Raw genomic sequence first — 230,686 nt, 5'->3', positions numbered from 1 at the left:
CAGCTCGCCTTCCAGTTTGCCCAGCAACACCCACCAGAGGGTGAACAGCACCAGCAGGGCAACAAACAGCCGCATGCGCCGGGCGTTGGCCAGCCCACTGGCGGAAGACCAGACCGGTTGGCGCACTAGCCGCGCCCCATGGCGGCGGCTCCCAGGTCCCATATGGGCAGGAACACGCCCAGCGCCAATATCAGTACCAGGATGCCCATGGCCACAATCAGGATCGGCTCTATGGATTCCGCCAGCCGTTTCAGGCCGTAGTCCACGTCTTCGTCGTAGAAATCCGCCACGTTGTTGAGCATGTCATCCACCGAGCCGGTTTCCTCGCCCACGGCAATCATCTGCAAAATCAGCGGGGTGAACATTTCGCTGGCGCGGGCGGTGCGCAGCAGGCTTTCGCCGCGCTCGATGCCCAGGCGCATATCCTTGATGTGGTGCGCTATCCAGGCGTTGTCGGTGGCATCGGCGACCACGGTCAAGGCGTGGGTCACCGGCATACCAGCTTTCAACATGGTGGCGAAGTTCCGGGCAAACCGGCTGAGGGTAATCAGCTCCAGCAGGGGGCCGATAATCGGGAGCTTCAGTTTGTAGCGGTCCCAGATTTCCCGCCCCTGTTCTGTCTGCTTCCACTGGCGCACGAGCACACCGGCAGCGGCGAAACCAAACAGCATCACATACCAGTAATTGAGCAGGAAGTTAGACGTGCCCACCAAGACCTGGGTCAGGAAGGGCAAGTCGGCCCCCATGCGGCTGAACACCGATGCAAACCGGGGAATGACGAGAAAGTTCACCACCATCAGGGCCGCCAGCAGGGCCACCACCACAAAGGTGGGGTAACGCAGGGCCTGTTTTACCCGGCGTTTGGTGTCCCGTTCCAGTTCCAGGATTTCCGACAGGCGCTTGAACGCGTCATCCAGCATGCCCGTATTTTCGCCCACGTGGATCATGGCGATGAACAGGTCGGAGAATACTTTCGGGTGCGCCTGCATGGCCGTGGCCATGGTGTTACCGCCTTCGAGGCGATTGGTGATATCTTCCAGTACCTCCGCCAGCACCGGTGAACGGGAGGTTTCCGCCAACCCGCGCATGGTGCGGATCAGCGGGATGCCCGCTTTGGTGAGCGCGTGCATTTGCCGGCAGAACACAATCAGTTCATCCAGCGTTACTTTTTTGCGGAAGATGGCCAGGTTGTTTACCCGGTCCATGCCGGATTGCGTTTGCACCTGTTCCTGAATGGCCAGCGGGGTAATACCGCGGCGCATCAGTTCACTGGCCGCCGCATCCACATTGGCGGCGGTCAGTGAACCTTGCTGGACAACACCACGGTTGTCTTTACCCCGGTAGCTGAACTGCATCAGTCATCTACCCCTATGGCGCCGTCGGCTGCCAGATCGTCACCTTCCAGCAATGCACCTTCTGTAGTGGCCGCCACCCGTGCAACCTCCTGTAAAGAGGTCACGCCCTGCAGGGCATAGTCCATGGCGCACTGGCCAAGCGGTCGGAACAATGGGCTCTTGCGGGCAGCCCGGGTAAAGTCGGACACGTCCTTTCTGCGCAGGGCATCCAGCATGTCTTCGTTCATTTCCAGCATTTCGTACACGCCCACCCGGCCCTTGTAACCGGTATTACTGCATTGGTAGCAGCCACGGCCGTGCACGAAGCCGGCCTCGATATCCAGTGGGTCCAGGTCGAAGGACTGCAGCCACACCAGTTCCTGCTCAGAAGGCTGGTAGGTTTCCTTACAGTTATCGCACACTCGGCGCACCAGGCGCTGGGCCACCACGCCCAGTAGGGAACTGGCCACCAGGAACGGCTCAGCGCCCATGTCGATCAAACGCATGGCACTGCTGATGGAATCGTTGGTATGCAGGGTCGACAGCACCAGGTGGCCGGTCATGGCGGCGCGCAGGCCGATTTCCACGGTTTCGTGGTCCCGCATCTCACCCACCAGGATGATGTCCGGGTCTTGCCGCAGGGCGGAGCGCAACACCGTGGCGAACTCCAGCCCGATTTTCGGGTTTACCTGTACCTGGGTGATGCGCGGCAGCCGGTATTCCACCGGGTCTTCGGCGGTGATGATCTTCACTTCCGCCTTGTTCAGCTCGGTCAGGGCACCGTAGAGGGTGGTGGTTTTACCACTACCAGTGGGGCCGGTGACCAGAATCATGCCATGGGGCTTTTTGATCAGTTTGCGGAAACGGTCCAGCAGGTGTGACGGCATGCCGGTGCTTTCCAGATCCAAAGTGCCCTGGCTCTGATCCAGCAAACGCATTACCACCGATTCGCCGTACTGAACCGGCATGGTGGATACCCGCACATCAATGCTGCGGCCTTTCACCCGCACGTTAAAGCGGCCATCCTGGGGCAGGCGCTTCTCGGAAATGTTGAGCCCGGCCATCAGCTTCAGGCGCAGAACAAGCGCTGCATTTACGCGCTTTTCTTTCATCACCTGTTCTTGCAGTACACCATCCACCCGCTGGCGAATGCGCACGACGGTCTCGTCGGGCTCGATATGGATATCCGAGCATCTGGCCTGTACGGCATCTTCGAACAGGGTCTGCAGCAGTTTGACCACCGGGGCGTCGGCGCTTTCGGATTCGGCGGACAGGTCAGCCAGGTCGAAAGCGTCATCACCCAGTTCGTCTTCCAGCTCTTCCGCCAGGGAGGCGATTTCATCGGTGCGGCGGTAGACCAGATCCAGGGTGTTGAGCAGTTCGCTCTCCCGCACCACCGCCTGTTTGATGGGCTGCTTGAGCACCCGCACCAATTCGTCGTAGGCGAAGATATCCAGCGGGTCGGCCATGCCCACCAGCAACTCTCCGCCCTGTTCCGCCAGCACAATGGCCCGGAACCGGCGCGCCATGGCTTCTGGCAGCTTCTTAACCAGTTCGTTATTGAACTGGTAATGGCGCAGCTGAACAAAGGGCACGTCCAACTGGCGCGAGAGGATGTTGAGCAGGTTGTCTTCGTCGACATAGCCCAGCTCGATGAGCGTTCGGCCAAGCTTGCGACCGGTACTTTTCTGCTCCCGCAGGGCGGTCATCAACTGCTGTTCAGTGATGACATTATTCTGAACCAGCAGGTCGCCTATGCGGATTTTCTTTTTCGGTTCCGTACTCATGATTCCGCCTGCAAAACTGATATGCGTTGCCGCGCGTAGTCCGCCAGTGAAGCAGACATTCCGGGCATGGCCGCAGCCTGGGTATAGGCCTGCAGCGCACTTCGATTGCGCCCACCGGTTTCCAGCGCAATGGCCAGCCCCAGCCACCAGGTGCCCTGGCTGTCGTCGTGGGCGATCAATTCAGACCAGTGGCCAGCCGATTCATCGGCTGCGCCGGCCTGTTGCAACAAAGTGGCCAGGGTAATGCGATACTCCACCTGTTCAGCTACCGGGGGCACCCGGGCCTGCAAGGTAGCGATCGCCAGGTTCAAATCGCCCAGTGCCAATTGGGCGCGGGCTTTCAGCAATCTCAGGTTGGCATGTTCGTTGGTCACAGAGTCTGGCAGCCATTCCAGGGCACGCCCTGGCCTATCCAGAACCAGCATCTCCCGGGCAAAGATCTCCCGGCTTCGGGGAGCCGTTTGACGGGTGGTCAGTTCCGTCAGTGCACGCTCTGCCTCACCATTGCGACCGGTTGCCAGCAAGCTGGCCAGTTCACGACTGGTGCGCAGGTCCACCGCTTCCGGCGTTTCCCGTTGCTGCTTTACCGGTGATTCCGGCGCACGATCCCCAGTGTTCACCTCCCGCTCAGGGGTTTGTGGCTGCGCTTGCGCCACCTGAATAACCTCGGGCTCGTCCTGGTCCGCCGCGGGCTCCGCATTGGCCGGCTCGGAGCGCTTCGGCGTGGGCTCGGTTACCAACACGACCTCCGCCGTGGATGCACTATCAGGGGTCGACACCTCGGTTTCAGAAGCAGGCTCAACAGGGATCGGTTCGACGATGACCTCTGGCAGGGCGGCTGTCTCCGTGATCTCTTGTGATTCCGGGGCTGCCGAAACCCTGGCGCTATCGGCGACAACGGACTGCTCTTCAGAACTACCTGACAGCATCCACCAGGCACCTACGCCACCCATCAACGCCAGTGCCACCATCAAAACAATGGCAATCGGCGTCCCGGACGCCGCCGAATCCCGGGCCACAGGCTGGCCAGTGTAAGTGCCGGCCACACGGGGCGGATTCTGCCGTTCCTCTGCGGCCCTCAGGGCATCATTCAACAAGCTCATCCCCACCTCCGGAACCAGCTAACGGGGCGGGCGCTTTCTGTGTCTTTCACGGCTTGCAGAGCGTGCTTTCTGGCCACCTGCCGGTCTCCCCGCCCCCAGGCCGCCAGCATGGACTTATGAGCCAGGACATTGACCAGCCGGGGGATACCGCCGGATGAACGCCAGATGACCTTTAATGCTGCCGGGGCAAAAATATCCGCTCCGTTATAGCCGGCCCGGGCCAGGCGATGCCGCAGGTACTGGCCAACAGACTCCTGCCCTAGAGGCTGCAATCGGGTCTGAAAGGTGATTCTCTGGCGCAACTGGCGCAGGCTGTCCTTTGCCAGGATGGTGTCCAGCTCCGGCTGGCCAAACAGCACAATCTGCAACAACCGGGTGCTTTCGGTTTCCAGGTTGGTCAGCAACCGCAGAGCCTCAATGGTTTCTTCGGGCATGGCCTGGGCTTCATCAATCACCAGTACCGCCGGGCTTTGTTCCATGGCCAGGGCAATCAATCGCTGGTTCAGCGCCTTGAGAATCTGGTGGCCGTTACTACACCCGGCCACGTCGACACCCAGTTCCTCGGCAACCGCCTCATAGAGGGTCTCCGGCGGCAGGTTCGGATTGGGTATGTAAGCCGTGCAGGCGGTCTTATCCAGTTCGTTGAGCAGCAAGCGGCAGAGCAGGGTCTTTCCGGTGCCCACCTCGCCAGTCACCTTGATAAAGCCTTCCCGTTGCTGCAACGCCACCAATAACAGCTCCAACGCATCGGCATGACTGGGCGCCCGGAGGAAATATCGGGTGTTTGGCGTCAATGCGAACGGTGCTTCCTGCAGTCCAAAATGGCTTTCGTACATCAGCGGGGGGCCGTCTCCGCCTGGGGTTTAACCGACTCTGCCGAGTTCAGCAGATCTCTGAGCACGTTCATCCGCTCCCGGCTGGCCTGCACATCCGCCTGCATTTGGCCAGCATTGGCCACCATGGGCCGTATCAGGATGACAAGTTCGCTCTTGCGGGATTCGAAGCGGCGCTGCTTGAACAATTCCCCCACCAGCGGAATATCGCTGAAGAAGGGTACGGCAGAAGTAGTGTCTTCACTGGTGTCCTGAATCAAACCACCAATCACCACAATCTGACCACTCTCTGCCCGAATCACGCTGTCGGTTTCACGCACCGTGCTGCGAGCCAACGGCAGGGTGACATCCCGCTCGCCAATGGTGATGACCTTTTCCTGGTCATTCACTTCGCTGACTGATGGATGCACATGCAGTGTTATCGCGCCGCTGTCGGAAATCTGCGGGGTAACGTCCAGGGAAATGCCGGAGAAGAACGGCGTCAACTCAACCGAAGTGGAGGTTCTGTCGGTGGCGGTCACCGCCGAGTTGTTATCATTGAAATCAATATCGGTGACGAAGAACTCGTCGGTACCTACCTTGATGACGGCTTTCTGGTTGTTGATGGTGGAGATGCGCGGGCTCGACAGAATCTGCACATTGCCCTGCTGACCCAACAGCTGGATCACCGCGGCAAAATTGCCTTCGGTAATGGTGGCCGAAAATAACCCACCGATATCACCCGCGCGAATAGCCTGCCCAGTCAACTCCTGTGCCAGCACGTTATTACCGGCAGAATTGGTTTGCAGGTCAGCCCAATTGATACCTTGCTGATACCCCTCATTCAGCGCGACTTCCAATATCTTGGCTTCCAGAACAACCTGACGCTGCATGATCAGTTCAGTCCGGCGCAGGTAATCCTCCACCATCCGCAAATCGTCAGAGCCCGCCCGGACCATCACCAGGCCCGCGCCAGCGTTAACCACTACCTGGCCATCATTACCCACGATCATAGCCACCGTCTGGCGAATATCCCGCCAGAAGTCAGACTCGGTATCGGTCGAGATGGTGGTGCCCACCAGGTTTCGGGTTTCATTACCGGTATTGGAATTGGAGTTTGAGTTGGAAGCACCGTTGCCACTGCCCCGGGCGCTGCTGACCTGGCCCGAACTGACACGGGTTTCTGAGCCACCGCGGCGTTTGAAATGCAGGTAGTCAATGGGGAAAAGTCTTGTCTGTATCCGGTCTTCCGCCACCCGAAACAGCCGGCCATTACGCTGGATATCCAGACCGTATAAATCCGCAGCAATCTCCATGACTTCCGGGACGGTGACATCGCTCAGGCGCAGATCAACCGGTGTCGTAACGCCCGGATGGACCACCACGTTATAGCGGGTGCCCTCCACCAGCGCTTCAAAGAAGCTGGAGGCTGGAACGCCGCGGGCATTCACATCAAAACGCTCGTCCTGCTCCTGCGCACTGGACAGGGGCGGTAGCAACTGACTGCTGATTTCCGCGGCTGATACAGGAGCAGGATCACCGGATGCGGAGCCCGAGGCAGGGGTTTGCCGCTCGGCTTCGGCCAGCGCCTGGTCAATCTGATCGGCAACGTCTGTTGATGTGGCGGCAGACGTCCGCATCAACGGGTTATTGGCGCAGGCAACCAGCGTTAGTGAGAGCATGGCAGCTGCGAGAGGTCTGAGTGTTGTCATCATGGTCCGACTGTCTGTCATGGTGTTCTCCGCACCTGCGGGAGCGGGTCCGGATACAGGGTTCTGGGTTGGCCGCGATCTGTTACTTCTACCCGATCTTTGAAGATACGGCGCACACGTATGTTGTCATGGCTGTCGCCCTCTTTCAGGGCTACACCCTCAATGACGGCAATCCGCCGCTCCTTGCCCAGGAGGATCGAGCCCAGCCGAATTTCCCGGGCCGGCGATGCCACCACCGGCTGCGAGTCAGCACCGGGAGGTCGGGTCGGGTCTTGCAAGGCATAGGCCTGGAGCGACCCAAGTGACACCAACGTCATCATCAAATATCTGAACAAAGGATGTGCCATCTCAAACTCCCAGCCAGGCGGCATCAAGGCTCAGGGTGCGCACACGGATGGTCGCTTCACCCTTGGGCCAGGCACCGGCCTGATAGTCCAGCTGTATCCACCCCAGGCGCTCATCCATGGTTTCGAGCCGCTGTAGATACGCCAGCACATCGAGATAACCACCCCGGATGGTCAGCTCCACGTCGTGGGCATAGAGCAAGGGCTCTGCAGCTTGCCGATTACCCGCCTCTGGCTGGGCACCGTCATAAACCGGTGTTGGCGTGCGCAATGTCATGGATTCCAACTGCAAGCCCCGTTGAGCTGAGAGCATGTCCCGCAACAGCGTGACCATGTCCCTCGGTGCAATCAGCTGCCCGGTGGTTTCGGTAATCTCCTGGTCCAGCCGCTCCAGGCGGCTTTGCCGGGAAGCCAGTCGCTGGCGCAATGCCTCCGAAGGGTCACCGGCCAACTGGCTGTTGAGGGTTTCCTGTTGGCTAAGCAAGCTGTTCTGCGTAGCCGTTAGTGCCTGCACTCGGTTATTGAGTTGCTGCTGCCGGGTTTCCACTGGGGTAACCAACAACTCCCAGCCCAGGACGAACATGAGCACACAGGCAGTCACGACGATCAAAACCCGCTCACGGATCGGGCGGTCGTTGTACCACTGCGCAGTGGTGGCCAGGGAATCTGTCAATTTACTCATCGCCCCGACGCCTCTCCCGGTTGTGTTGCAACACGAAATTCCACCCACTGATGATCAGCTTCGTCGTCTGGCCGCTGCAACCGGAAATCGCCAAAGGTTTCACCAACAAACGCCGGCTCGTCACCCAAGCGCGCGAGGTAGCTGGGCACCAGTTCCGCCGCCCGAGTCCTGCCCTCAAGACGCATGGCCGAGGGAAGCGATTGCAAGCGCACGGCTGTCAGCCACAGGTCCTCAGGAACCTGGCGCGCCAGGGCCGAAAGCCGCCCGGAAAAACCACCGTGGTTGTGGGTTGCCAGCCCTTCCACCCGTTCGAGCAGACGCTGCCTGCGAGCAATTGTCTCGGTGATCCGCGCCAGCGAGGCTTCCAGGTCAGGATCTGGTTGCCTTGCCTGCACCTGGTCGGCCATGGTGGCAACCGCCGTTTCCAGATTCCGGTTCTGCTGTTCCAGCCGCTCTACCTGCTGCTCCAGCGTCTGATTGTGCCAGCGGCCAAAAGCCATGACGGCCACGAGTATCAGCAATACGATCCCAACCAAAGCTCCGGCCGTACCGGCATGCAGCCGCTGCCTTGTAGGGCGAAGTTCCGGGGTGTACAGGTTCACCTGTTGCCTGATCATGCCTGCCCCCCCTGGCCAAGCGCCGCACTCCAGGCGGGCAGGCATCGGCTATCAAGCGCGTCAGACAAGCCAAACTGGCTCCACTCAGGCACCTCGATACCGGCCGCCATGTAAGATGAGAGCATGGAGTTCAACGGTAATACCGAATCCCGGGCCACCAGTTGGATGGTCGACGGTGGCACCTGGCCGAGCTGGCTCTCGAAATAGTCCATGGAACGCTGGATCTCCAGCGCCAGGGATTGCACAGCACTCTCCTGGCTGGAGGCGTCCCGCAGATCATCATAAGACAGCTCAAGGCGGCGGGAGAGATACAGGGTATCGCCCTGGCATATGACCATCTGGCCATAGCGGTCACGAAGATGAACCAGAGCCACCCCCCTATTCGACTGATCCAGGCGGGCCGCCAGATTTCGCAAGGCCAGCTCGGCAATATCGATTCGATCCAGCTCAAGGCCTGCATCCGCTACCAGACCAATCAGCTCGCGAACCAGAGATTTGCGGGCTGCAACAACGTTCACCAGCGGGCCACGCCCACGGGACGCGTCTTCCGGAAATGCAAACACATCCGACACGGCGTCGGCCGGGCTGAAATCGAGGAAGTCCTTGAGCTTCCATTTGAGCGCATCGGCCAGCTCACTGTCCTCAACACCCTCCGGACGCTCAACTTGAAACACCTGATATTGATCAATGGGCAGGACCAGAACCGCAGGCACACCAGCCCAGCCCTGGTCGTCCACCAGCTTGCTGAGCGTGTCCTGCCGTTGTGCAGAAACACACTCAACAAAGCCCAGCGACTGCCCGGGCGAAGCAGCGGCTCTGGCCCAGGCAATGCCATCCGGGCGCACCTCAAGACAGACAGGCTGTCCCGAAGGCTTGCGGCGGATCAGTTTTTGTAGAGTCGTAACAAGATTCAGGATCATGGATTCCCAGGTCGTGGCCACAGCTCTGCTGCCGGCCGGCGTGCACAAGGTGTTTAAATTATCAGCACTTTTAACACAGGCTTACATGATAGTTGAGAAAGTGAACGTAACTCTACGTTTCACCGACTGATTTCACGGAGATTTTGCAACTCGTTAACAAAAAAACCCGCGCAGAGCACGGGCTTTTTGATTGTCGATGAGCTGGATCACATTCAGAACGGAATGTCGTCATCAAAATCATCAATCGGTTCCGGCATGCCACCGGCCTGCTGCTGACCCTGAGGGTTGTAACCCCCGGACGGCTGCTGCGCCTGGCCACCCTGCTGCTGGGGCGGAGCATTATACTGAGATTGGGGTTGCTGCTGCGGACGACCCTGGGGAGCTCCCTGGTTCATGCCACCCTCGCCACCGCGGCTGTCGAGCATCTGCATCTGGCCGTTGATGTCTACCACAATCTCGGTGGTGTATACGTCCTGCCCTTCTTTATTCTGCCACTTGCGGGTTTGCAGGCGACCTTCGATATACACCTTGGAACCTTTACGCAGGTACTGGCCGGCCACTTCTGCCACCTTGCCGAACAGCACAACCCGGTGCCATTCGGTTCTCGGTACCATCTGGCCAGTCTGGCGATCCTTGTAACTTTCATCGGTAGCCAGGTTGAGATTCACAACCGCGTTGCCATTCGGGGTATAGCGGGTATCCGGATCCTGGCCCAGATTACCAATGAGAATTACCTTGTTAATGCCTCGTGCCATCTTCTGCTCCTGATCGATTTTCCGGAACACGTGCGGTCCATGCACGCATCCTTTGTTTAAGAACCTTTACCCTGCCGCACAAATTCAAAGTGCGCAAGCTGATCTTCATGAAAATGCTGACGGTCCACTTTTAAGTAAGCGGTTGCCGCATCTTCCACAATCACCACGTCCTGCACACCGGGCAGGCGGCGCAATGTCTCATCAATCTCATCAAAACCGGCAGGCAGCACCTGCTCCAACTCAACCACAAAGCTCGTGGTGTAATTCGGCGCCGGCATCGTCAGTGCTACCAGAAACCAGGCAGCCAAACCACCGGCCATTAACCAGAGAACCCCTTCCAGGCCGGCAGATTGTAGCAAGTAACCGCCCAGGGCACCGCCGAGAAACGCACCAAAAAACTGCGACGTCGAGTAAACCCCCATAGCGGTCCCCTTACTGGCGGCCGGAGCTTCTTTGCTGATCAATGAGGGCAGGCTCGCTTCCAGAAGGTTAAACGCCATAAAGAAGAAGAACAGTACGCCCCAGGCCAGCCAGAGACTCTTCTCCACACCGGTCAGTGCGGCCGTTGCCAGCGAAAGCAGGGCGATGGCACCGCAAAGCACCGGTTTCATCACCCGCTTTTTCTCGCCAATGATGATAAACGGCACCATGGTGAAGAAGGATGTCACCATCACCGTCAAGTAGAACCACCAATGGGAAACGCTGGCCAGCCCCAACTGATCCTGAAGCATGGTGGGAAACACCAGAAACAGCGCTGTCAGGGCAAAATGGAGGATGAAGATACCGAAGTCCAGCCGCAGCAGGCGACCGTCCCGCAGCACCCGCCCGACCATCTCCCTCGCGGGATGGGTATCCGCGCTGATTCTGTGGGCATGGGGTGTTGGCACCACTCTGGCTACGATGAACAAGGCCACCATGGCCATGGCTGCCGTTGCATAGAAAATGCCGGACAATCCCCAGAGCGAGCCCAGGAGGGGTCCAACCACCAGTGACACCGAGAACGACAGACCAATGGAAATGCCCACCATAGCCATTGCCTTGGTGCGCTCTTCCTCGCGGGTCAGGTCGCTTAACAGGGCCATCAACACGCTGGCAATCGCGCCTGCCCCCTGAAGAATCCGTCCGGCAATCACAACGTATATGGAGTCGGTGGAGGCTGCCAGCAGGCTTCCAGCGGCGAACAGCACCAGCCCGATATAGATCATCCGCTTGCGGCCAACCCGGTCAGACAGCAAGCCGAACGGAATCTGCAACAGGGCCTGACTGAGACCATAGGCCCCAATTGCCAAACCAATGAGCGCAGGCGTCGCGCCCTGCAGATCGCTACCGAGCAACACGAACACCGGCATGACCATGAACAGGCCAAGCATACGCATTGCGTACACCGAGGCCAAAGCCATAACAGAGCGTTTTTCAAGCGCGTTCATGCTTACCTGTGCCGGATTGAAAAAATTGGGAAGGCAGCTACTGGCTGCGAGCGGCGCATTGTACCAGATGCGCCCCGGGTGAGGGACTACCCAAGACAGCATACCCCAGGCGGCACAACTCCAGTTTCGCCGGGGGCTACCGAAAACGATATAATGGTGGTTTTACTCAAGCGAGGTGTTATGGACCATATCCAGATCAAAGGCGCACGCACGCACAACCTGAAGAACATCGACCTGGATATGCCAAGAGACAAACTCATTGTCATCACCGGGCTGTCAGGTTCAGGAAAATCCTCACTGGCCTTCGACACCCTCTACGCCGAAGGGCAGCGCCGGTATGTAGAGTCTTTGTCCACCTACGCGCGGCAATTCCTGTCGATGATGGAAAAACCCGATGTTGATCACATCGAAGGCCTGTCACCCGCCATTTCCATTGAACAGAAGTCCACATCCCATAATCCCCGCTCAACCGTTGGCACCATCACTGAAATCTACGACTACCTGCGACTGCTTTTTGCCCGGTCCGGCGAACCCCGTTGCCCGGACCACGGTCAGCCGCTGGAGGCCCAGACCGTGAGCCAGATGGTCGATCAGGTCCTGGCGATGCCTGAAGGCAGCAAACTGATGATCCTGGCGCCGGTGATCAGGGACCGAAAAGGCGAGCACCTCCAGGTGATTGATACCATGCGCAGCCAGGGCTTCATCCGCCTTAGGGTCGACGGCACGGTTTATGACATCGATGATGTTCCGGCGCTGGACAAGAAACGCAAACACCAGATTGATGTCGTGGTAGACCGCTTCAAGGTCAAAGAGGGCCTGGAACAGCGATTGGCGGAAAGTTTCGAAACCGCCCTTGAGTTGGCCGATGGCATCGCGCTGGTCGCCCCAATGACCGGAGACGGCGAAGAACAGACCTTCTCGGCACGCTATGCCTGTACCCAATGCGGGTATTCACTGAGCGAACTCGAACCCAAGCTCTTCTCCTTCAACAACCCAGCCGGCGCATGCCCCACCTGTGATGGTCTGGGAGTGCGCCAGTTCTTTGATGCCGAAAAAGTTATCCAGAATCCGAAAGCCACGCTGGCCTCCGGCGCGATCAAGGGCTGGGACCGGCGCGCGGTCTATTACTTCCAGATGCTGACCAGCGTGGCCGAGCATTATGACATCGACCTGGAAACGCCGTGGGAAGACTTGCCAGAACCGTTTCAGCGAGCACTGCTCTATGGCTCTGGCAATGAAGACATCAGCTTCCGGTACGTCAATTCCCGTGGCCAGATCATGGAGAGAGCCCACCCCTTTGAGGGCATCATCCCGAACCTGGAACGCCGCTACCGGGAGACAGACTCCCAAAGCATGCGCGAAGAACTGGCCCGCAACCTGAGCACCCAGCCTTGCAAAGACTGCGGTGGCACCCGGCTTCGCCGCGGCGCCCGCAATGTCTTTATCGAGGAACGGACACTACCTGAAATCACTCACCTGCCGGTAGGCGACGCTCACCGCTACTTCAGCGAGCTGACTCTCCCCGGCCGTAAAGGTGAAATCGCCGAAAAAATCCTCAAGGAAGTGCGGGAACGCTTACAGTTCCTGGTCAATGTCGGCCTTGAGTACCTGACGCTGGAACGCAGCGCAGACACCCTCTCGGGCGGTGAGGCACAGCGGATTCGCCTGGCCAGCCAGATTGGCGCCGGGCTGGTGGGTGTCATGTACATCCTGGACGAACCGTCCATCGGCCTGCACCAGCGGGACAACGACCGCCTGCTGGCCACCCTCACCCACCTGCGGGACCTCGGCAACACCGTGATTGTCGTTGAACACGACGAAGACGCCATCCGTGCTGCCGATTATGTCATCGATATTGGCCCTGGTGCCGGCGTACACGGTGGTGAAATCGTTGCTCGCGGCACCCCTGAAGAGATTATCGCCAACCCGGCATCGATGACTGGCCAATACCTGAGCGGAGAGAAAGAAATTGCCGTGCCAGCAACCCGCAACAAGGGCAACGGCAAACACCTGGCCCTGTCCGGCGCCACAGGCAACAACCTTCAGGACGTCACGCTAACGCTGCCACTGGGGGTCATGACGTGCGTAACCGGGGTCTCCGGCTCCGGTAAATCCACCCTCATTAACAGCACCCTGTACCCAGTGGCTGCGGCCAAGCTAAACAAGGCCACCAGCCTGAACCATGCCCCCTATAAAAACCTCAAGGGCCTAGATCACCTCGATAAGGTTATCGACATTGATCAAAGTCCGATCGGGCGCACCCCCCGGTCGAATCCGGCGACATACACCGGCCTGTTCACCCCCATCCGTGAGCTCTTTGCCGGCACCCAGGAAGCACGGTCTCGCGGCTACAAGCCCGGCCGATTCTCCTTCAACGTCAAAGGCGGACGCTGTGAAGCCTGCCAGGGTGACGGCGTAATCAAAGTGGAAATGCACTTCCTGCCGGACGTCTACGTGCCCTGCGACATCTGCAAAGGCAAGCGCTACAACCGCGAAACCCTGGAAGTCCGCTACAAGGGCAAGAACATCAACGAAGTGCTTGAGATGACCGTTGAGGAAGGGCGAGAGTTCTTCGACGCCGTACCCTTTATCGCCAGAAAACTGCAAACCCTCATGGACGTGGGCTTGTCCTACATCCGTCTTGGACAGAGTGCGGTCACCCTATCGGGTGGTGAGGCCCAGCGGGTAAAACTGGCCAAGGAACTGTCCAAGCGCGACACCGGCAAAACCCTGTACATCCTCGACGAACCCACCACGGGTTTGCACTTTTACGACATCCAGCAACTGTTGAACGTCCTTGAACGCCTGAGGGATCACGGCAACACCATCGTGGTCATCGAACACAACCTGGATGTGATCAAAACGGCTGACTGGATTGTCGACCTGGGACCAGAGGGTGGTTCTGGCGGCGGGCAGATTATTGCTGAGGGAGCACCGGAGGAGGTAGCGGACAATCCGGCATCCCATACCGGGCGTTATCTGAAGCCTATGCTCAAGTAGGTTTTCACCACAAAAAAACCGGGAACCTTTCGGAACCCGGTTTTTTTTGAACTAGAGCGTAGATTTTACTCTTCGCCTTCGTCCACTTCTTCAGCCTCGATGTCCAGAGGACGGCCAACCAGCTCAACGAATGCCATAGGGGCATTGTCGCCAGCACGGAAACCGCACTTCAGAATACGAAGATAACCACCCGGACGCTCGCTATAACGGGGGCCCAGCTCATTGAACAGCTTGGCTACCGCAGCATCGCTACGCAGGCGTGAGAACGCCAGACGACGATTTGCAACCGAATCATTCTTTGCGAGCGTGATCAACGGCTCAGCTACACGACGAAGCTCTTTGGCTTTCGGCAGCGTTGTCTTGATCAGCTCATGTTCAACCAGTGACGCAGTCATGTTACGGAACATGGCCTTGCGATGCGCACTGGTCCTGCTGAACTTACGACCACTCTTACGATGACGCATTGCTCTGATTCCTTACCTTAAACTAATCGGCGATCAACCGCCCAGAACCCGGTCATCACCACGAAGGCTTGCCGGCGGCCAGTTATCAAGACGCATGCCCAGAGACAAACCACGGGACGCAAGAACGTCCTTGATCTCGGTCAGCGACTTTTTGCCAAGGTTAGGCGTCTTCAGCAGCTCCACTTCGGTGCGCTGGATAAGATCGCCGATATAGTAAATGTTTTCTGCCTTCAAGCAGTTAGCTGAACGCACAGTCAATTCCAGATCATCAACCGGGCGCAGCAGAATCGGATCGATTTCTTCCTCTTCTTCTACACGCTCTGGCTCTTTCTCATGATCGAAATCTACAAACACAGCCAGCTGCTGCTGGAGAATCGTGGCCGCCCGGCGAATCGCTTCTTCCGGATCGATGGTGCCATTTGTCTCCAGATCAATAACAAGCTTGTCCAGATCTGTACGCTGCTCAACCCGTGCGCTTTCGACGGCATACGCCACTCGGCGAACCGGGCTGAACGTAGCATCAAGCTGCAAACGTCCGATGGCACGAGTTTCATCCTCGTCCAGACCACGCTGATCAGCCGGCTCATAGCCGCGACCGCGGGCAACACGCAAACGCATGTTGACTTCGCCGTTCTCGCTCAGGTGACAGATCACGTGCTCGGGGTTAGCGATTTCCACATCGTGGTCCAGCTTGATATCGCCGGCGGTCACTACACCCGGGCCCTTCTTGCTGAGCGTCAGCTCAGCATCGTCACGGCCGTTCATCTTTACGGCGACGCCCTTGAGATTCAGAAGAATCTCGATGACGTCCTCCTGGACACCCTCAATGGCGCTGTACTCGTGCAGGACACCGTCGATCTGTGCTTCAGTCACGGCGCAGCCCGGCATCGAAGACAAGAGAATGCGACGCAGTGCGCTACCCAGGGTATGACCGAAACCGCGCTCAAGCGGCTCCAGTGTCACCTTGGCGCGCGTGGCGCTGGATTCTTTCACGTCAATGGTACGAGGTGTCAATAACTCATGTACTGAACGCTGCATAGACGCCCCTATCTGCTATCGTTGCTAACTGGGCTTTACTTGGAGTAAAGCTCGACGATGAGGTTCTCGTTGATGTCGGCCGGCAGTTCAGTACGCTCAGGTACTGACTTGTAAACGCCGGACATCTTGTTGGCGTCAACCTCTACCCAGCTTACCGGTGCGCGGCTACCAGCCAGATCCAGTGCACCTTTAACGCGCAGCTGGTTTTTGGCCTTCTCACGCACACTCACAACGTCGCCCGGCTTGACTTGATAGGACGGCACGTTGACCGGCTTATCGTTCACCAGGATCGCCTTGTGAGAGACGAGCTGACGGGCTTCTGCACGGGTAGAACCAAAGCCCATGCGATACACAACGTTATCCAGACGACCTTCCAGAAGTTGCAGCAGGTTTTCACCGGTTGCACCCTTCAGGCGAGCGGCCTCTTTATAGTAGTTGCGGAATTGCTTCTCAAGTACGCCGTAGATACGACGGACTTTCTGTTTTTCACGAAGCTGTACGCCGTACTCGGACAGACGACCGCGACGCGCGCCGTGCATACCCGGCGGAGTCTCGATGTTGCACTTCGAATCGAGCGCGCGTACGCCGCTCTTCAGAAAAAGATCTGTCCCTTCACGACGAGACAGCTTGCACTTCGGGCCTATATAACGAGCCATATTTCACTGTCTCCTGTGTTAGACGCGGCGCTTCTTGGGCGGACGACAGCCGTTATGGGGAATCGGCGTCACATCAGTGATGTTGGTGATCTTGTAGCCACACGCATTCAGCGCGCGAACTGCAGATTCACGTCCGGGCCCAGGACCCTTAACCTCTACGTCCAGGTTTTTAAGGCCGTATTCAGCAGCCGCATTACCGGCTCTTTCAGCTGCTACCTGCGCAGCAAAAGGTGTACTCTTACGTGAGCCGCGGAAACCGGAACCACCAGAGGTGGCCCAGGACAGGACGTTGCCCTGACGGTCCGAAATGGTCACGATGGTGTTGTTGAAGGACGCGTGAATGTGCGCGACGCCATCAACAACCGTCTTTTTCACCTTTTTACGGGTACGTGTACCTGGCTTTGCCATGTTTGCCTACCTGTTACTTACGAATAGGTTTGCGAGGACCTTTACGGGTGCGGGCGTTGGTCTTGGTGCGCTGGCCACGGACCGGAAGTCCATGACGATGACGCAGACCACGGAAGCAACCGAGATCCTTCAAACGCTTGATGTTCATCTGTACTTCACGACGCAGATCGCCTTCGACGGTGAACTTGCCCACTTCGGTACGAAGTGCTTCAAGCTGCTCGTCGCTCAGGTCTTTGACCTTGACGTCCGGCTTAACGCCGGTTGCATCGCAAAGCTTCTGGGCTGTTGTCTTGCCAACACCAAAGATGTAGGTGAGCGAGATAACAGCATGTTTGTGATCGGGTATATTGACACCGGCTATACGTGCCATCCAAATTACTCCGCGTTCAAAGCTTTGCTGTGTGAATTTTCCGCCACAAAAAGGGCGCGAAATAATAGCGCCTGACCCGCTCGCGAGTCAAGCGCTACTATTCCGAACCCCTTTTACAATGTCAGAGCGATTTCTTGGAAATCAGCCCTGGCGCTGCTTGTGACGAGGCTCCGTGCAGATGACTCGAACCGAGCCATTGCGACGAATTACTTTGCAGTTACGGCAAATTTTCTTTACCGAAGCGCGTACTTTCATTGTCGACTCCAGTTTTCAAGGGGAACGGCTGTGTCAGCCGTTCCGACCATAGCCCTTGAGATTGGACTTCTTCATCAGCGATTCATACTGATGCGACATCAGGTGCGACTGAACCTGAGCCATGAAATCCATCACCACGACTACAACAATCAGCAGTGAGGTACCACCAAGATAGAAAGGTACATTACCTGCCACCATCAGGAACTGAGGGAACAAGGACACTGCTGCAATATACATAGCCCCGAACAACGTCAGACGGGTCAGTACACCATCGATGTACTTGGCAGTCTGCTCTCCTGGGCGAATGCCCGGGATGAACGCGCCGGAACGCTTGAGGTTATCCGCAACTTCCTTCGGGTTGTACATCAGTGCTGTATAGAAGAAGCAGAAGAAGACCACTGCTGCTGCGAACAGGATGATATACAACGGCTGGCTCGGAGCCAATGCCTGAGAAATGTCACTCAACCATTCCATGCCCTCACCCTGCCCGAACCACTGGCCCAAGGAGGCCGGGAACAACAGAATCGACGAGGCAAAGATCGGCGGAATAACACCGGCCATATTGACCTTCAGCGGCAAATGACTGGACTGCTGGGCAAACACCCGGCGGCCCTGCTGCCGTTTGGCATAATTGATGGTTAACCGCCGCTGGCCCCGCTCCATGAACACCACGAAGCCAACCACCGCGATCGCCAACACACCAATACCGAGCACTACCAGCAGGCTCATTTCACCGTTACGGGCCTGCTCCAGAGTCTGACCGATGGCGCCCGGCAAGCCGGCGACAATCCCTGCGAAAATCAGCAGTGATATACCGTTGCCAACGCCACGCTCGGTGATCTGCTCACCGAGCCACATCATGAAGACGGCACCACACACGAAAGACACCACTGCCACAAAGTGGAAGCTGAAGCTGTCGTTGAAGGTGACGCCCTGAGAGGCCAACCCTACAGAAATACCAAAGCCCTGAACGAGGGCCAGGACAACCGTACCATACCGCGTATACTGGCTGATCTTGCGACGACCCGCCTCGCCTTCTTTCTTCAGCTGCTCAAGCTGCGGACTGACCGCAGTCATGAGCTGCATGATAATAGAAGCCGAAATGTACGGCATGATACCGAGTGCGAAGATACTCATGCGCTCAAGCGCACCACCGGAAAACATGTTGAACAAACTCAGGATGGTTCCCTGGTTCTGATCAAACAGTGCCGCCAACCGGTCCGGGTTGATGCCTGGAACGGGAATGTGGGCACCGATCCGGTACACCAACAACGCCAGAAACACGAACCAGAGCCGCGAACGCAGCTCTGCAAATCCCTTTCCGGCGCCCGCAGGCAATGATGCTGTCTTGGCCATTTAGTCCTCGACTCGTCTTAGTCTTCGACTTTCCCACCCGCGGCAATGATTGCCTCGCGTGCGCCTTTGGTGACACGTAGCCCTTTAACGGTTACAGCGCGATCCAGCTCACCGGACAGCATAACCTTGGCTTCGCGAATTTCTTCGCGAATGATGTCAGCCTTCTTCAGTGCAGCCAGATCGACCACGTCGCCTTCAACCTTCGCCAGCTCGTTCAGGCGAATTTCAGCAACATAGCGCTGCTGGCGGGAAGTGAAACCAAACTTTGGCAGACGACGAGCCAAAGGCTGCTGACCACCCTCGAAACCAGGCGCTACAGAGCCACCGGAACGGGATTTCAGACCTTTATGACCGCGACCACCAGTTTTACCCAGACCGCTACCGATACCACGACCAACACGCTTGGCGGAAGGACGTGAACCAGGTTCCGGAGCAAGTTCGTTCAGACGCATCTTAGTTCTCCTCAACCTGCACCAGGTAGTTAACCCGGTTGATCATGCCGCGAATAGAAGGTGTATCTTCCACTTCAACGGTATGACCGATTTTACGAAGACCCAGGCCTTTCACACACAGCTTGTGCTTGGGCTGACAGCCGATCGGGCTGCGGGTCAGAGTTACTTTGATCGTTTTTGCGTTCGCCATGACTTCAACCCAGAATATCTTCGACGGATTTACCGCGCTTGGCTGCAATATCTTCAGGCGCCTTCATGGCCTGCAGACCCTTGATGGTAGAACGTACAACGTTCACCGGGTTGGTAGAGCCGTAGCACTTGGACAGTACGTTGTGTACGCCGGCCACTTCCAGTACCGCACGCATCGCACCACCGGCGATAATACCGGTACCTTCAGATGCAGGCTGCATGAACACCTTGGAGCCACCGTGCTGGGCACGAACTGCGTACTGCAGGGTGGTGCCGTCAAGGGCCACGTCTACCATGTTCTTGCGAGCAGCTTCCATCGCCTTCTGGATGGCAACCGGGACTTCCCGGGCCTTACCACGACCGAAACCAACGCGTCCTTTGCCATCACCCACCACAGTCAGTGCGGTGAAGGCAAAAATACGGCCGCCTTTAACTACCTTGGCGACGCGATTGACCTGAACCAGCTTTTCCTGGAGCTCAGGCGCCTTCTGTTCGTTAACGCTCATCTTCTCCACCTCTTAGAATTGCAAGCCAGCTTCACGGGCTGCGTCGGCCAGAGCCTGTACACGACCGTGATAACGGTAACCTGAGCGGTCAAAAGCGACCTTCTCAATGCCTGCCGCCTTGGCACGCTCAGCAATCAGCTGACCGACCTTCTTGGCAGCGTCCACGTTACCGGTTGCACCCTGGCGCAGTTCCTTATCCAACGTGGAGGCAGTGGCCAGCACTTTGCTGCCATCTGCAGTCGTAACCTGGGCGTACATATGACGCGGCGTGCGGTGAACGCACAGACGGTCGGTACCCAGTTCACGGATCTTCATGCGCACTTTGCGTGCGCGACGCAATCTTTCGTTATTCGCGCTCATAGTCCCGCCTTATTTCTTCTTGGCTTCTTTGCGTCTGACCTGCTCATCCGCATAACGAACACCCTTGCCCTTATAAGGCTCGGGCGGACGGAACGCGCGGATTTCAGCAGCGACCTGGCCAACCTGTTGCTTGTCGATACCGCGAATCACAACTTCCGTATTGGACGGAGTTTCAGCGGTAACACCCTCGGGCAGCTCGTACTCAACCGGGTGAGAAAAACCCAGTGTCAGATTGAGCTTCTTACCTTGCGCCTGCGCACGATAACCTACGCCCGTCAGCTGCAGCTTACGCTCCCAGCCTGTGGATACGCCGGTAACCATGTTGTTAACCAGCGCACGAGTAGTACCAGCAAGAGCGCGGGACTGTTTCGCACCATCGCGGGCCGCAAAGCGAAGAGAACCCTCTTCCTGCTTCACTTCAACCGCTTGGTGAATGGTGAATTGGAGAGCTCCCTTGGAGCCCTTCACATTAATTTCCTGTCCGTTCAGCTTAACCTCAACACCGGAAGGCAGCACGACAGGATTATTGGCAACCCTGGACATGTGTATCTCCTAGAATACGGTGCAGATGACTTCGCCACCCACGCCTGCAGCACGTGCGGCGCGGTCTGTCATAACGCCCTTGGACGTTGAGACAATCGCGACTCCCAGACCGCCGGAAACCTTCGGCAGTTCCCCAGCGCCTTTATACTGGCGCAGACTCGGACGGCTGACCCGCTTGATCTCTTCGATAACCGGCTTGCCGCCGAAGTATTTCAGAGTGATGGTCAGCTCGGGCTTCGCGTCAGCTGAAACAGAAAAATCTGCTACGTAGCCTTCGTCCTTAAGGACCTGGGCCACGGAGACCTTCATTTTTGAAGACGGCATCGTCACATCAGCTTTCGATGCCATCTGGGCATTACGGATACGGGTAAACATATCCGCAAGCGTGTCTTGCATACTCATTAGTATGAGGCTCCTGATCTTTTTAGTTGTGCAGCGGCGTGCCGCACCGCTTACCAACAGGCACCTGACCGAAGTCAGGCGACCTATCTTACCAGCTTGCCTTGGTCAGGCCCGGAACGTCACCGCGCATGCCGTACTCACGGAGTTTGATCCGTGACAGTTCGAACTTGCGCAGAACGCCGTGGGGACGACCAGTCACCTGGCAACGATTCCGAAGACGTGAGGGACTCGCATCACGAGGCAGCTGTTGCAGCTTCATTTGCGCGTTCCAACGATCTTCTTCGCTGGTATTTGGGTTTTTGATAATCGCCTTGAGCTCGGCGCGCTTGGCTGCGAATTTAGCCACAGTCTTTTCGCGCTTGAGCTCACGGTTTTTCATTGAAACCTTCGCCATGTCACTCGTTCCTTATTTCTTGAACGGAAAGCCAAAGGCTTTCAACAGTTCGCGACCTTCGTCGTCGGTACCGGCAGTGGTGGTGATGGTGATATCCAGCCCGCGGATCTTGTCGACTTTGTCGTACTCGATCTCAGGGAAGATGATCTGCTCACGAACACCCATGCTGTAGTTACCGCGACCGTCGAAGGATTTCGGGTTCAGACCGCGGAAGTCACGAATGCGGGGAACCGCAATGTGCACCAGGCGATCAAAGAAATCCCACATACGCTCACCGCGCAGGGTCACCTTACAGCCAATCGGCCAACCTTCACGGATTTTGAAACCCGCTACGGATTTGCGTGCCTTGGTAACAACCGCTTTTTGACCCGCCAGGCGCTCAAGATCCGCCACAGCGTTTTCAATCAGCTTTTTATCACCAACCGCTTCGCCAACACCCATGTTCAGGGTGATTTTCTCGATACGCGGCACCTGCATAACGTTCTTGTAACCGAACTCTTTCTGCAGGGCGGGTACCACTTCCTTAGTGTACTGCTCTTTCATGTTAAGCATCGTAACCACCACCGCTTACTGGTTATCGACAGCTTCGTTCGTGGACTTGAAGATCCGCACTTTGCTGCCGTCTTCCTTGGTCTGGAAGCCAACACGATCGGCTTTGCCGGTCTGCGGATTAAAAATAGCCACGTTGGAAGCCTGGATAGGCGCTTCTTTTTCGACGATACCACCCGGGGTGCCGAGCATCGGGTTCGGCTTGGTGTGCTTCTTCATCATATTGATGCCAGAAACAATCACACGGCCGTCGTCCTGAACCTTCAGGACTTTACCACGTTTGCCTTTGTCTTTCCCCGTGGTGACGATTACTTCGTCATCTCGTTTGATCTTTTTCATAACCGGCCTCTGGTCCTTTAAAGTACTTCGGGTGCCAGTGAGATAATCTTCATGAACTTCTCGTTACGCAGTTCACGGGTAACCGGTCCGAAGATACGGGTACCAATGGGAGCGTCCTGATTGTTCAGAAGTACCGCCGCGTTACCGTCAAAACGGATCAATGAACCGTCCGGACGACGCACACCCTTACGGGTACGTACTACAACAGCCTTGAGGACCTGGCCTTTCTTCACCTTACCGCGGGGGATGGCTTCCTTAACGGTTACCTTAATGATATCCCCAACGCTCGCATAACGCCGGTGAGATCCGCCCAGGACCTTGATGCACATAACCTGACGTGCACCACTGTTATCCGCGACTTCAAGCATTGTTTGAGTCTGAATCATGGTTGTTCTCCGGGCGAATTACACCTTGGACGCGCGTTCGGTGACTTCCACCAGGGCCCAGCTTTTGGTCTTGGAGACCGGGCGGGTTTCCTGAATGGTTACGATGTCGCCGATGTTGCACTGGTTGCTTTCATCGTGCGCATGGATCTTGGTCGAGCGCTTCATGTACTTGCCGTACAGAGGATGTTTCACCTGACGCTCAACCAGGACCACAATGGACTTGTCCATCTTGTTGCTCACGACCTTGCCGCTCAGAGTTCTGGCAGTTTGGGTAGCTTCGGTCATGTCACTGTCCTGCCTTTTCATTCAATACCGTTTTAACGCGAGCGATATCGCGCTTCACCTTGCCGAGGAGGTGAGACTGATTCAGCTGACCTGTCGCTTTGCGCATGCGCAGGTTGAACTGCTCCTTCAGGAGGTCGATCAGCTCTTTGTTCAGCTCCTCGACTGACTTTTCACGCAGCTCTGTTGCATTCATCACATCACCGTCCTCGTTACAAAGGTGGTCTGTACCGGCAGTTTGGCCGCTGCAAGAGTGAAGGCCTCACGAGCGATTTCCTCGGAAACACCTTCCATCTCATACAACATACGGCCTGGCTGAATTTCAGCCACCCAATACTCGACAGAACCTTTACCTTTACCCATCCGTACTTCAAGCGGCTTACCGGTGATCGGCTTGTCCGGGAAAACCCGGATCCAGATCTTACCGCCCCGCTTGATACGACGTGTCATAGTACGACGTGCCGCCTCAATCTGGCGCGCAGTTATACGCCCGCGACTGGTCGCTTTCAATCCGTATTCACCGAAGCTCACCTTGTTGGCGCGGTGAGCAAGACCGGTGTTACGGCCTTTCATTACCTTGCGGAATTTGGTGCGTTTTGGTTGCAGCATAAGAGTGCCCCTTTACTTAGAACCTTTCTTCCCAGAGGCTTTCTTGTCAGCACGGACCTGCTCCATACCACCAAGAATCTCACCTTTGAAGATCCATACCTTTACGCCGATAACGCCGTAAGTGGTGTGCGCTTCATAGGTTGCATAATCAATATCTGCACGTAATGTGTGCAGAGGTACACGACCTTCGCGATACCACTCGGAACGTGCGATTTCAGCACCCCCAAGACGACCGCCAACCTGAATCTTGATACCCTTGGCACCCTGACGCATGGCGTTCTGAACCGCACGCTTCATAGCGCGACGGAACATCACACGACGCTCCAGCTGACCGGCAACGTTTTGCGCTACCAGCCGGGCATCCAGGTCCGGCTTGCGGACTTCTTCGATGTTGATGTGCACAGGCACACCCATCATGTCGCTGACTTCGCGACGCAGACGGTCAACATCTTCACCCTTCTTACCGATAACAATACCGGGGCGGGCGGTATGGATCGTGATCCGGGCGTTCTGAGCAGGGCGCTCGATCACGATCTTGCTGACAGACGCCTTAACCAGACGCTTGTCCAGGAACTCGCGAACCTGAATATCATTCAGCAGATTCTTCGCGTAGTCCTTCTTGTCGGCATACCACACTGAGTTGTGCTCTTTGATCACACCCAGGCGCATGCCGGTTGGATTTACTTTATGACCCATCTGAGCATCTCCTACTTGTCGGCGACCTTGACGGTGATATGACAGGTGCGCTTGAAAATACGGTCAGCGCGCCCCTTGGCTCGAGCTTTGATTCGCTTGAGCGTTGGGCCCTCATCCACCATGACAGTGGAAACCCGCAGATCATCTACGTCCAGACCTTCGTTGTGCTCAGCGTTGGCAATGGCGGATTCAAGAGCTTTCTTGATCACAACCGCTGCCTTCTTAGGGCTGAAAGTCAGAATGTTCAGGGCGTCCTCAACAGCCTTGCCGCGTACCTGGTCGGCAACAAGACGTGCTTTCTGAGCTGAGAGGCGAGCGCCCTTGTACTTGGCTGCTACTTCCATTTCTATTACCTCACAATCAGCGTTTAGCTTTCTTGTCGGCCGCATGACCACGATAAGTACGCGTTGCCGCGAACTCACCCAGTTTATGTCCGACCATATCTTCGGTGACATAAACCGGCACGTGCTGCTTGCCGTTGTGGACTGCAATGGTCAGGCCTACCATCTCCGGAAAGATTGTTGACCGGCGGGACCAGGTTTTGATCGGCCGCTTGTCACTTGTTTCCAGAGCTGCCTCGACCTTCTTCAACAGATGCAGGTCTATAAAAGGACCTTTCTTCAAAGAACGTGGCACAGCATTTACCTCTATGTAGTCGTTTACTTGGCTGAACGACGACGTACTATCATCTTGTCAGTACGTTTGTTCTTACGAGTCTTATGCCCTTTGGTCGGAACACCCCACGGAGTAACCGGGTGACGCCCGCCAGAGGTACGCCCTTCACCACCACCATGTGGGTGGTCAACTGGGTTCATAGCAACACCACGTACTGTTGGACGTTTACCGCGCCAACGTGATGCACCCGCTTTACCAAGCTGCTTGAGGCTGTGCTCGCTGTTGGACACTTCACCCAGCGTTGCACGGCAATCTACAAGCACCTTACGCATTTCACCTGAACGCAGGCGGATAGTGGCATAAGCCCCTTCCCGAGCTACCAGCTGTACGGATGCGCCCGCGGAGCGAGCCAGCTGGGCACCTTTGCCAGGCTTGAGTTCGACGCAGTGGATCACAGAACCAACCGGAATGTTCCGGAGCGGCAGAGTGGAGCCCACCTTAATCGGCGCGTCGACGCCGGACCGCACAGGATCACCTGCCTTCATACCTTTGGGAGCGATGATGTAGCGACGCTCGCCATCGGAGTACTTCAGCAGCGCGATGTGCGCAGAGCGGTTAGGATCATATTCCAGGCGTTCAATAACCGCCGGGATACCATCTTTGGTCCGCTTGAAATCAATTACACGGTAGTGCTGCTTGTGGCCACCACCAATGTGACGAGTAGTAATGCGGCCAGCGTTGTTACGACCACCTGACTTACTCTTAGTTTCTACCAACGGCTCGTAAGGACGTCCTTTGTGCAGATCCGGGTTGTAAAGTTTTACAACGTGACGGCGTCCGGCAGATGTTGGCTTGGTTTTGACGATCGGCATATTACGACCCCTTTACCTTATTCCACATCCAGAAAATCGATGTCCTGACCTTCTGCCAGCTTGACGTAAGCCTTACGAATGTCATTACGCTTGCCGAACCCGCGGATAGTGCGCTTGAGCTTACCCTTACGGTTCAGAACCTGAACACCTTCGACGGTGACGTTGAACAGCTGCTCAACGGCTTTCTTGATCTCCGGCTTGGTGGCGTCTGGTGCTACACGGAATACCACCTGACCACGCTCGGCTGCCAGAGACGCTTTCTCTGATACGTGCGGCCCCAGCAGGACCTTATAAATACGTTCCTGATTCATCCCAGCATCTCCTCGATCTTCTTCAGAGCGGGAACAGTTACCACAACGTTCTCGTAGGCAACCAGGCTGACCGGATCCAGACCTGCCACGTCGCGAACATCCACGTGAGGAATGTTGCGGGAAGCCAGGTGCAGGTTCTGCTCAACGCTATCGGAAAGAATCAGAGCGTTAGACACGCCCAGATCCTTCAGCTTGGCGGTGAACGCCTTGGTCTTGGGACTGTCAACGTTCATATCGTCAACAACCACCAGACGCTCCTGACGGACCAGCTCGGAAAGAATGGAACACATAGCCGCACGATACATCTTGCGGTTAACTTTCTGTTCGAAATCACGGGGCTTGGCCGCAAAAGTTACGCCGCCTGAACGCCAGATCGGGCTACGAATGGTGCCCGCACGAGCGCGACCGGTGCCCTTCTGACGCCACGGCTTCTTGCCACCGCCACTGACTTCGGAACGTGTTTTCTGAGCCTTGGTACCCTGACGGCCAGCTGCCATGTAGGCAGTTACCACCTGGTGCACCAGTGCTTCATTAAAATCTTTGGCAAACGCAGCGTCGGAAACAGAAATCCCCTTGCCGCTACCAGTAATTGTCAATTCCATCGCACCGCTCCTCAGGCTTTAACTGCAGGCTTGATGACAACGTCGCCGCCAGTCGCACCAGGTACGGCACCACTTACCAGCAGCAGGTTGCGCTCGGCATCGACACGGACGATTTTCAGGTTCTGCACAGTGACCTGCGCGTTACCCATCTGACCGGCCATCTTTTTACCCTTGAATACCTTGCCCGGAGTCTGGTTCTGACCAATAGAACCCGGAGCACGATGAGACAGGGAGTTACCGTGAGTAGCGTCCTGCATGGAGAAGTTCCAGCGCTTGACACCACCCTGGAAGCCCTTACCTTTGGACTGACCAGTGGCATCAACCACCTGACCGTCTTCAAACACAGAGACTGTCAGCTCGCCGCCTGCAGCGAGGTCTTCACCTTCGCCATCAGCCAGACGAAATTCCCACACGCCACGACCAGCTTCAACACCTGCTTTCGCAAAGTGACCAGCAGCAGCCTTGCTCACGCGGGAGGCACGACGAGAACCTACGGTTACCTGCACAGCGCGGTAGCCGTCGTTTTCGAGAGTTTTCAGTTGGGTAATGCGGTTGGGCTCAACCTCGATTACCGTTACGGGCAATGCCTGCCCCTCGTCCGTAAAAATACGGGTCATACCGGCCTTACGACCGACAACACCAATTGCCATGTTTCACCTCTTAAGTGTACGGGGCTTGCACCCTCTATGGCCTGTGACAGTTACACAGACTAATACCGGGCGGTATTAGCCGAGGCTGATCTGAACGTCTACACCTGCTGCCAGGTCCAGTTTCATCAGAGCATCCACTGTCTTCTCCGTCGGCTCAACAATGTCGAGCAAACGCTTGTGGGTACGAATTTCATACTGATCACGCGCGTCTTTATTGACGTGCGGAGAGATCAATACCGTGTACTTTTCCTTGCGCGTCGGCAGAGGAATAGGACCACGCACCTGAGCGCCGGTCCGCTTGGCGGTATCGACGATCTCCTGCGTGGACTGGTCGATCAGGCGATAATCAAACGCCTTCAACCGGATTCGAATCTTTTGGCTTTGCATGATGCACCAAACTCCACTCGTAGCAGCTACTAGTTAGCCGACCTTCAAAAAAAGGAGCCGCATTGTATGCATAATACCCAACCCTGTCAACATCATTGATATTGACGGAGGTCAGGCAGACTTTGCGACTTAAACAGAAAAAGGGGCTGAACCAGTCAGCCCCTTTTTCCTGATCAAACGAGCAGATTACTCGATGATCTTGGAGACCACGCCGGCACCAACGGTACGGCCGCCTTCGCGAATCGCGAAGCGCAGACCATCTTCCATGGCGATCGGAGCGATCAGGGTAACAGTCATTTTCACGTTGTCACCCGGCATTACCATTTCAACGCCTTCCGGCAGTTCACAAGAACCGGTTACATCAGTAGTCCGGAAGTAGAACTGCGGACGGTAGCCCTTGAAGAACGGAGTATGACGACCACCTTCTTCTTTGGACAGTACGTACACTTCACACTCGAACTTGGTGTGCGGCTTGATGGAGCCCGGTACACACAGAACCTGACCACGCTCAACGTCGTCACGCTTGGTACCACGCAGCAGAACACCTACGTTCTCACCGGCACGACCTTCGTCCAGCAGCTTGCGGAACATCTCAACACCAGTACAGGTGGTCTTGGTGGTGTCGCGGATACCCACGATTTCCACTTCGTCACCTACTTTGATGATGCCACGCTCTACACGACCGGTAACCACAGTACCACGACCAGAGATGGAGAATACGTCCTCGATCGGCATCAGGAACGGCTGATCAATCGCACGCTCCGGCTCAGGGATGTAGTCGTCCAGGGCTTCTACCAGCTTCTTAACAGCGGTAGTACCCATCTCGTTGTCGTCTTTACCTTCCAGAGCCATCAGCGCAGAACCGGTGATGATCGGAGTGTCGTCACCCGGGAAGTCGTACTGGCTCAGCAGGTCACGAACTTCCATCTCTACCAGCTCAAGCAGCTCTTCATCGTCTACCATGTCCGCTTTGTTCAGGAACACAACGATGAACGGTACACCAACCTGACGGGACAGCAGGATGTGCTCACGAGTCTGCGGCATGGGGCCGTCAGCTGCGGAGCAAACCAGGATAGCGCCGTCCATCTGGGCCGCACCGGTGATCATGTTCTTAACATAATCCGCGTGGCCCGGGCAGTCTACGTGTGCGTAGTGACGGGTCGGAGAATCGTACTCAACGTGAGAGGTCGCGATGGTGATACCACGCGCACGCTCTTCCGGTGCGTTATCGATCTGATCGAAAGCACGGCTCTCACCAGTACCCCATACTTCGTGACATACACGAGTCAGGGCGGCTGTCAGAGTGGTCTTACCATGGTCAACGTGACCAATGGTGCCCACGTTTACGTGCGGCTTGTTACGCTCAAACTTTGCTTTAGACACGGTTACACCTCTTCCTGTTTCTTAAGTCCTGGGGATCAACCCTTTTTAATGATCGCTTCGGCAATGTTCGAAGGAGCTTCCATATAGCGGGAGAACTCCATCGCATAAGACGCCCGACCCTGTGTTGCAGAACGCAGGTCGGTGGCGTAACCGAACATCTCCGACAACGGAACTTCAGCACGGATGACCTTGCCCGCAGGGCCTTCATCCATACCCTGCACAAGGCCGCGACGACGGTTCAGGTCGCCAACAACGTCACCCATGTAATCTTCCGGGGTAACAACCTCAACCTTCATGATCGGCTCAAGAAGGGCAGGATTCGCCTCGAGGGCGCCTTTCTTCATCGCCATGGAACCAGCGATTTTGAACGCCATCTCGTTGGAGTCAACGTCGTGGTAGGAACCATCGTACAGCGTCGCCTTGATACCCAGCAGCGGATAGCCGGCCAGACAGCCGTTCTGCATCTGCTCTTCGATACCCTGCTGAACAGCCGGGATGTATTCCTTCGGAACCACACCACCAACGATCTCGTTCACGAAGATGAAGTTTTCAGCATCTTCATCATCCAGAGGCAGCGGCTCCAACTTCACTTTTACGTGACCGTACTGACCGCGACCACCAGACTGACGAACGAACTTACCTTCAACGTCAACCGGCTTGCGGATGCACTCACGGTAAGCAACCTGCGGCTTACCGATATTTGCTTCTACCTTGAACTCGCGACGCATACGGTCAACGATGATATCCAGGTGAAGCTCACCCATACCGGAGATGATGGTCTGGCCGGACTCTTCGTCGGTGCGAACACGGAATGACGGATCTTCCTGGGCCAGCTTACCCAGAGCAACACCCATCTTTTCCTGGTCGGCTTTCGACTTCGGCTCAACCGCAACGGAGATAACCGGCTCCGGGAACTCCATGCGCTCAAGAACAATTCTGTTGTTCTCATCACACAGGGTGTCACCCGTGGTCACGTTCTTCAGGCCGATCGCAGCCGCGATGTCGCCCGCCAGAACTTCTTTGATCTCTTCACGGTCGTTGGCGTGCATCTGAACCATACGGCCCACACGCTCTTTCTTGCCCTTCACGGAGTTGAATACCGCGTTACCGGACTCAAGCTTACCGGAGTAAACCCGGAAGAACGTCAGCGTACCCACGAACGGGTCGGTAGCGATCTTGAACGCCAGAGCGGCGAACGGAGCATCGTCGTCAACCGGACGGGTTTCCTCGGTACCCTCGTCATCCACCTCACCGCGGATGGCTTTAACCTCATCCGGGGCCGGCAGGAATTCGATGACCGCATCCAGCACCGCCTGCACGCCCTTGTTCTTGAACGCAGAACCACAGGTAGCCAGAACGATTTCGTTGGCGATGGTACGAGTACGCAGACCCTGCTTGATTTCTTCGTAGGTCAGCTCTTCGCCTTCGAGGTATTTCTCCATGAACTCTTCGTTGGCTTCAGCGGCGGCTTCGATCATCTGCTCGCGCGCTTTCTCGGCCTCAGCAACCATGGACTCAGGAATATCGCGAAGCTCGTAGGTCATACCCTGATCAGCTTCGTTCCAGTAGATTGCCTTCATGCGAAGCAGATCCACGATACCCTCGAAATCGTCTTCGGCGCCGATCGGCAGCTGGATGGGCACAGTGATAGCACCCAGACGGTTACGAATCTGCTCAACAACGCGCATGAAGTTGGCGCCTGCACGGTCCATTTTGTTGACGAAAACCATGCGGGGAACTTCATACTTGTTGGCTTGGCGCCATACAGTCTCGGACTGCGGCTCAACACCTGAGGAACCACAGAACACAACCACGGCACCATCAAGAACACGCAGGGAACGCTCTACTTCGATGGTGAAGTCAACGTGCCCCGGGGTGTCGATGATGTTGATACGGTGCTCGGGATACTGCTTGTCCATACCCTGCCAGAAGGTTGTAACAGCGGCAGACGTGATGGTGATACCACGCTCCTGCTCCTGCTCCATCCAGTCTGTAGTGGAAGCGCCGTCATGGGTCTCACCCATCTTGTGACTACGACCGGTGTAATAAAGAATACGCTCGGTGGTAGTAGTCTTGCCCGCATCCACGTGCGCACAGATACCAATGTTTCTGTAACGTTTGATAGGAGTCTTGCGTGCCACGATATAAACCTCGGCTTGTTAGAAACGGAAGTGAGAGAATGCCTTGTTGGCTTCTGCCATGCGATGCACGTCTTCGCGCTTCTTCACTGCGGCACCCTTGCTATCGGCCGCATCAAGAATTTCGCCAGCCAGACGCTGCGCCATGCTCTTCTCACCGCGCTTCCGGGAATATTCAACGAGCCAGCGCATCGCCAACGCGTTCTGACGGGAAGGCCGAACTTCTACCGGCACCTGGTAAGTAGCACCACCCACACGACGGGACTTAACCTCAACCATCGGCTGGATGTTCTCCAGGGCCTTCTCGAACATTTCGATCGGCTCTTCTTTAGATTTCTCGGCAACGATATCCAGAGCACCGTAAACAATGCGCTCTGCAACCGACTTCTTACCGCTTTCCATCACATGGTTGATGAACTTGGCAAGACGTGCACTGCCGAATTTAGGATCGGGAATGATTTCCCGCTTTGCTGCAACTCTTCTTCTAGGCATCGATAAGCCCTTATATCTAAAAGGTCTTCAGGAACCCCTGAGATAGCCAAATGCTACTCAGCCTTACTCTTACCGTTCTTACAAGCAACGATAAAAGACACCCGCTCGGGACATCAGGACTTGGGTCGTTTTGCACCGTACTTGGAGCGGCCCTGCTTACGGTTCTGAACACCTTGGGTATCCAAAGTACCGCGAACAGTGTGATAGCGCACACCCGGAAGGTCTTTTACTCGACCGCCACGGATCAGCACAACACTGTGCTCCTGAAGGTTGTGACCTTCACCACCAATGTAAGAGGAAACCTCGAAGCCGTTGGTCAGACGAACACGGCACACTTTACGGAGTGCTGAGTTCGGCTTCTTCGGCGTTGTGGTGTACACACGAGTGCACACACCACGGCGCTGAGGACAAGCCTGGAGAGCAGGAACATCGCTCTTGGCTACCTTGCGCTTACGAGGCTTACGCACCAACTGATTAATCGTTGCCATGTAAGCAAACTCCAAAAAACCATACCAATGAAACTTACCCCCTGTGCAGGGGGTAAAATTTAAGGGACGCAAGTGTAAGCCTGCGCCCCGACTCAGTCAAGATGACTGTTCTCTTTTTAACCACCCTCGGGATAAGTAACTACCCCGAGAATGGCACGCCGGCAATCAACCTTCTCGGTTGAGCTCCGCGCTCAGAGCTTCTTCAACATCTGCCGCGGTCACGCCCTGCTCTTCCAGGTCACGCTTGCGACGACGTTCGCTGTGGTAAGCCAGACCGGTACCCGCCGGAATCAACCGGCCAACCACAACGTTTTCTTTCAGGCCACGCAGGAAGTCACGCTTACCGGTCACCGCACCTTCGGTGAGCACCCGGGTGGTTTCCTGGAACGAAGCCGCAGAAATGAACGATTCGGTGGCCAGCGATGCCTTGGTAATACCAAGCAGCAGACGCTCGAATCTGGCAGGCTCTTTGTCCGCCTGATTCGCCTTTTCGTTCTCTTCCAGCACCTGAGTGATTTCCACCTGGTCGCCAGACAGCAGGGTGGTATCACCCGGATCGGTAATTTCCACCTTGCGCAGCATCTGCCGAACGATAACCTCGATGTGTTTATCGTTGATGACAACACCCTGCAGGCGGTACACATCCTGGATTTCGTTGGTGATGTACTTGGCCAGCTCGACCACACCCAGCAGACGCAAGATGTCGTGCGGGTTGGACGGACCGTCGGAAATCACCTCACCCTTCTCAACCGTTTCACCTTCGAAAACGTTGAGCTGGCGATGCTTCGGAATCAGAACCTCATAGGCATCGTCATCTTTCGGCGTGATGACCAGGCGCTTCTTGCCTTTGGTCTCTTTACCGAAAGACACCACACCACTGATTTCCGCCAGGATGGCAGACTCTTTCGGGCGACGAGCCTCGAACAGGTCGGCAACCCGCGGCAGACCACCGGTGATGTCCCGGGTCTTCGAGCTTTCCTGCGGAATACGGGCAACTACGTCACCCAGCTCGATCTTCGCGCCATTAGCCATGGTCACCAGCGCGTTAGCCGGCAGGAAGAAGATCGCGGTACCACCGCCTGGCAGTTCTACTTCTTCACCCGCATCGTCAATCAGCTGGATAGCCGGACGAATGTCCTTACCAGCAGCAGGACGCTCTTTCGGGTCAATCACTTCCATGGTGGACAGACCGGTCAGCTCGTCAGCCTGGGTACGGACAGTAATGCCCTCTTCCATGTTGACAAACTTGGCCGTGCCTTTCGCTTCGGCGATGATCGGATGCGTGTGCGGATCCCACTTGGCAACTACAACGCCGGCCTCAACCACGTCACCGTTCTTCACAGACAGAACGGCACCGTAGGGCAGCTTGTACCACTCGCGCTCACGACCCTGCTCGTCGGCAATCGCCAGGGCCGAAGAACGGGACACCACAACCAGGGAGCCATCGGTCTTCTCGATGGACTTCAGGTTGTGCAGACGTACCGTGCCGCCGTGCTTGACCTGAATGTTATCCACGGCGGAGGCCCGGCTGGCCGCACCACCAATGTGGAAGGTCCGCATGGTCAGCTGAGTGCCTGGCTCACCGATGGACTGGGCAGCGATAACACCGACGGCCTCACCCACGTTAACACGGTGACCACGGGCAAGATCGCGGCCGTAACACTTGGAGCAGATGCCGTGACGAGTCTCACAGGTAATCGCAGAGCGAACCCAGATCTCATCCACACCGGCGCGCTCGACCATCTCAACGGTTTTCTCGTCCAGCAAAGTGCCGGCCGGAACAACAGCGTTGTCCTTGTCGGTTGGGGTGAATACGTCACGGGCTGTCACACGCCCCAGAACACGATCACCCAGCGGCACAACAACGTCGCCACCTTCAATGTGCGGCGTCATCAGCAGACCTTCATCGGTACCGCAGTCTTCCTCGGTCACCACCAGGTCCTGGGACACGTCAACGAGACGACGGGTCAGGTAACCGGAGTTCGCGGTCTTCAGTGCAGTATCCGCCAGACCTTTACGAGCACCGTGGGTGGAGATGAAGTACTGGAGTACGTTCAGACCTTCACGGAAGTTCGCGGTAATCGGCGTTTCGATGATGGAGCCATCCGGCTTGGCCATCAGACCACGCATACCGGACAACTGACGAATCTGGGCAGCGGAACCCCGCGCTCCGGAATCGGCCATCATGTAGACGGAGTTGAAGGATTCCTGCATCAGGTCTTCGCCGTCTTCACCCTTCACAGGCTGGCCGTCAGGACCAATAACCTGCTCTTTGGACAGACGCTCCATCATCGCCTTGGACACTTTATCGTTGGCGCGGGACCAGATATCGATCACCTTGTTGTACTTCTCACCCTGGGTCAGCAGACCGGATGCGTACTGGTTCTCGATGTCTTTTACTTCGTCAGACGCCGCATCAACCAGCTCATACTTCTCCGGCGGAATCTCGAAGTCGTTGAAGCCGATAGAAATACCGGAACGGGTTGCATAGTGGTAACCCATGTACATCAGTTGGTCAGCAAAGATGACAGTATCTTTCAGACCAGCGTCCCGATAACAGGTGTTGATCAGGTTGGAAATCGCCTTCTTGACCATAGGACGGTTGACGATTTCAAACGGCAGGCCGTCAGGAACGATATCAAACAACAAAGCACGGCCAACGGTGGTATCAACCACACGGTAGGCTTCGGACTTGCTGCCATCTTCGGCATAGGCCACTTCCTTAACCCGCACCTTGACCTTCGCCTGCAGGTCAACCTTGCCGGCACCATAGGCACGATGGGCTTCTTTGACATCAGCAAACACCATGCCTTCACCCAGGGCAGCGTGGCGCTCGCGGGTCATGTAATACAGACCCAATACCACGTCCTGAGACGGTACGATGATCGGCTCACCGTTCGCTGGAGACAGCACGTTGTTGGTGGACATCATCAACGCACGGGCTTCAAGCTGGGCTTCCAGGGTCAGCGGTACGTGTACCGCCATCTGGTCACCGTCGAAGTCGGCGTTGTAAGCCGCACACACCAGCGGGTGCAGCTGGATCGCTTTACCTTCGATCAGAACCGGCTCGAACGCCTGGATGCCCAGACGGTGCAGGGTGGGCGCACGGTTCAGCAGGATTGGGTGCTCGCGGATGACTTCGTCCAGGATATCCCAGACCACGCCTTCCTCGCGCTCGACCATTTTCTTGGCGGCCTTGATGGTGGTCGCCAGGCCACGGTGCTCAAGCTTGGAGAAAATGAACGGCTTGAACAGCTCCAGGGCCATCTTCTTGGGCAGACCGCACTGGTGCAGGCGCAGGTACGGACCCACCACGATCACGGAACGGCCAGAGTAGTCGACTCGCTTACCCAGCAGGTTCTGACGGAAACGACCCTGCTTACCCTTGATCATGTCAGCCAGAGACTTCAGCGGACGCTTGTTGGTGCCAGTGATGGCCCGACCACGACGACCGTTATCCAGCAGGGCGTCAACCGCTTCCTGCAGCATACGCTTCTCGTTGCGCACGATGATATCCGGAGCGTTCAGTTCCAGCAGGCGCTTGAGACGGTTGTTCCGGTTAATGACCCGACGGTACAGATCGTTCAGGTCGGAAGTGGCAAAACGGCCACCGTCCAGGGGAACCAGCGGGCGCAGATCGGGCGGCAGAACCGGCAGAACGGTCATCACCATGTCGCCCGGCTTGTTACCGGAGTACAGGAACGCCTCAAGAATTTTCAGGCGCTTGCTGAATTTCTTGATCTTGGTCTCGGAGTTGGTCTGGGGAATCTCTTCCCGCAGGGCGTCAACTTCCGCCTGCAGATCGATAGCTTCGAGCAACTCTTTGATGGCCTCGGCACCCATACGGGCGTCGAACTCGTCACCGAATTCTTCCAGGGCCTCATAGTACTGCTCGTCATTCAGCAACTGGCCCTTCTCCAGGGTGGTCATACCCGGATCGATAACGATGAAGGATTCAAAGTACAGAACCCGCTCGATATCTCGCAGGGTCATGTCCAGCATCAGGCCAATACGGGACGGCAATGACTTCAGGAACCAGATGTGAGCGACCGGGCTGGCCAGCTCGATATGGCCCATACGCTCACGGCGCACGCTGGCCAGTGCGACTTCAACACCGCACTTTTCACAGATAACGCCGCGATGCTTCAGGCGCTTGTATTTTCCGCACAAGCACTCGTAGTCTTTGATCGGGCCGAAAATCTTGGCACAGAAAAGACCGTCACGCTCCGGCTTGAAGGTACGGTAGTTAATGGTCTCAGGCTTTTTTACTTCGCCAAAAGACCAGGAACGAATCATGTCAGGCGAAGCCAGTCCGATACGGATGGCGTCGAATTCCTTGCTCTGATTCTGGCTCTTGAGAAGATTCAGCAAATCTTTCATCAGTAAAAGCTCCGGATGGCGTTAATCTCGGGCGGGCACACGAGGTGCCCGCTCACGCTGCCAAAAACAATTCGGCTCACTCGGATTCCAGCTCGATGTCGATACCCAACGAGCGGATTTCCTTGACGAGAACGTTGAAGGATTCGGGCATGCCCGGCTCCATACGATGATCACCATCGACAATGTTCTTGTACATCTTGGTCCGACCGTTGACGTCATCAGACTTGACGGTAAGCATTTCCTGCAGGGTATAGGCGGCACCGTATGCCTCCAGAGCCCAGACTTCCATCTCACCGAAACGCTGACCACCGAACTGCGCCTTACCACCCAGCGGCTGCTGGGTTACCAGGCTGTAAGAGCCGGTGGAACGAGCGTGCATCTTGTCATCGATCAAGTGGTTGAGCTTGAGCATGTACATGTAGCCCACAGTCACCGGACGGTCAAATGCATCACCGGTGCGGCCGTCGTACAGCTTGACCTGACCACTGGTATCCATGTCGGCCAGCTCAAGCATACGCTTGACCTCGGCTTCCTTGGCACCGTCGAAGACCGGCGTTGCCATCGGGACACCGTCACGCAGGTTACTGCACAGCTCCAGGATTTCCTTGTCGCTCAAGCTGTCGAGATCAACCTTGGTCACTTCATCTGAGTGGTTATAGATCTCATCCAGCAGCTTGCGCAGTTCAGCCACTTTACGCTGCTCTTCCAGCATCCGGCTGATCTTTTCACCCAGCCCCTTGGCGGCTGCGCCCAGATGGGTTTCCAGAACCTGACCAACGTTCATCCGCGAAGGAACACCCAGCGGGTTGAGCACGATATCAACGGTGGTGCCGTTTTCGTCGTAAGGCATATCCTCAATCGGCATTACCGCAGAGATAACACCCTTGTTACCGTGACGACCGGCCATCTTGTCACCCGGCTGGATGCGACGCTTGATGGCCAGGTAAACCTTGACGATTTTCAGCACGCCCGGGGCAAGGTCATCGCCCTGCTGCAGCTTGCCTTTCTTGTCGTCGAAGCGGGCTTCGTGCTCTTTCTTGCGATCTTCCAGACCCTGCTCGGATTTCTCCAGAAGTTCGTTCAGAGCTTCGTCTTTCATGCGCAGCTTGAACCAGTCCGGACGCGGCAGATCGGCCAGATAGGCTTCATCAAGCTTGGCGCCCTTCTTCAGACCCGGGCCACTGATCACTTCCTGGCCGTTGAGTGCTGCAGTCAGACGCTCATAGGTAGCGCCTTCGACAATGCGGTACTCGTCTTTCAGATCCTTACGGTACTGATCGAGCTGCTCTTTCTCGATGGACTGAGCGCGGGCATCTTTTTCGATACCGTCACGGGTGAATACCTGAACATCGATAACCGTTCCGCGGGTGCCGGTCGGAACACGCTGAGAGGTATCTTTAACGTCAGAGGCCTTTTCACCAAAGATCGCACGCAGCAGCTTCTCTTCCGGTGTCAGCTGGGTCTCACCTTTCGGCGTGACCTTACCCACCAGAATGTCGCCCGGGCCCACTTCCGCACCGATGTAGACAATACCGGACTCATCCAGCTTGGACAGGGCGCTTTCACCAACGTTCGGAATATCCGCAGTGATTTCTTCGCTACCCAGCTTGGTGTCACGGGCCACACAGGTCAGTTCCTGAATGTGGATCGTGGTCAGCCGGTCTTCCTGAACCACCTTTTCGGAGATCAGGATGGAGTCCTCGAAGTTGTAACCGTTCCAGGGCATGAACGCGATGCGCATGTTCTGGCCCAGCGCCAGCTCACCCAGATCCACGGAGGGACCATCTGCCAGCACGTCGCCACGGGCAATCACATCGCCCTGACGCACGATGGAGCGCTGGTTGATACAGGTATTCTGGTTAGAGCGGGTGTACTTGGTGAGGTTGTAGATATCCACACCTGCATCACCGGCCTCGGTTTCTTCGTTGTTTACGCGCACCACGATACGGGCAGCGTCCACGCTTTCAATCACACCGCCACGACGGGCGGTCACGCACACGCCGGAATCCTGGGCAACGGTGCGTTCTACACCGGTGCCGACCAGCGGAACCTGTGATTTCAGCGTCGGAACCGCCTGACGCTGCATGTTCGCACCCATCAGGGCCCGGTTAGCATCGTCGTGCTCAAGGAACGGGATCAGAGACGCCGCCACCGATACAACCTGGCGTGGAGATACGTCCATGAAGTTAACCGCTTCCGGCGGGGCGACGGTAAATTCGTTCTGGTGACGCACGGTAACCAGCTCGTCGGTCAGGCGCTTGCCATCATCGGTAGCAGCACTGGCCTGAGCGATCACATAGTTGCTCTCTTCAATCGCAGACAGATACACCAGCTCATCGGTCACCACGCCGTCGACGACTCTACGGTACGGACTTTCCAGGAAGCCGTAGGAGTTGGCACGGGCATAGGTTGCCAGCGAGTTGATCAGACCGATGTTCGGGCCTTCCGGAGTCTCGATAGGACACACACGGCCGTAATGGGTCGGGTGAACGTCCCGAACCTCAAAGCCGGCACGCTCACGGGTCAGACCGCCCGGACCCAACGCGGAGATACGACGCTTGTGAGTTACCTCAGACAGCGGATTGTTCTGGTCCATAAACTGGGACAGCTGGCTGGAACCAAAGAACTCCTTGACTGCGGCCGCAACAGGCTTGGCGTTGATCAGGTCCTGCGGCATCAGGCCTTCGCTTTCAGCCAGACTCAGACGCTCTCGAACCGCGCGCTCAACCCGTACCAGGCCTACCCGGAACTGGTTTTCAGCCATCTCGCCAACACAGCGAACCCGACGGTTGCCCAGGTTGTCGATATCATCCACCTGGCCCTGGCCATTACGAATGGCAATCAGGGTTTTCAGCACGTCGATGATATCGTCGTGGGTCAGCGTGCCCTCACCGGTGCTCTCGTCACGACCAAGGCGACGGTTGAGCTTCATCCGGCCAACGCCGGACAGGTCGTAGCGCTCCTCAGAGAAGAACAGGTTGTTGAACAGGTTCTCCGCGGATTCCTTGGTGGGCGGCTCGCCCGGGCGCATCATCCGGTAGATTTCAACCAACGCTTCCAACGGAGTTCGGGTCGGGTCGATACGCAGGGTATCAGACATGAACGGACCACAATCCAGATCGTTGGTGTAAAGAGTTTCAATATCCTTAACACCAGCGCCGAGAATCTTGGTGATGACTTCTTCGGTCAGCTCGGTGTTACATTCCACCAGCACTTCGCCGGTAGACTGATCGATCATGTCCTTGGCAAGAACACGGCCGTACAGGTATTCAGTGGGAACTTCCAGCTCGGTAATGCCGGCCTTTTCCAACTGCTTGATGTGACGCGCCGTAATACGGCGGCCTTCTTCAGCAATGACGTTGCCTTCCTTATCTTTGATGTCAAAGGTCGCAATGTCACCACGCAGCCGGCTGGGCACCAACTCAAGCTTGCAGACTTCTTCACCCAGAGCAAACTTACTGGTTTCGAAGAACATGTCGAGCATCTGCTCAGAGGTGTACCCCAGAGCGCGCAGGAGGATCGACGCAGGCAGCTTACGACGACGGTCGATACGAACGAACACGGAGTCCTTCGGATCGAATTCGAAGTCAAGCCAGGAACCACGGTAAGGAATCACTCGGGCCGAATACAACAGCTTGCCGGAGGAGTGAGTCTTGCCTTTGTCGTGATCAAAGAAGACGCCAGGCGAACGGTGCAGCTGGGAAACAATAACACGCTCGGTACCGTTGACCACGAAGGTACCGTTTTCAGTCATCAGGGGCATCTCGCCCATGTAGACTTCTTGCTCTTTGATGTCCTTGATCGCCTTGTTGGACGATTCCTTGTCATAAATGATCAAGCGGACTTTCACCCGCAGCGGCGCGGCGTAAGTAACGCCCCTGAGCTGACATTCCTTGACGTCGAACACTGGCTCGCCGATTCGATAGCTCACATACTCGAGCGCGGCGTTGCCAGAGTAACTGACAATCGGGAATACGGATTTGAACGCTGCGTGAAGACCGGTTTCCCGGCGGTCTTCAGGAGCGGCTTCCATTTGCAGGAAGTCCCGGAACGAATCCAGCTGAATAGACAGCAAATAGGGGACGTCCATCACGGAAGGCAATTTACTAAAATCTTTGCGAATCCGCTTTTTCTCAGTGTAGGAGTAAGTCATCTGCATTCCCCAGCTTTAGACCTGATACCTGGTATCAAGAAGCAATCAAATGTTCTGCTTCGGGGCCGAATTGCTCGGCTTATCGCGCCGTCTTGAACAAGACTCTGGCTGTAGGTTATAGATCTGACATTAACCCGTAAAAGCACACCAGACTCTATAGCATATACAACAGAAAAAGGCCGGTGGCACAGAGCCACCAGCCCATCCATGCTTAACGCACGGTGTCGATCAACAGCCGACTATTACTTGAGCTCAACAGAAGCGCCTGCTTCCTCAAGCTTCTTCTTGGCTTCTTCAGCCTCGTCCTTGCTAGCGCCTTCCTTAACAGTAGAAGGAGCGCCGTCAACCATTTCCTTGGCTTCTTTCAGACCCAGACCAGTCAGCTCACGAACGGCCTTGATGACGTTGACTTTCTTCTCGCCAGCGCCAGTCAGAACTACGTCGAACTCGGTCTGCTCTTCAGCAGCTTCGCCACCAGCGGCAGCAGCAGGTGCAGCGGCAACAGCAGCGGCAGCAGAAACATTGAACTTCTCTTCCATAGCTTCAACGAGCTCAACAACTTCCATTACGCTCATTTCAGCAATTGCATTCAAAATATCGTCTTTAGACAGAGCCATGACTTTCTCCGAAAATGTAAAAAATGGTGTTCAACAGAATCAAGCAGCGTCTTGCTTCTGGTCGCGGACTGCAGCTACAACACGTGTAATCCTGCCCGGAATATCGTTCAGGGTACGTGCAAGCTTGGTAACTGGTGCCTGTGTAACAATAGCCAGCTTGGTCAACGCTTCGTGCAGCGTCGGCAGCGTGGCCAGGCGATCGATCTGTTCTGCGCCCATCAGCTCACCGCCGACAGCCAGACCCTTGATCTCAAACGCCTCTTTCTCTTTGGCAAAATCCTTCAGCAGGCGCGCAGCGGCACCCGGATCTTCCATAGAGAAAGCCAGAATGGTCGGGCCAACCAGCGCCGGATCGATGCACTCAAACTCAGTACCTTTGATAGCAATCTTCGCCAGATTGTTACGAACAACCTTCAGACGAACATTCTCGGCACGAGCTTTGGCACGAAGGGCAGTCATGTCACCAGAGGTGACACCACGGTAGTCAGCCAAAACCACAGACAGAGCAGCTCCAGCAGTCTCGTTGACTTCAGCGACGATCGCCTTCTTGTCTTCGAGTCTAATTGCCACTGGATTTCTCCTCGATTTCGCCAGCGTTATGCCGGCAAACCCATCATTGTCCTCAACGAGGACGCCTAACGGTGTTTGGGTTCAGAGAGAACGTCTTCACACCGTCTGCGCAGGCGTTGCTTTAACCCTTGCAGCCCTTGTTACCAAGGGCTTCGGGGGCCTGCGGTCTTTGACAGCCTTGGCTTCCGCCCAGACTACAAAGTAACTACCAATCAGAGACTCAGAGTACCCTGATCAATAGTCAGACCAGGACCCATCGTAGAAGAGATGGTGATCTTTTTCAGATACACACCCTTGGACGATGCAGGCTTGGCCTTTTTCAGGTCTGCCACCAGAGCTTCAAGGTTTTCCTTGATGTTCTGGGCAGAGAACTCAACGTTACCCAGCGGAGCGTGGATAATGCCGTTTTTGTCAGTACGGTAACGAACCTGACCAGCTTTGGCATTCTTAACCGCTGTCTCAACATCAGCGGTTACGGTGCCAACCTTCGGGTTCGGCATCAGGCCACGGGGACCGAGGATCTGGCCCAGTTGACCAACAACACGCATGGCATCCGGAGTGGCGATAACCACGTCGAAGTCCATGTTGCCTTTTTTGACTTCATCAGCCAGGTCGTCCATGCCTACGATGTCGGCACCGGCCGCGGTCGCTTTCTCGGCATTGGCACCCTGGGTGAACACAGCCACACGCACGGATTTACCGGTACCGTGAGGCAGAACAGTGCTGCTACGCACAACCTGGTCGGATTTACGTGCATCAACACCCAGGTTAACCGCTACGTCTACAGACTCTTTGAACTTCACGTTCTGACCCAGTTCGGCCAGCAGCGCAACCGCTTCGTCTACAGAGTAGGCGCGGGTGGAGTCTACTTTTTCACGAATCAGCTTTTGACGCTTGCTCAGCTTAGCCATCTTACAGACCCTCCACGTTCAGGCCCATGCTGCGGGCAGTACCAGCGATGGTGCGAACGGCTGCTTCCATATCGGCAGCAGTCATGTCCGGCTCTTTGGTCTTGGCGATTTCTTCCAGCTGAGCACGGGTAACCGTACCCACTTTGTCAGTGTTCGGACGACCAGAGCCACTCTTAATGCCAGCGGCCTTCTTCAGCAGGACCGGCGCAGGCGGGGTCTTGGTGATGAATGTGAAGCTGCGATCACTGTAAACGGTGATAACGGTCGGAATTGGCAGACCAGGCTCCATGCCCTGAGTCTTGGCGTTGAACGCCTTACAGAATTCCATGATGTTAACACCACGCTGACCCAGCGCAGGACCAACGGGGGGACTCGGGTTGGCCTGACCGGCAGCAACCTGAAGCTTGATATAGGCTTCAATCTTCTTTGCCATGATAGATCTCCTGTGGGTTCGAACGCCTTTCGGCTCCCCGGTTTTTCACAACTGCTTTAAGCAGACACAAAAAGCCCGCGTCGCCGTAGCGCGCGAGCTTTCAATTTTCAAAGCCGCCATCAGTCTTTTTCGACCTGCCCGAACTCCAGCTCAACCGGAGTAGAACGGCCAAAGATAAGAACGGCAACCTTCACTCGACTCTTCTCGTAGTCGACTTCTTCTACCACACCGTTGAAGTCTGCAAACGGACCTTCAACAACGCGAACAATTTCACCTGGCTCGAACAGCGTCTTGGGCTTGGGCTTGTCTGCACCACTTTCAACACGACGCAGAATAGCCTCAGCCTCGCGCTCAGTAATCGGAGCCGGCTTGTCTTTGGTACCGCCGATAAAGCCCAGTACCCGAGGTGTATTCTTGACAAGATGCCACGAGGCGTCGTCCATTTCCATCTGGACCAGTACGTAGCCGGGATAAAACTTGCGCTCACTCTTGCGCTTCTTCCCGTCCCGCATTTCGACCACTTCTTCAGTCGGAACCAGGATTTCGCCGAACTTGTCTTCCATCTGCTCGAGCGCCACACGCTCTTTAAGAGTGCGCATTACATGCTTCTCAAAGCCAGAATACGCATGAACGACGTACCAGCGCTTAGCCATTGCCCACTCCCGTTAACCGATAAATCCGGCGACCAGCCAACTGATCAGCGAATCCATGCCCCACAAAATAAGCGCCACTACCAGAACAAACACAACCACAATGATGGTGGTCTGAATCAACTCTGGCCTGGTCGGCCAGACGACTTTCCGGATCTCGACACGCGCTTCTTTTAACAGGGTGGCAAAACGCCGCCCCCGCTCGGTTTGCAACGCCACAAACGCAGCAACCAAGCCTAGCGCAACAAGAGCCAGAACCCGATATAGCACGGACTCGGCACTGAAGTACTGATTACCGACAACGCCGACGGCAATCAAAACGAAAACAACCAGCCATTTCACGGTATCGAAACGGCCGGCTGACTGAACGGCTTTTGACTCCATAGGAATCAACTTATGTATCCGGATGTTGAAAAATGGCAGGCCAGGAGGGAATCGAACCCCCAACCTGCGGTTTTGGAGACCGCTGCTCTGCCAATTGAGCTACTGGCCTGCACCGAAACAACTCAGCGCAACAAACAACGAGTAACCCGAAGGTTACTCGATGATCTTGGAGACCACGCCGGCACCAACGGTACGGCCGCCTTCGCGAATCGCGAAGCGCAGACCATCTTCCATGGCGATCGGAGCGATCAGGGTAACAGTCATTTTCACGTTGTCACCCGGCATTACCATTTCAACGCCTTCCGGCAGTTCACAAGAACCGGTTACATCAGTAGTCCGGAAGTAGAACTGCGGACGGTAGCCCTTGAAGAACGGAGTATGACGACCACCTTCTTCTTTGGACAGTACGTACACTTCACACTCGAACTTGGTGTGCGGCTTGATGGAGCCCGGTACACACAGAACCTGACCACGCTCAACGTCGTCACGCTTGGTACCACGCAGCAGAACACCTACGTTCTCACCGGCACGACCTTCGTCCAGCAGCTTGCGGAACATCTCAACACCAGTACAGGTGGTCTTGGTGGTGTCGCGGATACCCACGATTTCCACTTCGTCACCTACTTTGATGATGCCACGCTCTACACGACCGGTAACAACGGTACCACGACCAGAGATGGAGAATACGTCCTCGATCGGCATCAGGAACGGCTGATCAATCGCACGCTCCGGCTCAGGGATGTAGTCGTCCAGGGCTTCTACCAGCTTCTTAACAGCGGTAGTACCCATCTCGTTGTCGTCTTTACCTTCCAGAGCCATCAGCGCAGAACCGGTGATGATCGGAGTGTCGTCACCCGGGAAGTCGTACTGGCTCAGCAGGTCACGAACTTCCATCTCTACCAGCTCAAGCAGCTCTTCATCGTCTACCATGTCCGCTTTGTTCAGGAACACAACGATGAACGGTACACCAACCTGACGGGACAGCAGGATGTGCTCACGAGTCTGCGGCATGGGGCCGTCAGCTGCGGAGCAAACCAGGATAGCGCCGTCCATCTGGGCCGCACCGGTGATCATGTTCTTAACATAATCCGCGTGCCCCGGGCAGTCTACGTGTGCGTAGTGACGGGTCGGAGAATCGTACTCAACGTGAGAGGTCGCGATGGTGATACCACGCGCACGCTCTTCCGGTGCGTTATCGATCTGATCGAAAGCACGGCTCTCACCAGTACCCCATACTTCGTGACATACACGAGTCAGGGCGGCTGTCAGAGTGGTCTTACCATGGTCAACGTGACCAATGGTGCCCACGTTTACGTGCGGCTTGTTACGCTCAAACTTTGCTTTAGACATTCGACCAATCTCCCTAATCAACCAGGATCGTAACGTTGACCGGATAAAAATGGAGCTCATGACCGGAATTGAACCGGTGACCTCATCCTTACCAAGGATGTGCTCTACCGACTGAGCTACATGAGCATTGAAACCAAATTGGAGCGGGCAGTGGGAATCGAACCCACGTCATCAGCTTGGAAGGCTGAGGTAATAGCCACTATACGATGCCCGCGAGCAATTAGTGGTGGAGGGGGCAGGATTCGAACCTGCGAAGCTTTCGCGTCAGATTTACAGTCTGATCCCTTTGGCCACTCGGGAACCCCTCCCGTACAGATCTGCAACCGCAAATCTGCTCAAAACTTAAAGTGGAGCTGGCGGACGGAATCGAACCCCCGACCTGCTGATTACAAGTCAGCTGCTCTACCAACTGAGCTACGCCAGCTCACATTCGCCTGTTCAGCGAGGGCGGTATACTACGGATTTTTTTCTGGTGATGCAACACCTTCACAAGCGTAGATTTCAACGAAGTCGAAATTGCTGTGACTTTCCGCCTCAACCGCCTGAACCACCTCGGTTTCCCTTGCTGGCTCAACATCAAAAACGAGGGCGTATCCTATACGATTTCGGGGGAAGTTGACTAGCACTACATTGAGATTCTGCTGTTTTTTTTCCTCCAGCACAGACTCTGCTGCTGCCCTCGACTCAAACAGGCCAAGCGAGATGGCGTTTCGGTACTCACCCTCTGTCACCACATAAGACTCCACGCCACGACTAAAGAGATCGCGAAACTGGGATAGCGCCACCTCCCTGGGCTGCGGAGGGATCATCACCCAATTCAGCGGCGGCAGCTCCCGCTCTCGCTCCTCAATGCGGAAATGCTCGCCAACCCGTTCTGCAAATGCAGTGGCGTCCTCGCGGGAGTCAAACCAACCGACCCTGACACACTCCGTGGGAGGTAGCGGAGCCTGCTCACTCGAATCGGACACTTTCAGGCTTGCAACGCGAGGCAAAATACCACCGGCCGACGCCTCATAGGTGACCGGCGGAATCAAGCCGGGGGCAAACCAGACAGCCAGGTTGGCCAGCAACAACACCAACGCAACCAGCCTCATGCCTGCGATTCCTGAAGATCGACGATTTCCACCCCCTCCAGCACCAGACCAGGCCGATGCTCCGCCTTCAGACCCAACGACTGAAAACGACCCGCATCTCCGCCGGTTAAAACAACTCGTTCCAGCCCGAGTCGACCAACATCACCATGCAGACGCTGAACGAGGCTCTCTGTCAGCCATGCGAGACCGTGGTTTGCGCACTCACCGGTGGACTGGCCCGGCGCAGCGTTGATCTGTTCGTCGTATTCGAATCCAATGCGGGCGGCATCCAGCTTGAGGCTCCGTCGCATCATATGCAGCCCTGGCAGAATATACCCGCCCAGGTGCTGGCCCTGGCCATCGACATAGTCAATAGTCACTGCACTGCCCGCATCCACGACGGCGAAACTGCGCCGGGCGCCAACCCACGCGGCCACCATTGCGTGCCATCGGTCGGCACCCATTTTGGCCACTTCCTGGTAGGAATTCCTGAGCCCGTCCCGGCTCACCTCCGCCCAGTGGTATCGAACCGGGGCAGAGGTAACGGTTGCCAAGCGCTCCTCTAGGCGCAGTCGGCTCTGTTCCGATGCGACTGTCGATACGGCAACACGATCTATCTTGCGGGCGTACGGTATCAAATCAGTAAAAGTCACTGTTTCTTCCAGGGCTCCCCCACCGTCATGCACGACGACTCCATCGGCCATGAGGCGCCATTTTACCCGGGTGTTGCCACAGTCCAGCAAAAGAATCATGATCGCACCCGCAAGCTGATATCTCCGGCCCTGACGGGCACCAGCCCCTCAGGGGTATCAACCTGATAGTTGCCTGCGGCATCAATACCAGCACCTCTGCCCTCAACGCCGCCATCTCTGGCCACCAGATCTTTGCTGAAAAAGATATCCCGTGCCTGCCATTCATCCCTGAACGGGGCAAAGCCCTGACGTTCGAACTGCGCGATAATCTCTACTACCTCCGACACAATGGCCGCCGTCAGAGCATTTCGCGTCCAAACGACATCCGGCCATGCCTCGGCCAGACTTATCCATGGCTGGTCGACCAACTCAGCCTGCTTCATATGCACGTTAATCCCTATACCAGCAATAACCTGCACTTCTCCGTCCTGAAGCTCTCCCTGAATCTCAACCAGTATCCCGCCGAGCTTCCGGTCACCGTAGAACAGATCATTGGGCCACTTCAAACCGGCATCCGTTGCCCCAAAGGTCGACAGGGCCCGACTGACCGCCACCCCCAATACAAGGCTCATACCGTCGAGGGCAGAAAACCCGCCCTGAACACTCAACCCCAGGCTCAGATAAAGGTTTTCTCCTTGCGGACTCACCCATTGACGCCCCCGGCGGCCACGACCTGCAGTCTGGCTGTCAGCCACCACCACCGGCACGCCTTTCAACTCCGAGGTCAACCGTCGCGCCACTTCCGCGTTGGTTGAGTCAACGGTATCCAGAACATCAAGGGCAATGACGTTATGCAGGCGCTCCGGCAGTGCTTGCCGAATGCGGTCACTTGCCAGGAGATCCAACGTAGAGATGAGCTGATAACCCTGCCCGCGGATGGTTCTGATTTCCACGCCTTCGGCTTGCGCCTTGCGAATCTGCTTCCAGACCGCCGTTCGGGAAATACCGAGCGTTTGCGCCAGCGATTCGCCGGAATGGATTCGACGATCTTCAAGAAGGGATAACAGCGAGCTGGATTTCATGAAACAACTTCCGGAGGCGACATGGAACAGCCCGGATTAAACAACAGGACAGCCAAAAACACAAAAAGGACAGTCGCCTTGACTGCCCGTTTGCCATAACCGGCCCCCTGAATCGTCAGGGTATGGGGGTTGCGGTCAGGTTCGCACGGATATCTACATTCTGGAATTTCGCTCCGTAGACAACCGTTTGACTGCCGCCGACAGGATGGATCAGATCGATGTTATTGATTGAGAGCTCCTTGAAACGGGTATCTGCCTTTACCGCAAAACCAAGGGGGCGGTTAGCAACGTCTCCCGGGCCTGGATTGGCTACATACCGGTACCCAGCCGCCGACCCGGGGCTCATGATTTTCTCATCGCCGCGGCTTCCCACGACGCCCTGGGCGTCAGGCCCATCCTCTTTTTTGGTCACCCTGGTCTGGTAGACATCCACCGACAGATCGGTTCGAATCCCGAAGCGATTGTCTTCAACGCCATCACCATCAAAGTCACCGCCATCACTGGTATAGATATCGTTAACCAACAACTTCATACCGGTGTTGTTTATTGGCCTTCCCTGACTATCCACGGCGCGATTACTCTCCCACATCAAGGCGTTCTTCTTATCGTCGCCCTCGGCTCGAGCCAGAACCTGCACCATGTCGATGGTCACACCCTCGCTGCCCCGAGTCTCCCACTGCCCGCCGGCGGCCACACAGGCCCCCTCAGAACTACCAGCCCCCCCGACACAGATATCTCCGGCCCCTCCGGGCTTCACCAAAGCCGTGCTGCCGGTCTGATATTTTTGAATTCGTAACCGTCCCATACTGGCGCCGTGGTCCTTGGTACCCACCCGCACATTGCCGATATCCATGGTGCTCCAGGACTCCCCGGTGCCAATGGCCAGCCCCTCTTCGGTCACATCCAGGGTCATATCCCGGACATGACCGTCATAAGTCATTTCCGTCAGCCAAAGTCCCTTCTGGGCGATTTCGCCATTACCTTCATCATAGGGAGCCGCGATCACCGCTGCCTTACCATCCCGAATCTGGATGTCGGAATTGATTGTGAGCCCCTCTCCCGAGGCGCCGCCGGCACCCAGGGTTATATGCCCATCCAGTTCAAACTCATAGGCGGGGTAGAATCCCAGCGCCAACAGCAACTCGGTACCGCCCTGAAGCGGTGCGTCATCACTGCCAACTCTCAGCCCGTTGATACGATAACCCGCTTCCAGGCCTTCAAAGCCAATTCGCAGGCCATCGTAGAACCGTGTGCCATTACGTACTTCGTTGCGCGTGACATTGACGGTGACATCCCCCGATCCCCAGGACTGCAGACCGCTGAAGATCACACGATTGCCATCTTCCGTGTAGCTCAGATCAGCGAGGCGCAAACTCCACTCCGTTGCCATGCGCAGTCCCTGCGGGCCGGCGTCAGGGTGCCCTCCACCCTGGAGATACAACTCATTGCGATAGGTTCGACCGTTGAATATCTGGTCTTCCAGTAAAAACGACAGATTCAGCGAGCCAAAGCTTTGGCCGCTACTGCCCACCTCTATAGAGCCGATATTCAGATTACCCTGCAATCCACCAAGGGTCAGCGCAACCGCAGGTCGACCACGCCCGTCCTCTGAAACATCCAGGCGAAGGTCGTGTATGCGATAGTCACCGGTGATATCCCGCAAAGCCAGGCCGTTGCCATCATCCAGATAGATAAACGATGCCGTGTGGATGATGGTTTCATTATCCAGCCTTAACCCCTCACCCGACCGGCCACCGGCCCGAATGTCGGTCACGGAGGATAGCTCGTAGTGCCCCTGCAGCCCACCGTAGCTTGGCAAGGGCAGCCCCGTGGCAGAACTAAAACTTTGGCCGTAATTGCCCGGTTCGTTGCTGTAGCGAATGGCACCAACGCTCCAGTTGCCAATCACCTCCGGGGAAACCAGCTGCAGCGTGTCCCCCACAACATCCAGCGTAACCCCAAGAGCCTGGACGTCCATGGTGATATCATCCAGGAAGACGCTGTTGCCATTGGTTCGGTATCCCAATCGCCCACCCGTCATGGTGTAGGCGGTATCGAAGGTGTAACCACTGCCGCCCACAGCCCCACCTTGTCGAATACGCAGGCTACCCTGCAGGGAGTGATCAAAGAATATCCCCCCCATACCCACACCGGGGGCTCCGGCCAGGCGTATATCTGAAAACTCGACTCTTCGATCCTCTACCAGATAATCGAGGTTCAATGATGCATCGGCCCCAATGTCAACCTTTACCCGATGGAACGCCCCCGCATTATCTCCCCTGGACGATCCAACGCGCATACCCTCAAGATGCACACCCTTGCCATCATCATAATAGGAGAGGCGGTCGGCGGAGAGGTTCAACTCCATCTCCAATGTGATACCGCTCTGCCCCTGAATCTTTGATAGGGCGGTATCATCCAACCGCTCCATGGCAGCCACAGGGTTAACGAGCACGGGCACCATCGATACCAATAAAAGAGGAGCCGTGGAAAGACGAGCATCTGTCATGGCCATTAGGCTTTTCCTCATGGGTTTCCGTCCGGAAAGACCAGCAGGTTGCCCTGCATGATGACATCACCCTGCATCTGCACCGCAAAAATATCGGTCTGGATGAACCCCGGATCGGTCGGCCTGGCAGTACTGCTGGCTGCGACCTTGAAATGCACATCGGTAAACCGAACGGTATCTGGCAACCCCAGTTCAATCACATCCCGATCAAACAGCTCGCCGTCGCCGCCAAACCCGGAATCGATCTTTCTTACCCTTAGCGTTAACCCCTCGAACGCAAACAGCCCCCGAATTTCATCAAGAACCATCCAGCCGCCGTCTTCTTTCAAGCGATAGGCAAACCGGGCACCGCATTTTTTGTCCGTTTCATCGCAACGGCCAAAGTAAGCATTCTCTACCGGCCCGCCCATTTCATTGATGCTGATGTCCCCCGACAGATAAATTCCGCCCTGTCCCGCTACCTTCGACAAGGCCTCATCTTCCAGCGGCGCCATCTCGGCGCTGGCCGGCAAGGTGAGGACTGCCATCAGTGGCAGCGAGAGCACAGGAACTGCGTATGAAAAAGTCATGGCGCCAGATCCTTTGTCTGTATTTGCAAATGCTGTATCAGCATGCCCTCAACCCGTGCAGCGCCGAAATCACGGTCGCCAACGCTGAAGTTGCCGATCTGGAGGTTACTTCGATACTCAGGGTTGCTGTAGTAATCCTGGTAGAAATCCCAGGTTTGGGCATTACTCCCGGCCCTCAGTCCGTTTGCAGCAATTTGGCCGGCGCCCGGGGAGCGAATGGTTTCCACCTCCAGGATGAAATTTCCGCCGCCATCAACGTCGAAAAATACCGGCTGTAAACTGTTACCAATCGCCAGCTCCAAGGCAAAATCCGACATGGTAATCCGGGAACCACAAGCGGTGCCGTCTTGGGTACAGGCATTGATGGACACTTCGGGTGAATAGAAGTTGAGCTTGAACTGCCCCGCCATCTGGCTGCGCTGGTCATCACCCCACAAACGCAGATAACTCCCGTCAATAACAGCACTTCGGGCATGGATATTGAGATTCGCTGAACGGTCATCGCCAACGGCGACATTCATCTGCATACCGATATCTGCCCGCTCGCCAATCCAGTCAGCTGTGGCCGGTCGACTGGAACATTGGCCACTGCCGGCGGCGGCAGAGGCGCCCATGCAGTCGAACCCTTCAGCTCCCGGAATCTTGCTCGGCGCGGCCAGTTCAAGAACCGCCTTATCGGGAACACCAATGCCATTTCCGTCAACAATATCGATTCGCCAAGGATTAACCAGCCTGCCAAGATTCACCGGCGTCAGGTTTTCCCCGTAATTTGAATTGGCGCCTGCGATATACAGGTGATTGACCGTGATATCCACTTCCCGACCATCGGTGCTCTTGATACCGGATATACGGAAGATGCGAGCCTGGTTGCCGTCAGCGTCCGGCCGGTCAGTGCCGTGGGAAAAGGTAAAGTTATCGAATACCAGACCAATACCTGCGCCATCTATCTCAGACATCTCCGACTCGGCGAGCCGCTCCAGCTCCGCCAGGGCGGAGGCCGGAGTAATAGCAACCAAAACAAGAAACACGCCAGCAAAGGCAGAGCCGAAGCCTGCTTTACAGGACAGCCTACGCCCGTTCATCAGAACAGCCCCCGGCCGCGGTCGATATACTCAGTACGATACCGGTCGGTCCCATTCAGGGCTTCGTTCAGGTTAACCTCGGTGGCACCGTTCGGAATATTAAAGAAGGCTCCTGAGGTCGCCCGGATAAAGTCCTCCACCGTCAGATCGCTTTTCTTAACGTCTTTCAGCCAATCCAGATCTTTGGTCTGGAAAGAAATGAACGCTCCGTCCGCAGGGCCGGTGAGCCTACGCTCTCCGTTTACCTCTTCTACCTGCCCTATAGGGAAGCTGTTGTAGATATCCAGATCAAAACAGGCGTCAATGCCCAACACCCTGCAGCCATCGGCATACACGTAGATATCACCGGAGCCGCAGCTAAAGAATGAACAATTGGGAACCTCTATCTCCGAGCTCGAACCCCAGCCAATCAGGTTTTTAACCGACCAGCGGGTGAAGCTGCCCGCGTTCTCCAGAACGAATTTTTCGCCGTTGGGGATACCGATGTACTCTGCTCTTATTGGGTCAAGCTCACCCACCCGAGGATCGTTATCATCGCCGTAGACCAGCTGCGCTTTGGTTGCCAGGGGACTTCCGCCTTCCAGAAGAGGGGTCAGCAAAACAATCAGTTGATCAAAGAAGTTACCGCTGGAACTGGCATCCCGCAGCCCTTCGCCCCGATCAATAATGTCCACATTCACATTACCCGTCAGGGTTTCGATCTTACCCGACAGCACTCCCATTGCATCACCAAAGCCAAGGCGAACACCAACCACTTCGTTGGTCGCCTCATCAAATGCAAACTCGAAAAAGGGGTTATCGATCATGAACGGAACGATTTCGTTCTCGTTATAAGAAGAGCCATCCGGACGATATTGTCTCGCCGCCTTGGGGTTACGTTGATAGTAGGCCTGGTTGTTGATATAGCCGAGCGCAAAATCCCTTATCAAGACGTCCGATGAGCCGGCCTTCTCACCTTCCCGTTCATAACGGCCAAGCTCCAGAACATCAACATTGGTCTGGATTTCTATGTCCATGCCAAGGTTAACGCGGGTATAAGAGGTAGTGTTGTCCGGATCGGGATGGTATTGGCGATCAACCGAAAGGAATGCTTGCCCGGTGACTTCCGACATCTGCTCATCGGAAATAGGCTGAAGACCTGCTTCGGCGGATACCGGCAGGGAAACAATGGCAACAACAAGTGCCTGCAGTTTTTTACTCATAGCCACACCCTGCGCCGTTTCTTGTTATTGACGGCATCGATTGAATGACTGATGAGTGTCTCTGAAGCTGGCTCTTTTTATATTCTGGGTCGGCCAGTCTTTACCGAATGTTAACTTTGTTTGCAGGTTGTAGCTGTGCGGCGAGTCATACTTTCGAAAACACAAATAAAAAAGCCCCAACATCAAGGATGCTGGGGCTTTGGTATTAAGAGCCTGACGATGACCTACTCTCACATGGGCGAACCACACTACCATCGGCGCTGGTCTGTTTCACTTCTGAGTTCGGGATGGGATCAGGTGGTTCCAGACCGCTATGGTCGTCAGGCAAAACGGATGATCACTGGGAAGGACGAGATGGAACGTGATGTTGATTTCTATGGAGCGTGGCGTTTGCCCTGCTCTGCGTTATCCGCAATTGTCTTGGGTGTTATATAGTCAAGCCGCACGAGCAATTAGTACTGGTTAGCTCAACGCCTCACAGCGCTTACACACCCAGCCTATCAACGTCCTGGTCTTGAACGGCTCTTCAGGAGGCTCAAGGCCTCAGGGAGATCTCATCTTGGAAGGGGCTTCCCGCTTAGATGCTTTCAGCGGTTATCCTGTCCGAACATAGCTACCGGGCAATGCGTCTGGCGACACAACCCGAACACCAGCGGTTCGTCCACTCCGGTCCTCTCGTACTAGGAGCAGCTTTCCTCAAATCTCCAACGTCCACGGCAGATAGGGACCGAACTGTCTCACGACGTTCTAAACCCAGCTCGCGTACCACTTTAAATGGCGAACAGCCATACCCTTGGGACCGGCTTCAGCCCCAGGATGTGATGAGCCGACATCGAGGTGCCAAACACCGCCGTCGATGTGAACTCTTGGGCGGTATCAGCCTGTTATCCCCGGAGTACCTTTTATCCGTTGAGCGATGGCCCTTCCATACAGAACCACCGGATCACTATGACCTACTTTCGTACCTGCTCGACGTGTCTGTCTCGCAGTCAAGCGGGCTTGTGCCATTACACTAACCGTACGATGTCCGACCGTACTTAGCCCACCTTTGTGCTCCTCCGTTACGCTTTGGGAGGAGACCGCCCCAGTCAAACTACCCACCACACAGTGTCCTCAACCCCGATAAGGGGTCAGAGTTAGAACCTCAAACATGCCAGGCTGGTATTTCAAGGTTGGCTCCACCGGAACTGGCGTCCCGGGTTCAAAGCCTCCCAGCTATCCTACACAAGCATGCTCAAAGTTCACTGTGAAGCTATAGTAAAGGTTCACGGGGTCTTTCCGTCTAGCCGCGGATACACCGCATCTTCACGGCGATTTCAATTTCACTGAGTCTCGGGTAGAGACAGCGCCCCCATCGTTACGCCATTCGTGCAGGTCGGAACTTACCCGACAAGGAATTTCGCTACCTTAGGACCGTTATAGTTACGGCCGCCGTTTACCGGGGCTTCGATCAAGAGCTTCGCACGAGTGCTAACCCCATCAATTAACCTTCCGGCACCGGGCAGGCGTCACACCCTATACGTCCACTTACGTGTTTGCAGAGTGCTGTGTTTTTAATAAACAGTCGCAGGGGCCTGGTATCTTCGACCGGCTTCCGCTCCACCCGCAGGGGCTTCACGTACACACCGGCGTGCCTTCTCCCGAAGTTACGGCACCATTTTGCCTAGTTCCTTTACCCGAGTTCTCTCAAGCGCCTTGGTATTCTCTACCTGACCACCTGTGTCGGTTTGGGGTACGGTCTCGAATAGCCTGAAGCTTAGAAGATTTTCCTGGAAGCAGGGCATCAATGACTTCGCACCCTTGGGCACTCGTCGTCGCGTCTCAGAATTGTGGACCCGGATTTGCCTAAGTCCACTCCCTACTCGCTTAAACCGGGACAACCGTCGCCCGGCTCACCTAGCCTTCTCCGTCTCTCCATCGCAGCTATCCAAGGTACGGGAATATTAACCCGTTTCCCATCGACTACACCTTTCGGTCTCGCCTTAGGGGCCGACTCACCCTGCGCCGATTAGCGTTGCGCAGGAACCCTTGGTCTTCCGGCGTGCGGGTTTTTCACCCGCATTGTCGTTACTCATGTCAGCATTCGCACTTCTGATACCTCCAGCATGCTTCTCAACACACCTTCGCAGGCTTACAGAACGCTCCCCTACCCCGCATACAAAGTATGCAGCCGCAGCTTCGGTGACCAGTTTGAGCCCCGTTACATCTTCCGCGCAGGCCGACTCGACTAGTGAGCTATTACGCTTTCTTTAAAGGATGGCTGCTTCTAAGCCAACCTCCTAGCTGTCTGAGCCTTCCCACATCGTTTCCCACTTAACTGGTACTTTGGGACCTTAGCTGGCGGTCTGGGTTGTTTCCCTCTTCACGACGGACGTTAGCACCCGCCGTGTGTCTCCCGGATAGTACTCACAGGTATTCGGAGTTTGCATCGGGTTGGTAAGTCGAGATGACCCCCTAGCCGAAACAGTGCTCTACCCCCTGTGGTATTCGTCCGAGGCGCTACCTAAATAGCTTTCGGGGAGAACCAGCTATCTCCGGGCTTGATTAGCCTTTCACTCCGATCCACAAGTCATCCCCTGGCTTTTCAACGACAGTGGGTTCGGTCCTCCAGTGCCTGTTACGGCACCTTCAACCTGCTCATGGATAGATCGCCCGGTTTCGGGTCTATGCCCAGCGACTAATTCGCCCTATTCAGACTCGGTTTCCCTACGGCTCCCCTAAACGGTTAACCTCGCCACTGAACATAAGTCGCTGACCCATTATACAAAAGGTACGCCGTCACAGAACAAGTCTGCTCCGACTGCTTGTACGCATACGGTTTCAGGGTCTATTTCACTCCCCTCACAGGGGTTCTTTTCGCCTTTCCCTCACGGTACTGGTTCACTATCGGTCAGTCAGGAGTATTTAGCCTTGGAGGATGGTCCCCCCATGTTCAGTCAACGTTTCTCGTGCGCCGACCTACTCGATTTCACTGGACTCAGGTTTCGGATACGGGGCTATCACCCACTATGGCGGCACTTTCCAGGGCCTTCTCCTACCAGTTGTCCAGCTTAAGGGCTGGTCCCCGTTCGCTCGCCGCTACTTAGGGAATCTCGGTTGATTTCTTTTCCTCGGGGTACTTAGATGTTTCAGTTCCCCCGGTTCGCCTCTTGCACCTATGGATTCAGTACAAGATACCTGGCCGAAACCAGGTGGGTTTCCCCATTCAGAGATGTCCGGATCACAGCTCGTTTGCCAGCTCCCCGAACCTTATCGCAGGCTTCCACGTCTTTCATCGCCTCTGACTGCCAAGGCATCCACCGTATGCGCTTAGTTGCTTGACTATATAACCCCAAGACAACTGATCACGAATTCACACCCATCACCAGGCAAGCCCGATTCCGAGGTGTCTTCGAGACAGCCACTTGAAGCAATATAACAACCACTTCAACGACAACACCGGATAACGCTTGAAATCGCTATCACTTTGAACAGTTTCTCTCGGAGATAATGAGAGAAATCTATTCGTGTTCTATCTCATCCAATTTGTTAAAGAGCAAATCTGACCCAGTGATCAGAAAGAAGATCTTCAGCAACAACCCTTTATCGAGTCATACCACTGAAAAGCTTGTTTCTGTACACTGCTAACCGTAGTTAGTCAGTTAGTTACGCATCGATCTTTTGGGCTTTTTTGGTGGAGCTGAGCGGGATCGAACCGCTGACCTCCTGCGTGCAAGGCAGGCGCTCTCCCAACTGAGCTACAGCCCCAATTAAGCTGCCAAGAATTATTCAGATCTAGGCGCGTCAAGGCGAAGCATACAATCAGTATGCGAGTCTTGGCGCAACGACGAGCTGGATAATTCTGGTGGGTCTGGGTGGACTTGAACCACCGACCTCACCCTTATCAGGGGTGCGCTCTAACCACCTGAGCTACAGACCCAATTATCACTGCATCTTGTGCCACCTGAGCTGCGTTGCAGCCTTCGTTCACTCGGTCACGTACTCATGTACGCTCCCTCGCTCTCTCAGCCTGCGCCTTGTCAGCTGTCACAATCTACAGCGCTAATGCCTGCCTCACTTTAATGCGACACAGTCATCGGGACTGCAAAGCCCCTTTTGCTCTCTTTATTAGCCAACCAAGTAATTCGTGTGGACTCTGACCGAAGCATTCGGCTTCGTTTAAGGAGGTGATCCAGCCGCAGGTTCCCCTACGGCTACCTTGTTACGACTTCACCCCAGTCATGAACCACACCGTGGTAATCGTCCTCCCGAAGGTTAGACTAACTACTTCTGGTGCAATCCACTCCCATGGTGTGACGGGCGGTGTGTACAAGGCCCGGGAACGTATTCACCGCGACATTCTGATTCGCGATTACTAGCGATTCCGACTTCACGGAGTCGAGTTGCAGACTCCGATCCGGACTACGACGCGTTTTAAGGGATTGGCGCACTCTCGCGAGTTGGCAGCCCTCTGTACGCGCCATTGTAGCACGTGTGTAGCCCTGGCCGTAAGGGCCATGATGACCTGACGTCATCCCCACCTTCCTCCGGTTTGTCACCGGCAGTCTCCCTGGAGTTCTCAGCATTACCTGCTAGCAACCAGGGATAGGGGTTGCGCTCGTTACGGGACTTAACCCAACATCTCACGACACGAGCTGACGACGGCCATGCAGCACCTGTCTCAGAGTTCCCGAAGGCACCAATCCATCTCTGGAAAGTTCTCTGGATGTCAAGGCCAGGTAAGGTTCTTCGCGTTGCGTCGAATTAAACCACATGCTCCACCGCTTGTGCGGGCCCCCGTCAATTCATTTGAGTTTTAACCTTGCGGCCGTACTCCCCAGGCGGTCAACTTAGTGCGTTAGCTGCGCCACTAAGACTTCAAGAGTCCCAACGGCTAGTTGACATCGTTTACGGCGTGGACTACCAGGGTATCTAATCCTGTTTGCTCCCCACGCTTTCGCACCTCAGTGTCAGTGTTGGTCCAGGTAGCCGCCTTCGCCACTGGTGTTCCTTCCTATATCTACGCATTTCACCGCTACACAGGAAATTCCACTACCCTCTACCACACTCTAGTCAGACAGTTCGAAATGCCGTTCCCAGGTTAAGCCCGGGGCTTTCACATCTCGCTTACCTAACCACCTACGCGCGCTTTACGCCCAGTAATTCCGATTAACGCTTGCACCCTCCGTATTACCGCGGCTGCTGGCACGGAGTTAGCCGGTGCTTCTTCTGCGAGTAACGTCAATCCCTGAAGGTATTAACTTCAGAGCCTTCCTCCTCGCTGAAAGTGCTTTACAACCCGAAAGCCTTCTTCACACACGCGGCATGGCTGGATCAGGGTTGCCCCCATTGTCCAATATTCCCCACTGCTGCCTCCCGTAGGAGTTCGGGCCGTGTCTCAGTCCCGATGTGGCTGATCATCCTCTCAGACCAGCTACGGATCGTCGCCTTGGTAGGCCTTTACCCCACCAACTAGCTAATCCGACTTAGGCTCATCCAGTAGCGCAAGGTCCGAAGATCCCCTGCTTTCTCCCGTAGGACGTATGCGGTATTAATCCGGGTTTCCCCGGGCTATCCCCCACTACTGGGCAGATTCCTAAGCATTACTCACCCGTCCGCCGCTCGTCAGCGGGGTGCAAGCACCCCCTGTTACCGCTCGACTTGCATGTGTTAAGCCTGCCGCCAGCGTTCAATCTGAGCCATGATCAAACTCTTCAGTTTAAATCATACAAGAACTCGAAAGTTCTTAATTCTTGCTCAAGACAAAACTCAATTTCGACGAGTCACTGTCCTGATATTTCGTATCCGAAATACCTCGGCCAGCGCCCACACGAATTACTTGGTTAACTTTTTAAAGAGCGTTTGAGCTGTTGCTCAATCAAGGCCGCGTATTCTACATCGTTCCGCTGCCCTGTCAACCGTTTATTTTTCGCTGTTTCCGCTTCCGAAAACCGCCGAAAAACTGTCCGGCTTACTGCCTGTTTCGAGGTGCGCATTCTACACTGAACCGCCTTCCTGTCAACCGCTTTCTGAAGAATCTTTCGAACTTTTTCTTCAGTGCTTTCAAGCAGTTATCGCTGAGGTTTTGCCTCTTCTCAGTGGCCAGCCCCTCAAGCGAGATGCGCATTCTACAGACCTCTGCTGAGGAGTCAACGACCAATCTGAAATTTTTTTCAAATTGGTCGCAACCAGCCTCACTTCACTCGACAATGACCACCCGGGCAATCTTCTTTTTACCCGCCTGGACAACGCAATCATCACCTTTGACAAACCTGCGATCACCTTCAAACTGTTTGCCATCTATATAGACAGCACCACGACCAAGAACATCTCTAGCAGCAGCGCCATTCTTTACCAGCCCAGCCAGGCGAAGGACGGCTGCCATCGGCATTTCATCCTGCCCCTCGAGAGAGACTTCTACCAGTGGCACGTTTTCCGGAATCTCCCCAAGCGCAACCCGGTTGCCGGCAGACTTGTGAGCGGTTTTCGCGGCCTCTTCGTCATGGAAGCGAGTAATCAGCTCTTCAGCCAGGAGTTTTTTATAGTCCTGCGGGTTGGCACCAGCTCCTACCTCAGCACGGAACTGCTCCACTTCCGCCATCGGCCGGAAGCTCAGCAATTCGAAGTAACGCCACAGCAACTCATCCGGCATCGACAACAGCTTGGTGTACATCTCTCCGGGTGAATCACTAACCCCAACATAGTTGCCCAACGACTTGGACATCTTCTGCACACCGTCCAACCCCTCAAGAATCGGAACGGTAATAATGGCCTGGGGCGCCTGACCATAATGCTTCTGGAGAATCCGCCCCATCAGCAAATTAAACTTCTGGTCAGTACCACCGAGCTCCACATCAGCTTCAAGCGCTACGGAGTCGTAGCCCTGAATCAGCGGATACAGGAACTCATGAATGGCAATTGGCTGCTCAGCTCTGTAACGCTTGGTGAAATCATCACGCTCGAGCATCCGTGCAACCGTATACTGACCCGCGAGCTGGATCATGCTCGCGGCATTCATCTGGCTCATCCATTCGGAATTGAATACAACCCGGGTTTTCTCCGGGTCCAGAATCTTGAACACCTGCTCTTTATAGGTAATGGCGTTCTTGCGCACCTGCTCTTCTGTTAAAGGAGGACGGGTTGCGCTTTTTCCGGTTGGATCGCCGATCATTCCCGTGAAGTCACCAATAAGGAAGATGATTTCATGGCCAAGATCCTGGAACTGGCGAAGCTTGTTGATTAGCACGGTGTGGCCGAGGTGCAAATCAGGTGCGGTCGGATCGAAACCCGCCTTGATCCTCAGCGGCCGATCTTCTTTAAGCTTTGCAATCAAATCCTCTTCGGGAATCAGCTCGTCAATACCGCGCTTGATAACGGCCAACGCTTCCTCAATTGTTGCCATGAACCTTTCGTCCCCAGTTTGACTTGGTGTCAGGGTTTGCCGGCGGCAGTTACAGACCTCAACAAAACAAATCTGTGTTTAACCGACACCCTTGCTAAAGTGTGACTGCTCAGTTTTCAACCAAACCGAGCAATAAAAGGACCGGCATTATACCAGCGGCAGGCAGTTTTGTACGACCAGACACCCGCTCAACCGTAATGTTCGACACTGTCCTGATAATGTCAGATGCGGTAATCTGTTTGACTTTACTTGATCTAGCGCTTTAATTAGCTAGTACAACTTGCTGGAATACCGATGAAAACGGGTGAGCCACGTGCTTAAAACATTCCCCAAAACACATATTACTCTGGCAGCAGCAGCGACGATTGTTGTCTCTGCCGCTGTGCTGATGAGCCCCAGCGCTGACGTCGAAGCCAAGCGCATGTCCTACACCATTGACCTCGAAGAGGGCCTGGCGTCTGGCGCGGCATCGAAAGACACCAGGCCCGCCCAGACACAGGAAGCCACCGACACTCAGCCCTCAGAGGACAAAGCGCAAAGTGCCGGCGAACCAATCGCTCAGGCCGGGCGCACAGCGAAACCCGATGTCCCGAAGGTCGACTGGCAGGAATTTCGTGTAAAGTCCGGCGACACACTGTCTTCGCTGTTTCGCAAAGCAGGTTTCAACGATGGCATCATGCTGTCGGTCATTCATGGTGAAGGCGAAGCAGGCAAGCTTCAGCGCCTTTACGCCGGGGAAGACATTCGCTTCGGTGTTGACAGTGAGGGGCAGCTAGTGGCCGTGGAGCTGCAACGCAGCCGCCTGGAAACTCTCAAGATCTCAAAGACCGACAACGGCTTCCTTGGCAACACAGAAGTTCGCAAACCGGAGCCGCGCCCGGCATTTGCCGCCGGCGTCATTGACGGTTCCCTCTATCTTGCTGCCAGGGACGCAGGACTGAATGACCGGCTCACCATGGAACTGGCCGGGATCTTCGGTTGGGACATCGACTTTGTCTACGATGTCCGCAAGGGTGACAGCTTTGAGGTAGTGTACGAAGAGCTGTACATCGACGGTAAAAAATTTGATACCGGCCGGATTCTTTCCGCACGTTTCATCAACCGCGGTACTGAGAATGTGGCTCTGCTGTATACAGACAACAACGGCGAGAGTGACTATTACACGCCGGAAGGCAAAAGTATGCGTAAGGCGTTCCTGAGAGTTCCAATCAACGCCCGCGTGTCATCGCCCTTCAACCTGCAACGCCGACACCCGGTGCTGGACGTGGTCAGACCCCACGAGGGAACCGACTATGCCGCGCCCCCGGGCACGCCGATCAAGGCAGCCGGCAGTGGGCGAGTGCAGTTTGCCGGCTGGAAAGGCGGCTATGGCCGCACCGTGGTTTTGCAGCATGGCGACAATATCACCACCCTGTATGCTCATATGAGCCGACTGGGTAAAGGCATCAAGAATGGCACACGGGTAAAACAGGGAGACACCATTGGCTATGTTGGCTCGTCCGGAATGGTGACCGGCCCTCATCTGCATTACGAGTTCCGGGTGAATGGCGTTGCCAAGAACTCCCGTACCGTGAAACTGCCCGACGCCAAGCCCGTACCAAGCGCTGAAATGGCAAGATTTCGCCAATTCACCGAGCAGCGGCTGGCGCAGTTCAATGGTTTCCGCGAAAGTGGTCGCCAACTGGCTCTGGCATCGGACAACTGATTATGACCTACTGGCTCGGCCTGATGTCAGGCACCAGCATGGACGCGGTTGACGCGGTGCTGGTGTCTTTCACTGGCCGGCATCTGGATATTCATTCCACGCTTTCGCTACCCTACCCTGAACCACTCAGACAAAGGCTCCTGCTGGCCACCCGAAACCAGTCAGACACTGACGAACTCGGTGAATTGGACACACTGGTGGGCCACCACTTTGGTCATACCGCAAAGGAACTGATCCGGCGCTCCGGCCTGAAACTCCGGGCTATTCAGGGCATTGGCAGTCACGGGCAAACAGTACGCCACCAACCTGCCGGCCCTGCCCCCTTCTCACTTCAGATTGGCAATGCCGCCTGTATTGCGGAAAGCACCGGACTGACTACGGTCTCGGATTTTCGCAGCAGAGACCTGGCCGCAGGTGGTCAGGGCGCCCCACTGGTTCCGGCCTTCCATCAATGGCTGTTTACCTCGGACGAGCAGGACCGCTGTATTCTGAACCTCGGAGGCATCGCCAATATCACCTGGCTTCCCGCAGCCGGACGAAAACCCGTGGTCGGTTTTGATACCGGCCCGGCAAATGCCTTGCTTGATGCCTGGTGCCTGGACCAGACCGGGCGTCACTATGATGAATCCGGACACCTGGCAAGCGAGGGCGCTGTGCATTCGGAGCTGCTGAGCAGCATGCTTTCCGACGCCTATTTCAGCAAGCCAGCTCCGAAAAGCACCGGCAAGGAGCGCTTCAACCTTGACTGGATCCGTACCCACCTGCAGCGGTTCCCCGATCTGGCTGCAGAAGACGTTCAACGGACCCTCTTACAACTGACGGTGATTACCGTTCTGAAGCAGTTGCCACAAGAGTCCGCCAACATGACGGTTTACGCCTGCGGCGGCGGAACGTTCAACCGGTTAATGATGAATGAACTCAGAGTTGGACTGGGGTCGGTAGCGCTGACCACAACGGCTGATCTGGGGTTGGACCCGCAATGGGTAGAGCCAGTGGCATTTGCCTGGCTGGCCAGACAAACCCTTGAAGGCCAGCCGGGAAACCTGCCTGAGGTAACCGGCGCCAGAGGCCCGCGGGTGTTGGGCGCGATTTACCCGGCTTGAGGCTTCAGATGGAAAACGAACTGCCGCAACCGCAGGTGGAGCTGGCGTTTGGATTCTGAACAACAAACTGTGAACCCTGAAGGCCTTCCTGATAATCAATGGTGGCGCCTACGAGGTATTGGTAGCTCATGGAATCAACCAACAGCTTTACTCCATCCCGCTCTATGACGGTATCGTCGTCTTCCTGATTCTCGTCGAACGAAAATCCGTACTGGAACCCCGAACAACCGCCACCTGTTACGAACACCCGCAGTTTGAGATCAGGATTCTCCTCTTCCTCGATCAACTCGCGAACCTTGGCAACAGCGCTGTCGCTGAAGAACAACGGTGTGGCTATTTGCTGTTGAACTACACTCAAGGTATGCCTCCGGGAGATAAAGCGGTCAGAGGATTATGGTATTCCCGACTAAAACAGTCAACTATTCGGATTTACCCTCACCCTCTGACTCCGCACTTAGCACAGACTCTTTATCGTGAGTCAGCAGGCCGCTGGTTTCATCCTGACGAACCAGATTACCGTTCACGGATGCCCCCATGGCCATCTCGATAAGACGATAGTATACGTTACCGTTAATGGCAGCGTTCTCTGCCAGTTCGAGGTGGCTGGTGGCGCGCACGTCACCGTTCACCTTGCCATTGATAATAATGTGTGGCGCAGTGATATCGCCGGTGATTTCACCCACTTCCGACAGCCGGACCACAGCGTCACTGCCCTCTTCCGCCAGCACCCGACCTTTGATTTTGCCATCCACGTGCAAGCCGCCCGAAAAGCGTACATCACCCTCAATGGTTGTTCTGGATGAAATCAAGGTATCGAAATGGCCAACGGAACGGCGCGGTTTCTGTTTTTTCTTGCCCAGCATGTATCAGCTCCCAGTTAACTGTGCCCAATCAAATGTTCGTTCTGCCTGTGAGGCATTCCGCCCCTGCGCCTGCGCCACCACCTGGATTTCGTAGGGCTCAAAGCCTTGGGGAAGGTTCAAGGTACCCTCTACATCCTGGAAGTACCGAAACCGGAACCTGACCCCCAGATCCTCGATGTCGTCGGACAGATCGCGCAAGGCAATCACTTCTTTCTCACCGTCCAACCGGCCTATGATATTCACGGCCACCTGCCCGGCAATAAAACTGTTGTTATTGCCAACCTGAGTTAGCACCATCTTGAACCGATAGGTGTTATCGCCACGGGCGGACGCCAGCGTAAAGCTGTCAACCTGCAGCCCTTTGCTCGTCTCTGAGGGCGCCATGATATTCCGATAGAACGTCAGGTCTGCCTCCAACTCCGATATTCGGGTTTCGAGCCCAACGATGGTGTTCCTGGCTTCCCGCAGCGCCTGTTCGTCAATCGCCCGCCCGCGCTCAAGATTCACCAGATTCTGCCGCGCGGTGCGGAACTGATCCCGCAGACTGCGCAATTCCTGCGCCAGCTGTTCGTTTGAAGCTTCAGCAGATGAAAACCGGAACCCGCCCTGCGCCATTCCAGCAGCGTAACCTGCGATGGCGGCAACCACGGTAAAAGCCAGCAGGATCATCGTCCGGCGCAGGCGGTAGCCCGGCCGGTGACGGATCACCACATACTCATCGTTCGGTTTGCGGGTATCACTCACCTTGTCTTGCCCTCAAGGAAGAAGTGCCGGAGCCTTCAGGCCCTGGGTTTCGTCAAGACCAAACATGATATTCATGTTCTGCACTGCCTGCCCGGCAGCGCCTTTGACCAGGTTGTCGATGACCGAGGAGACAATCACCACATTGCTCTGCTCCTGGCGATGCAATGCCATCCGGCACTGGTTGCCGCCGCGAACACTGCGGGTTTCCGGGTGACTGCCAAAAGGCATGACATCCACAAATGGCTCGGTCTTGTAGCGCTCTTCGTAGAGGGCCTGGAGCCGATCAAAATCCGCAGGCTCCGACAGCTCCGCGTACAAGGTGGCCTCGATACCCCGAATCATCGGTACCAGGTGCGGCACGAAGGTTACGCCCACCGGACCGGTAGCTGCCAGACTCAGGCCCTGGCGAATTTCCGGCAGGTGCCGATGCCCGGAGGCACCGTAGGCCTTGAAGCTTTCACCGATCTCACCATGTAGCATGCCGATGTTGCCCTGGCGACCGGCACCGCTGGCACCGGATTTGGCATCGGCAATCAGCCGGCTGGGGTCTACCAACCCCTGTTCGAGCAAGGGGAGGAAGCCAAGCTGCACCGCCGTGGGATAACAACCAGGGTTGGCGACCAACTGGGCCTGGCGAATCGCGTCACGTGCTACCTCAGGCAGGCCATAAACCGCTTTTTGTGCCCACTCCGGTGTTTCATGGGGCATACCGTACCACTGGGCCCAGACATCCAGGTCTTTCAGGCGGAAATCCGCAGACAGGTCTACCACACGAACGCCGGCGGCCATCAGTTCCGGAACCATGCGCATGGCAACCCCGTGAGGCGTGGCAAAGAACACCAGGTCGCACTGTGCCAGCACCGCCGAATCAGGCTCCGAGAAGGCCAGGTCAAAATGCCCTCGCAGATTGGGGTACATGTCGGCCACCGGCATACCAGCCTCGGAGCGCGAAGTGATGCATTTCACTTCTGCGTCCGGATGAACGGCAAGAATCCGCAACAGCTCAACACCGGTGTACCCGGTTCCCCCAACGATGCCTATTTTAATCACACTCATCTCCAACGTGGTCTGGTCAGAATTCCCGAGTAGTCTACCATGATAATCCAAGGACTTATTGCAGCCTGCAGACCCATGGTTACAATGTTGTCAGAATCCTTCTGAAGGACCCGCCCATCGACCCGGAACCCGGTGCTCATGCGTAACATCAGGCAACAGATCACTGAGAACCTGATCCCCGTTTTCCGGAGGAAACTGTCGGGTGTCGATGCACTGCCACAACTGGCTGTGCTTGGGCTGTTGTCCGGAATTGTCACCGGGGCGGTGATTCTGTTGTTCCGGCTCGCCATTGAATGGCCGCTGGAACATTTCCTGCCCGGTGCGGGCTCAGAGAACTTCGAGCAACTGGATATTCTGACCAGGGGGCTGCTGCCGCTGGCCGGCGCCGTTGGTCTGGGCATTCTGTTGCACAAACTGTCCATTCACGATCGCAAGGTGGGCATCGTCCACATTATGGAGCGCCTGAACTACCATCAGGGCTACATATCGTTCAAAAGCGCCATGGTTCAGTTTGTTGCCGGGGTTACCACCGTAGTATCCGGCCAGTCGGCTGGCCGGGAGGGCCCTGCGGTGCACCTGGGCGCGGCGTTTTCAAGCCTGTTCGGGCAATGGCTGAGGCTGCCCAACAACAGCATACGAACCCTGGTGGCCTGCGGCTGTGCAGCCGCTATCTCGGCGTCTTTCAACACGCCGATTGCCGGCGTGATCTTCGCCATGGAAGTGGTGATGATGGAGTACACCATTGCCGGCTTTACGCCAATTATTCTGGCGGCGGTCAGTGCCGCCATCATTACCCAGATTGTCTACGGCTCGGAGCCAGCCTTCAGCGTGCCCGCACTGACTATGAACTCTCTGCTGGAAATTCCATGGATCCTCGCGATTGCCGTGATCATCGGAATTGCCGCCGCGGCCTTTATCCATCTGGTGGACAACATGGGGCGCCATCACCACCGGCCGGTACTGCTCCGTATCACGGTGGCTGGCCTGCTGATGGTGCCGTTTGCGATCCTGGTTCCGGAAACCATGGGTATTGGTTACGACACGGTCAGCGAAACCATTCACGGCGAGCTGGGGTTCTGGCTGCTGCTTGGCGTGGGCGTGGCAAAACTGGTGATTACCGGGTTGTCTATCGGGCTTGGTATGCCAAGTGGCGTGATCGGCCCGACCATTTTCATGGGGGCGACCCTTGGCGGAGCGATGGGGCTGATCGGCGCCCAGATCTTCCCCGAGCTGGCATCGTCGGTGGGCTTTTACGCCATGCTGGGCATGGGGGCGATGATGGGGGCGGTGCTACAGGCACCGTTGGCCGCTCTGATGGCCTTGATGGAACTGACTCGAAACCCGAACATCATTCTGCCTGGCATGCTGATCATCACCACCGCCAGCCTGGTGACCAGCGAAGCTTTCGGAAAAAAATCCCTGTTCCTGACCATTCTGAAAAACCAGGGCCTGAGTTACCAGAATTCACCAGTGATCCAGGCGTTAAGACGAGTGTCTGTGGGCGCGATCATGGACCGGAGCATTTTGCGTACGGATCGGGAGCTGACCCCGGATGAAGCCCGCAAGGCACTGAAGTCGGAACCCAAATGGTTGCTGGTCGAGGGCAGCAACGGGCCAACCGCTCTGTTACCGGCAGTGGATCTTGCCCGCTACCTTGAAGACACCGAAAAACAGGTTGCCGAAGAAGGCATCGCACCCCCAGACACCGTCGACCTGATGGAAATCCCGGCCAACCGGCGGGATGTGGCGCCAGTGCAATATCAAGCCACCCTGGAAGAGGCCCTGAACGAATTCGACTCGACCCAGGCTGAGGCACTGTACGTACAACGCCATGTAGCCCCGATGATTCAGCGGGTTTATGGTGTCGTGCTTCAATCAGATATCGAAAGCTATTACCAATACCGACGGAGGTGATGGATGTTGTGGGTCAAGGCGTTTCATATCATTTCCCTGGTGTGCTGGTTTGCCGGCATTTTCTATCTGCCCAGACTGTTCGTGTACCATGCAGCCTGTGAGGACCAGCCGGGCCGCGAACGCTTCAAGATCATGGAGCGCAAGCTGTACCGGGGCATAACAACACCTTCAATGATCGCCACGGTGGTCTTTGGAATCTGGTTACTCAGTTACAATGTGTCCGGTTATTTCAGCATGGGCTGGATGCACGCCAAACTGGCTCTGGTCGCGCTGCTGGTCGTCTACCATTTCTATTGCGGCCACTTGGTGAAAGTCTTCCGGGATGACAAGAATACCCGCAGCCACGTGTTCTATCGCTGGTTTAACGAGGTTCCGGTATTCATTCTGTTAGCGGTGGTCATTCTGGCTGTTGTAAAACCCTTTTGAGGAGAGCAACCATTAATAGCTACACCCGCCCCCATGTTCTGGTGCTGTCAGGGCTGGACCCCTCCGGTGGTGCTGGCATTCAGGCCGACATCCAGGCGATTACTTCCCTTGGCGGGCACCCCCTGCCAGTGCTGACCTGCCTGACCGTGCAGGACACCAACAACGTGTATGGCGCCGAGCCTGTCAACGCTGAGCTGATCCGGCAACAACTGCAGTGCCTGGCAGCAGATGTGCCCATCCATGCCATCAAGACCGGCGCCCTGGGCAATGCCGATGTGGTCGATGTGCTGGTGGAGTTTCTCGACAGCCAGCCGGAGTTACCGCTGATTGTCGACCCGGTCATCAAGGCAGCTGGCGGCGGCGATCTTGCCGATGAAGCATTGGTTCAAGCCATGAAAACCCGGCTGTTTCCCAGAGCGGAAATGATCACACCCAACGGTGTTGAACTGGCCCAGTTGGGTGGCAGCGAAGACCCGGACCAGGCCGCGCGAAACCTCATTGACGCCGGCTGTCAATCGGTTCTGGCTACAGGTGGTCACGGCACAGGCATCCACATCATCAACACCCTGTACAACCATGCTCCGGAACCCATGCACTGGGAAGTGGAGCGGGTGGGCGCCAATGAGTTCCACGGCACCGGTTGTACCCTGGCGGCCGCCATCGCGGCCGGGCGCGCCAGCGGGCTATCGGCCAGGGCATCGATCTCCCAGGCGCAGAACTACGTTCATCGCGCCCTTCTGCACGCGCTGAACGTAGGCAAGGGTCAACGGGTTCCCGACCGGGGCATTCTGTGGGAACGCTGAACCGGATGCTAAAACCTGGCCTGTATGCCATTACCGATAACGTACTGACCCCGGCAGATCAGCTGATTGCTGCCGTGGAAGCGGCATTGCAGGGCGGAGCGACACTGGTACAGTACCGCGACAAGGCAGGTACCAGTGCCGAGCGATTGTGCCAGGCAACAGAGCTGAACGCTCTCTGCCGTCAGGCCAACGTCCCCCTGCTGATCAATGATGACCCGGAACTGGCCCTGCGGGTGGGCGCTGCGGGTGTGCACCTGGGCCAGGACGATTGCACCCTGGCCAACGCCCGGCGTGTTCTGGGGCCAGAGGCCATCATCGGCATTACCTGCCACCATCGGTTGGACCTTGCCCGCAACGCCAAGGCGGCAGGGGCCGACTACCTGGCGTTTGGCCGGTTCTACAACTCGTCCACCAAACCCGGTGCACCACCTGCAGAAACGACTGTATTGACGGAAGCCAGAGCGCTGGCGCTTCCGATTACCGCGATTGGCGGCATCACCACCGACAACGCCGAAGCCCTGATCCGTGCCGGCGCAGACCTGATTGCGGTAGTGAGAGGTCTGTTTGGTGGCACTCCGGAGGACATCCGGCACAGAGCGGAAACCTTTACCCGGCTGGTGGCCAGGCATCACCCTCTTTTCTCATCTTCAAACTGACAGGAGCTATCCGTGACTCACTCTGAAACGCTATTCGAACAGGCCCAGAAATACATTCCGGGCGGCGTAAATTCACCGGTGCGGGCCTTCCGCGGTGTTGGCGGTACTCCGGTTTTCTTCAAGCATGCCGAAGGCGCTTATCTGTATGACGAAGATGACCGCCGATACATTGACTTTATCGGCTCCTGGGGCCCGATGATTCTTGGCCACTCAGACCCGCGCATTAAAGCGGCCCTGCACGCCCAGGTGGATCTGGGTGTGGGCTATGGCGCTCCTACGGCCATCGAAACCGAGATGGCGAAGAAAGTATGTGAACTGGTGCCCTCCATTGAACTGGTGCGCATGGTCAACTCCGGCACCGAAGCCACCATGAGCGCCATTCGCCTGGCCCGTGGCTACACCGGCCGGGACAAGATTGTAAAGTTTGAGGGTTGCTACCACGGCCACGTGGATTCGCTGCTGGTGAAGGCCGGCTCCGGCGCTCTCACCCTGGGCGTACCCAACTCCCCGGGCATTCCCGCCAGCCTGGCAGAACACACCATTACCCTGAACTACAACGACATCGATCAGGTACGTGAGACCTTCAAGGACATCGGCGATCAGGTGGCAGCTATTATTGTCGAACCTGTTGCCGGCAACATGAACTGCATTCCGCCGGTACCCGGGTTCCTGGAAGGGCTGCGGGAAGTCTGCGATGAACACGGCACGGTGCTGATTTTTGACGAAGTAATGACCGGCTTCCGGGTGTCACTCGGCGGTGCCCAAGGCTTCTACGGCGTTAAGCCGGACCTGACCGCCCTGGGCAAAGTGATCGGTGGCGGCTTGCCGGTGGGTGCTTTTGGCGGCAAGCGGGAAATCATGGAGCACATTTCTCCACTGGGTCCGGTCTACCAGGCCGGCACCCTGAGCGGAAACCCCCTGGCCATGACCGCGGGCCTGACCACCCTGAATGCCATTTCTGAGCCCGGCTTCCACGATAAGCTGACGGAGAAAACCAACAAGGTACGCGACGGACTGAAAGCCGCCGCCGACGAAGCCGGCATCCCGCTGACCGTCCAGTCCGCCGGCGCCATGTTCGGATTCTTCTTTACCAGCGAGCCCTCGGTGACCACCTTCGAACAGGTGATGGCGTGCGATGTGGAACGCTTCAAGAAGTTCTTCCAGGGAATGCTGAAGGAAGGCATCTACCTTGCGCCCTCGGCATTCGAAGCGGGCTTTACTACAGCGGCCCTCAGCGATGAGGACATTGAGTTCACCCTGGCCGCAGCCCGGAAAGTCATGGCGACCCTGTAACAGGGTCGTCTTGTCAGCTCTGGCCACCTCGGGCCAGGGCTGATGGTTTTCAGAATACCCCTTCCAGCGATACTGTATAGGTGTGACGACGGTAATCGTACCGGTCAATCCGGCTATTCTGATCCCGGAACAGCCACTGGTTACGCACCAGCCATTGCCGACTGATTGCGTACTCCGCCATCAGCCCGAACTCCCGCCGCACATCCCGGCGCCGCTGAGTGGCCAGTGTGCCTTGTTCGAGCCATTGGTGTGGATCTTCGTAACGACTGTGCCGCACGGCAACCTCCGCCCCTACCGAAAGAGCCGGCCCAACCGGATAAATCGCCTCAACGCCCAGTTCATGATGGACCGGGGATACGCTGGCGAAAAACTCGTCCTGTTGAAAGTCTTTCCGATGATTGCGCTGCCAACGATAGAATGCTTCAACAAGCAGCCAATCAACGTTTTGTTCGGCACGGACTTCAAACTGGTACCACTGGCCATCATAGGCGGCGTAATCCGGGCCACCATTCACCTGATCCGCTGACACCGACCATGAACAGCCGGACAGCCAGTCGGATAACGGGCAAACGCCGGAACGGCCGAACAGGCTCAGGCCTACACGGGTTTCCAGCTCATCATTGCCCAGCCAGGCCCGTGAGGCACCGGCACGCAGGCCAAGTTCCCACTGGTCAAAGCGGCGCACCCCGGCCGCCCGGGCCTGAACCACAGACGTGTCGTCCGCCCGGCCGCGGGTATAATCCTGACCATAAATCACGCCATCCCAGACCACCCGCCAGTGCTCGCTGACCGGCTGGCTCAGAGTGCCCGCCGCCACCAGCTCGGCGAAAAAGCTGCCTCTGTCGCTCGGCGAGTCGTCGGGAACGCCGGCCACATTGCTGTCGTATCCAAGCCCGGTAGCCAAGTAGCCTTGGGCAATCGATTTCATCGAGGACGAGTCAGAGGGGGCGACTTCGGCCAGTTTGGCCAGCTGCCGCTGTGCCAGCTCACGGATGGTTTCTGGCGCTTCCTGACGGGCAGATTCCTGAAACCAGCGTTCTGCCTCGGCCGTTCGGCCATCCGCCAGGGCAACCAGACCGAGATTGTAGTGGGCAAGAGCCTGATTTGGCCCCTGCAAAAGCTGGAGAAACAGAGCTTCGGCGGCCGGATAATCACCGGTTTTGTAGTAGGTGACCGCCAGGTTGTAGGTCAGGGCCGGGCTGTCGTGCCCCAGCTCCCTGGCCGCTTCAAACTGCTGCCGTGCGGCGGGATAATCGCCCTGCTGAAACTGTTCAATGCCAGTGGCCATGGCCTGCTGCGCGGATTGATCCGGCTCGGCAACAACGACAGCGGAGATGGCCAACAGGCCCACAAAACGAAGGGTCTTGAACAACCGAAAACCTCAGGCTCGACATCAACGGAACCGGCCGGGGCAGCCCCGTTCCGGGCGAGCCCTGAGGTTAACACAGATAAAAGATCAGGGACGTGACGATGGTGACGGTAGCTCAGGCCTCAGTTCGTCAAGATCCCGTACAGTTTCCGGAAGACTGTCGCGCCCGATATCCGGATTTCCACCCCGGACTTCCCGGGCACGCTCGGAGACCGACTGGCCAAATTCCCGCCCCCGCTCTCTGGCATCCTCTGCCGTTGCCCTGCCGGGCGCAAAGGTATTACCCCGTTCATGGCGGCGCAATCCGGGCAACTCCGGCAGGCGTATTTCCCGAGTCACGGCACCGGTGAGATCTTCGCTGTCGTCCACCATTCTCATGGTCACATCAAGGTCGTCAGCCAGCGCCAAAGGGGCGCTCACTACCAGCACGGCCGCCAGCATCAAGCGGGAAGAGCTGGCCCGCCACCAGGATTCACAAACGCTCATGTTGCAGGCTCCTCGTGATTTGTCCGACTGCCGGAGGCTGCCGGGCCATCATCGTTCGGGTACTGGGGCACCATCGCCCTGAAAACTTTCTGACGACCGTTGGCATCGAGTTCGGCAACCAACTCGCCGGCGCCGGGAAACAGAATCGTCAAGGGTAACTCCAGCACATTGTCGCCCTGTACAAGACTCACCTGCCAGCTGACCCGATGCTGACCGGGCAAGCCTGACAACTCTACATGGGGCGGCAGATCCAGTGTCAAGGTAACATCATCCAGGGCTTCACCGGCATTAAAGGCCAGCCGTACCGTTCGTTCCACCGGCGCCAGCTCTGACGGAGCCGCCGCTTCTTCGGCCGGGGCCGTGGCTGCCACTTCCGGCTCAAGCGCGGGTTTATCTCCCCCGTGGCCGAGCATCAGACCCAGCACCAGCGCGGCCGCAACGGCACCGCCCCAGGCCACATGAACCTTGTGATTGGAGGCCGGTGCGGGAAGCTGGCCGAACACCCGGTTTTCAAAGCCCGGTGACGGTTCCGGCAGCCTGCAGCGTGAAGCCAATTCGGACATCAGCGAGCGCTCGAACGCCTCGTGCTGCTGGCACAGAGCACAACTCTCCAGGTGCACGCGCACCACCTGCGACTCATCGGCGGGCAGCTGGCCCCGAACATAGTCGGGCAATTGTGATTGGATTTGCCGACAGGACATAGTTATCACCTCAATGTTCCAGACGCCCGGAATCATCATCCGGTTCCATTGCCAACTGAAGATGCTTCCTCAAGGCAGCCCGACTGCGATGCAGCCGGGATTTGACGGTTCCGATGGGCACGCCCAACACTTCCGCCACATCTTCCTGGCGCCAGCCATCCACATCGTGAAGCAACAGCAGGGTGCGCTGGTCCGGCGACATCTGTTCCAGCGCCCGGTCGAGCATTGGGCCAAGCCGTTCTTTGTTTAGCTCCAGCTCGGGCGACTGATCGTCCGACATCTGGCTGTCGAGCCAATCAGACTGACTCTCCGCCTCCATCAATTCGCTCACCGGACGATCGGCCTGGCGCCCCTTCTTTCTGACGGAATCGATGAACTGACGGTACAACACCCGGTTTAACCACGGCCTGAGCTGATCCACGGATTCCAGCTCATCCAGGCGCGGGTAGAGCTTCACCACCACATCCTGCACCAGATCCTCGGCGTCCTGAAGGCTACCGGTTAATCGATAGGCAAAGCTGTGCAACGCCGTCAGGTGCGGCTGCACCAGGCGCTGAAATCGCTTTTGGGCGGATGGGCGAAACGGAAGAATGGCCAAAAAGTACTGCCTGATGACGGTTTACGGAAGCGCGCAGTCTATAACAGCCCTGCCCTTATCGGCGAATTATGACCAACTCATGTGTAAATGTTAATCAAATCGAGGGGAACCCGCAGCGATTCCGGATCGTGAAGTCATTACTGGCGATTGCAACGCCGGATAAACAACGAAACGGATACGAACCGGAGGATTTATGAAGCGTTCAACCCAAGTTTTCGCGGTCTCCGCCCTTGCGGCCGCATTGGCCGCCTGTGGCGGCGACGGCCTTAACTCATCTTCAGACGCTACCGGTACAGCGTCCTTCAACCTGACCGATGCAGCTGTAGACAGCGTCCAAGAGGTCAACATCTCGATCGTGGCGCTGGAGCTAAAACGGGATGATGAGATTATCAGGTTCGATGTAGATCCAGCCTCCGGCCTTGAGAATATTAATCTGCTAGACCTGCAGGATGGCACCGTCGCAACCTTGATTAGCGAGCAGGAGCTCCCTGCAGGCCAATACGAGTGGGTTCGTTTAAAGCTAGGGGATGAAAGCACCTTTTCTGTTGTCGATGACAACGGTGGTGTTCATGGTCTTTTCGTACCATCCGGAGATACTCGCGGGCTCCAGACTAGCGGCTTTGTTGTGCCTGCGGACGGCATTGTGAGTTTCACTATCGACTTTGACGTCCGTAAATCGCTTATTAATCCGCCAGGACTGGGCAGATACCTTCTCAAACCCGTCCTCAGACTTGCGGACAACAGTCAGGTCGGGACTATTACCGGTGCGATTGACCCAACCCTTCTTACACAAACCTGCTCTGACTCCGGCTCAAACCCCTCCACTTACGCGGGAGCCGTCTATATTCACGAAGGACATGACGTCATTCCCGACGATCTCGGTAGTTCAAACGAGCCCCTCGTAGTCGCGCCCGTGGATACCGAAACGTATGAATACGGAGCGTGGTTTATCCCAAAAGGCAGTTACACGGTAAGTTACACCTGTGATATCGATGAGCTCGAAGACACCGATGGCTCCCCTGCCGATGAAGATCTCACGTTTGTGCCTGCCGAAGGCATCGAAATAGTCGTCCAGGCAGGTGAAGAAACCTCTGTAACGTTCGAATAAATAGTTGGAATCAAAGGAGCCCCGTTAGTTTCGGGGCTCCTTTCTCGCCCTACAAAGCCCCGGCACGGGCCTCAGCCTGATCGGCCCCGGCCACATTACCCCTGGCCCGGCGAATATCCGCCAGCAGCAACCAACCCGAGCGCTGCATCCTCGAATCGTTACCCGCCAGCGACAGACCTTTCAGCGTGAACTGTTCTGCCGCCCCCAGATTGTCACCAGACACATAGGCTTCCGCCAGCTTGAAATAAACCTCTGAGGAACGCGGCGCTATGCGTTGTGCCCGCTCCAGGCGGGCGATAGCGCCGGCAGAGTCCCCCTGCGCCAGGCGCTGGTCGGCGTCACGAATCAGGCTGACCGCTGCGGCCGGCAGTTCGTCACCGGACTCCCGATAACTGGGCGAGCGGGTAGCGGGCGCCTCCGGCTCACTCACCTCGGGCTGCTCGCTCTTGCGCCATACCCGGGGCTCAGACTCTTCTTGCGGTTCCGCGGTTCTTGGCGGTTCCGGCGCACTCGAGCGATCGTCGCCGCCCATAGGTACGTAGATAGAGCCACCCCCGGGGCCGCTGGCGCAACCTGCAAGACCCAGCGCCATGGCCAGGCAACCGGCGCGGGTAATCGTTGTTTTATTCATCGGAACAATCCTTCAAACCAACTGCGTATTTGCCGGCCGAACTGCCCTTCGCAGTCCAGGCGCTGCCGGGGCTCACTGCCGGCGATAAATGGCACCAGACGGGCATCCTCACACCGCTCTCCCGTCAATGCCTGTTCGCGGGCATTGACCCAATGATACTGGACACCGTCCGGCATGACCGGTGAAAAGCCATGCTGTGGCAACTGCGCCATCATTGCAGACCACACCGGCAAGGCGCCAGAGGCGCCGGTCAATACCGTGGGGCCGTTATCGTCACGCCCCACCCAGGCCACCGCCAGATAATCACCACTGAACCCGGCAAACCAGGAGTCCCGGCCCTGATCGGTTGTGCCGGTCTTTCCCGCCAATGTCAGGCGATCAGGCAGGGTGAGGTATGCAGAGCGGCCCGTCCCCTCCTGCATGGTTTCCTGCATGGCGTACTGCACCAGGTGCGCAGCAGCGGGATCGGCAACCCGGTCGACCTTCAGGCTGTAGCGAGACAAAGGCTCGTTGCGGGCATCGGTCACTTCCCGAATGGTCCGCAAGGGTGTGTTGAAGCCCGAGGTAGCCAGCCCCTGGTAGAGCTGGGCCACTTCCGCCGGCGTCAACGACATCGAGCCAAGCAGCAGCGAGGGATAGTCCGAAATCGGTGTGGTCACCCCAAATGCCCTCAACACTTTCTGCACGCGCGGGATGCCGACATCCAGCCCGACACGCACTGCCGGGAGGTTGTAGGATCGGGACAGGGCCAGGTGCAGGGGCACTTCGCCACGCTCCTCACCATCAAAGTTCTTGGGCTGCCACAACCGGCCGTCGTCAAACTCCAGGGTAAACGCGCGATCCTGTACCGGCGTAATCAAGGTATACCGGTCGGCCTGCTCCAGAGCTGCCAGGTAGGTAAACGGTTTGATCAGCGAGCCAATCGGCCGGCGGGCGTCCACCGCACGGTTGAAACCGGCAAACTCCGGGTCTTTTCCGCCCACCAGCGCCAACACCTCGCCGGTGTCCTTGGCGGTGACCACCAGGGCCGCTTCAAGAGCCTCGCGGGTCTCACCGCGGGCCAGCCGGGGCAGAGTATCGCGAATCGCCTTTTCTGACGCATCCTGAACCGCCGGGTCCAGGGTGGTGAAGATGCGCAAACCCTCGCTTTGCAGGTCTTCTTCACGGTAATCGCGCCCCAGGTGCCGGCGCACCAAGTCAATGTACGCCGGGTAACGGCTGTCGGTATAGGACGGCCGGGCGCTCACACCCAGGGGCTGGCCGATAGCGCGAGTAGCGTCATCAGCGCTGATTAGCCCGGCCTCGGCCATTTCCGACAGCACCAGGTCTCGCCGAGCCTTGGCGCGCTCCGGGTGTCGGCGCGGATTGTAGTAACTGGGGCCTTTGACCATGCCGATCAACAGGGCAATCTGATGAACGTCCAGATCTTTCAGGGGCTCCCCAAAGAAAAACTGGCTGGCCAGGCCAAAGCCGTTGATGCTGCGGTTGCCTGCCTGGCCAAGGTAGACCTCGTTCAGATAGGTTTCCAGAATGTCGTCTTTCTCGTAATGCCATTCCAGCAGGATCGACATCAAGGCTTCATTGCCCTTGCGTACCAGGGTCTGGTCGCGGGTCAGGAAAAAGTTCTTCACCAACTGCTGGGTCAGGGTACTGCCGCCCTGCACAATCTGCCCGGCTTTAACGTTGGCCAGCATGGCCCGGGCAATAGACAGCGGCGCAACGCCGTAATGATCGTAAAACTGTCGATCCTCAATAGCCATCAGGCCAAGGGGCAACAGTTCCGGTACTTCATCCAGCCGAACCAGCACCCGGTCCTCCCGGTGGGAGGGGTAGATACCGCCGATCTGGGCCGGTTCCAGCCGGACAATCGGGGAATCCGGGCCGGCGACCACCGAAAACGACTGAACACGGTCTCCCGACACCACCAATGACAATCGGCGCCTGGGCTCTTCACCATCGGGGAACCTGAAACCACGAGCGCTGATCATAAACCGCCCGCCATTTCGCTGATAAGTCCCGGCCCGAACGCCATCTCCGGCCCGGTAGCCGGCCAATTCCAGCTCCCGGGCAAGGCCTGCCGCGCTTACGCTCGCGCCATCATAAAGCTCCAACGGCCGGGCGTAGACACGGGACGGCACTTCAAAACGGCGGCCCTCAAAACGGGAGGTTACAACCGCATCCAGGTACACCATCCAGCCGGCCAGAAGCACCAGGCCCAGGGCCCCGACACGAAACATGAAACGCCAGAAACCGCTGCGTTTGGCCGCTGGCCTGGATTTGGACGATTTTTTACGGGGGGAACGAGATTTGGTCATGGCCGGATTATAACGAAGCGGGCGACCCCTTCGGCAGGTCTGTTGTGTGTTATTTCTGTAATCCGCCCGTTATAGTAGGCCAATCAGAACAGAGCGATAAAAATCAATGAGTTCAGGGAACCAGGAGCACACCGTGAGCGCGACCCCATCGGAAACACTGATCAAGGCACTGCAAAACCCGGCACTGTATGACCACCCGGTACAGGGCTTCCAGGTCATTGAAACCCATATTTCACAGGTGTTACTGACCGGCAGCTACGCCTACAAGATCAAAAAACCGATGGATTTCGGCTTTCTGGACTTCTCCACCCTGGCGCGCCGCAAGCACTTCTGCGAGGAAGAACTCCGACTCAACAGCCGCCTGGCCTCGGAACTGTACCAGGACGTTTTGCCCATTACCGGCACACCGGAGCAACCTGTTATCGGCGGCGAGGGAGAAGCCTTTGAATACGCCATCCGCATGCGCCAGTTCGACCAGGACCAGCTGTTCGACAAGCGCCAGGAGCGCGGTGACCTGCCACCGGAGATGCTCACCAACCTGTCCCGCCAGGTAGCGCAGTTCCACGATAGCTTGCCTGCCGTTGCCGAAGATAAACCCCTGGGCACCCCGGAAGCGGTGTACGCCGCGATGCAGGAAAACTTCGACCAGATTCGCCCGATGCTGGACGACAACACCCTGCTGCTGCAGCTGGACAATCTGGAAGAATGGACCCGGACCACCTTCGAGCGGCACCGGGAGCTGATTGCCAGCCGCAGGACCAAGGGCATGGTGCGGGAATGCCATGGCGACTTGCACCTGGCCAATATTACGGTGTTCAACGATCAGGTCACGGTGTTCGACTGCATCGAATTCAATGAGCCGTTCCGCTGGATTGATGTCATCAACGATCTGGCGTTTCTGCTGATGGACCTGGAATCCCGCCGTGAACCGCTGCTGGCCAACCTGGTACTGAACAGCTATCTGGAATACCGGGGCGATTTCGAAGCCTTGGCGCTGCTCCCGCTCTACAAGGCTTACCGGGCGATGGTCCGGGCCAAGATTGCCTTGTTCACCATGGCTAACCCCAGCCTGGGCGAGGGCGAAAAAGCCGGCCTGATGCAACGCTACCGGGATTACGCCCAGTTGGCGGAAGATTACGGCGAGATCCCCAACCATTACCTGCTGGCCACCACCGGGCTTTCAGCCAGCGGCAAAACCTGCGTCAGTGCCGCCATGGCCGGCGAGCTGAACCTGATCAGGCTGCGCTCAGATGTTGAGCGCAAGCGGTTGCACGGCCTTGGACCGCTGGACGACAGCAAATCCGGCGTTGGCACGGACCTGTACAGCCCGGAAGTCACCGAACAGACTTACCAGCACCTCGCCAATCTGGCCCAGGACCTGCTGGCCTCCGGGCTTTCTGTCATCGTGGATGCCGCCTGCCTGAAAGAACGCGAACGCACCCTCTTTGCCAAGGTGGCCGAGGCCCAGGGCGTGCCCTTTGCGCTGCTGCACTGCGAGGCCCCGGAACAGCTAAGGCGGGAGTGGGTGCGCAAACGCAAAGGCGATGCCTCGGAAGCCACCGAAGACCTGCTGGATGCACAGCAACGCTGGTTCGAGCCACTGACGGTGGAGGAGAAAACCCACACCGTGCACCTGCATACCGACCAGGAGCATGTAGCAGAAGCAGTTGCAGACCGAATTCGGCAGCACTTTGGCTTGCCACCGAGCCAAAGCGTCTAAACTTACCTGCGTACGCTTGGCATCATTCCATTCGAGGTGTGAGATGGACGACATTCAGGAACACGAACTGCATCAGATTGATCACCCGCTGTATGACATACTGCGCAGCGAAGACATCAAGGCGTTCAATGCCGAGAAAGCAAAACTGAGCGACCTGCCCAGTTTTGCCCATGGCGACTTCCGGGGCCTGGATTTACGCGGCCTCGACGCCAAGGGGCTGGATTTGCGCCACGCTTACTTCCGGGGCGCCGACCTGCGCGGCATCGACTTTTCCAAATCCCGGATGGAGGGTGCCAGCATCGCCAGCGCCAAGATCTCCGGCTGCTATTTCCCCCATCGCCTGGAGGCCGATGAAATCGTGATGTCACTGAACCACGGCACCCGCATGCGATACGCCCTGCTGCCAAAATGACGGAACAGAACCATCCCTGGGAGACCGTTTGCCCGGCAACGGAACTGGTTCCAGGCCGGTTTATTGAATTCCGGCTGAAACAGAAAGCCCGTGAACCGGAAGGCATGCCCCTGACCGGTTTTGTGTTTCTGGATGGTAGCGAGCCGAAAGCCTACCTGAACATCTGCCCGCACCTGGGCATCGAACTGAACTGGATGCCGGGCAAATTCATGGACGCCGACAACCTGTTTATCCAATGCTCTACCCACGGCGCGTTGTTCAAGCCCGGCACCGGTGAATGCATTGCGGGCCCTTGCCAGGGCGATGCCTTGACCGCCCTGGAGGTACGCCAGAACGGTGACCAGATCGAAATCAGGCTTGGAGACTGACCGGCACCGCTTCGGTCAGGTCCAGCCCGCCTCCCGGGTTGCCATCCGGTCCCGACAGCGCGGCGCGATAAGCCAGCACCTCGACCCCGGCGGCCTTCGCCTGGCGTAACAACTCGCCATAGTGGGCATCAATATGATCCGCCGGGCGCACCCTTTCGATTCCTGTGTGGTTAACCACAAAGAAGAGTACCGCCCGGTCGCCTTTTGCAACCTGCGCCATCAGTTCCCGAAGGTGCTTCTGGCCCCTTTCGGTCACCGCATCCGGGAAATAGCCGCTTGAACCGTCCGCCAGCGTGACATTCTTCACCTCAACCCAGGCGTCTGGCCGCGCCGGATGGCCCGACAACAACAAATCTATCCGGCTTTTCTCATCACCGTAACGCACTTCTGCCCGGCACTCTGTGTAACCGGCCAGCTCCGGTACCCGCCCGGCTTCAATGGCCTCCCGTGCCTGGGCGTTGGGACGGGCGGTATTCACGCAGGCAAATACCGCCGGGGCGGTTTCCACCAGCTCCCAGGTGTACTTCAACTTGCGCTTGGGATTATCGCTACGGCTCAGCCAGACCCTGGCGTTATCGGGCTGGCAGCCCAGCATGGAGCCGGTGTTCGGGCAGTGGGCCGTTACCTCCTCGCCATCGGGCAATCGCACATCGGCAAGGAAGCGTTTGTAGCGGCGAATCAGCCGCCCTTCCACCAAAGGTTCAGCAAACTTCATGTGATCTCCGCAAAAAGTCGTTGTCACAAGGCTGGCCACCCTGAGACTAATCTGCTATTTTCCGCAAATTCCCGTTTCAGGACGAATGCTTTTATCCAGGGTTAAACCGCGCAGCAACCGTGCTGGCGCGGCGGAAGCAAAGCGTTCTTGTAGTAGTACAAACAAGAGGCCGGGTTCAATGGCAAACACTGCAGAACAACCACGCGAACGTTTTACCAATTTCACCCCTTATGAAATGAAAAAGGGTGAAGACTACATGAGTGCTGACATGCTGCAGCACTTCAAAAATCTGCTCCTGCAATGGAAACAGGAGCTGATGGAAGAAGTGGACCGCACCATGCACCACATGCAGGAAGACGCCGCAAATTACGCGGATCCCAGTGACCGTGCAACCCAGGAAGAAGAATTCAGCCTGGAGCTGCGCACCCGGGATCGCGAGCGCAAGCTGATCAAAAAGATTGACCAGACCATCGACCGCATCGACAAAGACGACTACGGCTTCTGCGATCAGTGCGGCGTGGAGATCGGCATTCGTCGCCTGGAAGCTCGCCCGACGGCCACACTGTGCATCGACTGCAAAACCCTGGCGGAAATCCGCGAGCGCCAGACTGGCATCTGAGCCCCACCGATAGCCGGCCGCATGAGCAGCCGGCTTACTGAGTCTCTATGGAGCAACCACGGTACCGTGGGCGTTTTGCCCCTTCCCCGACAGGACCGCTGCATTTCGGCTCCCTTGTAACCGCCCTGGCCAGTTGGCTGGAAGCCCGCACCGCCGGTGGCGACTGGCTGGTTCGCATCGAAGACCTGGACCCGCTACGGGAGCCCCCCGAGGCCACCGGCCAGATTCTCCATTCCCTGGATTGCCACGGGCTGTTTCCTGACGAACCGGTACGGTTTCAATCCCGGCGCCACGACGCCTACCAGGCCGCCATTGACCAGCTTCTGGCGCGGCATAAAGCCTATCGGTGCCGGTGCTCCCGAAAACTGCTCCAAAAGCACGGCGGTTATCATCCGGACCACTGCCGAGATGGCCAGCCTGCACCCGGTGACACTCCCTACGCCATTCGGTTTGCCCTGACCGACGAAGTCAGCCACTGGCAGGATCTGCTGCTGGGCGATCAGCAACAGAAAGTAGCGGCAGAGCTGGACGACCCGGTGCTACTGCGCAAGGAAGGCTTCTACGCCTACCAACTGGCCGTGGTGGTGGACGATATAGACCAGAACATCAGCCACGTGGTGCGGGGCTCCGACTTACTGGACATGACCGCCCAGCAGCAACAGATTTTCCGGGCTCTTGGTGCCCAGTCACCACAGTGGCTGCATATACCGGTCGTCGTGAACGATCAGGGCCAGAAGCTGAGCAAACAGACCCACGCTCCGGCACTGGATGATCAGCAGCCCGCCGCCAACCTGGTCAACGCACTGGCAGCCCTTGGCCAACAGCCTCCGCCCGCGCTTGTGCAGGCAACGGTGGACGATGTGCTCGCCTGGGGCCGGGAAAACTGGCGCCGGCACGCCATCCCCCTGACATCCCGGCAGGCCCGTGGTATAACCCCAAACACACACTTGCGTCCGGACCACTGAGCCGATGTATATCTACCGCCTGGTCTTTTTGCTGGTACTGGCCATTTATATTTTTTCTCCCAACATCCTGGACTGGTGGACCTCACCAGACAACGCCTGGTATAGCCCCTATGTGATCTGGGGTGGCCTGATTGCCATCGGTTTCTGGCTTGAATGGCGGCGAGACCCCAATGAGTTTTAGCGCCAGCGGCCTGCTACTGGCCAGCCTCCTGTACCTGATTCTGTTGTTCGGCATTGCCTGGAGTACCGAGCGGGGCACCCTGCTGCGTCAGTGGGTACGGCATCCTCTGGTTTATACCCTGAGCCTTGGCGTCTACGCCGGCATCTGGGCAGTCTACGGCGCCATCGGCATGGCGGCGGAATCCGGTTACGGCTTTCTGGCTTACTATCTGGGTATCTCCGGGGCCTTTCTGCTGGCGCCGGTGTTGCTGAACCCGATCTTGCGCATCGGCCGCGCTTATCAACTGACGTCCCTGGCTGACCTCTTTGCCTATCGTTATCGCAGCCAGTGGGCCGGCACCCTGGTGACACTCTGCTCAGCCGCCGCCATTCTGGCGCTGCTGAGCATGCAGATTCAGGCTGTTGCGGTATCGGCGTCCCTGCTCGCGCCTGACACCTCGCCCAAAGCCATCAGCGTGATGTTCAGCCTGATCGTCGTGCTGTTCACCATGCTCTTTGGCGCACGCCGGCACCAGAGCTCTGGCAACCATCAGGGGCTGGTGCTGGCCATCGCCTTTGACTCCCTGGTCAAGGTGGTTGCCCTGCTGGTGCTGGGCGGTGTGGTGTTATTCGGTGTGTTCGGCGGCACCGACGGGCTTGAAGAATGGTTGGCCCGGGCCTCACACCCCGAGGCAACCATGACCATGGCGATCAATGATGGCAGCTGGCGGGCCCTGCTGCTGATGTCGTTTGCCGCCGCGCTGGTCCTCCCGCACATGTACCATATGACCTTCAGCGAGAACCCCTCGCCAAGGGCCCTGGCGAAAGCCAGCTGGGGCCTGCCCCTGTATCTGCTACTGCTTGGCCTGCCAGTGCCCCTGATTGTCTGGGCCGGCCAGGCCCTGGGTGTTGTTGTGCCCCAGGCGTTTTTCAGTATCGGGGTGGCCCAGGCACTGGAGAGCCCGGCGCTAACACTGTTGATGTATATCGCAGGGCTTTCCGCCGCCAGCGGGCTGATGATCGTCAGCACCCTGGCGCTGTCGGGCATGGTTCTCAACCATGTTGTGCTGCCCCTGAAAACTCCCAAAGACCAGGGCGACATCTATCAATGGCTGCAGTGGGTAAAACGCCTGCTCATTGCCGTTATCCTGTTTCTGGCGCTGCTGTTCCACGAAACCATTGGCCAGAACCTGGACCTGTCCATCCTCGGAGCCATCTCGCTCTCCGGCACCTTGCAGCTGCTACCAGGCGCCCTCGGCGTTATCTACTGGCCGGAGGGCAACCGGCGCGGTCTGATCGCCGGACTGCTGACCGGCCTGGCCATCTGGATGACCACCCTGGTGCTGCCGTTTTCCTACGCCGCCGACCTGCTGTCCTGGCTGGATCTTCCGGTCACCCCGGGTTATGACAATTGGCACCTGTTCACTTTCATCAGCCTGACGGCCAACATTTCGGTGTTTGCACTGGTCTCAATCCTGAGCCCCGCGTCTCCGGAAGAAACCAGCGCGGCACAGGCCTGCTCCCTGGGTGCGCTGTCTCGCCCACAGCGCAGGGAACTGCTGGCAACATCCTCCAACGACTTCGTTCAACATCTGACCGACCCGCTGGGCCCGACCGTGGCCCGACGGGAAGTAGAGCGTGCACTGGGGCAATTAAAGCTGCCCAATGTGGAGTTTCGCCCCTACCAGCTCAGGCGCCTGAGGGATCAGGTTGAAATCAACCTGTCGGGCTTGCTGGGCCCCGCCGTAGCCAGGGATATTGTCAAACGCCATCTGGGCTTCAAACCCCTGACCCACGGCGGCACCGGCCAGGACATCCGCTATGTGGAGCGGGCGCTGGGCGACTACCAGAACCAGCTTACCGGCCTGGCCGGGGAGCTCGACAACTTGCGGCGCCACTACCGGCAGACCCTGCAGAACCTGCCGATACCCGCCTGCTCTGTCGGTGAGGATGGCGAAATCCTGATGTGGAACCACGCCATCGAATCGCTCACTGGCATTTCTGCCGACGAGGTGGTCGGCGCCAAACTGATGGCCCTGCCGGAGCACTGGCATACCCTGCTGGACGACTTCAACCGGGGCGACGACCTGCACCGTTACAAGCACCGGCTCGACCTGCGCGGCAAGCCCCACTGGCTGAACCTTCATAAGGCTGCCCTGAGCGGGCCGGACCATCCGGAAGGTGGCTCGATCATTCTGGTGGAAGACCAGACCGAAACCCGATTACTGGAAGACGAGCTGATGCACAGTGAACGGCTGGCCTCCGTGGGCCGACTGGCCGCCGGTGTTGCGCACGAGATTGGCAACCCGGTCACCGGTATTTCGTCGCTGGCCCAGAACCTGAAACTGGAAACCGACGACCCGTCCATCCTGGAAACCGCAGACCAGATACAGCAGCAAACCCGACGCATCTCCGCCATATTGCAGTCACTGATGAACTTTGCCCGAACCGGCAACCACGCCCATGCCAACCGCTATGAGCCGGTCAGCATCCACCGCTGCGTGGAAGAATCCATCAACCTGTTGTCGCTGAGTGACAAGGGCATGGGCATCCAGTACCGGAACGAGTGCCCGGAAAACCTGCAGATACTGGGGGATGAGCAACGCCTGGTGCAGGTCTTCGTCAACCTCCTGGCCAACGCCCGGGATGCCTCGCCAGACGGCGGTACCATCCGGGTCAGTGGAAAGGGCGATGGCTACTCCGCTATCATCGAAGTGATTGACGAAGGCACCGGCATTCCCGCTGACCAGCTGGACCATATCTTTGAACCGTTTTACACCACCAAAGCACCGAACAAAGGTACGGGCCTTGGGCTTTCACTGGTGTACAGCATTGTTGAAGAACACTATGGCAACGTACAGGTGGAAAGCCCGGCAGATACCGAACGCCAGCGGGGAACCTGTGTAAGGTTACGCCTGCCCGCCTACGAGCCAGACACCGATACCGGCAACAGCACCCCGAACGAAAGGTCGTGAACGCGATATGCCCCGTATTCTGATAGTTGAAGATGAAGACATCATCCGCTCTGCGGTCCGCAAGCTTCTGCAGCACGCCGGTTACGAAGTGGCGGATGCCGTCTCCGTTGAGGAAGCGGACAACCTGGAACCCGACGGCTTTGACCTGATCATCACCGATCTGCGCCTGCCCGGCGCGGCGGGTACCGAGATGATCAACCGGGCGCCCAATACCCCGGTGCTGATCATGACCAGCTATGCCAGTCTGCGCTCAGCCGTGGACTCCATGAAACTTGGCGCCGTGGACTACATCGCCAAGCCCTTTGATCACGATGAAATGCTCGCAGCCGTGGAGAACATCCTGGCTCGCCAGAGTGCGCAGCCTGATGAGCCCGGCAGTGGCGAGAGCGCCGGGCAGCACCAGGCGACCGAATCCGACCCGGCAGCCATCATGTATGGCCAGTGCGAGCCCATGCAGAAGGTGTTCACGCTGATTCGCAAGGTGGCCCCGACCGAAACCACCGTCCTGATACAGGGCGAGTCCGGCACCGGTAAGGAATTGGCGGCCAGGGCCCTGCATTTGCTCAGCCCCAGGGCCACCAAACCGCTGATTTCCGTAAACTGCGCAGCCATCCCCGAAAGCCTGATTGAATCGGAGTTGTTCGGCCATGAGAAAGGCGCATTCACCGGCGCCGTTTCCGCCCGTACCGGCCTGATTGAAGCCGCCGATGGCGGCAGCCTGTTCCTTGATGAGATCGGCGAACTGCCAGCGGAAGCCCAGGCCCGGCTGTTGCGCGTGCTGCAGGAAAGCGAGATCCGCAAGGTCGGCTCCACCCAGAGCCGGAAAGTGGATGTGCGCATGATTGCCGCAACCCACCGGAACCTGAAAGCAATGACCCGCACCGGAGAATTCCGGGAAGACCTGTATTACCGCCTTAACGTAATGCAAATCCGAATTCCGCCCCTGCGAGAACGCCGGTCAGACATTCTGGGCCTGGCCCGCCGTTTCCTTAAGCGGCAGGCAGAGAAGCTCGGACGGCCGGAGCTCAGTCTCAGCCCGGAGGCCATGCAGGCGCTGGAGCGGTGCCGCTGGCCAGGAAACGTGCGGGAGCTGGAGAATGCCATCGAACGGGCGTCCATTCTCACCGACGGCGACATCATTACCCCCGCAGTGCTGGACCTCGATAACGAGGGTAGTGACGAGTACATTCCGGAAACCCTGGTAGAAGGCAACAACGAGCAGACCCGCACCCGTGAGCCGGACTCCGCCAACGACCTGTCTCTGGAAGACTACTTTCAGCATTTTGTGCTGGAGAACCAGGACCGGATGAGCGAAACCGAGCTGGCCCAGAAACTGGGCATCAGCCGGAAATCTCTGTGGGAACGTCGCCAGCGTTTGGGTATTCCCCGCAAGAAAAGTTCCTGAACAAAGAAATGAACCCGAAATCATTTGTTACCCAGCGTTCCCCAAGGTAACACTTCCGACTCAGGTTACGTGAGACAGGTAACACTTTAGACGTATACGGGGTAACACTTATTTCTCACAAAAACATAACCCTCTGTTAATTAAAGGTTTTCAAAAACTGGCACAGCCTTCGCACTCTTATTAGCGCACAACAACAAAAACAAAAGTGACAACGCAGCGGCAAAACAAAAACAAAAAGCTGCATGAGCATCCAGCAACAAAAACAAGAACAGGATGCAAGCGAACTGAGTGTTTTGGGTACTTTGCTTTTTAGTGGTCCCCAGGCATGTGCGAGTTGTAGATGTAGAGAAGAATCGCTCCTGAAGCGGCACTGCAACTACCCCGATAACCCGCACCTTGCTCCTGACCGCTCTATGTATTCAAAGCTTTCCGTTTGCGTTATTTGATGTCCTTACTGTTGGGACAACACGGTGGGGTAGAAAAATCAAAAAGAATCCCGGCAACAACAAAAACAATGCAGATCGTCAACGCTTTCAGGGCGGGTTCGTGAAAACGAATCCGCCTTTTGATTATCTGGCCTACAGACTCACCCTGACCGCCCCAACCCCTGAACAAAAATCACCTTTTCTATTTCCGTTTCTGCCTAAACATGTGCAATTCCTGCGCAAACCGTTAAAATCCCCGTCTTTGCGCATCGCAATCACGGAATTTCATGCCTAAACGACTTGTAGAAAAACTACGCTCCTTCATTCCCGGCAACGGGAAAAAGAAAGCCCGACGCTACCAGCGGCAGGAGATCCCCCGGGATCAGCACACCGTGTCCCGCTCGATGATCAGCGAGCCCGCACGAAAAGTCCTGCATCGGCTCAACAAAGCCGGCTATGAAGCTTATCTGGTGGGCGGCGGCGTGCGCGACATCCTCCTGGGCGGGCAGCCAAAGGATTTCGACATTGCCACCGACGCTACCCCTGAGGAAGTTCACGACCTGTTCCGGAATTCCCGACTGATCGGGCGCCGGTTCCGGATTGTGCATGTGGTATTCGGCCGGGAAATCATCGAGGTGACCACTTTCAGGGGCAACGCCCGGGACACCGAAGACGAACCGGCAGCCGATGAGCACAGAACCAGTGAGCATGGCCTGCTGTTGCGGGACAATGTCTACGGCAACCAGGAAGAAGACGCCCTGCGCCGTGACTTCACTATCAACGCGCTTTACTACTGCATCCGCAACTTCACGATCATCGACTACGCCAACGGCGTTGACGATCTGAAAAATCGCCAGATCCGCCTGATCGGTGACCCGGAAACCCGCTACCGGGAAGATCCGGTTCGCATGCTTCGCGCCATCCGCTTTGCCGCTAAACTGGGTTTCGAAATTGAACCGGACACCGAAGCTCCCATCCGGGAACTGGCGCCATTGCTGACTCACATCCCCTCGGCCCGGCTGTTTGATGAAGTGCTCAAGCTGTTCTCGGCGGGCCATGGCGAAGCTACCTACGACTTGCTCAGCGAGTACGGCCTACTGGCGCCCTTGTTCCCGGAAACCGCCAAGGCCATCGACGCCGGGGAATCCGACGAACTCATTCGCCAGGCACTGCGCAATACCGACGCCCGGATTGCCCGGGGCAAATCCGTCACGCCTTACTTCCTGTTTGCCGCCATGCTCTGGCCGGCCCTGCAAGTGGAATGGCGCCGCCGCCAGGATAATGGCGACCCGGTGCAGCCCGCCCTTCATGGCGCCATCGGCAAAGTCATTGGCCGGCAGGTGCAGGCCACAGCCATTCCGAAACGCTTCTCAGGCCCGATGAAAGAGATCTGGGAAATGCAGATGCGCCTGCCCAGGCGCCAGGGCAAGCGAGCTTTTGGCACGCTGGCCCACCCGCGCTTCCGGGCTGCGTACGATTTCCTGCTGGTACGTGAATCCGCCGGCGAAATCGAACCGGGCCTCGGCGACTGGTGGACGGAATTCCAGCGCCTGGATGAACGCGGGCAGGAAAAAATGCTGTCTGAGCTAGGCTCCGCCAGCACCCCGCGTAAACGGCGCCGCAAACGCAGCCCAGTCAAAAGGCCACCCCAAGCATGACGGTAGTGGCCTATGTTGGGCTGGGCAGCAATCTGGAAGACCCAACCGCCCAGCTGGCACGCGCGGTTGCCGAACTGGCCAGCCTGCCCAATACCACCCTGCTGGCACAGTCTGCCTTCTATGCCAGCCGGCCGGTTGGCCCCCAGGATCAACCGGACTTCGTGAATGGCGCCGTGCAATTGTCCACGGAGCTGACGCCGCACCAGTTACTGGATCATCTTCAAGCCATCGAACAGGCTCACGGCCGGGAGCGACTGCGCCACTGGGGGCCCCGAACCCTGGACCTTGACCTGCTGCTTTACGGCAACGACAGCATCCACGACGAGCGACTGACCGTACCCCATGCCGAGCTGGCCAACCGGGACTTCGTGCTGCAGCCCATTCTCGACCTGAATCCCGAGCTGACGCTGCCTGATGGCCGAAGCATTGAAACACTGCGACAAGCATGCCCGGACAACCAGCTTCGATTATTGCCCCCAAAGGCCGGAAGTCACTGACCCCAAGCCAGACTCCCATGCTACTCTTGTGTCAGATATACCCCGGCATTAATCTATCGCTCTGAACTCGGACGACCCCGAGCCAGAACCGGCCCATCCACCCAAAAGGCAAGGATCTTATGGCAGTTACCATCAATACCCTGCGGGAATACAAGCAAAAGGGCGAAGCCTTCTCTGCCCTGACCTCCTACGATGCCACCTTCGCACATGTGGTCAGCGAGGCCGGCGTTGACGTTATCCTGATTGGTGATTCGCTGGGCATGGTTCTGCAGGGGCATGACAGCACCCTGCCAGTCACAATGGAACAGATGGTTTACCACACCAGCTGCGTTGCCAAAGGCAACCAGGGTTCACTGATCATGGCCGATATGCCCTTTATGTCGTACGGCACCGTGACCGACGCCCTGGACAACGCCGCAGAACTGATGCGAGCCGGTGCCCACATGGTCAAGCTTGAGGGTACTGACTGGATGAAAGACACCATCGAAGCCCTGAGTGAGCGCGGTGTACCGGTTTGCGCCCACCTGGGGCTGACGCCACAATTCGTTAACAAGTTTGGCGGCTACAAGGTTCAGGGCCGTGACGAAAAGGCTGCCGAAGCCATGATCGAGCATGCCTGCGAGCTGGAAGCGGCAGGCGCCGATGTCATCCTTCTGGAATGCGTACCCGCCCCTCTCGCTGCCCGCATCACCCAGGCCGTCCGGGCCCCGGTGATCGGCATTGGCGCAGGCGCAGACACCGACGGCCAGGTGCTGGTGCTCCACGATATGCTGGGCATCACCACCGGTCGCAAACCCCGCTTCGTGAAAAACTTCCTGGCGGAAACCAACTCTATTCCAGAGGCCATCGCCGCCTACGCCCAGGCCGTCAAGGCGCGTTCATTTCCGGCCGAGGAGCATACGTTCAAGGCATGAGAACCGTACATTCACTTAAAGAACTCCGAACCATTCTGCGCAGCTACCGGCAGCAGGGTAAAACCATTGGCCTGGTGCCCACCATGGGCAACCTGCACGAGGGCCACGTTTCGCTGGTACGGAAGGCGGCAGAGGCTGCAGATATCGTTGTCACCAGCATTTTTGTCAATCCGATGCAGTTCGGCGCCAACGAAGACCTGGACACTTACCCCCGCACACTCGCCGACGACCAGGACAAGTTGGCCGCCGCTGGCAACACCCTGGTGTTCGCGCCTTCGGCGGACGAGATTTACCCCGAGGGCCTGGCCCGACAAACCAAAGTGGTTGTGCCGGAAGTCAGCGAGGGGCACTGCGGTGCCAGCCGGCCAGGGCACTTCGAAGGTGTGGCAACGGTCGTTACCATGCTGTTCAACATGGTTCAGCCCGACCTGGCCGTGTTCGGCGAGAAAGATTTCCAGCAATTGGCGGTCATCCGCAAACTGACCCGGGACCTGATGATTCCGGTTGAAATTATTGGCGCCCCCACTGTTCGCGAAGAGGACGGGCTGGCGAAAAGCTCCAGAAACGGCTATCTCAATGAAGAGGAGAGAGCCATTGCGCCGGTGGTGTATCAGACGTTGACCAGCGTGGCTGCGCAGCTGGAACAGGGCCGCTCCGATTTTGACGATCTGGCACGGGAAGCGAACGACACGCTGGCCAAAGCCGGGCTACGCCCGGACTATTTCAACATTGTGAACAGCCAGACGCTGAAACCCGCCAGCGAAGCAGATCGGGAGCTGACGCTTCTGGTCGCGGCGTTTTTAGGGACGACCCGGCTAATCGACAACCTTAGCGTCACCCGATAACACCAGGAACCACCGCCTGAAGACTGCCCGGCGGCGAACAGAAAGGAACCTCTGATGCCCGACAAACCGGCACCACTGACTCATCTCCCGGAATGGCGGGTTCTGGCCCAACTCAAGGATCTGCTGGCCGGAACGCCGATACGGGATCTGTTCAGGGACGACCCGCAGCGAGCCCAGCGGTACCTGGTGAGCGGCGCAGGCCTGACCCTGGACTTCTCGCGCAATCGGCTTACCGATGCGACCTTCAACGCGCTGATGGACCTGGCCCAGGCCTGTGGCCTGGAGCAGCAGCGAAACGCGCTGTTTGATGGCGGCATCGTCAATCGAACGGAAAACCGCCCCGCCCTGCACACGGCATTGCGCCAACCCCGCGGCCAGGACGTTCGGGTACACGGTGAAAACATTATTCCGGAAGTGCACGCCACACTCGACAGAATGGCGGAGCTGGTGTCTTCCATCACCGAGGGCCGCCATACCGGCTATACCAACAAACCCTTTACCGACGTGGTGAGCATCGGTATCGGCGGCTCGTTCCTCGGCCCGAAACTGGTGGTGGAAGCCCTGAAACCCTTCTGGCACGGCCAGTTGAACTGCCACTTTGTTGCCAACATTGACGGCACCGATATCGCCGAAACCTTGAGGTCGCTGAACCCGGAAACCACCTTATTCCTGGTGCAGTCGAAGTCGTTCCGCACCCAGGAAACGCTGGATAACAGCCTGCTGGCCCGCCAGTGGTTTCTCGACAAGAGCGGCAGTCAGCCAGCGGTGGCCCGGCATTTCCTGGCGGTTACCGCCAACGTGGACGAAGCCATCCGGTTCGGCATCGACCGCAACAACGTCTTCCCCATGTGGGACTGGGTCGGGGGGCGGTACTCCCTCTGGTCGGCCATCGGCCTGCCCATTGCCCTGACCATCGGTATGGAGCACTTCCGGGCACTGCTTGAGGGTGCTCACGCCATGGACTGTCACTTCCGTGAACAGCCAGCGGCCAGCAACCTGCCGGTGATCATGGCCATGCTGAGCGTCTGGTACAACAACTTCTGGGATGCACAGAGCCACGCCGTTCTACCGTATGACGAATACCTCAAGCATCTGCCGGAGCACTTGCAACAGCTGGATATGGAAAGTAACGGTAAGCGGGTAACGCAGATCGGCACCGCCGTGGATTACGAAACCGGGCCAATCCTGTGGGGCGGCGTTGGCGCCAATGGCCAGCACGCTTACCACCAGCTGATTCACCAGGGCACACGGCTGATCCCGGCTGACTTCATCATCCCCTTGCAGTCCCACAATCCGGTGGAACATCACCACGCTACCCTGTTTGCCAACTGCCTGAGCCAAGCCAGCGCGATGATGGCCGGGAAAACCCGGGCCGAGGCGGAACAGGAACTGTTGCAGGCGGGCTTGGCCTCGGCTGACGCAAAAGCCCTGGCACCCCACAAGGAAATCCCAGGCAATAAACCCAGCAATATTCTGGTGATGGACAAGATTACCCCGACAACCCTTGGGGCCGTGATCGCGCTGTATGAGCACCGCACCTTCGTGCAAAGCGTGATCTGGGATATCGATTGCTTTGATCAGTGGGGCGTGGAACTGGGCAAGCAAATTGGCAACCAGATCCTGCCCCGGCTGCTCGGGGATAAATTCGAAGGCACCGCCGGCGACAGTGCCACCGACCAGATGATCCGCCTATTCAGGTCAGCCAACCGCCCGTGAAATCTGGCACCCCTGCCAGCTGAAGTCGACCGGCCAGAGCTTCTGGTCACGCTGGTAGTCCTGCCAGAGCTGCTGGTAAGTTTGCCGGCAGGCCGGATGCATTTCCGCCCCGGCAATGTCTGCCAGCGGCCGCAACACGAAAGCATTCTTGAGGATCTCCGCCCTCGGCAGCTCGACACCGTCGACCACCCCGACAGAATCATCATAGGTCAATATATCCAGGTCCAGGGTTCGAGGGCTGAATTTGGGCGCAGATCGGGTTCGGCCGTTGTCGGCTTCCAACTGCTTGAACCGGCGGGACAGCTCACCCACCGAAAGCCCGGTGTCGATTCCCACTACCAGATTGAGGAAATCGGAACCTTCAAAACCGACGGATTCACTCTCGTAAACCGGCGAGATGGTCAAATCTCCAAACCACCCTGCCAGCGCGTCCAGCGCAACAGTGACATGGCGGTATCGCTCGATGTTCGTGCCAATACTGATGTAAACCCGGCTCATGCCCGCGTTCCCCGCTCAATCCGGACGCCCACGGAGCGCGCAGCCGGCACGGCCCCGGGCTTGTTCAGCGTCAGCCGTAGCCAGCGCACACCAAATTCCGACTGCAACAGCGCAGCAATCTCTTCCGCTGCCCGTTCCAGCAGCTGGGGTTTCAGGGTTTGCAGGCATTCACTCACCCGCTCACTAACGGCCGCGTAATCCAGTGCATCGGCGACATTGTCGCTAGCCCCGGGCACACGGTTGTCCCAGGCCATTTCCAGATCCACCAGTATCCTCTGGGTGATTTCCCTCTCCCAATCGTAAACGCCGATCACGGTGTCCACTGCCAGGCCCTCGATGAGCACTGTGTCTACCAAACCTTCTGCCAAACCGGACTCCCAGTGTGTTCCACTCAAGGCTGATTGAATAATGTGCAGGCAAACGATAGTGTGGGAGTTTGCCTGTGTACTGAGCTTCAGGGCGGGCATTTTCTCACAGAACACCCGGCGCCGTCTGCGCGCCCGTGATATGGCCATGAACCTGACCAGTAACCCAGTTCTGATTGTCGCACTCTGCTTCGGCGCCTACCTGGCCGGCTCCGTGCTGTTTGCCATCCCGGTATGCAGGCTCTGGCGCCTGCCTGACCCAAGAGCCCTGGGCTCCGGCAACCCCGGTGCCACCAACGTATACCGGGCGGGTGGCTGGCAACCGGCGGTGGCTACACTGGTACTGGATGCCTTCAAAGGCTGGCTGCCAGTGTGGCTATCACACGTTGCGGGTATGTCGATACTGGTTCAGGCCATGGTGGCACTGTGCGCGGTCACCGGCCACATGATTCCCCTGTTCTATCGTTTCAAAGGCGGCAAGGGCGTGGCCACAGCGCTCGGGGCCGGTTTGGCGTTGGCGCCGGTGACCACCGGTATCATGGCGCTGCTTTGGCTGCTGATCATGTGGCGCTGGCGCATTTCAGCGCTGGCCTCCCTGGTAGCGGTTACCAGTGGGCCGGTTATCAGCGCGCTGATTGAGCCGGAAACCCTGCCACTGTTCGGGCTGCTGACCCTGCTGATCGTGGTGCGCCACCGCAACAACCTGATCCGCCTCGCCCAGGGCCGGGAAACCGGGCTTTAAAGCCCGGCCGGGTTAATCGACCAGGCCATTCGCCCGCGGCTCGTTAACCGGCGGCAAGGTATTCATCGGCCAGCGCGGCACCGAAACAATGCGCTCACCGTCCCTTTGACCGCTCTGGAGCCGCTGGGCACCGGCATACGCAATCATCGCGCCGTTGTCAGTACAGAACTCTGGGCGGGCGTAAAACACCGAGCCATTGAGTTTCGCGGTCATCTTTTCCAGCCCTGCCCGCAACCGCTTGTTGGCGCTTACTCCACCGGCAATAACCAGGCGCTTGCAACCGGTTTGCTCCAGCGCCCTCCGGCACTTGATGGTCAGGGTATCCACTACAGCCGCCTCAAAGGCCAGGGCGATGTCTGCTTTTACCTGCTCATCGAAGGCATCGTTATCTTTCGCATCGTTCACCGTGTTCAGGGTAAACGTTTTCAAACCGCTGAAGCTGAAATCCAGCCCGGGACGATCCGTCATTGGCCGGGGAAAACGGTAGATTCCCTCCCGGCCCTTCTCCGCCAGCGCCGCCACCCGGGGGCCTCCGGGGTAATCCAGCCCGAGCATCTTGGCGGTTTTATCAAAGGCTTCGCCGGCGGCGTCATCCACCGATTCACCCAGCATCTGGTACTGCCCGATACCATCCACCCGAACCAGCTGGGTGTGACCACCGGACACCAACAGAGCAACAAAAGGAAACGCTGGCGGATTGTCTTCCAACATTGGCGCCAGCAAATGCCCTTCCATGTGGTGAACACCCAGCACCGGAATGCCCAGCGCGAAACCCAGAGCATGGGCCACGGAACCACCCACCATCAGCGCCCCAACCAGCCCGGGGCCGGCGGTGTAGGCTATCCCTTCAAGATCGTTACGATCCCTGCCAGCCTTGGCCAAGACCTGGTCACACAGCGGCAAGAGCTTGCGAACATGGTCACGGGACGCCAGCTCAGGCACTACCCCGCCATAATCCGCATGCATAGCAATCTGACTGAACAGCGCGTGGGCCAGCAAGCCCTGCTCGGTGTCATACAGGGCAACGCCGGTTTCGTCACAGGAGGTTTCAATACCAAGAATCAGCATAGTCTGGGCCGCGTCCGAAATGGGAATGTGGAACTGGCGGCATTTTAGCAGAAACCCGAAAGGCTCCGGCAGTTTCATTGAACAGTCATTGACCTGAACATATCCAACGGCTATCATTGCCGCCCTAAATTATGCACTGGTCGAGTTTTAGCCAATCTGACCAGGTATCGAGCCCGCGTGGCCAAGGCCGGCGGAACCAATTGAAACCGAATCTATCAGGTAGGTGATTTTCGAATGCCAGCTGTTAAAGTGAAAGAGAATGAGCCGTTTGATGTAGCACTGCGTCGCTTCAAGCGTTCCTGCGAGAAGGCCGGTGTACTGTCTGAAGTACGTCGTCGTGAGCACTACGAGAAGCCGACCGCTGTTCGTAAGCGTAAAGCAGCTGCCGCCGTTAAGCGTCATCTCAAGAAGCTTCAGCGTGAGCAGCGTAAGTTCGAGCGTCTGTACTGAGTTCAGCGCGCATCGACAGCAAGACTGATTGCCGGAACGGCGTTTCGCCTTCTCCGGCAAACTGAAAATGCCGCCGAGGCCTGGCTTCGGCGGCATTTTTGGCTATGGTGAATACCGGTTTGTATCAGGCACCCCGACTGAAGTGGAGCCACCATGAGCGGACTGATCCCTCAACGATTTGTTGAAGACCTGCTTGATCGGATTGATCTGGCAGAGCTGATCGGTAGCCGCATCACCCTCAAAAAGGCTGGCGCCAACTACAAGGCCTGTTGTCCGTTTCACGACGAAAAAACACCGTCGTTCAACGTTCGGCCAGATAAAGGCTTTTACCACTGTTTCGGGTGCGGCGCTCATGGTGATGCCATCAGCTTTATCCGCGAATTCGAGGGGCTTGGCTTTACCGAGGCTGTCGAAGAGCTGGCCAAACGGGCAGGTCTTGAGGTGCCCTATGATAAAGCCGCGCGCCAGGAAATGCAGCAGGCCAGATCCCTGACCGACGCCCTGGATTTCGCCAGCCGCTTCTACCACTCGGCTCTGGGCAGCCAGCAAGGCGCTTACGCTCGGGACTACCTGAAACAGCGCGGCCTGGACGATGCCATCATCGAGCAGTACCAGATCGGCTTTGCGCCCGGCACCGGAACGGCGCTTTTTGACGCGGCGCCGAAAGACCTGAAAGAGCCATTACTGGAAACCAAAACGGTTTCCGACAAGTACGGCCGGCCAAGAGATCTGTTCCGCAATCGGGTGATGTTTCCGATCCGGAACACCCGGGGCAAAACGGTGGCCTTTGGCGGCCGAACCCTTGGAGACGACAAGGCCAAATACATCAACTCCCCGGAGTCGGATGTGTTTCATAAAAGCCGAGAGATCTACGGCCTTTATGAGGCCCGGCAAGCCATCCGCCAGCTAGACAAACTGCTGGTGGTTGAAGGCTACATGGACGTGATCGCGCTGGCCCAGCACGGCATACACGATGCCGTTGCAACCCTGGGCACCGCAACCAACCAGGACAGCCTGACCGCCCTGCTAAGGCAAGTCCGGCACATTGTGTTCTGCTTTGATGGCGATCAGGCCGGTTTCCGTGCAGCAGACCGCGCCATGGAGAACGCCCTGGAACTGATGGCCGACGGCCTGCATCTGCAGTTTCTGATGCTGCCACAGGGTGAAGACCCGGACACACTGATCCGGAAGGAAGGCGCAGACGCCTTCAGGGAGCGGATTGAGGCGGCAACGCCCCTGTCGCGTTACCTGTTCGACCGGCAGAGCGAGGGTTTGAACCTGGAGCTGCCGGAACACCGGGGTGAACTGAGAGCCCGTGCAGAACCGCTTCTGAACAAGATGCCCCGCAGCACACTGCGGGACGCCATGTGGCACGAAATGATGCGCCTATGTGGCGGCCGGAAGCCCTGGCAGGAACGGCCCAAAGGCAATGACTTCAAAGCCCGCGGATGGCGCGGCGAGCGGCAGAACCGGCCGACAGAAGAACGGATAGATGTGAAGCTGAGCAAAGACAGCACGCTTTGCCTGGCACTACTGGAAGCACCGGAAATGGCGGCGGAAGTCAAAACATTGGCTGACAGCAACCGCCAGCTGGAGCAGGCCGGGCGGTTCGCCCGCTGGCTGATGGAACAGAATATCAGTACCCGCAAGGCATTAGTCTCGGGGCTGGCAACGGACAAACAGGCCAGAGACAGGTTCTACAACCTGTTTGATGGACTGGAGCACATACCGGCCCGGGAAAGCATACTGGCAGCCGCCAGAGAACTGCTGAGCCCGAACGAAGAGGCCGCGCGCCAGCAAAGACTGGCAACCCTGCTCCGGAATCTGGCCACGCTCACCCCGGAACAGCGGGAAGAGCTGAGAACGCTCAGCAAGGGCAACGTAGATTGAAATCTGCGTTATATCCCGTTACTGGGGCATGACCACTTGAAACTGACGCCACTGATCACCATCTAACCATTCGGTGGCACAGCAGATACGCGGCAGCTATAATGGCTGTTTAACTTTTTTCCTCTTTAAAAGCGAGTTCACAGGGTGTCTATGTCAGGCAATTCGCAGAAATCACGTTTGAAAGACCTCATCGCACGAGGCAAGGAACAAGGTTACCTGACTTACGCCGAGGTAAACGACCACCTACCGGAAGATATCGCAGATCCGGATCAGGTTGAAGACATTATCCGGATGATCAACGACATGGGTATCCAGGTGTGCGAAGAAACACCCGACGCCGATACCCTGTTGATGACCGAAGGCGACTCCACCGCCGACGAAGCCGCCGCCGCTGAAGCCGCCGCCGCTCTCGCCGCCGTGGAAACCGATGCCGGCCGCACCACCGACCCGGTGCGCATGTACATGCGTGAAATGGGCACCGTTGAACTGCTGACCCGTGAAGGCGAAATCGTGATCGCCAAGCGCATTGAGGAAGGCATTCGCGACGTCATGGCGGCCGTAGCCCACTTCCCCGGCACCGCCGGCACCGTGATTCAGGCTTACGATCGCATCATCGAGAACGAAGGCCGCATCAGCGACATCGTTACCGGCTTCCTGGACCCGGACGACGCCGAGCCGTTCATGGGCGAAGACACCAGTGAAGACACCTCTGCTGACGACAGCGACAGCAGCGATGATGACGACGACACTTCAACCGAGGAAGAAACCGATAACGGTCCGGACCCGGAAGAAACCCGCCTGCGTTTTGAGTTGCTGAAAGAAAAACTGGATGCCGCCGACAAAGCCCTGGCCAAGCACGGCCGCAGCCACAAGAAAACCCAGGAAGCCCTGAACGAACTGGGCCAGGTGTTTGCACCATTCAAGCTGGGCAACAAGGCGTTTGACGAACTGGTGAACGTGGTTCGCTCCACCAACGATCTGGTGCGGGAGAACGAACGGGCCATCATGCAGATCTGCGTACGCGACTGCAAAATGCCGCGCAAAGATTTCATCAAATGGTTCCCGGGCAACGAGACCGACCTGGAATGGGCGAAAGAAATCGCGGCCACCAAGAAGCCATACGCCGCCGCCATTGGTGAACGCATCGACGAGATCGTGCGCCTGCAGAAGCGCATCCAGAACGTCCAGACCGAAGTGGATCTGGACGTAGTCGACATCAAGGAAATCAACCGTCGGGTGTCCATCGGCGAAGCCAAGGCCCGCCGCGCCAAGAAAGAAATGGTCGAGGCTAACCTGCGACTGGTGATCTCCATCGCCAAGAAATACACCAACCGTGGCCTGCAGTTCCTGGACCTGATTCAGGAAGGCAACATCGGCCTGATGAAGGCCGTGGACAAGTTTGAATACCGTCGCGGCTACAAGTTCTCTACCTATGCCACCTGGTGGATTCGCCAGGCCATTACCCGCTCCATCGCGGACCAGGCCCGTACCATCCGGATTCCGGTGCATATGATTGAGACCATCAACAAGCTCAACCGTATCTCCCGCCAGATGCTGCAGGAAATGGGCCGCGAACCCACGCCGGAAGAGCTGGGCGAGCGCATGGACATGCCGGAAGACAAGATCCGCAAGGTACTGAAGATCGCCAAAGAGCCGATCTCCATGGAAACCCCGATCGGCGATGATGAAGACAGCCATCTGGGCGATTTCATCGAGGACATCCAGGCCCTGTCGCCGGTGGATTCCGCCACTGCCGAGGGTCTGCGCGAAGCCACCCGCTCGGTGCTGGCCGGCCTGACCGCTCGCGAATCCAAAGTCTTGCGCATGCGCTTTGGTATTGAAATGAACACCGACCACACCCTGGAAGAAGTCGGCAAACAGTTCGACGTAACCCGGGAGCGTATCCGTCAGATCGAAGCCAAGGCCCTGCGCAAACTGCGCCACCCTTCCCGCTCCGATCACCTGCGCGGCTTTATTGACGACCAGGGCAACGGTTAATCCGCAAGACAGTAGCGGGCGCCACCCCTCGTGGGTATAATGGCGCCCGCTTTCCTTTTAGGGCCTATAGCTCAGTTGGTTAGAGCAGAGGACTCATAATCCTTTGGTCCCTGGTTCGAGTCCAGGTGGGCCCACCATTTCAAATTCTGAAGAATTCCCACAACGCTTTACACCCCTTCTGCCGCAAGGCTTACAGCCGATTTAAGGCCGCCAAATTCCGAACACTACCTATGGAATCCTAACATTTTTGTGGGTATGTTTGTGGGTATTACCCACATTCGCCGGGAGCGATACCCACAAAATGGAGCGGAAACCATGAGCAGAGCAGTTAACAAGCTGACTGACACCGCCGTGAAGAACGCCACGACTGAAGGCAAAGCCCAACGCAAACTTGCGGACGGGGGCGGGCTGACGCTCGTCATAAAGCCCGGCTCTAAAGTCTGGTGGTTCCGCTACCGATACGGCGGAAAGGAAAAAACCCTAAGCCTGGGCACCTACCCTGCCACGTCACTGAAGGAAGCCAGGGCCGGACGGGACGAAGCCAAGCGAGTATTGGCCGAAGGTATCGACCCCGTAAACCACCGGCACACCATGAAAGCCGAACGGGTAGACGCTGCCTCAAACACATTCCGGGCCGTGGCTACGGAATGGCTCGAAAACGTCCACAAGAAGACCGTAGGCGAGACGACATACCCGAAGAACAAACGCCGCCTTGAAATGTACGCCTTCCCGAAGCTGGGCCGCCGTCCCATTGGCGAGATACAGCCCCCTGAAGTGCTGGCAGTGCTGCGGGAGATTGAGAACCGGGGCCATGTAGACAACGCCCACCGGCTCAAAACCCTGATAGGCCAGGTGTTCCGCTATGGCGTGAGCACCGGACGAAATCAGCGAGACGTAACGGCAGACCTGCGCGGCATCCTGCCTGCCCCGGACGTGAAACACCACGCCGCCTTAGTGAAGCCGGAGGAGATCGCCAAGCTACTGAAGGTGATAACCACATACTGGGGCCACCCCACCGTATGCGCCGCCTTGAAGCTGGCACCCTACCTGTTCCTACGCCCTGGCAACCTGCGCCGCATGAGGTGGGAGGAGATCGACTGGGACGGCGAATCATGGACCACCGAAACCACAAAGAACGGCGAACCGCTGATAGTTCCGCTATCCCGGCAAGCCCTGGACATTCTGCGGGAGCTGGAACAGCTCAACGGGCGGGATGAATGGGTTTTCCCCAGTGGCCACGGCAAAGGCCGCCCCATGAGCGAAAACGCCATTACCGGGGCCCTGAACCGGCTGGGAATGCAAGGCATTATGACCGGGCACGGCTTCAGGGCTATGGCAAAAACGGTATTATCCGAACAACTCAATTTCAGAACCGAAATCATAGAAATGCAGATGGCGCACCGGGTCCGGGACGTTCACGGCAGAGCCTACAACCGGACCACCTGGCTACCAGAGCGTAAGGCCATGATGCAGCAATGGGCGGACTACCTGGACAACTTGCGGGACGGTAACAACGTGGTAGCGGGCAACTTTGGGAAAGCCAGCCAGGCCGATTAACACTGAAGCCACAGGAAAGGGGGTGACGATGCATTTATTCAGGCTGACAGATACCCAAATAACGGAGATTTCCGCCCTTGTTGAGCGCGCAAAATCGCCAGGGCACACGCCTACCCATGACGGCCATTGGCGGAGACTGCAATGGCTAATTGATTCATGGAAAGATGCATACGACCTCGATATTCCGCCCCGCTTCACCAACGTAACGGCGAATGATCCACGAATTTCAAGACAACGCGCCGGAGCCTTTCAGACCGCACAAAGAGAAATCTTAAAAGCCGTTGCCGCCCTGGAGAAAATCGAAGCGCAAGGGGTATCTATCGCGGTTCCCGTTTCCGTCTCTGATACAAGTCTGGTCATGGACGATAGCAGCCCTATAGACGCTGATCCCTTGGCTTTGCTGGGCTCACTTTTGAGCCGTTATGAATCAGCACAGAAACGAGAGAAGGCAAAGGACCCTAACCCCCGCCGAAAAATACCGGCTATGGCTCGGGAGCCGGTTATAAGTCTCGCTATATGGTGGCGAGAGGCTACGGGCACCTTTCCAACCTACTCTAAAGCCAAGGACGACAAGCCCCCCAGCTTCGGGCAATTTGGCCAGCTCTTAGAAACACTGAAAAACGGGCCCGCCATTCCAGCCCTTGAACACGTTTTCCGCCATAATCAATCGTCGTTAGTTGACGCAATCAAAGAAGCCAAACGACGTTACGACAGGTAAAAGCAAAGCCACACCGGGGGAAGAATTCCCCAATTGCGTGTTGCCAATAATCCACCCGACAGACAACTACGGTTATTAGAGGATTACCCCGAATCCAATAGGAACTAAGGGGCAATCCAACTATGACCACCTCAGCAAAACACCCTACCCAACGCGAGCGGCTGTTACGCCGTGCCGAAGTCGAAGAACTGACAGGCCGGGGCCGTTCCGCGATATATGCCGGAATCGCTGACGGCACCTTTCCGAAACCCGTAAAAATCGGGGCCCGCGCCGTGGCCTGGCCTGAATCCGCTGTCCGCGCATGGATTCAAGAGCGGATCACGGAAGGGGGCCAGGCATGAGCGACTACAACAGCAGCTTTTCCGACATTCTGGAATTCGTCATTTACTGCGAGGCCGTCGGGGATGATGGTTGCGCACTGCCTGAGCTAATGAATCTGGCAGAGGTTCGGGGCTTCCCTGCTTCAGAAGTTTGCCGCGCCTTGGAGAATCTCACCGCACCAACCGGGCCGCTGAAAATGGATTACGTGCAGGACGCGCCGCCCGCCGTGGCTGTCCGCGTCATGTTCAAAACAGCCGTTGAGAGGGCCCGGATATGAAAAAAGCGCCCGCCACCGAAGTGAACAAGCGCCCCACACAGGCCAATCGTAACACCAAACCCCGGAGACTGACACGCCGCCAATATCGGCTTTTATCTGCCCTTCTGGAAAGGCCCATAAGCCGAAAGGATGCCGGGATTATATCGGGCTCCCTGAATTCCCCCGACTCTATCAGCTCACTGAGAAATCGCGGGCTTGTGATTGATCGGGAGTGGCTGAACGTCTACGACCGGGACGGCAAGAAGTGCCGAACCTGCCTTTACCACCTGAATGAATGCTCCCACGCCTTGGCCCGTGAGCTTCTGGCCCTGGGGGATCGGGAGGGCTTTTTCAGATGAACACAGGCCCACTGGTTGAGCAGCGCAAGCGCTCAAAGGTGCACCGGGATTACCGGGGGTCGGTATGGCCAAAGACCGCCGCGCCCGGCTGACCGGACGAAAAGGAAACGCGCCGTTTCTCAGCATCCCTCACAGCGTTCTGAGCAGCGATTCATACAACGGCTTGGACGGGTGGTCAGTGAAATTGTTGGTTGATATTGCCGGGCAATTCAAAGGCCACAACAACGGCGACCTGAGCGCGGCATGGTCACTCATGCAGGCCAGGGGCTGGCGTTCAAAAGGGACATTACACAAAGCCCTGAAGGCACTGTTAGAGGCCGGGCTTATCGAGCAAACCCGGCAAGGAGGAAAAAACCGATGTTCGCTATATGCCGTCACCTGGCGACCTATCGACGAGTGCAAGGGAAAGTTGGACGTGAAGCCCACTCAGGCACCCAGTGCGCTGTACCTGAACCTACCGGGGGTAACTGGCAATGAAAATTAAATTCCTTACCCGCCATACGTACCAAATTACCCGCTATGTGTACCAGTCAGGCAAAACAAGCCGGGGCCACCAACTCATTACCCGCTATGTGTACCAGTCAGGGGTAATTCAGGGGCCCCATTACCCGCTATGTGTACCCCTTTATAGATTACCAAGGCCCACGGCCTTCATTTTCAGATTTGCGCAGTAGTGCAAACCGGGCGGACCCCGGACACCAAACGACAGGCACCGCCTGCCATTCAATGAGATTGAGGAAGTCAGACTATGAGTAACCACATGAAAGCCCTTGAAGCAGCAAAGGCGAAAATTGCCGAACTGGAAGGCCAGGTAGACGACCACAAACAACGGGCCCACGATGCAAGCCAGGAACTACAGCAGCTCGAAAAACGGGAGGCAGAAGCAGGCCGGGTGTATCAGGCAACGCTTAACGACTTTGCAGCCGGTAAAGTTGCCGAAATCGCTGTAGACGATGCAGAACAGCGGGTAGAGGAAATCCGGACAGAAATTGAGAAACGCCGCCCGCGCCTGTCCGCTGTAATCGAGGCCAGCAAAGCCACCCCGGTTAGTTTGGTGCGGGAGATCATGCAGGCGGAAACCGCCGCCCGTGCAGCAATTGCCAGCTATTGGAGGGAACAGCGGGACGCTATCGAAAAACAAGCCCTCGAAGTGTTGCCACTGCTGAAACTTTGGCAGGAAGTCTGTCATGTGGATGCAGGGTCACGGGTTGATAGTGCACAGCTCCCGCCGCTGGAGATGCCACTAAGCCCCAATGCCGTCACAAGTAACAAGATTTTCTCAACGGATCGGGACCGGGCAAGACGGGGAGAGTAACCCCCCACGGCTGGGCCTGCCCCGTGCAGGCTTGGCCACCCTTCATTACTCCCGGCTGTGAACGCCACCAGAGAGCCAGAAGCCACCACAAGCAACACCACACCCCACCCTTTCCCCATAGCCTGAACAGGCCACCAGAGGCAACGAGAGGCCGCCGCACCGCTTCCCTGTCATGGATTCACCCCCACCGGGGGAACACCTACCCGCCGCTGCTAGTGATCAACTGACACCCCCGCCCGTCTCATTTGAAATGAGGGCACCTGATACAAGCAAAGTTTGGGGCAGGTCCGGGCCGGGTGAATTCGTCAGGGAGTGGCCCGGCACGGCATAGCCGAAAAGTGGCGGAATCTGGCTATTAACAAGACAGAGCCGAGACGAGCGCGGGCGGGTATGGTGCGTGAACCCACGGGGCGCAAGGGCTGGGGGCTGATTAACGCTTTCATCTTACAGGAGAATTCCCCCTGTTAACGCCTGCCTGTTAACACCCTGCCCCCGGTATGCCTGAGCGCCACCGGGAAAGACTCGGAATCAAAGAGCGGGCCGGTATGGTTAACACTTAACAGCAAGACGAGACGACAGAAGCAGACCGCCAGGGTGAGGGCTGAACGGATCGGGCACCCCTTGCCAGGTCATCCGATGGGGAAAAGTACCGTGACGTGTCACGAAAGGCAGGAAAAGCGAGGCAGAGAAGGCAAAACGGGCCGGGGACATTGGGTCCTTCTGGCCAATAAGCACATAGCGGGTGCTGGCGACCCCGGAGTTTGTCTAGCTGTGAGGTTTCGTCGAAATGGTTAACACCCTGTTTGGGGTTAACACGGGCCGCCTGTGCGGCATTTCTGGCGTTTCGCCATGACTGGGGGAGGGAGTCGCAAAACGCGCCGCCCGGAGCGCCTGAGAGCGGCTGACGCAAGGGAGCGAAACAGATTCGTCCCCTTGGATTGTGGCCCGGTTGATTGCCAGCCAGGGCGGGACAGGCTCGAAAGCCGGACTTTTCCCCAACACTGGGGCCGTTGGTGCAATGCTTACCCCGCTGGGGTTGACGTTCCACACCTGCCAGCGGGTCCGCGCCCTTCTTTGGACCACCGGCACCACCTGCCCCGATGAATTACCGGGGCAGGAGCCAGAGCGCCGGGTTACTCCTTCAGCGAATATCCCGCACCCAGTTAACCGCGTTCCACGTCTCCCAATTGGTAAAGCCGTTGTAACTCATTGCACCGCGCCCCCTTCCTGTTGATCGGAGGTCGCGCCCGGTAATGCCAGCTCGAACAGGCACACAAAGAAATCCCGCTCACAGGCACCATTAATATTCTCGATCCAGTCTGCCCGCCCATCGAGGGGCACCGATTCCAGCACAGCCAACACGTCCCAGTCAGAAACCCAGTGATAGCCGCCATTGCGTTCACACTCGATGCCGTATGTAATGCGGGCTTCCGGCTCGTTCCCGTCCCAGTCCGACGGGTCACAGCCGCTCATAAGCTCGACAGCACACGCCGCCGCATCCTGGGCCCTACCTTCAAAGTGGTGTGCAAATGTATCGGTTTGCAGCGTCACACCGCCGCCGTTATCAAAAATCAGTGAAAACGGGATACAGCCCGTAGAATGGAAATCGCTCATTGCGCATAAACCCTCATTCGATTGATTGAAGGTAGCGCCCGGAAAATGTGGGTATGAATGTGGGTATTTTCGAATCTGGAAAATAAAGAATCTTTGTTTTTCAATTCGCTACAGAGTGAAATAGGTGGAAGGTGGGCCCACCATTCCCTCAAGTTCACATCAGATCCCTTGATAAGTTCGCCCAGCCAAACGTCAGGTAACTTTACACACCTTGCGCAAATCGAGACAAAAATCCCATATCGATCAATGCCCTGAAACCTTGGCCCGCCGATTGCTTTACCCTCTATGACATCCGTATGGAAACCCGACACTACACGCCCTTAAGGAATGGGTAGTGAAAAGATCGATACAGGGTGCCGTTGGTCACCGACAGGTGCTGATCTCAAGGAGTGTGTCATCATGAAAATCAAAACTATGTTATTCAGTGCGCTACTGGCCTTCTGTGTCAGTGGCAGCGCTTTTGCGTACACCATCGCGGGTGGTACGGACGTGGGTGGTCTGGATACGTTCATGGCAGAAACAACCGGAATGAGTTCTGGCGAAGCCACGGAAACAGCTTGGGCATCCGGCATAGTAGGTACCCAGTTGACCTTCGCAGGCAAGACAGACCCCGCCAGCTTCCAGGTTACAGTGGAAGATGCGAGCGTTATCGCCTTCCAGCTGTTCACTGCACCAACTTACTTTCTGGTAAAAGACGCACGGAAACACGTGCTGTTCAAGAATGAGCAGAGCATGGACTGGGGCGTGTTTAACCTGCTTGCCTACTTTGGGGCAAACAAGTTGGAAGAGCTTGAGCTCAGCCATCTGACCGAGTTCAACGGTGGAACTGTTACCGTACCCGAACCCGGCACACTGGGCCTTCTCGGCCTCGGCATCCTGGGACTGCTGACGGTTCGCCGGAAGCTGCAACGCACTGCATAAACAGCTAAAGTCGTTGCCGTCTCTTCAGAGCCCTCCTATCGGGGGGCTTTGTTTTTAGCGACCACGCTGATCGTGGCCCACCATAGAAGTAGCTGTCAGGTTTCTTTACGCATCAAACGGAATTACCGCGCTCATCAACACACGGCTGAATCCCCAAAATACGTGAAGCTCATCACAAAACGGACAACTTGATCCCTCCCGCACTTCTCGGGCTGGCTCGCAAACCCAATGCCAGACAGTGACTTATATCAATCTTGACCCTCAAACGCCTCTTTACCTGTCACCAAAGCCACACCACGCAGTGCGCCGTCCAGCTTATGATCACAGAATAATGATAAATCGGTCACAAGACCGACAAGCGACTAAAAAAAACAACGGAGTATTACAATGCACGGCTTTGATTTCGCAGGTAAGCGGATTCTCTGCGCCTCTGTTTCGGCGATCAGTCTATCCCTGTCGTTACCCGTGTGTGCCAGCATGGGAAACCTTGGTACCACCTATGGCGTGATGCCCACTGATGTTGCCTCAGCGCAGGCATTGTCGATGTTTAATACACAAGTGTCTGCCACCTATTACAACCCCGCCTATCTGACCAAGGACCCCCGGGGTGAGCTCACTGCCGGCCTGCTGCATGCCGAGCAGGAACTGCGCGCCAGCGGCCCAAACCGGGATGGTGACGTGGTTTCCAGCTCCCCAAGCCAGCACGTCTTGATTGGCATGAAAACCAATCTGGGCTCACTGACCCGTTTCGGGCACCCGCTTTACCTCGGTTTCATAGCGGGTGTGGAAAAATATGGAAAAGAGATGCTCGCCTTCTCGTCTGAAACATCCGAGACGGGGCAGTTTCTGCAGTACGGAAAAGAACCTCTGTTTCTTAATCTGGGCGGTGCCACGCGAATTTGGCGCGGTATCGACGCCGGGGTTTCGGCCAGAATCACACTGGAAGCTGAGGCCGAACTGATCGCCACCTCCAACCTGGCAGGCGATACGGAGAAAGAGAAGCTCAGCGTGAATGCCAAGCCGTCGTTGAAGAGCATTCTTAGCGTTAATATCGATTACGCAGATACCTTCTGCCCAGACCAGGCATGTTTCCTGGACGGATGGGAAACGGCGATTTCCTACCGCACCAAATCGACATCGTCTACCACCATATCGTCCAACGTGATCGTCAGCCAGACCATCCCTGACCCTGGCCTTAGCATCGCGGTGTCTACTATCGACTCCTTCCAACCAGAAACTCTCAGCATCGGCACCCAATATAGGGGCGATGGTTGGCGAATTGGCGGCAGTATTGAGCAGCAAAAGTGGTCGGAGCTTGAAAGCGTATTCGCCAACGACAGTGTAAAAGATCAACAGGGTGTTGCAGCCGCCAGCCGGATGAAATTTGACGACATCCTCGTTTCGAGACTGGGTGGTGAGTACAACCTTAATAAAAACTTTGCGTTTCAAGCGGGCATTGCTTTCGAAGAGTCCCCGCTCAAATCGGATCGCAATCCGGAAGTGAACTATCTGGACACAGACAAGATAGTAGTGGGCCTGGGGCTTAGTGCCACGTACGATCGCACCCGGCTGCTCGCCTACCCAGTTCGTTTCGACATTGGCTATCAGTACCAACAATTACAGAAGCGCGATTTTACGATCGTTGATTTCAACGGCAACGAAGAAGCGGTCACGGCCGACGGCGACATCCACGTTGTCAGTGGCTCAGTTACCCTGAAGTTCTGAGAGGCGCACCATGAAAAAAACAATTCTTGCACTGTCAGTGGCAGGTCTCGCTTTGGTGGGTTGCGGTGGCGACAGCCAAACCGTGAACAAGCCAGCCGCAGCCCCGGAACTGTATTTCGCCTATCCGGCGGACACACCGGTTATGGCTAACGGGCAACAGCTTTTTACCAGTACGGTACCCGTGTCAGCACCCATTTTTCTGCGATTTACTGATCGAATCACCACTCCCGAGGACGAACTCGCCAATACCCTGTCCCTGAAGGATAGCCAGGGCAACACCATTCCATTAGGAGCTGCGACGTTAACCGCCGGCGACAAAGGCCTGGCTGTGAGGCCGCTTGAACCGTTATCCCCTCGACAGGTGTACACACTCACCGCACACGGCCTGGAAGTGGCGGGCCAGGCTGTCACACTCACAAACGATGGCATCGTCTTCAAGACCGAACCGGCAGCCAAGGGGCCACTGCTAAGCCAGGCTGAGGATATCGACTTCCGAATTGCCCGATTTATCCCCCTTGATGACGACCGATACCCTGCAACCGACCTGTCGGTGCTTCGGGTTCAGTTTACCGAACCGGTGAAAGCCTCAACGTTGGTCTATGGCCACACTTTCAGCCTGCGCGATAGCAACGGTGAACTGGTGCCAGCTGAAGTGTACCTCCGGGGGCATCGGTTGACGATTGATCCGGACGACTACCTGGACCCTTCGCAAACCTATTCCATCGAAGTGACCGAAGGCATTGAAAGTGAAATACTTGGCGCCAAACTGACCGTGCCGGCGGAAGCCCCCTGGACTTTCCAGCCGCTGGACACCCGTTCGCCGAACGGCGAACGTCAGTTTGCCGCCCAGAAAGCGGCCACCAATCCCGGAGAAGTTGCCCTTTCCGGCGCAGAATTCAATACCGTGAACCTGCAATCGCAACTCCTGGGCGAGGAGAATCCTACCACTGCCGGCGGCGTGGTATTTGCCGAGCTGGGCTACATTCCAAAGTTCGAAAGGGAAGGCAAGAGTGTGCCCCTGGCGATAAGCCGGGGCTCTCTGATGACGGGCTCAAGCGTGGAAGTCAACGTTGCCGGCGCTGTTCCTGCCGGCTTTGAGTCCGATGCCGTGAGCGTTCGTTTTATTTCGGACGCAAACGGATTCCTGATGCCAAATCCCTACACCAACGCAGAGGATGCTCCCCGGCTTGTCGAACTGTTCATCGATATGGCCCTGAACACGGACAACCCGACTGCCAACGCCGCATTCGCCCAACAGATGCTGCACGTTCAACTGGTGGGCACAGCCATCGTGGAAAACGGCACCTTGACCATTGAAGCGGTCGGCGTTATCGAACCCGACGTCATGGGCGTGGACAAGGCTTCAGGGTTGATCTCATTCCGGCTGGAGGGCTTCCGCTTTGAGGCAGATGCTCCAACACAGGAACAGTTCGCTGACCAGGAGGCTCCGTTTGTTAAGAGTTGGTCTCCTGCGGCTGCCGAAGTGGACAAACTGCTTCCGGGCGACCCTCTTACGGTGTTCTTCTCCGAGCCTTTGCTCCCGAGCACGGTAACAAGCAGCTCCGTTACTCTGTATCCGGTGGACAATCCGAACGAGCCAACGCCGGTTTCGCTAACACTCAACGGATCCGCACTGTCAGTGGCACCACATTCTCCTCTTGAGGGAGGCAGGGAGTACCGGTTGTCACTTTCGGGCAGCATTACCGATATTGCGGGCAACGCCCTGGCGCCCACAGAAAAGATGTTTACTCGTCCGCGCACCAATCAGGACAACCCGAGCAACCAATCACCCGTGGTTTTAACCTCGTTGCCCGGTTATCCATGCGCCAAGGTTAACGTTCCGGCGAATCCGGAGGCCGGCAACCAGGGCCGGTGTGCCGGCGGCAAAGGCACAGATGATTTGCTGCCAATTCACACGCATCCTGGCCAGCAGCCGATCATCGTGCGTTTCTCGCAGATCATGAAGAGTGACTCGATCATCGCTGATGAGACGGTGCGAATGGACGAGTTCAAAGACGGCGCGTGGCAAGCCTTCACTGACTTTGTCGTTGAGACAAGCCCACAGGAACTCAGAATAATTCCAAATGACGGCTGGCAATCCGGCACACACTACCGGTATCGCCTCGAATCTGGCGAAGATGGCATCCGATCGGTCGCCAATCTTCCACTCCAGACCCAGGTACTGAGCCAATCCATTCGCACCCCCGTTCGAACCTTCGGCGGCCCGGCCATGGAGAACTACTTCACTGGTGGCCCAGAGAATCCGGGCGTTCTGACCCCTCTGCGAAACCTCCCAACGGCCGATATCAACAGTGATTTTCAGATCACCAATCCAGAACAGAAGGTTCAGCCAGACGAATCAGGCACCTACGCCGCTGTCGAGAACTCGGGGCAGGTTCGATACAAAACCGGAAGTGTGGACAGCACGCTGGTCGACAATGCCAATATCGGATGCCGCGTCGGTCAGACTTGTGAACAAGAGAAGTTCATTTACATGACCGCGATGTTGGACGTTGCCGTCATCGGCCAACCGGATGACCAGGGAAGAGTACCGGTGAAGCTTTACCCCTCAGTGCTCTACACCTCAGAACTTGATGTGAATGTGAGCATTTCCGATCTGGTGGCCTGGCTCGTCGGCAAACATCACAGCATAAAGACCGGCCCGATGCTGATGCGCATGCGTTATGAAGGGGAACAACGGAACGAGCTGATCAGCGGCTATCTGTTTACCAATGGAGAGGGGGTGCTTACGTTCGAAACCGAGCTGGACCTCTATATGGACGCGCCTTACCTGAAGCCGGAAATCCCCCTTACCGAACTTGACCACAATATGCGAAGCTTTCCGATTAACAACCTCAAGCTCTCGGGACCCGTCACCTTTCTGGACGATGGGCGCATGCAGATTGTGCAAAGGAATACCGAGGCCGTTGAGCTCCCCAATATCGTGATTGACGGGAACACCCTGGGCGGTTTGGGCAACATCCTCGGCTTAGGCCCACGCACTTCGCTGGCGCTGACAATACCCGAACAGCAGCTTTACCTGAACTACATATCGCCATCTACCCAACAGTAAAACGCAAGGCCGGCACTCGCCGGCCTTTTCTTTCTCAGTACTCGCCCCCCTTCCCAGGCCATATCGTCAGTACCCGAGCGTTCTTGCGTGCTGATGTCGAGCGCATGCCACATAGAAACATTTACTCACAAATCCCCAACAAACCTGACCCGAATTGATCTACACAGCTCCCTGCTTTTGTCTAACCATGTAGGTGGGAAATTCTGTGTTCAATTCGACGCAAATTTGCGTCATCCGGGCCAACGTCCCAAAAAGACAAGCGGGCTAACATCCAGCATAGAGGTGTAGATACGAAAAACGGCCTGCATGATCGCCGGCGCATGAACACCTGAATGACAAAAATAACAGGAGCTTTACACATGATAGGTTCTCACCGCTTTGCCCTGCGGGCACTGTCCGTGGCCATTGTCACAACAACTGCCGGCCTTTCTTTAAATGCTCACGCCAGTATGGGAAACCTGGGTACCAGCTACGGCGTAATGCCCGTTGACGTAGGCACCGCTCAATCGCTCTCCATGTTTAATGATCAGGTGTCCGCGACCTACTACAATCCCGCGTCATTGACCAGTGACCAGCGCGGCGAGTTGACCGCCGGCATACTCCATGCAGAGCAGGAGTTGCGTTCGAAGAACCCCAATGCCGATGGCGACGTGCTATCAAGCTCACCCAGCCAGCACGTGTTGATCGGCATGAAAACCAACCTGGGCTCTCTGACCCGTTTCAAGCACCCGATCTACCTGGGCTTCGTGGCCGGCGTGGAGAAATACGGCAAGGAAATGCTGGCCTTCGGGTCCGAGACCAGCGAAACCGGTCAGTACCTTCAGTATGGCCGTGAACCTCTGTTCCTGAATATCGGCGGTGCCACTCCGATTTGGCGCGGTATTTCCGTCGGCGCCTCGGTCAGAATCACTCTGGAAGCCACCGCCAACCTGGATGCGGTTTCCACCCTCGGCGGTGAGACCAGCCGTGAGCGCCTGGCGGTCAGCGCCGAGCCTTCCATGAAAACCATTCTGGGTACCCGAGTCGATCTTGGCAGCACCTTCTGCCCAGACAGCAACTGTTTCCTGGATGGCTGGGAGACCGCGTTCACCTATCGTACCAAGTCATCGGCCTCCACCACCGTGGACTCCAACATCATCGTTACCCAGACCATTCCAGACCCGGGCCTGAGCCTGGCGGTGACCACCATCGACTCCTTCCAGCCGGAAACCTTCGCTATTGGCACACAGTATGTCGGCGACGGCTGGCGAGTGGGCGGTAGTATCGAGCAGCAGAACTGGTCGGAGCTTGAAGATATTTTCGCCAGCGACACGATTAAGGACCAGGGCTCTGTTGCTCCGGGCAACCGTATCCGGTTTGACGACATCCTCATTCCCCGCCTCGGCGGCGAATATCAGTTGAACAAGAACTTCGCGGTACGAGGTGGTGTTGCCTATGAAGAATCACCGCTGAAAACGACGCGTAATCCCGAACTCAACTACCTGGACACCGACAAAATCATTGTTGGCCTTGGCATCAGTGCCACCTATGACCGAACCCGCCTGTTGGCTTACCCGGTGCGGCTGGACCTGGGCTATCAGTACCAGCAACTGCAGAAGCGCGATTTCACGCTGGTCGACTTTGACGGCAATGAAACCGATGTGACAGCAGACGGTGACGTCCACGTCGTCAGCGGCTCCATCACCCTGAAGTTCTGAGGAGAGGAAGGCCATGAAATACAATAAGATACTGGCACTCGTTCCCGCAATTCTGCTCGCCGCCTGCGGCGGCAGTGATGAACAGACCATGAGTGAGCGCTCTGCGCCCGGTTCTGTGGTGTATTCCTTCCCGATGGACGGACAAGCCGATGTGAGTCCGAAAACCGAGCTGGTACTGCGATTCTCACATGCGATAACTGATGATGAAGCCACACTCCGTGAGAAAATCAGTATCCGTTCTGGCGATAGCTCTCAGGACTTTTCCGTCGAGAAAATCGACGGTGGCAAAAGCCTGAAGCTCCAGCCCACTGGCAGGTTAGATATCCTGACCCGCTATTCCGTCACCTTCGAGCAGCCGCTGGCAGCCGAGGGCGGTCGAACCGTCGCCACGCCTAATGCGGTCGGCGAACCGGGTATCCAGTTCGACACCCGGGGTGATTTTACCGCCATCGCCAACCTGACCAATACCGATGAAACATTCCAGGTGGCTTGGCAGGTGCCAGATCAGGGAAGCGCCTTCCAGGCCATGAACTTCTCCACCTTCCGATTGGCCATGACCCACCCTGTCCACCCGGACTGGAAAAAGCTCGGCGGCACCATCGAACTGCTGGACTCAGACAACCAGGCGGTACCGGCCACCGTTCTGGTCAAAGGCAATCGCATTACGGTTGATCCCTGCGTCACGGCAGATCCGAAAGACTGCGGCAGCAAGGCGGATGTTCTCGAAGCCGGCCAGACTTACACACTCAAGCTCAACAACCTGACCAGCCTGACCAATGGCCCGGATGGCGACCGATTCAGCCAGGAATTCAGCTTCCAGCCCCGCGATACCGGCCCGACCGTGGTGCTTCAACAGGCGGCGGTGGATTCCGGTCTTGGTGAAGGAGCATCGGAAGATGCCGCCCAACGCTCTATCCTGAATGGGCAGATTATCAACGGCGTAACCCTGAACTCGGTGCTCCAGGGCGTGGCTGGTCCTTCCCAGCAAACCGGGGACCTGTTCGCGGAGCTGGCCTATGCCCCCGCCTTCAGGGCGGATGAGGCCCTGCCCTTGCGCGTGCCCAAAGGCAGTGTTCTGAACAGCACCAGCCTGGATGTCCTGATCGGCGGTGCGGTGCCGATCCTGAATGCAGACTCCGGACAACTGCAGACCACCGGGAACATCAAGGTCACCATGTTGTCTGATGCCTCCGGTTACCTCAGCCCGAACCCCTACACTGACAACCAGAATGCCCCGCGTCACATTACCCTGTTTATGGATGTTTCCATGAACACCGAGGAAGCGCAGCCCAATGCCTCGCTGTCTCAGGATCTGATGGGTGTGGAGCTGCGGGGGATTGCACTGGTACAGAATGGCGTGCTGACCATCGACGCCATCGGCATGGTCGAGCCCAACCTGCTGGGCCAGGAGTATACCGATTCGACTATTGCCTTCCACTTGCAGGCCGCCACAGACGTGGATTCAGTCCTGGATGCAGATACGCTGCGGGAGCTGGACAACACACCACCGCAACTGTTGAGCTGGATGCCAGGCCCTGAGAATGCCACCCCATCTACCCGTCAGTCGATGCAGCGACCGGGTGATCCAGTGATTCTGTTCTTTGATGAGCCGCTGGATGCCGAATCTATCAGCAGCGGGGTAACGCTCAAGGCAAATGGAACACCCGTCGCCTTCGATCATAACCTTGATGGCACCGCTCTGGTGCTTAATCCCGAGGGTGGCTTGGAACACGGAGTTCCCTACTCTGTGGAAGTGAACGGCCTCACTGACCTTGCGGGCAACCCTGTGGCACTCGCGCCACTGAATTTTTCTCTTGAGGCTTTGGATGATCCCGAGACCACCGTTGAGTTTGTCTCACCGATTGCACTGACCACCTATCCCGGCTATCCCTGCGCTACCACACCGGTCAATCTTGATTCAGATAACCCGAATCACGGCCGCTGTCTGGATGCAGCACCTGACGGCCCCGCTGGTCAGGTGTTGCCGATCACTACCCTGCCAGAGGATCGGCCGATTACGGTCGTATTCTCTCAGTCCATGAACTTGGACAGCATCCGTTTAGGTGACACTTTTAAAGTGGAAAAACGCGGCGAAGCCGGCGACTTTGCTGAAGTCACCGGTCGACTGGAAAAGAACAATCAGCGCATTCGTTTCTATCCCAATGAAGGTTGGGAGCCCGGCAGCTATTACCGTTACACCATGGCGTCTGTCACTGGCATGAACTGCGAGTCTGCCATCTGCTCAGAGCAAGGCTATCCGCTGCAAACCGATCTCCTGGTTGATCCAGAAGATGTTGGTGGGCCCGATATGGAGATCTACTTCCGTGGGACGGAGGCGGTTAATAGTGTGTTTACGCCGCTTCGCAACCTGCCCGTGCGAGACACCAACTCCAACTATGTGATCGACTGCACCTCGCCCGGTGCGGCTGATTGTCTGGAGCCTTTTGCTCATGAGGAAGATGGCGCAGGAGGTTTCCTGCCCTCGGCAAACGCAGCCAAGCTGGGAGTTATTGGCAATCAGGCCAGCGCACTCGGTATCCCAGTTGGTGCCAGCGTCGGTTGCTCAGCATCGGAGGAATGTCCGGAGAACAAATTCATCTATCAGACCTACGGTCTTAATACCGAAATCATGGGAACGGTAGTGTTGGACGAGGAGACCGGCGAGGAAGCCATTCGGGTTCTGCTTTATCCGACCATGCTGGCCACAACCTCCGCAAGCGTATTCCTCGATGGCTTCGGAGAACAGGCAACCGGCCCGCAGATTCTGCGCATGACCTACGGCGAGCCAACCGAAGACAACCCGATGGGGCTGGTTGAGGGTTTGATTGTTGAGGGCGAAGACGGACACCCCACGTTCATGACTACGGCTGATCTGACCCTGGACGCGCCGAACCTCTCATTACCCATTGCTTCAGCGCTCTCACACGATCTCTATAGCAAGCCGGTAACACTTGAGCTCGATGGCCCCATCGTGTTCTTTGATGATGGACGCATGCAGGTTGAGCAAAGAAATAATAACAGCCCAGGCATTGATGTCCGGGTTAACGTCACGGTGCCCATTATTGGTGAGTTCCTGAGCTATGCAGCATGTGTTGAAGAGAGGGGATTGACTGGCATAGTCACTTGCCTTGCGGACTCGTCAACGGAAACGGAAAGAGGAGACATCACCATTCCTCTGGTTATACCGGAACAAGGCGTTTACCTGAACTTCATCTCCAACCCGGTAAAGGAAATACCGGCTCAGCGTTAACCCAGGCCCTGCCTGTAAGGCCAGTCTCCGGACTGGCCTTTTTTATGAACAAAGGTCAGCTGCCCTTTACCATCCGTTCTTTCATCTGGCGGCCATTTCCTGATAATCTGGTTGCAACTTGAAACCTAAAACAACAATTCCGGGAGAGCCCCATGCAAAACGGCACACACTACCGTACCTGTCATCTTTGTGAGGCCATGTGTGGCGTCGCGATTGAGGTTCAGGATGGCAAGATTGCCTCCATCAAGGGCGACGAGCAGGACCCGCTCAGCCAGGGCCATATATGCCCGAAAGCAGTTGCCTTGCAGGATCTGCATGAGGATACCGAGCGTCTGCGCAAGCCGATTCGTAAAACCGCCGACGGCTGGCAGGAGATCTCCTGGGATGAAGCCTTTGACCTGGTAGCCGAGCGGCTCACAGACGTTCGCAAACGCCACGGCCGCAACAGCATCGGCGTGTACCTGGGCAACCCCAATGTACATAACCACGGCACCCTGATGACCACCATGCCGTTCTTGCATGCCATTGGCACGCAGAACCGGTTTTCTGCCACCTCCAACGACCAGCTTCCGCATATGCTGGCCAGCCTGGAAATGTTCGGGCACCAGATCCTGTTCCCGATTCCGGACATTGATAACACCGACCTGTTCATCTGCATTGGCGGCAACCCGATGGCCTCCAATGGCAGCCTGATGACGGTGCCGGACGTACGCGGGCGGATCAAAGCCCTGAAACAGCGTGGCGGCAAGCTGGTCGTGATCGACCCCCGCCGTACCGAAACCGCCAAACTCGCCGACCAGTTCCACTTTGTTCGCCCCGGCACCGATGCCCTGTTGCTGATGGCCATGGTACATACCCTGTTTGCGGAAAACCTGGTCAATGCCGGTGCGGCGGAGCGGCTGGTGAAAGACATGGATTTGATGCGGTTGGCTGCGCTTGGCTTCAGCCCGGAATCGGTCGCAGAACCCACCGGCATTGCTGCAGACGACATTCGCCAGCTGGCCCGGGATTTGGCGAACACCCGCAAGGCCGCGCTGTATACCCGAATGGGCACCAGCACCCAGGCGTTCGGTGCCACCACCACCTGGTTGGCCTACTGCCTCAACATCCTGACCGGCAAACTGGATATTCCCGGCGGCGTTCTGTTTACCCAACCCGCCGTTGATCTGGTGGCTCTGGGTGCCCTGTCTGGCCAGAATGGGCACTTTGCCAAGCGACACAGCCGGGTTCGAGGGTTGCCGGAGTTCGCCGGCGAGTACCCAGCCAGCACCATGGCCGACGAAATGCTCACCCCCGGTGACGGGCAGATCCGTGCATTCGTGACCGTGGCCGGGAACCCGGTTCTGTCGAACCCTAATGGACAACGGCTGGATGAGGCCCTCGAAGGTCTCGAGTTTATGGTGTCGGTGGATTACTACCTGAACGAAACCACCCGGCACGCCGACGTGATACTGCCGCCCACCGCCGCGCTTGAGCGCAGCCATTACGATCTGATTTTCAGCATGTTTGCGGTTCGCAACGTGGCCAAATACAGCGAAGCCCTGTTTGAACCTGTAGCAGACGCTCGCCACGACTGGCAGATTCTTCTGGAACTGGCCCACCGCCTCGAAAAAGCCCGCAAAGGCGGACGTTTGCCGCTACGCTCTGAACTGGGCTGGAAGGCATTCAAAGCCCTGGGGCCAGACCCGATTTTGGACGCCCTGCTGCGCACCGGCCCCTACGGCGCCAACCTGGGCAAGGCGGGCAAACTGGTTCAGCCGGCACTGGACCTGGCCATTGACAGCTTGCCCAAGCGCCATCCCCTGAAAGGCCTGGCCAAACTCAGCCCGCTGAATCGGCGCTGGCAGGAGTTACCCAAAGGTTTGTCATTGTCCTTGCTGAAAGACTATCCCAGCGGCGTTGATCTTGGCCCCCTGCAACCTTCGCTGCCGGAGCGCCTGTATACCCGGGATGGCAAGATAAATCTGGCACCACGCCGATATCTTGCCGATGTGGAACGGCTGAAAGCCTTGCTGGAGCCCGGCAAAGCCAATGACTTGCAGCTGATCGGCCGGCGCCATGTGCGCAGCAATAACTCCTGGATGCACAACAGCCAGCGTCTGGTTAAGGGCAAGAGCCGTTGCACACTGATGATGCACCCAGTGGATGCCGAAACCCGTGGGCTGACTGATGGCCAGCAGGCGGAAATCGGCTCCGGTGGCCGATCAGTGGTCCTGCCGGTGGAAGTGACCGAGGATATTATGCCCGGTGTGGTGTCCATCCCCCATGGCTGGGGTCATCATCGCCCGGGCACCGGCCAGTCCACGGCAGCGGCCCATGCTGGCGCCAGCATCAATGACGTGCTCAACGACGCCGATGTGGACCCGGTTTCCGGCACATCCGTGTTAAATGGGCAGGTAGTGAGTGTCAAAGTCTGGCAAACTGAGGCGCAACTCAAGCAGGCCTGACACATTCACCACAGGGAGACACATCATGCCCAGAGGGCTCCAGCTGGTCATCATCGTTATTGGCCTGGTGGCCATAGGCATTCTGCTGTACTACATCTGGCGCCAGGCCAGAGCGATCTCGGAACACCGGTTGCGCCAGAAAAAATCAGAGGAGTTCCAGGCCAAGCGCCGGGACGAAATGATTGAGAGCATCCGGATTATTGCCATGGCGGTGGAGGAAGACCAGGTGGAGTACTCCGAGGCTTGCCTGCGACTCAAGGGCCTGTTGGATCACGTTGCCCCGGACCTGCTGGAAAAATCACCGTTCCGGGTGTTTCAGGAGGTTCACGACAAGATTCAGCACATGCCGACTCATCGGGCCCGGCAGGCCACCGACACCCGCTTTGTCGAGAAGATGGATAAAGAGCGCCATGCTGTCGAACAGGCCCATTCAGACGAGGTGCGCCGGGCAGCGACCGCCATACGGCACCACAGGTTCGATTGACCGGCGCCTATTTTGTAATTTTTTGTAACTGATAGCTAGGCGCCCAGAGAAATATAGCAAAGCAAATCAATAGTTTTGCTTTCCGTGCAAACCTGACGTTGCGCTCATGGATTCCGAAGCAGCGTTTGGTGCTTTCCTTTTCCCGTAGCTTGTCTAACTTTAAACAAGGACGCTGCCCCCACGCATCCGGGGCAGAAACCTGTGTTGTTGTCTCCTGATAAGTTTGGACGACTCTGCAAAGCGGTTGAATTTGCCGGCCTTCCAAGGCCGGCTTTTTTACGATCCCTGGCCCATCATGCCGGCCATGGCCATAATGCTGTCTTTGCTGTTGACCAGCTCATCGAACTGTTCCTCCACAGCCTCTCGATCCAGGCCCAACTCCTCATATACGGAAGCGTCAGCCAGCTTTCCCGCTCCCAGGGCCACCCCTCGTTCTGTCAGCAACTGACGCCCCAGCCAAAGCAATCGCGCGTAATCGCTGTGGGGGCCATCGTAGGTGGGATTCTTTTGATACCGGATGGCCAGGGTTACTTCGTCGGGCATGCCCCAGTTTTCCATCAACTGGGCGGAGATCTGCTCACGGGTGATGCCCAACAGGTAGTGTTCGATCACGCTGGAATCGATATGCGGGTTCACTTCCAGAGAGCGGCAAACCAGTTTGAAATGGGGAGGAAACACCTGGGCCAGCACCAGGTGGCCAAAGTTGTGCAGCAGGCCAGCCAGATACGCCAGGCCAAACATCGGGCGCCGGCCCCTGGGCATCATACTCGCCAGAATGCCAGCCGATTGCGCCTGCCAGATGGCTTGCTGCCAGTAATCCACGTAGCCATCCGGGTGGTCTTTCGGGTGTTTGAGTGCCCGCCCCAGGGCCAGGCCCATGGCAAGGTTCATCACCAAATCAAAGCCCAGCACCCGCGACACCGCATCGTGCACCGAGCGCACCTGCCCCGCTGCGGCATAAAACGAGGACGACGCCCAGCTTACCACCTGGGCTGCCAGGCTGGGATCGCTCTCAACCACATCCACAAGGTCACCCATCACCGCGTTCGGGTTTACCCGCAGGTGAATAATGCGCTGGGCGGTCTCAGGCAGTGGCGGCAATTCCAGGGTATCTTCCAGTCGTTGCTGGATGCGCAGGCCAGTAAATTTTTTCAGCGCAGAGTGCAACTGGTCCCGATCAGCACCGTGATTGTCGAGATTCACAGAGATGGTGCCGGTATCCACCGCAAAGTCATGGCGTTCGGCCTTGGCGGTCAATTGGCGGAAATCCTCCGCTGGCATCATGATCGCCAGTTTCTGATCCGCCAATTCCAGGGCGACGGATTCCAGTTCATCAACCCTCTGGTCGATCACGGTCGGCCAACCGGTCAACGATGGCAAAGCGGGCAACTCCTGTAATCCGGAGCGCTGGCGCACCCGGACCTGCTCGCGCCGCTGCATCATCCTCAGGTCACGGCCAAGCTGTTTGTTCAGCGCTTCCAGATCCAGCAAGTCATCCCGCCGGCAAATAGCCTGCAGATTACCTTCGCTGTCATTCAGCAGCACCATACGCAACAGGTGCTGCGGCTGAATCTGGTTCGCGTTTCTCAGCGACACCCCCGCGGCGCTGTCGCCAAGCGCTTGCTGAACCGAAACAGGGAGCTCCATAGCTTTCTCCAAAAGAAGGTTTGATACCTATTTGGCTGCATTGTGCAGCTAATTTCAAGCAAACTCTGGGCAGAAAGTGGGCCAGGCCACAATGAGCCAACAGAGTATGGCTTCGGCCTCACACCTCGCCGTACCGAATATTCTCCCCGAGCCATCGCCTGATCAAAGCGGACACCACCGCTGGCTGTTGCATGAGCGCCGGCGCCATCTCTTTGACGGGTTCAATCCAGCCCTTGTCCCGTTCAAAGTCCGCGTGCCTGAACTGCATCAGGCCCGTCTGGCGGGTACCCAGAACTTCACCCGGGCCACGAATCTCAAGGTCTTTTTCGGCAATAAAGAAACCATCCTGGCTGTCTCTGAGCGCCTGCAACCTTGCTTTTCCGTTATTCGACAACGGCGGGTGATACATCAACACACAGAAACTGGCCTGTTCCCCCCGGCCCACGCGCCCCCGCAACTGATGCAGTTGCGCCAGCCCAAGGCGCTCCGGGTTCTCAATGATGATCAGCGACGCATTGGGTACATCAACCCCCACCTCAATCACGGTGGTGGCCACCAGCAAGTCCAGCTCGCCACTCTTGAACCGTTCCATCACGCTGGCCTTATCTACGGCTTTGAGCCGGCCATGGACCAATCCGATTTTCAGATCCGGCAATCGTTCCGCCAGTTCCTGCGCTGTCACCTCCGCAGCCTGACACTGTAGCGCTTCGGATTCCTCAATCAGCGTGCACACCCAATACGCCTGGCGGCCTTGACGGCAGGCGGTGCGCACCCGTTCAACAATATCATCACGGCGGGAATCCGGCAGCACAACGGTCTCTATCGGCTTCCGGCCGGGCGGCAGTTCGTCAATCACCGAGGTGTCCAGGTCGGCGTAGGCACTCATGGCCAGGGTTCGAGGGATCGGCGTTGCGGTCATGATCAACTGATGGGGGGCCAACTGACCGCCGACGCCTTTCTCGCGAAGCGCCAGGCGCTGGTGCACACCAAAACGGTGTTGTTCATCGACAATCACCAGGGCCAGACGATGGAACTGAACCTCGTCCTGGAACAGCGCATGGGTACCGATGGCCACCTGCGCCTGGCCGGAAGCAACCGCTGCCAAAGCCTCCTGACGTGCCTTGCCCTTGACCTTGCCAGACAACCAGGCGAGTTCAATCCCTAAAGGGGCAAGCCAACCCTGGAAGTTCCGGAAATGTTGTTCGGCCAGAATCTCCGTCGGTGCCATCAGGGCTACCTGGGCACCCGAGCCAATGGCTTGTAGCGCTGCCAGAGCTGCCACCACGGTTTTTCCGGAACCAACATCGCCCTGAACCAGGCGCAGCATTGGCACCGGCTGACTGAGGTCTTGCCGGATCTCCTTCATCACCTGCTTCTGGGCGCCAGTCAGGCTGAACGGGAGTTGCTCAAGGAACTGCTCCAGCAAGTCACCGGTCGGCAACAGTGGGAGCGCCGCCCGGGCCTGAATCTGCCCACGCACCTGCAACAGGCTGAGTTGATGGGCCAGCAACTCCTCCATCACCAGGCGCTGCTGGGCCGGATGCCGGCCCTCCATCAGCAAATGCACCGCTGCATCGGCAGGCGGAGAATGCACCAGTTTGACCGCGTCAGTAATCCCAGGCAGTTGATAGTCCGATAACAGTGACGGCGGCAACCAGTCCTTGATCGGGAAACGGGCCAGGTAACCCAGGGCCTGTTGGCATAGGCCTCGCACCCGGGGCTGCTGAATGCCCTCGGTCAGTGGGTAGACCGGAGTCAGTGTCGCCTCACCGGCTGCTGCCATGGGCGGTGGGCTAACCTGGTATTCGGGGTGATAGAACTCATAACCGGCCCGGCCGGGGCGAACCTCGCCGAAGCAACGAACCCGAGCGCCTTCAGTCAGCTGATTTTTCTGGGCTGCGTTAAAGTGGAAGAACCGCATCACCAGAAAACCACTGTCATCCCGCAGGGTAACCTGAAGCGATCGACGGCGCCCCATTACCAGGTCAGCCTTCATGACTTCGCCTTCAACCACCGCAATGTCGCCGATACGCAAACTGCCCATGGGGACAACGCGGGTTCGATCTTCGTAGCGATAGGGCAAATGAAACAGGAGGTCCTGAATGGAATGGATACCCAGCTTGGCGAGTTTCTCCGCGAGGGCGCTTCCTACGCCCTTGAGCTGGGTAACGGAAATGTCGTCCAGTGACGTCATAACAGCCCTCAGGCGCGCTCAGCGACCACCGGCGTTGCCGTTTTCGCCTTTTCCATCACTCGGCACTGGCTGGCCGCCAGCGACAACACATCAATGGCTTTCGGGCGGGGGAAGGTTACGCGCCAGGCCAGGGCGACCGTGCGAAAGGGTACCGGCGGCGCAAACGGGCGCACCGCCAGGATATCTTCCTGGTATTTGATGGCGGTGGCGGCAGACAGGGGTAATACAGTGATCCCTAACCCGGAAGCCACCATGTGCCTGATGGTTTCCAGAGAACTGCCTTCAGTAACCAGTTCAGGTTGGCCGTTATCAGTGCGCTTGGTGATGGCATCAACCAATGGCGGGCAGGATTCCAGCACCTGGTCCCGGAAACAGTGGCCCGGCCCTAACAGCAGAAGCTGCTCCTTGGACATCTCTTCCGCCGTGATCTGGTCTTTCGCCGTCAGCGGGTGGTCAGCCGGCAGCAACACCACGAAGGGCTCATCATATAGCGGCAGCGTGACCACCTCCGGCTCTTCAAATGGCAAGGCGATGATGATGGCATCAAGATCGGAATGCCGGAGTTTCTGGCGCAGGTTGGCGGTGTAGTTCTCTTCTATGTAGAGCGGCATTTCCGGCGCGGCGCGGCGCAACTCCGGCAACAAGTGCGGGAACAGATAGGGACCAATGGTGTAGATGGCCCCCACCTTGAGCGGTGAGTTGAGCTGATTCTTGCCGTCCTGGGCCATGTCCTTGATGACACCCACCTGGTCCAGAACCCGCTGGGCCTGCTCGATAATCCGCTGGCCCACTTCCGTCACCCGGATACTGCTTTTGCTCCGCTCAAATAACGGAATGCCGAGCTCATCTTCAAGCTTTTTAACCGCCACACTCAACGTGGGCTGACTGACGTGACAACGCTCTGCCGCGCGGCCAAAATGCCTTTCCCGGGCAAGCGTAACGACGTATCGTAACTCGGTGAGTGTCATGGTGAGCTCCGGTCACAGGGTGCAGGTCGAAGTTTCACATACTTTATCAGCGAAAGCATAAGGATTGAAATTGTCTATGGCAATGACGGATCGCAAACATTCAACGCGAATCCTGGTGGCGGGCTGCGGCAAGCTGGGTGGCGACATCGCCTCCTTGCTGGCCGAGACGGCTGACGTGTACGGCTTGCGCCGGAACCCACACAAGGTACCGCCGGGAGTTACAGGTATAGGTGCCGACCTGACCCGGCCAGACACCCTGACGGGCCAGTTGCCAGAAAATCTTGATGTGGTGATTTATTGCCTGACACCATCAAGCTACGACGAACAGGGTTACCGGGGTGCCTACGTCACCGGACTACAGAACCTGATCAATGCCCTGGGTCCGAATTTATTAACCAGACTCCTGTTCATCAGCAGCACCAGCGTGTACGCCCAGAACGACGACAGCTGGGTGGATGAACACAGTGAGGCCAGGCCAGACCGCTTCACCGGGAAACTCATTCTCGAAGGCGAACAGACCGCCCTGAACAGCATTCACCCGGCCACCGTGGTCCGGTTCAGCGGCATTTACGGCAACAGCCGTCAACGCTTTCTGGAGGAGGTGCTTGAAGGGCGAATGAACCCAGAGCCCCCTGCCCCATTCAGTAACCGGATCCACGAGCAGGATGCAGCCCGGGCGGTCGCCTGGCTGACTGAAAAAGCCATAAAGGGAGAACCACTGGACGATCTCTACATTGGTAGTGATTGCGAGCCGGTGCGGCTGGATGACGTGGTAGCGTGGGTTCGGCAGCAGGTGCCGTGTAAAGATCCGGTGGAGGGTGCTCGTAAGGGAGGCAGAGCCGGCAGCAAGCGATGCAGCAATCAGCGCCTGCTGGCCACCGGCTTTGAGTTCCGGTACCCCGATTACAAGGCAGGATACCGGGAACTCATCGACGGCCTTAGCTGAGCACCATCACGGCTTCCATTTCCACAGGCACACCTTTCGGCAACGCTGCCACGCCCACGGCAGCGCGTGCCGGGTAGGGTTCCTGGAAATAGGTCGCCATGATTTCATTCACGGTGGCAAAGTTGGCCAGGTCGGTCATGTAAATGTTCAGTTTGACGATGTCTTTCAGCTCACCGCCAGCGGCCTCGCACACGGCCTTCAGGTTTTCAAACACCTGGCGGGTCTTGGCGGCAAAGTCACCTGCGACCACTTCCATGGTTTCCGGGTCCAGCGGAATCTGGCCAGACAAATACACGGTGTCCCCGGCTTTCACCGCCTGGGAGTATGTACCAATCGCCTGGGGGGCGTTTTCAGTCTGGATGACAGATTTGTTGGTCATGACCTGTAATTTCCTCTCGTTCAAAACGCCAATCGTCACCCTTCGCCGTGGCCACTGTCAACCATACCTCGGTCTGGTCAATGGCGAACCCGGCTGATGTGGGTCACCGCCCGAATGTTGCGCACCCGGCGCATCACCCGCGCCAGGTGTTTACGGCCATTCACGTGAACCACCAGGCTGACAATACCGAACTTGGCATTCTGCTCCTCCACGTTAATCCGCTCGATGTTGCCATCGGCCATGGCAACAGCGTTGGCCATTTCTGCAATCACACCGCGCTGGCGCTCCAGCTCTACCCGCAGCTCCACTGAGAACTCATCGGTGATGTCTTTGGCCCATTTCAAGTGGGTCAGGCGGGCACGGCCTTCGTCGTCTTCCGGCAGACGGGAGCATGTGTCGGAATGAATGACCATGCCATTGCCGGAATCCATCATGCCGACCACCGGGTCGCCCGGAATCGGTTTGCAGCAGTTGGCAAAGCGCACCAGCATGCCTTCGGTACCGCGAATGGTCACCGCACCCTGTTTGTCGACCTCCACATTCTCCAGACTGGCCGGACCATCCAGCGCTTCATTGCCAGATACCAGCTGCCGCGCCACCAGGTAAGCCATGCGATTGCCCAGCCCGATATCGCCGATCAGGTCATCAAAACTGTTGACCTGATTGTGGTTCACCACGGCCTGTTTCTGGGCATCGCTAATGTCCGCCAGCTTGGCACCGAATCCTTTCAGGGACTTTTTCAGCAGGGTTCTGCCCAGCTCGATGGACTCTGCCCGCTTGCGGGTTTTCAACACATGTCGAATGCTGCTGCGGGCCTTACCGGTAACCACAAAGCTCAACCAGGCGGGGTTCGGCTTGGCGCCGGGCGCGGTGATGATCTCGACGGTCTGACCACTTTGCAGCGGCTGGCTCAGGGAGGCGAGGTTGCGGTTGATCCGGCAGGCAACCGCAGCGTTGCCGATATCGGTGTGAATGGCGTAGGCAAAATCAACCGATGTGGCGCCGCTGGGCAATTCCATGATGCGCCCTTTAGGCGTGAACACGTAGATTTCGTCAGGGAACAGGTCAACCTTTACGTGCTCGATGAACTCCATCGAGTCATCCGCCCGCTCCCGCATTTCCATCAACCCTTTCACCCATCGATCAACCCTGGACTGATTGATGTTGGTGACTCCGGAATCGTCGGTTTTGTACATCCAGTGCGCGGCAATCCCGTTATTGGCGATATGCTCCATTTCCTCGGTGCGGATCTGGATCTCGATGTTGACGTGCATCCCGAAAAGGGTTGTATGCAACGACTGGTAGCCGTTGGCCTTGGGCATGGCAATATAGTCTTTGAAGCGGCCCGGCAGCGGTTTGTAGAGGCTGTGCACGGCACCCAGAATACGGTAACAATCGTCTTCCGTGTCTGTGATGATCCGAAACGCATAGACATCCATGATTTCATGAAAGGATTTCTGTTTGAACTTCATCTTGTTGTAGATGGAGTTCAGGTGCTTCTCCCGGCCCTGAATGCGCCCGGGCAAACCACGTTCTTCCAGTTTCTCCTGCAGCTTGCCCCGAATCTCATCAATGATCTCCCGGTGGCTGCCCCGCAGCTTGTCGACCGCCTTGGAAATGTACTTGGACCGCATTGGGTACAGCGAGGAGAAACCAAGATCTTCCAGCTCTGTGGAGATGGCATGCATCCCGAGCCGGTTCGCAATCGGGGCATAGATATCCAGGGTTTCGGTGGCAATGCGCTGGCGCTTTTCATAGGGCATCGGCCCCAACGTGCGCATGTTGTGCAGGCGGTCTGCCAGTTTGACCAGGATTACCCGGATATCCTTGGCCATGGCCAGGGTCATTTTCTGGAAATTCTCGGCCTGGGCTTCGGCTCGGGAGCGGAATTCAATCTGGGTCAGTTTTGAGACACCGTCCACCAGCTCCGCGACGTCTTCACCGAACTGTTCTGTCAGCGCGTCTTTGGGAATTCCGGTGTCTTCAATAACATCGTGGAGCATGGCGGCCATCAGGCTTTGATGGTCCAGTCTCAGCTCGGCAAGGATATGGGCTACGGCCAGAGGGTGGGTAATGTAACGGTCGCCACTTTTACGCATCTGCCCTTCATGGGCCTGCTCCGCGTAATAGTAAGCCCTTCGCACCTGATTGATGCGACTGGTATCCAGATACGAACTGAGCTCTTTGGCCAGTTCTTCAACCGTTGCCTCTTCCGACACCGCGCCTCCAGTGTTCTCTGTTCGCCAGGGACAAAAAAGCCCGAATGCATGCATCCGGGCCTTTCCTTGTCCTTCCAGCAGGTTTCTATAGCTACACTATAAAACTGCGGTGACAGATTTCAATGGGTCTCAATCGCTGGCAGGTAAATGTACGCACTCCTGCCGTCGATTTTACTCGTCGTCGTCTTCGGTCAGCAGATCGCGAGTAACCTTACCTTCGGCGATTTCACGCAGGGCGATAACCGTCGGCTTGTCATTCTCTTCAGCTACCATAGGCTCTGAACCTTTGGTGGCAATCTGGCGGGCGCGCTTGGTGGCCAGCATGACCAACTGGAAGCGGTTATCAACGTTTTCCAGACAATCTTCAACGGTAACTCGTGCCATTATCTTCCCCGACAAAAAAGAATCACTAATTTAGCAGACCACGTAGTTTACTGTCCCCGGTTCAATTTGTATACAGGGAAAACCAGATTCAATCCCGACTGACCAGACCCGCCAGCAGTTTGCCGTGGCGCAACTGTTGCACCGACATTTTCAGTCGCTGGGCGCGGGTGATGGCCAGCAGGTCAGCCAATGCCACGCCGAAATCGTCGTTCACCACCAGGTAGTCAAACTCGGCAGCGTGCCGACACTCTTCTTCCGCCTCTGCCAACCGGCGCTCGATCACCTCCGGCGCATCGGTGCCGCGGCCAATCAGGCGCTCACGCAGCACCTCCGCGGAGGGCGGCACAATAAAGATACCGACGCACTCGGGAACCAGGCGGCGAACTTGCTCGGCGCCCTGCCAGTCAATTTCCAGGATGACATCCCGACCTGTCGCCAGGGTCTCGCGGACCCACGCATGTGAGGTGCCGTAGTAATTGCCGAAAACATCGGCATGCTCCAGGAAATCGCCCTCGGCAATCATCGCCTCGAACTCATCACGGCTGACGAAGTGGTAATTCACGCCGTCTTGCTCGCCGGTGCGCATGGGCCGGGTGGTGTGAGACACCGACACACCCAGCTGCAAATCCTGACGGAGCATTTCCGCGACAAGGCTGGTTTTGCCCGCGCCCGAGGGAGCGGAAATTACAAACAGGGTACCCTGCTCACCGGCCTGGCTCATGGCTTACTGACTCCAAATACAGTTTGCGCAGCCCCCGGGGGCCTGCGAGAAAGCGGTGAATTATACGGGGTTTGACTTATATGCGCATCCCGAGCCGTGTTCTACTGATAATATAGCGTGTTAAACCCGTACACCGGGGCCATCAGCCCCTCACCCTGAATCTGCCGATTAGTGGAAGCCCGGAATGGACAAACTCCTGATCATCATGGACCCGAAACACAAGCACCAGACCGCACTGAGCCGGGGTATTGAACTGGCCCGGGCAACCGGTGCCAGCCTCGAGATTGTGGCCTTCGTGCATGAATATCTCGACGCCCTCCCCTCCGACCCGGTGATTCAGAACAATGCTCGGACGGCACTGATCGAGTTACGCCAGGAATGGCTGGAGAAAATGCTGGCACTGGCAGACTGCGACGACCTGAACGTGGTCGCCCACACTGTCTGGGCCAAGCAGATTCACCAATGGATTAACGAGCATTGCGAACGCGAGAATATCAGCACCGTGGTGAAAACCGGGCATCGATCCGAGACGTTCCTGTACACGCCCACCGACTGGCACCTGATTCGGGAATGCCCGGCGCCGGTGATGCTGGTGGCAGACAACAAATGGAAGAAAGCACACCCGATTCTGGCCGCCATTGACCTGAGCTCGGAGAAGCCGGTCAAACGGGCCCTGAACAACCGGATTATTGATCATGCCTGGCAGCTGGCCAAGGCCATGGATACCGAACTGCACCTGGTGCATGCGCTACACACGTCGGTGGTGCTGGCTGATCTGGACATCATTGATACCGCCGCCCATACGCGCAAGCGCGAGGAAGAACTGAAGCCCAGAATCGAACACCTGCGCAACACCTGGCACCTGAACCCGGAGCAGGTTCACATTGTCGCTGGCCCGGCACAAAAAGTGATCCCGAGTGTCGCCAACAAAATCAAGGCTGATATGGTGGTCATGGGCACCACCGGCAAAACCGGTCTGGCGGCCAAAGTTGTCGGCAATACGGCTGAGAAAGTGCTGACTCACCTGAGGACCGATCTCGTGGCCATTAAACCGGCCGAGAAGGAATAAGGCAGAAACGGGCCGACCTACTTCGGCCCGCGACAATCATTCAAGGTTTTGCACCTGTTCCCGCATTTGCTCGATCAAAACCTTGAGGTCCACCGCCGCGCGGGTAACCGCCGCGTCAATACTTTTACTGCTGAGGGTATTGGCTTCCCGGTTCAGCTCCTGCATCAGGAAATCCAGCCGCCGGCCGATGGCATCATCGTTTTTCAGGGTATCGGTCACTTCACTGATATGAGCCTCCAGCCGGTCCAGTTCCTCGGCCACATCACTCTTCTGCGCCAGCATCACCATTTCCTGGGCCACACGCTCCGGCTCCAGCTCCACTTTTGCTTTATCGAAGCGATCCCGCAGATTCTGCTCCTGGGCGGCCAGCAGCTGCGGCATTTTCTCCCGCACTTCTGCCACCAGCTTGCCCATGGTGGCCAGACGATCCTCAAATAACGGCCTCAAGCGCTCGCCCTCCCGTTCGCGAACGGACATCAGCTCTTGGACCGTGTCTTTGAAAAGGCCGGCAGCCGCCTCTTTCGCCGCGCTGTAGTCTTTCTCCGGCAAAGACATCACGCCTGGCCAACGCAGAATATCCAGTGCATTAATATGGGCGGGGTTATCGAGAATGCGGTTGATGTGGTTGGCTGCCTCGTTCACCGCCTTGGCCATCTCATCGCTGATCTCGAAGCTCTGCACCTCGTTCTCGGCAGACTGCAGGCGCATGGAGATATCCACCTTGCCCCGCTTTAACCCCTGACTACGCAGCTCTTCTCGAAACCGGTTCTCCAGTTCCCTGAACGCCTCCGGCAAACGGAAAGACGGCTCCAGGTAGCGGTGATTTACGGTACGGATCTCACACGTGAGCGTACCCCAGTCACCCTGGGTATCCTTGCGGGCAAAAGCAGTCATGCTGCGGATCATATTGGCTCCATAACCGATGAACAGAAGCATCGAGTTTAACAGGGTATTTGCCCAGGCGGCGAACCCGACCAAAGATCACCCGGCAAGCCCACCGCCCCGTGCTTGCTACGTGTTATACTCGCGGACCTTTCACCGATTCCGACCGGCACCGCCCGGACATGTATTTTCATAGACAGGACACACTATGCGACCAAGTGGCAGAACGCCCGAGCAACCCAGAGACGTCCGCATCACCCGCAACTACACCCGCCATGCCGAAGGCTCGGTACTGGTAGAGTTCGGTGATACAAAAGTCATCTGTACCGCCTCTGTTGAGAACAAGGTACCGCCATTCCTGCGCGGTGAAGGCAAAGGCTGGATCACCGCCGAGTACGGCATGCTGCCCCGCTCCACCGGCAGCCGCATGGGCCGCGAAGCTGCCCGCGGCAAACAGGGTGGCCGCACCGTGGAAATCCAACGCCTGATCGGCCGCAGCCTGCGCGCTGCGGTAGACCTGAGCGCCCTGGGTGAACACTCCATCACCATCGACTGCGACGTTATCCAGGCCGACGGCGGCACCCGAACAGCGGCCATCACCGGTGGCTGCGTGGCATTGGTTGACGCTTTGAACCACCTGGTAGCCACCAAACGCCTGAAGAAATCTCCCCTTGTTCAAATGGTGGCAGCGGTCTCCGTTGGCGTTTACAAAGGCACGCCGGTAGCGGACCTGGACTATCCGGAGGATTCCGAAGCGGAAACCGACATGAACGTCATCATGACCGATAAGGGCGGCTTCATCGAGATTCAGGGAACTGCGGAAGGCTCACCGTTTGAGCAGTCAGAACTGGATTCGATGCTGGCGTTGGCGCGGAAGGCGATTGATCAGTTGTTTGAGCTTCAGAAAGCGGCGCTGGCTGAGTAAGTTAGACGCCAGATGCACAGGTAGCGGGTTCGGAGGGGGAGACCTTTCCGGGACCCTCTCCGGCCAAGGATGGCCGGAGCGGAGCGCACATGGATGTGCTCGTAGCGTGTCCCGGAAAGGTCTCCCCCTCCGGACACGCGGCCCCGCTTCTCAGAGGCCGATTTCGATGTCGTAATCCATGATCACCGGCGCGTGATCAGAGAAACGGGTGTCTTCATCAATCCAGCCATCACGGATGGTCTTGCGAATACCCGGCGTCAGCAGCTGATAATCCACCCGAATACCCGCCTTCTTGCGGGAACCCTCGGTTTGCTCTGGCCACCAGGTGAACTGATTGCTCTGCTTGTTGATTTCCCGGAAACCATCAATGCAGCCCATCTCATCAAACAGGCGATCAAGCCATGCACGCTCATGGGGCAGGAAACCGGAAAAATCCGTCTTGTGGTACAGCGGGCTGGCGTCCGTCACGTGGTGGGCGGTCTGCAGATTGGCGCAGAAAATAAACTGACGACGCTTGCGCAGGGTCTTCTGCATATGCAGGCCAAAGGCTTCCATGAACTCGTCTTTGTGGTCGAGCACGGTCAGGTCGTCTTCGCCAATCAGCTCGTCCTCCCGACCAAGGGCGCAGGGCGCCAGCACGCAAGCCACGGAGACCTTGTCGAAATCCGCCTGGATAAAGCGACCTTCGCGGTCTGCCTGCTCATTAGCAAACCCGTACATGATGGCCTTCGGAAAATGGCGAGTGTAGATACCCACACCACCGTGTTCGTTCAACTCACCATCAATAAAGTAAGCCTCATAGCCTTCCGGAATCAGGTTTTTGTCTTCTACTTCATAAGCACGCATGCGGTGGTCCTGCACACAGACGACATCAGCGTCCTGCTCTGCAAGCCAGTCAAAAAAACCCTTCTCAACGGCCTGTTCAAGACCATTGACGCTGATTGTAACTACCCGCATACATGTTCCCTGATTCGGTTTGTGTGTATGATACCGGTTTTACGCTTTAATTAAAGATCAAACCCCGCCAGAAGCCTTGCCATGCACGACTATCAGCAAAATTTTATCGAGTTTGCCATTGAGCGGAATGTTCTGCGCTTTGGAGAGTTCACGCTCAAATCCGGCCGAACCAGCCCCTACTTTTTCAACGCTGGGCTATTCAATACCGGAAACGACCTGTTACAGCTAAGCAAAGCCTATGCCGCAGCCATCGAACGCAGCGGCCTGAATTATGACATTATTTTCGGCCCCGCCTATAAGGGCATTCCGTTGGCCACAGTGACCGCTATGGCCCTTGCAACAGACGGTAACAGCAAACCGTTTGCCTTCAATCGCAAAGAAAAGAAAGATCATGGTGAGGGTGGCAATATTGTCGGAGCCCCACTACAAGGTAAGGTACTGATTGTGGATGACGTAATCACTGCCGGCACCGCCATTCGGGAATCCATCGACCTCATTCGTGCCGCTGGCGCGGAGCCCGCCGGCGTGCTGATTGCGTTGGACCGGCAGGAGAAAGGCAATGGCGAGTTATCCGCCATCCAGGAAGTGGAGCAGGAATTCGGCATCCCCGTTGTCAGCATCATTCGTCTTGAGCAGGTACTGGACTACCTGAAGTCCAATCCGGAGTTTGCCGGTCACGCGGAAACAGTGGCCAGCTACCGGGACCGTTACGGAGTCTGACCATGCACCACCGTGTGTCCAAATCAACGGTTATTGCCAGCCTGGCCGCAGCAGGACTGCTGCTGTCCGCCAGTGTGCAGGCCAATATGTATCGTTACACGGATGACAACGGTCAACTGGTGATCAGTAGCACCATCCCGCAGGAGGCTACCAAACGCGGCTACGACATCCTCAGCACCAATGGCCGGGTGATTGAAACCATTCCACCCGCCCCCACAGCCGAGGAAATCGCCGCCCGGGAAGCGGAAAAAGAGCGCCAACGTCAGGCCGAGATTCAACAGGAGCAGGATCGCCAGCTGTTGAAGCGCTTCAGCCATCCAGACCAGGCTGTTCGCGCCATGCATCGGAAGATTCGCGAGCTGGAAGGGATCATCCAGTTAAAGCGCGGCAATATTTCCGTGATTTCCAGTCAACTTGACAACGAGCAAAGCCGGGCAGCCGATATGGAGCGGGCCGGCAGGGATATTCCGGAAGCTACCCTGGAACGGATTCGTCGGCTGGAGTCACAGATCCGCGACGTGGAACGGGAGATTGCCGCCCAACAACAAGACATCAGTGCGATGAAAAAGGAATTTGAGGCGGATATCAAAAGATTGGAAGTCGTTACTGGCCAGGAGCGGACACTCCCCCTGGAGCCGGAATAAACGTTTGTGTTAGCGGAAATGACAAAGGGCGCTCACCAGAGCGCCCTTTGTGGTTACAGCTCGCCGTTATGATCAGGCGGAAGCTGTTTCCTTCTTGGCTGCCGTCTTGCGAGCCGCAGGCTTACGAGCGGCCGGCTTCTTGGCAGTGACTGACTTCTTGGCATCCTGGGCTGCTTCCGCAACGTCTTCGGCGGCGCCGGAAACGGCGTCAGCGCCTTCTGCAGCTTCTTTCTCCAGCTTGGCAACCAGTTCGGCCGCAAAGTTGCCGAAACGGCTGTTCAGGCTACGCAGCTGCTCGAACAGGTTCTCGGAGTAACCAGTGTAACGCTTGCGCAGGGTCTTGACGCTGTATTCGCGGGCTTCCGCTTCCAGCTTCTCTGCGTAATCGAACGGCTTGGAAGCCAGCTTCTTCTGCTGCTCTTCCGCGGCGTTGATGCCTTTCTCAACGATTTCCTGCAGTTGTTCCTGGTAGGATTTAAGTTTACCCATGGTAGTTCTCCTTGATATTAGGATCGTTTCGGCACCACAAGCCCTCGCTTCTGCGTGCCTTTGGTAACTTTCACCTGCCAAGGTACGGATAAAAATTAGAATGTTCATACTAAAACCAGTTTTCGGTTTTTACAGATTGTTCACTTGATCGAAAGGTAGCGGCTGGCATAATCGCATCTTGATTCAGGTAGCCCGTCTCCCGGTTTTATTCAGGCTCCATACGATCAGTAACCAGAGAGCCTTCCACGGCTCCGTATGCGAGTTGACCATGAAAATTCTACTGCCACCCCTGCCCGGCCAGGCTGCGCTTTGCCTTCTGATTATTGCCCTTTCCTCCATGATCACTGGCTGTCAGGAAGACACTCGCGCCAGCAAACTCGACACACAGCGCGCCTCGGAAGTCTCAGATGCCCGGCTGAAACAAGCACAATCAAACCTCCTGGCCACACTGGGGCAATCGCCCACGGCAAAGGAGAGTCAGTATCCTGCGGATAATACCGGAAGCCCCCGCACCCTGGCCTGGAACCCACCGATGACCCGCGAAGATGGCTCGTCACTGGCACCGGGCCAGATCTCTGGGTATCGCATCTATTACCGGATGAAGCACAAGAATGATTTCAATATCATTCCGCTGAACGATGCCAGCACAACCCGTTACCGCCTTGAGGACATGCCCCCCGGCGCCTACGAGTTCTCGATTACGACGGTCGATGTGGATGGGCTTGAAAGCCGACGCTCAGACCCGGTGGAAGTCAACCTGATCTGAGCGCAAAGGAAAGGTGCCAGGTTACCAGCGGAAGATCACCCAGCTTGGAATCAGCAGGTCAGACTCAGTGTCCTGTATCCAGCCACCACCAGATGGTACCAGGTAGTATTCGGGCCCGACGTTAGGCACCACCTTGATTTCCATAAGCTGGCCATTCACGCGGTATTCATAGAACACTTCATTCTCCCCCGGCCGGATCACAATTTCCGGCCCGCCTTCCGGGGGTTGGTAATCGGAAATAACCACAGGCTCCTGGGGCGTGACCACCGGGGTGGCATCCAGCGAGCCTTCTTGCTGCGCCATCACCGGTAATGACACAAGCCCAGCCAACATGGCGGAACAGGCGATTCGTTTCATTTTCGTGGTACCCTTTCGTTCATCTTTCTGGCTAGAGTTGCACAAGCCAACCCACGCTTCAATCAGATTCCGGACCGGCTTTGATATGACTGAGAAAAAGACCCCACCCGTGGTTCTTGTTGACGGATCGTCCTACCTGTTTCGCGCTTACCATGCGCTGCCACCACTGACTACCAGCAAAAACCATCCGACCGGAGCCATCAAGGGCGTTATCAGCATGCTTCGGCGTCTTGAGCAGGATTTCCCCGGCTCCAAGGTGGTGGTGGTGTTCGATGCCAAAGGCAAAACCTTCCGCCATGACATCTATGAAGAGTACAAGGCCAACCGGCCACCCATGCCGGAAGATCTGGCCGTTCAGATCGAACCGATCCACGAAATCGTCCGCGCCATGGGGCTCCCCCTATTGATTGTTCCGGGCGTGGAGGCCGATGACATCATTGGCACCCTGGCCTACGAAGCCACCAGCAAGGGTATCGATGTGGTGGTCTCCACCGGCGACAAAGACATGGCCCAGCTGGTGAGCGATCACGTGACCCTGATCAATACCATGACTGAAACCGCCATGGATCGGGAGGGGGTGATCGAGAAATTCGGGGTGACCCCGGAACAGATCATCGACTACCTGGCCTTGGTGGGTGACAAGGTGGATAACATTCCGGGCGTGAACAAATGTGGCCCGAAAACCGCGGTGAAATGGCTGCAGACTTACAACGATCTCGACAACCTGATCGAACACGCCGACGAAATCAAAGGCAAGATCGGTGAATACCTGCGGGAAGCCGCCGGCACCCTGCCCCTGAGCCGGGAACTGGCCACCATCCGCCTGGATGTCGACCTGGACTTCGGCCTGGAAGATCTGCAGGAGCGGGAACAGGACGACAATTCCCTGCTGGAACTGTTCAAGGAATACGAATTCCGCAGCTGGATTGCTGAGTTGGAGAACACCGAAGGTTCCGCCAGCGACCAACGTGAGCGCTCCACCGAGCAGGAATCCGCAAAACCGGTAGAGAAACAGTATTCCGTGGTTACCGAGCAGGGAGAGCTGGATACCTGGCTGCAACGACTGAAAGCCGCCGACCAATTCGCTTTCGACACCGAAACCACCAGCCTGCGCTATATGGACGCCGAAATCGTGGGTGTGTCTTTTGCTATCGAGCCGGGGGAAGCGGCCTATGTACCTCTGGGCCACGATTACATGGGGGCACCGGATCAACTGGACCGCGACCATGTGCTTAACCAGCTCAAACCCCTGCTGGAAAGCCCGGACGTGAACAAGATCGGCCAGAACCTGAAGTACGACAAGAACGTGCTCGCCAACCATGGTATCCAGCTGGAGGGCATCGGCGACGACACCATGGTGGAGTCCTATGTACTCAACTCAGTGGCCACCCGCCACGACATGGATAGCCTGGCCCGGGAGTATCTGGGCGAGCAAACCATTACTTACGAATCCATCGCCGGAAAGGGCGCCAAGCAGCTCACCTTCAATCAGATTGATCTGGAGAAAGCAGGCCCCTACGCAGCCGAAGACGCCGACATTACCCTTCGCCTGCACCAGACTTTGAGCCCGAAACTGAAAGAAACCGGCAAGCTGGAATCGGTGTACCGGGAGATCGACCTGCCGCTGGTACCGGTGCTGTCACGCATGGAACAAAGAGGCACTCTGATTAGCGCCAGCACCCTGCGCCAGCACAGCCAGGAACTGGCCGAGCGCATGGCGGAACTGGAGAAAGAGGCCCACGAGGTGGCCGGCGAAAGCTTCAACTTGGGGTCCACCAAGCAGTTGCAGGCCATTCTGTACGACAAGTTCGGCCTGCGCGTGATCAAGAAAACTCCGAAGGGTGCACCCTCCACCGCCGAGCCAGTATTGCAGGAACTGGCCCATGAGCACGAACTGCCCCGACTGATTGTAGAGCACCGCAGCCTGAGCAAGTTGAAGTCCACCTACACGGACACCCTGCCAGAGCTGATCCATCACCGCACCGGCCGTGTACACACCTCCTACCATCAGGCGGTGACTGCCACGGGGCGCCTGTCGTCCTCCGAGCCGAACCTGCAGAACATTCCTATCCGCACTCCGGAAGGCCGCCGCATTCGCCAGGCCTTCATCGCGCCGGAAGGCTACAAACTGTTGGCGGCGGACTATTCCCAGATCGAGCTGCGAATCATGGCGCATCTGTCTGGCGACAAGGGCCTGCTGAGGGCCTTCGAACATGGTGAAGACATTCACAAAGCCACCGCCGCCGAGGTCTTCGGCGTGAGCCTGATCGAGGTCAGCTCCGACCAACGCCGCAGCGCCAAAGCCATCAACTTTGGCCTGATATACGGCATGTCGGCTTTCGGCCTGGCCCGCCAGCTGGAGGTCGACCGCAAGACCGCCCAGGAATACATCGACCGCTATTTCGAACGTTACCCGGGCGTACTCAAATACATGGATAACATCCGCAAACAGGCCCACGACGATGGCTACGTGGAAACCCTGTACGGCCGCCGCCTGTACCTGCCGGAGATCAACGCCCGGAACAAACAGCTGCAACAGGCTGCCGAGCGCACCGCAATCAACGCGCCCATGCAGGGGACCGCTGCCGACATAATCAAGCGGGCGATGATCGATGTGGACCAGTGGCTGCACACAGAGCATGCCGACGATGCCTGGATGACCATGCAGGTGCACGATGAACTGATCATCGAAGTGCGGGAAGAGGCTCTGGAGACTGTGCGCAAGGGCCTGGTGCAGCGAATGCAGGCTGCCGCCAAGCTGGACGTACCGTTACTGGTAGAAGCCGGCACTGGCGACAACTGGGACCAAGCTCACTAGACCTGAAACCTAACCCGATAACGCCCTGTTTTTGTTCATTTTCACTGGAAAAGCACAATGACAGGGCACCCTTCCCCCTTCACTCCGCCTTCCCGCTACGTTCAAGCGCCTCCCGATCACGGCACGAAAACTGCACAGATCTGAGGGTCTGGGCTCTTTGATGCCCTATGCCGTGACAGCGATGCGAGGCCTTTCCATGAATTCCGTAGCGAATGAACGCAACTGGTTATTCGACCCATCCCACCTGAAACTGGTGCAACAGTGCCGCCGGCTGATTCAGTCTGAATTCGGGGTAAAGCTCCACCTGAACGAAGACCACCTTGCGGAGCACTTGGCTGAATACGCAGGTAAAACCCGATCGAAGCATCTGGTGCATACCTGGGAAGCGCTTAAACAGAGGGTGCCGGAGCTGGGGCAGATAGATGCAGCGCCAGCCGCTGCCAAAACTTATCGCGGGCAGGAGATTGCTGGTTCAGAGGAGGAGGCAGGCGGGGAAGAAGCCCGACCACGGAAGAAACAGGTTATCTATCGTGGTCAGGTGGTAGGCTGACCCGGACTGGCCGGATCAGCTATCGAGAAGGACAGCCGCTTAGAAGGCCTTGCTGAACTCGATGGCGGCGCTCCAGGCGCTCAGGTCGTATTCCGCCTGATAGTTGGATGCACCGAAGTTCGGATCTTGCTGAGTCGGATTCTCATGCTGATAGAACACTTCGTCTACTTTGGCGTTGCCGTCAAAGATCAGGGTCCCGACTGCTGCATCAACCGTCCAGCCACTATTGACGTCTTTCCACTGGGTGCCCAGTGTCAGCCAGTGACGATCCGTTGACGGAATACGGGCGGTAACGTACTCACCAACTGGTGATTCGTCATAGGCATAGCCTGCTTTGAAAGCCCAGGCCGGGGTAGCTTGCCATATCCCACCAACATTGAATTGCCAGGTATTACCCCACTTTTCCGTAGTGTGGCTAATCACCGCACCCGGAACGCCCGCGATCTCTCCATTAGGGTCACGGCTAATGATGTCCAGTTCCTCGAAGCGACTCCAGCGAGAGTATGTTGCACCCGCCAACAGGGTTACATCATCTGTCAGTTTATGGCGCGCCCCCACAGTAATGCTCTCGGGAATCGCCAGGGGCACCTCAACCTTTTCATTCAGGGTTGTTGTTACTCCAGGCATACCTGGGACGGGAACACCCGTCACCTCCATATCACCCTTAAGGTTGAGTTCTGTACCGGTTTGCGCCGTCATGCCAAACTGGGTTTTGTCAGACAGTTCGTACAGGAAACCAACGCGAAAGGTCACACCAATATCATCGCCTTCTATGTCAGCGTAGGGTTCTGCGCCGACCGGGAGCGGCTCCGCACTCGGCCCAAGATCCTGATTCCTGGTAAGCCGGCCCTCAGCATAGATGATATTCAGCCCGGCACCCATGGACAGGCCCTGACCATTGTTAACGGCGATCGAGGGTGTAAACGCAATGGCGGTTAACTCGGTTTTGTCCGCAAAAAACCGCCCCACAAAATCATCCTCGTAGTCACCGGCCAGCCCGTAGGGAGCATGAATACCAAAACCGACGTCTACTGAATCACTCACCTCATGGGCCAAGTAGAAATTAGGCAGCCACGCGCCATCGGCTATATCCCCGCCCCGGCCAGCCGGGGTGACAGGATTACCGGATATCCGAGTGGCAGACGCCCCGCCCTTTGCCTCTGCATCAATGTCGAGGTAGGCCGCACCAAACGAAATATTGGTCCCAGACAACTGGCTCATGCCAGCGGGGTTAAAGAATACAATAGTGGCATTCTCGGGGTTAGCCGCCGCACCGGCATTAGCAGTGCCCATGGCACTGGCGCTCTGCTCGTTCAGGGCGAATCCGCCGGCCAAAACAGTGGCTGGGGCGGCGAGAGCTGTCACGGTAGCGAAGCGGATGGCCTTTACGAGGGCATTGGTATTCTTGTGCATGCTGTCTCCTTTGTTAGTCGCGCGCGGAGTATACGCAGGGCAGCACAATGGCCTCAAATGCCAAAACTACTGGTTGCAGGCACTAACAAAGTACGACTTTGGTATTAAGGCGGCCCCGGACAGGGCCGCCTGGAAGGAGGATCGCTGTTCGGTTTCGATCAATCGTCCTGAATGGTGAGCTTGTCGACCGAAGATGACAGCTTGTCGGCACCCTGGGCATCGGCACCGAGCTTGATCATCAGGCGCAGGTCGTTCGCGGAATCCGCGTGGGCCAAAGCGTCTTCATAGGTGATGGAGCCTTCGGCGTACAGCCGGTACAACGCCTGGTCAAACGTCTGCATGCCGGATTCGTTGGACTTGGCCATCAACTCCTTGAGTTTGTGCACTTCGGCTTTCCGAATCAGGTCCGCCACCAGCGGCGTGTTGATCAATACTTCGATTACGGCCTTGCGGCCTTTGCCATCCGGCGTCGGCACCAGCTGCTGAGCCACGATGGCGCGGAGGTTCAGGGAGAGGTCCATCCAGATCTGGTTGTGCTGTTCCGGCGGGAAGAACTGGATAATCCGGTCCAGGGCCTGGTTGGCGTTGTTGGCGTGCAGGGTGGCCAGACACAGGTGGCCGGTTTCTGCGAACTGTACCGAATACTCCATGGTCTGGCGGGTACGCACCTCACCAATCAGGATAACGTCAGGCGCCTGTCGCAGAGTGTTTTTCAGGGCCACCTCGAAGCTTTCGGTGTCGATACCCACTTCCCGCTGGGTGACGATGCAACCCTGGTGCTGGTGCACGAATTCAATGGGGTCTTCGATGGAGATGATGTGGCCGCGGCTGTTGCGGTTACGGTGGCCGAGCATGGCGGCCAGGGAGGTGGACTTACCGGTACCGGTGGCGCCCACAAACATGATCAGGCCACGCTTGGTCATGGCCAGATCTTTGACGATCTCGGGCAGCGCCAGGTCGTCAATCTGGGGAATTTTCACTTCAATCCGTCGCAATACCATGCCGCACAGGTTGCGCTGGAAGAACGCTGACACCCGGAAACGGCCAATGCCCCGGGCACTGATGGCGAAGTTACATTCGTGGGTTTCTTCGAATTCGGCGCGCTGTTTGTCGTTCATGGAGCCGTAGACGAACTCCCGCGTCTGCTCCGGCGTCAGCGCGTTTTTGGTGACCGGGAGCACTTTCCCGTTTACCTTCATGCTCGGCGGCACACCCGCTGTAATAAACAGGTCCGAACCGCCTTTTTCCACCATCAGCCGTAACAGTTTTTCGAATTCCATTTTTTGTACCCAGTCTTCATTGTTTGGTGCCTGGGTGGGGCGGGTGCAGCTTCCCGGGACACGCTGTAAATACGTCCATGTAAGCTTGACTGCAGCATCCATGCTGCAGACAGTCCCGGGAAGCTGCACCCGCCCCACCCGTCAAACTGTATTCGGGGAGTCCGATGAACTCCCCTTCCGCTCCTGGCACCAACGGCACGGCCCGGAGCAATCCAATTAAAAGTTATCAGGCATCTTGGCCTTGGCCCGCGCTGCTTCACGGGAAATAAGACCCTTCTGCAACAGGCGCTCCAGGCACTGGTCCAGGGTCTGCATGCCCAGGGAACCACCAGTCTGAATAGAAGAGTACATCTGGGCAATCTTGTCTTCACGAATCAGGTTACGGATCGCAGACGTACCAATCATGATCTCGTGGGCGGCAATCCGGCCGCCGCCCATCTTCTTCATCAGGGTCTGGGAGATAACCGCCTGCAGGGATTCCGACAACATGGACCGCACCATGGACTTTTCCTCGGCCGGGAACACGTCAACCACCCGGTCGATGGTCTTCGCAGCGGAGGTGGTGTGCAGGGTGCCGAACACCAGGTGGCCGGTTTCGGCGGCGGTCAGGGCCAGGCGAATGGTTTCCAGGTCCCGTAGCTCACCTACCAGGATGATGTCCGGGTCTTCCCGCAGGGCTGAGCGCAGGGCTTCGTTAAAGCCCAGAGTGTCCCGGTGCACTTCCCGCTGGTTAACCAGGCACTTTTTCGAGTCGTGCACGAATTCGATGGGGTCTTCGATGGTCAGCACATGCTCGTAGCGGGTATCGTTGATGTAATCGATCATCGCCGCCAACGTAGTCGACTTACCGGAACCTGTCGGCCCGGTAACCAGTACCAAACCACGGGGAACCGAAGACACGTCCTTGAAAACCTGGCCCATGCCCAGATCTTCCATGGTCAGAACCTTCGAGGGGATGGTCCGGAATACAGCGCCGGCGCCACGGTTCTGGTTGAAGGCGTTTACCCGGAAACGGGCCACACCCGGCACCTCGAACGAGAAGTCGGTTTCCAGGAACTCTTCGTAATCCTTACGCTGCTTGTCGTTCATGATGTCGTAGATCAACCCGTGCACTTCTTTGTGCTCCATCGGGGGAAGGTTGATGCGGCGCACGTCGCCGTCGACACGAATCATGGGGGGCAGACCGGCAGACAGGTGCAAATCCGATGCGCCCTGTTTCGCCGAAAAGGCAAGCAGTTCAGTAATATCCATAGGATTCCTCGGAGGGCTTTTTCTTTTAGTCCAGAAGCGGCAAACTCACACTATGAGCAGCATAGCAGACAACATCGGGAGCGTAACCCGACGCATACAAAAAGCAACATTGAAGGCAGGCCGGGACCCCGGCAGTGTGCGCCTGTTGGCAGTCAGCAAGACACGCCAGCCAGACGAACTCAGGGTCGCGGCCAGTGCCGGCCAGGTTGCCTTTGGTGAAAACTACCTTCAGGAGGCGCTCGACAAGATTGAAGCCCTGAAGGATCTCGATCAGATTGAGTGGCACTTTATTGGCCCCATCCAGTCCAACAAAACCCGGCAAATTGCGGAGATGTTCGCCTGGGTGCACAGCGTTGACCGGCTGAAGATTGCCCGCCGGCTAAGCGAGCAGAGACCTCCCGGTTTACCACCATTGAATCTGTGCCTGCAGGTCAACATCAATGACGAGGACAGCAAATCCGGCTGCACCCTGTCCGAACTGCCCGAACTGGTGGATGAGATCGGCGATTTGCCTAACGTAAAATTGCGAGGGCTTATGGCGATTCCCGATCCAGACCAGTCCGAGGCAGATCTGCGGATGAGTTTTCGCAAGCTGGCCAATACCCTGCGGGAGCTTAAACGGGGGTCTCCTGAGGCGGGCCCGATGGACACACTGTCTATGGGTATGTCGGATGATCTCGAGATCGCCATCGCAGAGGGAGCAACCTGGGTTCGCGTAGGTACCGCTCTATTTGGGGCAAGGCCATCCAAACACAGCCAGAGCTGAAACCGCTGGTTCCTGCTATCATCGCATTCTACGAATTAACTGACCAAAGCCCTGGAGCGACCCTTGAGCACATCACCCACGATTTCTTTTATAGGTGCCGGCAACATGGCCAGCGCCATCATCGGCGGCATGCTGGAGAACGGCTACCAGGCCGGTAATATCTGGGTAAGCGCCCCTGACGATGGCCACCTGCAATCCATCCGGAAGCGTTTTGGTGTCAGCGTTACCACGGACAACCGGTACTGCGCCCAACAGGCGGATATTGTGGTGTTGGCAGTTAAGCCCCAGGTGATGGCGGATGTCTGCCACGACATCGCCCCGGTGGTGCAGAACACCCGCCCGCTGATGGTTTCCATCGCCGCAGGCCTGACCGCTGAGACTCTGGACAACTGGCTTGGCGGCGGCATGCCGCTGGTTCGCGTGATGCCCAACACACCGTCGCTGGTTGGCAAGGGTGCCGCCGGGCTGTTTGCCAACGCACAGGTCAAAGACGCACAGAAGACATCGGTACAGTCGATGTTCGAAAGCATCGGCTCAGCGCTGTGGGTGGACGACGAAGACCAGTTGCACGGCGTTACCGCGCTATCCGGAAGCGGCCCGGCGTATTTCTTCTTGATGCTTGAAGCTCTGGAAGGCGCCGCCACCGAAGCCGGCATCGCACCTGAAACCGCTCGGGCACTGGCTATTCAGACCATGGCGGGCGCGGCCGAAATGGCGGCCCGCAGCGACGATGACCCAGCGCAGCTCAAACGCAACGTCATGTCCCCCGGCGGCACCACCGAGCGTGCCGTGAATACCTTTGAGGACGGCGGCCTGCGGCAACTTGTGAAAAAGGCCTATGGCGCGGCGTTTGATCGCTCCCGGGAAATGTCCAAAGAACTGGCAGATAAACAGTAACCGTTAACGGAGACACAGCTACATGCTGGCAGATATTGTGATTACGATCCTGCTGATCGCGTCCACCTTCTACATGACCATCGTACTGCTGCGCTTCCTGCTACAGCTGGCCCGGGCCGACTTCTATAACCCGATTTCCCAGTTTGTGGTGAAGGCCACCAATCCGCCGCTACGCCCGCTGCGCCGTTTCATTCCCGGCTGGGGCGGCATTGATGGGGCAGCGCTGGTACTTGCTGTCATTATCCAGGCCATTACCTTCTTCCTGATCCTGGTGGCCCTGAACGGCGGGATTCCCGGCATCAATCCGATTACCCTGCTCGTCTGGGCCGTTTTGAATGTGCTCAGCCTGATTGTCAAAATCTACTTCTGGTCAGTGATTGCCGTGGTGGTGGTCAGTTGGATTGCCCCGCAAAGCAGCCACCCGGCTATCCAGCTGGTCGCGCAGATTACCGAGCCGGTCATGCGACCGGTGCGTAGCGTCATGCCTTCCATGGGCGGGTTGGATCTGTCACCAATCATTGTGTTCCTGATACTGAACGTCATCTCTGTGGTGATTGACCATATGAAGATCGCCGCGGGTCTCGGCTCCATCGGCCTTGGAATGTAACCTGCCTCACAGATATACATTCAGTTACAGTTTTATCTATTTCGAAACACCGAAGGCTTCAGCGTCAACAACATGATTCTGAAGCCTTTTTTGCATCAGTTCCCGACCTGCCGTAAAAAATGCCGACTGGCGCACCCCACCCAACTGACTAAAAAGGCTACTATTAACGTCATTTAATCTCGGAAGTCGCGCAGAAGGATTATCCAATGAATCAGCAGGGAACTCTGTCGCAGCAGGTTGAGGCATACCACAACTGGAAGAAAGAGCTGATACGGCAGATTGGCCGGTACCGGCTCTGGCTGCAAGATAACAATCTGTTCTCGGAAGACGTCAGCACCCGAATTCGCCATGGCCTGGAACTGCTCATTGAAGATGAGCTGACCATCGCCTTTGTGGGCGAGTACTCCCGCGGCAAAACCGAGCTGATCAATGCCCTGTTTTTTTCGGAGTACGGTCAGCGCATGCTGCCGTCCCAGGCAGGCCGCACCACCATGTGCCCCACGGAGCTGTTCTTTGATCGCAGCGCCAACCAGAACTACCTGCTGCTCCTGCCCATCGAGACCCGGACCGGCGAACTTTCCCTGCAGCAACTGCGCAAGCAGCCTGAGCGCTGGGTAAAGCACGAGCTGGACGAGCGCAACCCGGAAGTCATGCGCGAAGTGCTGGCCGAGGTTGCCCGCATCAAAAGCGTGACCCCTGACGAAGCGCGCCAGTTGGGCTTTGACGAAGCCATGCTGGAACACGATCGCAACAACCCCGGCAATGTACTGGTGCCTGCCTGGCGCAACGCCCAGATCAGCATTCGCCACCCGCTGTTCGAGCGTGGTCTTCGCATCCTCGACACGCCGGGGCTCAATGCACTGGGCTCCGAGCCTGAGCTGACCATCAGTATGCTGCCCCGCGCCCACGCGGTCATTTTTGTGTTAAGTGCGGACACCGGCGTAACCGCCAGCGATATGACCATCTGGAAGGACCATATCGATACCGAACACGCCGACCACAGGGCCGGCCGGTTTGCCGTGCTGAACAAGATTGATGTGCTGTGGGACGACCTGCAGGGTGAGCAACACACCGCCGATGCCATTGAGCGGGTACGCACCTATACTGCGGAACATCTGAGCATACGCCAGCAAGACGTGATCCCGCTGTCGGCAAAACAGGGACTGCTGGCCCGGGTACGCAAAGACAACGAGCTGTTCGGGCGCTCCAACATCGGCCAGCTCGAGCAACTGATCATTCAGCGCATCCTGATACACAAGGAGCAGTTGATTACCCAGAACCTGATCAACGATCTTCTGGGCATGCTTCAAAACAGTCAGGCGGCCATGCAATACCGGCTTGAATCACTGGAAGAAGAACGCCAGGCCTGTGCCGGCGCCACAATGGACAAGGCCGCCCTCAGCCGGCTGGCAGAGCGCGCGCAGAAAGACTATGACTTCTACTACAAAAAGCTGATCACCCTGCGTTCCTCCCGCCGGCTCATGGATTCCCAGGGAGAGATGCTGAAGAACCTGGTCGCCGAGGATCGTTTTGAAAATCACGCCGCCAAGGTTCGTCACACGATGTCCAAGAGCTGGACGACGGCCGGCATGAACCGGGCCATGGACCATTTCTTTGAACTGTTGGAAAGCGACCTGACCAACCTGCTGGCCGAAGGCCGGCTGGCAGAGAAAATGGTCGGAGCCATCTATCGCCGTTATAACGAAGACACCCGGGCCAGGCACCTGGAGCCCATCCCGCTGCGGGCGGGCCGCCATGTCATCGCCATTCGTGAACTGCGCAAGAAAGCCAAGCGCTTTCGCATCAGCCCGAAAAACCTGCTGACCGAACAGTCCCTGCTGGTGCGCCGCTTCTTCAACGTCATGGTGGGCGAAGCTCGCACCCTTCACGGCCGGGTGCGTAAGGATGTCGAACGCTGGCCCCAGGAAGCTCTGCTGCCGATCATGCAGTATTCCATGGAGCAGAAACAGCTGTTGGAGCACCAGATCCGGCGCCTGCGCGACATGGTCCGCAGCGACCGGGACAGCCGCGCGGAGCGCCAGCGCCTGGATAATGCCATTGCCGACCTGCGTAAACAGCTGGAACTGGCCGACGCCATGATGCGGCAAATCCGCAAGCCGGCCCCCACCATGATTCAGCAGAAAGTGGTCAATATCTCAGGCGCCATCTGAAAGGCCGGGGCCCGCTCGAACACCGCGCGGGCCCCGAAAACGGCACCGCAGCCACGCGCCGGTTGCAGCAACCCCCACCCGCCTTTAAACTGCGATGCTGTCGCGCTTTTCTGAACACTCCAAGGCCAATGGCCAGACACTTGTGGACCGGACCAGGAACTCATCACCGCCATGCCTGATTCCCTGCCCTCGGACTCCGTGGGCCTTGTAAGCCCTCAAACCATTCACTTTGACACGCCGATCGAACTGGCGTGCGGCCAGACCCTGGACAGTTACGACCTGGTGGTGGAGACCTACGGCACCCTGAATCCGGACGCCAGCAACGCGGTGCTGATTTGCCATGCACTCAGCGGCCATCACCATGCCGCGGGCTATCACAGCATGGAAGACAAGAAGCCTGGCTGGTGGGACAGCTGCATCGGCCCGGGCAAGCCCATCGATACCAATCGTTTTTTTGTGGTCAGCCTGAACAATCTGGGAGGCTGCCACGGCAGCACCGGCCCCAATTCCAACAATCCGGTAACGGGCAAACCCTTCGGCCCGGATTTTCCGGTGATTACCGTTGCCGACTGGGTAAAAAGCCAAGCCTACCTGGCGGACCACCTGGGCATTGAACAGTGGGCCGCGGTGGTCGGCGGCTCGCTCGGCGGCATGCAGGCGTTGCAGTGGAGCCTGGACTACCCGGAACGGTTGCGTCACTCGGTGGTAATTGCCTCCACGCCCCGACTCAGTGCCCAGAATATCGCCTTCAATGAAGTGGCTCGCCAGGCCATTACCTCCGACCGGGAGTTCCACGACGGCCGATACTATGATTTTGGCGCGGTGCCTCGCCGGGGCCTGATGCTGGCCCGTATGGTCGGCCACATCACCTACCTGTCCGACGCCTCCATGGGTGAGAAATTCGGCCGGGAGTTGCGGGAAGAGGCCTACAAGTTCGGGTTCGACGCCGAGTTCCAGGTAGAAAGTTACCTTCGTTACCAGGGCGAGCGTTTCTCAGAAAGCTTTGATGCCAACACCTACCTGTTGATGACCCGGGCCCTGGACTACTTCGATCCGGCCTATGCCGCCGGCGGGGATCTGGCCAAGGCTCTGTCACCGGCAAGCTGCGAGTATCTGGTGCTGTCGTTCAGCACCGACTGGCGCTTTTCGCCCGAACGCTCCGAAGAGATGGTGAACGCCATGATCTCTGCCCGCAAGAAGGTCAGCTACGCCGAAATCGATGCCCCCTGGGGCCATGACGCGTTCCTGATTCCAACCCCCAGGTACACCGATATTTTCACCGCCTATATGGACCGGGTGGCACGGGAGGTGGGCGCATGAGACCAGACCTGGAAATCATCCAGCAATGGGTCCAGCCAGGGCATCACGTACTGGACCTGGGTTGCGGCAATGGCACCCTGCTGGACTTTCTTCAGCGGGAGCGAGGCGCCACGGGGTTTGGCCTGGAGATCAATCCGGACCACATCACCACCTGTATGGCGAAAGGGGTGAGCGTGATCGAGCAGAACCTGGACACCCAGGGGCTGGACAATTTTGACGACGGCATGTTCGACGTGGTTCTGATGACCCAGGCCCTGCAAGCGGTGCGGCGACCGGACAAAGTGATCGAAGAGATGCTCCGGGTCGGCCGAGAGGGCATCGTCACCTTCCCCAACTTTGCCCATTGGCGCCTGCGCTGGGGACTGGCTCTGAGTGGCCGTATGCCCGAATCCGACGCACTACCGTATAAATGGTATAACACCCCCAACATACGGCTATGCACCTTCAAGGATTTTGAAGCCTTGTGCCGTCAGAAAGGCATTCGCATCAAGAGCCGCCGGGTGGTAGACGGTCAGCATCAGAACAGCTGGCTGGCCAGGCTCTGGCCGAACCTGTTGGGGGAAATTGCCATCTATCGAATCACGCGGGAGAACCCATGATGATGACTCGTTCGATCACTCGCCTACTGACCCTGACCCTGGGACTGCTGTTATTCGCTCAGGCGCAGGCCGGCCAGGAAGACTTCGGTGACTATCAGGTGCACTGGAGCGTTTTCCCAAGCACCTTCCTTGACCCGGAAGTCGCCAGGGCCAACAATCTGCAACGCAGCCGGGGCATTGGCATCATCAACATTTCCATTATGACCGAAGGTGAGCATGGCCAGATCCGGCCGGTTGGCGGGCAGGTACAGGGCCAGGTTACCAATGACATCCAGCAGGTGAATTTCCTGGCCTTCCGTCGTATTCAGGAGGGTGATGCAGTCTATTTCATCGCCCAGTACCAGTACCGTTCCGGCGACCTGATGACGTTCAACATCACGGCCCGGCCCACTGGCCACAACCGGGATCTGCCAGTTCGTTTCTCCCATACCCTGTTCAATGACTGACACCATGAGCCAGAAATTTGTCATCGCCAGCAATAACAAAGGCAAGATTGCCGAACTGACAGAACTGCTCAGCCCCTTGGGGTTGCAGCCGGTTGCCCAGGGCGAACTTGGCGTGAGCGAGGCCGAAGAACCGGCGGTCACCTTCGTTGAAAACGCTATCCTCAAAGCCCGCCATGCCGCCCGGGAAACCGGGCTGCCGGCCCTGGCAGACGACAGCGGCCTGGCCGTGGATGCCCTCAATGGCGAGCCCGGCGTGCGCTCGGCGCGGTACGCCGGCGACGCCGCTTCCGACGCCGACAACGTGGCGGCACTTCTGGATGCCTTGAACGACGTTCCCGCCGCACAACGCAGTGCCCAGTTCCATTGTGTTCTGGTGTATCTTCGACATGCCGACGACCCCACGCCGATCATTTGCCATGGCCGCTGGCCCGGGCAGATCCTGACCGAGCCCCGGGGTGACGGCGGCTTCGGTTATGACCCTGTATTCCTGGCGCCGGAGTTCAACTGCAGCGCCGCAGAACTGACCCGGGCACAGAAAGGCAAGATCAGCCATCGGGGCCGGGCCCTGGCCAGCCTGCTGGAACAACTCCAGGCGGAGCGGTAAACCCATGACCGCCACCCCGGTTGCGGTCTGCCCGCCACTGAGCCTGTACATCCACGTGCCCTGGTGCGTGCGCAAATGCCCCTACTGTGACTTCAATTCACATGCCGTCAAGAGGGAAATTCCGGAAACGGCCTATCTGAACGCCATTCTGGAGGATCTGGATCAGGACCTGTTCTATATCCTGGGGCGCCCTATCGAAACCGTCTTTATCGGCGGCGGTACTCCTTCCCTGATGAGCGGCGCCTTCTACGAACAGCTGTTCGACGGGCTCCGCCAACGCCTGGCGTTTTCAACCGATGCGGAAATTACCCTGGAAGCCAATCCCGGCACGCTGGAAGCGGGCCGCTTCGAAAGTTTCCGCGCAGCCGGCATCAACCGGCTGTCCATCGGGGTACAGAGTTTTCACCCGGAACACCTGCAATCCCTCGGCCGTATCCACGATCAGGCGATGGCCCACCGGGCCATCGAATCCGCCCGGGCTGCCGGGTTCGACAATTTCAACATCGATCTGATGCACGGCCTGCCGGGGCAAACTCCGGAACAGGCGGTCAGCGACCTGCACGCCGCACTGGCCCACCGGCCAACCCACCTGTCCTGGTACCAACTCACCATTGAGCCGAACACCGAATTTTTCTCGCGACCACCGGCGTTGCCGGACGACGATCGGCTCTGGGACATTTATCAGCAGGGGGCAGCCCATCTTCGGTCAGCGGGCTTCGATGATTACGAGATCTCGGCCTGGAGCTTGCCCGGCCGGGAAAGCAGACATAACCTGAATTACTGGAGCTTTGGCGACTATCTGGCGCTGGGTGCCGGCGCTCACGGCAAAGTCAGCCTGGCCGACGGCCGGATTCTGCGGTACTGGAAAACCCGGCAACCAGACGCCTACCTGCAAAGGATCGGCTCCCGCACCTCCGGTAGCGAAGAGCTGGCACCGGAGGACCGGCCGCTGGAGTTCATGATGAATGCGTTACGCCTGAAACGGGGCACGTCGGAACAACTGTATCTTGAGCGTACAGGTTTACCCTTGTCGTCAGTTGCGGTACAACTTGAGCAATTACGCAAACAACATCTGCTGACCCCTGATCGCCTGCAGGCGACCGAGCAAGGACAGCGTTACCTGAATAGCCTGCTGGAGCACTTCCTCTGATGAATTCAGCTCAGCACACCGTGCCATCCGGGCCTCGCCCGATGAAACCGCCCATGAAGGTATCCATCGTGGTCGCGGTGGCGCTGTTTCTGGTTCTGATGGCCATCAACCAACCCCTGAAGACCGGTTCTGCCCCTCAGGGCATTGTCAGCTTCCAACTGGCAGGCACGGCAGACCAGGCCTACGCCATTATCCGCAGCTGGCGCGAGAACGGCTTGATCTGGGCAAAAGCGTCATTGTGGGTAGACTTTCTGTTTGTCGTGGCTTACCTGGCCGCGCTGTTGCAGTTGACCAGACACTTCACCCGGGACAGGCCCGGCATCCGGGAGCGCAAGGTCGCACGCTGGGTGCGCGCGCTGTTTATCACGGCAGGGCTGAGTGACGTGGCGGAGAACATTGTACTGCTGAACAACCTGAGCCCGCCCACAGACTCCATGAGCATGACCGCCACTATCCTCGCGTTGATCAAATTCACCGGGCTGCTGCTCGGGGTGGCCGGACTTGTCATCATCCGGGCTGCCCGCCGGCATCCGCTGAGCCACTCCTGACACCGTCCCGCCTCAATTGGTGCGATAGAACAACAAATCCCAGACTCCGTGGCCAAGATTTTCACCACGCTTTTCGAATTTGGTGATCGGACGGTCATCCGGGCGCGGTGAGTAGCCACCCTGCTCCTGAGTATTGGCGAACCCTTCCGAATCGTTCATCACTTCCAGCATGTGCTCGGCGTAGTTTTCCCAGTCCGTCGCCAGGTGCAGAATGCCACCAACGCGGAGTTTGTGACGAATCCTCTGAACAAAGTCGTGCTGGATCAGGCGACGTTTGTGGTGCTTTTTCTTGTGCCAGGGGTCCGGAAAGAACACCATCACACGGTCCAGGCTGGCATCTGGTAAGCACAAGTCGATGACGTCATTGGCGTCGATATTGTAAACGCGCACGTTCTCAAGTCCGCGATCCTCCACCTCTTTGAGCAAGGCTCCAACACCGGGCAAGTGCACTTCCACACCGATAAAGTCCTGCTCGGGGGCCGCTTCCGCCATATCCGCCAGGGATTTCCCCATGCCAAACCCAATCTCCAGATTCAGCATGTTGTCCCGGCCAAACACTTCCCTCGGGTCGATCATGCCGTTGTCGCGGGTCAGGCCGTACTTGGGCCAGCTGCGTTCATAGGCTTTTTTCTGACCCTCGGTCATCCGGCCCTGGCGCAAGACAAAACTGCGAACACCGCGGCGGGTGGTGATCGGGTTGTCGCCGGAGGCATCGTGCGTCTCATGCTGGTCAGTCATCTGTGGTCCTCAACCGTCAATGCGGATCTGATTTAGGGAACGTTACCCGCCAGTTTACCAGAGTAGACCGCCTCAAGCGGAGACAACCGAGCTTTGCCCCTGTTGACGGTCCAGTTGCCGGTAGCCGAGCGCTTCCATCAGATAGTTTCGGGTTACCGCTGGCTGGCCATCCAGGTCCGCCAGGGTGCGGGCCACTCGCAGAATCCGATGCAACGCCCGCGCAGACAACCCAAGTTTCTCCATGGCTCCGGACAGCAGTTTCTCGCTCTCCGCATTCAGATGGCTGGCCTCGTGCAACGCCTTGCCAGCAAGGGCCGCATTGAGCACGCCCCGTTCTGACTGCCTGGCCCGGGCCCGTAGCACCCGTTCCCGGACGCTGGCGCTGGACTCTCCGGTTTCACCCGCCCCCAACAACACGCCCCCGGCCTGCACCGGCACTTCAACGTGCAGGTCAAACCGGTCCAGCAACGGCCCGGATATCCGGGAGCGATAGCGCATGACCTGCTGCGGCGTACACTGACACTCCATGGTCGGATGCCCACTGTAGCCGCACGGGCAAGGGTTCATAGCAGCAACCACCTGGAATCGGGCAGGAAAAGTGACCTGCCGTGCAGCCCGACTGATGGAAATTTCACCGGTTTCCATAGGTTCCCGCAATACCTCCAACACGCGGCGCTGGAACTCTGGCAACTCGTCAAGAAACAGTACGCCTCGATGGGCCAGGGAGATTTCTCCGGGCCTTGGGCTGCTACCACCTCCCACCAGCGCCACCGCCGAAGCGGTATGGTGCGGGGAGCGGAATGGAGCCTGCCGCCAACCACCGGGCTTGAGGGGAAGGCCGGCGACTGAATGCACACTGGCCACCTCCATAGCCGCGGCGTCGTCCAGGGCTGGCAGTATGCCGGGCAGCCGGCTGGCCAGCATGCTTTTGCCGGTGCCTGGCGGGCCAAACAGCAGAAGATTGTGCCCGCCGGCAGCCGCCACTTCCAGGGCCCGTCGGGGAACCTGCTGGCCCCGGACGTCCGCGAGGTCCAGCCCCTCGTCCCGGGGCCCGGCTTCTGGCTGGGCTCGAGCTACCGGGGATATCCGGGCGCGACCAGACAAATGCTCACAGACGGTCAGTATGTGGCTGGCGGCAAACACGTCATCATCGCTGGCCAGCGCGGCCTCTTCAGCATTGTCTTGGGGAAGCAACAGCGCGCGACCGGCGCCTCTTGCCGCCAGTACCGCCGGCAATACGCCTTTCAGGGGCCGTAATGCGCCATCCAGGGACAACTCGCCAATGAACTCGAGGTCTTTGAGACTTTCGGCGGGAATCTGCCCGGAAGCGGCGAGGATGCCAAGGGCGATGGGCAGGTCGAAGCGTCCACCCTCTTTGGGCAGGTCTGCGGGGGCCAGGTTAATGGTGATTCGACGGGCGGGGAATTCGAACCCGGCGTTGATCAAGGCACTGCGAACCCGGTCTTTGCTCTCACGCACACCGGTTTCCGGCAATCCAACAATCGACAGGGCCGGCAGTCCGCCAGACAGATGCACTTCAACAGTCACTGCCGGTGCAGACACACCGATACTGGCACGGGAATGGACAATAGCAAGCATGGCAACCTTCCTTGGCAATCAGTTTCTTACAAGTCCCGGCCGCTGCATCCTGCGGGCCGGGCCAGACCGGTCATTATGAGGACAGCTTCTGCTCGAGTTCGGCAACCCGCTTCTCAAGCGCTTCCACTTTTTCACGGGTTCTCATCAATACCGCCTGCTGGGCATCGAACTCTTCGCGGGTGACCAGTTCCAGCTTCGACATGACCGTCATCACCGTTGCTCTGGCCTGGGCCTCAAAATCGTCTTTCGCAGCCCGAGCCATATCCGGAACGAACTGGCCAAACTGGCCCTGTAACTGAGCAAAAAAGTCCTGTGGCCCTTTCATAAATCACCTCTGAGAGTCTCTGTTTCCCGACGCGGCAAACGCCGTGGCTGAGTCGCTATCCGCTTTGGTGGGAGTGTATCACACCGCCGCCCCTGCCATACTGTGCCCTGTCCGCATTATAATGGCGGCGGATGGCTAACCCGGCCATGCTCTTTTTTGAGCCAAGGGCTGGCTCATCGCACCAAGTTGGTGCGCGTTATTGCGCCATTCTGGAACAGGATATAACCAACAAACTGATTTAAAACATTTTTTTTGCGTTGGCACACCCGATGCTAAAGCTCTCGTACGCAATCCGCACAATTGATGTGCGAGGTGGCAGCATCCCGAACTCAACAACCGGCCGCTGGCCCTCACTGTTGGGACGGCTTTACCAAGGAGAAAGCAATGAAACTTGTGACAGCGATCATCAAGCCTTTCAAATTGGATGATGTCCGTGAGGCACTATCCGAGATTGGCGTACAAGGCGTAACCGTCACTGAAGTCAAAGGCTTCGGTCGGCAAAAAGGCCACACAGAGCTCTACCGTGGCGCGGAATACGTGGTGGACTTCCTGCCCAAGGTCAAAGTGGAAATCGCCATTGGCGACAACCTGCTTGACCAGGTCATCGAAGCCATCACCAAGGCGGCCAATACCGGCAAAATCGGCGACGGCAAGATCTTCGTGACCGAACTGGCGCAAGCCATCCGGATTCGAACCGGCGAGACTGGCGAAGAAGCGGTCTGACAGCAGACTGACTCTGAAAAAAGCCAACGCAAAAAATTTATAACCTAAGAGCCTTGTGCGGAGGGCCTCCTATGGAAAGCACTGTTTTTGAAATACAGTACGCATTAGATACGTTTTACTTCCTCGTGTGTGGCGCATTGGTCATGTGGATGGCAGCAGGCTTTGCCATGCTCGAGTCCGGCCTGGTGCGCTCAAAGAACACCACTGAAATTCTGACCAAGAACGTCGCCCTGTACGCCGTTGCCTGCACCATGTACATGGTCTGCGGGTACGCGATCATGTACGGTGGCGGCACCTTCCTGAGCGGCATCACTGGCATGGGCGTTGAAGAAGGCTTCGAGTATGAGGCTGCAGCAACCTACGCGCCATCCGCTGACTTCTTCTTCCAGGTGGTCTTCGTTGCTACAGCCATGTCCATCGTATCCGGTGCCGTGGCCGAGCGCATGAAGCTCTGGGCATTCCTGATCTTCGCTGTGGTCATGACCGGTTTCATCTACCCGATGGAAGGCGCCTGGACCTGGGGCGAAGCTGACGTCTTCGGCATGTACAACCTCGGCGATCTTGGCTTCAGTGACTTTGCCGGCTCTGGCATCGTACACATGGCTGGCGCAGCTGCGGCCCTGGCTGGCGTCCTGCTGCTGGGCGCCCGTAAAGGCAAATACGGCCCGAACGGTGAGATCCGCGCCATTCCCGGCGCCAACCTGCCCCTGGCCACTCTGGGTACCTTCATCCTGTGGATGGGCTGGTTCGGCTTCAATGGTGGCTCGGTTCTGGCGACTGCTTCCGCAGAATCCGCTAACGACGTCGCCATTGTATTCATGAACACCAACGCCGCAGCGGCTGGTGGCGGTCTCGCAGCTCTGATCCTTGCCCGACTGATGTTTGGCAAAGCTGACCTGACCATGCTCCTGAACGGTGCACTGGCTGGTCTGGTGACCATCACTGCCGGCCCGGACACCCCCACTCCGCTGCTGGCAACCATCTTCGGTGCCTTCGGTGGCCTGCTGGTGGTGGTAAGCATTGTGACCCTGGACAAGCTGCGTATTGATGACCCCGTCGGTGCCATCTCTGTTCACGGCGTCTGCGGTCTGCTCGGCCTGCTGCTGGTGCCGGTTACCAACGGCGACGCCAGCTTCAGCGGCCAGATCATCGGCGCCATCACCATCTTTGTCTGGGTCTTCGTGACCAGCCTGATCGTGTGGAGCATTCTCAAGGCGGTCATGGGCATCCGGGTATCCGAAGAAGACGAATACGAGGGTGTGGATTACTCCGAGTGTGGCATGGAAGCCTATCCAGAGTTTGTCAGCGGCAAGCAGTAAGCCAGCCTGACAACCACGAAAAACAAGAAGGGCGCCAAACGGCGCCCTTCTTGTTTCTGTTCCTGGCGCTCCGTCACTAACAGACGCCCTGGAACAATTGGTCATCCGCGTGCCGCAGATACAACATCAATTCCATTTCCGCTTCGTGGACACTGTCAAACGGCCCCTGGATCGAGCCCTCGCGAGTCTGGAAAAACCACTGTCCGTTGACCAACGAGAACCGCTCACTACGAAACCAGTGACGATCCTGTTCACCTTTGCGCGTTTCCATAACAACTCCTTTCACTCCGAACACAGCACGATGATCAATAAATGACCACACTGTTTCAGCATAGCTCAGAGTGCGGAGCTGTCTAATTTTTGTCAGGCCTCTTCGGGGCGCACCGCGTCTTCCAGCGCATCCACCATAAACTGAGGCATCGCCAGGGCTCCGTGGTGAATGCCGGCGTTGTAATAGCGGGTCACGAACGGGCGGTTGTTGGCGTCTTCCTCACGGAAATACTTCAGCGGGTTATCCTTGCTACCCATGGTGCAGCTCCACCACCCGGTCGGGTAGACAGGCTGAGGGAACGGCAAAGTCTGTACGTGGCCGAAGCCGGCCTTCTGCATATCGCTGTGGATGTCCTTGATGATGCTGTCCGTGTGCAACAGCGGCGATTCACTTTGCTGCACAATAATGCCGCCCTCCCGAAGCGCCGCCATGGCGTCCCGGTAGAAATCCAGGGCAAACAAGCCTTCGGCGGGGCCCACCGGGTCGGTACTGTCGATAATCAGCAGGTCGATGCTGTTGGGCTCAATATCCCGCATCCACTTGATACCGTCGCCAAAAAAGAAATTTGCCCGGGGGTCATTATTGGCCTCACACAGCTCCGGAAAGTATTTTTCCGACATGCGGGTAACCCGCTCGTCGATTTCCACCTGCCAGGCCTCCTCGACACCGGGGTGCTTGAGCACTTCCTTCAGGGTTCCGCAATCTCCACCGCCCACTATCACCACTTTCTTCGGGTTCTTGTGAGTGAACAACGCCGGATGGGTCATCATCTCGTGGTACAGAAAGTTGTCACGGGTGGTCAGCATCACGCAACCGTCCAGCACCATCAGGTTGCCAAAGGTTTCCGTTTCATAGATTTCCAGCTTCTGGAACGGCGTCTGCTCTTCGTGCAGCTTGCGCTTGACCTGCAGGGAAAATGCCGTGCCCTGATCCTGGAATACCTCGGTAAACCAGCCTTCGTTCAATACCGTCATCTGTACCTCCCATTCATTGCGCCACCACGGGGTCGGGGCCTGTTCAAAGGGGCGTATTGTAGGGGGCCCACGGCCGTAGCCAAAGTACTATTCCCCTTCGCCGCCACGTATTTTTCACATTTCAGGCCACTCGTGGCCCGGCAATCCTTTCGATCCGGCCTGTCAGGTCCTACAATGCAGCCTGACAACGGCCTGCGGGCCATTCCGGTTTCCTGACAGGATAGCAACAATGCCTGAAACCACAGCCTTACCTGCCCACAAGGTTTATAACATCGCTCACTGGAGTGATGGCTACATCGCGGTGACTCCCAGGGGTGAAGTCGAGATCTGCCCAGACCGGGGGCGGACCACAGCCCGAATCAACCTTCCTGACCTGACCCGGTCTCTGGCCGAGTCCGGCGTTGCCCTGCCGGTGCTGATCCGTTTTACCGACATACTGCACGACCGGGTGAACAAGCTTTGCGGCGCCTTCAACAAGGTGACCGCTGAACAGGGCTACCAGGGCCGCTATACCGCGGTCTACCCGATCAAAGTGAACCAGCAGCGACGGGTTGTGGAAGAGCTGTTGGCGGCACAACCCGCCGCCTCGGCCGGACAGGTCGGGCTCGAAGCCGGTAGCAAGCCGGAATTGATGGCGGTATTGGCCCTTGCCCCCAAGGCGGGGTCAGTGATTGTCTGCAACGGCTATAAAGACCGTGAGTACATTCGCCTGGCCCTGATCGGCCAGAAGCTGGGCCACCGGGTGTTTATCGTGGTGGAGAAGCAATCGGAGCTGCCGCTGATACTGGAAGAGGCTGAGCGTCTTGAGGTATCACCGCTGATTGGAGTGCGGGCACGATTGGCCACCATTGGCAAAGGTAACTGGCAGAACACCGGCGGCGAAAAATCCAAGTTCGGGTTGTCCGCCAGCCAGGTTCTGGATGTGGTCAATACCCTTAAACAGGCCGGCGCTTTGGGTACCCTGCAGCTGCTGCACTTTCACCTGGGTTCACAAATTGCCAACATCCGCGATATCCAGACCGGCCTGAAGGAATGCGCCCGCTTCTACACAGAACTGCACCATTTGGGCGCACCCGTCGGCACCGTGGATATCGGCGGCGGCCTGGGCGTGGACTATGAGGGCACCCGCTCCCGCAGCAGCTGCTCAATGAATTACAGCGTGTTTGAATACGCCTATAACGTGGTGCATGTGCTGCAAGCCGAATGCGATCGCCAAGGCATTCCCCACCCGGACCTGATCAGTGAATCCGGCCGGGCCCTGACAGCCCACCACTCGGTACTGGTCACCAACGTGATTGATCGGGAATCTCCAGACCATCGGGAAGTCACTGAGCCCGAAGCAGACGCACCAGCACCACTGCATGACCTTTGGCGCGACCTTCTCAGCCTGCAGGATGATCACTCACCCCGGTCACTGGCCGAGATTTACCACGATGTGCTGCATGCGATGAACGATGTCCACGCCCAGTTCGCCCATGGTCTGCTGTCACTCAGCGAACGAGCCCAGGCCGAGACTCTCTACACCACCTGCTGCCGCCTGCTTCGGGTTCAGCTGGACAGCGGCAGCCGGGCGCACCGGGAAATCATCGACGAACTCAACGAAAAGCTTGCTGAAAAGCTCTTTGTTAACTTTTCCCTGTTCCAGTCCCTGCCGGATGTCTGGGGCATTGACCAGATCTTTCCGGTGATGCCGATCAATGGCCTGAACCGTCCGCTGAGCCGGCGCGCGGTGATTCAGGACATTACCTGTGATTCGGATGGCCGGATTGACCAGTACGTGGACGGCCAGGGCATCGAAACCACCCTGGCATTGCCGGAGGAAAAGGAGGGCGAGCCACTGCTGATGGGGTTCTTCATGACCGGCGCCTATCAGGAGATCCTGGGAGACATGCACAACCTGTTCGGCGATACCCACTCGGTGGATGTGCGGCTGAACGACCAGGGCGAGTATGACATTGGCAAGCCCATTACCGGCGACACCGTCGCCAAGGTGCTTCGTTACGTCAACTTTGAGCCGGAGAACCTGATCAAGTCCTACCAGGATAAGTTTGCCGCCAGCAACCTGGATAAATCCACACAGGACCGATTACTGGGCGAACTGAAAGCCGGTCTTGAGGGCTACACTTACCTGGAGGAATAGCCTTCAGTCGCCCTCGGCCTGGTGTAGCCGACGCCAGGCCGAGGGTGAGATACCCTCCCACTTGCGAAAGGCCCGGCCAAAATTGGACGGGTCGCTGTAACCCAGGTGTTCCGCAATGTCGTCGATACTCAGGGGTGAGTGTCGCCTTAGACAATCCAGCGCACGTTGATGGCGCACGGTTTCCTGTAGCAGCTGGAAACGGGCGCCTTCTGCAGCCAGCTGGCGCCGCAGAGTGCGAGCAGACACATGTAACTGCCCGGCCACATCCTCCAGACTCAACAGGCGGCCGTCACGAATCGATTCCAGCATCCTGACTACTCGTTCCGTGACCGAGGTGGATGCCTCCATCTGCCGCATTTCTTCCTCGCATTGAGCCTCAGCCACGCGACGAGCCACAGGATTGGACAACGATAACGGCAGGTGCAGAAACTGCTTTTGGAAGCGGAGCTGGTTAACACCGGTGCAGAAACTCACGGCATTGCCAAACAGCGGCTGGTAAGGCCCCACATTGGCTGGCTGCTCGTAGTCCACCAGGCACCGCCCGCCCTCCAACAACCGCTGACCAAACAGCAGGTTGTTCACTTCCATCAGGGAAGCCAGGACCACCTCGATGTTGAAACGATGTAAATCCCGGGTGTCGTGCTTGATATCGAGCTGAATGACAGCTTCATCGCCTTCGATAAAAAACGACAGGGCCATGTAGGCAAAACGAATCCGGAAATATTTGATCAACACCCGCAGCGCCTGCTCGAGCGTGTCGCAGCTGATGGCGGCCTGAGACAGCGCACCATGGGCGGTAAATTTCAGGCGCCGGCCAAACTCCAGCCCCAGGCTGTCGTCCTTGCAGCGAACAAAGGCTTGACGACACAGCTCAGTGAACTGGTCCAGGGTAATGAAATTATCCGGGTGGCTCAGCTGTGGCTGGCGGATACCAGCAGCGCTGACCAGCTCTTGCTGGGCAACACCCCGCTCCTCTGCCAGCTGGCAAAGAATCTCGGCGTAATGGGCCCGGATAACCGGCAGGGTGCCGCCGGAAAGCAGTGCGTTCATGGTTTGAACTTTGAGTCGTTATTATGGTTGTCAGACTAGCGCCTGCTCTGGGATCCGGCAATCACTCCACTGACACAACTCCGCCGACAATGCGGCCAGATTTTTTTCACTCAAGGCAATCCACTTCTTGCAGCCTCCCGTAAATAACCAGACTGACAAACCAGCGGCGAGTGCCTAGAATGATGACTGTAATCAGCTCAACTCATGCGACTGTCAAGGAGCGTCCGGTGACCACACTGGATCAGCAACCAGCGAAAGCCGAGGGCCGAAAGGACCCTTGGGGTGTCTTGCTGGAAAAAGTAGGCAAACACCAGGATAGAGCTGCATACCACGCTTTGTTCGAACACTTTGCGCCGCAGATAAAGTACTACGCCATTTCTAACGGCATGGCCAGCCACGCCGAGGAACTGGTGCAGGAAGTGTTCATTTCCATTTGGCGCCGCTCCTGCCTGTATGACTGGCGTAAGGCTGCGGCGTCTACCTGGATCTTTACCATTGCCCGTAACCAGCGGATTGATATGCTGCGAAAAATGCAGCGGACCAGCGCTGAAATGGCAGTGGAAACCGAGGATCTGTGGCAGATTCCTGGCGATAATGAGGATGAGCCGGTGACGTCCCTGCACCGTTTGATGTCAGAGCGCCGGATTCGTGAGTCTCTCAGCCAGTTACCGGAAGAGCAGATTACCGTCATCGCCAAGGTGTACATGGAGCATAAGTCTCACCAGATGGTGGCGGATGAACTTCAGATCCCCCTGGGAACCGTGAAGAGCCGGGTACGCCTGGCACTGAACAAGTTAAAAGTGATTTTGCAGGATCAGAACGTATGACACGGCACCACCCCGACAGTCTCAGCCTGATGGAATACAGCGCTGGCAATCTGACTGAGCCCCATGCTCTCTGCATCCGGCTGCACCTTGAGCAGTGCCCACACTGTCGGAGCCGGGTGGACACCCTGAACAGCCTGGGCGCGGTGATGATGGAACAGCAGCCCAAGGTCACTGTGTCGGATAGCAGTTTCGAGCAGTTGATGGCACGTATTGACTCAGCCCCCCAGGATACTTCACCGGCTGTGCAGGCACCGCGATTGAGCCCGCTGCAGAAGTTGCTTGGTCAGGACATCAACGAGCTGCCCTGGAAACGTCAGCTGGGCGATGTCAGCGTACTGGATATTTCGGAAAAGTTTCCCGGTCAGGGTGAGCGGGTGGTACTGCAGAAACTGGTGGCAGGCGGCAAGGCCCCGGCCCACACTCACCGCGGTGATGAGACAACGATCGTGCTGCAGGGTGCGTTCGCCGACCAGAAGGGCGTGTTCAACCAATGGGATTTCGTGGTGTTGAATGAGCAGGACGAGCACAGGCCCGTTGCCGTAGGGTGTGAAGACTGCATTACATTGTCTGTGCTGAGCGCCCCGGTCAAGCTGACGGGCACCTTCACCAGAATGTTGAATCCGTTCATTCGGTAAGTTTAGTTGATCAGTCCAGTGAGAAACGGAGGCAGGTTGCCTCCGTTTTTTGTGGCGACCGAAGATCCGTTATCGCAATCCGGTAATGGTTTAATTGACTTGGGCGCCCATCCCCCTAAACTGATCCATAGTAGGTAACAACTCCAGCACCATTCAAAACGCAACAGCTGACACATGCCCGACATCATCGTCATGTTTTTCCTGCTCGGCCTGGTAGCAGGAACCGTCAAATCTGACCTGTCCATTCCTCGAGAAGCCTACGACATTCTCAGCCTGCTGCTGATGCTCACCATTGGCCTGAAGGGCGGAATGGCCCTGTACGGGAACCTGGCACCAGGCCTGCTTCTGGAAATGCTTGCGGTAGCAGGCCTGGGCTTTGCGCTACCCCTGCTGATGATCCCGATCCTGCGTTACGGCGTCGGACTTTCAATCGCCGACACCGCCAGTTTCGCCGCCCACTATGGCTCGGTCAGTGCCGGCACTTTTGCCGTCGCCCTGGCGTGGGTTGAAACTCGCGGCCTCAGCTCCGGCGGCCAGGTCACGCTCTATCTGGTACTTCTGGAGTTACCGGCCATCATGGTCGGGCTCTGGTTCTACCGGCGTTTTGGCAAACGCACGGGCGATTCCAAGAGCACGCCGCTCTGGCAGGAAACCCTGACCAACCGAAGCGTTATCCTGCTGGTGGGTGGTGTGGTCATTGGAGCGCTTTACGGGCCCGGACAGGGCACCGGCGTCACCGCCCCCCTGACCAGTGCGTTTTCCGTCATTCTGTCGCTGTTCCTGCTGGAGATGGGGCTGGTGGCCGCCGAAACCCTGCGCAACCTGAAGCTGATCCACTGGCGGGTTGTACTGTTTGGGCTTGCGATGCCCCCCGTGCTGTCGGTGGCTGGGCTAACGGTGGGCACCCTGCTCGGGCTCGACACCGGCTCTATCGTCATCCTCGCAACGCTCACCGCCAGTGCGTCCTACATCGCCGCACCGGTGGCGATTCGCCACGCCGTTCCCGATGCCAATATCGGCCTGGCTATGCTGGCTTCCCTGGGCGTCACCTTTCCATTCAATGTGCTCGTCGGCATCGGGCTTTATTACTCCATGCTCAGCTGGGCGGTGCCGCTATAGTGTCCCGCCTGGCGCCGCCTACCAGGGTAACTCCGAACCATCCCAACTGAAGAACCGACCGTTACTGCTGTCGTCCAGGGCGCCCAATACCCGGATCAGGTTATCAGCCGTCTGCAAGGGCTTATGTACCGTCAGTTTGGACAATGACTGGCTGAACGGTGCACTCAGGGTCGACTCGGTGGTCCCCGGATGCAGCGCCACGCAGGCAATGGGCTTGCACCGACGAGGCAGTTCGATGGAAAGATTCCGCACCAGCATGTTCAGGGCGGCTTTTGAACTTCGATAAGCGTACCAGCCGCCAAACCCGTTATCGGATATCGACCCCACCTTGGCCGAGATGGCCGCCACGCGCTTGAACTCACGATGCCGCAGCCAGGGCAGCAACGTCTGGATCAGCAAGGCAAATCCGGTGGCGTTGACCGCGAAAGCGCGGGCCATGTTAACGGCCGCCACGTCGTCCAATCGCTTTTCGGGAAACAGCCGGTCATCATGCAGCAGGCCAGCGGCGTAAATCACAGTGACGATTGGGCCGGAATCGTCCAATGCCGTTTTCAACTCGGCTTTATCAAGCCGCTTCTCATCTTCCGCATCCCAGGCGAGCAATCTCACACCGGGATGATTCCTGAGATCGTCCGGTGCCCGCCGCGGATCACGACACAGACCAATGACGGCCTGGGCCGGGCAAGTCTCCAGATAGCGTTTCGCCAGCGCCGCACCAATTGCACCGGATATACCGGCAATCACGATCGTCATTCCCACGCCCTTCCACTATCAATGGATACCATGCCGGTGATACGAAAATTCAATGCCTTCGGGCCACCAGCCAGCAAACCAAAAAATTCAAACGCTCGTATGAAGAGACACTTCCGGATTGAAACAACGACATCCGGCAGTCATTCAGACTGCTAAATCCAAACAGGAGAGTATCCATGCAATACCAGGCACCAGCGAACGATCTTCGCTTTCTGTTGTTTGATGTGTTGGGCGCAGACAAACTGCACGAACTGGAAAAGTACGCCGATGCGACTCCGGATCTGATTTCGGCGGTGATCGATGAAGCCGGCAAACTGGCGTCAGAGGTCATCCAGCCTACTAACCAGATTGGCGACCGCCAGGGTTGCAGCTACGATCCGGAAACCAAATCGGTCAAGACACCTGACGGCTTCAAAGAGGCCTACCAGAAGTTTGTGGAAGGTGGCTGGACCGCTCTGGATGCACCACTGGAATTCGGCGGGCAGGGCCTGCCCCACACCCTGAAGTTTGTCGTGGACGAAATGGTGTGCTCCACCAACCTGTCCCTGGGCATGTACCCCGGCCTGACCCACGGTGCCATCAGCGCCCTGTATGCGCACGGCTCCGAGGAGTTGAAGCAGACTTATCTGGAAAAACTGATTTCCGGCGAGTGGACCGGCACCATGTGTCTGACCGAGCCCCAGTGCGGCACCGATCTGGGCCTGATCCGCACCAAGGCCACACCGAATGACGACGGCAGCTACGCCATCGAGGGCACCAAAATCTGGATCACCGGCGGTGAGCACGACCTGGTCGACAATATCGTACACCTGGTACTGGCCAAGCTGCCGGGCGCACCGGACACCACCAAGGGCATCTCCCTGTTTGTGGTGCCCAAGTTCCTGCCGGATTCCGGCGAGCGCAACCCCGCCTTCTGTGGTGGCCTTGAGCACAAGATGGGCATCAAGGGCTCTGCCACCTGCGTGATGAATTTTGAAGGCGCCAAAGGCTGGCTGGTAGGCGAGCCCAATAAGGGCATGAGCGCCATGTTCACCATGATGAATGAAGCCCGGCTGATGGTGGGCATGCAGGGCCTTGGCTTGGCCGAGATGGCTTACCAGGAAAGCCTGGCGTTTGCCAGGGAGCGCCTGCAAAGCCGCTCCCTGAGCGGCCCCAAGAACCCGAACGGCCCTGCTGATGCGATTATTGTGCACCCGGACGTACGCCGCATGCTGATGCGCCAGAAGGTGCTGAATGAAGGTATGCGGGCGCTGGCGCTGTTCACTGGCCACCAGCTGGATCTTTCCGTGGCTCACCCGGATGAAAGCGTGCGTGAAAACGCCGATGACCTGGTGCAGCTGCTGACGCCTGTGGTTAAAGCCTTCCTGACCGACGAAGGCTATAACAACGCCAACTGGGGCCAGCAGGTTCTGGGCGGCTCTGGCTTCACCCAGGATTGGCCGCTGGAGCAGCTGGTTCGGGACGGCCGTATTGCCCGCATCTATGAGGGCACCAACGGCATCCAGGCGATGGACCTGGTGGGCCGGAAGCTGTCCCTCAAGGGAGGCCAACTGGTTCGCGCCCTGTTCGCAGAACTGACCGGATACCTGAAGGACAACCCGGAGGCGCCGTACCGCGAAGAACTCAAGGTTGCGCTGAAGAGTCTGGAGCAGGCCACCATGTGGCTGGCCCAGAATGCCCCCAAAGATCCGGAACAGGCCGGCGCTGCCGCCACCCCGTACCTGCGGATTATGGCCCTGACCGTGATCGGTTATCTGTGGTCTCGCATGGCCGGCGTCGCAGGCCAGCAGCTGCAACTCGGAGAGGGTAATAAGCCGTTGCTTGAGGGCAAGCAGGTATCCGCCCGCTACTATTTCGAGAAGCTGATGCCTGAAGTGGACTGGCTGCTAAAAGACATCCAGACCGGCAAAGACAGCCTGATGGCGTTTGAAGACGAGCACTGGGTGGCTTAAACGGCAATACCCGTCTGGCCAAAATGGCTGGCCGAAAATGACCGGTAATTGGCAACTTCTGACCTTCTTAAAGACAGATCAGAACTTGATAATAGTCACGTTGATTAGTGTCTCTGAACTAGTCCAACCCGCCTCTTGCCGAGCCGGGTACCTTCTTGAAGCCGCGCTCTTGCGCGGCTTTTTTTATCGCGTTTTCCCGCCTGCGGCAGTCTCGGTTACAATGCGCTTCTCTTTTTTCCCTGCATTCCGGAGGCTGAATGACCGCCGATGATTATCCGTTCCGCTTTGGCGGCATAGAGCGCCTCTATGGCCGCAAGGCCCTGAACGCCTTCCGTAATGCCCACATAGCCATCGTCGGCCTCGGTGGTGTTGGCTCCTGGGCCGCTGAATCGCTGGCTCGCAGCGGCATCGGCACGCTCACCCTGATCGACATGGACGACATCTGTGTGTCCAACACCAACCGCCAGCTGCATGCCCTGGAGGGCCAGTATGGCCACACCAAGACCGATGCCATGGCCGAGCGGCTGAAGGCCATCAACCCCCAGGCGGATATCCGCGTGCATTTCGGGTTTTTAACCACCAAGAACGTGGCAGAGTTGATTACCGAGGATATGACCGGGGTGGTGGACGCCATCGACAGCGTGAAGGCGAAAGCAGCGCTGATTGCCCATTGCCAGCGGCGTAAGGTTCCGATTGTCTGTGCCGGCGGGGCCGGCGGCCAGATGGACCCAACCCAGATTCAGGTGGCCGACCTGAGCAAGACCACCCAGGACCCGTTGTTGGCAAAGGTGCGCAATATGCTGCGCCGGGAGTACGGGTTCTCCCGGAATCCAAAGCGGCGTTTTGGAATTGAGGCGGTGTATTCACTGGAACAGCTCACCTACCCCGCCGCCGATGGCGAGGTGTGCCTTCAGAAGCCGGCCACCGAGGGTCCGGTGCGGCTTGACTGCGCCTCTGGCTTCGGCGCAGCCAGCCCGGTAACCGCCAGTTTTGGTTTCTTTGCCGCCTCCCGGTTATTGAACCGGATTGCCCGCAAAGCCAATCAGGCCGATTAACGGCAATCCAGCACCAGCTTGCCCCGCACATGACCGCCTTCCAGCAGTTCGTGGGCTGCCTGTACCTGGTCCAGGGAAAATACCTGCTCAACATGGACCTTCACATCACCGTCTTCAATCAACTCGGCGATTTCATCCAGATGGAAGGCATCCGGCCGTGAGCGCATGCCGTGGGCTCGAACGCCCATGGCTTCTGCGGCGCTGACCACTTCATCGGCGGTCACCGTGGGGATGGTTACCAGCACGCCGGAATCACTGAGGGTTTGCAGGGAACGCTTGCCGGTCTCTCCCCCTACCAGGTCCAGCACCACATCCAGGCCATAGCATTCTTCGGTGAAGTCGGTGGTGTGGTAGTCGATCACCTCATGTACCCCCAGTTCCGCCAGGAAATCCCGGTTACGGGAGGACGCCGTCACGATGACGTGGGCGCCCCGCTCCAGGGCAAACTGAACCGCAAAGTGCCCAACACCGCCGGCCCCGGCATGAATCAGGATTTTCTGGCCAGACTCCAGCTCCGCCACCTCAAATAAGGCCTGCCAGGCAGTGAGCGCAGCAAGGGGCACGCCGGCAGCCGCGATCAGGTCCAGCTCTTCCGGCACAATGGCGAGATCTTCAGCGTCGGCAATGGCGTACTCGGCGTAGGCTCCGCCAGTGACCGGGAAACCGATCATGCCCATCACCCGGTCGCCCGGCACCAGCGTGGTCACGCCTTCACCCACGTCCACCACTTCACCCGCCGCGTCGTAACCGGGCGTCCAGGGCAGACTGTTTTCTATCTGGGTTGCGACGAATCCCATGCCCTTACGGGTTTTCCAGTCGATGGGATTGAGGCCGGCTCCGTGTACGCGAACAAGCACCTCGCCCTCACCCGGTTGCGGAATGGGCGATTCTGTCACGCGCAGCACATCACGCTCACCAAAGCGATCATAGACCACGTGGCGCATGGTGCCGGTTTCGGTCAGATCAGATGATTCCATGGGTGTCTCCAGACAGCAGTGAACGGTGCCGTTACCGGCCTGAACTCTCAGACTAGCAGAATTTTACCGGCCCGGCCTCAACCGGGCAGGCCCCGCCCGCCGGCTACCAGCGCGCCGCCAAGTATCTCGGCGAAGGCCTTGGGCGCCCGGGCTGGCCGCTGGGATTTCATATCGACACAGGCATGGGTGGAGAGCGCGCGCAGCAAGGTTTTGCCATCGGCCGGGCGAATCAGCTGAAACTGCCGGGCAGAGCGGAAACGGCCATCCCAGTCGGTGAGCCAGGTACCCAGCACCAGTTCATCCCCGGCATTGGCAGAGGCCAGGTAATCCAGCTCAGTGCGAGTAATCGCCATGGCCTTGCCGGTCTCTTCATGCAGGGCCCAGGTCATGCCCAGGCTGTCGATGTGCTGCCAGCTCACCTCTTCCAGCCAGCGCACATACACCACATTATTGGCGTGCCCCAGCCGGTCGGTGTCCTCCGGGCGAACGGTGATGGTCATGGTAAACGGGTCAGGCAAGTCCCAGTTCAGCGCCTGTGTCATGGTTGCTCTCCAAGGCCGGGAATAGCGTGCAACGGTAGCCGGCCAATACGGTCATTGTGAAGTGAACCAAAGTATAGAACGCCATCATGGGGATTCACCGAGGTGATTTCCTGAAGGTGGCTGCCGCGCGTATCGTGCAGGCTGGTGATCATCTTACCGCTGGCATCAAAGGCAACCACCAGCCCATACTCCTGTGGCTGGGGCTTCAGACTGTCAGGCAACTTGGCCACCAGATTCTTCAGCCAGGGCTTGCGATGCATGCTGTCCACCTGAGCATTGCGTAAGGTTGGGAACGCGACCCAGTAGCGGCCCTGATCATCTACGGCCAGGTTATCGGGAAACCCGGGCAGGTTGTCTGCAAAGACTTCAGCCTGGCCCGCCCTGGGCCCGGTGATCCAGTATTTCAGGATACGGTACTTCCAGGTTTCGTTAACCAGCACGTAGTCACCCGCCGGCGACACCGCCACGCCGTTGGCAAAGTGCATGTTGGCCAGCAGGACTTCGGTACGGCGGGTACGAGGATTATAACGAAGCAGGCGGCCGTGGGGGCGCATTTCCAGCAAATCCAGAAGGTAGTCCGGCTGGCGGAAGCGGGAACTGGCGTCGGTGAAATAGATACGGCCATCCGGCGCAATGTCCACGTCATCGGTAAAGCGGAACGGCGTGCCTTCGGCCTCGCGGGTCAGTACCGACAGGGTGCCGTCTGGGGTGATGGACAACAGGCCTTTCCAGGCATCAGCGACAATCAGGTTGCCCTGGGCATCGAATACCATACCCAGTGGCCGTCCGCCGGTCTCCAGCCAATTCTCTACAGTACCATCAGGAAACACGCGCACGATCTTGCCGTCCTGGGTACCGGTGTAAAGCACGCCGTTTGCATCAATGGTGGTATCTTCCGGACCATAGACTTGGCCCCGGGCCAGCAAGTCTGCCAGGCGCAGGCGTTCGTTGGGCGCCAGCACACCGGTCATGGCCGGCGGCGATGGTGCCTCCCAGGCCTTGCTGTCAACCGGCGACGGCGTGAGCAGGAAGCTGCCCAGCAGTAGAAAGATGACCAGCAGGCCTATCAACAACCATTTCATCATGTGCGCCCGATCCATTGGTGATTGTTAGACGGTAGGCAATATCAAAGCACCCTAACCTTAGCAGACATTACCGGGTTTCTGGCAACGCAGGACAGGCCGTCAGGATCCGAGAAAACGACGACACAAAGCCGCAAAGGTATCGGGCTTTTCCGCATGCAGCCAGTGCCCGGCACCCTCGATTATCTTCAGTTCGGCGGCCGGGAACAGTTGCCGGATGGGGTCTTGATGTTTGCTTTGGATATAGGCGGAATCAGCGCCTTTGATAAACAGCACCGGACCATTGTATGGCCCCTCACCCTCCGGCGCGGCGGCCAGTTTCTGATAACAAGTGTCAATCACAGGCAAATTCAGGCGCCAGCGGAACATCTGATCACCATCACCGGCCTGCTCTGCCGGTATCCGCTCCAGGTTTTTCAGCAGGAACTGCCGCACGCCCGGGATTTCAACAAATTCGGCCAGGCGCTTGTCCGCTTCCTGGCGAGTTGTTACGCCAACCAGGTCCAGGTCCTTCATGCCATCCAGAACCGCATCATGCCGGGCTTTGTAGGTGACCGGTGCTATGTCCGCGACGATGATACCCTTGACCCGTTCCGGATAACCCAAGGCGACCTGCATCGCCACCTTGCCACCCATGGAATGACCCAGCACCCAGGCCTTGTCCAGATTGTGAGCGTCCATGTAGGCCACCACATCGGCCGCCATGGCCGGGTAATCCATGTCGTCGGTGTGGGGCGAACTACCGTGATTGCGCTGATCGAGGGCGTGAATCTGCCAGCCATCTTCCAGGCGGCGGGCGATACCCCCAAGGTTCTCAAGGGAGCCGAACAGCCCATGCAGCAGGATCAGGGGCTCGCCCTGGCCGGTAATACGATGATTCAGTTCAACGGTCATGCGCTGACAGCCTCCGGTGATGGGGATGAACCGGATACACTACCATCGCCAGACTCGGGGGCAAGGAGAAATTAGGCAGACAAACCGCAGGCACAAAAAAGCCGGGATAAACCCGGCCAGAAGGTCACAGACATTACGACGGACAGATCAACAGTAGAAGATGCTGTCCAGATATTCCGCCAGTGCCAAAACGTTTTTACGCTCGGCCTCGTTATGGGGTACAAAGATTTCCCGTTCCATACAACACCTCCATTTTGCCTGTTGGCTACTTCAACCTGATGCGTACCATGCTATCGTTGAAGCTATGGCAAGCCGTTGACTGGCTGTGCCAATCGTTTGACATTTTGTATCACTCTGACACACAACCACCCGGAGCCAACCATCGGCATGCACGCGCAAATGGACCAAGCCGATCCCCCGCAGGTTGCGGCGTCCAGCACCCTGGCACTGGTTCACTACCTTGATACGCTCGGGCTGTTAGACCGCTCCCGCGTAGCGGCGCTCACCGGCCTGAGCCTGGAAGCCCTGGAAGATCCGGATTTGCGCATTCCCGCCAGCACTCACTACCAACTTTGGGAACTGGCGGAACAACTGACTGGAGACCCCGGTGTTGGACTGCATGCCGGGCAGGTTGTTGACCCTGAACGAATGGGCCTGGTCGGGCATGTATTCTTCAATTGCGACACACTGGGCGAGGCCGTCGTGCAGTACGTGCGCCTGCACCGGCTGATCAACGAATCGGTAACCCTGAGCTTTGAGCAAACGCCGGATCAGGCCATCCTGACCTGGCAGCCAGACCACCCCGATCACTACTGTCGTCAGGATATGGATCGCACCCTGGCGGCGGCCCTGTGTCGAACCCGTCATTTTATTCACCGGGGCATTGAAGCCGACTGGCTGGAAGTGGCCCATCCGGAACCCGGCTATGCCAGCGAGTACCGGAAACTGTTTGGCGGGCCGGTTATTTTTGGTGCCGGCATCACCAGAATGGCGTTCTCCAGCCAGCACCTCGGGCACCCGATTCCCCATCGCAACCCGTATGTCTATTCCGCCATGCTGAAGCAGGTCAATGCGGTACTGGCCCGTCTGCAAACGCGGAAGTCGTTCAGCCGCAAGGTTCGCCGCCTGATTTCGCGCCAGATGGCCACCGATCGCATTGATGCCGACACCCTGGCCCGGCAATGCCATATGAGCCGCCAGACCCTGTACCGCAAGCTGAAAAAAGAAGGCCTGAGCTTCCATGACCTGGTGGAACAGGTGCGCCAGGACAAAGCCCTTCGGTATGTGGCTGACGATCAGTACGCACTGGGAGAAATTGCCTTCCTGCTCGGCTTTTCCGAACTCAGCGCCTTCAGCCGTGCCTTCAAACGCTGGACCGGCGTGGCACCGGCCCAGTTCAGGGCAAGCCACCAGGAAGGCAAGAGATGACCCCGGATAACCTGTCACTGCTGGCCATCCCCCTTGCTGCACTGTACCTGGCGGCCCTGGCCTGCATTTATCGGATCCTGCTCAGCTATCGCACCGCCCAGGGGGCCATTGCCTGGATCATCGCGCTGGTAGGCCTGCCCTATATCGCGGTGCCACTGTTTGTTCTGTTCGGCAGAAGCCGCTTTGGCGGTTATGTCAAAGCCCGCCGGATGGGCGATCAGTCCCTGACCACCCTGCTGGACCAGTTCGAGAAGCAGACCACGTCGATCTCCAACCCCGGCCACGAACATTTCAGCGATGAGCTGCAGGTGCTGTGCAAGTTGAGCCGGCAGCCGTTTACCAGCGGCAACCAGTGCACCCTGCTGAAAGACGGAACCGCAACCTTTGAGGCCCTGTTCGAAGCCATGGAGGATGCCAGGCAATACATTCTGCTGGAGTTCTACATCGTGCGCTCAGACAAGGTGGGGCAGCGCATCAAGGCGATTCTGGAACGCAAGCTGGCGCAGGGTGTCGAGGTGTGGTTTCTGTACGACGACATCGGCAGTGTGTTGCTGTCACGGCGCTGGCTTAACGAGCTGTCAGCCGCCGGCGCGCGCATCGCTTCGTTCGGCAACGGTAACGTGCGCCGCCGGCGTTTCCAGATCAATTTCCGGAACCACCGGAAGTTACTGGTCTGTGATGGCAAGGTGGGCTTTGTTGGCGGCATTAACCTGGGCGACGAATACCTGGGCACCGCGATGGACCAGGAACCCTGGCGCGATACCCACTGTCGCATTGAGGGCCCGGCCGTGACCGGGTTGCAGCTGGCGTGGCTGGAAGACTGGCACTGGGCCAGTAATATCCGCCCGGAACTGGACTGGCACCCGAGCTTTGACACCGGCGGTGATCAACAGGTTCTGGTACTGCCTACCGGGCCTGCAGATACCTGGGAAACCTGCACGCTATTTTTCCTGAACAGCATCAACAATGCCCGCACCCGAATCTGGATTGCGTCGCCCTATTTTGTTCCGGATTTCCAGATCATGAACGCCCTGCAGCTGGCGGCGCTGCGTGGGGTGGACGTTCGCATCCTGATTCCGGAAAAAACCGATAACCGGCTTATTCGCCTGGCAGCCTATTCCTATCTGGTGCAAGCCAGCCAGGCCGGCATCGGGATCTATCGCTACCAGCCCGGTTTCATGCACCAGAAGGTGGTGCTGGTGGATGACCGCTACGCTGCCGTGGGCACGGCGAACCTGGACAATCGCTCCATGCGCCTGAACTTCGAGATCACGGCGGTGAACACCAACGGGGACTTTGTCCGCTCGGTTGACACCATGCTCCGGGAAGATCTTGAGTACTGCCAGAGAATGACTGAACGGGACTACCAGGACCGATCCATCCTCTTCCGACTCAGCTGTCGCGCGGTGCGACTGCTGGCGCCGTTGCTGTAGCGGTTATTCTGGCTCCGGCAAAAACATTGTGCGACCATGGCCTTTCCGACGGTTCACCTGCTGTAAACAAATAACCCATGAACGCATTCAAGCCCAGAGAAACCCTGACCGAACAAGTCGCCCGCCATATTGAAAACCTGATTGCCTTTGAACAGCTGAGATCCGGTGAGCGCATCTACGAAAGCTCCATGGCCAAAGAGATGGACGTCAGTCATGGTTCCATCCGCGAGGCGCTGTTACTGCTGGAAAAACGGCACCTGGTGCGCAACGTGCCACGCAAGGGGGCGTTCGTTACCCCGCTGGACGAGCACTTTGTACGCAGTCTCTATGAAATTCTCGAGCTGTACCTGACCCACACCGGCCAGAAACTGGTGCGACAGTGGCAACCCGAGGACATGGCCCGGCTTGAGAAGCTGTACCGGCAAATGAAGGATTGCTACCAGAAAAACGACCTGATGGCGTTTCTGGAACTGGGCATTGAATACACCAAGGCCTCGCTGGTGTACGCGGACAACTACTTCATCGTCTCCGCCATCGACGATCTCTGGCCTTCGGCCAAACGCTGTGCGTTTGTCGCCTTTCGCCAGGGCGGCGCCCAGGTACTGGAAGACAACCTGGTGCACATGGAAGAATCCATCCGCGCCATTGGCAACCGGGACGAAGCGGCCCTGGCCGACATCCTGCACCGATACGCCATCCAGCAATGCGAACAGGTTCTGGCTGCCATCAACGTGGGTTGAGGCTGGCGCTGGCTGACGGGTCAGTAGAACAGCTGGGTAAACGAGAAGCCGATATTCAGGTAGGCGGTCCAGTTATCCTCGTTGTTGTAGGCAGCGGCCAGTTGCACCGGCCCGAGCAGGGTATCCACGCCAGCAAAGGCACTCCAGGAACGCACGGTGTCGCCCCACCGGGCATCGCGCATACTGTCCCAGGCATTGCCGGTTTCAAAACCGGCGCCGGCAAACCAGGGCATGACCGGACCACCAAACTCCCGCCGACCGTACACAGAGGCCAACACCGCGTCGTTGCCGGTAATTTCCCCCGGGGCATAGGCTGAAAGCTGGCGAAAACCACCCAGGCGGGCGGCGTTTTCAATACCGGCATCGCCGCTGAAAATCTGGCGGGTATACAGCAGCCCGGTCAGGTTAAAACGCTCCCAGGTGCCAGTACCCAGCAGCATCGCCGTGACGCCATCAAAGTGCCGGTCTGAACCCAGATCTTCCCGCTCCACCCGCCCGCGAATCCCGGCAAAAGCGCCGGATTTCGGGAAGAAGGCATCGCTCAGGGAATCGTGCACCAACTGCAGGCTGACATGCCCCTGATGCACATTGTCGGCGGGGGCAACCGGAACGCCCACTTCGTCGTCAACCGAGGCATACCCACGCACATAGGCCAGCCGGACTTCACCATTGCCTCCCAGCTCCATACCCAGGGCCAGATCCACTTGCCGGAAAGTGACATCCACTTCCGAGATGCGCCGGCCCTGATCGTAGATGCTGTAATCGTCGCGTCGATACTCCACACCGACCACGGCAAACCGGTCATAGCCGAAGGTCAGCGGCTGGTACCACTGGCTTCGGACCCAGGGCTGGGTGCCCAGCTGAACACCGGTCAGCCACTCGGCGCCCAACCGGTTCAGCTCGGTCATGCGCAGGCCGGCTGCCAGATTGAAGCGGGTATTTCCCTCAAAGTTATCTTCATAGTTGAGCCCGAATGACAGGTAATTAGGTCCCCAGCTTTTCTCCCGCGCCCGTATCACAAGGACCGGTCCCGCTTCCGTAGGTGCCAGTGACCAGCCCACGGATTCGTAATAGCCAAGGCCATAGATACGCTTCAGGTCTGCCTCAAGCTCCGGTACGTCCAGTACCTCCCCCGGTTGCTGGCGAATCCGCTCCCTCAGGAAGTCTGTCGCCAGACGCTCGCCCTGGGCGATCTCAACCCGAACCACAGGCCCAGGCACCCAACTGCCTGCGGCACGGCGCGACTGGTACGCTACCCACTGCTCCTCAGACACCGACAGCCGGTTCAGAGCAACCGCATGCTCACGGGCGGCGGTAGCACCCAGTTCAAACAGGACCGGCGCATCGTAAAAATCGGCGGAGCCAAAGCCTTCGAGGTCCGGGTGAACCAACACGTCTTGCTCGGTCAGCAGTGCCAGTTGGGCATCGGTATTCCTGCGGGTTATCAGGGTAGTCAGTTGCCCCACCACCGAGAAAGCCTCCCGCAATTGATCGGCGCCCATCATCGGATCGGTGATATCCACGGCAATGACCACATCCGCGCCCATCTCCCGGGCTACACTGACCGGCAGATTGTTGGCAACGCCTCCGTCCACCAACAGCCGACCCTTGCGCTCAACTGGCGCATAAACGCCCGGAATGCTCATGCTGGCCCGAATGGCCTCAGCAAGATTACCGTCTCCGATGACCACCTCTTCACCGGTTTCAAGGTCGGTGGCCACGGCTCGGAAGGGAATGGGTAACTGATCGAAATTTTCAACCAGGGCAGCATTGCGGGTGAGTTCATTGAGGATAAAGCCAAGATTCTGCCCGGTCACCAAGCCTCCGCCCAGGTGCACACCTTGCCTGCTGACCCCCAGGCCGGGCACCAGTGGCAGACGCCAATCGTCCTGTTTGCGCCGGACCGGCTTGAACGCCCGGCCGGGGTCGTCGCGGAAGCTGGACAACCAGTCCAGCTCCAGAAACCGCTGCTCAATCTCGGATACCGACATACCCGAGGCGTAGAGTGCCGCCACGGCGGAGCCGGCACTGGTGCCTACCACCACATCCACCGGCACCCGCATTTCTTCCAGCACCCTCAGAACGCCCACATGGGCCATCCCTTTGGCACCGCCACCACTGAGCACCAGCCCAACTTTCGGGCGTTCTGAGGGTTCTGACGCCAGTACTGGCGCCCACAACAGGGGCACCAGAATGAACAACAGAAACAGATAATACCGCCGGTCAGGCAAATCCCGGTCAGCTCTTGTCGCGGTGTTTGTCATCGTCGGCCAGGGAAAGGTGGGAAACGTCCGGAACCATCGGTGGTGGCAGATCTCGTTTTACGCCCAGATCGGAGCCAGGAGGCGCCAGGCTCCAGTCATCCAGGTGCTCGAACATGGGCGTTTCCGGGTCTTCGTGTTCCACCAGGGTGACACCCACCGGGTCCAGGGTCAGGCCTGAGCCCGCGAGGATATCATCCACTTTGTCACCGGCCACCGGTAGGCGATCTCCGGGTTCGGTCGCCGGCACGTTGCCCTCAGAGGCCGGTTTCGGCGGGGCCGATGGTGCTTCAGTCTCGGCTTGCTGATCAGCCTGGGAAACCGGCGCAGGTTTCGGTGCCGGGGCCGCAGCCTGGGCAGCCCCGGCCATCGGTTGTACATGGGCAATCATGCCATGCTTGCGCAGTACCGCCTGGTACTTCTCTGCCTGAACCTGTTCCAGCTTGTTACGAATAACGACTGGCTGGCCACTGAACATGCGGTCCAGTTGCTCCACGCTGGCCTTGAACAGGGCCCGGGCGTTGTTGCGGGCAGTCTCGACATCAGTACCTGGCGCGCATTCACCCCTGAATACAAGCTGGAACATGGCTATCCCTCTCACTTTCCCAATGGTTCTGGCTCCATAATAGCGGAAAACCAGCTCTGCGGCAGGCAGGCAAACACCCGGCGACGCGGAATTATGTCCAAAATGCAAACAATTGAAAAATACCGGGAATCAATGACGAAATTTTCGACACTCTCTGCAATAATCAACCGTAACCAAACTTTACACTTGGTAACATAGAAGTTATCTCATCCGTTTTCGGGAGTGCTCGTTATGCGCACCAGACTATACGCCTTCGCATCCGCGGTTGCGTTATCGATGCCAGCCAGCCAGGTACATGCCGAAAATCTTGACGTTTTGATGAGCCAGGTTTTTTCCAACCAGGAAGCCACCTACATCGGTTTTGAAAGCGTGGAACGGGAAGACATCCCGGAACAAGCCGCCGTAGACCGGAAATATCTGATCGTCGACTTCCGACTCGCCGAGCAGAATCCGGAAAGTGAGCAGCTTCAGGCCAGCGTCCACAAAGTCTGCATGACCCTGCTGAAAGACCGGGCGCTGGTTCGCTCCCTGTCAGACTCCGGGTACGACATGGTGTCGGTGGCGTTCGACCGCAAATCCCAGTTCGACTGCCTCTAAGCTCAACGCTGGCCCAGCAATTTGGGGAAAGCTTCAAGGGCCGTATTAACCGCATCCAGATTGAACGCCTCTACATCCGCCAGCAGTTTTTCGCCGTAGCTGGTGACCGACGGCGAACGATGGCGCTGACCCCACTCAACAATTCGTAGCGCAAAGTCTTTCATCTGTTCCGGGTCGCCGCTTTCACGAACATCCTGCCACTGGTCACCAAAGTCCTCCGCCAGCTTCTCCCGCAGCCAGCCTCGCTCCTGCATACTCATGGTCTGGGCCAGCAGCCGCTCGGCTTCCTCCGGCGTCCCGTCATCTTCCGCCTGCTCTACGGTGGCCTCAACCCGGGGCAACACGAGAGTAAAGGTGGACCCAACATCCGGTTCACTCTTTACCGTCAGTTCACCGCCCATCATTTCCACCAGCTTCCGACTGATGGCCAGGCCCAGGCCGGTGCCGCCGTATCGCCGGGAGCTCTGACCTTCCTGCTGCTCAAAGGCGTCAAAAATACGATCCTGCTGATCCGGCGCAATGCCAATGCCAGTGTCGGCCACGGTCACTTTCAACCGGTAGTAGCGGATATCCGCGTCCTTGCCGGTGGATTCCTCCAGTTCTTTGGCCACGGCCCGCACTGTCACTCCACCCTCATGGGTGAACTTGATGGCATTGCCCACCAGATTGAACAACACCTGGCGCAACCGGGTTTCATCCAGCATCATTGCCGAGGGCATACCAGAGCCTACGCTCACCTCCAGGGTAATGCCCTGTTCGGTCGCTCGCAGATCAAAGATATGCCGGACATCGCTGAGCAGCCGGCGAACCGAAACCGGGCCGAAGTCCAGGCGCATCTTGCCAGCCTCGATCCGTGACAGGTCAAGAATGTCGTTGATCAGCATTAACAGGCTGCGGCTGCCGGCGCGGATGGCGTTCAGGTAGTTGCGCTGCTGGGGATCGGTCACCGAGTTGTAGAGCAGATCGCTGTACCCAATGACCGCATTCATCGGGGTTCGGATCTCATGGGACATATTGGCCAGGAACTCACTCTTGGCCCTGCTCGCCGTCTCCGCCTCCCGGGCCAGGCGCTCGGCCTCAAGCTTGGCCGCTCGCAGTTCATCTTCGCTGCGCCGCAAGGCATTCTCGGACCGAATCCGTTCATCCACTTCCAGCGACAGCTTGCGGTTCCAGTAGAGGAAAATCAGTACCACCACGATGGCAATCAAAATGATGCGCCTGACCACCGTATAGTCGGTTTCCTGTTCGATATCCAGGTGTATCCAGCGGTTATACACCGCCTCGGTTTCCGATGCTGGCAGGCTGCTCAGGGCCTTGTTGAGGATACGGTGTAAAATCGGGTTGTCCTTGCTGACCGCCAGCCGCAGGTCATATTGATAGGGCGTGATGCTGGTAATCCGCAGGTTCGACAGGCCCAGCCGGGCAACCGTGTAACTTACCGCCGGAATATGCGTGACCATCACATCCAGGTCGCCGTTGGACAGCGCCAGGAGCCCCTCTTCAACCGTTTTTTGCGGATACAGATCCAGGTTCGGGTGATTGATCAACAGATAGTCGTGACTGGCCTGGCGGTTAACCACCCCAACCCGCTCGTCCCGCAGCTCTCTGAGGTCACCAATGAACCGGCCGGTATCCCGGATGGCCAGGGCAATCGGTACCGACACATAGGCCCGGGTGAACAGGAATTCCTGTTCGGTTCGGGGGGTGCGGGACATACCCGGCAGAATATCCACTTCACCCGCCTTCAACATGTCCTCGGCCGACTGTCGGGAGCCCGCAATCACCCGGTTGAAGCGAACATCCAGGTTCTCCTCCAGCCGTTTGACGAGGTCAGAGGCAAGGCCCGCCGGGCGGCCATCTTGCTCGAATTCAAACGGTGGCCAATCGCCACGCATACCCACTTTCAGCCCGGGATGGCGTTTCAACCACTCCAGTTCCGAAGCGGTCAGGGCCACGCCACGGCCCTCAAGGGCTGGCATATTCGCCTGCAACCAGGACTGGCGAATATCCCGGTGCTCGTTGTGACTCAATGCCTGAACGGCCCGGTCAAACACCCGGAAAAGGCGGTCACGGCTGGTCGGCACCTGCAACACGACATCCACCGGGCGATTATCCAGCAGAACGGCCAGACCGATACCATTGATCATCGCGGATTCAAGGTAATCCGAGACCACCGGGACCGGTCCGAGGAAGGCGTCGGCCTTGCCGGACAAAACCAGGCTGATGGCTTCACCCAGACTGGCGACGGGCACCGGCGAAAAGTTATCAATCGGGTCCAGCAGTGGGAACTGGTTGGGATCGCCACCAATAATCGCGACATTGGCAGATTCCAGATCCGACAGCGTCCGGTAGGCGGCGTCACCGGCATTCACAAATATCCCATAGGTCAGCGACATCATCGGTGAGGTGTGCCGAAGGCCCGGGATCACCGGCGATCCCGGAATGCGGGTGGTCAGAACCAGGTCCGCATCTTCGCCCTGGTCGACCGCCATGAAAGGCTCAACCGGAACGCCAAGCTTATCTGACAAGCGGGCGAGATAATCAATCCAGATACCCGCCAGCGCACCCTCACCGGTATCGAACACCAGCGGCACCTGGCTCTGCCTGACAGCCACCCGGAAGCCATCCTGCTGGCCCAACCACTCCAGGTCTGCAGCGCCCAGAACCGGCGCCGGCGAAGCCTGGGGCGGTTCCGCCCACACGACCCCTTGAATCAGGACAAACAAGAGGCCATACAATAACTGTGGAAGAGACTTCACTGGATATCCTCGGTGGTTCCACTACATTTCAGGGAACAATACCTGCAAATGTGGAAGATTTCATACTGCCTCACCGCACACAGGAGAAGCCTGTCTCATGGACACCAGCAAACACACTCTAAGCGTCCTTTTTCAGCAGCTTGGTTTACCATCAGATCAGAAAAGCATGGAGAGTTTTATCGCCCGGTATTCTCCACTGCCTCCGGAAATTGCCATCCAGGACGCCCCTTTCTGGTCCGAAAGCCAGTCGCAATTTCTTGAGGAGGGGCTTGAGGAAGACAGCGACTGGGCCGAGATTATTGATGAACTGGACGCCCTGCTGCGGCACTGATCGGCGCCGTCAGTCCACCATGACCTGATTGCGGCCGGCATCTTTGGCCTGATACAGGGCCCGGTCGGCACGATCAAACACGGTATCTTCGGCATCACCATCCCGGAACTCTGACACGCCGGCAGAAAAGGTGATTGATACCGGCTTGCCGCCAAAATGGAATGGCAGTTTGCCGACATGCTCACGAAACTGCTCTACCACGTCCCGGGCAGCCTCCAGCCCGGTCTCCGGTAACAGCAACACGAACTCCTCACCACCAAACCGGGCGATGAAATCCGTGCTGCGCAGGCGGCTTTTCATCTCCCGTGCCACCAATTGCAGTACCCGGTCACCGGCTTTATGGCCAAAGGAATCGTTGATTTTCTTGAACAGGTCAATATCAATCACCGACACACTGAGCGGGTGTCGGTAACGCTGCCAGCGGTTGTATTCGAATGACAGCCGCTCCTGCCAGGCTTCCCGGTTGGGCAGCTGGGTAAGCAGGTCGGTCATCGCGCGCTCCCGCTCCCGGCGAACCTGCGCCTGCATCTGCTCGGAATGAGCCTCCATGGCGGCGACCTTCTCCTGCATGGCATTGAGTTGCTGCGCCAGCATTTCCTCCCGCTCGGCATCCCGCGTGCAGAATCGTTCCAGAGCACCACCGATGAACTCCAGTCGCTGGCTCACAGACTGCTTGAGGCTCTGCAAGTCCTGACTATGTTGAATATCCTCGGATACTTTGCTCAGCTCCGACCGGATTTCCCGGTCCAGCGTTGCGGTATCATCGTGTCTGGAAGCGTAGGCATCGGACTGTTCCGAAAAGTGCTGACGCAGGGTTTCCAGGCGCTCGTCCAGCCGTTTGAGGAAAGTCTCGAACTCTCGCTGGCTGCGGGTAACCGCCTCAATCACCAGTTCAGCCACCTGATTCAGGCCTTCCCTAAGGACCTCCCAGTCGTTGCTCGATAACAGGGTTTGCTGAAGCGTCCTGGCCTGCGACTCCACCTCTGGTTCCAGGCTGACCTGATTCAACAACAGCCCCAACAACTGGCCCACACGGCGGGCGATTCTGAGCCGATGCCCCTCTTCGGCGATATCATGCTCACTTCCCGTCGGCTCCTCCGGCGCGACGGCCTGTGTGTCGGCCTCTGGGCCCTTTGGCTCGGCTTCATCAAGACGGGTAATGGCTTTGTCAATCTGATCCTGCAGGGTTTTCCAGGCATCGATATCGAACTTTTGTTTGCGCAGGTCGGATCTCAGGCGATTGAGCAGGTTATCAAGTTCCGGAGTCTGGCCTTCCGAGGCCAGGCTGGTTCGCACCAACATGCGCTCAAGCACATTGCGCTCGGCTAACCACTGTTTTTCGCGCTGCTCTGCCTCGTCCAGTTCCCGAAGATACTTATCCTTCCAGGACTCCTCAGATGCCATGAAACACTCCCTCAAGAACCGGTATGATCATTGTCGTTGCGGTTGATATGGTTGGTCGAACGTCGACGCGCCCGGGGATGACTTTGATCGTACACCCGGGCAAGATGCTGAAAGTCCAGATGAGTATAGACCTGTGTGGTGGCGATGTCCGCATGACCAAGCAGTTCCTGCACCGCACGCAGGTCGCCGCTGGACTCCAACATATGGCTGGCAAAGGAGTGCCGTAGCAGGTGCGGATGCAAGCGCTGGTCGGCACCCTGCACCATGCCCCAGCGGGCCAGGCGGGCCTGGATACTGCGCTGGCTCAGGCGACCACCCCGCTGGCTGACGAATACCGCGGTTTCGCCCTCGTTTGCCATAGCTGTTCGGTGCGCCAGCCATTGGTTCAGGGCCGCGACGGCTTTGCCGCCGACCGGCAGAATGCGCTCCTTGTTACCTTTACCCAGAACACGCACCTCCCGGCCTTTCAGGTCCAGGGCGGGCAGGCTCAGGCTGGCCAGTTCTGCCAATCGGAGGCCCGAAGAGTACATCAGCTCGAACATGGCCAGGTCGCGGATTTCCAGGGGGTCGTCCGGATTGATGTCCAGCAGCTGGCTGATCTGGTCAACGTCTGCCACCTTCGGTAACCGGCGACCGCTCTTGGGGGCCCGGACGTCCAGAGCGGGGTTGTCCCGGGCAAGCCCTTCCCGAAGCAGGAACTGATAGAAACGCCGAATGGCGGACAGGTGCCTGGCAATGCTCCGGCCGCTTAAACCGTCTCTGCTCAGCCGGGCCACGTAGCGGCGGATGTCGTGAATCGTCAGCTCTGACCAGGCCGGGATGTCAACTTCGATCAGCCAGGCGACCAGGCGATCAAGGTCTCGTTGATAGTGATCACAGGTACGGGGGGAATGGCGCTTTTCGGTGGCGAGATGCCGGACAAACGCAACCACCGGGGCGGCCATCGCCTCGGGTGGTCGGGTGTCCGTCGCCAGCCCGGTCACCCCTGGCCGCTCTCCACAGCCAGGCCAGACACCGGGGCATCTGTGCGATAACGATCAAGCATGGGGGGCAGCAGCCGGCTCAGGGTATCGCTGATATAGCTGAGAAACAGCGACCCCATGCTCTGATCAAAATAACCCTGCTCGCAGCTGCCGACAGCAAATACGCCAACCAGTCCCTCGTGACGCAGCGGTACCAGGGCCACCGAGGCAATCGGTTCATCCCGGTCCGGGAACAGGAACTCCCGCTCGCTTTCCCGGAACTGGCCGCACACCGCACGGTCACCCTCCAGCAACGAGCCCAGACGCTCCCGGGCCTGGACGGAGTTGACGATGTGCAGGGCTCCCTCGCCTTTCTCCGGCTGCGCCGAATCGCTGAACAGCAGTACCGAGGCAGCATCCAGGCCAAAATCGCCGCGGATGCTGTCATCGACGGCGGCGGCTATATCGTTGAGTGACCTGGCTTCAATCACCTGCATCAGCAACCGTTTGCTTTTCTCGAACAGCCGGTCGTTATGACGGGCGATCGATACCAGCTCCACCAGTTCACGGCGAAGGGTATCACGCTGCTCACGGAACAGATGAACCTGGCGTTCCACCAGCGAGATGGCCCGGCCACTGTCGTGGGGCAGAGTCAGGCTGCGCAGCAGTTCATCCTGATCAAGAAAAAAATCAGGATTGGCGCGAAGATAATCGGCCACCTGCTCCCGAGTGAGTTCGCCGGCCTTCTGGCGGGCCGTTTGTTCTGTCATCGTGTTCTCCTGAGCCGTCAGGACCTTGTTTTATTGGTTCGGGAACTTCTGCGACGCCGGGGCTGGGGATCGCCCGGCAGACGAAGCTGCCCTTCAAATACCGTTTTAGCGGGGCCTTCCATCATAACAGGGGACCCATTCCCCTGCCATTCGATCACCAGAGGGCCACCCCGCAGCTCCACCTCCACCCGGGTATCCAGCAGGCCTCGCAGCTGGCCGGCCACCACCGCAGCACAGGCGCCACTGCCACAGGCCAGGGTTTCTCCCGAACCACGCTCAAATACACGCAAGCGGGCATGGCTCCGGTCGACGATCTGCAGGAATCCGATATTGGCCCGCGCGGGGAACCGGGGATGCTTCTCCAGCATGGGGCCAAGGGTGGCCACCGGCGCCGTGTCGACGTCATCCACCACCAGTACACCGTGGGGATTGCCCATGGAAACCGCCGACAATTCCACGCTCTGGCCATCAACATCGACGGTGTACACGGTCTTCTGACAGTCCGCGGCGAAGGGAATGGCGGGCGGATTGAGTTCCGGCACGCCCATATTGACCATCACCAGGCCATCCTTGCCGATTTTCAGCTCGATCACGCCCTTGGCAGTCTGTACCCGGATCACCCGCTTGTTGGTCAGGCGCTGGTCACGCACAAACCGGGCAAAGCAGCGGGCGCCGTTGCCGCACTGCTCCACTTCCGAACCATCGGCATTAAAAATACGATAGCGAAAATCCACATCAGGCAGGCCCGGCGGCTCCACCACCAGCAACTGGTCGAAGCCGATACCAAAGTTCCGGTCCGCCAGCTCCCGGATCAACTCCGGGCGCAGGCGGAAAGGCTGGCTGATGGCATCCACCACCATAAAGTCGTTCCCCAGCCCGTGCATCTTGGTAAACCGGAGCAACGGCCCCTGGCCCCGTCTTTGCGGATTCATTTCTTGCTCCCCGTTCATTCCGGCAGGCAACTTTCAGGGCCAAGCTGATCGTCCAGGGTCTCCCGGCGGCGCACCACATGCACCTGATCGCCGTCAACCATCAACTCGGGCGGGCGGTTACGGGTGTTGTAATTGGATGCCATAACGAAACCGTAGGCACCCGCCGACCGAACCGCAAGCAAATCGCCCGCCTTCAGCCGGAGTTGACGATCCTTGCCCAGAAAATCGCCGGTTTCGCACACCGGCCCGACCAGATCCCAGGCTTTTTCCTCGCCATCCTGATGGGGCTGTACCGGGATGATGGCCTGCCAGGCGCTGTACAGTGCCGGGCGGATCAGGTCGTTCATGGCGGCATCGATAATGGCGAAGTTACGATGCTCGGTGCACTTCAGAAACTCCACGCGGGTCAGCAATATACCGGCGTTGGCGGCAATGGAGCGGCCCGGTTCCATGATCAGTTCCAGCTCCCGATCACCCAGTCGCTCGGCCAATGCCTTGACGTAATCCGCTGGCTGCGGGGGCTGTTCCTGATTGTAGGTCACGCCCAGGCCCCCCCCCATGTCCAGATGGCGGATATGAATGCCCTGGTCCGCCAGAGTATCGATCAGCACCAACACCCGGTCCAGGGCATCCAGAAACGGAGAGACTGACGTCAGCTGGGAACCAATGTGACAGTCCACTCCATGGACATCCAGGTTTGGTAACGCTGCGGCACGGGCGTAAACCTGAGGGGCCTCGGCGATATCGATACCAAACTTGTTTTCCTTCAGTCCGGTGGAAATGTAGGGATGGGTGCCGGCATCGACATCCGGGTTCACCCGAAGCGATACCGGTGCCCTCACGCCCAACTCTCCGGCCACTTTGTTCAGGCGGTCCAGCTCGGTGTCAGATTCAACGTTGAAACAGCGCACGCCCACTTCCAGCGCCCGCTTCATTTCCCATTCCTGTTTGCCAACGCCGGAGAACACCACCCTGGCGGCATCGCCACCGGCGCGCAGCACCCGCTCCAGCTCACCGGCAGAGACAATATCAAAACCGGCGCCAAGTCGCGCCAGCACATTGAGCACCGCTAGGTTGCTGTTGGCCTTCACGGCATAGCACACCAGGTGCGGGCGGCCATTCAGGGCGCTGTCGTAGGCCCGATAGTGACGCTCGAGGGTGGCCCGGGAATATACGTAAGCCGGGGTGCCAAATCGCTCAGCGATTGACGCCACCGGAACATCTTCGGCGTACAGTTCGCCATTGCGGTAATTGAAATGATCCATGTTGATCCTGACTATCTGGATGGGTTACTGCCAGGGTTGGCCGCTCAGCGTTCCGGCGACTCATCGGTGTCGGCGCGCTCATCGACCTGACCGGACCGGGCCGGGTCTGCCTGCGGCACGTCCCGGTACAGTGGCCCCTTCTGGCCACAACCGGCAAGCAGCAGCAACAACAGCATCGAGAGCGCCCACGGCCGGCGAGATGGTCCAACCTGCATACCCATACCCCTGAGTGAATAATGGCCGAAGTATACCCGACACCCGCCCCTGATCGCGAGGGACCCGATGGCTTACGGCAGATAACGGTTGAGGGCGTCTTCCAGCCTGGTACGGTAATACAGTGACTGACCGGTCTGGATATCCCGTTGATACAACTGCGGGTCCAGATCATGGGGCAGGTGCAGGTCGGTGAGATACACCGGATAAGATTCACCACTTTGGCGCAGCGAACGGATGTAGTGTGCGACGGCGGGAATCAGACGGTCCCCGTATTCCTGCACACTGAACTCCTGATCGTTGCAGTAAATATCGAACCGCAGTGTGCTGTCGCCCTGCTGAACACCGACGGCCTGAACCTCCAGGCCCGAAAGTGGCACCGTGGTGCCCTGATAGGGCCGGAGTTCAGCAATCCAGCGGCCGTCGCGGCGTACCATTTCATAGCAACGGATACCGCCCGCCGGGTCCAGGTTATCTGCCTGACGCAACAGGCGCCGTTCCACCAGGTTCTCCAGGAAGCGCATTAACGGACCAAGCAGGTGGTTGCGATGCCCTGCCCGGACCGAACGGGCCCACAAACTGCCATGCTCATCGACAACCCAGAGCTGGCCACGGTCACCCTGAAGCAACCAGAACACCTGAATATTGCCAGCTTCGGACGCGGCGCAGACCGCCTTTAGCACCGGCTCGTCCCGCAGGGCATGGCGGTCCGGCACTATTGGCAGGTACTCATCCTGCGGCTGCAACAGCGCTGCCAGCAGAGCTTCACGACTGTCCAGGGCGACAAACCCCGGTTCCCGGCCGCTGAACTGCAGCAGGAAATAGCGATGATCCATCTCGATGATGTAACGCAAGGGGTGCGGCCCGGTGCCGCCGGCAAAGAACTGGCGTAACACATCTCCGAACAACTCCCGCACCCGGCGTGCAATGGCGCTGCCATGCCCCCGACTGGGGGCCGCCACGCGGATTTCCGGCAGCTCGGCCGGGTTCATGGCCACCTGAGCCAACACGTTTTTCAGGCACTGGATCAGGGTATCTCCGGCGGCATAGTGCTGCAGACTGATCTCATGCCAGCTGTTCAGGGTAATCTGATCAATGGTCAGCACCAGGTTATCGCGCCCACCGCTGAACCCCAGTGAGTCTGAACGGGCACTGAGCTTGTGTAGCCCACGTTCGGTCAGGTGGGCTTGCGGGTCCACCGCCACATTAATCAGCAACAGGTTTTTCAGCGGGCGCACACCTCGGGATAGCGCCTCTCTGGGCGCCGGAGACATGGGCATAGGCAGAAAGCCCGACAACACCTCCACAATGTCTTTCAGTTCGGCCACCGAGGCAACACTCTTGCCCGCCCGGACATTGAGCCGGGTGGAGCGATGCAACAAGCCGTTGCAGTAACACCAAACCAACAGCTCCGCCAGATTGCCTGCGCGGCGGATCACCGGTTGCCAGAAGGCGTCGGAGGGATCTTCAAGATCCCGGTACAGCAACCACCCATCACCTTCCCCGCCCTGTTCGGACTGGTGGTGAAAAGACAGGTTTTCCTCCGCCAGCGACGGCACCAGACCAGGGTTAACCAGTTCGATCTTGCCCGCCTTGCGCTGAAAAGCGGCGTAGAGTTTGCGGCCCAGCAGGTTAATGTCATTGGCGCTGATAGCCGCCTGGGTGTGCTGCTCCCGGGCCATGCGCGACAACAGGCGGTAACTGTGGGTAAGCTCCGCCACGATGTTCCGCCTGAGGCCTGTCACCTCTTCTGCCCGCCAGCGCTGGCGATCGTCCAGGGCGCTGAGGCGGTCTTCGCCCCATTCCCACTGCTGCACTAGCTGTCGTAGCAGATCGATTCGCCATTGGTCCCCGGCCATTCCGGCCCGGGTGAGCGGCAAACCCGCCTTCAGGTACAGGCTCCGGCGCACCAGGTCGAGGCGCTCCGGAGCACCACTGGTTAACAGCCATTGCTCCAGGCGCTGATACAGCATGACGTAGGGGTCCAGAACATCGGCACTGGTTTGCCCCTGATACACCGCCTGTTTGAAGCTGGCGGACAATAACGGCTGGGCGGTATCGGTGGCGTAACACTCAATCAGAAACAACTTGAGAATGGCCTTCCAGGGAGCATCAATGCCTTTATAGAGTTGCCAGATACCGGCGCCGGGGAACTCCTCATCCGGAATCGACGGCACAGCGCCAAAATCAATGTACTCGCTGGCCTTGATGAACCGGCACTCCAGCAAACGCCGGCGACATTCCCCGTAGTCCGCCTCGGCCTCCGACGGGATCAGCCACCAGAGCGGATAGCGCCCAGCCAGATGGATGCTGGTCCGGTAGAATTCATCCAGCAACAGAAAGTGCTGGGCACTGCCACAGTTCTCTCCGGTGACCTCGGCCCGCTGCCGGCCGGCCCGCCAGTCAGCGGCCGAGAAGACAAACACGTGGAGCTCAACGCCCAGCGTTGCCGCCCATTGCGACAGCTTTTCGGCCTTGCGCTCCAGGCTGCGGATGCCCTGTTCAGACAGATCATCCCGATGACAAAGCCAGGCATCCAGATCACTGGCAACCGAGTGCCCAAGGGTGCCGGGACTGCCCATCAGGAACAGACTGTCGAGATCGGCCTTGCGAAGCCCTTGATCGCGAACACTGAAACTTCGGGCATAACGGCGCGCGGAATTCAGCACATCGTTACCCGGCGTATAGCCGGCCAGGCCCTGGGGGCAGCTGCCATCAAGATAGCCCGGCAAAGCGGGATGATTCAGATGAAACGCCAGCGGTAACAGTTCAAGCACCACCTGCTGCCGGTAAGTCAGGGCGGAACACGCCCGTTCCCAGCGCTGACGATTGACCAACAGAAACCGGTCCCGCAGCCGCCGCAGGGTTTTTCGGTCGATGCCGTTCTCAAAGTCGAGAACGATGGGCGGTGCGAGAACGGTCAAGAGGGCTCCGGCAAGTGGTTATTTTCGGTCAGATAGTCAGTATGATGAATGAATCGTGGCAAAACCGGTAAAAAAATAAAAGGATGACCCGTTTTCGGCACACACCGGAACCGGCACCTCCTGAAGAGGCACCTGCGCTGTGAAAGAATTCATTATTCAACGTTATCGGCCGGATCTGTCCGGACCTGTCATTCAGCCAACCCTGCTGCGGGTGGACGACGATGGCCGAATCGCCCACGTCGACCGCCATGCCGAGGCCATGTTCGGCTACGACGCCGGGGCGTTGATCAGGCAACCGGTGCAACGCATTCTCGCCTCCCGGCAGGACGATCCCTTTGCCCCGGCCCACCGACACCATCTGGACAACGGCCAGACCGTGCTGGTGACCTTCCGCCACAAGGATGGCTTCTTTTTTACCGCCATTCTGGGCTTGCGCATGGAAATGCGCGATTCAGACCAGGCCGCCAACGCCACCATTTCCCTGAAAGACAGCGGCGACATGGACAGCCGCCTGTTACGACTGGCAGAACAAGGCGCGGGTTTCGGGCTCTGGGAGCTGGATATGACCTCCAATGAGATCAGCTGGTCTGAGGGCATGTACCGTTTGCTGGAGTTGCGCCCCGGGACGGAATTGTCACCCGAGCAGGCCTTGTTCTACTGCCAGGTCGGCCAGAACCGCGTGCGCGCCCTGTTCCGCCGCTGCATGCGCACGGGCCGGCCGTTCAGTATGGAGCTGTCGGTACTGACCAGCCGGCAACGTCTGCAACGAGTCATCCTGTCGGGCCGCGCCCTGAAAAGCGGCGGCCGGATCCAGAAGCTCGGTGGCGTGATGGTCAACCACAGTGAAGCCATGCTACATGACCACGCCCGGCAGCAGGCCCAGAGGATTCTGGAAGCAACCGCCAGCGCCACGCCAGACCTCGTGGTCGCTGTCGACACCAGCCTGAACCTGTTGCATTTCAACGCTCCCTGGGCAGAACAGTTCCGAAACGCCTTTGGCGCCGAACCAAGGCCCGGCGACAACCTTAAAACCCTGCTTGCCGACTTCACCAACGAACGGCGCATGATTGAGCGCCTGTGGCAACGGGCCTTTGACCGGGAGCACTTCGTGGCCGAGATGCCCCTGAACCGCCAGGGCGAAGGCCTGCCAGTCTACGAATTTCATTTCCAGAATATTCAGGGCCTGCAAGGCGAGGTGGTCGGTGCCGTCCATGTTGCCAAAGACATCAGCAATCGTGTCCAGCACAGCGGCAGCGGCGACTACCGGATGCGCCATGACCCGGTGACCGGATTGATGAACCGGCGCTCCTTTGTCGAGCATCTGGAACGGGCCATGAAGCATAAGCGCAAACGCCAGTCGATGGACGGCTTGCTGCTGCTCGACCTGGACAGTTTTGAACAGTTCAACGAACAGGCCGGCAGTGGCACCTGCGATCGGTACCTGCGTGAATTGGCCGGTATGCTCGGGCTGCGGGTGCGCCAGCGGGACGCCCTGGCCCGGCTGTCCGGTGACACCTTTGCTCTGTTCATAGAGAACTGCCCCGAACCCAGGGCCCGCAAGATTGCCGAGGAAATCCGGGAGCAGATTGCCCAGTTCCAGTTTGAATGGCAGGGCAGACAGTTACAGACCACCGCCAGTGGCGGCCTGCTGATTCTCGGAACCGACGCTCCGCTCCAGCCTGAACAACTACTGACCCAGGCCGCCGACCTGTGCCATACCGCCAAGACCTCCGGGCGCAACCGTATCCACACCACCCAGGCCTTGCCCGGCGAGTTGGCCAATCGGGGCACCGACCGCCAGCTTGACCAGCTGCATCAGGCCCTGGATAACGGCCAGCTGATTCTGGAGTTTCAATCCCTCAAGCCGGTGGCCAGCGTCACCTGGGGTGACCACATTGAAATCCTGTGCCGGATTCCGGGTACAGGCGACGACTCGCCCCTGCTGCCGGAGCAGTTCCTGCCAGTAGCAGAACGGTTTGACCTGGCCAAGCGCCTGGACCGCCAGGTTATCCGACAGACTCTCCAGTGGCTGAGCCAGCATCGACTGTTGGAGCCAAGGCTGAAGTACTGCGGCTTCAACCTGTCGCTGGCCACCATTCTGGATGACACCTTTGCTGATTTCATGGAACAACAGGTGCGCCTGACCCCGTTCCAGGCCCATTGTTTCTGCCTGGAGATCCGGGAATCCCACGCCACCCAGTATCCGGATGAGGTAGCCGTATTATGTGACGCCCTGCACCGGGCGGGGTGCCGGGTTGCCCTGGAAGGGGCGGGGGCATCCGTGGAAAGCTACAGCCTGGCCGCCAACCTGCCGGTGGATATCATCAAACTGGACCGGCGCATCATGAACGATCTGGAACGTGATCCGGTGCAGCAGATCATGGTGGATGCCCTGCATCGGATTGCCGAAACCGCCGGCAAGGAAACCGTCGCCACCTTTATCGAGAACGATGAAACCCTCAGGAAAGTCCGAACCCTGGGCATTCACTTTGGCCAGGGTTACCGTTTGTCACGGCCGCGGCCGCTGGAAGAGCTCAAACCAGCGGAGGTAGAACTCAGCACCGGCCGCATAGGCGGGTAAGCGGTTGCCGGGAGCTGCCTACCAGCCCTCCATCGGGATGCCATGTTCCCTGAGGTAATCACCGTTACGTTCGAGATAGCCTTTTGTGCGTTCCGTGAATCGGGAGGGGGCGCCCGGCACCTCCGTGGCCTGCATGCGCATCACCTCAATCTCATTGCCAATCTGGTTCGAAATCCACACCACCACGGTGCCGCCGGGGGCCAGGCCAATGGTCATGGTATCCCGGGGGCCTGAGCGCACATCAACCTGCGTGACATAGGTGGCCGGCTCCCGCATTCGGTCTAGCAGGTCTTCCGGCACCTGAATGATCTTGGTGTAATATCTCTGCTCCGCAAAGGAAAACCAGTTGACCAGAATCAGTTCCGGGAAGGGGGCAACTCTAGCCCCAGCTCCAGTTGGACCATGGGGCCCCTTCCAGCAGCACCCCACGGTGCCGATGGGCTGACGCCAGCTCCGCTCGCCCGACTTCTCCAGAAACATATCGGTCACCCACACTTCGTAGTGCTTGGGGGCGGCTATGTCGATGTACCAGTTTATGTCGTCTGCCTTAGACCACGCTGAACACCCGCTGCCCAACAGGGCGATGGCCACGATGCCCATGGCCAGAATTCTCTGAATCATCATTCGCCCTCTGTCTGTGGATAAGCCAGGCGCTCCCCGGAGAGCCCCGGTGCGTGGGGATGCAACCCCTCTAACTTCGCAGGTGTTCCCGCCACCAGGGTTTCGATGCCGTTGTAGTGAGCGGAGTAATGGATATAGCGCTGGAGCAACAGGTGCTCGTGTTCAGTGGTCAGTGAGGGGGCGTCGTTCCCTTGCTCAACCTGTTCCAGTATTTGCTGCAGGATAGGTTCAAGCTCATCCTGTATCGACACGGTCTCATCAGTGGGATCAACTTCTCTCAGTGGCACTTCCTGCTCTACCGCCAATCGGTGCATCAACCGAAGAGGCACCCTTGAGTAGTCACCCCGCACCTGGCGCAGCATCCGCAACACCAGCTCCACCCGGCCATCCGGTGCCGGGTGGTCATAGCGCCGGGTAACAATTTCCAGCCGGGCTGGTCCTTCCGAGCCCAGGTCTTTCGGCCAGGCCTGCAATTGTTCGGATTGCCGTACCGGCAGGTTGTCGGGGCCAATCCAGCCTGCGGCCTCTACCTGTTGCCGTTTGGCCTCCAGGTTGTCCCACTGCAGGGTTTTGTCCGGCCAGCGCAGCCGGTCGCGAGGTATCGGCAACCTGGGGCTTAACAGCACGTCCTCTCGTTGGCTGTCACCGTAACCACCGCCAATATCGGAATGAACGCCCGGCAAGGAGATTTCCCGGAAGTTGGCCGGCAAGCTGCCGTCGCGGCTTTGCAGACTGTTCAGAGCAAAGTTCCTGCGGTGCTCATGTGCGGCAGTCAGGTGCACCGCATGGTCCACCTTGTCCGGATCCAGGTAAAGCTTCACCGGGTGATTGCGGCTGTTATGGGCCAATAAATCGCCGGCGGCCGGGTTAACAATGGCGGCCACGGAGTCGAACAGCCCCACGAAACGAATCTCTACCATCTCCGGCCAGAGGATACCGCTGTCAGCCAGTATCCGGGCCAGCAGACCGTTCTCCCCCTGATTAATCTCATGCGCAGCGTGGCGGGCCGCCGCCGCACCCCGGCTGAAACCAAATAGATCAATGGTCAACCGCTCAATGGGTTTATTCCTCTGATCAGTGGAGACCGTTTGCAGGATTCTTTTCACCTCTCGGGTCAGTCTGGTGAATGCTCCTGTCACCTGTGCGATAACGCCCGCCTCCCCCATGCCGGTGGCTGCGCTGTACAACACATCATCACCACCGGTCTTGGTGCCCGCCCCAGGGGCGTAAATTTTTCGCCAATAGGTAATGATGCCCTTATCCTCTTTTTTCTCTTCAACGTACAAATCCCATAACTTAGCCACATTGCTGGGGGCATTGGCATAACTGTCACCCAACATCAGGCCCATCCGCCGCTCACACTCTTCACGGCTAATGGTGTTGCCCTCATAGGGAATCAGGCATTCCTGCTCCAGCTGCTCACCAAAAGCATGGGTATTGGCCGCATTGTTCATGGTGCCGTCGGTAAACAGGCCAACTTCCAGATGAATCTTGGGAGAAGGTTCCCGGGAGGAGTCCTCCTTGGCGCCTTCGGACATCAGAACGGGAGCCACCAACGCGGAAGCCCCTAAGGGCAGGCTCAGCCGGTGGTCATCTTCGCTGCCCTGAGCCGCCTGCTCCTGACGCTGACACTGCCGGTAGTGCGTCGAGAACATATTCACTTCCAGCGCCCCCACCCCCCAGGGGTCGGATTGGCGCAACTGATCGGGGGTCACGCCGCATTCGTTCAGTTGCGCCACCGCGCTCTCAATCGCAGAAGATGTGTATATCCAGCTATCATTTACCCGCCACCGCCCCCCGGCAGGCGAGCTGTTGTCTGGCTGCCAGGTCACCATGGGGGAGAAGGGGCCATCCCAGCCTTCACAGACCAACATCAGCTCACCGTCTTTCACTGCCCGGTGGACAGTCTCGGCTATGTTGCCTCGGTCACGGTAGTGGTGCCTGAATAACGAGTGCATGTTTGAACGAACATGGTTGTTCTCTTTAACCAGGCGCCTGGCCTTATCGGCGGCGAAAAAGGGGGTTTCAACGAGGGGAAGATCACAGGCTCTCAGCTCCGAGGGCCTGACCAGTTTCATGAAGCTCATCGTCAGCATTCCTTGTTGACGGTAGAAGACGGGTAAAAATGAATCGGCAATCCTAGCCGATATTTCATGTTTATGACAAAACCGCACTTTACGGTTTTGTCATAACTTTTCTACACCGTTCAGTTCAGTCCATGACACACTCCATGGACTCTACACCAGCGTTAGCCCCTTCCGGGCGCGGGCCACCGCCGCACGCACCTGGTTCGGTGCGGTGCCGCCCAGGTGATCACGGGCCTGCACGGAGCCTTCCAGGGTCAGCACGTCAAACACATCCTCACCAATTACGTCGGAGAACTGCTGCAGTTCTTCCAGGGTCATCTCGGACAGATCACGGCTTTCGGCCACACCAAAAGCCACGGATTTGCCGACGATTTCGTGGGCATCCCGGAAAGGCACGCCTTTCTTGACCAGGTAGTCGGCCAGATCGGTGGCGGTAGAGAAGCCCCGCTTGGCTGCTACCCGCATGTTATCGGCCTTGGCTTCGATCGCCGGAATCATGTCGGCGTAGGCCTTCAGGCAGCCCTTGATGGTATCGACGGTGTCGAACAGCGGCTCTTTGTCTTCCTGATTGTCCTTGTTGTAGGCCAGCGGCTGGCTCTTCATCAGGGTCAGCAGACTGATCAGGTGACCATTGACCCGGCCGGTCTTGCCGCGCACCAGCTCCGGCACATCCGGGTTCTTCTTCTGGGGCATGATGGAGGACCCGGTGCAGAAGCGGTCCGGCAGGTCGATGAAATCAAACTGGGCCGAAGTCCACAGCACCAGCTCTTCACTGAACCGGGACAGGTGGGTCATCAGCAGCGCGGCAAAGCTGCAGAATTCGATGGCGAAGTCCCGGTCAGACACCGAATCCAGGCTGTTTTCAGTCGGCCGGTCAAAGCCCAGCAGTTCGGCGGTCAGATTGCGGTCAATCGGGTAAGTGGTGCCGGCCAGGGCAGCAGCACCCAGAGGCATCACGTTCACCCGCTTGCGGCAATCCTGCAGACGATCGGCATCACGCACCAACATTTCGTACCAGGCCAGCAAATGGTGGCCAAAGGTAACCGGCTGGGCGGTCTGCAGGTGGGTGAAGCCGGGCATAATGGTGTCCGCTTCACGCTCGGCCAGATCCAGCAGGCCAGCCTGCAGGCGGGCCAGTTCCTCGGCAATCACGTCGATTTCGTCCCGCAGGTACAGGCGGATGTCGGTGGCTACCTGGTCGTTACGGCTGCGGCCGGTGTGCAGCTTTTTACCGGTAATGCCGATGCGGTCGGTCAGCCGGGCTTCGATGTTCATGTGCACGTCTTCAAGGCTGACAGACCATTCGAATCGGCCGGCCTCGATGTCTTCCTTCACGCCTTTCAGACCATCAATAATCTGGTCTCGCTCAGCGTCAGTGAGCACACCCACTTGAGCCAGCATGGTGGCATGGGCGATGGAGCCGGTAATATCATGGTGATACAGGCGCTGGTCAAAACCGACCGACGCAGTGAAGCGCTCAACAAAGGCGTCTGTGGGCTCGCTGAAGCGGCCACCCCAGGGTTTTTCGGAGGATGTGGTCTGGTCAGACTTTTTCTGATCCGTCATGGTCTATCTTTCCTGCTGACAGCCCGGCATCATCACGCCGGCAATGGATAAGTGAAAATTTGCCGCAGTATAGCATTCTGACCACGGTTAAGGAGACTCCCCTGGTAACCGACAAAGGCATCAACAAGAAGGACTCCACCGACTTCTACGTTCCCGATCTTTGCCGGGTGCGGGCGGTGTTCCTGCTGCTGGTCACCAGTGAGCTTTTTGTCCTGGTGTTGTCTATCGTGCAGGCCGAGCGCGGCTGGATAGACTGGAACTACTTCGGCTTGCTGTCCCTGTTCGTACAGTGGACCACCCTCACCAGTGCCGCACTGATCTGCCTGCTGCGGCCATGGCTGGCGCAAATGAGCGTCGCCCGCGCCACCCTCGCCATTGTGGTCATTGTGCTGCTGGATGTGCTGGCTTTCAGCCTGTTTGCCGACAACGTATTGCACCCGCAGCCGGGGGTTGCCCTGTGGCAGGGCATTGCCAAGAAACTGTTGGTGGCGCTGCTGATCGTGCTGATGGTGTTACGCTACTTTTACCTGCAGGACCAGTGGCAACAACAGCGAGAGGCCGAAATGCAGGCCCGGCTGACGTCGCTGCAGGCCAGGATCCAGCCCCATTTCCTGTTTAACAGCATGAACACCATTGCCAGCCTGATTGCCAGCAATCCGGAACAGGCAGAAGAGGCGGTGCTGGATCTGTCCGAGCTGTTCCGGGCCAGCCTGCGCACCGATGATCAACTGGTACCACTCAGCCGTGAACTGGAGCTGTGCCAACGCTATCTGGCCATTGAAGCCCTGCGCCTGGGAGACCGGTTAAAGCTGGACTGGGACATACAGCCGGGCCTCGAGCAACAGGCCATTCCTCCGCTGACCTTGCAACCGCTGGTAGAGAACGCCATCTACCACGGCATTCAGCCCAGACCCGAAGGCGGCACAGTGCGGATCGAAGTGTACGGCAAAGGCCATTTTGTATACTTGATGGTCCAGAACCCGAAACCGGAGTCCAGCAACCGCCAGCACCAGGGCAACCAGGTGGCCCTTGTTAACATCCAGGCCAGGCTCCAGGCTTTGTTCGGCGAGCCAGCGGTTCTTAAACACAGCCATCAACACAACATCTACACAGTTACCCTCAGGCTGCCCGCAAGGACAGCAAGCTGACAAAACAGACCAGGCGACCGCAGGAGCACCATGAACCAACAACCGCAGCGCATTCTGATCGCAGACGACGAACCCCTGGCCCGGCAGCGCATTCAGCGCCTGGTGGAAGAACTGCCGGAATACCGGGTGTGCGGTGAAGCGAGCGATGGCAATGACGCCCTGCGCAAGGTGGCCGAGCTGGAACCGGATATCCTGCTGATGGACATTCGCATGCCGGGCATGGACGGCATGGAAGCGGCGCACCAGCTGAGCCAGCTCAGCAACCCGCCGGCGGTTATTTTCTGTACAGCCTACGACCACTATGCCATCCAGGCGTTCGAGGTTCGCGCCATCGCCTACCTGCTCAAACCGGTGCGACGGGAGGCTCTGGCAGACGCCTTGGCTCGGGCGGGAAAGGTCAACCGGGTTCAGCTCCAGGCCTTGACCCACAACAGCGACCTGACCACCGAACAGGTTGCCGTGCGCACCCACCGGGGAACAGAACTGATTGATCTTACAGACATCCGCTACTGCGAAGCGGACCAGAAATACGTCACCCTGCACCACAGCCGGGGTGAAACGGTCTGTGATTACACCCTGAAAGAACTGGAGCAGGCGTATCCGGAAAAACTGTTACGCATTCATCGGCATACCCTGGTCGGCGTGCGTTTCATCCAGGCCCTGCGGCGCAACAGCGATGGTCAGAGTATGCTGGCACTGAACGACTCAGACACCCTGCTACCGGTCAGCCGCCGCCATGCCAGCCATGTCAGGCAGTGGTTGCAGGAGCACCAACCCTCCCCCTGACGGGGTACAGGGCCGTCTACGGCGGGACTTTTTCACTGCCACAAGGTAACCTTGGGGCACATTTTTTCCTACGACTGTGAGTGCCATGTCAACACGAACCCTTCGCATTGCAACCCGCAGCAGCGCCCTGGCGTTGTGGCAGGCGGAATTCATCAAATCCGAACTGGAAAGGCTGCACGATCACATCACCGTGGAGCTGGTGAAGATCAAAACCCAGGGCGACAAGATTCTGGACGTGCCCCTGGCCAAGATTGGTGGCAAGGGGCTGTTTGTGAAGGAGCTGGAAGAAGCCATGCTGGACGGCCGGGCCGACCTTGCGGTGCATTCCATGAAAGACGTGCCCATGGAATTCCCGGAGGGCCTTGGCCTGGTGGCTATCTGTGAGCGGGAAGACCCGACCGATGCGTTTATCAGCAATCAGTACGATCATCTGGACCAACTGCCCCAGGGTGCCGTGGTTGGCACCTCAAGTCTGCGCCGCGAAACCCAGCTCAGGGCCAACCGCCCGGACCTGGAAATCAAGATGCTGCGAGGCAACGTCAACACCCGATTGGCCAAGCTGGATGCCGGCGAATACGACGCCATTGTTCTGGCCAGCTCCGGCCTCAAGCGCCTGGGCTTCCACGACCGGATACGCTACTGCATGCCGGATACTGTCTCGCTTCCGGCCGTTGGCCAGGGCGCGCTGGGTATTGAATGCCGCCTTGATGACAGCGAGCTGCGGGCATTGCTGGCACCACTGAATCACGACGATACTTCTGACCGGGTGAAAGCAGAAAGGGCCCTGAACCGGCGCCTCGAAGGGGGTTGCCAGGTTCCCATTGCCGCCTATGCCCTGCTGGAAGACGACAACACATTGTGGCTGCGCGGGCTGGTGGGCGCTGTCGACGGCACCGAGATTTTTCGGGTAGAAGGCCGCGCGCCCCGCGCCGAAGGCGAACGCCTGGGCCGTGAACTGGCGGAGCAGCTGCTGGCTATGGGTGCTGACAAGGTACTGGCTGAGATCTATGGCCACACCCCAAGCTGATCGGAATAGCCAGGCCCTGCCCTTGCAGGGCCGGCGCGTACTGATTTGCCGGCCAGAACCCGAGGCAAGCCGCCTGGCACAGGCTTTTCAGGCCGCCGGCGCCGAAGTTCGCCGGATGCCCCTGATGGCCAGGGAGCCGCTGCCTGCAACACCAGAGCGCCGGTCGACCCTTCAGGATCTGGACCACTTCGCTCACATCATTGCCGTCAGCCCCTACGCCGCCAGCGTGCTGCTTGATGAGATCGATCACTGGTGGCCCCAGGTGCCCATGGGCATCCAGTGGTATGGCGTGGGTGCCGGCACCGCCGCGGTTTTCGCCCACCACGGTCTGAGCCCGAACAAGCCAGACAATGGCTGGACCAGTGAAGCCCTGCTGGCCCTACCGGGATTGCAGAATCTAAACCACGAAAAAGTGCTACTGGCACGGGGAGAAGACGGCCGCGAGCTGATCCGACAGACCCTGGAGCAACGAGGTGCCCGTGTAACGGTTCTGCCGCTGTACCGACGCTTCCGGCCGTACTATGCTGCCAACGACTTAGAAGACAATTTCGCTGGGTTCCGGCCGGAGGTGATTATTGCGCTTTCCGGTGAAACCCTGAACAATCTGGTAGAGGCCAGCAGCGCGTTCCTGGCGACCCTGAACAATGCGCTGCTGGTGGTTCCAGCGGAACGAGTCTCGGAGCAGGCCCGCAAGGCCGGCTTCAGGAACGTACTGGTTCCGGATGGCCTGGCTGATCAGGATCTGGTGACCAGTGTGGCTTCCTGGTTGACGCAGGAGGCCGGTGACAACGGTAAACCAAGTAAGGATGCCCGTGACTGAAACAACAAAGCAACTGCCCGCTCCGGTTAATCCGGCCAATCCCGCCCGCGTGCGCCTGTGGCCAGTATGGCTGATTGCCATTCTCGCGCTGATTATTGCCCTGGCTCTGGCGCTCTGGAACTGGCAACAATGGCAAACCCACCAAACCACCATGCTGGTGATCCAGGAATTGCGCCAGGATACGGCACAACTGGAAGACCGTTATGGCAGCCGTGGCAGCGAGCAGAGCCAGCGCCTTCAGTCACTGGAAAATAACCTTTCAGCGCAGCGCGAGCTGATCGCCACCCAGCAGCGACAGATTGACCACAACGCCCGGGAACTGCTTGAGGCCGGGAATCGTACCCGTACCGACTGGCTGCTGGCCGAGGCAGAATACCTGCTGCGCATCGCCAACCAGCGTCTGTTGATTGAGAAAGATATCCGGGGCGCCCTGTCTGCCCTGGAATCCGCGGATGAGGTTCTGCTGGAATCCGATGACATCGGGGTTTACCCGGTTCGCCAGCAACTGGCCCGGGAAATTCTGTCACTGCGGGGCATCCAGGGCGTCGACCGCACCGGATTGTACCTGAAACTGGAAGCGGCCATTGCCAGCATTCACGACCTGACCGACCAGGCCCTGATTCACGATCAGGCCCCCGGCTTCCAGATGACCGAAGACCCGAATGCCCCGACCGATGGCCGCAATATGTTTGTGCGGGGCTGGAATCGTTTCCTCGATACCCTCAAGCAGGTGGTCGTGGTCCGTCGCCTGGACGAACCGGTCAAACCCCTGTTGTCGCCGGACCAGAGCGCCTGGGCTCGCCTTAACCTTCAGTTGATGCTGGAAGAGGCGGAGATGGCCGTGCTTCGGGGCAACCAGCCTTTGTATGAACGGGCCCTGAACAAGGCCATCACCACCGTCAATGACTGGTACGACGCCACCAATCCGGCCATCCAGGGATTGGCCGATACGCTGACGGAACTGGCAGACCGCAATGTGGACCCCACCCTGCCGGATATCAGCCAGTCCCTCGGCTTGCTGAAAGAGCGGCTGGCCGGTCGGCTGGCGACCGGTAATGATGATGCTCCCGAAACCGAACGCGGGGGCAATGGCTCATGATCCGGCTTCTGCTGCTCCTGCTGGTCGCGCTGCTGGTTGGCACCGCATTATCCCTGGGGCTGACCTACGATCTTGGCTATATTCGCATCAGCCTGGGCCATTATCTGATTGAAACCAATTTCTGGGTGGGCCTCGGGCTGATCATTCTGCTGGTGGTATTGGCGGTTTCTCTGATCAATACCTTCAGGCACCTGCGCCACGGCACCGGGATGGTGGCCGGCTGGGTATCCCGGGGCAACGAACGCCGGGCCCGGCGCCGCACCACCCAGGGCCTGCTGGCACTAGCCGAGGGCAACTGGCCACGGGCCCGCAAGCTGCTGGCCACCTCGGCAGACAAAGCCGACACACCGCTGATCAACTACCTTGCTGCCGCCCAGGCGGCCTTTGAAACCGGTGACCACGAAGCGGTGGATGAGCTGTTGCGCAAAGCCTATGACAGCACCCCTGGCTCCAGCATGGCGGTAGGGCTGACCCAGGCCCAGCTGCAACTGGCAGGCAATCGGCTGGAGCAAGCCCTGGCCACCCTGCTGCGCCTTCGCAAGGAGTCGCCCCATCATCCGTTTGTGCTGAAGCTCCTGAAGAACACTTACCTGCGCCTGGAAGACTGGCGTGAGCTGTCCCGCTTGATACCGGAGCTTCGCAAGCGGGATGTATTGCCGGGCAAAGAGCTGGACGAGCTTGAACGGCAGGTATGGCATAACCTGCTGGAAAGGGCCGCAGAAGACACCCAGAAGCTGCGCAAAGACAACCCGGAGGCGTCTCTGGAACCGCTGACCCGGCTATGGGACGAGCTGCCCGGCTTTGTGCGCCGGGACGAATACACCATCCGGGATTACGCCAGCCTGCTGGCCAGGCTGGGTGACGAAGCCCAGGCCGAAACCCTGTTGCGCAAGGTACTGAGAAACCACTGGAGCGATGAGCTCATCAACCTGTATGGGCGGGTAAAGGGCAACCAGCCCGAAGAGCAACTGCTGATTGCCGAACAGTGGCTGAAAGACCGTCCCAATAATGCGGAGCTGCTACTGGCCCTGGGCCGCCTCAGCCTGCGTAACGAGCTCTGGGGCAAGGCAAAAGAGTATTTCCAGACCAGCCTGCACCTGCGCCGTAGCCGGGAAACCCTGGCCGAGTTAAGCCGGCTGAATGCTCACATGGGCGAAGAGGAAGCCAGTATCAAGCTGCTGATGCAGGGCCTGGAAAGCGATAACAGCCTGCCAGACCTGCCCATGCCAAGGGCCTGACACTGGAACCAAAAAGGCCGGATGGTTACCATCCGGCCTTTTTGGTTCACCATGGCGGCGTTCAATCCCGCGGAGCGTATTCCAACACATCCGAAAAGAACGCCTGCTTTGGTAACCCTTCAGCCATCAGCGCATCCATCAGGGTGTAGACCATGGCTGGCGAGCCACTGGCATGCACTTCCACATTTTGCCAGTCTGCCCCGGATGCCAGCACGGCACCCACCAACTGATCGTGATGGCCACCCCAATCGTTGTCCTCGTCGTCACCGACCACCGGGAAGAAGCTGAACGGTGGCCAGTCGTCATGCCATTGCTGGGCCAGCGACCGCAGGTACATATCCTCGTGCTTGCGCACCCCCCAGTACAACTTGACCGGGTGCTGGAACCGGGTTTCCTGCAGGAATTCGCACAGGCTTTTCATCTGTGCAAAACCGGTGCCTGCCGCCACCATCAGCACCGGTTTGTCCGGCGCGGCAGCCAGGCACGCCTTGCCGTGAGGCAACTCCACGGTAACATCCTGCCCTGAGGTCAGGGTATCAATCACCTTCTGGGCAGACACCCAGTCTGGCGAGGCCTGGATGTGCAACTCGATATTGGCGGCCGACGGACTGCTGGCAATTGAAAAATAGCAGGGCTCGGCACCTGGAAGGTTCACCGACAGGTACTGGCCGGCGTGAAAAGCCACCTCGCGGCGCTTCGGCAACTGCAATTCAACCCGATACACATCGTGACTGATGGAGCGCACATCCACCACTTTTGCCAGGTATTGCCGGGGTTGATGATTTCCTGATGCCATAACGGCGGGTATCTCCAGTTTCAGGTCAGTCAGCGCCAAAGTTCGACACATCATTAAACGCTCACCAACCGTGATTAGTTTCTGATTACGGGTATTCAGGGCCTGACCGGACACCAGCCGGGCCTCACAGATTTCACAAACGCCATTTCTGCAGGCGGCCGGCACCTGAATCCCGGATTCAGCAGCGGCCAGCAGCAAGTCCGTATCGTCTGCCACCTGAAAACTCAGGCCGGATGGCTTAAGCCGAATCCGATGCATCCGGCTGCTCCTGTCAATCGGGGCGGGCGGCGGGAATTTCAATGCCGAGGCTGTCCCACAGGTCGTCCACCCGCTGCTTGACCTCATCGGTCATGGTGATCGCGGTGCCCCACTCCCGATCGGTCTCACCGGGCCATTTGTTGGTGGCATCAAGGCCCATTTTTGAACCCAGGCCAGACACCGGCGAGGCGAAGTCGAGATAGTCGATCGGTGTATTCTCCACCATCGTGGTGTCCCGAACCGGGTCCATCCGAGTGGTCATGGCCCAGATCACATCTTCCCAGCTGCGGGCATTCACATCGTCATCGGTGACAATCACGAACTTGGTGTACATAAACTGCCGCAGGAACGACCATACGCCCATCATCACCCGTTTGGCATGGCCCGGGTACTGTTTTTTCATGGTAACGATGGCCAGCCGATAGGAGCAGCCTTCCGGAGGCAGGTAGAAATCCACAATCTCCGGAAACTGCTTCTGCAGGATCGGAATAAACACTTCGTTCAACGCCACCCCGAGCACCGCCGGCTCATCGGGCGGGCGACCGGTGTAGGTGCTGTGGTAAATCGGGTCACGGCGGTGCGTGATTCGCTCCACGGTGAACACCGGGAAATGGTCCACCTCGTTGTAATAACCGGTATGGTCGCCGAAGGGGCCCTCCGGAGCCATGTCGTCCGGGTAGATAAACCCTTCCAGCACGATCTCGGCGCTGGCCGGTACCTGCAAATCACTCAGGCCAGCCTTGACCAGCTCGGTACGGGCACCCCGTAACAACCCGGCGAAGGCGTACTCGGACAACGAATCCGGCACCGGGGTAACAGCGCCGAGAATGGTTGCCGGGTCCGCGCCCAGGGCCACCGCCACCGGATAGGGTTTGTCCGGGTTGGCCCGGCGGAATTCCTGATAGTCCAACGCCCCGCCCCGATGGCTGAGCCAGCGCATGATTAACCGGTTGCGACCAATCACCTGCTGCCGATAGATTCCCAGGTTCTGGCGCTCTTTATTGGGCCCACGGGTGATTACCAGCGGCCAGGTTACCAACGGGCCGGCGTCACCGGGCCAGCAGTGCTGTACCGGAATCTGGTACAGGTCGACCTGGTCCTTGTCGATCACTACGTCCTGGCAGGGCGCCGAGCGGAGCACTTTCGGGCTCATGCGCATCACCTGTTTGAAGATCGGCAGTTTTTCGATGGCATCCCTGAAGCCCTTGGGGGGATCCGGCTCTTTCAGGAACGCCAGCAGTTTGCCAACCTCCCGCAATGCCGCCACGTCTTCCTGCCCCATCCCCAGCGCCACCCGTTTGGGAGTGCCAAACAGGTTGGCCAACACGGGCATGTCGTAGCCTTTCGGGTTTTCAAACAACAACGCCGGCCCACCGGCCCGCAGTGTGCGGTCGCAGATTTCGGTCATTTCCAGGTGGGGGTCGACTTCTACGCTGATGCGTTTCAGCTCACCCAGCTTTTCCAGCTGGCTGATGAAGTCTCTGAGGTCGCTGTATTTCATGGTGTGCTCCGTTTCTGGTCTACGGTACTACGGAGTTTGGGCTTAACCGGACTGCCCTGTATTTAGCCTTTTCATTTTTTAGTTCGGAGTTTGAACAAGGCCGGGAGAGGGAGTCAAAACGGAAAACGGTGGTTTTCCTGATGGTTTTGACTCCCTCTCCCGGCCTTGTTCTTTGAACTTTGGGGGGGACGCCCCAAGATCAGACGCGCATAGAAACCAGTATCAACGACGCTTCATGGACTGGAAGAACTCGTCGTTGGTCTTGGTGTCACGCAGTTTGTCGAGCAGGAACTCCAGTGCACCGGTGTCGTCGTCCATGGAGTGCAGCAGCTTGCGCAGAATCCACACGCGCTGGATGTCTGCCTCGCTCATCAGCAGGTCTTCACGGCGGGTGCCGGAGCGACGGATGTTGATGGCCGGGTAGACACGCTTCTCGGCAATCTTGCGGTCCAGGTGCACTTCCATGTTACCGGTGCCCTTGAACTCCTCGTAGATAACCTCGTCCATCTTGGAACCGGTATCCACCAGCGCGGTCGCCAGGATGGTCAGGCTGCCGCCCTCTTCCACATTCCGGGCCGCACCGAAGAAGCGTTTGGGCTTTTCCAGGGCATGGGCGTCAACACCACCGGTGAGCACCTTGCCGGAAGACGGAATCACCGTATTGTAGGCGCGGGCCAGGCGGGTGATGGAGTCCAGCAGGATGATGACATCTTTCTTGTGCTCGACCAGGCGCTTGGCCTTTTCGATCACCATTTCCGCTACCTGCACGTGACGGGCCGGCGGCTCATCGAAGGTGGAGGCTACAACCTCGCCGCGCACGGTGCGCTGCATTTCAGTCACTTCTTCCGGGCGCTCGTCAATCAGCAGCACCATCAGGTGACATTCCGGGTTGTTGCGGGCGATGGACTGGGCGATGCCCTGCATCAGCAGCGTTTTACCAGCCTTGGGCGGGGACACAATCAGGCCACGCTGGCCTTTACCGATCGGGGCTACCAGGTCGAGTACCCGAGACGAAAGGTCTTCGGTACTGCCGTTGCCCACTTCCAGGGTCAATCGCTCCTGGGGGAACAACGGGGTCAGGTTTTCAAACAGAATCTTGTTGCGGGCGTTGTCCGGCTTGTCGAAGTTAATCTCGTTAACTTTCAGCAGGGCGAAGTAACGCTCACCATCCTTGGGAGGACGAATTTTACCGGAGACGGTATCGCCGGTACGCAGGTTGAAACGGCGAATCTGGCTGGGGGAAACATAGATATCGTCCGGGCCGGCCAGGTAGGAGGCGTCGCCGGAGCGAAGGAAGCCGAAACCGTCCTGCAGAATTTCCAGTACGCCGTCGCCGTAGATGTCTTCGCCGCTCTTGGCGTGTTTCTTCAGGATGGTGAAGATAACATCCTGTTTGCGCGAGCGAGCCAGGTTGTCCAGGCCCATTTCTTGCGCGATATCGAGCAATTCGGGCACAGATTTCTGCTTGAGTTCAGTAAGATTCATAATTTGTAGGATTGTCAGGAATGGAAGTAAACGACTGTTGGAATGACAGGGGTGCCCCTGAACGCATTGATCAAAAAAGCTGAAACATGGTGCTGGCTAGATGGAGCAACCGGTGCAGATGGAAGCCGGATTTGTTTGCTGAAGCCAGAGAGTGGGAACAACCGTTCGCCGGGCAAGCCGCATAATCGACCACCTTGAAGGCGTCTGTCAAGACCTCTGCCCAAAATTAAGTCAGTTTCATGATCTTCCGCCACCGGCACACCTCCCTCTGATGGGTTACTCCCTTCCCATCTGCGGCCCGTATACGGATACTGACACTAGTATTACTGATGAACGCATCTCGAATGCAGTAGAGCGGAGCCAAGCCATGAGCACTGAGCTTACGAATGAACTCAAACCTCTGAACATTGCTATTTTGACCGTATCTGACACACGGGGTTTCGAGCAGGACACCTCCGGGCAGTTCCTCGAAGACAGCGTGATTGAGGCCGGCCACCGACTGGTGTCTCGCCGGATACTTCCGGACGACGTTTACCTGATACGCGCTATTATTTCACAATGGATTGCGGACCAGGACGTTCAGGCGGTCATCATAACCGGCGGCACCGGCTTTCATGAACGAGACAGCACACCGGAAGCGGTCAAGCCCCTGCTGGACAAGGTCATTGAGGGTTTCGGCGAGGAATTTCGCCGGTTATCGGCGCTGGAGATCCGTTCTTCCACGATTCAGTCCCGGTCATTCGGTGGCATGGCCAACAACACCGTTATTTTCTGCCTGCCGGGTTCAACCGGTGCCTGCAGGACTGGCTGGGAAGGCATTCTGAAAGACCAGCTGGACAGCCGGCACGGCCCCTGCAACTATTCCGGACTGGTCATGCGCAAGCCAGAGCGTGCTTTCAGCCGGCTTCAGGAAGTCATTGGCAACCGCGCAGAAAAATAACCGGGAGGTACCATGGCAGGCTCTGACCTGATCTCTGTTGACGACGCTCTCAACTACATATTGAGTCGCGCCACCGCTGTCACACAATCCCAGGCGGTGCCGCTCAGCGAGTGTTTGGGGCGGGTCCTGGCCGAGAACCAGTATGTGCCGGCGGACGTTCCCCCGGCTGACAACAGCGCCGTGGATGGCTATGCGGTGTACCACTCAGACGTCGCACCCGGGCGGGCGCTGGTGGTCTCTGACCGGGTGCCGGCGGGCACGGCCCCCAAACCACTGGCGCCCGGTACCGCTGTGCGAATCTTCACCGGTTCAGAGATTCCGGAGGGCGCGAATGCGGTGGTGATGCAGGAGCGGGTGGAACGTACCGGTGACAACATCCTCATCATGGCCGAAGTCAGCGCCGGGCAGAACATTCGTCGTCGCGGACAGGACCTGACCCAGGGGGATCTGGCATTGCCCCGGGGCACCCTTATTCGCCCCCAGGAAATGGGCTTACTGGCCTCGATGGGCATCGCACAGGTGCCGGTACTGGACCGGTTGCGGGTGGCCATCCTGAGCACCGGCGATGAACTGGTACAACCCGGCGAGCCGCTTGCCCCCGGCCAGATTTACAACAGCAATCGCTACACCCTGCTCGGGATGCTGGCACAGGCGGGATGTGAGGCTATCCTCTGCGAGACCGTTCGGGATACTCGCGACGGCACCCGCCAGGCACTGCAAGAGGCGGCAAGAAAAGCCGACCTGATTATCACCAGTGGCGGCGTGTCGGTGGGCGAAGAAGACCACGTGCGCGCAGTGCTCGAGGAGTCCGGCCGACTGTCTTTGTGGCGGATGGCCATCAAGCCTGGCAAACCTTTGGCGTTCGGCAGCATTGACGACACGCCGGTGCTTGGGCTGCCCGGCAACCCGGCCTCTGTGTTGATTTCCTTTATGGTCATCGTGATGCCCTACATTCGCAAACGCCAGGGGCGACCCGACGCGCTGCCGATCGGGGAATGCCTGCCCGCAGACTTCACCACCCATTCACCATCCATCCGACGGGAGTTTGTGCGCGCCCGCAAGACAGGCAACGGGGCCACCGCTTCCGTGTCCGCTGCCCCGAACCAGAGCTCCGGCGTGCTGAGTGCCGCTTGCTGGAGCTCCGGCCTGGCGGTGGTGCCGGAAAACAGCACCATCAATGTTGGTGACCCGGTGATGTATTACTCATACCCTGAACTGATGAGCTGATCATGACTGACCAGAACCTGACTGTTCGCTTTTTCGCACGGCTTCGCGAGGAGCTTGATACCGAGAGCCTTGAGTTGCCGGCAACCCCGGGCCAAACCGTTGGGGGCCTGTTGTCGGAACTGGCCGCCCGGGGCGGCCCCTGGGCCCAGCTGCAGGGCGAGCAGCCGGTCATGGCGGCCGTCAACCAGGCCATGGCCAAACCTTCAACGCCGGTCATGCCGGGCGATGAAGTGGCCTTCTTTCCACCGGTGACCGGAGGTTGAAATGATCTCTATCCAGACGGAAGATTTCGATGTCGGCGCGGAATACGAGGCGCTGCGCGCCTCCGGTTCCGGCACTGGTGCGGTGGCGACCTTTTCCGGGCTGGTGCGGGACTCCGGGGACCTGTCCGGGGTGACTGGACTGTTCCTGGAGCATTATCCGGGCATGACGGAACAGGTGATTCAGGGATTGATTGACTCCGCCTCCCAGCGCTGGGATGTACGCAAGGCGAGGGTGATTCATCGGGTCGGGCGGCTGGCGCTGTCGGATCAGATCGTGTTTGTCGGTGTGTGCAGTGCTCACCGGGGGGATGCGTTTGCAGCCTGCGAATTCATCATGGACGCCCTGAAAACGTCAGCCCCGTTCTGGAAAAAGGAAATCACCGGAGACACCGAACACTGGGTTGAGCAAAAAGACTCGGACCTGGACCGCTCCAAGGCCTGGAAATAAAGCTCACCTTGCGACTGGCGGCCAGTGAGGGTGATTGAGGCACAAAAAAACCGCCCGTGAACCATGTTCAGGGGCGGCTTTCTTCAACAGCGGATCAGAGGTTGCTGTCGAGGAAGGCGGCGAGTTGTGACTTGGACAAAGCGCCAACTTTGGTGGCGTCCACGTTGCCGTTCTTGAACAGCATGAGGGTCGGGATACCACGGATGTTGAACTTGGGCGGGGTCTGTTCGTTTTCGTCGATGTTGAGCTTGCAGACCTTGAGCTTGCCGTCGTATTCGTCGGCGATTTCTTCCAGAACCGGGGCAATCATCTTGCACGGGCCGCACCACTCAGCCCAGTAGTCAACCAGTACCGGGACGTCGGACTTCAGTACGTCCTGTTCGAAAGAAGCGTCGGTGACATTAACGATATTTCCGCTCATTACCTTTTCCTGATTCAGGCGCTCCGGGGCCTGTAACGCAGCCGCGTCGGAGTCGCTGTTGACTGTAGCAGGCTCTACAAACCGTCATCGGAATGTCGCCTGCCCGGATTTCGTTAGACGAATACTTTACGCGATTGCCGGCCTCAATGTGAAGCGAGATCTGTTTCCGTCGGCGACGATCCGCATCCGTATTCACCGCAGACCGTTACTGACAGCGCACCGCGCTTTCTTTTATAGTACGGCCATTGTATCGACAAGTTCACACCATACAGGACGCCAACCCACGTGACGGCCGCATCCCCTGCCGAGAACACCGCCCCCTCCCCGGACATGCTGGCAGCCATTGATATGGGCTCCAACAGCTTCCATATGGTCGTGGCCAGGCTGGTCCATGGTGAAATTCGCACGGTCGAAAAGATGGGCGAGAAAGTCCAGCTTGGCGCTGGGCTGGACCCCTATAACCGGCTGACAGAAGAAGCCCAGCAAAGGGCTCTGGAATGTCTCAGCCGGTTTGCCCAGCGCCTGCAGGGCATGCCTGCCGAGGGCGTTCAGATTGTCGGTACCAACGCTTTGAGAGTGGCCCGCAACGCCCCCGAGTTCATTGCCCGGGCAGAAGAGGTCCTCGGTTACCCGGTTGAGATCATCGCGGGACGGGAAGAAGCCCGCCTGATCTACCTTGGCGTTTCCCACACCCTGGCCGATGACGAAGGTAAGCGACTGGTCATCGATATTGGCGGCGGCAGCACCGAATTCATTATCGGCCAGCGATTTGAGCCCCAGGAGCTGGAAAGCCTGCATATGGGCTGTGTGTCGTTTCGCAATCGCTATTTCCCGGACGGCAAAATTACCCGGCGGCAGATGGACAAAGCGATCACTCACGCCGAACAGGAGCTCCTGAACATCCGCCAGCACTACCGCTCGGTTGGCTGGCAGAGTGCCGTCGGTTCCTCAGGATCCATCAAGGCGATCTGCAGTGTGCTGGCCAACCTGAAGATCACCGATGGCACCCTCACCCGTGACGCAATGGAAGAGCTGCGTAAACGGCTTGTCGACATGGGCAGGGTCGAAAAACTGGCAGACCTGGGCGTGCGCCAGGACCGGCAAAGCATTTTCCCGGCCGGGTTTGCCATCCTGCTGGCGGCGTTCCGATCACTGAATATTCAAGCGATGACCTTCGCTGATGGCGCGCTGCGGGAGGGGCTGCTGTACGACATCGTAGGCCGTATCCAGCACGAGGATGTACGGGAGCGCACCATTGCCGCGCTGCAGGAGCGCTACCATGTGGACCAGGCTCACGGCGCTGCCGTTGAGCAAACGGCTATTGCTGCATGGCAGCAAGTGGCCGATCAATGGGGCCTGCATACGTCAGCGGACGAGGATGTACTGCGCTGGGCCTGCCGGCTGCACGAGATTGGTCTGACCATCTCCCACAGCCAGTACCACAAACATGGCGCTTATCTGCTGCGTTATTCCGACTTGCCCGGGTTTACCCAGCAGTTTCAAAAAGATCTGGCCACCCTGGTGCGTGGCCATCGACGGAAATTCTCCTCCACCGTGTTCGAGGGCATAGAGCCGGAAGACAAGCCGCGCCTGCGCTACCTGTGCGTTTTGCTAAGGCTGGCCGTGCTAATCCAACACCCCAGGAATCTGGAGCAGCCACCCGAATTCGTCCTCCATGGCCATGAAAACAAGCTGGTGGTGGAGTTTCCGGAAGGCTGGCTGGATAACCGGCCACTGACCCTGGCAGACTTGGAGAACGAGCGGGATTACCTGTCCAAACAGGATTTCACCCTGGAAATCGGCACCCGGTAAACTATCCAGCCAGTTCGGCCTCCAGATTTTCCAGCGTTTCGCTGACCTCCAGCCATTCGGCCTCGGCCTCCTCCAGGGCCCGCTTGAGTTCGGTCTGCTCCGCCAGCAGCGCCTTCAGGCGTACTTTCCCGCTGTCTTCGTACACCGCAGGGTCGCCCAGAGAAGCTTCCACGCCTGCCAATTGCTGCTGCAGCTGATCCATCCGAGCTTCCAGAGATACCTGTTTTTTCCGCCACGGGCTCAGCTTCTGGCGAAGTTCCGCCTCCTGGCGTTTTCTGGCCTTGCGCTCTTCGGCCGTCAATGCCTGGGCACTGCCCGCCTTCTTTTCAGCCTCTGAATCTTCAGCTACCTGGCGTTTGGGGGGCTCGTCCTCATCCTTCCTGCGGTCTGCCAGCCAGCGTTCATAGTCTTCCAGGTCGCCGTCGTATTCCTGGACTGTGCCATCCGACACCAGCCAGAACTCGTCTACGGTATTGCGTAACAGGTGCCGATCATGGGACACCACCACAATGGCACCATCAAAATTCTGCAATGCCATGGTCAGGGCCTGGCGCATCTCCAGGTCCAGGTGGTTGGTGGGCTCATCCAGCAATAGCAGGTTGGGTTTCTGCCAGGCGATCACCGCCAGGGCGACCCGGGCTTTCTCACCCCCGGAGAACGAGCGAATTGGGCTCAGGGCCTCATCGCCATGGAAATCAAAGCCGCCCAGAAAGTTCCGCACCGATTGCTCGGACGCACGGGGCGACAACCGCTGCAAATGCAGGAACGGGCTGGCATCCAGATCCAGGGCTTCCAGCTGGTGCTGGGCAAAATACCCGGTGGCCAGGTGCTCGCCACAGGTACGCTCACCCGACAGAAGGGTACCGGTGCCCCGCAGGGCATCCATAAAGGTTGATTTGCCCGCACCGTTGGGGCCGAGCAAACCAATGCGCGAGCCGGGCAATAAGGTGACGTTGATATTATTCAGGATAGCCGTCTGGCCATGGCCGGCCACACCGTTGCGAATGGACAACAACGGGTTGGACACCTTGTCCGCCATCGGAAATTCAAAGGTGAAGGGCGAATCCACATGGGCTGGCGCGATTCGTTCCATGCGCTCCAGGGCCTTGACCCGGCTCTGGGCTTGGCGGGCCTTGGTAGCCTTGGCCTTGAAGCGGTCAATGAATCGCTGAATCTCGGCAATACGGGCCTGCTGGCGCTCGTAATTGGATTGTTGCTGGGCCAGGCGCTCGCTGCGCTGCACTTCAAACGCCGAGTAGTTGCCGGTGTAGAGTTCCAGCTTTTTGTTATCAAAGTGCACCAGGTGTGTGGCCACCCGATCCATGAAATCCCGATCATGGGAGATAAATAGAAGGGTGCCAGGATATCGACGAAGCCAGTTCTCAAGCCACAGACAGGCGTCCAGGTCCAGGTGGTTGGTGGGCTCATCCAGCAACAGGAGGTCTGATGGCCTCATCAGGGCCTGGGCCAGATTCAGACGAATACGCCAGCCCCCTGAAAACGCCGATACTGGCCGGCCGACATCGCTGTCGGCAAACCCCAACCCACGCAGCAACGAGTCGGCTCTTCTCGGCGCAGACCAGGCTTCGTGTACATCCAGCTCGCCGTGCAGGCGGGCAATGGCGTGATGATCATCCCGGGCTTCCGCATCGGCCAGCTCACGCTCCATACGGCGCAATTCAAAGTCGCCATCCAGGACAAAGTCCCGTGCAGATCGCTGGCTGGCCTCAACCTCCTGCGCCATATGGGCTATACGGCAGCCCCCTGGCAGCGACACACTGCCCTGCTCCGGCGCCAGATGGCCCAGTAAGAGCTGGAACAGGCTGGATTTTCCGGCACCATTAGCGCCAACAATCGCTACCCTCTGGCCGGGCTGCACCGTCAGGCTGACGTTTTCTAGCAACCAGACGCCGCCTCGTTGTAAACTGAGATCGGTTATCGTTAACATAGACTGTCTTTATCCATGGATTTCAGCCAGGGAAGCGCCCTGCCATGACCGTTCCGCAGACAGAATCATTGAATCTGCCCGCAACAATGGAACCGGATAATCCCCTGTGGCGTTATGCACTGGCCTGCTGGCAAAACCCGGAGCTGGCCGAGGCCTGCCTGACGTTGCAGGCCTGTGACTGGAGCGTTACCCGAATTCTCTGTGCCGGCTGGTTGGGGGTGAACGGGCACCTGTTCACTGGCGTTGAGGACGCTAAGGTAACAGAGTGGCGATCCCGTGTAACCGGCAGCATTCGTTCGGCCAGAAAATCCATTCCCCGGCATCATATTGGTTGTCGTGATCTCCGGGAAGCGCTGGCACGGGCCGAACTACAGGCCGAGCAAACCGAACTTGCCCTGGCCTGGCACACACTGACACCCAGGTACCCGGAGACTGGCAACATGCACAATCGCAAAGCCGCCATCCAGCAAAACCTATTGGCTGCAGCACCGCGTCGGGAAGCAGACACCCGGGGCCCCATATCACTGGACACGCTGGCAGGCCTCCTGGAGACTGCGGCAGGAGAACTCCGGCCATGATGATGAAATGGCTTATTCGGCTATCGTTTCCGGCTCTTGGCCTGCTGTTGTTGCTGATTTTCTTTGGCCTGGGGGACCCAGGCAAGGTATCGGAGTCTGCGGCTGAGGAGAAACCCGAGGCCATCCCTTCGTTCGAAGGCCTGCTACCGGCCCCCATTCCCACCGAGGGCCCGGAGATTGTCTTCAAATGGCAGGACACCGAGGGGAACTGGCACTACGCCGACCAGCCACCGGCCCAGGGCCCCTGGAACGCTCTGGCCATTGAACGTCCGGGCAAGAACCTGCATAACGAACGCCGGGCCGACAATGACAACGACTGGCGCTCGCCCTACCGAGCCCCTTTTTCCCTGGCTCCATCGCCCGGGGATAACGGCACCTGACGCCAACGGCATCACACTGTTACCACAGTTTCAGTGGCATCCTGCGGCTGAACCCGTTACCTTTCCTGTTTGCCAAATCCAAGTGGGCCGTCTGGCCCTGTTACACGCGCAAAGGATACCCGTATGAAGAAAACCCTGTTAGCTATCGCCATGACCGGCCTGGTTGCCGGCTGCTCTACCGCCCAGGATTCCGCAAAGGACCCCGCTCTGGACACGACGCCGGAGAAAGTCAGCTACGGCATGGGCCTGGTGCTTGGTGAGCGCATGAGCAATGACCTGCCTGACCTGCAAATGGATCAGTTCCTGCAGGGCATCCAGCACGGCCACGCCGGTGACGAGGAGACCAAGCGCCTGACCCGGGAGCAAATTCAGGAAGCACTGATGGCCTATCAGGAGGAGCTTCAGAGCCAACAGGAACAGCAATACAACGAACTGGCCAGCCAGAACCTGGAAGCCGGCGAAGCCTTCCTGGCCCAGAACGCTGAACGGGATGGTGTGGAAACCACCGAGTCTGGCCTGCAATATGAGGTCATCGAGGAAGGCGACGGCAACAACCCGACAGCTTCAGACCGTGTACAGGTACACTACACCGGTGAGCTGATCAATGGCGATGTGTTCGACAGCTCCCGTGATCGTGGCCAACCGGTTACCTTTGGCCTTAGCCAGGTAATTCCGGGCTGGACCGAAGGCCTGCAACTGATGAGCGAAGGCGCCCGCTACAAGCTCTACATTCCTGCCGATCTGGCCTACGGCCCGGGTGGCAATCAGGCGATCGGGCCCAACGAAACCCTGATTTTTGATGTGGAACTGCTGGCAGTGAACCCTCAAGGCGAATAACACCGGGCAATAAAAAAACGGCCTGAACATTCAGGCCGTTTTTTTGGAAGACTCTGTTGGCTGCCCGGAATCAGGCTGAGGCCATTTTTCCAGCGTGGGCGTTATGCAGATGCTCGATCAGGAAGTCTTCCATCTCGAAGCGGCTTTCCAGCACTTCACCCAGCTTGGACAACTCTGAGAACAGCTCTCTGACGTCGCCTTCGGTCAGCAGTCGACCATCAACGCGATCATTGAAATTGAGAGCCACACCGGTCGTCTGCTCAATCCGGGGATAGACCTTTGCCACCAACTCCAGGCCGCCATCGTTGAACTCACGGGCTTCCTGGATCAACTGTTCGTAGACTTCGAAGTGCCCGGCAGACACATAATCGACCAGCACCTCACAGAGGCGGACAAACTTGTCTCGCAGCATCTCGGTCTGGGAAAAATCGGTCTCGGTCGACAGATCGCAGTAGCGCACCAACAGCTCCTGGCGCTCTTTCAGCCAACGGTCGATCAGCTCGCTGACTCCGCCCCAACGCTCCCTGGCGTTTCTGCAGTTCTCCAACATGACGTCTGTCTCCCCTCAGTCAGTCTGCCTGATAAATGGCCGTTCACTTGATTGTCGTCATGACTGAATCAAGTTACCCCAAGGCCATGGTGGCCCGCAACCGTTTCAGCCCTGCAACCAGTTTTTCGGCCGGTATCGGCGGAACATCATCACCAGGCCAACCAGCACCAACAAGCTGAAGAACACGGCTGTCCAGCCAGGAATGCTCAACCCGAGAAAGCGCCAGACCACCTCGGCGCAATCACCGGTACCTTTCAGGGCCGTCTGCAGCACCTCAAACCAGGGCAACACCTCAAGCATGTAGTCCACGGACGGGCCACAGGCGGGCACCTGATCCTCCGGCAGGCTTTGCAGCCACAGCTGCCGGCCAGCAATGCCCAGTCCGGTACCGGCGGTCAGCACCAGAAAAAAGCCATACACCCGGTTACCAAAACCGGTGGGGCCATGGAGAAACGCAATCAGGGCTACCAGCCCGGCGCCCATGAAACCAAAACGCTGCAACCAGCACAACGGACAAGGCTCCAGGCCCATGACGTGCTCCATGTAAAAGGCCACGGCCAACAGAGCTGCGCACAAAAGAAAAACGACGCCGAACACCCATCTGCTTGTCAAATCAACACCCCGGAATCATCATGTAAGCTGATGCTGCCAATCCTAACCCATGAAGAACATTGCGCCTATGACCTTTCACCGAAAATACGCCCTAACGCTGTTACTCGCTATCGCTTCCCTGATCGCCTGGCCGGCCATGTCGGAGGAGGAGCCGGAGGAACGGGGGGTAACCGACTACATCGCCATGGAGCCGGCATTTGTGACCCATGTGGGCGAACCCGGCAACAAGGTCATTTACCTGAAAGCGTCTGTAACCCTGCGGGCCTCGCAGGAGACGACAAGAGCTGCTGTAGAGGCCCATATGCCAAGATTACGGCACGAATTGGTAATGTTGTTCGGTGAACAGACCGACGTTGACCAGCTCACTACGCAACAGGGCCAGCAAGCGTTAAGAGGGGAAGCTGCACAGCGGATCAATGCCGCCCTGGAAGAACAGAAAACCGGTGAGCGCATCACCGGCGTGCTGTTTACGGAATTTGTGGTGCAACGGTAGGTCAGGCGATTCGGGAGAACAGGTCGTCGCTGGAGGGCTGCTCAGCAGCCACTTGGCCGGCATCATCCCAACCCGCTTCCCAGGCGGCGATGATCACCTCACCCCGATACGGGCATCGGTTTTTATCCATGCCCATGGAGCCCGCCATGTACCCCTGGCGATACGCCTTGTTGAGGGCTTCCACATCCCATCCGAGCTTGATATCTCTTGCCATGGCGCAGTCTCCTTACCTGTTGTAAACAAAAGTAACAGCAGGTAACGAAGCCGGCAAACCCTTCTGTGGTTTCTGTGCGTCACGTCCCTTTCGGGTTGTGACTCAACCACGGCTCACGAGCGCAGATACTCTTCCAGGAAGGTGGCAAACGGAAGTTTATCCGACTGTTCCTGGGCCTTCTGTTCGGCCAGGGATTCCCGCGACATGCGTTGGTAATCCGCCAGCACGTCCGGAGCCAGTGGTTCGCTTCTGAGGGTTTCCTGGTGCTGCCGGGACAACGCCAGCACCCAGTCCCGGTGACCAAGCCCGGAGGCTTCCATCGACGCCAGTACGCGGGCTGATGGCACAGACCATTCCTGCCCCTGCAACTTTTCACGCTGAGCAGCCAGGGCCGAACGGTAGGTCTCGTCCTTACCCCAGCTGTCCAGCAAATCCGCCAGCGGCTGCAAGCGATCCAGCAACTCACGGGCAGCATCACCCACCGGCACCCGCTGGCCACCCTGGCACACCCCCAGCTCCTGCCAGCGGCCTGATGCCACCACATCTTTATAGTTGTCATCCAGCCGCTGACATTCGTCATCTCCGATTCGGGGAGAGTCGGTCAGCAGGCAGTCAAGCAGGAACAGATCCAGAAAATCGATCTGCGCTCGGTTGACCCCTACCGGCGAGAATGGGTCCAGATCCAGACAACGTACCTCGATGTATTCAACTCCACGGGCATCCAGCGCCTGGATAGGCTTCTCAGCGCGCTCGGTGGTGCGTTTGGGACGAACGGCGCTGTAATACTCGTTCTCAATCTGCAACACGCTGGTGTTGATCTGGATAAACTCGTCGTTACGACGGGTGCCAATGGCTTCATAGGCAGGCCAATTGGTATGGATAGCCTGGTCCAGGGTACGGGTGTAAGTGTCCAGCTCGTTGAAACAGATGTTGAGGGAGGCCTGGGCATTGTTGTGGTAACCCAGATCACCCATCCTCAGCGACGTAGCGTGTTTGCCATACCAGGTTCGCTCGTCAAACCGGCTTAGGTCATGCTTCACGCCGGCAACGAAACTGGCGTCCAGGGCAGGTGATGCACCGAACAACAGCATTAACAGCCAGCTTCGGCGGCGGAAATTGCGGATCAACCAGAAATACTGGTCGGATTTGAAATCCTTCAGGGCATCCTGATTGCCGGTCAGTTGCTGCCACTTACGCCAGAAACTGTCGGGTAACGACAGGTTGTAGTGGGCCCCGGCAATACTCTGCATGATGCGACCGTAACGCACAGCCAAACCCTGCCGATAGACATGCTTGAGCTGGCCAATGTTGGAGCGGCCATACTCAGCGATGGGAATGCTCTGATCGCCATCAATCTCACAGGGCATACTGGCCGACCAGAACACTTCGTCACCGAGATTCTGCTGAACAAACCGGTGGGTGTCTCGCAGCGATGCCAGCATGGCCTCAGTGGAGCTGAAAACCGGGGTGATCAGCTCCAGCAGGGCTTCGGAATAATCGGTGGTAATCCGTGGATGGGTCAGGGCCGAGCCCAGCGCCTCCGGGTGCGGTGTCTGGGCAATGAAACCATTGGCATCCACGCGAAGGCCTTCTTTTTCGACCCCTTTGAGGAAACCGTCCCAATCGCTGGCCGCAAACTGGTGAAACAGGGAGTGGCGGGATTCAGCCATGGTGAGCTCCTGTTGGCGCGATTGCCCCCTCGTGAGGAGCAATCGCGTTGAATCGATAAGGTGATTTAACGACCGTTCTTGCGGGCAGAGGCCAGCGCCTGCGCCAACGCACCCGCCATGGCGCCCTGCGCCTGGCCCTGGCCACCCTGGGGTTTGCGACCACCGGGGCGACCTGCGTTGCGGTCGGCGCCCCGGGCTGGCTTGGCCTGGGTCTCGGCACCGGGCTGGTCATCCATACGCATAGACAGCCCGATGCGTTTACGGGGAATGTCCACTTCCATCACTTTGACCTTAACAATATCACCGGCCTTGACCACTTCGCGCGGATCTTTAACGAAAGTATGAGACAGGGCGGAGATGTGCACCAGGCCGTCCTGATGCACGCCGATATCAACAAAGGCGCCGAAATTGGTGACGTTGGTTACCGAACCTTCCAGCACCATGCCTGGTTTCAGGTCATTCAGGGTTTCCACCCCTTCCTCGAAGTTGGCAAAGCGGAACTCTGGGCGCGGGTCGCGGCCCGGCTTTTCCAGTTCGGAGATGATGTCTTTGATGGTTGGCAGGCCAAACTGTTCGGTAACGTAGTCCTGAGGGTTCAGGCTGCGCAGAAACGCCGAGTCGCCAATGATGTCTTCCACCTTGCGACCATTACCCTTCGCGATGGCCTCAACCACACCGTAGGCTTCCGGGTGCACCGAGGAACGGTCCAGCGGGTTGTCGCCGCCAGCAATACGCAGGAAGCCGGCCGCCTGCTCAAAGGTGCGCTCACCCAGGCGGGAGACCTTCAATAGCTGCTTGCGACTGACAAACTTGCCGTTCTGGTTGCGAAAATCGACGATATTCTGGGCAATGCTCGGATTCAGGCCGGATACCCGGGTAAGCAGAGGCACGGAGGCCGTATTCAGGTCGACCCCAACGCCGTTTACACAGTCTTCCACCACCGCATCCAGGCTACGGGACAGCTGCACCTGGGAAACGTCATGCTGGTACTGGCCAACCCCGATGGACTTGGGTTCGATCTTTACCAGTTCCGCCAGTGGGTCCTGCAGGCGGCGGGCGATGGACACCGCACCACGGATGGTAACATCCAGATCCGGCAGCTCTTTTGAGGCAAATTCCGAGGCGGAGTAGATGGACGCACCGGATTCGTTCACCACAATACGGGCCAGCTTCAGTTCCGGATAGCGTTTGCACAGGTCGCCCACCAGCTTCTCGGTTTCCCGGGACGCGGTGCCGTTGCCGATGGCGACCAGCTCAATCTGGTATTTCTGGCACCAGGCCGCCAGCTGGGCAATGGATGGCTCCCATTTGTTCTGGGGCGCATGGGGGAAGATGGCCCCGTGGTCCACCACCTGGCCAGTGCCGTCGATCACCGCGACTTTAACGCCAGTACGCAGACCGGGGTCCAGGCCCAGGGTTGGCCGGGGGCCGGCCGGGGCCAGCAACAACAGGTCTTTTAGGTTGGCGGCAAACACGTTGATGGCTTCGGCCTCGGCGGCTTCCCTTACCTGAGACATCAGGTCGGTTTCAATCTGGGTAGAGAGCTTCACCCGCCAGGTCCAGCGCACCACTTCCGACAGCCATTTGTCGGCGGCCCGCCCGTTATCCCGAATACCCCAGCGCGCGGCAATCCGCTGCTCGGCGGGATGGGGCTGACGGCGATCGTCTTCGACATCCCCCACCACCAGCGAGTAGGTCAGTATGCCTTCGTTACGTCCGCGCAGAATCGCCAGGGCCCGGTGTGAAGGTACTTTCTTCAGGGGCTCCACGTGATCAAAATAATCCCGGAACTTGGCGCCTTCGTTTTCCTTGCCATCCACCACCGCGACTTTCAACTGACCTTCCTGCCAGATAAAGTCCCGCAATGAACCCAGCAACTCGGCGTCTTCGGCAAAGCGCTCCATCAGAATGTGGCGGGCGCCTTCCAGCGCGGCTTTGGTGTCTTCCACGCCAGCTTCCGGGTTCAGGTAACCGGCGGCGGTGGCTTCCGGGTCCAGCGTAGGGTCGCCAAACAGGGCGTCAGCCAAGGGCTCCAGCCCGGCTTCTCGGGCAATCTGGGCCTTGGTGCGGCGCTTGGGCTTGTAGGGCAGATACAGATCTTCCAGGCGGTTCTTGGTGTCTGCCTCCTGGATGGCGGCGCGCAGCTCATCGGTAAGCTTGCCCTGCTCATCAATGCTGTTGAGGATGGTGCCGCGGCGGTCTTCCAGCTCGCGCAGGTAACGAAGACGCTCTTCCAGGGTTCGCAGCTGGTTGTCATCCAGTGAGCCGGTCACCTCTTTACGGTAACGGGCAATAAACGGAACGGTGGCCCCTTCATCCAGCAAGGCAACGGTGGCATTAACCTGTTGCTCGCGTACGCCGAGTTCGTCGGCAATGCGCCGGGAGATACTGTTCATGCAACCTCTGTGTATTATCGCGTTCGGAATTAATGCGCAAAGGTACAGCGGCTTACTGCTGCAGGCAAGCGGACTGGTTACGGTGGTTCAGGAATTGTACAAGGTCATTCCAGGGCATGGGGCGGGCAAAGTAATAGCCCTGGATCTCATCGCAGTGCTGCTGGCGCAGGAATTCCAGCTGGCTTTCGGTTTCAACACCCTCCGCCACCACGCTGATCTGCAGGCTGTGGGCCAGACTGATGATGGCCCGGATGATGTGCTCGGCATCCGCCGACTGCCCCAGTTCCTGGACGAAGGATTTGTCGATTTTCACCAGGGAAATGGGCAGGTGTTGCAGATTGCTCAGGGATGAAAAACCGGTACCGAAGTCATCCAGGGCAAAGCTGATGCCTAGCTGATTGAGTTCCCGCAGGCATCGCTGGGCGTAATCCGGATCGTGCATCATGGCGCTTTCGGTCAGTTCCAGCTCCAGCAGGCTGGTGTCGACGTTAGCGTTGAAAATAATCCGGAAGATGGTTTCGGTCATCTTGCGGTCGTGGAACTGGCGGAATGACAGATTGACTGCAAATACCAGGCCGGGAAAGCCCATTTCAGCGCTCTCCTGCAGGCGCTTGCAGGCCTGCTCTATAACCCAGTAACCAATGGGTACAATCAGGCCACTGCGTTCCGCCACCGGTATGAACTCGTCAGGCCCCACCAGGCCTCGCTTGGGATGATTCCAGCGCAGAAGGCACTCGACGCCACGAACCTCTTCGGTCGCCAGATCGATTCTTGGTTGATAGTAGAGCTCCAGCTCTTTACCGCGTAAAGCGTTACGCAAATCCGCTTCCAACCGGAGCTGGTAGCCAGCAGAAATATGTAACTGCCGGTCATAGAACCGATAACTGGTACCCGGGTCCCGTTTGGCCTCGAACATCGCCCGGTTGGCCCGCCTCAGCAGTTCTTCCGGGCTGTCGCCCGCCTCGGGATAGGTCGCCACGCCCACGCTGGCGCTGACCACAATCATCTGGCCGTCAACGGTCAGCGGCTCATCCAGTGCAACCACCACCTTACGGATAATCTGGGTAATATCGAGCGAGTCTTCCACCTTCTCGATAATAATCGCCAACTCGTCGCCGCCGATGCGCATCAGCGAATCCACCCGACGCATCTTCTGCCGCAGCCGCTCCGCCAGCCGGAACATCAACTGGTCGCTTTTCTGATAACCGAAGGATTCGTTGATACTGCGAAAATCATCGACATTGAGATGCAGGAGTGCCAGCCGGTGGCCAGCTCTCTCCGCCCGCAACAGCGCCTGCTGCAGGCGATCGAAGAACAGGTCCCTATTGATAAACCCGGTTGCCACCTCACGGCCTAACTGGCCGTGGGCCGACTCTGACAGCTGCACGCGATACCAGAGATACTTCACCGCCCGACGAAAGTTCCAGCGATCCAGGGTCTGCCGGCACAGGTAGTCGGATGCACCGTCGCGCAACAGCTCGCCTGCTCGCTCGTTACAGGGTTCCGCGCTCAGGGCAAGCACCGGTTTGTCTTCACTGGAAACGGACAGATACTGTAGAAATGCCTGTTCGTCACCACCGTGAAAAATGCAGTCCCAGACAATGACATCGAAACTGGCGTTGCGGATAAGATCATCACAATCCACCAGGTCCGGGCACCATATGGCGTCCGGACTGATTTCCGGATCGTCGTCCAGCAGCGCGGATAACCACAGAAAATCCGCGTATTCCGGGGTCAGTACCAGCAGGCGTAGACGATCAGGTCTGGTGTCCAGAGACAGTGTCATCGAGCAAAATCCATGTGTCGGCCAACAGCAGAGTCCATTCTAGGAAGCATAGCTGATAGATCGTCAAGGTACAGAAAGTCTGGCTGGTGTAGAATAGCCCCACGCTAAATACATCCCCATGGTTCCCTATTTGGTCTCTACATTGTGAACAAGCTCAACCCGAGACAACGCGAAGCGGTTCGCTACGCCGAAGGCCCTCTGCTGGTGCTGGCCGGGGCGGGTAGTGGCAAAACCAGTGTAATCACCCGCAAGATTGCCTACCTGATTGAAGAGCTGGGCATTCCGGGGCGACACATTGCCGCAGTGACGTTCACCAACAAGGCCGCCCGGGAAATGAAGGAACGGGTCAGCCGGATTGTTGACCGGGGTAAGGCCCGGGGGCTGATCGTGTCCACCTTTCACAATCTGGGCCTGAATATTATCCGGGAGGAACATGCGCACCTGGGCTACCACCCCGGTTTCTCCATCTTCGATGCCGAAGATGCCAAAGCCCTGCTGCAGGACCTGATGATGCGGGAAGCCAGCGCCGAGGCCGGCGACGAGCTGAACGATGTACAGATGACCATCTCGTCCTGGAAAAACGCCATGCGCAGTCCGTCGGAAGCCTACAGCAAGGCTGCTGACGAGCGTGAGCAGCGCATCGCCATTGTCTACAAGCACTACAACGAGTATTTGAAAGCCTACAACGCGGTGGATTTTGACGACCTGATCCTGCTGCCGGTGCAGTTGTTCCGGGACACCCCGGACGTGCTGGCCAAATGGCGCCGGAAAATCCGTTACATGCTGGTGGATGAATATCAGGACACCAACGTGTGCCAGTACGAACTGGTCAAACAACTGGTTGCAGAGCGGGCGGCGTTTACCGTGGTGGGCGACGACGACCAGTCCATCTACGCCTGGCGTGGTGCCCGGCCGGAAAACCTGGCGCAGCTGAAAGACGACTTTCCCAGCCTGAAGATCGTCAAGCTGGAGCAGAACTACCGCTCCACCGGTCGCATCCTGCGCAGCGCCAACACGGTGATTGCCAACAACCCCCACGTGTTCGAGAAGGCCCTGTGGAGTGACCACACCATCGGCGAGGAAATTCGCATCATCCGATGCCGCAACGAAGACGCGGAAACCGAGCGGGTGGCCACAGAGATCCTGGACCAGAAACTGAAGAACGGGCTCGATTTCAAAGACTTTGCCGTACTGTACAGGGGCAACCACCAGGCCCGGTTGCTGGAAATGAAGCTGCAGGCGTATCAGATTCCCTATCGGATTTCCGGTGGGCAGTCGTTCTTCTCCAAGAACGAGATCAAGGATGCCATGTCGTACCTGCGCCTGATGATCAACCCGGATGACGACGCCGCCTTCCTGCGGGTGGTGAACGTGCCTCGCCGGGAGATTGGCCCGCGCACCCTGGAACAGCTGAGCCACTACGCCCGCGCTCGCAACGTCAGCCTGTTCAAGGCACTGGGCGATATGGGCGCGGAAACCCACGTCACCGAGAAAGGCCTGGACCGGCTGCGCCGCTTTGCCCATTGGGTGGACAAAACCTGTGAACGGCTGTTTTCGGAAGATCCGATACCGGTGATCAAGCAGCTGTTCACCGACATTGAATACGAAGAATGGCTGCACCAGCACTCCGGCAGCCCGAAGCAGGCCGAACGGCGGATGGAGAACATCTGGTACCTGGTGGAATCGATCCAGCGCATGCTGGACGACGGCAAGGGTACCGCCGATGAACTGGGCATAGAAGATGCCATCGCCAAACTGATTCTGCGAGACATGATGGAGCAGCGGGAGGAGGAAGACGACAGCGACAAGGTGCAGTTGCTGACTCTGCACGCCTCCAAGGGCCTGGAGTTCCCCCATGTTTTCATCATGGGCCTGGAAGAGGAAATCCTGCCGCACCGAAGCAGCATTGAAGAGGGCAACATCGAAGAGGAGCGTCGCCTGATGTATGTGGGTATCACCCGGGCCAGGGAAACCCTGGCGCTGACCTATGCCGCCTCACGCAAACAGTACGGCGAGAAACTGGAGACCATTCCCAGCCGGTTTCTGGACGAGCTGCCGGAAGACGATGTTCGCTGGGAAGGTCTCGGGGACCAGGACAAAGAGGCTAACCAGAAAAAAGGCAAAGCCACCCTCAGTGCCCTGATTGGTGATCTGGGCCTGTAAACCAATTACAGAGCAACCTTACCTAGAACTTCACCCTCACACCCGTGGTGACAATCGTGATGTCCTCATACTCCGGGCTGTAGCAGGTTCTGCCAGACTCCGTGCACCAGAAACCACGCTCGAAACTGTGAATCTTGGCGCCGGCATAGGCATCAAACATATCCATCGGACTCCAGACATAACCGACACCAATCACCGATCCTTTTTCATCATCCTTGTTACGATTCATGGTCTCGCCATAGTGGATATCAAACGCATGGGTCCGGTTGGGACGATACCCCAGTTTGGCATAGCGGAACTGACCCAACTCGGATCGGGTTGATGAAAAGTTACCTTCCGTTTCCGAGGTGGTGCGCTCAGCGGAATCGTTCACCGCAGCGAGCGTCAGGTTTAAACCGGTGTCGCTGTGAAAATAGGACACCGAGCCACCGTATTTCCTGACGTAAGGGCTAACGCCGGGATTCGGGTCAAACGCGACGCTGGGGTCTACGTTGGTGCGCTCCGCCCGGGAGTACCCAAGGCCCACCAGCACACGGCCACCGGGGGCACGCAACCCCGACCTGAGACCCACTTGCATGATGGATTCATGACCTTCGCCATCACCACCGCTTTTGTGTCCGACACTGGCCGAAAGCGTCACCGGGCCAATGCGGGGGCTGTCATAGCGAATACGGTCATGCCTGCCTTCAAAATTGTAATCGCGAATGCTTCCGGCGATGGTTGTCCGGTTAACGCGCCCTGCGCCATCCGCCCCCCGAAGCTCATCTTCCGTGAAATTTTGACGATCCTGGAAGCTGCCATCGGCATTGAATTGGGTTTTAACGGACGAGTCTTTAAGCTTGTAATACAGACTGCCACCAATCAGACCCGGGTTACGAAAACTGATCACGCCTGTGCCAGAGTAATCCCGGCGCGCAGTGTTATAGGCGGCTCCCTCTCCACGACCGACAGTGATTTTACCGTAAGGTGAATCAATAAAAGCGTCAGTGATTCTCTGCTCAAGTTCGCCTGATGTGGATTTATTGGCAGGCTCGACATCACTGGAAGAATTGGAATATGCCCCTATTTCGATCAGTGCGCCTGCCGTCCACCCCTCAAACAATCGCTGGGTGGCACCGAGATTGAAGCGCGTTGGGCTGTTTCGATTATCAACATGGTAGTACTCAGTATCCGAGCCCCGGCCCAGAATGGCAGTGCCGTCATTGGCTTCAAAACCGTAACCGTCCTGCACGTACATGATTGCCCGGTTGACCTGCCCTCCCACCTCTACTTCCAGCGCTGACGCCGGGGTGGCTGCGGCGGTTAAGATGCTAGCCGCCAGCAGCGTTCTAGAAACGTTCATAATGCCTCCGGTTCTTGTTTTTTCTGACACCTGCGTCAGTGGCTTTATTCAATCTACCTTTCCTTTATCGGCTACTATAGATACCTATGTAAATTGAAAACATCTGATAGATATATGCGTTATATGCATCTAAATTTGGATTTATTATGAACATCAAGAAATTGAAGTGCTTTCGCGCTGTGGTTATCCACGGTTCGCTGGTTGCCGCCGCGTCGGTCATGAACCTCAGCCAGCCGGCCACCAGCCGCTTGATCTCCACGCTCGAAGACGAATTAAAGCTGAAACTGTTCAAACGCGAGAAACGACGCCTGACTCTGACCCCGGAAGGCAAGGAATTCTACCGCGAGACCGAAAAAATACTGGCCAATCTGGACGACCTGCCGCGAATCGTTCGGGAAATAAAAGAGGGTGGCACACGCACACTGCGTATTGTTGCTCTCGCCCGTCTGGCCAATAGCCTGGTATCGCCTGCTCTGGCACGTTTTGTTGCCGAGCATCCGGAACAGCGCTTCAGCGTGGATGTCCGGGGCCACCGGGATATCGAACAATGGGTGGCAGGACGCCACTACGACATTGCGGTCGCGCTGACCCGGCCCTGCAACCATCCTTCGGTCATTCAGCAGCCGTTCTTCGATACCGACGCCATGGTCATGGTGCCGAGGGGGCACCCGCTGGAACAGCTGGATTCGGTAACACCCGCGCAGTTGGCCGAGCATGACATCATCGCCCTGGCCCCCGGCCTGCGCCCGCGCTTTCAGATGGAGGAGATTTTTAACTCAGCCGGCATTGAGCTGAGCTGCAAGATTGAGACAACGTCCAGTGTTATGGCCTGCCAGATGGTCGTGGAGGGGCTGGGGGTCACCATCATTGATCGGTTGGCTGCAATGGCAATGGACCAGAACCGCTTCAGCCTCCGCCCGCTTGCCCCTCACTACAGGCTTCAGTTTGTTCTTCTGTTTCCACCAGGTTTCGAGGAAACACCAGCCATTACCAGCCTGGTTCGATGCCTTCAGGATCAGGTCGTCTCATCCCTGGGGGAACATGCAACGATGACGGGCGATAGGACGAATGCAATTTAAGCATGCATTAAACGCATAGAAATATGCTTTATATTCAATTTTAAAATCCATACCCCCTGCCTAAACTGGCCTCAATTGCTGATCGTGTATCCACGCTGACAGTCGGGACAAGGCGATCAGACTCTCCAATAACTATAATCAGGAGAAAAGATGAGAATCCGGACCCTGGTGCAATCAGGCATCCATTTGCTAGGCGTCGTCATCAGCTCTCTGAGCCTGTGTGCGTACGCAAGCCCGAAAGACAATAGCCTGGTCGTTGCCTTTTCAACGCCACTGACCACCGTCGACCGGCTTTATTCCATCCAGCGCGAAGGACTGATTCTCTCGCGCCTGACGGATGATGGTCTGTTCTACGTTAATCCGGACACACTCGAATTCGAGCCTCTGGCGGCCGAATCCTACCAGTGGATCAACGATACCCAGCTGGACATTAAGGTCCGGAATGACGTGAGGTTTCACGACGGCAGTCCGCTGACGGCAGACGATGTGGTCTATACATTCGAGTGGGTGCTGGACGAAGCTTCCGAGACCAGCCGGGGCCCGGTGATTCGGTCCTGGCTTGAAAGTGTTGAGAAAACCGACACTGACACAGTTCGTTTCAACCTGCACCTTCCCTACCCCATGGCCCTGCGGGACATGGCCATCAGTATTCCGATTCGCAAAGCCGGCACG

Annotated in this window: 217 protein-coding genes, 8 tRNA genes and 3 rRNA genes (2 of these 228 cut by a window edge); 92 read left to right on the top strand and 136 right to left on the bottom strand. The window is 57.9% G+C overall.

The window, feature by feature from the left end:
* The 12 genes from QUE75_RS03770 to QUE75_RS03715 form a co-directional block, all read right to left on the bottom strand.
* Nucleotides 1–126, bottom strand: partial view of a hypothetical protein gene (locus QUE75_RS03770; protein WP_286253727.1) — the 5' portion only. The gene continues 456 nt to the left of window position 1, outside the view; only the first 126 of its 582 coding nucleotides appear in the window; it begins with the start codon at nt 124–126; the stop codon falls past the left edge of the window.
* Nucleotides 126–1,355: a type II secretion system F family protein gene (locus tag QUE75_RS03765; protein WP_058090017.1), complete on the bottom strand. Its 1,230-nt coding sequence runs from the start codon at nt 1,353–1,355 to the stop codon at nt 126–128. The genes QUE75_RS03770 and QUE75_RS03765 overlap by 1 nt, the downstream gene beginning before the upstream one ends.
* Nucleotides 1,355–3,121, bottom strand: a complete 1,767-nt coding sequence (locus QUE75_RS03760) for a GspE/PulE family protein (protein ID WP_286253724.1) — start codon at nt 3,119–3,121, stop codon at nt 1,355–1,357. The genes QUE75_RS03765 and QUE75_RS03760 overlap by 1 nt, the downstream gene beginning before the upstream one ends.
* Nucleotides 3,118–4,224 carry an MSHA biogenesis protein MshN gene (locus QUE75_RS03755; protein ID WP_286253722.1) on the bottom strand — a complete coding sequence of 369 codons (1,107 nt, stop codon included), beginning with the start codon at nt 4,222–4,224 and terminating at the stop codon, nt 3,118–3,120. Before QUE75_RS03755 ends, QUE75_RS03760 begins: the two co-directional genes overlap by 4 nt.
* Nucleotides 4,221–5,060: an ExeA family protein gene (locus QUE75_RS03750; protein ID WP_061333578.1), complete on the bottom strand. Its 840-nt coding sequence runs from the start codon at nt 5,058–5,060 to the stop codon at nt 4,221–4,223. Before QUE75_RS03750 ends, QUE75_RS03755 begins: the two co-directional genes overlap by 4 nt.
* Nucleotides 5,060–6,769, bottom strand: a complete 1,710-nt coding sequence (mshL, locus tag QUE75_RS03745; RefSeq protein WP_286253719.1) for a pilus (MSHA type) biogenesis protein MshL — start codon at nt 6,767–6,769, stop codon at nt 5,060–5,062. Before mshL ends, QUE75_RS03750 begins: the two co-directional genes overlap by 1 nt.
* Nucleotides 6,766–7,095, bottom strand: a complete 330-nt coding sequence (locus tag QUE75_RS03740) for a hypothetical protein (protein WP_061333576.1) — start codon at nt 7,093–7,095, stop codon at nt 6,766–6,768. Before QUE75_RS03740 ends, mshL begins: the two co-directional genes overlap by 4 nt.
* Nucleotide 7,096: 1 nt before the next feature.
* Complete coding sequence (gspM, locus tag QUE75_RS03735; protein WP_286253716.1) at nt 7,097–7,774, bottom strand: type II secretion system protein GspM; 678 nt, start codon at nt 7,772–7,774, stop codon at nt 7,097–7,099.
* A complete protein-coding gene (locus tag QUE75_RS03730) occupies nt 7,771–8,391 on the bottom strand; it encodes a PilN domain-containing protein (RefSeq protein ID WP_227510293.1) in 621 nt (206 codons plus the stop codon). Before QUE75_RS03730 ends, gspM begins: the two co-directional genes overlap by 4 nt.
* A complete protein-coding gene (locus QUE75_RS03725) occupies nt 8,388–9,332 on the bottom strand; it encodes a type IV pilus biogenesis protein PilM (RefSeq protein WP_286253712.1) in 945 nt (314 codons plus the stop codon). Before QUE75_RS03725 ends, QUE75_RS03730 begins: the two co-directional genes overlap by 4 nt.
* A gap of 191 nt (nt 9,333–9,523) precedes the next feature.
* Nucleotides 9,524–10,066 (bottom strand): single-stranded DNA-binding protein, encoded by a 543-nt coding sequence (gene ssb / locus QUE75_RS03720; protein WP_061333574.1) that lies wholly within the window; start codon nt 10,064–10,066, stop codon nt 9,524–9,526.
* A gap of 56 nt (nt 10,067–10,122) precedes the next feature.
* Nucleotides 10,123–11,493 (bottom strand): MFS transporter, encoded by a 1,371-nt coding sequence (locus QUE75_RS03715; RefSeq protein ID WP_286253711.1) that lies wholly within the window; start codon nt 11,491–11,493, stop codon nt 10,123–10,125.
* Between the two features lie 180 nt (nt 11,494–11,673).
* Here QUE75_RS03715 and uvrA point away from each other — a divergent pair, with 180 nt between their 5' ends.
* A complete protein-coding gene (gene uvrA, locus QUE75_RS03710; RefSeq protein WP_286253709.1) occupies nt 11,674–14,493 on the top strand; it encodes an excinuclease ABC subunit UvrA in 2,820 nt (939 codons plus the stop codon).
* A gap of 65 nt (nt 14,494–14,558) precedes the next feature.
* On the opposite strand, the gene rplQ is transcribed toward uvrA, so the two are convergent.
* From rplQ to tyrS, 59 genes are all read right to left on the bottom strand, one after another.
* Nucleotides 14,559–14,957 (bottom strand): 50S ribosomal protein L17, encoded by a 399-nt coding sequence (rplQ, locus tag QUE75_RS03705; protein ID WP_058090008.1) that lies wholly within the window; start codon nt 14,955–14,957, stop codon nt 14,559–14,561.
* 33 nt (nt 14,958–14,990) lie between these two features.
* Nucleotides 14,991–15,995, bottom strand: coding sequence for a DNA-directed RNA polymerase subunit alpha (locus QUE75_RS03700; protein ID WP_008174911.1), 1,005 nt, complete (start codon nt 15,993–15,995; stop codon nt 14,991–14,993).
* A gap of 35 nt (nt 15,996–16,030) precedes the next feature.
* Nucleotides 16,031–16,651: a 30S ribosomal protein S4 gene (gene rpsD / locus QUE75_RS03695; protein WP_058090007.1), complete on the bottom strand. Its 621-nt coding sequence runs from the start codon at nt 16,649–16,651 to the stop codon at nt 16,031–16,033.
* A gap of 18 nt (nt 16,652–16,669) precedes the next feature.
* Nucleotides 16,670–17,059: a 30S ribosomal protein S11 gene (rpsK, locus tag QUE75_RS03690; RefSeq protein ID WP_007153992.1), complete on the bottom strand. Its 390-nt coding sequence runs from the start codon at nt 17,057–17,059 to the stop codon at nt 16,670–16,672.
* Nucleotides 17,060–17,072: 13 nt separating this feature from the next.
* On the bottom strand, nt 17,073–17,429 hold the full coding sequence (gene rpsM / locus QUE75_RS03685) for a 30S ribosomal protein S13 (RefSeq protein ID WP_029655315.1): 357 nt from the start codon (nt 17,427–17,429) through the stop codon (nt 17,073–17,075).
* Between the two features lie 141 nt (nt 17,430–17,570).
* Nucleotides 17,571–17,684: a 50S ribosomal protein L36 gene (gene rpmJ / locus QUE75_RS03680; protein WP_004580765.1), complete on the bottom strand. Its 114-nt coding sequence runs from the start codon at nt 17,682–17,684 to the stop codon at nt 17,571–17,573.
* 33 nt (nt 17,685–17,717) lie between these two features.
* Nucleotides 17,718–19,040 (bottom strand): preprotein translocase subunit SecY, encoded by a 1,323-nt coding sequence (secY, locus tag QUE75_RS03675; RefSeq protein WP_058090006.1) that lies wholly within the window; start codon nt 19,038–19,040, stop codon nt 17,718–17,720.
* Between the two features lie 17 nt (nt 19,041–19,057).
* Nucleotides 19,058–19,492, bottom strand: coding sequence for a 50S ribosomal protein L15 (gene rplO / locus QUE75_RS03670; RefSeq protein ID WP_022989795.1), 435 nt, complete (start codon nt 19,490–19,492; stop codon nt 19,058–19,060).
* A gap of 1 nt (nt 19,493) precedes the next feature.
* Nucleotides 19,494–19,682, bottom strand: a complete 189-nt coding sequence (gene rpmD / locus QUE75_RS03665; RefSeq protein ID WP_007153997.1) for a 50S ribosomal protein L30 — start codon at nt 19,680–19,682, stop codon at nt 19,494–19,496.
* A gap of 4 nt (nt 19,683–19,686) precedes the next feature.
* The gene (gene rpsE, locus QUE75_RS03660; protein ID WP_058090005.1) at nt 19,687–20,187 is read right to left on the bottom strand and encodes a 30S ribosomal protein S5; all 501 of its coding nucleotides are present in this window, start codon (nt 20,185–20,187) and stop codon (nt 19,687–19,689) included.
* Between the two features lie 12 nt (nt 20,188–20,199).
* Nucleotides 20,200–20,547, bottom strand: a complete 348-nt coding sequence (rplR, locus tag QUE75_RS03655) for a 50S ribosomal protein L18 (protein WP_011784258.1) — start codon at nt 20,545–20,547, stop codon at nt 20,200–20,202.
* Nucleotides 20,548–20,556: 9 nt separating this feature from the next.
* The gene (gene rplF / locus QUE75_RS03650; RefSeq protein ID WP_058090004.1) at nt 20,557–21,090 is read right to left on the bottom strand and encodes a 50S ribosomal protein L6; all 534 of its coding nucleotides are present in this window, start codon (nt 21,088–21,090) and stop codon (nt 20,557–20,559) included.
* A gap of 9 nt (nt 21,091–21,099) precedes the next feature.
* Nucleotides 21,100–21,492 carry a 30S ribosomal protein S8 gene (gene rpsH, locus QUE75_RS03645; RefSeq protein WP_058090003.1) on the bottom strand — a complete coding sequence of 131 codons (393 nt, stop codon included), beginning with the start codon at nt 21,490–21,492 and terminating at the stop codon, nt 21,100–21,102.
* A gap of 88 nt (nt 21,493–21,580) precedes the next feature.
* Nucleotides 21,581–21,886 (bottom strand): 30S ribosomal protein S14, encoded by a 306-nt coding sequence (gene rpsN, locus QUE75_RS03640; protein WP_058090002.1) that lies wholly within the window; start codon nt 21,884–21,886, stop codon nt 21,581–21,583.
* A gap of 12 nt (nt 21,887–21,898) precedes the next feature.
* Nucleotides 21,899–22,438, bottom strand: a complete 540-nt coding sequence (gene rplE, locus QUE75_RS03635; RefSeq protein ID WP_058090001.1) for a 50S ribosomal protein L5 — start codon at nt 22,436–22,438, stop codon at nt 21,899–21,901.
* 15 nt (nt 22,439–22,453) lie between these two features.
* Nucleotides 22,454–22,774: a 50S ribosomal protein L24 gene (gene rplX, locus QUE75_RS03630; RefSeq protein WP_061333571.1), complete on the bottom strand. Its 321-nt coding sequence runs from the start codon at nt 22,772–22,774 to the stop codon at nt 22,454–22,456.
* 17 nt (nt 22,775–22,791) lie between these two features.
* Nucleotides 22,792–23,160: a 50S ribosomal protein L14 gene (rplN, locus tag QUE75_RS03625; RefSeq protein ID WP_007154005.1), complete on the bottom strand. Its 369-nt coding sequence runs from the start codon at nt 23,158–23,160 to the stop codon at nt 22,792–22,794.
* Between the two features lie 18 nt (nt 23,161–23,178).
* The gene (gene rpsQ / locus QUE75_RS03620; protein WP_044387650.1) at nt 23,179–23,445 is read right to left on the bottom strand and encodes a 30S ribosomal protein S17; all 267 of its coding nucleotides are present in this window, start codon (nt 23,443–23,445) and stop codon (nt 23,179–23,181) included.
* A 1-nt stretch (nt 23,446) separates the two neighbouring features.
* Nucleotides 23,447–23,638, bottom strand: a complete 192-nt coding sequence (gene rpmC, locus QUE75_RS03615; protein WP_058089999.1) for a 50S ribosomal protein L29 — start codon at nt 23,636–23,638, stop codon at nt 23,447–23,449.
* Nucleotides 23,638–24,051, bottom strand: a complete 414-nt coding sequence (rplP, locus tag QUE75_RS03610; RefSeq protein ID WP_044387654.1) for a 50S ribosomal protein L16 — start codon at nt 24,049–24,051, stop codon at nt 23,638–23,640. The genes rpmC and rplP overlap by 1 nt, the downstream gene beginning before the upstream one ends.
* Nucleotides 24,052–24,063: 12 nt before the next feature.
* Nucleotides 24,064–24,747 carry a 30S ribosomal protein S3 gene (gene rpsC, locus QUE75_RS03605; RefSeq protein ID WP_058089998.1) on the bottom strand — a complete coding sequence of 228 codons (684 nt, stop codon included), beginning with the start codon at nt 24,745–24,747 and terminating at the stop codon, nt 24,064–24,066.
* An 11-nt stretch (nt 24,748–24,758) separates the two neighbouring features.
* The gene (rplV, locus tag QUE75_RS03600) at nt 24,759–25,091 is read right to left on the bottom strand and encodes a 50S ribosomal protein L22 (protein ID WP_008940674.1); all 333 of its coding nucleotides are present in this window, start codon (nt 25,089–25,091) and stop codon (nt 24,759–24,761) included.
* Between the two features lie 16 nt (nt 25,092–25,107).
* Nucleotides 25,108–25,383 (bottom strand): 30S ribosomal protein S19, encoded by a 276-nt coding sequence (gene rpsS / locus QUE75_RS03595; RefSeq protein WP_061333570.1) that lies wholly within the window; start codon nt 25,381–25,383, stop codon nt 25,108–25,110.
* A gap of 23 nt (nt 25,384–25,406) precedes the next feature.
* Entirely contained in the window at nt 25,407–26,234 is an 828-nt protein-coding gene (rplB, locus tag QUE75_RS03590; protein WP_058089996.1) for a 50S ribosomal protein L2, read from the bottom strand.
* 17 nt (nt 26,235–26,251) lie between these two features.
* Entirely contained in the window at nt 26,252–26,545 is a 294-nt protein-coding gene (gene rplW / locus QUE75_RS03585) for a 50S ribosomal protein L23 (protein ID WP_008174862.1), read from the bottom strand.
* On the bottom strand, nt 26,542–27,147 hold the full coding sequence (gene rplD, locus QUE75_RS03580; protein WP_061333569.1) for a 50S ribosomal protein L4: 606 nt from the start codon (nt 27,145–27,147) through the stop codon (nt 26,542–26,544). The genes rplW and rplD overlap by 4 nt, the downstream gene beginning before the upstream one ends.
* A gap of 11 nt (nt 27,148–27,158) precedes the next feature.
* On the bottom strand, nt 27,159–27,797 hold the full coding sequence (gene rplC, locus QUE75_RS03575; protein WP_058089994.1) for a 50S ribosomal protein L3: 639 nt from the start codon (nt 27,795–27,797) through the stop codon (nt 27,159–27,161).
* Between the two features lie 75 nt (nt 27,798–27,872).
* The gene (gene rpsJ, locus QUE75_RS03570; RefSeq protein ID WP_004580743.1) at nt 27,873–28,184 is read right to left on the bottom strand and encodes a 30S ribosomal protein S10; all 312 of its coding nucleotides are present in this window, start codon (nt 28,182–28,184) and stop codon (nt 27,873–27,875) included.
* A 186-nt stretch (nt 28,185–28,370) separates the two neighbouring features.
* On the bottom strand, nt 28,371–29,567 hold the full coding sequence (gene tuf, locus QUE75_RS03565) for an elongation factor Tu (protein ID WP_068351550.1): 1,197 nt from the start codon (nt 29,565–29,567) through the stop codon (nt 28,371–28,373).
* A gap of 35 nt (nt 29,568–29,602) precedes the next feature.
* On the bottom strand, nt 29,603–31,708 hold the full coding sequence (gene fusA, locus QUE75_RS03560; protein WP_061333841.1) for an elongation factor G: 2,106 nt from the start codon (nt 31,706–31,708) through the stop codon (nt 29,603–29,605).
* A gap of 18 nt (nt 31,709–31,726) precedes the next feature.
* Nucleotides 31,727–32,197: a 30S ribosomal protein S7 gene (gene rpsG / locus QUE75_RS03555; RefSeq protein ID WP_011784243.1), complete on the bottom strand. Its 471-nt coding sequence runs from the start codon at nt 32,195–32,197 to the stop codon at nt 31,727–31,729.
* A gap of 113 nt (nt 32,198–32,310) precedes the next feature.
* Entirely contained in the window at nt 32,311–32,685 is a 375-nt protein-coding gene (gene rpsL / locus QUE75_RS03550; protein ID WP_012139854.1) for a 30S ribosomal protein S12, read from the bottom strand.
* Between the two features lie 165 nt (nt 32,686–32,850).
* Nucleotides 32,851–37,065, bottom strand: coding sequence for a DNA-directed RNA polymerase subunit beta' (rpoC, locus tag QUE75_RS03545; RefSeq protein WP_058092376.1), 4,215 nt, complete (start codon nt 37,063–37,065; stop codon nt 32,851–32,853).
* 76 nt (nt 37,066–37,141) lie between these two features.
* Complete coding sequence (rpoB, locus tag QUE75_RS03540; protein WP_286253665.1) at nt 37,142–41,218, bottom strand: DNA-directed RNA polymerase subunit beta; 4,077 nt, start codon at nt 41,216–41,218, stop codon at nt 37,142–37,144.
* 242 nt (nt 41,219–41,460) lie between these two features.
* Nucleotides 41,461–41,835 (bottom strand): 50S ribosomal protein L7/L12, encoded by a 375-nt coding sequence (rplL, locus tag QUE75_RS03535; RefSeq protein WP_061333837.1) that lies wholly within the window; start codon nt 41,833–41,835, stop codon nt 41,461–41,463.
* 39 nt (nt 41,836–41,874) lie between these two features.
* On the bottom strand, nt 41,875–42,405 hold the full coding sequence (rplJ, locus tag QUE75_RS03530) for a 50S ribosomal protein L10 (RefSeq protein ID WP_061333835.1): 531 nt from the start codon (nt 42,403–42,405) through the stop codon (nt 41,875–41,877).
* 212 nt (nt 42,406–42,617) lie between these two features.
* The gene (gene rplA / locus QUE75_RS03525; RefSeq protein WP_058092379.1) at nt 42,618–43,316 is read right to left on the bottom strand and encodes a 50S ribosomal protein L1; all 699 of its coding nucleotides are present in this window, start codon (nt 43,314–43,316) and stop codon (nt 42,618–42,620) included.
* A gap of 1 nt (nt 43,317) precedes the next feature.
* A complete protein-coding gene (gene rplK / locus QUE75_RS03520) occupies nt 43,318–43,749 on the bottom strand; it encodes a 50S ribosomal protein L11 (RefSeq protein WP_058092380.1) in 432 nt (143 codons plus the stop codon).
* A gap of 119 nt (nt 43,750–43,868) precedes the next feature.
* Complete coding sequence (gene nusG, locus QUE75_RS03515) at nt 43,869–44,402, bottom strand: transcription termination/antitermination protein NusG (RefSeq protein WP_058092381.1); 534 nt, start codon at nt 44,400–44,402, stop codon at nt 43,869–43,871.
* 12 nt (nt 44,403–44,414) lie between these two features.
* Nucleotides 44,415–44,783, bottom strand: a complete 369-nt coding sequence (secE, locus tag QUE75_RS03510; protein WP_072678396.1) for a preprotein translocase subunit SecE — start codon at nt 44,781–44,783, stop codon at nt 44,415–44,417.
* A gap of 33 nt (nt 44,784–44,816) precedes the next feature.
* Nucleotides 44,817–44,892: transfer RNA gene (locus QUE75_RS03505), tRNA-Trp, on the bottom strand.
* A 44-nt stretch (nt 44,893–44,936) separates the two neighbouring features.
* Nucleotides 44,937–46,133, bottom strand: a complete 1,197-nt coding sequence (gene tuf, locus QUE75_RS03500) for an elongation factor Tu (RefSeq protein WP_068351550.1) — start codon at nt 46,131–46,133, stop codon at nt 44,937–44,939.
* Between the two features lie 50 nt (nt 46,134–46,183).
* A tRNA-Thr gene (locus QUE75_RS03495) sits at nt 46,184–46,259 on the bottom strand.
* 13 nt (nt 46,260–46,272) lie between these two features.
* Nucleotides 46,273–46,347 (bottom strand) — tRNA-Gly (locus tag QUE75_RS03490).
* 10 nt (nt 46,348–46,357) lie between these two features.
* A tRNA-Tyr gene (locus tag QUE75_RS03485) sits at nt 46,358–46,441 on the bottom strand.
* A gap of 40 nt (nt 46,442–46,481) precedes the next feature.
* A tRNA-Thr gene (locus QUE75_RS03480) sits at nt 46,482–46,557 on the bottom strand.
* Between the two features lie 31 nt (nt 46,558–46,588).
* Nucleotides 46,589–47,227 carry a hypothetical protein gene (locus QUE75_RS03475; protein ID WP_106693779.1) on the bottom strand — a complete coding sequence of 213 codons (639 nt, stop codon included), beginning with the start codon at nt 47,225–47,227 and terminating at the stop codon, nt 46,589–46,591.
* On the bottom strand, nt 47,224–47,910 hold the full coding sequence (locus QUE75_RS03470; protein WP_318036585.1) for a type III pantothenate kinase: 687 nt from the start codon (nt 47,908–47,910) through the stop codon (nt 47,224–47,226). The genes QUE75_RS03475 and QUE75_RS03470 overlap by 4 nt, the downstream gene beginning before the upstream one ends.
* A 44-nt stretch (nt 47,911–47,954) precedes the next feature.
* Nucleotides 47,955–48,920: a biotin--[acetyl-CoA-carboxylase] ligase gene (locus tag QUE75_RS03465; RefSeq protein WP_138438209.1), complete on the bottom strand. Its 966-nt coding sequence runs from the start codon at nt 48,918–48,920 to the stop codon at nt 47,955–47,957.
* A gap of 115 nt (nt 48,921–49,035) precedes the next feature.
* Nucleotides 49,036–51,435, bottom strand: coding sequence for a DUF6160 family protein (locus tag QUE75_RS03460; protein ID WP_286253649.1), 2,400 nt, complete (start codon nt 51,433–51,435; stop codon nt 49,036–49,038).
* 11 nt (nt 51,436–51,446) lie between these two features.
* Nucleotides 51,447–51,998, bottom strand: coding sequence for a hypothetical protein (locus tag QUE75_RS03455; protein WP_061333944.1), 552 nt, complete (start codon nt 51,996–51,998; stop codon nt 51,447–51,449).
* On the bottom strand, nt 51,995–53,080 hold the full coding sequence (locus QUE75_RS03450; protein WP_286253647.1) for a hypothetical protein: 1,086 nt from the start codon (nt 53,078–53,080) through the stop codon (nt 51,995–51,997). The genes QUE75_RS03455 and QUE75_RS03450 overlap by 4 nt, the downstream gene beginning before the upstream one ends.
* The gene (locus QUE75_RS03445; RefSeq protein ID WP_106693784.1) at nt 53,080–54,282 is read right to left on the bottom strand and encodes a DUF6160 family protein; all 1,203 of its coding nucleotides are present in this window, start codon (nt 54,280–54,282) and stop codon (nt 53,080–53,082) included. The genes QUE75_RS03450 and QUE75_RS03445 overlap by 1 nt, the downstream gene beginning before the upstream one ends.
* A 211-nt stretch (nt 54,283–54,493) precedes the next feature.
* Nucleotides 54,494–54,607: ribosomal RNA gene (gene rrf / locus QUE75_RS03440) — 5S ribosomal RNA — on the bottom strand.
* A gap of 106 nt (nt 54,608–54,713) precedes the next feature.
* Nucleotides 54,714–57,605, bottom strand: a 23S ribosomal RNA gene (locus tag QUE75_RS03435).
* Between the two features lie 348 nt (nt 57,606–57,953).
* Nucleotides 57,954–58,029 (bottom strand) — tRNA-Ala (locus tag QUE75_RS03430).
* A 95-nt stretch (nt 58,030–58,124) separates the two neighbouring features.
* Nucleotides 58,125–58,201, bottom strand: a tRNA-Ile gene (locus tag QUE75_RS03425).
* A gap of 240 nt (nt 58,202–58,441) precedes the next feature.
* Nucleotides 58,442–59,982: ribosomal RNA gene (locus tag QUE75_RS03420) — 16S ribosomal RNA — on the bottom strand.
* Together the 16S, 23S and 5S rRNA genes with 2 tRNA genes alongside form the textbook arrangement of a ribosomal RNA operon.
* A gap of 478 nt (nt 59,983–60,460) precedes the next feature.
* Nucleotides 60,461–61,663 carry a tyrosine--tRNA ligase gene (gene tyrS, locus QUE75_RS03415; RefSeq protein WP_061333560.1) on the bottom strand — a complete coding sequence of 401 codons (1,203 nt, stop codon included), beginning with the start codon at nt 61,661–61,663 and terminating at the stop codon, nt 60,461–60,463.
* A gap of 313 nt (nt 61,664–61,976) precedes the next feature.
* On the opposite strand from tyrS, the gene QUE75_RS03410 reads away from it, so the two are divergent.
* Both QUE75_RS03410 and QUE75_RS03405 read left to right on the top strand, forming a co-directional pair.
* Complete coding sequence (locus tag QUE75_RS03410) at nt 61,977–63,368, top strand: OapA family protein (protein ID WP_286253644.1); 1,392 nt, start codon at nt 61,977–61,979, stop codon at nt 63,366–63,368.
* Between the two features lie 2 nt (nt 63,369–63,370).
* A complete protein-coding gene (locus QUE75_RS03405) occupies nt 63,371–64,471 on the top strand; it encodes an anhydro-N-acetylmuramic acid kinase (protein WP_286253642.1) in 1,101 nt (366 codons plus the stop codon).
* A gap of 4 nt (nt 64,472–64,475) precedes the next feature.
* On the opposite strand, the gene erpA is transcribed toward QUE75_RS03405, so the two are convergent.
* The 4 genes from erpA to argC form a co-directional block, all read right to left on the bottom strand.
* Entirely contained in the window at nt 64,476–64,829 is a 354-nt protein-coding gene (gene erpA, locus QUE75_RS03400) for an iron-sulfur cluster insertion protein ErpA (RefSeq protein ID WP_061333558.1), read from the bottom strand.
* 61 nt (nt 64,830–64,890) lie between these two features.
* Nucleotides 64,891–65,334 (bottom strand): bactofilin family protein, encoded by a 444-nt coding sequence (locus QUE75_RS03395; RefSeq protein WP_061333557.1) that lies wholly within the window; start codon nt 65,332–65,334, stop codon nt 64,891–64,893.
* A gap of 3 nt (nt 65,335–65,337) precedes the next feature.
* On the bottom strand, nt 65,338–66,078 hold the full coding sequence (locus QUE75_RS03390) for a DUF6776 family protein (protein WP_061333556.1): 741 nt from the start codon (nt 66,076–66,078) through the stop codon (nt 65,338–65,340).
* A 12-nt stretch (nt 66,079–66,090) separates the two neighbouring features.
* Nucleotides 66,091–67,128: an N-acetyl-gamma-glutamyl-phosphate reductase gene (gene argC / locus QUE75_RS03385; RefSeq protein ID WP_106694535.1), complete on the bottom strand. Its 1,038-nt coding sequence runs from the start codon at nt 67,126–67,128 to the stop codon at nt 66,091–66,093.
* Between the two features lie 144 nt (nt 67,129–67,272).
* On the opposite strand from argC, the gene QUE75_RS03380 reads away from it, so the two are divergent.
* From QUE75_RS03380 to hemL, 5 genes are read left to right on the top strand one after another with little or no spacing between them, the layout of a single operon-like run.
* Nucleotides 67,273–69,048, top strand: coding sequence for a chloride channel protein (locus tag QUE75_RS03380; protein ID WP_286253637.1), 1,776 nt, complete (start codon nt 67,273–67,275; stop codon nt 69,046–69,048).
* A 3-nt stretch (nt 69,049–69,051) separates the two neighbouring features.
* Nucleotides 69,052–69,474, top strand: a complete 423-nt coding sequence (gene hemJ / locus QUE75_RS03375) for a protoporphyrinogen oxidase HemJ (RefSeq protein ID WP_061333554.1) — start codon at nt 69,052–69,054, stop codon at nt 69,472–69,474.
* Entirely contained in the window at nt 69,471–70,277 is an 807-nt protein-coding gene (gene thiD / locus QUE75_RS03370) for a bifunctional hydroxymethylpyrimidine kinase/phosphomethylpyrimidine kinase (protein ID WP_244178223.1), read from the top strand. Before hemJ ends, thiD begins: the two co-directional genes overlap by 4 nt.
* 5 nt (nt 70,278–70,282) lie before the next feature.
* On the top strand, nt 70,283–70,933 hold the full coding sequence (thiE, locus tag QUE75_RS03365; RefSeq protein ID WP_396631685.1) for a thiamine phosphate synthase: 651 nt from the start codon (nt 70,283–70,285) through the stop codon (nt 70,931–70,933).
* Nucleotides 70,934–70,945: 12 nt separating this feature from the next.
* Nucleotides 70,946–72,226 carry a glutamate-1-semialdehyde 2,1-aminomutase gene (gene hemL / locus QUE75_RS03360; RefSeq protein WP_286253635.1) on the top strand — a complete coding sequence of 427 codons (1,281 nt, stop codon included), beginning with the start codon at nt 70,946–70,948 and terminating at the stop codon, nt 72,224–72,226.
* A 49-nt stretch (nt 72,227–72,275) separates the two neighbouring features.
* Here hemL and QUE75_RS03355 read toward each other — a convergent pair whose 3' ends face one another.
* From QUE75_RS03355 to QUE75_RS03340, 4 genes are all read right to left on the bottom strand, one after another.
* Nucleotides 72,276–73,598: a tetratricopeptide repeat protein gene (locus QUE75_RS03355; protein ID WP_286253634.1), complete on the bottom strand. Its 1,323-nt coding sequence runs from the start codon at nt 73,596–73,598 to the stop codon at nt 72,276–72,278.
* A gap of 84 nt (nt 73,599–73,682) precedes the next feature.
* Nucleotides 73,683–74,081 (bottom strand): hypothetical protein, encoded by a 399-nt coding sequence (locus tag QUE75_RS03350; RefSeq protein WP_286253633.1) that lies wholly within the window; start codon nt 74,079–74,081, stop codon nt 73,683–73,685.
* Nucleotides 74,078–74,782, bottom strand: coding sequence for an anti-sigma factor family protein (locus QUE75_RS03345; protein WP_286253632.1), 705 nt, complete (start codon nt 74,780–74,782; stop codon nt 74,078–74,080). Before QUE75_RS03345 ends, QUE75_RS03350 begins: the two co-directional genes overlap by 4 nt.
* 10 nt (nt 74,783–74,792) lie before the next feature.
* Entirely contained in the window at nt 74,793–75,380 is a 588-nt protein-coding gene (locus QUE75_RS03340) for an RNA polymerase sigma factor (protein WP_106694490.1), read from the bottom strand.
* 193 nt (nt 75,381–75,573) lie between these two features.
* Here QUE75_RS03340 and QUE75_RS03335 point away from each other — a divergent pair, with 193 nt between their 5' ends.
* Nucleotides 75,574–76,488 (top strand): DUF4382 domain-containing protein, encoded by a 915-nt coding sequence (locus QUE75_RS03335; protein WP_286253631.1) that lies wholly within the window; start codon nt 75,574–75,576, stop codon nt 76,486–76,488.
* Nucleotides 76,489–76,537: 49 nt separating this feature from the next.
* Here the strand turns inward: QUE75_RS03335 and QUE75_RS03330 are convergent, their stop codons facing one another.
* A complete protein-coding gene (locus QUE75_RS03330; protein ID WP_286253630.1) occupies nt 76,538–77,119 on the bottom strand; it encodes a tetratricopeptide repeat protein in 582 nt (193 codons plus the stop codon).
* Nucleotides 77,116–79,434: a penicillin-binding protein 1B gene (mrcB, locus tag QUE75_RS03325; protein WP_318036580.1), complete on the bottom strand. Its 2,319-nt coding sequence runs from the start codon at nt 79,432–79,434 to the stop codon at nt 77,116–77,118. Before mrcB ends, QUE75_RS03330 begins: the two co-directional genes overlap by 4 nt.
* 133 nt (nt 79,435–79,567) lie before the next feature.
* Here mrcB and QUE75_RS03320 point away from each other — a divergent pair, with 133 nt between their 5' ends.
* Genes QUE75_RS03320 through QUE75_RS03310 form a run of 3 tightly spaced genes read left to right on the top strand, consistent with a single transcriptional unit; the run spans nt 79,568 to nt 81,934 of the window.
* Nucleotides 79,568–81,154 (top strand): bifunctional aminoglycoside phosphotransferase/ATP-binding protein, encoded by a 1,587-nt coding sequence (locus QUE75_RS03320; protein WP_286253628.1) that lies wholly within the window; start codon nt 79,568–79,570, stop codon nt 81,152–81,154.
* 43 nt (nt 81,155–81,197) lie between these two features.
* On the top strand, nt 81,198–81,566 hold the full coding sequence (locus QUE75_RS03315; protein ID WP_061333546.1) for a pentapeptide repeat-containing protein: 369 nt from the start codon (nt 81,198–81,200) through the stop codon (nt 81,564–81,566).
* Nucleotides 81,563–81,934, top strand: coding sequence for a Rieske (2Fe-2S) protein (locus tag QUE75_RS03310; protein WP_286253625.1), 372 nt, complete (start codon nt 81,563–81,565; stop codon nt 81,932–81,934). Before QUE75_RS03315 ends, QUE75_RS03310 begins: the two co-directional genes overlap by 4 nt.
* Here QUE75_RS03310 and sfsA read toward each other — a convergent pair.
* Nucleotides 81,918–82,649 carry a DNA/RNA nuclease SfsA gene (gene sfsA, locus QUE75_RS03305; RefSeq protein ID WP_286253623.1) on the bottom strand — a complete coding sequence of 244 codons (732 nt, stop codon included), beginning with the start codon at nt 82,647–82,649 and terminating at the stop codon, nt 81,918–81,920. The two genes, QUE75_RS03310 and sfsA, sit on opposite strands and share 17 nt — an antisense overlap.
* A gap of 178 nt (nt 82,650–82,827) precedes the next feature.
* Between sfsA and dksA the strand changes: the two genes are divergently transcribed.
* The 11 genes from dksA to pgi all read left to right on the top strand — a co-directional run bounded on the left by dksA (nt 82,828) and on the right by pgi (nt 94,827).
* Nucleotides 82,828–83,268, top strand: coding sequence for an RNA polymerase-binding protein DksA (gene dksA, locus QUE75_RS03300; protein WP_058090703.1), 441 nt, complete (start codon nt 82,828–82,830; stop codon nt 83,266–83,268).
* Nucleotides 83,269–83,315: 47 nt separating this feature from the next.
* Nucleotides 83,316–84,233, top strand: coding sequence for a tRNA glutamyl-Q(34) synthetase GluQRS (gene gluQRS / locus QUE75_RS03295; protein WP_286253620.1), 918 nt, complete (start codon nt 83,316–83,318; stop codon nt 84,231–84,233).
* Between the two features lie 4 nt (nt 84,234–84,237).
* Entirely contained in the window at nt 84,238–84,414 is a 177-nt protein-coding gene (locus QUE75_RS03290) for a hypothetical protein (RefSeq protein ID WP_058090701.1), read from the top strand.
* On the top strand, nt 84,404–87,367 hold the full coding sequence (locus tag QUE75_RS03285) for an ATP-binding protein (protein WP_058090700.1): 2,964 nt from the start codon (nt 84,404–84,406) through the stop codon (nt 87,365–87,367). The genes QUE75_RS03290 and QUE75_RS03285 overlap by 11 nt, the downstream gene beginning before the upstream one ends.
* A 7-nt stretch (nt 87,368–87,374) precedes the next feature.
* Nucleotides 87,375–88,772, top strand: a complete 1,398-nt coding sequence (locus QUE75_RS03280) for a sigma-54-dependent transcriptional regulator (protein WP_061333541.1) — start codon at nt 87,375–87,377, stop codon at nt 88,770–88,772.
* A gap of 396 nt (nt 88,773–89,168) precedes the next feature.
* A complete protein-coding gene (locus QUE75_RS03275) occupies nt 89,169–89,492 on the top strand; it encodes a hypothetical protein (RefSeq protein ID WP_286253614.1) in 324 nt (107 codons plus the stop codon).
* Complete coding sequence (gene pcnB / locus QUE75_RS03270) at nt 89,485–90,855, top strand: polynucleotide adenylyltransferase PcnB (protein ID WP_286253611.1); 1,371 nt, start codon at nt 89,485–89,487, stop codon at nt 90,853–90,855. Before QUE75_RS03275 ends, pcnB begins: the two co-directional genes overlap by 8 nt.
* Complete coding sequence (gene folK, locus QUE75_RS03265) at nt 90,852–91,352, top strand: 2-amino-4-hydroxy-6-hydroxymethyldihydropteridine diphosphokinase (protein ID WP_061333539.1); 501 nt, start codon at nt 90,852–90,854, stop codon at nt 91,350–91,352. Before pcnB ends, folK (QUE75_RS03265) begins: the two co-directional genes overlap by 4 nt.
* A gap of 119 nt (nt 91,353–91,471) precedes the next feature.
* A complete protein-coding gene (gene panB, locus QUE75_RS03260; RefSeq protein ID WP_061333538.1) occupies nt 91,472–92,266 on the top strand; it encodes a 3-methyl-2-oxobutanoate hydroxymethyltransferase in 795 nt (264 codons plus the stop codon).
* Nucleotides 92,263–93,111 carry a pantoate--beta-alanine ligase gene (panC, locus tag QUE75_RS03255; RefSeq protein ID WP_061333537.1) on the top strand — a complete coding sequence of 283 codons (849 nt, stop codon included), beginning with the start codon at nt 92,263–92,265 and terminating at the stop codon, nt 93,109–93,111. The genes panB and panC overlap by 4 nt, the downstream gene beginning before the upstream one ends.
* A 54-nt stretch (nt 93,112–93,165) precedes the next feature.
* A complete protein-coding gene (gene pgi / locus QUE75_RS03250) occupies nt 93,166–94,827 on the top strand; it encodes a glucose-6-phosphate isomerase (protein ID WP_286253608.1) in 1,662 nt (553 codons plus the stop codon).
* On the opposite strand, the gene folK (QUE75_RS03245) is transcribed toward pgi, so the two are convergent.
* A complete protein-coding gene (folK, locus tag QUE75_RS03245) occupies nt 94,810–95,325 on the bottom strand; it encodes a 2-amino-4-hydroxy-6-hydroxymethyldihydropteridine diphosphokinase (RefSeq protein WP_106694478.1) in 516 nt (171 codons plus the stop codon). The genes pgi and folK (QUE75_RS03245) overlap by 18 nt on opposite strands.
* Nucleotides 95,322–95,693: a dihydroneopterin aldolase gene (gene folB, locus QUE75_RS03240; protein ID WP_106694477.1), complete on the bottom strand. Its 372-nt coding sequence runs from the start codon at nt 95,691–95,693 to the stop codon at nt 95,322–95,324. Before folB ends, folK (QUE75_RS03245) begins: the two co-directional genes overlap by 4 nt.
* Nucleotides 95,694–95,838: 145 nt before the next feature.
* Between folB and plsY the strand changes: the two genes are divergently transcribed.
* The gene (gene plsY, locus QUE75_RS03235; RefSeq protein ID WP_058090724.1) at nt 95,839–96,432 is read left to right on the top strand and encodes a glycerol-3-phosphate 1-O-acyltransferase PlsY; all 594 of its coding nucleotides are present in this window, start codon (nt 95,839–95,841) and stop codon (nt 96,430–96,432) included.
* A 12-nt stretch (nt 96,433–96,444) separates the two neighbouring features.
* On the opposite strand, the gene tsaD is transcribed toward plsY, so the two are convergent.
* The gene (tsaD, locus tag QUE75_RS03230; protein ID WP_106694534.1) at nt 96,445–97,500 is read right to left on the bottom strand and encodes a tRNA (adenosine(37)-N6)-threonylcarbamoyltransferase complex transferase subunit TsaD; all 1,056 of its coding nucleotides are present in this window, start codon (nt 97,498–97,500) and stop codon (nt 96,445–96,447) included.
* Between the two features lie 234 nt (nt 97,501–97,734).
* Between tsaD and rpsU the strand changes: the two genes are divergently transcribed.
* The 11 genes from rpsU (at nt 97,735) to QUE75_RS03175 (ending at nt 106,364) form a co-directional block, all read left to right on the top strand.
* Nucleotides 97,735–97,950 (top strand): 30S ribosomal protein S21, encoded by a 216-nt coding sequence (gene rpsU / locus QUE75_RS03225; RefSeq protein ID WP_007153483.1) that lies wholly within the window; start codon nt 97,735–97,737, stop codon nt 97,948–97,950.
* Nucleotides 97,951–98,103: 153 nt separating this feature from the next.
* Nucleotides 98,104–99,840, top strand: a complete 1,737-nt coding sequence (dnaG, locus tag QUE75_RS03220) for a DNA primase (RefSeq protein WP_138436774.1) — start codon at nt 98,104–98,106, stop codon at nt 99,838–99,840.
* Between the two features lie 150 nt (nt 99,841–99,990).
* A complete protein-coding gene (rpoD, locus tag QUE75_RS03215; RefSeq protein ID WP_058090688.1) occupies nt 99,991–101,838 on the top strand; it encodes an RNA polymerase sigma factor RpoD in 1,848 nt (615 codons plus the stop codon).
* 60 nt (nt 101,839–101,898) lie between these two features.
* Nucleotides 101,899–101,975: transfer RNA gene (locus tag QUE75_RS03210), tRNA-Ile, on the top strand.
* A gap of 178 nt (nt 101,976–102,153) precedes the next feature.
* Nucleotides 102,154–103,395: a tyrosine-type recombinase/integrase gene (locus QUE75_RS03205; protein ID WP_286253601.1), complete on the top strand. Its 1,242-nt coding sequence runs from the start codon at nt 102,154–102,156 to the stop codon at nt 103,393–103,395.
* 22 nt (nt 103,396–103,417) lie between these two features.
* Entirely contained in the window at nt 103,418–104,113 is a 696-nt protein-coding gene (locus tag QUE75_RS03200; protein WP_286253600.1) for a hypothetical protein, read from the top strand.
* A gap of 122 nt (nt 104,114–104,235) precedes the next feature.
* Nucleotides 104,236–104,454 (top strand): helix-turn-helix transcriptional regulator, encoded by a 219-nt coding sequence (locus tag QUE75_RS03195; protein WP_286253598.1) that lies wholly within the window; start codon nt 104,236–104,238, stop codon nt 104,452–104,454.
* Nucleotides 104,451–104,711 carry a hypothetical protein gene (locus QUE75_RS03190; protein WP_286253596.1) on the top strand — a complete coding sequence of 87 codons (261 nt, stop codon included), beginning with the start codon at nt 104,451–104,453 and terminating at the stop codon, nt 104,709–104,711. The genes QUE75_RS03195 and QUE75_RS03190 overlap by 4 nt, the downstream gene beginning before the upstream one ends.
* Complete coding sequence (locus tag QUE75_RS03185) at nt 104,708–105,049, top strand: hypothetical protein (RefSeq protein WP_286253594.1); 342 nt, start codon at nt 104,708–104,710, stop codon at nt 105,047–105,049. The genes QUE75_RS03190 and QUE75_RS03185 overlap by 4 nt, the downstream gene beginning before the upstream one ends.
* Before the next feature lie 64 nt (nt 105,050–105,113).
* Nucleotides 105,114–105,533, top strand: coding sequence for a helix-turn-helix domain-containing protein (locus QUE75_RS03180; RefSeq protein WP_286253592.1), 420 nt, complete (start codon nt 105,114–105,116; stop codon nt 105,531–105,533).
* 264 nt (nt 105,534–105,797) lie between these two features.
* Entirely contained in the window at nt 105,798–106,364 is a 567-nt protein-coding gene (locus QUE75_RS03175) for a hypothetical protein (RefSeq protein WP_286253590.1), read from the top strand.
* A 1,206-nt stretch (nt 106,365–107,570) separates the two neighbouring features.
* On the opposite strand, the gene QUE75_RS03170 is transcribed toward QUE75_RS03175, so the two are convergent.
* Nucleotides 107,571–107,978, bottom strand: a complete 408-nt coding sequence (locus QUE75_RS03170; protein WP_286253588.1) for a hypothetical protein — start codon at nt 107,976–107,978, stop codon at nt 107,571–107,573.
* Between the two features lie 399 nt (nt 107,979–108,377).
* Between QUE75_RS03170 and QUE75_RS03165 the strand changes: the two genes are divergently transcribed.
* The 7 genes from QUE75_RS03165 (at nt 108,378) to QUE75_RS03135 (ending at nt 121,575) form a co-directional block, all read left to right on the top strand.
* Nucleotides 108,378–108,899 (top strand): PEP-CTERM sorting domain-containing protein, encoded by a 522-nt coding sequence (locus tag QUE75_RS03165; RefSeq protein WP_286253587.1) that lies wholly within the window; start codon nt 108,378–108,380, stop codon nt 108,897–108,899.
* A gap of 387 nt (nt 108,900–109,286) precedes the next feature.
* Complete coding sequence (gene aupA, locus QUE75_RS03160) at nt 109,287–110,624, top strand: alkane uptake protein AupA (protein WP_286253585.1); 1,338 nt, start codon at nt 109,287–109,289, stop codon at nt 110,622–110,624.
* 10 nt (nt 110,625–110,634) lie between these two features.
* Nucleotides 110,635–113,697 carry an Ig-like domain-containing protein gene (locus tag QUE75_RS03155; RefSeq protein ID WP_286253583.1) on the top strand — a complete coding sequence of 1,021 codons (3,063 nt, stop codon included), beginning with the start codon at nt 110,635–110,637 and terminating at the stop codon, nt 113,695–113,697.
* 359 nt (nt 113,698–114,056) lie between these two features.
* Entirely contained in the window at nt 114,057–115,394 is a 1,338-nt protein-coding gene (gene aupA, locus QUE75_RS03150; RefSeq protein ID WP_061332578.1) for an alkane uptake protein AupA, read from the top strand.
* 13 nt (nt 115,395–115,407) lie between these two features.
* Nucleotides 115,408–118,644: an Ig-like domain-containing protein gene (locus QUE75_RS03145; RefSeq protein ID WP_286253579.1), complete on the top strand. Its 3,237-nt coding sequence runs from the start codon at nt 115,408–115,410 to the stop codon at nt 118,642–118,644.
* A gap of 152 nt (nt 118,645–118,796) precedes the next feature.
* A complete protein-coding gene (locus tag QUE75_RS03140; protein WP_286253577.1) occupies nt 118,797–121,091 on the top strand; it encodes a molybdopterin oxidoreductase family protein in 2,295 nt (764 codons plus the stop codon).
* 25 nt (nt 121,092–121,116) lie between these two features.
* On the top strand, nt 121,117–121,575 hold the full coding sequence (locus QUE75_RS03135) for a DUF2489 domain-containing protein (RefSeq protein WP_286253574.1): 459 nt from the start codon (nt 121,117–121,119) through the stop codon (nt 121,573–121,575).
* A gap of 276 nt (nt 121,576–121,851) precedes the next feature.
* Here QUE75_RS03135 and QUE75_RS03130 read toward each other — a convergent pair whose 3' ends face one another.
* From QUE75_RS03130 to QUE75_RS03120, 3 genes are all read right to left on the bottom strand, one after another.
* Nucleotides 121,852–123,222 (bottom strand): aminoacyl-tRNA deacylase and HDOD domain-containing protein, encoded by a 1,371-nt coding sequence (locus tag QUE75_RS03130; RefSeq protein ID WP_106694463.1) that lies wholly within the window; start codon nt 123,220–123,222, stop codon nt 121,852–121,854.
* Between the two features lie 118 nt (nt 123,223–123,340).
* Nucleotides 123,341–125,416, bottom strand: a complete 2,076-nt coding sequence (gene recG / locus QUE75_RS03125; protein WP_286253572.1) for an ATP-dependent DNA helicase RecG — start codon at nt 125,414–125,416, stop codon at nt 123,341–123,343.
* Nucleotides 125,417–125,424: 8 nt separating this feature from the next.
* Nucleotides 125,425–126,384 carry a hydrogen peroxide-inducible genes activator gene (locus tag QUE75_RS03120; protein ID WP_058091990.1) on the bottom strand — a complete coding sequence of 320 codons (960 nt, stop codon included), beginning with the start codon at nt 126,382–126,384 and terminating at the stop codon, nt 125,425–125,427.
* A gap of 76 nt (nt 126,385–126,460) precedes the next feature.
* Between QUE75_RS03120 and QUE75_RS03115 the strand changes: the two genes are divergently transcribed.
* Complete coding sequence (locus QUE75_RS03115; protein ID WP_286253568.1) at nt 126,461–127,330, top strand: sugar nucleotide-binding protein; 870 nt, start codon at nt 126,461–126,463, stop codon at nt 127,328–127,330.
* On the opposite strand, the gene QUE75_RS03110 is transcribed toward QUE75_RS03115, so the two are convergent.
* From QUE75_RS03110 to gmk, 4 genes are all read right to left on the bottom strand, one after another.
* A complete protein-coding gene (locus tag QUE75_RS03110) occupies nt 127,323–127,709 on the bottom strand; it encodes a RidA family protein (RefSeq protein ID WP_011784170.1) in 387 nt (128 codons plus the stop codon). The genes QUE75_RS03115 and QUE75_RS03110 overlap by 8 nt on opposite strands.
* Before the next feature lie 77 nt (nt 127,710–127,786).
* Nucleotides 127,787–129,928, bottom strand: a complete 2,142-nt coding sequence (locus tag QUE75_RS03105) for a RelA/SpoT family protein (protein WP_106694460.1) — start codon at nt 129,926–129,928, stop codon at nt 127,787–127,789.
* Nucleotides 129,929–130,099: 171 nt separating this feature from the next.
* Entirely contained in the window at nt 130,100–130,312 is a 213-nt protein-coding gene (rpoZ, locus tag QUE75_RS03100; protein WP_058091993.1) for a DNA-directed RNA polymerase subunit omega, read from the bottom strand.
* Nucleotides 130,313–130,400: 88 nt separating this feature from the next.
* Entirely contained in the window at nt 130,401–131,033 is a 633-nt protein-coding gene (gmk, locus tag QUE75_RS03095) for a guanylate kinase (RefSeq protein ID WP_286253564.1), read from the bottom strand.
* A 184-nt stretch (nt 131,034–131,217) separates the two neighbouring features.
* Between gmk and QUE75_RS03090 the strand changes: the two genes are divergently transcribed.
* Complete coding sequence (locus QUE75_RS03090) at nt 131,218–132,102, top strand: universal stress protein (protein ID WP_286253562.1); 885 nt, start codon at nt 131,218–131,220, stop codon at nt 132,100–132,102.
* Between the two features lie 36 nt (nt 132,103–132,138).
* Here QUE75_RS03090 and QUE75_RS03085 read toward each other — a convergent pair whose 3' ends face one another.
* Nucleotides 132,139–133,008, bottom strand: coding sequence for a YicC/YloC family endoribonuclease (locus tag QUE75_RS03085; RefSeq protein ID WP_106694457.1), 870 nt, complete (start codon nt 133,006–133,008; stop codon nt 132,139–132,141).
* A gap of 184 nt (nt 133,009–133,192) precedes the next feature.
* Between QUE75_RS03085 and rph the strand changes: the two genes are divergently transcribed.
* Nucleotides 133,193–133,909 (top strand): ribonuclease PH, encoded by a 717-nt coding sequence (gene rph / locus QUE75_RS03080; protein ID WP_106694456.1) that lies wholly within the window; start codon nt 133,193–133,195, stop codon nt 133,907–133,909.
* Between the two features lie 150 nt (nt 133,910–134,059).
* Here rph and QUE75_RS03075 read toward each other — a convergent pair whose 3' ends face one another.
* Complete coding sequence (locus QUE75_RS03075) at nt 134,060–134,866, bottom strand: exodeoxyribonuclease III (protein ID WP_106694455.1); 807 nt, start codon at nt 134,864–134,866, stop codon at nt 134,060–134,062.
* Between the two features lie 81 nt (nt 134,867–134,947).
* Between QUE75_RS03075 and pyrE the strand changes: the two genes are divergently transcribed.
* Nucleotides 134,948–135,586 (top strand): orotate phosphoribosyltransferase, encoded by a 639-nt coding sequence (pyrE, locus tag QUE75_RS03070; RefSeq protein ID WP_061332566.1) that lies wholly within the window; start codon nt 134,948–134,950, stop codon nt 135,584–135,586.
* A gap of 2 nt (nt 135,587–135,588) precedes the next feature.
* Entirely contained in the window at nt 135,589–136,230 is a 642-nt protein-coding gene (locus tag QUE75_RS03065; protein ID WP_106694454.1) for a DUF4124 domain-containing protein, read from the top strand.
* A 72-nt stretch (nt 136,231–136,302) separates the two neighbouring features.
* Here the strand turns inward: QUE75_RS03065 and QUE75_RS03060 are convergent, their stop codons facing one another.
* The gene (locus tag QUE75_RS03060; protein WP_286253556.1) at nt 136,303–136,719 is read right to left on the bottom strand and encodes a hypothetical protein; all 417 of its coding nucleotides are present in this window, start codon (nt 136,717–136,719) and stop codon (nt 136,303–136,305) included.
* A 268-nt stretch (nt 136,720–136,987) separates the two neighbouring features.
* Here QUE75_RS03060 and QUE75_RS03055 point away from each other — a divergent pair, with 268 nt between their 5' ends.
* Complete coding sequence (locus tag QUE75_RS03055; protein WP_106694453.1) at nt 136,988–137,485, top strand: fibronectin type III domain-containing protein; 498 nt, start codon at nt 136,988–136,990, stop codon at nt 137,483–137,485.
* A gap of 21 nt (nt 137,486–137,506) precedes the next feature.
* Here the strand turns inward: QUE75_RS03055 and QUE75_RS03050 are convergent, their stop codons facing one another.
* The gene (locus QUE75_RS03050; protein ID WP_061332562.1) at nt 137,507–137,842 is read right to left on the bottom strand and encodes a DUF2782 domain-containing protein; all 336 of its coding nucleotides are present in this window, start codon (nt 137,840–137,842) and stop codon (nt 137,507–137,509) included.
* Between the two features lie 85 nt (nt 137,843–137,927).
* On the opposite strand from QUE75_RS03050, the gene polA reads away from it, so the two are divergent.
* Together polA and QUE75_RS03040 are read left to right on the top strand one after the other, a co-directional pair.
* Nucleotides 137,928–140,660: a DNA polymerase I gene (gene polA, locus QUE75_RS03045; protein WP_286253554.1), complete on the top strand. Its 2,733-nt coding sequence runs from the start codon at nt 137,928–137,930 to the stop codon at nt 140,658–140,660.
* 196 nt (nt 140,661–140,856) lie between these two features.
* The gene (locus QUE75_RS03040; RefSeq protein WP_106694532.1) at nt 140,857–141,210 is read left to right on the top strand and encodes a hypothetical protein; all 354 of its coding nucleotides are present in this window, start codon (nt 140,857–140,859) and stop codon (nt 141,208–141,210) included.
* A 39-nt stretch (nt 141,211–141,249) separates the two neighbouring features.
* Here the strand turns inward: QUE75_RS03040 and QUE75_RS03035 are convergent, their stop codons facing one another.
* From QUE75_RS03035 to QUE75_RS03025, 3 genes are all read right to left on the bottom strand, one after another.
* Nucleotides 141,250–142,623, bottom strand: coding sequence for an OmpP1/FadL family transporter (locus QUE75_RS03035; protein WP_106694452.1), 1,374 nt, complete (start codon nt 142,621–142,623; stop codon nt 141,250–141,252).
* A 158-nt stretch (nt 142,624–142,781) separates the two neighbouring features.
* Nucleotides 142,782–143,903 carry a PilT/PilU family type 4a pilus ATPase gene (locus QUE75_RS03030; protein ID WP_286253551.1) on the bottom strand — a complete coding sequence of 374 codons (1,122 nt, stop codon included), beginning with the start codon at nt 143,901–143,903 and terminating at the stop codon, nt 142,782–142,784.
* A 216-nt stretch (nt 143,904–144,119) separates the two neighbouring features.
* A complete protein-coding gene (locus QUE75_RS03025) occupies nt 144,120–145,154 on the bottom strand; it encodes a type IV pilus twitching motility protein PilT (RefSeq protein ID WP_008174189.1) in 1,035 nt (344 codons plus the stop codon).
* Nucleotides 145,155–145,206: 52 nt separating this feature from the next.
* Between QUE75_RS03025 and QUE75_RS03020 the strand changes: the two genes are divergently transcribed.
* The 10 genes from QUE75_RS03020 to QUE75_RS02975 all read left to right on the top strand — a co-directional run bounded on the left by QUE75_RS03020 (nt 145,207) and on the right by QUE75_RS02975 (nt 154,262).
* Nucleotides 145,207–145,920 (top strand): YggS family pyridoxal phosphate-dependent enzyme, encoded by a 714-nt coding sequence (locus QUE75_RS03020; protein WP_106694451.1) that lies wholly within the window; start codon nt 145,207–145,209, stop codon nt 145,918–145,920.
* Nucleotides 145,921–145,983: 63 nt separating this feature from the next.
* On the top strand, nt 145,984–146,817 hold the full coding sequence (gene proC, locus QUE75_RS03015; protein ID WP_286253545.1) for a pyrroline-5-carboxylate reductase: 834 nt from the start codon (nt 145,984–145,986) through the stop codon (nt 146,815–146,817).
* Between the two features lie 22 nt (nt 146,818–146,839).
* On the top strand, nt 146,840–147,424 hold the full coding sequence (locus QUE75_RS03010) for a YggT family protein (protein ID WP_061332558.1): 585 nt from the start codon (nt 146,840–146,842) through the stop codon (nt 147,422–147,424).
* Between the two features lie 206 nt (nt 147,425–147,630).
* Nucleotides 147,631–149,595 (top strand): dynamin family protein, encoded by a 1,965-nt coding sequence (locus tag QUE75_RS03005; RefSeq protein ID WP_286253542.1) that lies wholly within the window; start codon nt 147,631–147,633, stop codon nt 149,593–149,595.
* Between the two features lie 171 nt (nt 149,596–149,766).
* Nucleotides 149,767–150,915, top strand: coding sequence for a homoserine O-succinyltransferase MetX (gene metX, locus QUE75_RS03000; protein ID WP_286253541.1), 1,149 nt, complete (start codon nt 149,767–149,769; stop codon nt 150,913–150,915).
* Complete coding sequence (gene metW, locus QUE75_RS02995; RefSeq protein WP_061332555.1) at nt 150,912–151,514, top strand: methionine biosynthesis protein MetW; 603 nt, start codon at nt 150,912–150,914, stop codon at nt 151,512–151,514. The genes metX and metW overlap by 4 nt, the downstream gene beginning before the upstream one ends.
* Nucleotides 151,514–151,960: a DUF4426 domain-containing protein gene (locus QUE75_RS02990; RefSeq protein WP_061332593.1), complete on the top strand. Its 447-nt coding sequence runs from the start codon at nt 151,514–151,516 to the stop codon at nt 151,958–151,960. The genes metW and QUE75_RS02990 overlap by 1 nt, the downstream gene beginning before the upstream one ends.
* Nucleotides 151,961–151,964: 4 nt before the next feature.
* A complete protein-coding gene (rdgB, locus tag QUE75_RS02985; protein ID WP_106694531.1) occupies nt 151,965–152,564 on the top strand; it encodes an RdgB/HAM1 family non-canonical purine NTP pyrophosphatase in 600 nt (199 codons plus the stop codon).
* Between the two features lie 4 nt (nt 152,565–152,568).
* Nucleotides 152,569–153,714 (top strand): radical SAM family heme chaperone HemW, encoded by a 1,146-nt coding sequence (gene hemW / locus QUE75_RS02980; RefSeq protein WP_286253538.1) that lies wholly within the window; start codon nt 152,569–152,571, stop codon nt 153,712–153,714.
* Complete coding sequence (locus QUE75_RS02975) at nt 153,714–154,262, top strand: hypothetical protein (RefSeq protein WP_106694445.1); 549 nt, start codon at nt 153,714–153,716, stop codon at nt 154,260–154,262. Before hemW ends, QUE75_RS02975 begins: the two co-directional genes overlap by 1 nt.
* Nucleotides 154,263–154,274: 12 nt before the next feature.
* Here QUE75_RS02975 and trmB read toward each other — a convergent pair whose 3' ends face one another.
* The 3 genes from trmB to QUE75_RS02960 form a co-directional block, all read right to left on the bottom strand.
* Nucleotides 154,275–155,000, bottom strand: coding sequence for a tRNA (guanosine(46)-N7)-methyltransferase TrmB (gene trmB / locus QUE75_RS02970; protein ID WP_061332551.1), 726 nt, complete (start codon nt 154,998–155,000; stop codon nt 154,275–154,277).
* Nucleotides 155,001–155,072: 72 nt separating this feature from the next.
* Nucleotides 155,073–156,599 (bottom strand): YifB family Mg chelatase-like AAA ATPase, encoded by a 1,527-nt coding sequence (locus QUE75_RS02965; protein ID WP_106694444.1) that lies wholly within the window; start codon nt 156,597–156,599, stop codon nt 155,073–155,075.
* Nucleotides 156,600–156,672: 73 nt separating this feature from the next.
* On the bottom strand, nt 156,673–156,924 hold the full coding sequence (locus QUE75_RS02960) for an accessory factor UbiK family protein (RefSeq protein ID WP_061332549.1): 252 nt from the start codon (nt 156,922–156,924) through the stop codon (nt 156,673–156,675).
* 384 nt (nt 156,925–157,308) lie between these two features.
* Here QUE75_RS02960 and glnK point away from each other — a divergent pair, with 384 nt between their 5' ends.
* On the top strand, nt 157,309–157,647 hold the full coding sequence (gene glnK, locus QUE75_RS02955; protein WP_058091350.1) for a P-II family nitrogen regulator: 339 nt from the start codon (nt 157,309–157,311) through the stop codon (nt 157,645–157,647).
* A gap of 71 nt (nt 157,648–157,718) precedes the next feature.
* Complete coding sequence (locus QUE75_RS02950; protein ID WP_061332548.1) at nt 157,719–158,966, top strand: ammonium transporter; 1,248 nt, start codon at nt 157,719–157,721, stop codon at nt 158,964–158,966.
* A 76-nt stretch (nt 158,967–159,042) separates the two neighbouring features.
* Here QUE75_RS02950 and QUE75_RS02945 read toward each other — a convergent pair whose 3' ends face one another.
* Nucleotides 159,043–159,237 (bottom strand): DUF6316 family protein, encoded by a 195-nt coding sequence (locus QUE75_RS02945; protein ID WP_061332547.1) that lies wholly within the window; start codon nt 159,235–159,237, stop codon nt 159,043–159,045.
* A gap of 92 nt (nt 159,238–159,329) precedes the next feature.
* The gene (gene speE / locus QUE75_RS02940) at nt 159,330–160,211 is read right to left on the bottom strand and encodes a polyamine aminopropyltransferase (RefSeq protein ID WP_061332546.1); all 882 of its coding nucleotides are present in this window, start codon (nt 160,209–160,211) and stop codon (nt 159,330–159,332) included.
* Nucleotides 160,212–160,440: 229 nt separating this feature from the next.
* Between speE and speA the strand changes: the two genes are divergently transcribed.
* Nucleotides 160,441–162,351, top strand: a complete 1,911-nt coding sequence (gene speA, locus QUE75_RS02935; RefSeq protein ID WP_286253519.1) for a biosynthetic arginine decarboxylase — start codon at nt 160,441–160,443, stop codon at nt 162,349–162,351.
* Between the two features lie 3 nt (nt 162,352–162,354).
* Here the strand turns inward: speA and QUE75_RS02930 are convergent, their stop codons facing one another.
* Complete coding sequence (locus tag QUE75_RS02930) at nt 162,355–163,401, bottom strand: AraC family transcriptional regulator (protein ID WP_286253517.1); 1,047 nt, start codon at nt 163,399–163,401, stop codon at nt 162,355–162,357.
* Nucleotides 163,402–163,628: 227 nt separating this feature from the next.
* Here QUE75_RS02930 and QUE75_RS02925 point away from each other — a divergent pair, with 227 nt between their 5' ends.
* The 3 genes from QUE75_RS02925 to QUE75_RS02915 all read left to right on the top strand — a co-directional run bounded on the left by QUE75_RS02925 (nt 163,629) and on the right by QUE75_RS02915 (nt 165,982).
* Entirely contained in the window at nt 163,629–164,228 is a 600-nt protein-coding gene (locus QUE75_RS02925) for a sigma-70 family RNA polymerase sigma factor (RefSeq protein ID WP_061332542.1), read from the top strand.
* Complete coding sequence (locus QUE75_RS02920; protein WP_286253515.1) at nt 164,225–164,863, top strand: ChrR family anti-sigma-E factor; 639 nt, start codon at nt 164,225–164,227, stop codon at nt 164,861–164,863. Before QUE75_RS02925 ends, QUE75_RS02920 begins: the two co-directional genes overlap by 4 nt.
* 174 nt (nt 164,864–165,037) lie before the next feature.
* Nucleotides 165,038–165,982, top strand: coding sequence for a sodium-dependent bicarbonate transport family permease (locus tag QUE75_RS02915; protein WP_286253513.1), 945 nt, complete (start codon nt 165,038–165,040; stop codon nt 165,980–165,982).
* Nucleotides 165,983–166,000: 18 nt separating this feature from the next.
* Here QUE75_RS02915 and QUE75_RS02910 read toward each other — a convergent pair whose 3' ends face one another.
* Nucleotides 166,001–166,735: an SDR family NAD(P)-dependent oxidoreductase gene (locus QUE75_RS02910; protein ID WP_286253511.1), complete on the bottom strand. Its 735-nt coding sequence runs from the start codon at nt 166,733–166,735 to the stop codon at nt 166,001–166,003.
* Between the two features lie 176 nt (nt 166,736–166,911).
* On the opposite strand from QUE75_RS02910, the gene QUE75_RS02905 reads away from it, so the two are divergent.
* Nucleotides 166,912–168,687 carry an acyl-CoA dehydrogenase C-terminal domain-containing protein gene (locus tag QUE75_RS02905; RefSeq protein WP_106694439.1) on the top strand — a complete coding sequence of 592 codons (1,776 nt, stop codon included), beginning with the start codon at nt 166,912–166,914 and terminating at the stop codon, nt 168,685–168,687.
* A 257-nt stretch (nt 168,688–168,944) separates the two neighbouring features.
* Nucleotides 168,945–169,742, top strand: coding sequence for a tRNA cyclic N6-threonylcarbamoyladenosine(37) synthase TcdA (gene tcdA / locus QUE75_RS02900; protein WP_106694438.1), 798 nt, complete (start codon nt 168,945–168,947; stop codon nt 169,740–169,742).
* Here tcdA and QUE75_RS02895 read toward each other — a convergent pair.
* The 4 genes from QUE75_RS02895 to QUE75_RS02880 form a co-directional block, all read right to left on the bottom strand.
* A complete protein-coding gene (locus tag QUE75_RS02895) occupies nt 169,739–170,719 on the bottom strand; it encodes an NADP-dependent oxidoreductase (protein ID WP_286253507.1) in 981 nt (326 codons plus the stop codon). The two genes, tcdA and QUE75_RS02895, sit on opposite strands and share 4 nt — an antisense overlap.
* Before the next feature lie 77 nt (nt 170,720–170,796).
* Nucleotides 170,797–171,261: an acyl-CoA thioesterase gene (locus QUE75_RS02890; protein WP_072678627.1), complete on the bottom strand. Its 465-nt coding sequence runs from the start codon at nt 171,259–171,261 to the stop codon at nt 170,797–170,799.
* Nucleotides 171,258–172,343 (bottom strand): SMP-30/gluconolactonase/LRE family protein, encoded by a 1,086-nt coding sequence (locus QUE75_RS02885; RefSeq protein WP_286255589.1) that lies wholly within the window; start codon nt 172,341–172,343, stop codon nt 171,258–171,260. Before QUE75_RS02885 ends, QUE75_RS02890 begins: the two co-directional genes overlap by 4 nt.
* Nucleotides 172,344–172,445: 102 nt before the next feature.
* Nucleotides 172,446–173,237: an alpha/beta fold hydrolase gene (locus QUE75_RS02880; RefSeq protein WP_286253503.1), complete on the bottom strand. Its 792-nt coding sequence runs from the start codon at nt 173,235–173,237 to the stop codon at nt 172,446–172,448.
* A gap of 387 nt (nt 173,238–173,624) precedes the next feature.
* Between QUE75_RS02880 and QUE75_RS02875 the strand changes: the two genes are divergently transcribed.
* From QUE75_RS02875 to QUE75_RS02865, 3 genes are all read left to right on the top strand, one after another.
* A complete protein-coding gene (locus tag QUE75_RS02875) occupies nt 173,625–174,665 on the top strand; it encodes an AraC family transcriptional regulator (protein ID WP_286253501.1) in 1,041 nt (346 codons plus the stop codon).
* Nucleotides 174,662–176,098, top strand: coding sequence for a cardiolipin synthase (gene cls / locus QUE75_RS02870; RefSeq protein ID WP_286253500.1), 1,437 nt, complete (start codon nt 174,662–174,664; stop codon nt 176,096–176,098). The genes QUE75_RS02875 and cls overlap by 4 nt, the downstream gene beginning before the upstream one ends.
* Nucleotides 176,099–176,175: 77 nt before the next feature.
* Nucleotides 176,176–176,838 (top strand): GntR family transcriptional regulator, encoded by a 663-nt coding sequence (locus tag QUE75_RS02865; protein WP_286253498.1) that lies wholly within the window; start codon nt 176,176–176,178, stop codon nt 176,836–176,838.
* A 20-nt stretch (nt 176,839–176,858) separates the two neighbouring features.
* On the opposite strand, the gene QUE75_RS02860 is transcribed toward QUE75_RS02865, so the two are convergent.
* Nucleotides 176,859–178,937 carry a patatin-like phospholipase family protein gene (locus QUE75_RS02860; RefSeq protein WP_286255587.1) on the bottom strand — a complete coding sequence of 693 codons (2,079 nt, stop codon included), beginning with the start codon at nt 178,935–178,937 and terminating at the stop codon, nt 176,859–176,861.
* Nucleotides 178,938–179,076: 139 nt separating this feature from the next.
* The gene (locus tag QUE75_RS02855) at nt 179,077–179,685 is read right to left on the bottom strand and encodes a hypothetical protein (RefSeq protein ID WP_286253496.1); all 609 of its coding nucleotides are present in this window, start codon (nt 179,683–179,685) and stop codon (nt 179,077–179,079) included.
* Between the two features lie 231 nt (nt 179,686–179,916).
* On the opposite strand from QUE75_RS02855, the gene QUE75_RS02850 reads away from it, so the two are divergent.
* Entirely contained in the window at nt 179,917–180,282 is a 366-nt protein-coding gene (locus QUE75_RS02850) for a hypothetical protein (protein WP_061332529.1), read from the top strand.
* Nucleotides 180,283–180,284: 2 nt separating this feature from the next.
* Here the strand turns inward: QUE75_RS02850 and QUE75_RS02845 are convergent, their stop codons facing one another.
* A complete protein-coding gene (locus QUE75_RS02845; protein WP_286253493.1) occupies nt 180,285–183,041 on the bottom strand; it encodes an ATP-binding protein in 2,757 nt (918 codons plus the stop codon).
* A gap of 97 nt (nt 183,042–183,138) precedes the next feature.
* Between QUE75_RS02845 and QUE75_RS02840 the strand changes: the two genes are divergently transcribed.
* A complete protein-coding gene (locus QUE75_RS02840; RefSeq protein ID WP_286253492.1) occupies nt 183,139–183,372 on the top strand; it encodes a DUF2789 domain-containing protein in 234 nt (77 codons plus the stop codon).
* Nucleotides 183,373–183,381: 9 nt separating this feature from the next.
* Here the strand turns inward: QUE75_RS02840 and QUE75_RS02835 are convergent, their stop codons facing one another.
* From QUE75_RS02835 to QUE75_RS02805, 7 genes are all read right to left on the bottom strand, one after another.
* On the bottom strand, nt 183,382–184,776 hold the full coding sequence (locus tag QUE75_RS02835) for a GGDEF domain-containing protein (protein ID WP_072678636.1): 1,395 nt from the start codon (nt 184,774–184,776) through the stop codon (nt 183,382–183,384).
* An 11-nt stretch (nt 184,777–184,787) separates the two neighbouring features.
* Nucleotides 184,788–185,720, bottom strand: coding sequence for a tyrosine recombinase XerC (gene xerC / locus QUE75_RS02830; protein WP_106694529.1), 933 nt, complete (start codon nt 185,718–185,720; stop codon nt 184,788–184,790).
* Between the two features lie 35 nt (nt 185,721–185,755).
* Entirely contained in the window at nt 185,756–186,508 is a 753-nt protein-coding gene (locus QUE75_RS02825) for a DUF484 family protein (RefSeq protein WP_061332525.1), read from the bottom strand.
* A 17-nt stretch (nt 186,509–186,525) separates the two neighbouring features.
* On the bottom strand, nt 186,526–187,440 hold the full coding sequence (dapF, locus tag QUE75_RS02820; protein ID WP_106694528.1) for a diaminopimelate epimerase: 915 nt from the start codon (nt 187,438–187,440) through the stop codon (nt 186,526–186,528).
* Nucleotides 187,441–187,454: 14 nt separating this feature from the next.
* Nucleotides 187,455–188,705, bottom strand: a complete 1,251-nt coding sequence (lysA, locus tag QUE75_RS02815; RefSeq protein WP_106694427.1) for a diaminopimelate decarboxylase — start codon at nt 188,703–188,705, stop codon at nt 187,455–187,457.
* 44 nt (nt 188,706–188,749) lie between these two features.
* A complete protein-coding gene (lptM, locus tag QUE75_RS02810) occupies nt 188,750–188,920 on the bottom strand; it encodes an LPS translocon maturation chaperone LptM (RefSeq protein WP_138436827.1) in 171 nt (56 codons plus the stop codon).
* Nucleotides 188,921–188,992: 72 nt separating this feature from the next.
* Nucleotides 188,993–191,842: a class I adenylate cyclase gene (locus QUE75_RS02805; RefSeq protein ID WP_286253483.1), complete on the bottom strand. Its 2,850-nt coding sequence runs from the start codon at nt 191,840–191,842 to the stop codon at nt 188,993–188,995.
* A 139-nt stretch (nt 191,843–191,981) separates the two neighbouring features.
* Here QUE75_RS02805 and QUE75_RS02800 point away from each other — a divergent pair, with 139 nt between their 5' ends.
* A complete protein-coding gene (locus QUE75_RS02800; RefSeq protein ID WP_286253482.1) occupies nt 191,982–194,423 on the top strand; it encodes an EAL domain-containing protein in 2,442 nt (813 codons plus the stop codon).
* Between the two features lie 18 nt (nt 194,424–194,441).
* Here QUE75_RS02800 and QUE75_RS02795 read toward each other — a convergent pair whose 3' ends face one another.
* The 3 genes from QUE75_RS02795 to argH form a co-directional block, all read right to left on the bottom strand.
* On the bottom strand, nt 194,442–195,047 hold the full coding sequence (locus tag QUE75_RS02795) for a DUF2931 family protein (protein ID WP_318036579.1): 606 nt from the start codon (nt 195,045–195,047) through the stop codon (nt 194,442–194,444).
* Nucleotides 195,044–197,131 carry a T6SS phospholipase effector Tle1-like catalytic domain-containing protein gene (locus QUE75_RS02790; RefSeq protein ID WP_286253480.1) on the bottom strand — a complete coding sequence of 696 codons (2,088 nt, stop codon included), beginning with the start codon at nt 197,129–197,131 and terminating at the stop codon, nt 195,044–195,046. Before QUE75_RS02790 ends, QUE75_RS02795 begins: the two co-directional genes overlap by 4 nt.
* A 150-nt stretch (nt 197,132–197,281) precedes the next feature.
* Nucleotides 197,282–198,697, bottom strand: a complete 1,416-nt coding sequence (gene argH, locus QUE75_RS02785; protein ID WP_106694422.1) for an argininosuccinate lyase — start codon at nt 198,695–198,697, stop codon at nt 197,282–197,284.
* 59 nt (nt 198,698–198,756) lie between these two features.
* Between argH and QUE75_RS02780 the strand changes: the two genes are divergently transcribed.
* From QUE75_RS02780 to QUE75_RS02755, 6 genes are all read left to right on the top strand, one after another.
* On the top strand, nt 198,757–199,845 hold the full coding sequence (locus QUE75_RS02780; protein ID WP_396631684.1) for a sensor histidine kinase: 1,089 nt from the start codon (nt 198,757–198,759) through the stop codon (nt 199,843–199,845).
* A 30-nt stretch (nt 199,846–199,875) separates the two neighbouring features.
* The gene (locus tag QUE75_RS02775) at nt 199,876–200,631 is read left to right on the top strand and encodes a LytR/AlgR family response regulator transcription factor (protein WP_061332519.1); all 756 of its coding nucleotides are present in this window, start codon (nt 199,876–199,878) and stop codon (nt 200,629–200,631) included.
* Between the two features lie 85 nt (nt 200,632–200,716).
* Nucleotides 200,717–201,658, top strand: coding sequence for a hydroxymethylbilane synthase (hemC, locus tag QUE75_RS02770; protein ID WP_061332518.1), 942 nt, complete (start codon nt 200,717–200,719; stop codon nt 201,656–201,658).
* The gene (locus QUE75_RS02765) at nt 201,639–202,478 is read left to right on the top strand and encodes a uroporphyrinogen-III synthase (RefSeq protein ID WP_286253474.1); all 840 of its coding nucleotides are present in this window, start codon (nt 201,639–201,641) and stop codon (nt 202,476–202,478) included. Before hemC ends, QUE75_RS02765 begins: the two co-directional genes overlap by 20 nt.
* Complete coding sequence (locus tag QUE75_RS02760; RefSeq protein ID WP_286253472.1) at nt 202,465–203,577, top strand: uroporphyrinogen-III C-methyltransferase; 1,113 nt, start codon at nt 202,465–202,467, stop codon at nt 203,575–203,577. Before QUE75_RS02765 ends, QUE75_RS02760 begins: the two co-directional genes overlap by 14 nt.
* Nucleotides 203,574–204,815: a heme biosynthesis HemY N-terminal domain-containing protein gene (locus QUE75_RS02755; protein ID WP_061332516.1), complete on the top strand. Its 1,242-nt coding sequence runs from the start codon at nt 203,574–203,576 to the stop codon at nt 204,813–204,815. Before QUE75_RS02760 ends, QUE75_RS02755 begins: the two co-directional genes overlap by 4 nt.
* Before the next feature lie 61 nt (nt 204,816–204,876).
* Here the strand turns inward: QUE75_RS02755 and QUE75_RS02750 are convergent, their stop codons facing one another.
* The 3 genes from QUE75_RS02750 to rho form a co-directional block, all read right to left on the bottom strand.
* Nucleotides 204,877–205,869 (bottom strand): 2Fe-2S iron-sulfur cluster-binding protein, encoded by a 993-nt coding sequence (locus QUE75_RS02750; protein ID WP_286253469.1) that lies wholly within the window; start codon nt 205,867–205,869, stop codon nt 204,877–204,879.
* A 13-nt stretch (nt 205,870–205,882) separates the two neighbouring features.
* A complete protein-coding gene (gene ubiD, locus QUE75_RS02745; RefSeq protein ID WP_061332514.1) occupies nt 205,883–207,370 on the bottom strand; it encodes a 4-hydroxy-3-polyprenylbenzoate decarboxylase in 1,488 nt (495 codons plus the stop codon).
* A 222-nt stretch (nt 207,371–207,592) separates the two neighbouring features.
* Entirely contained in the window at nt 207,593–208,855 is a 1,263-nt protein-coding gene (gene rho, locus QUE75_RS02740) for a transcription termination factor Rho (protein WP_058091947.1), read from the bottom strand.
* Between the two features lie 367 nt (nt 208,856–209,222).
* Here rho and moaB point away from each other — a divergent pair, with 367 nt between their 5' ends.
* From moaB to QUE75_RS02720, 4 genes are read left to right on the top strand one after another with little or no spacing between them, the layout of a single operon-like run.
* A complete protein-coding gene (gene moaB / locus QUE75_RS02735) occupies nt 209,223–209,795 on the top strand; it encodes a molybdenum cofactor biosynthesis protein B (protein WP_061332513.1) in 573 nt (190 codons plus the stop codon).
* A gap of 12 nt (nt 209,796–209,807) precedes the next feature.
* Nucleotides 209,808–211,022 (top strand): molybdopterin molybdotransferase MoeA, encoded by a 1,215-nt coding sequence (locus QUE75_RS02730; RefSeq protein ID WP_286253465.1) that lies wholly within the window; start codon nt 209,808–209,810, stop codon nt 211,020–211,022.
* A 2-nt stretch (nt 211,023–211,024) separates the two neighbouring features.
* Nucleotides 211,025–211,285: a molybdopterin converting factor subunit 1 gene (gene moaD, locus QUE75_RS02725; RefSeq protein ID WP_286253462.1), complete on the top strand. Its 261-nt coding sequence runs from the start codon at nt 211,025–211,027 to the stop codon at nt 211,283–211,285.
* A gap of 1 nt (nt 211,286) precedes the next feature.
* Nucleotides 211,287–211,733 carry a molybdenum cofactor biosynthesis protein MoaE gene (locus QUE75_RS02720; RefSeq protein ID WP_286253460.1) on the top strand — a complete coding sequence of 149 codons (447 nt, stop codon included), beginning with the start codon at nt 211,287–211,289 and terminating at the stop codon, nt 211,731–211,733.
* Nucleotides 211,734–211,827: 94 nt separating this feature from the next.
* Here the strand turns inward: QUE75_RS02720 and trxA are convergent, their stop codons facing one another.
* Nucleotides 211,828–212,154, bottom strand: coding sequence for a thioredoxin TrxA (gene trxA, locus QUE75_RS02715; RefSeq protein WP_011784020.1), 327 nt, complete (start codon nt 212,152–212,154; stop codon nt 211,828–211,830).
* A gap of 285 nt (nt 212,155–212,439) precedes the next feature.
* On the opposite strand from trxA, the gene ppx reads away from it, so the two are divergent.
* Nucleotides 212,440–213,966 (top strand): exopolyphosphatase, encoded by a 1,527-nt coding sequence (gene ppx, locus QUE75_RS02710; RefSeq protein ID WP_286253450.1) that lies wholly within the window; start codon nt 212,440–212,442, stop codon nt 213,964–213,966.
* 1 nt (nt 213,967) lies between these two features.
* Here the strand turns inward: ppx and QUE75_RS02705 are convergent, their stop codons facing one another.
* Complete coding sequence (locus tag QUE75_RS02705; RefSeq protein WP_286253448.1) at nt 213,968–215,914, bottom strand: ATP-binding cassette domain-containing protein; 1,947 nt, start codon at nt 215,912–215,914, stop codon at nt 213,968–213,970.
* 44 nt (nt 215,915–215,958) lie between these two features.
* Here QUE75_RS02705 and QUE75_RS02700 point away from each other — a divergent pair, with 44 nt between their 5' ends.
* From QUE75_RS02700 to QUE75_RS02690, 3 genes are all read left to right on the top strand, one after another.
* A complete protein-coding gene (locus QUE75_RS02700; RefSeq protein WP_286253446.1) occupies nt 215,959–216,492 on the top strand; it encodes a DUF2390 domain-containing protein in 534 nt (177 codons plus the stop codon).
* Nucleotides 216,489–216,872 (top strand): hypothetical protein, encoded by a 384-nt coding sequence (locus QUE75_RS02695; RefSeq protein ID WP_072678671.1) that lies wholly within the window; start codon nt 216,489–216,491, stop codon nt 216,870–216,872. Before QUE75_RS02700 ends, QUE75_RS02695 begins: the two co-directional genes overlap by 4 nt.
* 123 nt (nt 216,873–216,995) lie before the next feature.
* On the top strand, nt 216,996–217,709 hold the full coding sequence (locus QUE75_RS02690; protein ID WP_286253435.1) for an FKBP-type peptidyl-prolyl cis-trans isomerase: 714 nt from the start codon (nt 216,996–216,998) through the stop codon (nt 217,707–217,709).
* Between the two features lie 70 nt (nt 217,710–217,779).
* Here QUE75_RS02690 and rsd read toward each other — a convergent pair whose 3' ends face one another.
* Both rsd and QUE75_RS02680 read right to left on the bottom strand, forming a co-directional pair.
* Nucleotides 217,780–218,259 carry a sigma D regulator gene (gene rsd / locus QUE75_RS02685; RefSeq protein ID WP_286253434.1) on the bottom strand — a complete coding sequence of 160 codons (480 nt, stop codon included), beginning with the start codon at nt 218,257–218,259 and terminating at the stop codon, nt 217,780–217,782.
* Nucleotides 218,260–218,364: 105 nt separating this feature from the next.
* Entirely contained in the window at nt 218,365–218,871 is a 507-nt protein-coding gene (locus tag QUE75_RS02680) for a disulfide bond formation protein B (RefSeq protein WP_138436841.1), read from the bottom strand.
* Nucleotides 218,872–218,938: 67 nt separating this feature from the next.
* On the opposite strand from QUE75_RS02680, the gene QUE75_RS02675 reads away from it, so the two are divergent.
* Entirely contained in the window at nt 218,939–219,364 is a 426-nt protein-coding gene (locus tag QUE75_RS02675) for a flagellar basal body-associated FliL family protein (protein WP_286253432.1), read from the top strand.
* A gap of 1 nt (nt 219,365) precedes the next feature.
* Here QUE75_RS02675 and rmf read toward each other — a convergent pair whose 3' ends face one another.
* The 4 genes from rmf to QUE75_RS02655 form a co-directional block, all read right to left on the bottom strand.
* Nucleotides 219,366–219,578 carry a ribosome modulation factor gene (gene rmf / locus QUE75_RS02670; protein ID WP_058091935.1) on the bottom strand — a complete coding sequence of 71 codons (213 nt, stop codon included), beginning with the start codon at nt 219,576–219,578 and terminating at the stop codon, nt 219,366–219,368.
* A 113-nt stretch (nt 219,579–219,691) separates the two neighbouring features.
* A complete protein-coding gene (gene gshA, locus QUE75_RS02665; RefSeq protein ID WP_286253431.1) occupies nt 219,692–221,248 on the bottom strand; it encodes a glutamate--cysteine ligase in 1,557 nt (518 codons plus the stop codon).
* Between the two features lie 65 nt (nt 221,249–221,313).
* A complete protein-coding gene (locus QUE75_RS02660; protein WP_286253430.1) occupies nt 221,314–223,644 on the bottom strand; it encodes a Tex family protein in 2,331 nt (776 codons plus the stop codon).
* Nucleotides 223,645–223,696: 52 nt separating this feature from the next.
* A complete protein-coding gene (locus QUE75_RS02655) occupies nt 223,697–225,430 on the bottom strand; it encodes an EAL domain-containing protein (protein WP_286253429.1) in 1,734 nt (577 codons plus the stop codon).
* A gap of 144 nt (nt 225,431–225,574) precedes the next feature.
* On the opposite strand from QUE75_RS02655, the gene rep reads away from it, so the two are divergent.
* Nucleotides 225,575–227,593, top strand: coding sequence for a DNA helicase Rep (rep, locus tag QUE75_RS02650; RefSeq protein WP_286253428.1), 2,019 nt, complete (start codon nt 225,575–225,577; stop codon nt 227,591–227,593).
* Between the two features lie 22 nt (nt 227,594–227,615).
* Here rep and QUE75_RS02645 read toward each other — a convergent pair whose 3' ends face one another.
* Entirely contained in the window at nt 227,616–228,935 is a 1,320-nt protein-coding gene (locus tag QUE75_RS02645) for a porin (protein WP_286253427.1), read from the bottom strand.
* 146 nt (nt 228,936–229,081) lie between these two features.
* Between QUE75_RS02645 and QUE75_RS02640 the strand changes: the two genes are divergently transcribed.
* Both QUE75_RS02640 and QUE75_RS02635 read left to right on the top strand, forming a co-directional pair.
* The gene (locus QUE75_RS02640) at nt 229,082–230,014 is read left to right on the top strand and encodes a LysR family transcriptional regulator (protein WP_286253426.1); all 933 of its coding nucleotides are present in this window, start codon (nt 229,082–229,084) and stop codon (nt 230,012–230,014) included.
* 150 nt (nt 230,015–230,164) lie between these two features.
* On the top strand, nt 230,165–230,686 hold the 5' portion of the coding sequence (locus QUE75_RS02635) for an ABC transporter substrate-binding protein (protein WP_106694402.1). 1,029 nt of this gene lie beyond the right edge of the window; only the first 522 of its 1,551 coding nucleotides appear in the window; its start codon is at nt 230,165–230,167; its stop codon lies off the right edge, out of view.

This window comes from Marinobacter shengliensis, from assembly GCF_030297115.1.
GTDB lineage: Bacteria > Pseudomonadota > Gammaproteobacteria > Pseudomonadales > Oleiphilaceae > Marinobacter > Marinobacter shengliensis.
Note: the sequence above shows the minus strand (reverse complement) of the source record. Positions and strands in the feature narration are given on the sequence as shown.

What these genes read in the sequence shown, in the direction of transcription:
- rpsC (WP_058089998.1), bottom strand. Translation starts at nt 24,747, where the DNA reads ATGGGTCATAAAGTAAATCCAACCGGCATGCGCCTGGGTGTGATCAAA.
- gluQRS (WP_286253620.1), top strand. Translation starts at nt 83,316, where the DNA reads ATGGAGCAACCACGGTACCGTGGGCGTTTTGCCCCTTCCCCGACAGGA.
- aupA (WP_061332578.1), top strand. Translation starts at nt 114,057, where the DNA reads ATGATAGGTTCTCACCGCTTTGCCCTGCGGGCACTGTCCGTGGCCATT.
- QUE75_RS02950 (WP_061332548.1), top strand. Translation starts at nt 157,719, where the DNA reads ATGGAAAGCACTGTTTTTGAAATACAGTACGCATTAGATACGTTTTAC.
- QUE75_RS02765 (WP_286253474.1), top strand. Translation starts at nt 201,639, where the DNA reads ATGGCCACACCCCAAGCTGATCGGAATAGCCAGGCCCTGCCCTTGCAG.
- gshA (WP_286253431.1), bottom strand. Translation starts at nt 221,248, where the DNA reads ATGGCTGAATCCCGCCACTCCCTGTTTCACCAGTTTGCGGCCAGCGAT.
- rplA (WP_058092379.1), bottom strand. Translation starts at nt 43,316, where the DNA reads ATGGCTAAGCTGAGCAAGCGTCAAAAGCTGATTCGTGAAAAAGTAGAC.
- plsY (WP_058090724.1), top strand. Translation starts at nt 95,839, where the DNA reads ATGAACCTGACCAGTAACCCAGTTCTGATTGTCGCACTCTGCTTCGGC.
- QUE75_RS03330 (WP_286253630.1), bottom strand. Translation starts at nt 77,119, where the DNA reads ATGAATAAAACAACGATTACCCGCGCCGGTTGCCTGGCCATGGCGCTG.
- rmf (WP_058091935.1), bottom strand. Translation starts at nt 219,578, where the DNA reads ATGGCAAGAGATATCAAGCTCGGATGGGATGTGGAAGCCCTCAACAAG.
- QUE75_RS02850 (WP_061332529.1), top strand. Translation starts at nt 179,917, where the DNA reads ATGCGCACCAGACTATACGCCTTCGCATCCGCGGTTGCGTTATCGATG.
- folK (WP_061333539.1), top strand. Translation starts at nt 90,852, where the DNA reads ATGACGGTAGTGGCCTATGTTGGGCTGGGCAGCAATCTGGAAGACCCA.
- tsaD (WP_106694534.1), bottom strand. Translation starts at nt 97,500, where the DNA reads ATGCTGATTCTTGGTATTGAAACCTCCTGTGACGAAACCGGCGTTGCC.
- rsd (WP_286253434.1), bottom strand. Translation starts at nt 218,259, where the DNA reads ATGTTGGAGAACTGCAGAAACGCCAGGGAGCGTTGGGGCGGAGTCAGC.
- hemC (WP_061332518.1), top strand. Translation starts at nt 200,717, where the DNA reads ATGTCAACACGAACCCTTCGCATTGCAACCCGCAGCAGCGCCCTGGCG.
- rplC (WP_058089994.1), bottom strand. Translation starts at nt 27,797, where the DNA reads ATGGCAATTGGTGTTGTCGGTCGTAAGGCCGGTATGACCCGTATTTTT.
- QUE75_RS03460 (WP_286253649.1), bottom strand. Translation starts at nt 51,435, where the DNA reads ATGGCCATGACAGATGCTCGTCTTTCCACGGCTCCTCTTTTATTGGTA.
- panB (WP_061333538.1), top strand. Translation starts at nt 91,472, where the DNA reads ATGGCAGTTACCATCAATACCCTGCGGGAATACAAGCAAAAGGGCGAA.
- QUE75_RS03465 (WP_138438209.1), bottom strand. Translation starts at nt 48,920, where the DNA reads ATGAAATCCAGCTCGCTGTTATCCCTTCTTGAAGATCGTCGAATCCAT.
- QUE75_RS03715 (WP_286253711.1), bottom strand. Translation starts at nt 11,493, where the DNA reads ATGAACGCGCTTGAAAAACGCTCTGTTATGGCTTTGGCCTCGGTGTAC.
- QUE75_RS03120 (WP_058091990.1), bottom strand. Translation starts at nt 126,384, where the DNA reads ATGACACTCACCGAGTTACGATACGTCGTTACGCTTGCCCGGGAAAGG.
- rpsQ (WP_044387650.1), bottom strand. Translation starts at nt 23,445, where the DNA reads ATGACCGAAGCTACCCAAACTGCCAGAACTCTGAGCGGCAAGGTCGTG.
- dapF (WP_106694528.1), bottom strand. Translation starts at nt 187,440, where the DNA reads ATGAATCCGCAAAGACGGGGCCAGGGGCCGTTGCTCCGGTTTACCAAG.
- QUE75_RS02905 (WP_106694439.1), top strand. Translation starts at nt 166,912, where the DNA reads ATGCAATACCAGGCACCAGCGAACGATCTTCGCTTTCTGTTGTTTGAT.
- rpsG (WP_011784243.1), bottom strand. Translation starts at nt 32,197, where the DNA reads ATGCCTAGAAGAAGAGTTGCAGCAAAGCGGGAAATCATTCCCGATCCT.
- QUE75_RS03025 (WP_008174189.1), bottom strand. Translation starts at nt 145,154, where the DNA reads ATGGATATTACTGAACTGCTTGCCTTTTCGGCGAAACAGGGCGCATCG.
- QUE75_RS03315 (WP_061333546.1), top strand. Translation starts at nt 81,198, where the DNA reads ATGGACGACATTCAGGAACACGAACTGCATCAGATTGATCACCCGCTG.
- QUE75_RS03175 (WP_286253590.1), top strand. Translation starts at nt 105,798, where the DNA reads ATGAGTAACCACATGAAAGCCCTTGAAGCAGCAAAGGCGAAAATTGCC.
- QUE75_RS03010 (WP_061332558.1), top strand. Translation starts at nt 146,840, where the DNA reads ATGCTGGCAGATATTGTGATTACGATCCTGCTGATCGCGTCCACCTTC.
- rplV (WP_008940674.1), bottom strand. Translation starts at nt 25,091, where the DNA reads ATGGAAGTAGCAGCCAAGTACAAGGGCGCTCGCCTCTCAGCTCAGAAA.
- secE (WP_072678396.1), bottom strand. Translation starts at nt 44,783, where the DNA reads ATGGAGTCAAAAGCCGTTCAGTCAGCCGGCCGTTTCGATACCGTGAAA.
- rplL (WP_061333837.1), bottom strand. Translation starts at nt 41,835, where the DNA reads ATGGCTCTGTCTAAAGACGATATTTTGAATGCAATTGCTGAAATGAGC.
- rpsL (WP_012139854.1), bottom strand. Translation starts at nt 32,685, where the DNA reads ATGGCAACGATTAATCAGTTGGTGCGTAAGCCTCGTAAGCGCAAGGTA.
- QUE75_RS03190 (WP_286253596.1), top strand. Translation starts at nt 104,451, where the DNA reads ATGAGCGACTACAACAGCAGCTTTTCCGACATTCTGGAATTCGTCATT.
- lptM (WP_138436827.1), bottom strand. Translation starts at nt 188,920, where the DNA reads ATGCAGGTTGGACCATCTCGCCGGCCGTGGGCGCTCTCGATGCTGTTG.
- QUE75_RS02690 (WP_286253435.1), top strand. Translation starts at nt 216,996, where the DNA reads ATGAAGAAAACCCTGTTAGCTATCGCCATGACCGGCCTGGTTGCCGGC.
- moaD (WP_286253462.1), top strand. Translation starts at nt 211,025, where the DNA reads ATGACTGACCAGAACCTGACTGTTCGCTTTTTCGCACGGCTTCGCGAG.
- QUE75_RS03135 (WP_286253574.1), top strand. Translation starts at nt 121,117, where the DNA reads ATGCCCAGAGGGCTCCAGCTGGTCATCATCGTTATTGGCCTGGTGGCC.
- rpoZ (WP_058091993.1), bottom strand. Translation starts at nt 130,312, where the DNA reads ATGGCACGAGTTACCGTTGAAGATTGTCTGGAAAACGTTGATAACCGC.
- rplE (WP_058090001.1), bottom strand. Translation starts at nt 22,438, where the DNA reads ATGCTTAACATGAAAGAGCAGTACACTAAGGAAGTGGTACCCGCCCTG.
- QUE75_RS03040 (WP_106694532.1), top strand. Translation starts at nt 140,857, where the DNA reads ATGAATTCCGTAGCGAATGAACGCAACTGGTTATTCGACCCATCCCAC.
- moaB (WP_061332513.1), top strand. Translation starts at nt 209,223, where the DNA reads ATGAGCACTGAGCTTACGAATGAACTCAAACCTCTGAACATTGCTATT.
- rpmC (WP_058089999.1), bottom strand. Translation starts at nt 23,638, where the DNA reads ATGAATGCAACAGAGCTGCGTGAAAAGTCAGTCGAGGAGCTGAACAAA.
- QUE75_RS02790 (WP_286253480.1), bottom strand. Translation starts at nt 197,131, where the DNA reads ATGAGCTTCATGAAACTGGTCAGGCCCTCGGAGCTGAGAGCCTGTGAT.
- rpsM (WP_029655315.1), bottom strand. Translation starts at nt 17,429, where the DNA reads ATGGCACGTATAGCCGGTGTCAATATACCCGATCACAAACATGCTGTT.
- QUE75_RS03350 (WP_286253633.1), bottom strand. Translation starts at nt 74,081, where the DNA reads ATGAGCGTTTGTGAATCCTGGTGGCGGGCCAGCTCTTCCCGCTTGATG.
- rplR (WP_011784258.1), bottom strand. Translation starts at nt 20,547, where the DNA reads ATGAGCGCGAATAACGAAAGATTGCGTCGCGCACGCAAAGTGCGCATG.
- QUE75_RS03765 (WP_058090017.1), bottom strand. Translation starts at nt 1,355, where the DNA reads ATGCAGTTCAGCTACCGGGGTAAAGACAACCGTGGTGTTGTCCAGCAA.
- trmB (WP_061332551.1), bottom strand. Translation starts at nt 155,000, where the DNA reads ATGACTGACCAGCATGAGACGCACGATGCCTCCGGCGACAACCCGATC.
- tuf (WP_068351550.1), bottom strand. Translation starts at nt 46,133, where the DNA reads ATGTCTAAAGCAAAGTTTGAGCGTAACAAGCCGCACGTAAACGTGGGC.
- QUE75_RS02720 (WP_286253460.1), top strand. Translation starts at nt 211,287, where the DNA reads ATGATCTCTATCCAGACGGAAGATTTCGATGTCGGCGCGGAATACGAG.
- QUE75_RS02860 (WP_286255587.1), bottom strand. Translation starts at nt 178,937, where the DNA reads ATGGCCCATGTGGGCGTTCTGAGGGTGCTGGAAGAAATGCGGGTGCCG.
- mshL (WP_286253719.1), bottom strand. Translation starts at nt 6,769, where the DNA reads ATGACAGACAGTCGGACCATGATGACAACACTCAGACCTCTCGCAGCT.
- thiE (WP_396631685.1), top strand. Translation starts at nt 70,283, where the DNA reads ATGCTAAAACCTGGCCTGTATGCCATTACCGATAACGTACTGACCCCG.
- rpoC (WP_058092376.1), bottom strand. Translation starts at nt 37,065, where the DNA reads ATGAAAGATTTGCTGAATCTTCTCAAGAGCCAGAATCAGAGCAAGGAA.
- QUE75_RS03310 (WP_286253625.1), top strand. Translation starts at nt 81,563, where the DNA reads ATGACGGAACAGAACCATCCCTGGGAGACCGTTTGCCCGGCAACGGAA.
- nusG (WP_058092381.1), bottom strand. Translation starts at nt 44,402, where the DNA reads ATGGCTAAGCGCTGGTACGTCGTTCATGCGTATTCTGGCTTTGAGAAG.
- trxA (WP_011784020.1), bottom strand. Translation starts at nt 212,154, where the DNA reads ATGAGCGGAAATATCGTTAATGTCACCGACGCTTCTTTCGAACAGGAC.
- QUE75_RS02855 (WP_286253496.1), bottom strand. Translation starts at nt 179,685, where the DNA reads ATGTTCCAGCTTGTATTCAGGGGTGAATGCGCGCCAGGTACTGATGTC.
- pcnB (WP_286253611.1), top strand. Translation starts at nt 89,485, where the DNA reads ATGCCTAAACGACTTGTAGAAAAACTACGCTCCTTCATTCCCGGCAAC.
- panC (WP_061333537.1), top strand. Translation starts at nt 92,263, where the DNA reads ATGAGAACCGTACATTCACTTAAAGAACTCCGAACCATTCTGCGCAGC.
- rplK (WP_058092380.1), bottom strand. Translation starts at nt 43,749, where the DNA reads ATGGCAAAGAAGATTGAAGCCTATATCAAGCTTCAGGTTGCTGCCGGT.
- QUE75_RS02695 (WP_072678671.1), top strand. Translation starts at nt 216,489, where the DNA reads ATGATGATGAAATGGCTTATTCGGCTATCGTTTCCGGCTCTTGGCCTG.
- cls (WP_286253500.1), top strand. Translation starts at nt 174,662, where the DNA reads ATGACCCCGGATAACCTGTCACTGCTGGCCATCCCCCTTGCTGCACTG.
- rpsE (WP_058090005.1), bottom strand. Translation starts at nt 20,187, where the DNA reads ATGAGCGTTAACGAACAGAAGGCGCCTGAGCTCCAGGAAAAGCTGGTT.
- rplO (WP_022989795.1), bottom strand. Translation starts at nt 19,492, where the DNA reads ATGCGTCTGAACGAACTTGCTCCGGAACCTGGTTCACGTCCTTCCGCC.
- gmk (WP_286253564.1), bottom strand. Translation starts at nt 131,033, where the DNA reads ATGAGCCAGGCCGGTGAGCAGGGTACCCTGTTTGTAATTTCCGCTCCC.
- QUE75_RS03090 (WP_286253562.1), top strand. Translation starts at nt 131,218, where the DNA reads ATGGACAAACTCCTGATCATCATGGACCCGAAACACAAGCACCAGACC.
- rpoB (WP_286253665.1), bottom strand. Translation starts at nt 41,218, where the DNA reads ATGACTTACTCCTACACTGAGAAAAAGCGGATTCGCAAAGATTTTAGT.
- argH (WP_106694422.1), bottom strand. Translation starts at nt 198,697, where the DNA reads ATGACGGATCAGAAAAAGTCTGACCAGACCACATCCTCCGAAAAACCC.
- metX (WP_286253541.1), top strand. Translation starts at nt 149,767, where the DNA reads ATGCCTGATTCCCTGCCCTCGGACTCCGTGGGCCTTGTAAGCCCTCAA.
- QUE75_RS03185 (WP_286253594.1), top strand. Translation starts at nt 104,708, where the DNA reads ATGAAAAAAGCGCCCGCCACCGAAGTGAACAAGCGCCCCACACAGGCC.
- QUE75_RS03750 (WP_061333578.1), bottom strand. Translation starts at nt 5,060, where the DNA reads ATGTACGAAAGCCATTTTGGACTGCAGGAAGCACCGTTCGCATTGACG.
- rplF (WP_058090004.1), bottom strand. Translation starts at nt 21,090, where the DNA reads ATGTCCAGGGTTGCCAATAATCCTGTCGTGCTGCCTTCCGGTGTTGAG.
- QUE75_RS03030 (WP_286253551.1), bottom strand. Translation starts at nt 143,903, where the DNA reads ATGGAATTCGAAAAACTGTTACGGCTGATGGTGGAAAAAGGCGGTTCG.
- QUE75_RS02840 (WP_286253492.1), top strand. Translation starts at nt 183,139, where the DNA reads ATGGACACCAGCAAACACACTCTAAGCGTCCTTTTTCAGCAGCTTGGT.
- metW (WP_061332555.1), top strand. Translation starts at nt 150,912, where the DNA reads ATGAGACCAGACCTGGAAATCATCCAGCAATGGGTCCAGCCAGGGCAT.
- glnK (WP_058091350.1), top strand. Translation starts at nt 157,309, where the DNA reads ATGAAACTTGTGACAGCGATCATCAAGCCTTTCAAATTGGATGATGTC.
- ubiD (WP_061332514.1), bottom strand. Translation starts at nt 207,370, where the DNA reads ATGAAATACAGCGACCTCAGAGACTTCATCAGCCAGCTGGAAAAGCTG.
- rpsJ (WP_004580743.1), bottom strand. Translation starts at nt 28,184, where the DNA reads ATGCAAAGCCAAAAGATTCGAATCCGGTTGAAGGCGTTTGATTATCGC.
- QUE75_RS03065 (WP_106694454.1), top strand. Translation starts at nt 135,589, where the DNA reads ATGCACCACCGTGTGTCCAAATCAACGGTTATTGCCAGCCTGGCCGCA.
- rplW (WP_008174862.1), bottom strand. Translation starts at nt 26,545, where the DNA reads ATGAATCAGGAACGTATTTATAAGGTCCTGCTGGGGCCGCACGTATCA.
- QUE75_RS03345 (WP_286253632.1), bottom strand. Translation starts at nt 74,782, where the DNA reads ATGTCCTGTCGGCAAATCCAATCACAATTGCCCGACTATGTTCGGGGC.
- rpmJ (WP_004580765.1), bottom strand. Translation starts at nt 17,684, where the DNA reads ATGAAAGTACGCGCTTCGGTAAAGAAAATTTGCCGTAACTGCAAAGTA.
- QUE75_RS02990 (WP_061332593.1), top strand. Translation starts at nt 151,514, where the DNA reads ATGATGACTCGTTCGATCACTCGCCTACTGACCCTGACCCTGGGACTG.
- QUE75_RS02895 (WP_286253507.1), bottom strand. Translation starts at nt 170,719, where the DNA reads ATGGAATCATCTGATCTGACCGAAACCGGCACCATGCGCCACGTGGTC.
- QUE75_RS03380 (WP_286253637.1), top strand. Translation starts at nt 67,273, where the DNA reads ATGCGTAACATCAGGCAACAGATCACTGAGAACCTGATCCCCGTTTTC.
- QUE75_RS03760 (WP_286253724.1), bottom strand. Translation starts at nt 3,121, where the DNA reads ATGAGTACGGAACCGAAAAAGAAAATCCGCATAGGCGACCTGCTGGTT.
- QUE75_RS02835 (WP_072678636.1), bottom strand. Translation starts at nt 184,776, where the DNA reads ATGGCATCTGAGGAGTCCTGGAAGGATAAGTATCTTCGGGAACTGGAC.
- QUE75_RS02945 (WP_061332547.1), bottom strand. Translation starts at nt 159,237, where the DNA reads ATGGAAACGCGCAAAGGTGAACAGGATCGTCACTGGTTTCGTAGTGAG.
- QUE75_RS02700 (WP_286253446.1), top strand. Translation starts at nt 215,959, where the DNA reads ATGACCGTTCCGCAGACAGAATCATTGAATCTGCCCGCAACAATGGAA.
- QUE75_RS02760 (WP_286253472.1), top strand. Translation starts at nt 202,465, where the DNA reads ATGCCCGTGACTGAAACAACAAAGCAACTGCCCGCTCCGGTTAATCCG.
- rplN (WP_007154005.1), bottom strand. Translation starts at nt 23,160, where the DNA reads ATGATTCAGACTCAAACAATGCTTGAAGTCGCGGATAACAGTGGTGCA.
- QUE75_RS03110 (WP_011784170.1), bottom strand. Translation starts at nt 127,709, where the DNA reads ATGACCAACAAATCTGTCATCCAGACTGAAAACGCCCCCCAGGCGATT.
- QUE75_RS03455 (WP_061333944.1), bottom strand. Translation starts at nt 51,998, where the DNA reads ATGACTTTTTCATACGCAGTTCCTGTGCTCTCGCTGCCACTGATGGCA.
- QUE75_RS02825 (WP_061332525.1), bottom strand. Translation starts at nt 186,508, where the DNA reads ATGACAGAACAAACGGCCCGCCAGAAGGCCGGCGAACTCACTCGGGAG.
- QUE75_RS03055 (WP_106694453.1), top strand. Translation starts at nt 136,988, where the DNA reads ATGAAAATTCTACTGCCACCCCTGCCCGGCCAGGCTGCGCTTTGCCTT.
- rpsD (WP_058090007.1), bottom strand. Translation starts at nt 16,651, where the DNA reads ATGGCTCGTTATATAGGCCCGAAGTGCAAGCTGTCTCGTCGTGAAGGG.
- pyrE (WP_061332566.1), top strand. Translation starts at nt 134,948, where the DNA reads ATGCACGACTATCAGCAAAATTTTATCGAGTTTGCCATTGAGCGGAAT.
- QUE75_RS02705 (WP_286253448.1), bottom strand. Translation starts at nt 215,914, where the DNA reads ATGTTAACGATAACCGATCTCAGTTTACAACGAGGCGGCGTCTGGTTG.
- QUE75_RS02755 (WP_061332516.1), top strand. Translation starts at nt 203,574, where the DNA reads ATGATCCGGCTTCTGCTGCTCCTGCTGGTCGCGCTGCTGGTTGGCACC.
- QUE75_RS03700 (WP_008174911.1), bottom strand. Translation starts at nt 15,995, where the DNA reads ATGCAGCGTTCAGTACATGAGTTATTGACACCTCGTACCATTGACGTG.
- QUE75_RS03755 (WP_286253722.1), bottom strand. Translation starts at nt 4,224, where the DNA reads ATGAGCTTGTTGAATGATGCCCTGAGGGCCGCAGAGGAACGGCAGAAT.
- gspM (WP_286253716.1), bottom strand. Translation starts at nt 7,774, where the DNA reads ATGAGTAAATTGACAGATTCCCTGGCCACCACTGCGCAGTGGTACAAC.
- QUE75_RS03075 (WP_106694455.1), bottom strand. Translation starts at nt 134,866, where the DNA reads ATGCGGGTAGTTACAATCAGCGTCAATGGTCTTGAACAGGCCGTTGAG.
- QUE75_RS03005 (WP_286253542.1), top strand. Translation starts at nt 147,631, where the DNA reads ATGAATCAGCAGGGAACTCTGTCGCAGCAGGTTGAGGCATACCACAAC.
- rpsN (WP_058090002.1), bottom strand. Translation starts at nt 21,886, where the DNA reads ATGGCGAAGGTTTCAATGAAAAACCGTGAGCTCAAGCGCGAAAAGACT.
- dksA (WP_058090703.1), top strand. Translation starts at nt 82,828, where the DNA reads ATGGCAAACACTGCAGAACAACCACGCGAACGTTTTACCAATTTCACC.
- QUE75_RS02910 (WP_286253511.1), bottom strand. Translation starts at nt 166,735, where the DNA reads ATGACGATCGTGATTGCCGGTATATCCGGTGCAATTGGTGCGGCGCTG.
- QUE75_RS02875 (WP_286253501.1), top strand. Translation starts at nt 173,625, where the DNA reads ATGCACGCGCAAATGGACCAAGCCGATCCCCCGCAGGTTGCGGCGTCC.
- rpsH (WP_058090003.1), bottom strand. Translation starts at nt 21,492, where the DNA reads ATGAGTATGCAAGACACGCTTGCGGATATGTTTACCCGTATCCGTAAT.
- QUE75_RS02640 (WP_286253426.1), top strand. Translation starts at nt 229,082, where the DNA reads ATGAACATCAAGAAATTGAAGTGCTTTCGCGCTGTGGTTATCCACGGT.
- QUE75_RS02920 (WP_286253515.1), top strand. Translation starts at nt 164,225, where the DNA reads ATGACACGGCACCACCCCGACAGTCTCAGCCTGATGGAATACAGCGCT.
- QUE75_RS03170 (WP_286253588.1), bottom strand. Translation starts at nt 107,978, where the DNA reads ATGAGCGATTTCCATTCTACGGGCTGTATCCCGTTTTCACTGATTTTT.
- rpsU (WP_007153483.1), top strand. Translation starts at nt 97,735, where the DNA reads ATGCCAGCTGTTAAAGTGAAAGAGAATGAGCCGTTTGATGTAGCACTG.
- folK (WP_106694478.1), bottom strand. Translation starts at nt 95,325, where the DNA reads ATGAGCCGGGTTTACATCAGTATTGGCACGAACATCGAGCGATACCGC.
- QUE75_RS02885 (WP_286255589.1), bottom strand. Translation starts at nt 172,343, where the DNA reads ATGAAATGGTTGTTGATAGGCCTGCTGGTCATCTTTCTACTGCTGGGC.
- QUE75_RS03165 (WP_286253587.1), top strand. Translation starts at nt 108,378, where the DNA reads ATGAAAATCAAAACTATGTTATTCAGTGCGCTACTGGCCTTCTGTGTC.
- rpsK (WP_007153992.1), bottom strand. Translation starts at nt 17,059, where the DNA reads ATGGCAAAGCCAGGTACACGTACCCGTAAAAAGGTGAAAAAGACGGTT.
- xerC (WP_106694529.1), bottom strand. Translation starts at nt 185,720, where the DNA reads ATGGCCGCCCCGGTGGTTGCGTTTGTCCGGCATCTCGCCACCGAAAAG.
- QUE75_RS02975 (WP_106694445.1), top strand. Translation starts at nt 153,714, where the DNA reads ATGAATTCAGCTCAGCACACCGTGCCATCCGGGCCTCGCCCGATGAAA.
- QUE75_RS02865 (WP_286253498.1), top strand. Translation starts at nt 176,176, where the DNA reads ATGAACGCATTCAAGCCCAGAGAAACCCTGACCGAACAAGTCGCCCGC.
- QUE75_RS03020 (WP_106694451.1), top strand. Translation starts at nt 145,207, where the DNA reads ATGAGCAGCATAGCAGACAACATCGGGAGCGTAACCCGACGCATACAA.
- aupA (WP_286253585.1), top strand. Translation starts at nt 109,287, where the DNA reads ATGCACGGCTTTGATTTCGCAGGTAAGCGGATTCTCTGCGCCTCTGTT.
- uvrA (WP_286253709.1), top strand. Translation starts at nt 11,674, where the DNA reads ATGGACCATATCCAGATCAAAGGCGCACGCACGCACAACCTGAAGAAC.
- QUE75_RS03035 (WP_106694452.1), bottom strand. Translation starts at nt 142,623, where the DNA reads ATGCACAAGAATACCAATGCCCTCGTAAAGGCCATCCGCTTCGCTACC.
- QUE75_RS03280 (WP_061333541.1), top strand. Translation starts at nt 87,375, where the DNA reads ATGCCCCGTATTCTGATAGTTGAAGATGAAGACATCATCCGCTCTGCG.
- QUE75_RS02795 (WP_318036579.1), bottom strand. Translation starts at nt 195,047, where the DNA reads ATGATGATTCAGAGAATTCTGGCCATGGGCATCGTGGCCATCGCCCTG.
- QUE75_RS02960 (WP_061332549.1), bottom strand. Translation starts at nt 156,924, where the DNA reads ATGAAAGGGCCACAGGACTTTTTTGCTCAGTTACAGGGCCAGTTTGGC.
- QUE75_RS03285 (WP_058090700.1), top strand. Translation starts at nt 84,404, where the DNA reads ATGAGTTTTAGCGCCAGCGGCCTGCTACTGGCCAGCCTCCTGTACCTG.
- QUE75_RS03395 (WP_061333557.1), bottom strand. Translation starts at nt 65,334, where the DNA reads ATGCTGGGCAAGAAAAAACAGAAACCGCGCCGTTCCGTTGGCCATTTC.
- polA (WP_286253554.1), top strand. Translation starts at nt 137,928, where the DNA reads ATGACTGAGAAAAAGACCCCACCCGTGGTTCTTGTTGACGGATCGTCC.
- QUE75_RS03195 (WP_286253598.1), top strand. Translation starts at nt 104,236, where the DNA reads ATGACCACCTCAGCAAAACACCCTACCCAACGCGAGCGGCTGTTACGC.
- QUE75_RS03060 (WP_286253556.1), bottom strand. Translation starts at nt 136,719, where the DNA reads ATGGGTAAACTTAAATCCTACCAGGAACAACTGCAGGAAATCGTTGAG.
- rpoD (WP_058090688.1), top strand. Translation starts at nt 99,991, where the DNA reads ATGTCAGGCAATTCGCAGAAATCACGTTTGAAAGACCTCATCGCACGA.
- mrcB (WP_318036580.1), bottom strand. Translation starts at nt 79,434, where the DNA reads ATGACCAAATCTCGTTCCCCCCGTAAAAAATCGTCCAAATCCAGGCCA.
- QUE75_RS02880 (WP_286253503.1), bottom strand. Translation starts at nt 173,237, where the DNA reads ATGACCGTTGAACTGAATCATCGTATTACCGGCCAGGGCGAGCCCCTG.
- secY (WP_058090006.1), bottom strand. Translation starts at nt 19,040, where the DNA reads ATGGCCAAGACAGCATCATTGCCTGCGGGCGCCGGAAAGGGATTTGCA.
- speA (WP_286253519.1), top strand. Translation starts at nt 160,441, where the DNA reads ATGCCTGAAACCACAGCCTTACCTGCCCACAAGGTTTATAACATCGCT.
- QUE75_RS03050 (WP_061332562.1), bottom strand. Translation starts at nt 137,842, where the DNA reads ATGAAACGAATCGCCTGTTCCGCCATGTTGGCTGGGCTTGTGTCATTA.
- QUE75_RS03290 (WP_058090701.1), top strand. Translation starts at nt 84,238, where the DNA reads ATGTATATCTACCGCCTGGTCTTTTTGCTGGTACTGGCCATTTATATT.
- QUE75_RS02890 (WP_072678627.1), bottom strand. Translation starts at nt 171,261, where the DNA reads ATGACACAGGCGCTGAACTGGGACTTGCCTGACCCGTTTACCATGACC.
- dnaG (WP_138436774.1), top strand. Translation starts at nt 98,104, where the DNA reads ATGAGCGGACTGATCCCTCAACGATTTGTTGAAGACCTGCTTGATCGG.
- QUE75_RS03335 (WP_286253631.1), top strand. Translation starts at nt 75,574, where the DNA reads ATGAAGCGTTCAACCCAAGTTTTCGCGGTCTCCGCCCTTGCGGCCGCA.
- QUE75_RS03475 (WP_106693779.1), bottom strand. Translation starts at nt 47,227, where the DNA reads ATGAGGCTGGTTGCGTTGGTGTTGTTGCTGGCCAACCTGGCTGTCTGG.
- QUE75_RS02730 (WP_286253465.1), top strand. Translation starts at nt 209,808, where the DNA reads ATGGCAGGCTCTGACCTGATCTCTGTTGACGACGCTCTCAACTACATA.
- rph (WP_106694456.1), top strand. Translation starts at nt 133,193, where the DNA reads ATGCGACCAAGTGGCAGAACGCCCGAGCAACCCAGAGACGTCCGCATC.
- rplB (WP_058089996.1), bottom strand. Translation starts at nt 26,234, where the DNA reads ATGCCGATCGTCAAAACCAAGCCAACATCTGCCGGACGCCGTCACGTT.
- QUE75_RS02965 (WP_106694444.1), bottom strand. Translation starts at nt 156,599, where the DNA reads ATGCTTGCTATTGTCCATTCCCGTGCCAGTATCGGTGTGTCTGCACCG.
- hemJ (WP_061333554.1), top strand. Translation starts at nt 69,052, where the DNA reads ATGTTGTGGGTCAAGGCGTTTCATATCATTTCCCTGGTGTGCTGGTTT.
- QUE75_RS03130 (WP_106694463.1), bottom strand. Translation starts at nt 123,222, where the DNA reads ATGGAGCTCCCTGTTTCGGTTCAGCAAGCGCTTGGCGACAGCGCCGCG.
- rdgB (WP_106694531.1), top strand. Translation starts at nt 151,965, where the DNA reads ATGAGCCAGAAATTTGTCATCGCCAGCAATAACAAAGGCAAGATTGCC.
- QUE75_RS03445 (WP_106693784.1), bottom strand. Translation starts at nt 54,282, where the DNA reads ATGAGTAAAAAACTGCAGGCACTTGTTGTTGCCATTGTTTCCCTGCCG.
- QUE75_RS03205 (WP_286253601.1), top strand. Translation starts at nt 102,154, where the DNA reads ATGAGCAGAGCAGTTAACAAGCTGACTGACACCGCCGTGAAGAACGCC.
- QUE75_RS03145 (WP_286253579.1), top strand. Translation starts at nt 115,408, where the DNA reads ATGAAATACAATAAGATACTGGCACTCGTTCCCGCAATTCTGCTCGCC.
- rplD (WP_061333569.1), bottom strand. Translation starts at nt 27,147, where the DNA reads ATGGAATTGACAATTACTGGTAGCGGCAAGGGGATTTCTGTTTCCGAC.
- QUE75_RS03155 (WP_286253583.1), top strand. Translation starts at nt 110,635, where the DNA reads ATGAAAAAAACAATTCTTGCACTGTCAGTGGCAGGTCTCGCTTTGGTG.
- QUE75_RS03450 (WP_286253647.1), bottom strand. Translation starts at nt 53,080, where the DNA reads ATGAACGGGCGTAGGCTGTCCTGTAAAGCAGGCTTCGGCTCTGCCTTT.
- ssb (WP_061333574.1), bottom strand. Translation starts at nt 10,066, where the DNA reads ATGGCACGAGGCATTAACAAGGTAATTCTCATTGGTAATCTGGGCCAG.
- QUE75_RS03085 (WP_106694457.1), bottom strand. Translation starts at nt 133,008, where the DNA reads ATGATCCGCAGCATGACTGCTTTTGCCCGCAAGGATACCCAGGGTGAC.
- lysA (WP_106694427.1), bottom strand. Translation starts at nt 188,705, where the DNA reads ATGGATCATTTCAATTACCGCAATGGCGAACTGTACGCCGAAGATGTT.
- QUE75_RS03470 (WP_318036585.1), bottom strand. Translation starts at nt 47,910, where the DNA reads ATGGCCGATGGAGTCGTCGTGCATGACGGTGGGGGAGCCCTGGAAGAA.
- QUE75_RS02660 (WP_286253430.1), bottom strand. Translation starts at nt 223,644, where the DNA reads ATGAACAGTATCTCCCGGCGCATTGCCGACGAACTCGGCGTACGCGAG.
- hemW (WP_286253538.1), top strand. Translation starts at nt 152,569, where the DNA reads ATGACCGCCACCCCGGTTGCGGTCTGCCCGCCACTGAGCCTGTACATC.
- QUE75_RS03115 (WP_286253568.1), top strand. Translation starts at nt 126,461, where the DNA reads ATGGCAATGACGGATCGCAAACATTCAACGCGAATCCTGGTGGCGGGC.
- QUE75_RS03140 (WP_286253577.1), top strand. Translation starts at nt 118,797, where the DNA reads ATGCAAAACGGCACACACTACCGTACCTGTCATCTTTGTGAGGCCATG.
- QUE75_RS02675 (WP_286253432.1), top strand. Translation starts at nt 218,939, where the DNA reads ATGACCTTTCACCGAAAATACGCCCTAACGCTGTTACTCGCTATCGCT.
- QUE75_RS02915 (WP_286253513.1), top strand. Translation starts at nt 165,038, where the DNA reads ATGCCCGACATCATCGTCATGTTTTTCCTGCTCGGCCTGGTAGCAGGA.
- rpmD (WP_007153997.1), bottom strand. Translation starts at nt 19,682, where the DNA reads ATGGCGAACGCAAAAACGATCAAAGTAACTCTGACCCGCAGCCCGATC.
- pgi (WP_286253608.1), top strand. Translation starts at nt 93,166, where the DNA reads ATGCCCGACAAACCGGCACCACTGACTCATCTCCCGGAATGGCGGGTT.
- QUE75_RS02930 (WP_286253517.1), bottom strand. Translation starts at nt 163,401, where the DNA reads ATGAACGCACTGCTTTCCGGCGGCACCCTGCCGGTTATCCGGGCCCAT.
- speE (WP_061332546.1), bottom strand. Translation starts at nt 160,211, where the DNA reads ATGACGGTATTGAACGAAGGCTGGTTTACCGAGGTATTCCAGGATCAG.
- QUE75_RS03405 (WP_286253642.1), top strand. Translation starts at nt 63,371, where the DNA reads ATGACCTACTGGCTCGGCCTGATGTCAGGCACCAGCATGGACGCGGTT.
- sfsA (WP_286253623.1), bottom strand. Translation starts at nt 82,649, where the DNA reads ATGAAGTTTGCTGAACCTTTGGTGGAAGGGCGGCTGATTCGCCGCTAC.
- QUE75_RS02645 (WP_286253427.1), bottom strand. Translation starts at nt 228,935, where the DNA reads ATGAACGTTTCTAGAACGCTGCTGGCGGCTAGCATCTTAACCGCCGCA.
- QUE75_RS02775 (WP_061332519.1), top strand. Translation starts at nt 199,876, where the DNA reads ATGAACCAACAACCGCAGCGCATTCTGATCGCAGACGACGAACCCCTG.
- recG (WP_286253572.1), bottom strand. Translation starts at nt 125,416, where the DNA reads ATGACGTCACTGGACGACATTTCCGTTACCCAGCTCAAGGGCGTAGGA.
- tcdA (WP_106694438.1), top strand. Translation starts at nt 168,945, where the DNA reads ATGACCGCCGATGATTATCCGTTCCGCTTTGGCGGCATAGAGCGCCTC.
- QUE75_RS02655 (WP_286253429.1), bottom strand. Translation starts at nt 225,430, where the DNA reads ATGACACTGTCTCTGGACACCAGACCTGATCGTCTACGCCTGCTGGTA.
- rplP (WP_044387654.1), bottom strand. Translation starts at nt 24,051, where the DNA reads ATGCTGCAACCAAAACGCACCAAATTCCGCAAGGTAATGAAAGGCCGT.
- rplX (WP_061333571.1), bottom strand. Translation starts at nt 22,774, where the DNA reads ATGAAAAAGATCAAACGAGATGACGAAGTAATCGTCACCACGGGGAAA.
- QUE75_RS03740 (WP_061333576.1), bottom strand. Translation starts at nt 7,095, where the DNA reads ATGGCACATCCTTTGTTCAGATATTTGATGATGACGTTGGTGTCACTT.
- rplQ (WP_058090008.1), bottom strand. Translation starts at nt 14,957, where the DNA reads ATGCGTCATCGTAAGAGTGGTCGTAAGTTCAGCAGGACCAGTGCGCAT.
- QUE75_RS03180 (WP_286253592.1), top strand. Translation starts at nt 105,114, where the DNA reads ATGGCCAAAGACCGCCGCGCCCGGCTGACCGGACGAAAAGGAAACGCG.
- QUE75_RS03730 (WP_227510293.1), bottom strand. Translation starts at nt 8,391, where the DNA reads ATGATCAGGCAACAGGTGAACCTGTACACCCCGGAACTTCGCCCTACA.
- QUE75_RS02750 (WP_286253469.1), bottom strand. Translation starts at nt 205,869, where the DNA reads ATGCATCGGATTCGGCTTAAGCCATCCGGCCTGAGTTTTCAGGTGGCA.
- rho (WP_058091947.1), bottom strand. Translation starts at nt 208,855, where the DNA reads ATGAATCTTACTGAACTCAAGCAGAAATCTGTGCCCGAATTGCTCGAT.
- tyrS (WP_061333560.1), bottom strand. Translation starts at nt 61,663, where the DNA reads ATGGCAACAATTGAGGAAGCGTTGGCCGTTATCAAGCGCGGTATTGAC.